Below are 226796 nucleotides of genomic sequence, written 5' to 3' on the forward strand. Positions count from 1 at the left end.
CATCGCGCCCAGCGGCTGGCAGCCCTACGCATTGTTGCGCGGGGTGATCAACACCGTTCTCGACGGCCGGCTGGCCGCCGATGCATCGGTACAAGATATCGTGCGCGCGATCGAGAAACGGCGATGACCGCGCCGCCGGTCCGTGGTTCGTGGCAAGCCCGCGCTGTCCGGCAGGTATCGGCGCTGACCGCGCGCCGGCTCGCGGCGGCCGCACCGGTGAACGCCTGCACGCTCCCGTTCGCACGGGCACTGATCGATCAGGCGTTGCGCACGGTCGCACCGGCCTTGTCCGGCACCACGGTCGAGCAGGTTCGCGACGGCCGGGTCAGAGGGGAATGGGTGCGGGGGCCGCGGGCCGGCCGGACCGATGCCGTCGTGCTGTACGTGCACGGCGGCGGGTTCGTCGCCGGATCCGCGGCCGGGTATCGCGGAGTGGCCTCGCGCCTGTCCACCGCGACCGGACTGCCGGTTTTCACCCTGGACTACCGCCGCGCGCCCGAACACCCGTATCCGGCGGCGCCGCAGGATATCGACCATGCGTTCCGGTGGCTGACCGGCCGCGGTTACGCCCCCGGCCGGATCCTGGTCGCGGGAGATTCCGCGGGCGGGTTCCTCGCCGCCGATTTCGTCATCGACCGGGCCCGCAGCGGCCTGCCCGCACCCAGCGGAGTGGTGCTGTTCTCACCGATGGCGGATCTGAGCCTCGGTGTGGCCACCGGTTACGAAGGAGCGCGGACGTGTGGCCTGCTGTCGGCCGGTCTGTCGCGGCGCGCGGTCACCCATTTCACCCCCGACCCCTACGAGTTGCTGCCCGCCCCCGGTAAAACGCTGCCACCGGCGCTCATCCACGCCGGCGATACCGAATTCTTCGGCGGTGACGCTCTCGTTCTGGCCCAGCGGTGGACCGCCACCGGCGCGGTCTGTGACCTACAGATATGGCCCGACCAGATCCATGCCTTCCAGGTGCTGCCCGTCCTGATTCCGGAATCGCGGCTCGCCTACCGGTCCGCGGCCCGCTTCGCCGCCGCCGTTCTCGAACCCACCGCAGCCGCGGTCTGATCCGAAAGACTCTCCCGTGAGCACAGTCCGATTCGACACTCTCCCCGCCGCGTTCCAGCATATCGCCGCCGTGGACCCCGCCGCGGTCGCGCTCCGCACGCCCGGTGACACCCGCACGGTCACCTGGGGTGAATACGCGCAGCAGGTCCGCGAATTCGCCGCCGGACTCGCCGCGCTCGGCGTCCGCCGCGGGGACACGGTCGCGCTGATGATGGGTAATCGGCCGGACTTCTACCCGCTCGAGGTGGCCGCCCAGCACCTCGGCGCGACGTCGTTCTCGGTCTACAACACCCTGCCGCCGGATCAACTCGGATACGTTCTCGGCAATGCCGGTGCCCGCGTGGTGATCTGCGAACCCCAGTATGTGCCGCGATTGCGCGACTGCGGGGTCGTCTTCGAACGTCTGATCTGTCTCGACGAGGCTCCCGCCGGGACTCTGCCCGTGGACGGGTTGCGCGCCGCGGGTGTGGCCGACTTCGATTTCGAGGCGGCCTGGCGTGCCGTGCGACCCGGCGACGTGGCGACCCTGATCTACACCTCCGGGACCACCGGCGCCCCGAAGGGTGTGGAGACCACCCATGCCAACCTGCTGTTCCAGGTCTACGGGGTCGCCGACGTGCTCGGTATCGAATTCGGCGACACCATCACCTCCTATATGCCTTCGGCCCATATCGCCGATCGGCTCACCGCGCTCTACGCGCAGGAGGTGCTCGGCGTCCAGGTGACCTGTGTTCCCGACCCGTCCGGGATCGCCGGCGCGCTGGCCGATCTACACCCGACCATCTGGGGCGCGGTGCCCCGGGTCTGGGAGAAGATCCGCGCCGCGGTGGAATTCGAGGCCACCGCCGAGCCCGATGCCGAACGGCGCGCCGCCCTCCAGTGGGCGCTGTCGGTAGCCGCCGGCCGCGGCGAATACGCCCTGTCGGGCCGCGAGCTCCCCGCCGATCTGGCCGCCGAATGGCAACGCGCCGACGAGCTGGTCCTGCGGGGGCTGCGGACGGCACTCGGCTTCGACCGGATGCGCTGGGCGATGTCGGGTGCCGCGCCGATCCCGCCGGGAACACTGGGCTTCTTCGCCGGTCTCGGGGTGCCGATCACCGAGATCTGGGGAATGTCGGAACTGTCGTGTATCTGCACGGTCAGTCATCCCCGCGATGCCCGGCTGGGTACGGTCGGAACGCTGCTGCCGGGTATGCACGCCCGGACCGCACCCGACGGCGAACTCCAGCTGCGCGGACCGCTGGTGATGAAGGGGTACCGGGGTCTACCGGAGAAAACCGCGGAGGCGATCGATGCCGACGGCTGGCTGTCCACCGGCGATATCGTGACCGTCGACGCGGAAGGTTATTACACCGTCGTCGACCGTAAGAAGGACATCATCATCAACGCGTCGGGTAAGAACATGTCGCCGACGCATATCGAGAACACCGTCAAGGCGGCCACGCCGCTCATCGGCGCCATGGCGGTGATCGGCGACGGCCGCCCCTACAACACTGCTCTCGTCGTCCTCGACGCCGAAACCGCCGGCCCCTACGCCACGCAGCACGGTCTCACCGATTCCACGCCCGCCGCACTCGCCGCCGACCCCGCGGTTCTGGCGGCGATCGCCGCGGGTATCGCCGCCGGAAATGCGCGGCTGGCCCGCGTCGAACAGATCAAACGCTTCACCGTCCTGCCGGTCTTCTGGGAAGCCGGCGGCGACGAGGTCACCCTCACCATGAAACTGAAACGTACGGTGGTGGCCGAGAAGTACGCCGACCGGATCACCGATCTCTACCGCCCCGAACCACCCGCCCAGGTCCGCGAACCAGCAGCCGGGGAAGTGGCGGCGAGCCGATAGCACCGATGGCCGGATCGCGGTGGCGCACCGCGATCCGGCGGCGGATCACACCTCGAGGTCTTCTTCGATACCGCGCAGTTTGTGCCGGGCCAGAGCCAGATTCGCGCGGCCGCGATCGAGCGCGAGGTAGAGGAACAAACCTTTCGATTTCCGGCCGGTCATCGGGCGGATCAGATGGTACTGGGAGCTCAGCGTGATCAGGATGTCCTCGATATCCTCCTGCAGGCCGAGCTGTTCGATGGTCCGCAGTTTCGCGCGCACCACCTCGGTGTTGCCCGCGGCGGCGACGTGGAGGTCGAGCGCTTTCGAGCTGCCGAGCATCCCCAGCGCCATACCGCTGGTGTAGTCGACGACGGCCGCGCCGACGGCGCCGTCGATCGCCATCATGTCCTTCAGCGCCAAGTCCATATCGGACACAGGTGTTTCCTTTCGATGGGTTATCCGGGTCTTCGGTTGGTCCGGTCGGGATCGCGGGCGGTGCCTGCGAGATGTTCGGCGATACTGCGCGCCACCGGACGGGATTCGAGATGCAACCGGCCGATGTTCACGTCCGGTTCCGCGAACACGGTGAGCGATGCCCAGCCCGCCGCGTAGATGACGATGTGCCCGCGTGCCCCGTCCACCACGACCTCCTGGAACCCGCCCCCGTACGCGACAGCCGCCAGCCGGTCCGACAGCGACAGGTGCGCCGCGGCGAGCGCGGCCATTCCGGTGGGTTCGATATGTCCGGGTAGGTCGTGGGTGACCAGCAGGCCGTCACTGGACGCCACGAGGGCTCCGATCAGCCCGGGCACCCGGGCCCGTAGTCCGGCGAGTTCTGCAAACACCGCCGGATCCGGCTCGGGCATCGGCACTTTCGTCAACCTCCCCATCAGATCACCGAGCAATTTCCTGCGCGCTGTCACGCGAGGTCCTCCAGTGCCGTGCGGAGCCGCAGGAGCAGTTGCCGATCCACCGGCTCCCACTCACCGTCCTCGGGAACCGGAACCTCCTGCCGCACCCGCCGGCGCAGGGCCGGCTCGGCGGCGGGCCGGGGCGAGGCCTGCGTCTGCCGGTCCGCCGGCGGTTCGATCAACCCCGCCGCGGTGAGGTCGCGGACCGCCTCCAGACAGCCGTACGCGGTGCGGCCGAGGTCGCGGGCGATAACGGTGACGCTGCGGCGGGTATCGGCGGCGGCAAGTACTTCGGCCTGCCCGCCGGTCAGTACGACTCGATTGCGGCGGATCCGGCGAACCGGCACCACGGGCGACCGATCGACCAGCTGCGCCGGCCACGGACCGGCGTTCGGGTCCCCACGTCGTGCGCATTCGCGAACCAATACCCGCGGCGGGATATGGCAGACCGGCGCCAGCCAATGCGGGGGTGCGGGCCGGAATTCGGCGACGACCGGGCCGGACAGGAGAAAATAGGCGGCGTCGAATACCGAGAGCAGCGCCAAGGTTTCGAACACCGGGCGGCCGAGCACGGGACTGGGGTCGCCCGCGGCGGCGCGCTGCCACTCGCCGGCCCCGGCCACCCCGGCTTCCGCGGCCAGCCGATCCAGCCCAGTGGTGCGACGGCATTCGGCGGAGGCTATGGCGCCGTCCGCGAGATGGAAAACCCCGTCACCCGCGTGCAGCACGCCGGTGCTTCCCTCGTCTTCCAGCCGCCGCAGCTCGTCCACGAGCTCAATTCCCATAACCGCCCTCGGCCGGTTCCACCCCGTGACTGCTCCGGCCCGGTTCTGTTCCACGGCCGCCCCCGGCCGGCTCCGCCGGCTCAGGACCGCCGCCGGCCTCCGGTTCCGGTCCGTGATCGTCCCCGGTCAGTTCCGCGAGGATCCCGCGTAACCGGTATCGGGCCATCGCGAGGTTGCCCGAACCCTCGTCGAACAGCGCGTGCACGAAAAGCCGTCCGTCGAAATCACCGCGGACGAGGTCGATCAGGTGGTATCCCCCGCTGCCGTACACGATGATTTCGGTGATGTCGTCATCGTCGGCACCGGTCGCGAGCGCCGGACAGCCGAGTACGGCGCGCACGACATCGGTGGTGGTGGCCGCGTCCTCGTGCTGGTCGACCGGTTCATGGCGTCCGGCCCCGGCCACTGCCAGTCCGCTCGCCCCGTCGACCAAGGTCACGCTGCGCGCCCCCGGGATGTCCATGATGCGTTCCAGACATCCATCGATACCGATCACTGCGCCCCTACTTCGTTCATGCGTGTTTCAGATTGCAGAGACACTACACAGACCTTGCGAACTATGTCATGCGAACGCAGTAGTGCGTCCCGAGTGCGCCATCCGGGGCCGGGTGCGGGCCGAAGACAGTTCGCGGTGTCACGAAAACTAGCCCTCAGCGACGCACGGCACTACGGAATCGTGAATTTCCACCACTGTCGCACGGTTCGGGCAGGAAAGCCTGTACGGTCAGTCGCCGATCCGGGCTGCCAGGATCGGAACTCCTGGGCCGGTGAGTTCACGGGTGATACCGCGCCGCCCGGACATTGCCATGAGAAGCGATTCGGCCGGGCCGGAAATCTCGGCGCCGCGGCCGTGGCACCACTCGAGATCGGTTGCCGACAACCGTAGTCCGCGGATGCGCCGGTGGGCGCCGAGCCGGGGGTTGCCGGGCGTCCGCGCCGGCACATAACGCAACCGGTCCTCCGGAACGGTGCGCGGCACGCCGAGCGAACGACGGATGTCCTGGTGATGGATCAGGCCGTCGACCAGCGCGATCATCCCGCCGAAGCCGGCGGTCAGTCCTCGCGGTTGCCGATGGCGGTCGAAGAATTCCAGCAGTTCACCGATGTTGTACGCGCGGAACTCGTCGACACCGACCTGGTTGGCGTGCACAATACGGCCTTTGACGAACCGCCCGGCCAGACCCCGCGCATCCAGATGGTCGTAGCTCACCATATGCGCGACCACATCGCGCACTCGCCAGCTCACACACAAGGTCGGCACCTCCCATTGCTGCGGCGTCAAAGTCGCCGGCAGGGCGGCGATATCGTCGCGCTCGGCACGCGCCATAGCCATGACATTCACCGCGGTCCTCCTTCCCTGTGTGACACAGCAGTCCGGTACAAGCGGTGTTCCAGTAAGGCCTGCTCGGCCGGGTTCCGGGTGAGCGCCAGCGCTTTCCGGTCCGCCACCGCGGCGTCGTCGGCCCGGCCGAGTTCGCGGAGCAACTCGGCGCGGGTAGCGTGCAACAAGTGGTACCCGTCCAGTTGCGCGGCGAGTTCGTCCACGGTCGCCAATGCCGCTTCCGGCCCCTCCACCTGCGCGCGGGCTATCGCTTGATGCAACCGGATCACCGGTGAGGGCGTCATCGCCGACAGCAAGTCGTAGAGGACCACGATCTGCGGCCAGTCGGTGGCGGCCCAGTCCGCCGCCTCGGCATGGCAGGCCACGATCGCCGCCTGCACCTGGTACGGGCCCGGCCGTCGCCGCCGGCCGGCGGCGAGCAGCAGGTCGATCGCCCGCCCGATGGCGGCGTGATCCCAGCGGGTGCGGTCCTGGTCGCGAAGCAGCACGATACGGCCCGAACCGTCGAAACGCGCGCCGGCACGTGCCCGATGCAATCGGACGAGCGCGAGCAGTCCCATCACCTCCGGTTCGCCGGGCAGCAGCCGGTCCAGCAGCGCCGCCAGCCATTCGGCGTCGGCGGCCAGGCCCGGGTCGCCGACCGTTTCGGTCGCCAGATAGCCCTCGTTGAACAGCAGGTAGATGACGGTCAGCACCTCGTCCAGGCGTTCGGCGAGTTCGGCGTCCGAGGGAGTGCGAAAGGGGATACCGGCCTGCGAAATCTTGCGCTTTGCGCGGGTGATGCGCTGGGCGACAGCACTTTCCGATATCACGAATGCCCGCGCCAGCTGGCGGGTGTCCAGTCCGCACACCATCCGCAGGGTCAGCGCCACCTGCGCCTCGCGCGGGAGCGCCGGATGGCAGCAGATGAACATCAGCCGCAACCGATCATCGGCCTCCGCCTGCACCGGCCACCGCAACTGCCGCAGTTTGTCGCGATAGTTGGCTTCCCGGCGCAGTATGTCGAGACCGCGGCGGCGGGCGACGGTGAACAACCACGCCTGCGGATCGTCCGGGACACCGTCGACCGGCCAGGTGCGCAACGCCTTCTCGACCGCGTCGGACACCAGGTCCTCGGCGGCCGCGAAGTCGCCGAGCAAGGTGACCAGCGACGCGGCGAGCCGGCTGCCGTGCTCACGCAGCACCGCGGCCAGCACCCGGCCGGGGTCGGCGCCGGTCACATCAGGACCGGTCGTATCTCCACCAATGGGCAGCCCGGCCAGGTCCGGGCCATGGCAAGCGCTTCGTCCAGATCCGCCACCTCCACCTCCACATACCCGCTGACGACCTCTTTGCCCTCGACGAACGGGCCGTCGGTGACGAGAACGCCGCCGGCCGCGTCGAGCCGAACCGTCGTCGCGGTGTCGCCGCCCGCGAGTTTGCGGTTGTGCAGGATCTTGTCGCCGTACTCGGCCAGCCAGGTCTGGACGCGGGCGAATCCCTGTTCGCGCGCGGCATCGTCCATCGCCTCCCAGTCCTTCTCCCACTGCTCGGTCTCACAGAACATCAGCACGTATTTCATGCTCGAACACCTCCTTCACCCATTAGACGATCGGCGGCACCCGAAATCCGACAGGCCGGAAAATTCAGCACCGTCGGACGGACCGGGCCACGCGATCGCTGCGGCGCGGTCCAGGCCGCTGTGCCGACGGGCCCCGCGCAAGTGCCACGCCTCGCGGTCGGCGGCCCGGTAGTGGTGGCCCGGCGCCCGCTGTGAATGCGGCTCGTCCTCGATCGTCGCGTCGACGCGATCGAGCGCGCCCCGGACTGCCCGAACAGTCCCCGGCACACGAACATCGCGCCGGGTCGACGCGACGCACCCGGCACCTCGCGCCCGAGGGGATGCGGGCCGCGGTTCCGGCGATCACCTGCGGGCCGGACTGTCTCCGAGGCCGAGTTGTGCGGTGAGTTCAACGGCCGCCGAACGACCGGCCCGGTTCGCGCCGATCGTGCTGGCGGACGGGCCGTACCCGATCAAATGGATCCGCGGGTCGGCCGCGACCTGGGTTGCCGAACGGCCCGTCATCGCAATTCCGCCGCCGGGGCCCCGCAACGCCAATGGCGCCAGATGGTCGAGGGCGCTGCGGAAACCGGTGGCCCACAGGATCACCTGTGCCGGTTGGAACGTCCCGTCGGACCACCGCACCCCGTCCGGCTCGATATGCTCGAACATCGGCAATCGGTGCAGGACACCGCGGTCGCGGGCGGCGCGCAGGCGTTCGGTCAGCACCAGACCGGTCACCGAGACCACCGACCCCGGCGGTAGCCCGCGGCGCACCCGGTCTTCGACTATGGCCACCGCGCGCCGGCCCGCATCCTGGTCGAACGGGGTTTCGCGGAAAACCGGGGCGGACCGTGTCACCCATGTGGTGGTGGTGACCCGGGAGATCTCGTCGAGCAACTGGACGGCGGAGATCCCACCCCCGACGACCACAACGTGCTGCCCGGCGAACTCCTGCGGATCGCGATAGTCGCGAGTGTGCAGCTGGCGGCCGGCGAAGACTTCCGCACCGCGATAGTGCGGTATGAACGGGCGTTCCCAGGTACCGGTGCCGTTGATCAGGCCGCGGACGCGCAAGGTGCCGGCGTTATCGGTTTCGGCGTGCAGCAGCCCGTCGCGTTCGCGGCGATCGCACACCACTCGGACGGTCACCGGGCGGTGGACGCGCAGCCCGAAATGTTCCTCGTAGCGGCGGTAGTAGTACGGGACGGCTGTCGCGGCCGCTACGTCGGCGGTGACGGTGGCACCGGGCGGCAGATTCTCCGCGAACGACATCCCCGGGAGATCGTGTACCCCGTTGGCGGTGCTCAGGGTGAGCGACGGCCAGCGGAACTGCCAGGCGCCGCCGGGGCCCGGGGCGTGGTCCACGATGAGGAAATCGCGTCCGGGAACCAGCCCGCGCCGCTGCACGTGGTAACCGGCCGACAAACCGGACTGACCGGCCCCGATCACCAGGACCTGGAAATCCGGCCCGGCCGGGCCCGCTGCATCGGTCACCATGACCGCCGATGCTAGCCCGGGCCGGTGACACAGCGATCCCCATGCGTCGCGGTGCGCTTCCCGGGCACGTACCCGGCGTTCTCGTGCACTAAAAGTCCGAAATGCCCAAAATCGCCGATACGCAGAACGTTTCATATTCCGAGCGGGAAAATCGTACCTCCGGGACACCGATGCCCGGGGAGCCGAGCCGCGGCCGCACTTTCGCACCACCCCGGCGCCCGCCACACCGGCCCGGGTATTACCCTGACGTCTCCGGAGACCCCCGGCCCGCGTGTTACGCGGCGGGCCGTCCCGGCTTCTTCACTGTGCACAATGCCACACCCCCACGCACCCGTTCACCGGGCCAGTTAGTTGATTAGCGAAAGCAACTGCTCTAAAGTTGATTAGCGAAAGAAACTATTCCCCTCTTGGAGTCCGAGTGCCCATCTCATCCGATACCGCACAGCACCTACTCGGTGAGATGTTCCATATCGGCCGAGCCCTCCGCAGCGCCCTGTTCTTCACCGACGCGGGCCAGCTACCGCCCGGCGGGCTCGCCGTCCTCACCACCCTCGACGCCTCCGGCCCCTGCCGGCAGGTCGACCTCGCAGCCGATATGCGTATCACCCAGTCAGCGCTGAGCCGGCATATCACCGAGCTCGCCGCCGCCGGATATATCGTCCGCCGGGCCGACCCCAGCGACGGCCGGGCCGCGCTGGTTCAACTCACCGGCGAGGGCCTGGATCTCCTGAACCGGGCACGGGAAGTCCATACCCGGCATCTTCAGGAAACCCTGGACGACTGGTCCGAGGACGACGCCGAACAGGCGTATCTGGCCGTACGACGACTCCGTAATTCCCTCAATGCCCGTTCCCGCTGCGCCTCGACGAGCGAGAACCCGCAGGTTCCGAAAGAGAGAACTGATGTCTGACACAGAGGCACCGCCATCTCGCGATCCGCTCGCCATGAGTCATCGCCAGATCCTCGAGGCGATGACCGGGCTGCTGGCCGCCCTGTTCACGGCGCTGCTCAGCACCACCATCGTCGCCAACGCGCTCCCCACCATCATCGGCGACCTGCAAGGATCACAGACTGCTTACGCCTGGGTCATCACCACGGCCCTGCTCACCAATGCCGCCTCCACGCCGATCTGGGGCAAGCTCGCCGATCTGTTCAACAAGAAGACCCTGGTGCAATCCGCCATCGTCATCTTCGTCATCGGATCGGTGATCGCCGGTCTCAGCCACAACGTCGCACTACTGCTGGTCGCCCGCGCCCTGCAAGGCATCGGCATGGGCGGACTCACCGCACTCGTGCAGGCCATCATCGGCAGCATCATCCCGCCCCGCGAACGCGGCCGCTATTCCGGCTATATGGGCGCGGTGATGGCCGTATCGATGACAGGCGGACCGATCCTCGGTGGCGTTATCGTCGACAGCCCCCTGGGCTGGCGCTGGTGCTTCTACATCTGTGTGCCGCTGGCGTTGATCGCCCTGTTCCTGCTCCAGCGGACGCTGAAGCTGCCGACCACCCGCAAAGAAAACGTGTCCATCGACTGGCTGGGTGCCACGCTGCTGACGGCCGGCGTCTCGGTTCTGCTGATCTGGGTTTCGTTCGCCGGTAAAGCCGGCTACTACGACTGGTGGTCCACCGAATCGGCGCTGTACGTCGGCGGCGGTGTCCTGCTCCTGATCGCCACCGTGCTGGTGGAGGCCAAGGTCAAGGACCCGGTCATCCCGCTGAAGATCGTCACCGAACGCACCACCGCGCTGGCCATCCTGGCCTCGATCGCCGTGGGCGTCGGGATGTTCGGCGCCACCACCTTCCTCGGCCAGTACCTGCAGACCGCGCGCGGCTACTCCCCCACCGCCGCCGGCCTGCTCTCCTCGCCGATGGTCGCCGGCATGCTGGTCGCCTCGGTCACGTCCGGACTGCTGATCACCCGCTTCGGCAAGTGGAAGCCGTTCGTCGTCGCCGGTGCCGCGCTGCTGGTCATCGGTTTCTCCCTGCTGTCGACCGTCGACCACGCCACCAACATCTGGTTGATCGGCGCCTTCATCACCGTCACCGGCATGGGTGTCGGCATGATGATGCAGAATCTGGTGCTGGCCGTGCAGAACACCGTCAGTGTGCAGAACATCGGCGCCGCCTCCAGTAGCGTCGCCTTCTTCCGCACCTTCGGCGGCGCGATCGGCGTCTCGGTGCTCGGCTCGGTGCTCGCCACCCGCGTCGGGGAACTGTCCAGCGCCCGCTTCGCCGAACTGGGCATCCACACCGATTCCTCCGGTGGGAGCAATCTCGACCTCGGCGCTCTCCCGGCGCCGATCGCCGAGATCGTGCGATTCGCCTACGGCGACGCCACCGGCCGCATCTTCCTGATCGCGGCCTTCGCGACCGCCGTGGCGTTGCTCGCGGCTCTCCTGCTGCCGAACCGCCCGCTGCGCCGCACGATCGATATCGAGCCGACCGTCGATCCCGCGACCGCTACCGATATGGCGGCGAAGACGGAGATTCCGGACGATATCGCCGAGCTCGATACCGCGGCATACGCCGTGACCGAACCCGCCGCGCGCGATACCGGCTACGCCGAGGACGAGGCACCGCGGACCGATCGCGTGCCGGTCGCCGTCGGCGCACCGGCCGGACCCGTCCCGGCCGATCGGAACGGACACGGCGGCTACTCGGCCGCCGGCCTGGCGAAAACACTGCCCGTCGCCGGTTACTCCGAAGGCGGATCCGGCCGATCCGCGGTCGAAGGGCGCATCCGCCGCGAGGACGGCCGGCCGGTCCCGGGTGTCGCGCTCACCCTGATCGACCAGCGCGGCCAGCAGGTTGCCCGGACGATCGGCACCTCCGACGGCGGCTTTTCGATCGACGCACCCGGCCCCGGGAACTATGTGCTGATCGCCTCCGCCACCGGGCACGGTCCCACCGCGGTCAATGTGGCCGTCGCCGACCGTACGGTCCGCACCGATCTCACCCTCACCGGGCTCGGCGAACTGTCGGGCACCGTCCGGCGCGCGCCCGCCGGGGAACCGCTGGCCGGGGCGACCGTGACGGTGACCGATCAGCGCGGTGAGGTCGTGGCCTCGGCCACTTCCGACGGCACCGGTTCCTACCTCTGCCACGGCGTGGTTCCGGGGACCTATACCCTGGTCGCCGTCGCCGAACATATGCGACCCAGCGCCACCGCCCTGACCGTGCCGGACAGCGGTCTGCTGCGCCACGATATCGAGCTCGCGCCGATGGCCGTGCTCACCGGATCGGCCCGGTCGGCGAGCGGACGGACGCTGGAAGATATCCAGATCACCGTGCTCGACGCCGCGGGCGAGGTGAACGCCACCGTGCGAACCGACGAAAACGGCCGCTACGTCGTGACCGATCTGCCCGAAGGGCAGTACACGGTCGTTGCCCGCGGTTACCCGCCGATCACCGGCCAGGTTGCGGTGACCGGCGCGCAAGCGGACTTCGACGTGCGGCTCGGCTACGACACCGAGGAGCACTCATGACCGGACTCACCGCTCGTATACGCAATGCCGAGAACTGGCCGGTACCGGAGGCGGTACTGACCGTCACCGACAGCACCGGCCGCCAGATCGGCCGGGCGGTCGCCGACGACACCGGTGCCGTCACCACCGCTACCCTGCCGCCGGGTCTGCACACCGCCGTGCTCACCGCGCCCGGATACCAGCCGGTGGCCCGTACCGCCCAGATCTCTTCTGCCGGAACCGGCACGCTCGGCGATATCACGCTGGTGGCCGTGGCGGAAACGGTGGCTCTACCGCTGTCGGGTCCGTGGACGATCGACCCGGTGCATTCGACCGTGATCGCCACCGCCCGCCATCTCGGTATCTCGAGTATCAAGGCGCGGTTCGCCGAGGTCGGCGGCCGCCTCGATATCGGCGAGCCGTTCGAACGGTCCACCGGCTACGCCGAGATCAAGGCGTCGTGTATCGACACCGGGATCGCCATGCGCGACGACCACCTGCGGTCGGCCGATTTTCTCGATGTCGAACGGTTCCCGCTGATCTCGTTCACCGGTAACGGCCTGCGGCGCACGGGCAGCGACACCTGGATCATGCCGGGTGAACTGACCCTGCACGGCCAGCGCCGGACCGTCGACCTCGATATCACCTACGGCGGCTTCGGACCCGACCCCTGGGGTGGGGTCCGCGCCGCATTCCATGCCGAAACACTGCTGCGCCGCGACGATTTCGCGATCGACTACAACGCGATGGTGCGGGCCGGTGTGGCAGCCGTGGGTACGACCGTCAAGCTGGACCTGGATATCCAGGTGGTGCAGGGCGACCGGTTACCGCAGATGTAGTGGCGGGCGGGTGCCGGTTCGACCGGCACCCGCTCAGTCGCCGGCGGGGCCGAGCGTGCGGATCACCCGCGCCGGATTACCCACCGCGACCACGTTCGCGGGCAGGTCGCGAGTGACCACCGCACCGGCGCCCACGACGGTGTTCGCCCCGATGGAAACCCCGCCCAGCACGATGACACCACCACCGAGCCAGACGTTGTCGCCGATCGTGATCGGTACGGCCGCTTCCCATTTCGCGCGACGTAGCCCCGGATCCAAGGGATGGGTCGGCGTCAGCAGTTGGACATTGGGCCCGATCTGCACATCGTCGCCGAGGGTGATGGACGCGACGTCGAGGGCGACGAGCCCGAAATTGGCGAAACAACCCGATCCGATGGTGATGTTGCTGCCGTAGTCCACCCGCAGCGGCGGCCGGATCTCGGTGTCCTGCCCCACCGCCCCGAGCAGTTCGGTGAGCACTTTGTGCTGCCGTGCGGTATCCCGGGCCGGGGTGCTGTTGTAGGCCTCCATCAGTTCCATCGCCCGCAGGCTCTGTTCCCTGATCTCGGGATCGTCGGCCAGATACAGCTCACCGGCGAGCATGCGCTCCCGCATCGATTTCTCGTCGCCCATCTCACGAGGGTATCCGGGCGCGGATGCCGCACCCGGCCTCGTCCGGCAGATCGGTGCCGGTATCCGGGAATCGGTGCCCACCGCCACGGCGGGCGTACCCGGAACCTGTCCGGTGGCCGACCGGACGCGCGGGGCGACGGTATGTGGGACCATCGGACATCTCGACGCCGCCGTTCGCGAGGAGCAGCCCCGTGCCGATGATCGAATTTCCCGCACCGCGCGGTCCGCTGCCCGGATACCTTTCCGTGCCGGAGTCCGGCGGACCGTGGCCGGCGGTGGTGGTCGTGCACGATGCGTTCGGCCTCAGCGACGATATCCGGCGTATCACCGACCGTTTCGCGGATCACGGCTATCTTGCGCTCGCGCCCGCACTGTTCCGGCGCGGTAGCCGGGTCGGCTGTGTGGTGCGCACCTTCCGGGCGCTGGCGGCGGGGGACGGTGACGCCGTCGACGATATCGTCGCCGCCCGCGATCATCTGGCCGCCGACCGGCGCAGCACCGGCCGGGTGGCCTCGGCCGGGTTCTGTATGGGCGGTGGATTCTGCCTGCTGCTGGCGCCGCGCGGAGTGTTCGATGCGACCGCACCCAATTACGGTGTCCTACCGCAGGGCCTGGACGCATTACGCGACGCGTGCCCGACCGTGGCCAGTTACGGGGCGCGCGACCGGATGCTGCCCGGCGCCGCGGCCGAGCTCGAGAAGGTACTCACCGCCGGTGGTGTGCCGCACGATGTGCACGAATACCCGGGTGTGGGCCATTCGTTCATGAACAATTGGCCCACCCCGCCACCACTACGTGTGGTGGAACGTACCGCGGGGCTGGCCTACTCCGAACCGGAGTCCGAACACGCCTGGCACCGCATCACCGCTTTCTTCGACGCCCATCTGCGCGACCCCGAGACCGATACCGGCGACTGACCCCTTTCATCGGGAATAGGTCACCCGGCCGCAGCGTCCACAGCCGGAGCCGACGGGGAGTCCACCCCGGCAGACCGGAGCGCGCGGCCTTTCCGGCGGGCCACCTGCAGTGTCCGTGAAAGAGGGGCGGAACGAATCCCACATCCACGCTCAGCGGGCGACGAACGCCGTGGGCGCGAACCACCGGGCCACACTATCCACTATGCCCGTTACATCAGCATCATGGCACCGAACATCAACATCATGAAACCCAGGAATCGGGATCCCATCGCACTCTCCCATCGTTTTCCACGGAGCGCCCGCGTTCTGCGGGGCTTTTATGCCGCTACATAACGGTACGTTGATTACCGATACGCATATGCGATCCGCTTCCCTGTCACGGTAAGTATCGGAACCGGTTCGCCGGCACCGCATACCGCGTGGCCCGGCTGCAGCGCGAGCCATCCCGGCCGACTCCCGCACCGCCGGGAACCGGCCGGACACAGGAGGAAAGGACCTGGTATCCGAAGTTCCGGATACCAGGTCCATGATTCACCTCCGGCTCCACCGTTCCGCCGCAGCAGCCGGGAACCGGGCCGCCGGGGTCGCCCTTTCGCGGGCTACCCGCAGCGCGAGCACCGGTGGTCAATCGCGTTCGGCGGTCCCGCGGACGACACCGGTGTTCGCGTCGACCGATACCTCGTACTCCACCCCCTCCGGCGTCACGACCTCCACCTCCCACACCGTGGTGTTCCGCTCGGAATCGAGTTCCGCCGAAACCGCTGTGCTGCCGGGGACCGCGGCAACCGCGGCATCCATCGCCTTCTGCCGATCGATCCCCGGGGCGGCCACCAGCGACCACGGCGCGCCGTCGTGGTCGGTGCCGGAGCCGGTAGCGACCGCGGCGACACCGAGGCAGGCGCCGGCCGCCACCGCCGCCACCACTGCGCCGACCAGTAACCAGCGCATCGCCGAAGCCGCGTGGCGGAAAAATGTTCCCATGGTGCAAACCTCCTGTATGAGCGGATGTTCACCACTGTGGCAAGCGGATGCTGAAACCCGCCTGAAGCCACCTGAAGATCGTTTCAGCAACGATCTGCCACTCTTGACGAATGCGTCTGCTGATCGTGGAGGACGAGAAGCGTCTGGCCCACACACTGGCAAAAGGCTTGTGCGCCGAGGGATTCGCCGTGGATGTCGTCCACGACGGTGTCTCCGGCCTGCACCGGGCCACCAGTACCGACTACGACCTGATCGTCCTCGACATCATGTTGCCGGGGATGAACGGCTACCGGGTCTGCGAAACACTGCGCGCCGCGGGACACGAGACCCCCGTGCTGATGCTCACCGCCAAGGACGGCGAATACGACGAGGCCGAGGGACTCGATACCGGCGCGGACGACTATCTGCGCAAACCGTTCTCGTATGTGGTGCTGGTGGCCCGGATCAGGGCGTTGTTGCGCCGCCGGACCCGTGGCGGCGCCAAGGTATTGCGGGTGGGCGATCTGCTGGTGGATCCGGGCAGCCACACCTGCCGCCGCGGTGACCGGGATGTCACGCTGACCGCCAAAGAGTTCGCGGTACTGGAACATCTCGCGGTACGGGCCGGGGAGGTGGTCTCCAAGGCCGATATCCTCTGCCACGTCTGGGATTTCGCCTACGACGGCGACCCGAACATCGTGGAGGTCTATATCAGCGCCCTGCGCCGCAAGATCGACGCACCCTTCGGATGCCGCACAATCCATACGGTGCGCGGCGCGGGATACCGGTTGGCGGGCGACCGTGGCTGAGCGCACCCCGCGCCGCCGGTGGTGGAGTTCGGTGCGGGCCCGCACCACCACCGCTGCCACGGCTGTCGTGGCCGTGGCATTGGTTGCCGCAGGCATGATCGTGCTGGTGGTGCTGCGGGACAACCTCGTCGAGAGTGCGAGCACGCAGGCCGAGCACACGGCGCGCGATATCGCCGACAGGATCGGCCGCGGCGCCGATCTCGCGACTTTGCGGTTTCCCGATCCGGACGACGAACCGGTGCAGATCGTCGCACCGGACGGCCGGGTACTCGCCGCCGACGACGAACTGCGGGGCCGGCGGCCGATGGCCGATTTCGGGCCGTACGCGTCGGGCGAACCCGGCTCGGACGACGACGAGCCGGAGGACGATGAGGACGACAACGACAACGACGAGAACGACGAGGAGGCGGACGCAGACGACGCGGACGAGGAACCCGACGGTGACGCCACCCCGGGCAGCGCCACCGTCGCGGGAATCGCGGCGGCACCGGGAAGCGCTGTCGCCGCGGCGCCGTCGACCACCGACGCCGTCGTGGGCGAGGCATACCTGCGGGTCGGCGATGCTTCGACTCCCGACCATTTCCGGGTCGCCGCGCTCGCCGCGACCACCGCCGACGGGCAACCGGTCACCGTCTATGCGGGTGCCGCACTCGATACCGCCGACAGTGCGGTCGCCGACGCCCGGCGCGCCATGCTGCTCGGGCTGCTCCCGGTACTGGCGGTGGTGTCGGTGGTGACCTGGTTCGTCACCCGGCGCGCGTTACGCCCGGTGGAAGCCATTCGCCGCGAACTCGCCGAGATCATGCACGGTGACCTGTCCCGGCGCGTCCCCGAGCCACCGGCGCGGGACGAGATCGCCCTGCTCGCGGCGACCACCAACGACACCCTGGCGGCGCTCGAAGAGTCCGCCGACCGGCAGCGCCGGTTCATCGCCGATGCGGCGCACGAGTTGCGCAGTCCGATCGCCAGTCTGCGAGCCCAGCTCGAGGTCGCACAGGCGCATCCGGACCTGCTCGAACTCGAGGGGCTGCTCGGCGATACCGTGCGACTGGAACATCTGGCGACGGATCTGCTGCTGCTGGCCCGCCTCGACGCCGGGGAACGGCCCCGGCCCGGCCGGGTGGATATCGCGGCGCTCGTCGCGGGTGAACTGTCGCGGCGTACCGGCGACCGCGTCCCGGTCGAGACCGCCCTGCCGGACGAGCCGGTCGTGCTCACCGGTAGCGGCACCCAGCTGGCCCGCGTACTGGGCAATCTCGTCGACAACGCGCAACGGCATACTGCCACCGTGGTTCAGGTCTCGCTGGAATGTGTGGACGGGGCCGCGGTGCTCGTGGTCGCCGACGACGGGACCGGTGTGCCCGAGGCGGATCGGGAACGGATATTCCAGCGTTTCGTCCGGCTCGACGAGGCCCGCAGCCGTGACGAGGGCGGTGCCGGGCTGGGGTTGGCCATCGTCCGCGATGTGGTCGAACGGCACGGCGGGTCGATCCGGGTCGAGAACGGTGTACCGGGCGGGGCTCGTTTCGTGGTCACGATCCCGCTGCCCGGATAATCGCCGGCGAGACCGCTCAGGCAGCTATCGGGGCGGCCGTATCCGGTTCGGCGAGGGCCTGCTCGCGCAGAGTCCGGAGCGTTTTGCCGAGGATCCGGGAAACCTGCATCTGCGAAATACCGAGCCGCCCCGCGATCTGGTTCTGGGTCATATTGCCGAAGTAGCGCCAGACGAGGATCTGGCGTTCGCGCCGCGGCAGTTCCTCGATGAGCGGGCGTACGGCCATGGCGTCCTCGAGCAACCCGAAGCACGGTTCCTCGGTGCCCAGCTTGGTGAGCACGGCCGGGGGCGGGGTGTCGTCGTCGTGCTCGCGGACCGCGGCGTCCAGCGAGTTGCTGGTATGTCCGTTACCTGCGATCAGGGCTTGGGTGACCTCGGTCAGTTCCGCTCCGAGTTCCGCCGCGATCTCGCGGGCGGTCGGGGTCCGGCCGAGCCGCTGGAACAATACTTCGGAGGCCGGGCCTATGCGCAGATGCAGTTCCTTGGTACCGCGCGGCACCCGCACGGCCCAGGTGTGGTCGCGGAAATGCCGGCGCACCTCGCCCATGATGGTAGGCACGGCGAACGACAGGAACGAACTGCCCCGGCTCACATCGAAGCGGTCCACGGCCTGCACCAGACCCATCCGGGCGATCTGGAGCAGATCGTCGAATGCCTCGCCGCGACCGCTGAACCGCCGGGCGATATGGTCCGCGAGCGGCAGGCCCAGATGCACGATTTCGGTGCGGATTTCCTGGCAGCGTGGATCGTCGGGTTCCAGGCCGGCCAGCTTGTCGAACCAGGGTTCGAGATTGTCGTAGCTGTCCCCGCCGCGCGGCCGTCCGGGTCGGGCGTTGTGGGTCACGGCGGGTGTGTCGATGGTGACTGTGGTCGTTTCGTTCATCGGTGGCTCCTCGGGTCTTCCCAATCGGCTCGCTGATCGGCTCGACTTCCTTCAGAACTACCCGATTCGACGTGATCGAAACGTGACCTACCGGCCGGTACCTTCCGTCGGGCACCCGCACACCGGACGAGAGTATCGCGAAATATGCTGTATACAGCAATGATTCACGATCGACCGCAGAGGCCGGACGGAGCAGCCGGCGGGCCCTCGACGACGCCCGCGCCGGCTGCCTACCAGCCGCCGATGTGCACGATCCGATCCAGATCCGCCCGCGCGGCGGGCTTGAAATCTGTGCCCAACGTATAGGCCACGGGGAGCAGCGCACCCTGGGAAACCTTGTCGTAGGGAATACCGAGAACTTCCGCCGCTTCCCGCTCGTATCGCAAATGCAATGTCGTCCACGACGTTCCGAGTCCGCGCGATCGCGCCGCCAGGCAGAAGCTCCACGCCGCGGGAAACAGCGACCCCCAGTACGACGCGCTCTCCGCACTCGACGCGTTGTCGAGGCGGCCCGACTGGCAGGGGATCACCAAAGCCGGCACCTCGCCCATCTTCTCGGCCAGATACCGCGCGGAATCCGCGACTCGCTGCCGGGCCGCATCCGCTTCGGAATCACCGCTGAGCTGGTTACCGGGAAAATACCGGGACGACGCATACTCCTCGAACGCCTTGCGGTAGAGCTCGCCGAGGGACCGGCGCTGTCCGGGATCGGTGACGACGACCCAGTGCCAGCCCTGCCGGTTCGACCCACTCGGCGCCTGCACCGCCAGTTCGATACATTCCCGGACCACCTCGAGCGGTACCGCGCGCTCGAGGTCGAGCCGTTTCCGCACCGCTCGCGTGGTCGACAGCAGTTCGTCCGTGGTCAGGTCCAGTTCCCTGGGCACAGCAGGCTCCTTCGTTCCGATACGGCACGGCCGGGGCCGGCCGGAACACCCGGCGTGGGTCACGGCCGCCTCCGGCGAACATACTCCGGGCACGCTCCGCCGGTACAGCCGTCGGCAGGCATCGCGAACGGCGGCCGAACAGGGGCCGGTGCCGGTCCGGCGACGATTCCCCGGCCGGACCCCGCTACGAATGATGCTCGCCGTGCCGGATCTCGTCGCGCGGTGCGGCGTAGCGGACGGTCTCCCAGGCGATCAGTACGACAAGGACCGCGCACAGGATCGTCAGGGCGGCGAGCGCGGGCAGCACCGCCGCCAACGGGATCAGCGCGAGCAGCACCACGATCGCCACGACGCGGGATACGGTGACCTGCCCGGTGGCGTAGGCCTTGCCACCGACGAGCCCGATGAGGAACAGCGCGACACCGCCGTAGAGGGCGAACAACGGTATTCCGTACAGCGCGTCGGTGAGCCGGTGATGCGAACTGTCCCCGACGTAGTACAGCACTTTCTTCAGGCCCAGAGACAGCGCGATCACGCCGACGATCATCGGGAAATGCCAGTAGGTGTAGCAGTTACGGGCGATCTTGATCTGCCGTTCCCCGTCGGCCGCGGCCAGCACATGCTCCACCGACAGCGCCGCGACGTCGAAGTAGGCCCACCACAGCAGGCCGGAGATGGCCAGGCCCAGCAGTGAGCCCACGGCGATCGGCCACGAGATGGGCAGCGCGGCCACCCCGATTCCGATCGAAACGATGGATTCGCCCAGCGCCACGATGACGATCAACCCGTAGCGCTCGGAGAAATGCTTGGCCGAGTTCACCCGCCAGCCGTTACCGGAGAGCAGAGTCCAGGCCATATCCCCGGCCACCGCGGCAATCCACAATCCGATCTGCACGGCGCCCGAAGTGGTCGCCGCGACCACCAGCAGCGCGGTGCCGAGGGTGATCGACCCCAGCCCCCAGCGGATCACCTGCCCGCGCAACTGCGGGTCCTGTGCACTGGCCAGCCAGAACATACCCAGGTGGACGAGCCGGGCCACCAGATAGGCCAGCGCGAACACCAGCGGCCCCGACCAGCCGCCGGGCAGGTCGTTGAATGCCTCGGGAATGGCCAGCGCGGCGATGAACGCGGCGCCCATGGCCGTGAACACGGCCACCCGGGCCAGGCCTTCGTCGGCCCGCACCACATTGCCCAGCCAGCTGTAGGAGATCCATACCCACCACACCACCGCCAGGACCAGCAGTGCCCGCAGCATGTTCACGGCCGAGGTGTCCTCGGCGGCCAGATCGGTGACCTTCGTGAGGGCGAAGACCACGACCAGATCGAAGAACAGCTCCAGCTGGGTGACCGCGGCTCCCTGGGCGACCGGCTGCAAGCGCATCCGCTTGGCTCCTCTCATACGGCAAATACTCGCACCCAGCAGCGCCGCTCGCAGCTCTGCCGGGCTCGGCACGCATGTTTCGACCGCCGGAAATCGGACACGCGGTCGGTGGAGGATGCCGGCACGGATCCCACGGCCGGCACCCCGACGAGAAGGGAGGTTCGATGAGCACCCGCGATACGATCGCCCAGCTGAACCAGGACATCACCACCGCCGAGAACGCAGGTGACGAGGCCACCGCGGCGCGGCTCCGGCGGGAACTGGAAACCGCCCTGCGCGACGCCAAGGATCCGAAGGGATCCACCGATACCGAATAGTCTCCCGCGACGACGGTGGTCGGCCGGGTGACCTGCCCAAACGGGTGGGTCACTCGGCGGATTTCACCGATTCGGGAGCCCGCGCGCGAGCTTGTGCGATCCCCGGCTCGCGCTCGGCCGACCGGTCGATGACCATATGGCGCGCCCACCGGATATGATCTTGATCGGGTCGGGGGCGACGAGTAGTGCGCAGGTTACATTATGGCGCCTCGTCGAACGATTCATGAGTTCTCCCCCCATCCACTCATGCGATCGATATCGATGGAGGAACTGTCATGTCCAGACGCGCGCCCGTATTCCGGGTCCGGAACCTGCTCACCGGGTTCGTCATAGCCGGATGCGCCGTACTCGCACTGTCGGGGTGCTCCGGCACGGATTCGTCGAGCTCCGCGAGCTCGACCCCGGAGACCACCGTTCCGGGCCAGAACGGAACCGACGCCGGCGGCGACGTCTCCTTCGACGCCGAGATCGGCCAGTGTGTGACCTTGTCGGGAACCATGATGGACGCCGAGATCGACCACGCCGAATGCGGTAGCGAAAAGTCGAACTACAAGGTCGTCGCCAAGGCGCCGACCCAGGACGAGTGCGCCGCCGACGTCGACCAGACGTACTACGTCACCCTCGGCGGCGAGGAACAGGGTGCCCTGTGCCTCGATATCGACTGGGTCGTCGGCCAGTGCATGACCATTCCGGCCGGTATGGACAGCCCCACGCACAGCCCGTGCACGGCAGGCACGCCCGATACGGTCCGGGTGCTCGCGATCCTGCCCGGTACCACCGATGAGGCCGGCTGCCCCGCAGAGACCACCAGTTACTACACCTACGACGAACGTAAACTCGTCACCTGCGTCGCCGAGGTCTAGCGACCCGCGCGGCGGGTGTGGCCTCGGACAACGGTCGAGGCCACACCCACTCCTCACGGTACGGGCCGCACGCGCCCGGAATACCGCAGGACGCAATCGATTCCGTCGACGTGATCGGTTCGGCACAACCCGCCGGTTTCGATGCCGTACTCGGCGCCGGTTGCCTACGCTTTGTACGGGAAGCAGCCTCGCTGGGGCACGGAATCACCCTCGACGGCGGCCCGACCGGTATCGAAAGACCTGATACCGGACCTGCGTCCGCACTACCGTTGGAGCCCGCATGAGTTCATCCGCCGTCGCCGTTGCGGTGCTGGGCGCCGGCCTGCTCGCCGAACCGATCGCGGACCGGATCGGCGCCCGGCCCGATCTGCAGCTCACCGGACTGATCACGGATCCGCAGGTGCCCCCCGCGGGCACCGGATGCCTCGTCTACGTACCGTCGTTCGCCGAAATCGCCGCGGAGGCGCCCGCCACGATACTGCCGCGCCTGCTGCGCGAGGGGTACGACGTGATCTCCACGGCGCCGCAGAACAGCCACGGTCCCGACACCGCGCTCGCCGACGCCTGCCACGACGGGAATTCGGTTTTCCATGCGACCGGCGCATTCCAGACCACCGTCCCCGCCCGCCTCCTTCGGGCGGTCACCGAGGTCACCCGCGATATCCGCCGGGTGGAGCTCGTGGAGGAACTGGATTTCACCGGCGCCGGCGTCTACCCGTGGGGCCCACCCGGCGAAGTCGGTATCGGCACCGTCGACACCGCCGTCGCCACGCGGGCCGCGGCCCTCATAGACGGCTATTACACGGCGGGACTCCGGATCCTGAACGAGGCAGTTTTCGGCAGCACGACCGGCAGCACCGAAACACCGGCCGGCACGGTGGATATCGTCACCGACGCGGCAGGCACGGTCGAGCAGGTGATCGTGAACCGCACTCTCGGCGCCGAGCTGAGCTACCGGTCCATCTGGTCGGCGGCCACCGCGGAACGGGCACCACTGCGCTACCGACTCACCACGACCACCGATACCGGGAAGGGAACGGCGAACGTCCGCTTCAAATGTATGGCGGGCGTCCATCCTGCCGACCATCTGACCTGCGTCAATGCCGTGGAAGCGATCCGTCCGGTGCATGAGCTGGCCCCCGGGGCGGTCCTGCGCGACGTATCCACCATCCCTCCGGCGTCCGAACGGCGACTGATCTGCTGAGATCGAACGCCGCGCCCTTCGGCCCCGGCCGGTACCGTCCGCGGTTTCAGGCGTCGAAGAGCAGATAGAGCCCGGTGAAGGTGTAGCCGACCATGAGCAGCATGAGCGCGAGCTGGCCGGTGAGCCGATGCGCCCGCGGCAGCAGCCGCAGACAGCGATCGTGTGCGGCGGCGACACCCAGCACATGGCCGGTCACCACGGCCACGACCTTGATGGTGCCCAGCACCGCCGGATGCGCCGACAGGAGGTACGCGACCTCCCGGTCGGCCAGGCCGAACAGGTTCCACCCGGCGCCGAACGGATCCGCGAACAGGATCACGGTGGCCTGGCTCTTCTCGACCAGGAAGCTCAGATAGTGCGCGACCACGTACCCCGCAATGATCGGGGTCAGAGTGTACGCGAGCCGAGCCGGGAGCTGGTGGCGTTCGGCGCGGGCGAGTCCACCGGTGGCCGCGGCGGCCACTCGGAAACTCACCCCGACGGCGGCAATGAACACCAGCAGTCCGGCGGTACCCACCAGGGTGCGCCCCGGGGCGCCGCCGGCATCGGAAAGCAGACCCCGCCACCATTCGAACATCGAAAAGCTGTCGAATGCAGTGGAACCCAGCAGCGTCGCCGCGACCGCCACCGCCCCGGGACTCACCGGCGTGCCTGCCAGATTCGCCAACGGCGAGCGCAGGACAAACACACCGGCGGGCCCCCGGGCCAGCGGGCTCAACCGGCCGAGCAGGCTGCTGTACACCTCCAGCGGGTCGGCGTACTCCGCCCATTCGGTGCCGAAAACGAATAAACCCACCACAGTGACGATCAGGTATCCGGCCACCCATACGGTCACGGCGGTCACCGAGCCGGGATCGGGGGATGCCAGTTCCAGCCAGACGAAGGTGAAGAGCCCGACCGCCGCCGGCCACCGGCCCCACGCCCGCGGATACCGCAACCATCCGGACTCGGGGGCGCGACCGGTGAGCGCGCACACCCCGCGGTGCACGGCCCGCGCCGGGGACAGCAGCTTCCACACCGGTCCGGCGACCAGCGAGGCCACCATCACCCCGACCCAGACCAGTACGTAGACGACACCGGACACCGGATTCGCAGCCGGATCGGCCGAACCGAATACGCCGATTGCCAGGAGTAGCGCGGTCGCGGCGACGCTTCCCACGGCGACGGCCGCACGGAGAACCGGCGAATCCACTACCGCACGCACCGGCGCCGGTACCGGTTTCCCGCGCGCGGCCGGGTCCAGCCGGGGTTCGCGCCAGGCGAAGGCGAGCACCGCGAACGAGAAGGCCAGCGCCCATGCCGCGCCGATCAGCGCGTAGGTCAGCGGGATCGGCAGATCCGACGCCCCGCCGATCCCGTGGGCCAGCGCTGTCACGGGCGCACGAGCAGGGTCGCCACCGTGACCCCGGCATGATGCAGTTCGATCTCCACCCGGCCCGGTACCTCGACAGCGAACCGGAAACGCTGTCCCGTGGCCGGGGCGACAGCGAACGTATGGTCGGGTTCGGCGTGCACATGCAATTCGTCGGAGATATCGCTGTCCACGATCACTTCGACCGGCTGACCGACCCGCGCGTCGAGCCTGCGGTCCACCGGCGACACCACCCCGTCCGCTATCCGCACGGTCAGGCGCACGCTCGCCGCGGACTCGGTCACGCCAGGGGTTTTCTCCGCGCCTGGACCCGGTGGTTCGGAGGCCGCGCAGCCGGCCGTGAGCAGACCTGCCACGAGCAGTGGCAGGCATAGGCGCGATAGGGACATCAGTTCTCCTCGTCGGTATCGGGCGCCGTATCGGTCACATGCGGCGGAGCCGGTTCGTCCGCGCCGGCCCTGCGGTCGCGCACCGCGATGAAAAGGACGACTCCGGCGATGAGAAAGGCGGGAAGGAAGGCGGGAATCGCCAACAGGATCGAGTGGTCCGCCAGGACCACCACATCGTCGAACCGGTCGTTCACGTAACCGGCGCCTGCTCCGGCGCGCGCACCGCGGACGATCGCGGGTAGCGATCGTTGATCCGGGCAGCGCCCCAGCACAACGCGGCGATCAGCGCCAGGCTGCACAGCAGCACGATCAGGGAGGCCGCGGTGAAAAGCCAGGCGGGATGATCGAACGAACGCTCCCGCTGCAACACCGTGATCTCGGCGACGAACGGGCGGGTGAACTCGGCCGGCGCCGACACTTCCTCGGCACCGATACCGGCGTCGGCGGCCATGAAGATCGGCAGCGCGGTCTGTGTGCGCCCGTCCTGGACGCGCAGGATCGTCTTCCAGGTGCCGTGGACCGGAACCGCCTCCGTGGTCACGTAATGTCCCTCGCCCATCCGGCGCAGTTGATCCACCACGAGCCCGCGGCCCGGACTGTCACTGCCCACACCGCCCTGCCAGGCGAGGACCTGGACCCATTCGGGGTCGTCTCCGGCCAGATCGTCCGGTGTGATCCGAATATCGGCGTGCACCATGCGGCCGCCGTCCGCCGGGGCTTCCCGTAACTGCACCGTTGCCCGGGCGTCCTGCGGAATATCGATCATCAGACCATTGGCGGTCGCCGCGGCGACCACGACCACGGCGGTGGTGACCAGTGCGCGCCGCACGGCCGGGCGCGGTAACGGTTCCCCCAGCAGCACGGTGGCGAGCATCGCGCCGACCACCCCACCCGCGATTCCGGTGGGGACCGTCATCAGCAGCAGTTCCGGCCACATCGCCGTGGGCCATGGATCGACGAATACCGCGGCGACCCACAGGGATTCCAGCCAGATCCCCAGCGTCGCCGCCACCAGACCCGTCAGCGCGCCCCACAGGACCCGGCGCCGAGCCGCCGGTAGCAGGCAGAGCACCTCCACCACCACCGCGATCCCGAGATAGAGCGGGAAGACGTTACGCGGCGCGTCGATGACCGGCCCGCCGACCAGCCAGGCCACCACGAGCCGGACCACCGCGGCGAAACAGGCCACTACCAGCGCGGCACCCGTTCCGAGGGTCATCCTGGCCGCGATCAGCGCAACGGTTGCCGCCGCCACCATCAGCATGGGTTGCAGTACCAGCCGGAACTGCTCGACACCGAAGTCGTACTCCACCTGGAATACCGACAACCCGATGAGCAGGCCCCCGAAGGCGAACGCCCGCATCCACCACATCCGGCGCGGCCGCGGCTCCTCCGGATCCGGCCGGCTGCGCCGGCCCTCGAATTCGAGCAGCAGCACACCGACCAGCGAGAGCCCCGCACCGCCGATGAGCATCAGATGCGTCGGACCCCACAGCGTGACGTCCTGGCCGAATATGCGGTGCCACACATCGTCGAGCGGGAAACCGATCAGCGCATACAGCCCGGCACCGGCCAGCAGGATCCCGCCGACGGGCGCGTACCAGGTGCGGGTGATCCGCACCGCCGCCGGCCCGGGTTTCTCGTCGAGTGGCAGCACGATCGCCGCCATTCCGGCGGTGAACAGGAAGAACAGGCCGGCGAGGATGAAATAGTGCGCCGGGTTGGCCAGCGGACCCTCGTCGCGGCCGTTGCCGATGTGCAGACTCACATCCCAGATGAAGCCGAGCAGCGCGGTGAGGATGGTGGCCAGGAACATCGCCAGCGGTAGCGCCACCCAGCCCGGCTGATCGAACCAGCTGCCGAGCCGGTCCGCTACCCGCTGTAACCAGGTGATGCGGCGGGTGCGGTGGAGGTAGCCCACCCACATCAATCCGAGGGCGATCACCCCGGCGGCCCCGGTCATGAGGGCGACCTGATCCAGGGCGGCGCCACCGCCTTCGCTCCCCTGGGCAAGCGACCGCCCGATCATTTCGTGCGCACCGTTCGGCACTGGACCTCCACACCAGCCGGGATATATGTGACGAAAAGTAGCATGAAATACGGCTGGGGGCGCGGTGTTCACCCAAGTCGGCAAAGACAGTTCGCCGCAATGCTATTCGCCACGGAGCCGCACCCGTGCTCCATTCGACCGACTACGGCCTCGCCCCAGCACGGGCGACCTCCGCGACGGCGCCGGGGTCGAACGCCTCCACCGACCCCGGCCACCGCAATCGACCGATCAGTCGCGGAAGGCGTCCTTCACCTTCTCGCCGGCATCCTTCAGATTCGATTTGACCTGATCGGCCTTACCTTCGTTCTTCTTGTCCTCGTCACCGGTGGCCTCGCCGAACTTCTCCTTGGCCTGACCGGCGAGCTCCTCGGCCTTGTTGCCGGCCTTGTCGGTTCCACTCACAGCCGGACTCCTTTCGTCGGGGCGACCGGCCTGCGCGATCCAGCCGGTCTGCGGCGTGGGTATCCACCGACCGGCCCCGTAAACAGGCGGTACGCCGAAACGTCCGATTCCATCGCTCGTCGAGCGCCGGCGAGTTCAGCGGTGGCCACCGGCACGCAACTCACCCTCGGTAGCGCGCTCGCCGGGGCAGCGGAGATCCCTGGGGATGCGTTCATCGTGGAGGACGTGTACTCATCGACGACTGACTCCGCAACGGCCTGTGGGGGCCGCTCAGGCGGCCTCTGGCAGCGATCGGCGGCCCGTCCGCACCACCCCGGACCCGCCCGGCAGCACTCCCGGATCTTGGAAGAGGACACACCCACGGAATCAGGCGGGGTGGCCTGGTTCCAGATCCGCGACGTGGTGATAACGAAGCGCGCCCGGCTCCGACTGCCGGATCTCCCCCGTCTCCGGCGCAAGCACCAAACCCATATGGTCGCCGAAATCGTGACGGGCGAGAACACGACCACAGGACCAGGCCGCGGCGTCGTCCAGTACCGGCACATCATGCGGACCGGCCCGCCACGAGCAGTGCGCGAACTTATCGATCTCGTCACCCGTTTCCCCGCCGAAGAGCAGCGCGAGCGAGGCGTGGTCGCTGCCGATCAGATGCACTCCCACGAATTCCGTACGCTGCGCGAGACGGTAGGTGTGGTTCACTTCGGACAAGCACACCAGAAACCGCCGCGGTGCGATAGCCACCTGCGCGGCGAACCCCACCAGACATCCGGCCCGCCGCCCATCGGCGGCAAGAGTCACCACGAACACCGGCGGGTCGGCCGCGGCGATCAGAGCGTCGAAGAAATTCTCCGGCATGTGCTGTGTATAGCAGGCAGCCCCGCTTCGGGCCGCACGGCTCGCACCACTGACCATGCAGCGCCACGCACTTGATCGGCAGAACGCCACCTGCAGTTCGGTCGACGAGTCACCTGCGGTTTCTCCATGCCAGCCCACCTTTTCCGCGAACCACGGGTGACTGCGGCGGTGTTCGTCGAGGGCATGGCAGGGTTCAAGGCCTGATGATCGTATAGTGCCCGGTGGTTTCCTGGAACTCGACCGCCGCGGCGATAGCCGCGTCGGTGATTTCTGCGGCGGGGCGGGCAACAACGATGAGTTCGTCGTCATCGTCGTGGAACCGGTGGATGATCGCGATGCAGGTGCCGTGTGCCGAGGTCATCGGTTCGGAAGGGTCGAGGTAGTAGGCGTCGAGTTCCTCGCCGTCGGGCGCGAGAGTGCCGGGGACGTAGCCGTAGTCGGCCAGGTAGAGAAATCCACAGGTCGGGTGGCGGCTCCCGTAGGGACGGTCGATGACGAGATCGACAGTTCGGCCGAGGAACGGCCGCGCCAGCCGCAGCGATTCGGATTCCTCGAACGGTACCGGGCTGGTCATCGTCGCAGAGTATCGGGCGAAGTGTTGAACCGCGACAGCCTCGTCGACTACCGTCGCCGAACTCGGCACCACGAATCCCACGGCATTACGGAGTGGACGGCTCCGGCGAAGTGAGAAGGCGTCGAGGGGTGGCGCGGCTACGATGGCGTTCATGTGCTGCGACCGAACGCTGCGGGCTGCCGGCGTGGTGGTGCGCCGATCATGCCCGGAGGGTGTCGATGTCGTCCGAATCTGATTCCGAGGAGCTGCTGGTGCCGGCTGTTCTGGGGCGAGGGCATGAGCGGGCCGAAGAGCTGGCGGAGATCGCCGGTCGGGCCGGGTTGCAGGTGGCGGTCGCGGAATCGCTGACTTCGGGGCAGCTGGCGGCGGCGCTGGGCGCGGCCAGCGATTCGGGTGAGTGGTTCCGGGGAGCGGTGGTCGCTTACAGCAGAGCGGTCAAACATCATGTGCTGGGTGTGCCGGACGGGCCCGTGGTCTGTGCACCTGCGGCCGCTGCGATGGCCGACGGGGTGCGGACGCTGTTCGAAGCGTCCTTGGCGGTGGGTGTCACGGGCGCCGGTGGTCCCGATCCGCAGGACGGGCACGAGCCGGGGTCGGTGTGGTTCGCCGTGTCCGTGGACGGCTCGGTGCGGACGCACCATCGGATTTTCGCCGGTGAACCCGCCGAGATCCTCGATCAGGTCGTGGTTTACGCGGTGGAACTGCTGCTCGATGCCGCGCGGGAACAGGCGGCCTGAACCGGTTCGATCGGTTCGGTCACGAGTTCCGCAGCATCCGGCCTGCCGCCTCGACGGCCGGGCTCGAACTGCCCGCATCGGCGACGAAGACCGCGAAGGCGAGGTCGCCACGGATACCCACGAACCAGCCGTGCGCGTTCGTGTTGTCACCGTATTCGGCGGTCCCGGTCTTGCCGAGCAGGCCGGGGATATCGGCCAGCTGGGTGGCGGTACCGGCGGTGACGGTTTCGCGCATCATGGTTTTCAACTGGTCGGTGACGGTGGCGGGCAGTGGTGGCGGGGTGCGGTCCGGGGTGCCGGGTTGCCCGGCCACCATGACCGGTGCCGGGGTCGCACCGTCGGCGATCGAGGCGGCCACCAGCGCCATCCCGAACGGGGAGGCCGTTACCGCGCCCTGGCCGATACTGGCCTCGACCCGTTCCGCCGAATTCGCCGGGACCGGCACGCTACCGGTCACCGTGGTCACGCCGGGGGTCACGTAGTCGACACCGAGGCCGAGGCGTTCGGCGGTGGTGGTGAGTGCTTCCGGCGGCAACTGAACTGCCAGCCCGGCCATGGTTGTGTTGCAGGAACGCGCGAAGGCGGTATGCAGTGGCACCTGCCCCAGGTCGAAACTGTCGTCGTTGGGGATCCGGCGGCCCTCGATATCGGCGACTCCGGGACAGGGCAGCACGGTATCCGGGGTGGCGGTCCCGGCGTCCAGGGCGGCGGCGGTGGTCACCGTTTTGAAGGTCGAACCCGGCGGGTACAGGCCGGTGAACGCGATGGGTCCTTCGGCGTCGGCGGCAGCGTTCTGGCCGGTGGCCACGATATCACCGGTGGACGGCCGGATCGCCACGATGGCCGCCGCCTGCTCGAGCGAGTCGAGGGCGGTTTCCGCGGCGCGCTGCAGGCCCGCGTCGATGGTGGTGTGGATATCGGTGGTCTGCCCCGGGTCCCGGCCGGCGATACGGACCGCCCCTTCCGGAGTCGCGGCCTGCACGACCCAGCCGGCCGCCGCATCGGCCTGTTCCTGCCACAGCTCGGCCGGTCCGGACAGGGTCTGGGCCGACAGCGCCCGGTCGGTGGTGAGCAGCCGTGTCTGCGGGGCCAGGGTCACCCCCGGCGTGGTGGTCAGCGCCGCGCGGATCGGCGCGATATCGGATTCGCGCAGGCTGATCGCCGTCACGGAGGCACCGGCAGAGTCGGCCAGATCGGCGTCCAGCGAGGCAGCGGTGATGCCCGGTGCGATCGGGGAGACCAGATTCGCCACTGCCGCGGTGTCGGCGCCGGGCGCGAGCTGGACCAGGGTCACGACCTGTTCGGTCAGCAATTCCCCGCCCGACGAGTCGAGGACGCGCGCCGGTTCCGGATACACCGGCGCATAGGTCAGTTCCCCCTGGTCGAGACCGGGTGCGAGCACAGCCGGATTCCAGCGGATGCGGTGGCCCGCGTCGGTCTCGACAGCGGTGCCGGTGGTGGTGTACTTCCACTCGGCGCCCTGCTTTCCCAGTTTCCAGGTCGCCTCGAGGGTGAACGTATCGTCTTCGGCTCCGGCGACCGTGTAGGTCACCTCTTTCCCCAGACCCTCGTACAGTGCGCCGACGGTCTGCTCCGCTCGGGCGGGGTCGTCCGTGAGCTGCGCGGCCGCGGCGATATCGTCGCGGTTGAGGGCGTCGGCGAAACTGCCGGCCGTGGTTTCGGGCTCGGGCGGCCCGGAAGAACAACCGGCCAGGGCCAGACCGAGGATCGTCAGCAGTACGAGGACTTTCCGATCGATGCGCATCACCTGCGACTGTATCGACCGCGGCCCGTCGGCACGCCGCATCCCTGCCCAATGGCGCGTATCCGTCCGGCGCCGAACCCACAGCGCTACGCCTCCCGGGCCACCACCGCGCTCCACTGCACCGAGCCGGCCGCGGCACCCGAACCGCGGTCTACCCTCGTCTCATGCCTGCCCCGCTTCCCACAGTCACCAGATTGCGGCCGTTCGCGGCCACCGTCTTCGCCGAGATGACCGAACTCGCCATCCGGCACGAGGCAGTCAATCTCGGGCAGGGGTTCCCGGACAGCGACGGTCCCGCGGCAATGCTGGAGGTCGCCCGCGAAGCCATCGCCGGCGGCGGCAACCAGTACCCGCCGGGCCGGGGCGTGCCGGCGTTGCGTCGCGCGATCGCCGCGGACCGGGCCCGGCGCTACGGCACCCGGTACGACCCGGATAGCGAAGTGCTGGTGACCGTCGGTGCGACCGAAGCGGTGACCGCGGCGGTACTCGGTCTGGTCGAGCCGGGTGCCGACGTCGTGCTGATCGAGCCGTACTACGACTCATATCCCGCGGCAATAGCCCTGGCCGGGGCGCGCCGCCGTACCGCCCGGCTCACCGCCGACGGCGACCGGTTCGTTCTCGACCACGACAGCCTGCACGCGGCGATCACCCCGGCCACCCGCATGCTGATCTTGAACTCACCGCACAATCCCACCGGTACCGTCCTGAATCGTGCCGATCTGACCGCGATCGCCGAGATCGCCTGCGAACACGATCTACTGGTCCTGGCCGACGAGGTGTACGAGCATCTGGTGTTCGACGGCACCGAGCACATCAGCATCGCCACTCTGCCGGGAATGGCGGAGCGAACACTGGTCGTCTCCAGCGCGGCGAAAACGTTCAGCGTCACCGGCTGGAAGATCGGCTGGATTTGCGGTCCGGCAGCGTTGATCGGCGGCGTCTTGGCCGCCAAACAATTCCTCACCTTCGTCGGTGGTGGCCCGTTCCAGCCGGCGGTCGCCCATGCCCTCACCCACGAACTCGACTGGGTGGCCACGCTCCGGGATTCGCTGGCCGAACGCCGGTTGCGATTGTCCGCGGCACTGGCCGATACCGGGTTCCGCGTACATCCGAGTGCCGGTAGCTATTTCGTCTGCGCCGATATCCGACCGCTCGGCGCGGACGACGATATCCGGTTCTGCCGTGAACTGCCCGAACGGCTCGGCGTGGCCGCGGTGCCGGTCAGTGTTTTCACCGATGATCCGGCGTCCTGGCGCCACCTCGTCCGGTTCACCTTCTGCAAGCGCCCGGAAACCTTGGACGAAGCGGTACGCCGGCTCCGGTTCGCAGCCGCACGCTGAGCCGGGGCGTCAGCTTCCGTTCTCGGGATACACGGGCACATCGTCGTCCCACGGCTGGCGGACCACCATATCGGCGACCCGCACGTACCCGCGTTCGAATTCACCGGTCGCGGCGTCGACGAGACGGTAGTTCTGCTGCTGCCGCTGGATGGGCTGGGCATCGAGCAGCACGATTCGTACCTCACCGGGTTCGAAACCGCAGCGTTGCTGCAGGGCGGCGATCAACTGTTCGTTGTGCAGATGGCCGTCACCGAAGTTCCAGCCCAGGGCGGTGGAACAGATACGTTCCCCGTCGGTGAGAACGTAATCCTTCTCGTCGTGCCCGTCCATTGCCCGGTGCGCGAGGGTGAACAGCGCTTTGCCGTGAGTGTTGAACGCGCGGAACGCGTATCCCAGATACAGCGGGATCTGCGCCGCCTCCCGGCTGCCGTAGTACTGCTCGAGCTGCGCGGCGGGCATGGCGGCCACGGCGGTGATTCCGGCGCGGATCTTGGCATCGGCCGATGGTTTGATGCACCACAGGGTGGTGTCCCAGTTACCGGCGTAATACCGCATCCCGGGCAGGAAGGAGACCTTGCGCGGGACCATGTTCCCGATCGCGACGGTCCCCGCGAGAACCGCGAACAAGAGCACCACCGGTAGCGGATTGGCCAGATCGGCCGGCCCGACATCGGCGTGCGCGACGAACAGCGTCAGCACCCCGAAGATCATGAAAACGTTCCATTCGAGCGGCACCCCCATCGGGATCGCGGTGAGGATCACCAGGTGGAAGCAGATGAGTGCGATCGCGGCCACCGTGGTCGGCAGGCCACCGTCGCTGAAGAACAACACCAGCGGCGCCAGCATCTCGACCGCCGTACCACCGTGGGCGAACAGCCTCGACAGCCGGCCCGGCCGCAGATCGTCCGGGAACCGTTCGAAGAACAGGCGTTTGAGCGCCCGCGGCCGCACGACCGGGCTGTTGGACATCATCGTCGACACCACGAACGGGAAATGCTTGTTCAGCTTCGATACCGCCGCGCCGACCCAGATGACGACGAACACCACCTTGGCGGCGACGATCGTGTCCGCACCGCCGAACAGGAAGGTGACCGCGAGCGCCCCGTACACCTCACCGCGCGCCGCGAGGAAGATCACCTTGTCGCGCAACCCCAGCACCGCCAGCAGAACCAGGATCGCCGCGATCTGCCAGACCGGCAGCAGGCCCACCGACGACCCGATCTCGGGTATCGGCCCGGTACCGTCCGAGAACAACCCGACGAGCAGCATGACCAGCAATGCCGCGTACAGCACCGCATCGAACGGGGTCCGGGTCGTGCCCCGGGTCAGCGGCACCCGGCCCGGCCACGGCGGCAGCCGGATCGTGCCGGGCCGCAACCAGTACAGAATCGACCCCATCGGCGGGAAGAAGCGGTTGTTCAACGGTCCGAAACCGCAGCCCAGGCCGACGACTTCGAACAGCATCGTGAACAACACGACCTTCTGGAACACGATCGGTTCCGACCACCACGATCCGGCCGCGGTGAACCCGTCGATACCGGTGGTGGTCAGCGCGAACAGCATTCCGCCCAGGATGTAGAGGGCGATCTTGACCACGTAGAACAGGTGCAGCGGCGGCGGTGTCCCGAAACCGACCTCGGCCCAGTGCCGCGCCATCGGCCGGATCTTCTCCGCCCTGGTCCCGCGGCTCCATTCGGCCAAATCCACCACCGGAAGCTCCGGCCGGAGCATGCCGAACAACCGATCCGTTGTACCCACTGGCGCGCCCGATCCTTCTTCGTTCAATCACTTGATTGAAAAGTACTACGGAAGGGCCCCGTGCAACCGGCATTTCGCCCGAACCAATCCGGACGAGCAATAGCCCCACGGCGGGGACGAATGGAGCAGCAGCGCCCGGCCGACGATGCCCTGTGCGAGCCGATCGACCACTGCGTCCAGCAGGGCGTCGAGATCGCGCGCGCGAACCCCGCGGCGGGACCGGACGCGCTCCCCGGTCGAGCGCCGGATTACTCGACCAGCCCCTCACTCTTCAGCCAGTCGTAGGCGACATCGGACGGGTCCTCGCCGTCGATATCGACGCGGGCATTGAGGTCCTGCATCAAATCGTCGGTGAGGCGTTCGGAGATCGTGCCCAGCAGCGCGCGTAGCGGTGGATATCGTTCGATGATCTCGTCGCGCACCACCGCGGTGCCGCTGTAGGGCAGGAAGAATTTCCGGTCGTCCTCGAGGACCACCAGGTGCAGATTCTTCACCCGGCCGTCGGTGGTGTAGACCATGCCGAAGTTGCAGGGGGAGCTCTCGGCCGTCGCCGTGTAGACGACCCCGGCGTCCATCCGGGTGACGTTCGCGGCGGGTACACCGTTCGGATCGTTGTACGGGATCCCGTATTTTTCCAGCATCGGCAGGAAACCGTCGGAGCGGCTGAAGAATTCGTCGTCGACGCAGAAGGTGCGGTCGCCGACCGGAAGCGCGGCCACCTCCGACAGGGAACGCACGCCCAGGCGTTCGGCCGTCTGCGCCGACGCAGCGAATGCATAGGTGTTGTTGAAGTTGGCGGGCGGCAACCATTCCAGGTCGTACTCGCTCTTCTCGATATCGTGCACGGCCTGCCACAGTTCCTGGGGATCAGGGATGATCTCGGTCCGGTTGTGGTAGTTCACCCAACCGGTGCCCGTGTACTCCCAGAGCACGTCGGCGTCGCCGTTCAGTTGGGCCTGCCGCGACGACGCCGATCCCGGCGCACCGGTGAGATCGGTGACCTCGGCACCCGCTGCGGCCAGATAGGTGGCACTGATCTTGCCCAGCAACACCCCTTCGGTGAAGCTCTTGGAGGTGACGGTGATCCGCGCACCGTCCAGCGGGCGGGCACCGCCCGGCAGGGTCGCATCGTGGAATGTCCCCGACGAACTCACCAGACCGCAACCGGTGAGCAGCAGCGCCAGCACGGCAATCAGGGCGAGCAGCCGGGCGCGCGGCGCGGTCATGAGATACCTCGCGGAGTCGCAGCCAGTTCCACGAGCCGGCCCAGCCAATCGATGATGAGGGCCAGCAACGCGACCAGGATCGCGCCGGAGACGAGCAGCTTCGGCAGGAACAACGTGACGCCGGTGGTGATCAGCGTGCCGAGGCTGGTGGCGCCGATGAAGGTGCTCAGCGTCGCGGTGCCCACCAGGATGACCAGCGCGGTGCGCACACCGTTGAGGATCACCGGCACCGCCAGCGGTAACTCCACTTGCAGCAGAGTGCGGGTTCCCGAGAAACCGATCCCGCGCGAGGCCTCGATCGTGCGCTGATCCACCTGCCGCAGGCCCACGATCGTGTTCTGCAGAATCGGCAGCACCGCGTACACGACCAGGCCCACGATCGCCGTCCGGAATCCGGTGCCCAGCCAGAAGGTGAACAGCACCAACAGGCCGACCGCGGGCGCGGCCTGACCGATATTGGCGATATTGACGGCGAGAGGTTCGAACCGTTTCAGCGCGGGCCGGGTGAGCGCGATACCCAGCGGTATCGCCACCACGACGACGATCACCGTGGCCACGACGGTCAGTTTGATGTGCTCGAGGATGGTGGTCTGAAGATTCGCCCAGCTCAGCGACGCCTGCTCGGTCGGGGTGAAGGTTGTCGACCGATACCACAGGAGGTAGCCGGCGCCGATCACCACGATGATGAGCGGCTCGAACCAGACGTCGAGGGGTAGACGGCGCAACCGGTTCATGACGGACCGGCCGAATCGCTGTCGTCGTCACCAGGTTCCGTGGTGTCGCCACGGTCGCGGGCCGCGGGCCGCGCGGTACCCGCCGTCTCGGACCGTGCAGTGCCGGTCGTCTCGGGCGGCGCAGTGCCGGTCTCCGGGGGGTGTGCGGCCGCTTCGGGGACCGAGAGTTCGTCACCGGCCGCGGCCACGGGTTCGTCGTCGGCCGCAACCACCGGGGTCGGCGCCGGATCCGTTCCGTCCACGTAGGTGGTATAGGAGACCTCGCTCTCCTCCTCGCGCACTTCGGCGAGTTTGTCCCGGATCAGCTCGGTCACCGAACCGATACTCAGCGAGCCGACCACCGCGCCGCGGCCGTCGGTGACCAGCGCGGCACCCTGACTGGTCGCGAGCATGGCGTCCAGCGCGTCGTTGAGGGTCGAGGATCGGGCAACCACCGGCAGTCGCCGGTCCAGGAAATCGGAGACTTCCGGTTTGGTCGCCATTTCCGTGAGCGTCGGCCAGGACCGCGGCCGGCCGGCGCCGTCGACCACCACCACCCAGGTGTGCCCGGCGGCACGTGCGCGTTCGATCACGGCGGGCGCCGGTTCACCTACGCGGGCAGTGATCACCTCGTGGGTCTCGACATCGCGGACCCGGGATACGGTCAGGTACGCGAGTTTGGCGCCGGAGCCGACGAATTCCTCGACGAACGGGGTCGCGGGGTCGGTCAGGATTTCCTCCGGGGTCGCAAACTGCTCGATATGGCCGCCTTCGGAGAGGATGAGGACCCGGTCGCCGAGTTTGGTCGCCTCCTCGAAATCGTGGGTGACGACCACGATGGTCTTCCCGAGTTCCTGCTGGATGGCCAACAGGCTGTCCTGCAGGCGGGCCCGGGTGATGGGGTCGACCGCGCCGAACGGTTCATCCATCAGCAGTACCGGCGGATCGGCCGCCAGTGCGCGCGCGACTCCGACGCGCTGCTGCTGCCCGCCGGACATATCCTTGGGCAGCCGGCCCGCGAATTCCGCCGCGTCGAGCCCGACCAGGTCGAGCAGGTATTCGGTACGTTCGGCGATCCGCTGTTTGTCCCAACCCAGGACCCGCGGAATCGCGCCGATATTCTTGGCGACCGTCCAGTGCGGGAAGAGGCCACCGGACTGGATGACGTAGCCGATGGACTGCCGTAGCTTGTCCGGGTCCTCGCGGGTCACATCACGATCACCGATGAGGATCCGGCCCTCGGTCGGTTCGATCAACCGGTTGATCATCTTCAGCGTGGTCGTCTTACCGCAGCCCGACGGCCCGACGAACGCGACGATCTCCCCCGCCGCGATCTCCAGGTCCAGGCAGGCCACTGCCGGAGTCTCCTGGCCCCGGTAGCGTTTGACGACCGAGTCCAGGGTGATCGACGCGCCGGTCACCGCTCGTTCCGGTGTCGCCGGCGCGGGCCGGCCGGTCACAGCCTCGGTCATGACAATCCCTTTGCGATAGTGAAACGCCCGAGCACGACGAGCAGCGCGTCGAAGACCAGCGCGATGGCGACGATGAGAATGGTGCCGGTCAACGCCATCTCCAGCGCATTCGCACCCCCGAGCCGCGACAGGCCGTTGAAGATCAGCGAGCCGAGGCCCGGCCCGAGCACGTAGGCGACGATGGCGGCAACGCCGACGATCATCTGCGTGGATACCCGGATACCGGTGAGGATCACCGGCCACGCGATGGGCAGTTCGACGGTGAGCAGGATCCGCCACCGGGAAAAGCCGATGCCCCGCGCCGATTCGACGACCGAGGCCGGTACCGAACGCAATCCTACGATCGCATTGCCGATCACCGGCAGCGCCGCGAAGAACGCCAGCATGAGGAAAGAAGGAACCACACCGAGTCCGAACGGCACCAGCAGCAGGGCCAGCAGAGCCAGCGAGGGAATGGTCAGCGCGACCCGGCTCGAGGTCAGTGACAGCGCCGACAGCAGCGGCAGCCGGTAGACCGCGACGGCGATGAGGACCGCGACGATGCTGCCGGCCAGCACGGTCTGGAATGCCAGTGACGCATGCTGATAGGTGAGGAACGCCAGCGTCTCACCTCGCCCCTGGACGTAACTCCACAGATTCACGGGGATTCCCCTCGTCGACGGCAGACCGGCCCGGCACCGGCCCGCGGGAACTCACGGACGCGCGAGTCGCCACAGTAACCGAAATCCGGACACCTGACCGGGTACGGCGCGCGGTTCGGCAGGCACCGAATCCCGCGCCGCAGCGGGACATACCGGACGTACCAGCACAATGTCATTCCTCATGCTGCCGTGTCACGTGGTGATCCTGGTGATTCCAGGCCCGCAGAGGCCACCGCCGGCGCTCACGGGCCGGTTGTCCCGATCACGCGGCACGGATCGCCGGGCATGCCGGTTCGCCGCGGCCTGCCGAGGGACACACCGGCATGTTCGACTGGTCCGGCGACGCCGGGCATCGCGTTGTCACGACCGGCCGGCCACCTCCGGCTCTCATGCCCCGAACCTCACCGAGCATCCTGTGCATACGTCTCCCGGAGGACGGTTTTCAATACCTTGCCGCTGGGGTTGCGCGGAAGCTCGGTGACCAGCGCGATCTGCTTGGGGCATTTGTATCCGGCCAGCTGGGTACGGGCGAATGCTTCGATCCCCTCGGCGGTCGGCGGTGCGGAAGGGTCCGCCGCGACGATCACCGCGAGCGGTGCCTCGCCCCAGGTGGGATGCGGGACACCGATCACCGCGACCTCGGCGATCCCGGGGTGCGCGGCGAGAATGTTCTCCACCTCGGCGCAGTAGATGTTCTCCCCGCCCGAGATGATCATGTCCTTTTTCCGGTCGACGACGAAGAGGTAGCCGTCTTCGTCCTGGCGCACCAGATCCCCGGAGTGGAACCAGCCGCCGGCGAAGGCCCGTTCCGTCTCTTCGGGTTTGTTCCAGTACTCCTTCATCACCGTCGGGCCGCGGTAGACGATTTCGCCCACCTCCCCGACCGGCACATCGTTCATCTCGTCGTCGACGATGCGGACCTCGACATTCAGAATCGGCATCCCCACCGAGCCGATCTTGCGGATGGCGTCTTCACCGCGCAGGGTGCAGGTCACCGGGCTGCATTCGGTCTGCCCGAACGCCGTCGACACCGATGCCTGCGGGAAGGTCTCGATCATCGTGCGCAACAGCGTGGTCGAGGCGGGCGCCGCACCCCAGGAGATCTGCCGCAGCGCGGACAGATCGTATTTTCCGATATCCGGTAGCGCGCAGATCGCCTGCCATTGGGCCGGGACGAAGAAACAGCTGGAAACACGTTCCCGCGCCAGGAGTTCCACCGACGCTGCGGGATCGAATCCGCCGGACGTCGTGATGACGAAGGTACCGCCGGGCAGCAGGCACATCAGATAGCTGGACAACCCGGCGATATGGAACAGCGGTGCGCCGTTGAGCGCCACCGGCTCGACCTCTCCGGACGTGCCCTGGTGCAGGCTGACGCTGAAGGCGTGCAGCAACAGATTGGTATGCGTCAGCACCGCACCCTTCGGGCGGCCGGTGGTCCCCGAGGTGTACATGATGTAGGCCGCCGAATTCTCGTCGACGGGATGGGCCGGGCACTCCGGATCGGCCGCGGCAAGGGCGGTTTCGTAATCGTCGCCGTACTCCCTCGCCGCGCCGGATTCGCTGCCGATCACCAGACACGTCCGCACCCCGGGCGCCTTCCGTCGCGCATCGGCCAGAACACTCGCGAACCGGGCATCCACCACGGCCGCGACTGCGCCGGAATCCTCCAGCAGGTACGCGATTTCGGCGGCGGTCAACCGGAAGTTGATCGGGACGCAGATCGCACCCGCCCGCATCGGTGCGAGGAACGCCTCGACGACTTCCATCGAGTTCAGACCCAGCACGGCCACCCGGTCCCCCGCGCCGACACCGCGGTCTCGTAATGCGTTCGCCAACCGGGAAACCCGCTCGTCCAAGGTGCGGTAGTTACGCGATATTCCACCGAATCGCAAGGCCGGAGCGTCCGGCGTCTTGCGTGCGTGGCGGGCGAGCTGATCGCCTGCGCTCATTCCTCGGGACATCATTTCCGCAGCACCGGCCATGTTGCACTCCAGATTCGGTCGATCGAATCCGAAGCCTACGCCCGAGCCCTATCGCTTCGTAGCGTATTCGTCATTCCCCGAGGGGCATCGACTGCTTACCGATACCTCGTCGGGTTCAGGCATGCACGGCGGGCAGATCGACGGTGACCGGTACGGTTTCCCAGCCGCGCATGGTCGAGGTGGACGACAGTTCCAGTGCCTCCCAATCGACCTCCCAGACCGGGAAGCGTTTCAGGAATTCCTCCAGCGCGACCCGCGCCTCGAGCCGGGCCAGTGAGGCGCCGAGGCAGTAGTGGGTGCCGAAGCCGAAGGTCCGCAGATTGCTGATCCGCCGGTGGATATCGAAGGTGTCGGGATCGTCCCAGCGGCCGGGATCGCGATTGGCGGAAGCGACCAGCAGCATCATGGCACTACCGGCCGGCACGGTGGTGCCGTGCAGTTCGATATCGGTGGTGACGTAGCGGGCGATGGCGTGGCCGGTCGGTTCGAAACGCAGGGTTTCCTCGATCGCCTTCGGGATCAGCCGCGGGTCCTCGACCAGTTCGGCACGCTGCTCCGGGTGGCGGGCCAGCAGTGTTCCCAGCCAGCCGAGCAACCGGGCGGTGGTTTCGTTACCGGCGCCGGCGACCACCGTGATGTAGGTCAGGATCTCCTGCCGGGTCAGGGTGCGTGTCACGCCTTCGGTGTCTTCGAATCGCGCGTTCAGCAGTTCCGTCATCAGGTCGTCGGACGGATGTTCGGCGCGCCAGTCGATGTATTCGGCGAAGGTGTCGGTATGCGGGATCGCCTGATCCGATACCCGCATCTGCTGCCCGGGTTCGGTGCGCAGATTCGCGTCCGCTCGATCGCGGACACCCTGCTGGTCGGACTCGGGGATACCGAGCAGCATGCCGATCACCCGCATCGGGACCTCGTTGGCGAAGGAGGTCATGAGATCGAACCGTCCCGTGCCGGCGAGGCGGTCCAGCGACCGGAGGCACATATCGCGGATCTGGGGTTCCAGTGAGAGCACCCGCCGCGGCGTGAACACCCGCGCGAGCAGGGCGCGGTGGATATCGTGCGCCGGCGGGTCCTCCATCAGCAGGGTACCCGGCGGGATCTCGACGCCGGCCTTGATGATCTCCAGGATCGGGCCGCGTGACGACGAGAAGGTCTGCCAGTCCAGCAGGGCCCGGTCGACGTCGTCGTAGCGGCTCAGCACGTAGAAATCGTGCTCGTCGTTGTAGTAGAGCGGCGCTTCCTCGCGCAACCGGCGGTAGGTCGGATACGGGTCGCGGGCGATATCCCGGTCGAAGGGGTCCCAATAGATCCGGTCTGCACGGGCCATGGCGAACTCCTTCGATCGCTGCGAGGATCTTCCGGTGCCGGGCCTCCACGACCGGGAGTGCCGGAACCAAGTACCCCGTTTCCACCATTCGGTAACAACGTTACCCATAGGTGCGGCTCCATATCGACGGATTGCGATAGTTGCCTTGCGCCACCCCGGCCCGAGCACCAGGCAGTCACGGAAGTTCGATACTCCCAGCCCCGCGACCACCGGCCGGGCACGAACCGCGCGACGGGCCGTTCCGGAAGAAACGCGGCCGAACGGAAATAGTTTCGTTTCAAGCCCAGGTTTCCGGGGAGCATTCCGACCGCGATACGGCCGGTCCGGAATCATCCCTGCTCACACGGCCGGGAGTGAACCGGAGCATCGTGGATGTTTTGCCCGACTTCGCGGGTAACGAATGCGTCACGTTACCATCGCCCCCCGTGACCGACACCATGGTGAGGGCGGACCTGACGCCCCCGGAGCAATCTCGGGCCGGCCGGTCCGCACGCGGACAATGGGCGAGGCCGGTGGCGTTGCTCGCCGGCCTCCTCGCCACGCTGTTCGCCCTCGCTGTCCCGCTCCTCCCGGTCCATGTGGACAAGACGACGCTCACCTGGCCGCAGCAGGGCTCCACGGACAGCATCGCGGCCCCACTGATCTCCTATGCACCGCTTTCCTTCGATGCCGATATCCCCGGTTCCGCACTACAGCAGTTGACCGATACCGGGGGCCTCGCGGCGGCGACCATGCCCGCCGAGGCACCCGATCTGGAGAAGTACGGATTCGTTGCGCGGGTCCAGCCCGCGGCGGACGGCTCGCCCGCCCGCCTCGAGGTGGTGCTGCGCAGCCAGTCGATGTTCAGTGTCCCGGTCGCCGAACTCGGCGCGGCGACCCTCACTGTGCACTCCGATCATTCCGGGACCACCGCCGAGCTCACAGGTACCGACACCGAGCCGGTCTTCCTCGCGGGCGATTTCCGGCCACAGATGGTCGGTGTCTTCAGCGATCTGACCGATTCGGCAGGGACGACGGTGACCGCGGAGGTGGACAGCCGCTTCTCGGTCGTCCCGACCTTCGTCAAACGAGCCGCCGGTGTGCTGGCGGTACTGTGTGCACTGGTCTCCTTGGTGGCACTGTTCCGGCTGGACCATTCGGCAGGACGCCGGGTACGCCGTCTCCTCCCGCAGCGCTGGCTGACTTTCACCGCGGTCGACGCCACGGTGTTCACGACTCTCGTGGTCTGGCATTTCATCGGATCCACGACCTCCGACGACGGCTACCAGTTCGGGATGGCCCGGACCTCGCTGGCGTCCGGTTATATGGCCAACTATTTCCGGTTCTTCGGCGTACCCGAGAACCCGGTCGGCACGCCGCCCTACGACGTGATCGCCCATATGACCGAGCTGAGCATCGCCAGCCCCTGGGTGCGGTTACCGACCCTGCTCGCCGGGTTCCTCGCCTGGCTGGCCCTGAGCCGGGAGGTGATCCCCCGCCTCGGGGTCGTCCTGCGGCACGACAAGGTCGTCGTATGGACGGGCGCGCTGGGCTTCCTGGCGGTGTGGCTGCCATACAACAACGGGTTGCGCCCGGAACCGGTAATCGCGGTCGCGGTGCTGCTCACCTGGTGTTTCGTCGAACGTGCCATCGCGACCAGGCAGCTGCTGCCGTATGCGATCGCCATTCTGATCGCCGCGTTCAGCCTGACCGCGGCACCGTCGGGGGTGATCTGTTTCGCGCCGCTGGCGGCCGGGGCGCGGTCGGTCGTCCGCTTCGGCATCGCCCGGGCCCGCAAGATGCCGGCTCCCGGCACGTCGGTCACGGCCGGACCGTCCTGGTCCGCGCGGATCATGGCCTACGGCGCGCTACTGGCACCGTTGGCGGCCGCCGGAACGCTCGTCCTGGTGTTCGCTTTCGCCGTCCAGCCCCTGTCGGCGATGTTCGAGATGACCCGCGTACACAACGAGGTTGGCCCCTCTATCCCCTGGTACGACGACTATGTCGCCTATCAGCGATTGTTCACTCCCACGGCCGATGGTTCTATCGGGCGCCGGTTCGGGATGGTCGCGATGTGGCTGGGGCTGCTCGTGTGCGCGTTCGTGATGCTGCGTAAGGGCGGCCGGATCCCGTTCGTCGCCCCCGGGCCGGCGAAACGGTTGCTCGGGATCACTTTCGGCGCGATGCTGCTGATGGCGACCGTCCCGACGAAGTTCACTCACCACAACGGTGTTTTCGCCGGACTCGCCGGGGCCGTCGCGGTCGTCACCGCGGTGGCGGTGGGTCCGAAGGTGATGCGGGCCCCGCGCTACCGGGCCCTGTTCGCGGCCGTTGTCGCCATAGCGATGGCGCAGATCTTCACCGGCGTCAACAAATGGTTCTACGCCTCCGATCACGGCATACCGTGGTGGAACGAACCGCCCTCGATCGCCGGTCTCGGCATGAGCGAGATCTTTCTGACCGTGGCCGTAGTGTGCCTGGTATCGGCCGGCTGGTGGCATCTGCGGGCCCCGGAACCGGGAACACCGCATCGTGTATCGCGCCGCGCCTGGCGGATGGCGAAGATCCCGCCGCTGACAGTGGCGGCAGCGGTGATCGTCGTGTTCCAGGTAGGCTCGTTTGCGACCGCCGCCGCCACGCAATACCCGGCATTCTCGCTGGCCCGGTCCAATATCGATGCGGTCCGTGGCCAACCGTGCGGAATGGCCGACGATGTGCTGGTCGAAACCGATCCGAATGCCGCGATGCTCAGCCCGCTGTCCGGCGACGCCGAGACCACCTTCGCCGGTGACAGCGCCGGTTTCGTACCGAACGGGGTCGCGAACGTGACCTCCGACGACGATCAGTCCAAGGACGAGGAGAGCAGTATCGCCGACGCCCTGGAAGACGAGGGATCCGACGGTAGTTCCCGGACGCAGACCGGCGGCGCGCCCCTGCCCTTCGGCCTGTCCGCCACCACCCCTGTGCTCGGAACCGCCGGACAGCAGGAAGCCGCCGAACTGACCACCGGCTGGTACCGGCTGCCCGCACCGCAGGACCGCGACGGAATCATGGCGATCACCGCGGCGGGCCGCTTCCGGGCGATCACCCAGGACGGTTCGGTGATGCCCGGCCAGCCGATCGATATCGAATACGGCACCGCGGAATCGGCGACCAGTGCCCGGCCCCTCGGCCAGGTGATGCCCATCGATATCGGACCGACCCCGTCCTGGCGGAATATGCGGGTACCGCTCGACCAGATCCCGGAGCAGGCCGACGTGGTCCGTATCAAGGCCAAGGATCTGTCCGTCGATGCCCAGGAGTGGATGGCGCTCACCCCACCGCGTATTCCGCGGACGCAAACCCTGAACGAACTGATCGGGTCGGAACAGCCCGTCCTGCTGGACTGGGCCGTGGGACTCCAGTTCCCGTGCCAGCGGCCCTACGACCACAAAGACGGGATCGCCCAACCGCCCGGCTGGCGTATCCTGCCCAACCGACCGGCCTCGCACACCACCTCGCTGTGGCAGAGCCACGACGGCGGCGGCCCATTGGGCTGGACCCGCCAGCTGCTGCGCTCACAAACCCTGGCCACCTATCTGAAGGACGATTGGAGCCACGATTGGGGTCAGTTGCAGCGGTTCACGCCGATCGACCGCGCGGCGCGTCCGGCACAACCGGCGGTCGGCCAGGAAACTCACGGCGGGCTATGGACCCCCGGCCCGATCAACGTCAAATGGTAGTGCCGATCGGCAAGCGGTCTTCGCGCACACTCCCCGGGACTCCGATCGCAGTCCGCGGACGGCCACGATGCACCGGAGTGACCGGGGGCACCGTGGCGGTTCCGGACCGTGATCGGCGCGCGGCTAGGGTTCAGTGGATGAAAACCGAAAGATATTCCATCGCAGGTGTTCTCGCAGTCGCCGCGATAACCGCAGTGGCGCCCGCCGCGGCCGCGTTCCCCACCGGCTCCGCCGGTTTCGGTAACGGCCGGGAAGTGGTGATCATCGACAACACACTCGAGCTGAGCGATCTCGGTGCGTGCTGGGCCAGTGGCTTCCAGCGCGATATCCGCTTCGAGAACCGGAGCACGCGCGATTTCCGCGTGTACAACACCCCGGATTGCACCGGTGTACCCGTGGCCACGGTGCCCGCGGGCCACACCGCGACCCACTACGGCTGGTCGGCCTCGGCCCGGTAATCATTCGAGGCGCCCGGCAGCGAGCACCACTGCCGGGCCCCTCGGGTCGTGGCGGTTACGCAGGTGGCCGGCATCGTGACGCGATGACACCGGGTCTCGAACCAGTTGGCCGGCATTGCCGGAGTCAGTCGCAGACCGCCCCGTTCGACGCCGAACCGACCAGGCGTACATACTTTGCCAGCACTCCACGGGTGTAGCGCGACGGTAGCGGCGCCCAGCCGTCGCGGCGGCGAGTGAGCTCGACGGGCTCGACCAGCAGGTCGAGGGTTCCTGCCGCGACGTCGAGGCGGATACGGTCACCGTCGCGGACGAAGGCGATGGGGCCCGCGTCCACCGCTTCCGGCGCAACATGGCCCACGCAGAGGCCCGTGGTACCACCGGAGAACCGCCCGTCGGTCAGCAGCAGCACATCCTTGCCCAGTCCGGCGCCCTTGATGGCACCGGTGATCGCCAGCATCTCGCGCATACCCGGACCGCCCTTGGGGCCCTCGTAGCGGATGACCACCACATCGCCCGCGGTGATCGTCCCGTCGGCGAGGGCGTCCATGGCGGCTCGTTCCCGGTCGAAAACCCTTGCCGTGCCTTCGAAGACGTCGGAGTCGAAGCCCGCCGACTTCACCACGGCGCCACCGGGCGCCAGCGAACCGTGCAGGATGGTGATTCCGCCGGTGGGGTGGATCGGGGACGACAGCGCACGTACGACCTTCCCGTCCGGGTCCGGCGGCGCGATCTCGGCGAGATTCTCCGCGACCGTACGGCCCGTCACGGTCAGGCAGTCACCGTGCAACAGCCCGGCGTCCAGCAGGGTTTTCATCAGAACCGGTACGCCGCCCACACGGTCGATATCGGTCATCACATGCCGGCCGAACGGTTTGACATCGGCCAGATGCGGGACCCGCCGGCCGACGCGGGCGAAATCGTCCAGGCTCAACGCGACCCCGGCCTCGTGCGCGATCGCCAGGAGATGCAGTACCGCATTCGTAGAGCCGCCGAACGCCATCACCACCGCGATGGCGTTCTCGAACGCCTCCTTCGTGAGGATATCGGCGGTGGTGATCCCGCGACGGATCAGTTCGATCACCGCCGCCCCGCTGCGGCGGGCATAACCGTCGCGGCGGCGGTCGGTCGCCGGCGGCGCCGCGCTCCCCGGCAGCGACATGCCGAGCGCCTCGGCCGCGCTGGCCATCGTGTTCGCCGTGTACATCCCTCCGCAGGCGCCTTCCCCGGGGCAGATGGCGCGCTCGATGGCGTCCACGTCCGCCCGGCTCATCAACCCGCGCGCGCACGCGCCCACGGCCTCGAACGCGTCGATGATGGTCACCTCGCGTTCGCTGCCGTCGGACAGTTTCGCGATACCCGGCAGGATGGATCCGGCATAGAGGAACACACTGGCCAGGTTCAGCCGGGCGGCCGCCATCAACATGCCGGGCAGCGATTTATCGCAACCGGCCAGCAGCACCGAACCGTCGAGCCGTTCGGCCTGCATCACCGTCTCCACGCTGTCGGCGATGACCTCGCGGGAGACCAGTGAGAAATGCATCCCCTCGTGCCCCATCGAGATACCGTCGGACACCGAGATGGTGCCGAACTGCATCGGAAACCCGCCGGCCTCGAACACACCGTCCTTACAGCCGCCGGCCAGCCGGTCCAGCGACAGGTTGCACGGTGTGATCTCGTTCCACGAGGAGGCGACCCCGATCTGGGGTTTCCCCCAGTCGTTGTCGCCCATACCGACTGCGCGCAACATTCCGCGCGCGGCGGTTTTCTCCAGGCCGTCGGTCACATCGCGGCTGCGGGGTTTCATATCGGGGGTAGCGGGGGTAGCTGAATCATCGGACACGACACCATCGTCCTCTCCCTGTGGCCAGAACTTCGAGTCCCACGCCGGTCGGGTGGACGCGACCACGCCTCCTCCCGCCGGTTCGGCCACGGCCACGGCCACGGCCACGTCGGTGACGGTGCGTAATCGCTGTTCGCCGGGGTGTCAGCACGGAATCCGCGTCGGGCAGAGCCACGGTAGGGCCACGCCTGCGACCCGAGCCGTTCCCGGACGGCGCCGCCCTCTCGGGAGGCCGTCCCCCGGGCGGCGAGATGCGCCATTGTTCGATCTCGCCGCCGAGCGCGCCGGAAGCCGGCCTGTTGATGCCGGACCCAGTAGGTCGAGCGCGCCGGTGCTGCCCCGTCGAACGACTCGGTGCCGGCGAACGGCGGCATGGTCTCGATCAGCCGGAGCTACCACACCGCCGGCGGGGCGGCGGTGTGGTCACCGATCTCGCCAGACGTGTCCGGTGCACCCGAGCAGTACGTCATCCAGAGGCGGTGACTATGGCCCCGACGGCCGTCTGCTGCCGTCCCGCCTCCGAACGCCGGCCTGATCGCGAGGTCGTGACGCGGGAACGCACCGGCGTCACGACCTCGCCCCTCATCAGCCCACCTGTGTGGCGGGCAGGATCCGGGCCCGGACCTCCCCGAATCCGATCCGTGAGCCCTCGGGTCCGGGCGCGGTGGCGGCAATGGCGACCTCGTCGCCGTCTTGGAGGAAGGTCCGGGTCTCGCCGGCCACCTCGACGGGTTCCGCACCGCCCCAGGTGAGTTCGATGAATGCGCCGCGCTGGTCCGGCTCGGGTCCGGAGATCGTCCCGGACGCGAAGAGGTCACCCGTGCGCGCCGTCGCACCGTTGACGCTGGTGTGGGCCAGCATCTGCGCGGGCGACCAGTACATCTGGGCGTACGGCGGGCGGGAGACGATCTGCCCGTTCCATTCGACGGTGAGATCGATGTCGAGACCCCATTTCTCGGTACCGCGCAGGTAGGGCAGCGGCTCCGGGTCCTGTACCGGGGTGTCGACCCGGGCCGCCTCGAGCGCGGCCAGTGGTACCACCCACGGTGAGATCGAGGTCGCGAAGCTCTTGCCGAGGAACGGGCCCAGCGGGACATACTCCCACGCTTGGATATCGCGCGCCGACCAGTCGTTCACCACCACGGCGCCGAAGACGTGATCGGCGAACTCGTCCGGTGTGATCACCGTGCCGGGTGCGGATGGTACTCCGACAACGAAGCCCAGTTCGGCCTCGATATCGAGTCGACGCGACGGCCCGAAGGACGGCGCCGGCTCGGTGGGGGCTTTGCGCTGCCCGCACGGGCGGACGATATCGGTGCCGGACGGGATCACGGTACCGGCGCGGCCGTGGTAGCCGACCGGCAGATGTTTCCAGTTCGGCATGAGCGGCGCCGAATCCGGGCGGAACAGCCGGCCCAGGTTGGTGGCGTGGTGTTCGGAGGCATAGAAGTCGACGTAGTCGGCGACGGCGATGGGCAGGTGCATCATCACGTCCGCGACGTCGTGCACGGCGTCCGCGTCGATCTCGCCGCGGACGAGTTCGGTGATCCGGGCCCGGACCCGCGACCATTCCCGCGGGCCGCGGGCCATGAAATCGTTGAGGACCGGCCGGGCGAACACGTCGTCGTCGAGCGCGAGTGCGAGGTCGACGACCTTGTCCGCCACCCGCACACCGATCCGGGGCGCGGTACCCGGGGTGGAGAAGGAACCGTAGGGCAGATTGCCGATCCCGAACAGTGAATCGGCGGGTATGTCTATGACGGTCATGGTGCTGAACTTTCGGGGACGGGCCGCAGGGCGGCGGGAAGCAGATGCAGACCCACCAGCTCGGTCAACGGGTCGCCGATACTGCAGGTGCCGAAGGAGCGGAACGCTGCCCGCACGGCGGCGGTCTCGCCGTCGGTCAGTGCGGCCAGCTGCTGTGCGAGCGCGCGACCGTCCCGGTCGGCCAGTATGTCGGCGAGTTCGGCGGTATCGGCGCCGGCCAGCGCCAGGTGCGTCGCGAGCAGCAGGTTGAGGAATCCGTGCTGATCGAATCCGGTCGCGGGATCGGTATTGCGGACCGCATGATGCAGGCCCGCGGTCGCTTTGAACGGAGTGCCGGCGGTGACGGCCGATCGGATGGCGGCGGCGAGTTCCGGTGTGCCCGGGTAGGCCTCGGCGACCACCCCTCCGGTGCGGAATTTCGCCACATACGGCGAGTCCGCGAGCCGGTCGAAGAATTGCGGCCGGCGGCCGTCCCGGGGAACCTCGACCGAGACGGCGAGTTCCGGCCATCGCGGTTTTGCCGCCGGTAGCTCCGCGAAGAACTCCTCCGCCGATTGTCCTGGCCGGGCGGCGATTTCGACGCCCACGACGGTGACCCCGGCGATCTCGGACGCCCGGTCCAGGGCGGTGGCCACCGTGCCGGGGCCCTCGGGCGCGGTAAGGACCACCTCGATCGGTGCGGGGTGCGACGCGGCGAGTTCGGCGAGTCGGGGAATCGGGAAGATGAACGGACCGACCAATGCCGCGAAGGCACTGTCGCGGTAGCGGGCATGCGCGGTGAGCGCGGCCGGCAGCGGTGCGTTACCGGGTGGGAAGAGCGCCGCGTCGTCACACAGGCCGCGCAGCAGGGCGGGGATCATCCGACCGCCTTTCCCAGCCACGACCAGGCATAGTTCGGATCCTCGCAGGCCAGCGCGCCTTCCCCCAGTTCGAGCGGCGCGAAAGTATCGACCATAACCGCGGTCTCCTCGACGGACTCGAGGCCCAGGGAACGTTCCATACTGCCCGGTTGCGGGCCGTGGGCGTGGCCGCCGGGATGTACCGATACCGAACCCAGGCCGATCCCGGATCCCTTGCGCGCCTCATAGTTCCCGCCGCAGTAGAACATCACCTCGTCGGAGTCGACATTCGAGTGGTAGTAGGGCACCGGGACGGCCAGGGGATGGTAGTCGACCTTGCGGGGGACGAAATTGCACACCACGAACCCGTTGCCTTCGAACGTCTGGTGCACCGGCGGGGGCTGGTGCACGCGACCGGTGATGGGTTCGAAATCGTCGATGTTGAAGGTGTATGGGTACAAGCAACCGTCCCAGCCGACCACATCGAAGGGGTGCCGCGGGTACACCATGCGGGTGCCGACGATCCCACGGGATGTGCGGTGCTTGACCAGTACCTCGATATCCGTGCCGTCGGCGAGCAGTACCTCCGACGGCCCGTGCAGATCGCGTTCGCAGTACGGCGCGTTCTCCAGGAGCTGCCCGTATCGCGAGAGATAGCGTTTGGGCGGCGCGATATGGCTGCTCGATTCGATCGCGTACGCGCGCACCGGTTCGTCGCCGCGGGGGATCCAGCGATGGGTCGTGGACGTCGGGATCACCACGTAATCGCCGGGCCGCGCCTCCAGCGCTCCGAAAACCGTTTCGACCCGCGCCGCACCGGATTCCACGTAGACGACCTCGTCGCCGAGGGCATTGCGGTACAGCGGCGAGGTCTGCCGCGCGACCACATAGGAGATCCGCACATCGGCGTTGCCCAGCAGCAGTCGGCGTCCGGTCACGATATCGGTCTGCGACCAGCTCTCCTGCGGGAACAGCTCGTGCAGTTTCAGGTGCCGCGGCCGCAGCGGATGATTCGGTTCCGTGGTCTGGTCCGGCAACTCCCAGACGGTCGATCCGGAGATAGCCGACGGTATACCGCGGTGATAGAGGAGGGACGAATCGGAGGAGAATCCCTCCTCGCCCATCAGCTCCTCGTAGTACAGCCGGCCGCTGTCGTCGCGGTGCTGGGTGTGACGTTTCGGCGGAACATCGCCGAGCCGGCGGTAGTACGCCATGCCTGCCTCCTCGGGAAGTCGGGTGTGTGTCGATGACGGGCGCGGAATCAGTCCACCCGCAGGGCGATACCTTTGGTTTCCTTGATGAAGAAGACCGTCACCAGCGTGAGAAGCGCGCAGAACACGAAGTATCCGGCGGGTGCCAGCGAATTGCCGGTGAGGTCGATGAGGTAGGTCGCGACGAACGGTGCCGTACCGCCGAGCAGCATATTGGTGGTGTTGTTGCCCAGGGCCAGGCCGCTGTAGCGCACCGAGGCCTTGAGCATCTCCACATAGGTCACGTACGAGGCGCCGTTGACGACCGAGACGCAGATGAACAGCACCGACTGTCCGACCACGGCCTGCCATGCCCCTGACCCGGACATCAGCATGAACATCGGCACACCGAGGATCGCTGCGGCGGCGCTACCGCCGAACAGCACCGGTTTGCGGCCGTAGCGGTCGGCGAGATAGCCGGCGATCGGAAGGGTGATGACACCGAGTACCAGCGCGAGCGAGGTGGACAGGAACGCCAGCGTCGAGGAATGCCCGCCGGAAGTCTGCAGATAGGTGGCGGCGTACACCGAGGCGATGTAGTAGCCACCGGTGATCAGGGCACCGAGGAAGATGATTTTCACGACCGCGCCGCCGGAGGTGCTCAGCAACTCCATGATCGGCAGCTTCTTCGTCTCGCCCTTCTCCGAGAGCTTCTCGAACTGCGGGGTGTCCTCCATATGGTTGCGGATCCAGATGCCGACGACGCCGATCACCACACTGAGCAGGAACGGGATACGCCACGCCCAGGACAGGATGGTTTCCTCGTCGAAGAACGAGGTCAGGCCCAGCGCCACCAGTGAGGCCACGAGCGAGCCGAGGTAGGTGCCCGAATTGACCATCGAGGTCTGCGTCGCCCGCCAGCGCGGCGGCGCCGATTCGGAGACGAAGGCATTGGCGCCACCGAGTTCTCCGCCGGCGGCGAAACCCTGCACACACCGGGCCAGCACCAGGATGGCCGTGGCCCAGACGCCGAGCGTGACATAGGTGGGTAGCAGGCCCATGACGACGGTGGCGATCACCATCAGCAGGATGGTCCACGAGAGCGCGCTCTTGCGGCCGTAGCGGTCACCGATATGGCCGAAGAAGATACCGCCGGGGATCCGCAGGAAGAAGGCGACCGCGAAGGCCGCGAAGGTTCCCAGCATCGCGGCCGTATCGTTCTCCGAGACGAAGAACAGCGAGGCGATCACCGTCGCCATATAGCCGTAGATGCCGAAGTCGTAGTACTCGACGACGGTGCCGACGACCGCCGCGCGGACCACTTTCACCGGCGACTGCGCCTTGGCCGGGCCGGTGCCGGCGGCCGTTTCGGAGCGGTGCGCTGCTTCGGGCATCAGCTCGTTTCCCAACATGTCATCGTCCTTGTGCGTTCGAGAGGGTGCGCGACGCGAGCGCCGCGCTGCGGCCGGCGATCCGGCCCATGGTGAGCGCGTTGGCGACCGCGTTGCCGCCGCCGACGTAGCGCTGTCCGAGGACCCCGCCGCCGGCCTCACCGGCGGCGAAGAGTCCGGTCACCGGTGCACCGGTGGTATCGAGTACGGCGGCGCGTGCGTCGATCTCGAGGCCGGTGTGGGTGCAGACCAGTTCCGCGGGCAGGATCCTGGCCGCGTAGAAAGGTCCTGTTTCGATCGGGTCCAGCGGCTCGGTGACACCTTTCGCGGCCAGTGAGACGTGCCGACGGAATTCGGTGTCCTGACCCGCGGGCAATTCGGCGTTCCACCGATCGATACTCGTGCGCAGGGCAGCGGCCGGGACTCCGATGGCTGCCGCCAGCTCGTCCCAGCTGCCGGCCCGCACCGTACGTCCGGCCGCGGCCTCCTCGGCCACCCGTTCGGCGGTCCAGTCGGTGTATCCGGGGGCGAGTCCGGTCCGGGCCTTCTCGTCGAAGATCATCCAGCCGTAGCCACCGTGCTGGTCCAGGATTCCGGTGGAAACCGCGTAGGACGCGTCCTCGTCCATGAAACGCCTGCCCTGCGGGTTCACATGGATACGCGAGGCGGGCGGGAATCCGGACTGCCAGTGGTGGTAGCGCTGGAAGTACACGGTCGGCATGAGCAGGCCCCAGCCGTGGCCGGTCAGCGACGCGCCGGCGGCTTCGGCGAAGCGCAGGTGGTCGCCCCGGCTGCCCGGTGCGGCGACGACGAACAGGGATTCGCCCGCTTCCCGCGCGTCCGGGAAGTAGCGGTCGACGAACCCGGGATCCTGGGCGAAACCTCCGGAGGCGACGACGACAGCTTCCGCAGGCATATCGATTCCGTCGGCGACGACTCCTGCCACCCGTCCTTCCTGGACCAGCAGTCTCTCCACCCGCGTGCCCAGCACCACTTCGACCCCGTGCGCGCGGGCGGCCCCGGCGAGGACTTGGACGAGACCGTAGCCCTGGTCTTTCGGTACGTGCCCGCGCCACACGTCCTCCACTCCCGCGCGGGTCAGGCCCGGCTGGTGTGCGTTACCGGAAACGGCTGCCGGAACCTCGAGTCCGAGGCCGATGAGCCATTCGAGTGTCGGTCCGGCATTCTCGCAGAAGGCGTGGATCAGTCCCGGGCGCAACACCCATTGGTTGAGGTCCATGTAGTGCTGGAAGAACTTGTCCGGCGAATCCTCGATCCCGAGGGCGCGCTGCACGCTGGTTCCCGCCGCGGTGAACAGTCCCGCGGACAGTTGGGTGGAGCCGCCGAGTTCCCGTTCGGATTCGAACAGCAGCACCGAGGCGCCGTCTTCGGCCGCCGAGACCGCGGCCGCCAGACCGGCCCCTCCCCCGCCGATCACGATCACATCGAATTCGTCGTCCATCACAGGCTCCCGTCGGTTTCGGCGACGATGCGGTGGTACAGGCCGTTGGACACCAGTCCACCGTCGACGGTGACCTCGCTGCCGGTCATATAGCTCGACCGGCTCGACAGCAGATGCAGTACGGCGTCGGTGATCTCCTCGGGTGCGCCCATCCGCCCCATCGGAATGGACCGCAGAGACGATTCCACGAACCCACCCGAACCGGTGACCAGGGCGGTCCCGACCAGACCCGGATGGACCGAGTTGACCCGGATACCCCATTTCGCCAGGCCGCCGGCCGCCGATTTCGACAGCCCGGTCAGCCCCCATTTGCTGGCCGAGTACGCCGGGGAGAAGTAGCCGATCTGCCCGGTGATCGAGGAGATGTTGACGATGGATCCGCCGCCGGAATCCCGCATGAGCGGCGCCACCGCCTGCATCCCGTAAAAGGGGCCGGACAGGTTGATCCGCAGCGTTTTCTCCCAGATCTCGTCCGGGGTGTCGGTGAATTCCAGCCGCCGCGAGATACCGGCATTGTTGACCAGGCCACCGAGTTCCCCGCGCTGCGTGCGGATCTCGTCGACGACCCGGTCCCAGGCGGATCGGTCGGCGACATCGAGCAGATGAGCGCTGGCCGAACCACCGGCCGCGGTGATCTCGGCGACCAGTTCGGCGGTGTCGGTGATATCCGCGGCACAGACATGGGTGCCGAGTGCGCCGAGCGCCCGCGCATGGGCCGCGCCCATACCGGCCGCGGCGCCGGTCACCAGGACGACTCCGGGGTACTCCGGACGGTCAGACATGGCGCGAGCCTCCATCGACGGCGATGCTGTGCCCGGTGATGTAGCGGGCGCTGTCGGACAGCAGGAACAGCAGCGGTCCGAAAACTTCCTCCGGCGACCCGAGCCGGTGCAGCGGGACCACCTCGAGGGCGTGCGCGAGCGCGGCGGGATCGTCCTGGACCCAGCGGGTCATGGCGGTATCGATGTAGCCGGGAGCGATGGAATTCACCCGGATCCCTTTGTCACCGAATTCGACTGCCAGTGATTCGGTCAGATGCGCGACCGCGGCCTTGGAGGTGCAGTAAGCGCCCCGGCCCTTCCGCACCCGCAGGGCGGAGACCGACGACATGTTCACGATCGCGCCGCCGGGCCGTATATGCCGCGCCGCGGCCTGCGCGCCGTACAGCACGCCCTCGACGTTCACCCGCAGGGTCGCGCCGATCTGCTCGGGCGAGATGTCCTCGGCCGGGGCGAACGGGAAGATGCCGGCGTTGTTGATCCAGAAATCGATCCGCTCGAATTCGGCGACGGCACGCCGGGCGAGTTCCTCGTGGTCGGCGGGCGCGGTGACATCGGCGCGCATACCGACGACCCGGCCGGGTGATACGTCCGAGCCGTTCCCGGCGAGTTCGGCATTGATCCGTTCCGCGGTGGTGACGACCTGATCCTCGTTGATATCCGCGGCCACCACCGACACTCCGCGCGCGGCCAGGCCCGCCGCGAATACCGCACCCATCCCCTGGGCCGCACCGGTGACAACGGCGACCTTGCCCGCCATTTCCGGGTACTGCGCGGTCATCGGGGCCGCGTCGGTGCGGCCCGGATTGTCCCGGTCCGTGGTGGTGCTCATTTCTGGTCCTTCCTGAGATGAAAAATGGGAGAAAGTCGAGGTGACCGGGTTATGCCGGAGGTGTGTCGTCGCGCGAAACGCGGCGACGGGTGATCGCCCAGCCATCGTCGGTGCGCTGGAGGCGGTCCTCGAAAGTGGTCATCCGTACCAGGAGCGAGCGGCCGCCGCGGGGGGTGGCGATTATCTGCAGATAGGCACCGGCCTCGAGCGTCGAGTCGTCGAGCTGCCGGATCGCTATATTCGTGACCACGTGCCGATGGATCTCGTCCGCCGCCTGCGCCGCCTCGTAGAAGCCGCGGGCGAAGTCGGTGAGCGCAGCCCGGCCTGCCACCGGTCCGGGATAGCTCGGCGAATGGAATTCCCCGGCCATGGTGAACGTGGCCGCCCAGTCGGCGGCGCGGCCGTTGTCTATGTAGTGGCTCTGGAAGCCGTACAGCTGGTGGACCGCGGCCACCGTGGCCGGATCGGGCAGACCTCCGGGCGACACCGTGTTCATCGACATTCTCCTCGGGTGATCGCTGATCGGCCGGCTTGCCCCCACCCTCCGGCCGTGCGATAATCGCACACACTGTGCGATATGCATGAAGGCTAAGTGTCCGCCCTCACAGAAGTCAAGAAGGACGAGATGAACCACAGCACGGCACCGGCCGGCGAGCACACGCTCGCGGTCGAGCTGGACTCCGGAATGTCGAAAACGCTGCACCATGGAGTGGCGATCCTCGAGGTGCTGGCCCGTCATCCGCACGGGCTTTCGACCAGCGATCTCGCCGACGCGGTCGGCGTGCACCGGACGGTCGCGCACCGGCTGGTCCGCACCCTCGAAGCCCACCGCCTGTGCCGCCGTGACGACACCAAACGGGTCACGCTCGGCACAGGCCTGGTCACCCTGGCCGAGCCGGTGGAACAAGATCTGCGGACCGTGGCCCGGCCGGTGATGGAGGATCTCGCCGAACGTACGCGTGCCACTGTCCACCTCGTTCTCCGCGAAAGCGCGTCCGAGGTGCGCGCGCTGGTGGTGGTGGAGCCGCGCAATGCCGAGGTGCATGTGGCGTTCCGGCCGGGCCAGGTGCACGCCCTCGACCGGGGATCGGCCGGTTTGGCGATGCTGGCCGCCCTGCCACCGGTCCCCGGCGAACGCCCGGAAGTGGAGACGGCCCGGGAGCGGGGTTACGCGGTCACCCGCGGCGAGGTCGTCTCCACGGTGTACGGCATCTCGGCCCTCATCCCCCGGCGCCGCGGCGCACCGCTGTCGTCGATCGGAATCTCGGTATTCGAAATCGACGACGAACGCGCGCTCGCCACCGCGGTTGCCGAGGCCGCCCGGCAACTGGGCACACTCCTGCACTGACACAGCAGACGTCGCCTGCGGTGGACGACTCGGCGAAACCGATTGGCCCGCCCGGCGTCGATGGGCGACGATACCGGCCATGATCCTGCTCGTACCCGCCGATTCGCTCCGTCCCCGCCGCCCCGACGACCATTTCGCCGCCGAGGCCCAGGCCGCGCGTGCCCTCGGGATCGACGTGGCTCTGGTCGATCACGACCGGATCACCCGGCCGGGCGGCGCCGAGGAGGCGGTGCGGCGAGTGCATGCCGAAGGGATTGCCGTATACCGGGGCTGGATGGTGCGCAGCGAGCGGTACGCCGAATTCGCGGATGCGCTGCGCCGCCGGAACATCGTCCTGCGCACCACGCCGGACCAATACCGGCGGGCGCACGAACTGCCCGGCTGGTACGCCGAACTCAGCGACCTCACACCGCGGTCGGTATGGACAACCGGCACCGCACGGGCGGAGTTCGACCGGGCACGGCAACGTCTGGGCGCGGGCCCCGCTGTACTGCGTGATTACACGAAGTCGATGAAGCACTATTGGAACGATGCCGCCTTCATGCCCGAGACAGGTGACGATGCGGCCGCCTGGCGGGTGGCGAGCCGGTTCCGGGAATTGCGTGGTGTGGATTTGACCGGCGGTTTCGTTCTGCGCGCTTACGAGCCGTTCATATCCGCCGAGATACGGACCTGGTGGATCGGTGGCAGCTGCCACCTCATCGGCCCCCATCCCGACAGTCCGGAGGAGACGCCTTCCCCGGGCTTCGAAGCCGCTATCGCGCAACAGCCGATCCGCGATCTAGGGCTGCCCTTCGTCACAGCGGATTTCGCGCTGCGTGCCGACGGCACCTGGCGACTGATCGAACTCGGCGACGGTCAGGTCAGCGACCGGCCACGCACAATCCCGCCGGAAACTCTCGTCGGGGCCCTGCGCGACGAGTTCGCCCCGGCAGGTCCGGGCAGCGCTGCGCCGGGCAACGAGTGACCGGGCACGTTCCGGAAATGCGGGCCGACGGGGGGCACGGGTCGGCTGGACTCGTCCTGCGGGCATGGTCGACGATGTAGCAATGTCACTCAGTTCGCACGAGGCCGATCTCTTCGAAGGGTTGCGGGGACGGTTCGAGGCGATCGCCTACCGGCTGCTGGGCTCGGCCGGGGATGCCGAGGATGCGGTGCAGGAGACCTTTCTGCGCTGGCATGCGGCGGACCGGGAACGGATCGAAACCCCCGAGGCATGGCTGACGAAGGTGCTGACGAACCTCTGTCTCAATCAGTTGACCTCGGCGCGGTCCAGGCGGGAAACCTATGTGGGGCAGTGGCTTCCGGAACCGGCCTTGTGCGGTGACCCGATACTCGGCCCCGCCGATACGGTCGAGCAACGTGAATCGGTGTCCCTCGCGATGCTCACCCTGCTGGAACGGCTGTCACCGAAAGAACGAGCAGTGTATGTGCTGCGGGAGGCATTCGAGTATCAGCATCGGGAGATCGCTGACATGCTCGACCTCAGCGAGGCGAACTCCCAGCAGATCTACCGGCGCGCGAAACAGCATGTGACCACCGAGCGGTCCCGTACTTCCGTCGACTCGGCGACCGCGCGGGACATCGTCCGGGAATTCCTGACCGCGGCCCTCAGCGGCGATACCGAACCACTGATCCGGTTGCTCACCGGCGACGCGATCAGCATCGCCGACGGTGGCGGCCGAGTTCCGGCACGTAGAGGCCCTGTGTTCGGCGGCTTCGCCATCGCCCGCTACCTCAGCGGTTTGTTCCACCCGACCGCTGCCAAGCGGGCATTCATCGGCGGCCGGCCGGCCTTCTACAGCGTCACCGTCAACGATGGTCCGGCACTGCTGGTCGAGGTGGACGGACAGATCCTCGGTGTCTTCTGCCTCGAGTCCGCCTCCGACGGTATCCGGACGATCCGAGTCCAGGTCAACCCGGACAAACTGGGTCGTGTGCGTCGCCAGTGGGCCGCGACGGCACCACATCTGCCCCTCCCGGTGGAGTGGTGACCCGTCCTGGCCGAGGGCACGCGCGAAGCCGCCGTGGTCATCCCATGTGCCGGTCCGGGAACCGGACCACGCCGACCCGCAGGGAGTCGAGTTTCTCCGCTTCCGGTGATCCGGCCGCAGCCGTGTAGACGACAACTTTCAGGTCGACGCCCGGGACCTCCAGTACGTGGGTACCGGATTGACCCGCAATGCCGATCCGGTATCCGGTTCGCCATGCGTTACCTCCTGCCGATCATGACGATGCCCCCGCTCGCCGGCGGCCGCGCAACCGCCGGGCACCACCTCGCCGATATTTCGTCAGGACGCATTACGTCCACCACCGGTAGCTATATCGACCGCGACCGTCCGGCCCGTTCGTCCGGCGAATTTTACGCCCCCGACCGTGAGCGGGAACTGTGGACGGTGGCCGAGGAACTCTGCGGATTCCGATAGCCCGATCGACGTTCGACCTGTCCCGCCGCGGCGGGTCACGGGTACGGCAATACCTGCCCGCCGCGCTGGTGCAGTAGGACCGACATGGACGCGATCTCCTGCTGCTGTCCGTTGACCATCGACAGGGCGCGGATCCGGACGGCGGGCGCGGCGCTGCTCTCCGCGGCCGCCGCCATGTCGATACCGCCCTGATGGTGGCGGATCATCAACTGTAGAAACAGGAGCTCGCGGTCACGCCCGGCGGCGTTGTACAGGCGGGTGAGTTCCTCGTTGGACGCCATCCCGGGCATTTCCGCGCCGGTGCCGTGGTGATCGTGCGTATCGGCGGGCGCCGGCGGGGCGCCGACGAGTTCGAGCCAACCGGTCAGGGTGCCGATTTCGCGCCATTGGGACACACGGATCTGTTCGGCGGCGGCCCGCACATCGCGGGCGACGCCGAGGCCGAGCATATCCACCATGGTCAGCGCCTGCTGGTGGTGCGCCGACATCTGCTGGGCGAACGCGATATCGGCGTCGGCGAGCAGCGACTGCTCGGTCTCGCCGCCCCCGCGCGCGAACCAGCCCAGCAGCGCCCCGGCCACCACGCACACGACGGCCATCACGGCCGAGCTTCGCCACGTCCGGCGCTCCGTTGCCGTGCTCATCGCGGCGGGTAGACCGCGGGATCGAGCTGCAATGCCATGAACCCGTTGTCCATACAGGCCACGAACAGCTTGTCGCCGTGGAACTCCGGTGGTGACAGGCACCAGTCGGCGGACAGATCCCCGCCCAGCAGCTTGCTCTGGTCGTTGACGACTCCGGTGAGCCCGGTCTGTCCCTGGATCACCGCCCGGGCCAGTGCGATCGTGCCGATGACGGGAGGTCCGGCGATGGACCCGAGGGTGGCGTGCAGCGAATTCGGGAGCTGCAGGTGTTTACCGGTCTGTGCGGGCGGGTTGAAGTACGCGATCTCCTTGAAGTGGTCGGGATCGCTCACGTCGAAAACCCGGATACCGGACTGGATCCAGCCGCAGGCCATCGCCCGCGGATTGTCCGGACGGTCGACGGTGCAGTAGTGCGCGTCGTAGGCGAACGCACCGTTACCGGATGCGCTCGACGCCCAGCGGTCCGCGTGCTCCGGCAGGTTGATCGCCAGTTTGGCGCTGGTCCGCCATCTGGGGTGCGCGCGATCGGCGATATCGAACAGTTTCACGCCGCCCGAGCCGCCTTCGTCGACCGTGAAGATATGCGGTGTGCCGTCGTAGGTGACGTACACGCTGTGCTGGTTGAGCTGACCATCGGTCCAGAATTTCTGCCCGATATGCGGGAGCGGATGACCGATCACGGTGCGCGGTGCCCGGTTCTGCACGGCCGAGACATCGATGATCGTCAGCCCGCCAAGATTCGCCAGGTACATGGTGTTGCCGTCCGGGGTGAAACCCATACCGTGCGCTTCGACACCGGTGAGCCCGCCCCACACCACCATCGGGCGGGCAGGGTCGGTGATATCGATGGCGCTCACCCAGCCCGGTGCGATACCGGAGGCCCAGTAGGTGTTGCCATCCGGGGAGAAATCGCCTTCGTGTGTGGTGATCGGCAGCGGCATGTTCAGCAGCGACCCGGTGGTGGTGTTGAGCAGCCGGGGATGCGCGCAGTCCTGGGAGATATCGTAGATCGAGATATAGCCCGCACCCTCGATCACGCCGACGCCGGTGCCGACGAGCAGGCCGCGGTCTTCGTGAACTTTCAGCGATTCCCAGGTGCCGCCGACCATTGCCGGTTCTTTCAGCACCGCGGTACGGACCGGGTTCGCGGGATCACTGGCATCCACCACCTGAACACCCGCGTCAGGGGTGAGCAGGTTGGTCGGGAAAGTCGAGGCGATGTAGGCACAGTTCTTGTACGTGGGACTGACCGGCCCGGCACCTTGCCCCTGATACTGGCCGATGAGATCGATATTGCAGTTGTATCCCTCCCGGCTGCGCCCGGATCTGCGGTCCTCGAGCGGAACCTCGCCCTGCAGCCCGGTTTCCACCCGGTCGCCGGGGCGGCAGTTCGAGGGATCCACCGCGGTGGGCCACACGCCGGTGACTTCGTCGAAACCGGGTGGTGGCGCGGCAGTTCCGACTGCCGAACCACCGATCAGCAGCGTCACCGCCGCCAGCACGGCCCCGGCGCGCGCGGCAGTGGAACCCCACCCGCGTCTCCGGCGGAACTCGACACCGTTGTCTCGTCCTCGGATCATTGTTCTCCTCTTCCTGCGCGCCGTAGTGGCGCAACGGACGTACCCCGCCCGTTCCGCTCTCCGGTTGTTCAGCCGGGAGCGGTGGCCCCTTCGCCGTCCGGGTCAGTGTCGCCTACCGGATACGACCACGAGACCGTTTTCCTCATGCCGTCTCGACCGGGCTCGAGATCGATTCGCCGCGGTCGCGGCTCAATTCCCGCAGCGCTGCAGTGACCTCATCGGCGCATTCCAGCGGCGCGCAATGCCCGCTGTCGAGTTCATGCAGGGCGATCAGCTGCGGTAGAGCCGCGGCGATCAGCTGTGACCGGGCGAGCGGCGCGATCTTGTCCTTGCGGCCCGCGAGCACGACTGTGGGGACGGTCAGTGCGGCCGGGTCCAGGGCGGTGACGAGGTTGACCAGCATCGCCCCGTATCCGCCGCGGCCGCGGGCGGAGGTGGCGCCGATGATGCGGTCCAGTTCGTGCCCGATCCGCGGCGCGGCGGTGGCGCCGACCGCGATATGGGCGAGCAGCCGCCGGCGCACCGGCATCCGGCGCGGCAGCGGAATCCCGGCCAGCGGTGCCACCGTACGTGCCACCCGGCGCCGGGCCCCGAGGAGACGTTCGGGGCCTCGCAGAAAGCGCACATTGTCGAGGATTTCGCCGGGGGTGGTGTTCACCAGCGCGACCGCGCGGGCCCGGGCCGCGATATCGCCGGGATACCGGTTTGCCCAGGCGAGGATGGCGATCCCGCCCATGGAATGCCCGGCGAGAACAGCGGGCCGGCCGGCCGGCACCGTCTCGGCAAGTACCGCGTGCAAGTCGTCGGCGAGATGCTCCACCGTGTAGCGGCCACGGCGGGCCACTTCGCTGCGCCCGTGACCACGGTGGTCGAAGGCCACGACGCGATGGCCGGCGCGCAGATCGGTGATCTGCCGGCGCCAGAAGCCGAGCGAGCACAGCACGCCGTGGGTCAGCACGATCGTGGGTGCGTCTGCGCGACCGTGGATCTCGACATGCAGGCGGGTGCCGTCCGCACTGCGCACCTGCCGCACCTCGTCCGGCTCCGGCATCACCGCCTCCTGTCCGACCGCGGCCCGGGAACGCCGGGCCCGCCGCACGGCGCGGCGCGCCTGCGGGACCTGCCGCACGATCCGCGGCAACCGCGGCAGTACGGCGCGCGAGACGGCTGCCAGGACATCGAAGGCGATGCGGCGGGGGCGATTCCAGCGCACGCCGAGTAGTTCACGTAGTTCCGGCGTCAGCAATCCGGCGGTGACCAGTGTCAGTACCCGGCCGGCGATCGGACGCACCGTGTAGTTCCACACGATCGGCCGGCGCAGCACCGGGATCATCGGCGGTGGCGTCGGCCTGCCGACCACGGCGAGTACCCGATCGGTGACGTCGCAGCGTTCCAGTTCGGTCGCGGTCATCTCGTCGAACCAGGCGCAGAACGCCGCCCAGTCGACCGGCATATCTTGTTCGCGCACACCGTAGAAGCGGCCGACCTGCCGCATTTCGCGATAGAATTGCTCCACCTCGCCGGACTTCCAGCCGCGCCCGAGCACCTTCTGCTGGGTGTAGACGCCGTGTACCAGGCTGGCATGCACCCAGTGGAATGCCTCCGGGTTCAGTGCGCTCCATCGGGTGCCGTCGGCATTGCGGCCCTTGAAGTCTTTGTGCAGATTCCGCAGTTTGCGGGCGGTGGCCAGGGCTTCGTCCCGGCCGTAGACCACGCCCATGATCATGTCCAGGGTGCGTTCGGCGCGACCGTACGGGTCGGTCTCGAACACCGAGAACTCCCGTACACCGGTGGCGACCACCGGGTGCGCCACATCGATGAGCAGCCGCCGCGAGGCCCCGAGTACGAATGTCAGTTCCCCGAACACCGACCAGGCCACCGAGTCCGGCCCCAGAGGCTCCAACTCCTCCGTGGTCTCCGGCAGGACGGTCACACCCTCGCTCATGAGACTATTGTTAGCACATAAGTCTCAGGTGCGACAATCGTCGTATGCCTCGTTCCTCCGTGCCGCTGACGAACCTGTTCAGCCGGGCGGTGACGAAGGTTGCCGTGCACAGCCCGGTGGGTCCGGAGGTCGTGCAGGTGTACGAGGCGGCACTGCGCGTACTGACCGACCGCGGCACCCGCGCTGCCACGATGGACGACATCGCGGCCCGGTCAGGAGTCAGCCGCGCGACCCTGTTCCGCCGATTCGGCGGCCGCGACGCCCTGTTCGAGGCGGCCGTCGCGCACACCCTGGGTGATTTTCTCGGCGAAATCACCACAACGTTTCGCAGCATCCCCGACCCCACCGAGCGGATCGCGGAAGCGTTCGTCGCCTGCCTGCGCCTACGCCGCCGACTCCTTTCGGGCACCGCGGATACCGCACGCAATGCCGAACTGCTCACCATGCTGTCGACCGGCTCACCGGCACCGATGGAGATCGGCCGCCGTTTCATCGCCGCCCGGATCCGTGTCGCGCAATCCGAGGGCACACTGCCCCCCGGAGACCCGGATCTCCAGGCCGACGCCATCATTCATATGACGGCGGGCTACCTCCTACTGCCCTCCCCCGGATACGACCTCGACGACGACGAGGTCGCCCGCGATCTCGCTCGTCGCGTGATCGCCCCGATCATCACCCGCCCGGCCCCTTCTGCCTGAAAACCGGCGATTCGACACGGAATCCAGCCGGCCGGTCAGTCTCCGTCCGCGGAACACGAATGCCTCAGCACCGACCGACGACCGGGTCGATGACGCTTTCGATCGATGTGATGCGGTTCCCGTTCCCGGGCGGCGTCGACCGGGGCAGTCGAATCAACTCCGCGTTCACCAGGATTCGATGAGCGGCTCCGGATGTTCGGTCTGCCGCCACTGCTCACTGAGGCGGTCCAGTCTGCGCGCGCCCATACCGCAGACGGTGGCGACCTTGTCGTCGCGGACCTCCAGGACCACCACACCCACCACCCTATCCACGGTTGCGGCGATCATCGCCGGTGCACCGTTGACCACGCCGGCGTGAATGGACAGCGGACCACCGACCAGGCGACGCTTGGCCGCGGTCGGTTTGAAGCCCGCGCGCAGCGTGGTCGCGATCCGGCGGGGCGTCGTCAAGATCTGGAGCTTCGCCGCGAGCCCCGCACCGTCGGAGATCGCGGTCGCGTCATCGGTCAGCAGGGCGACCAGATGCTCGGTGCGTCCCGAGGAGGCGGCGGCGACGAAGGCCTCCACGATCCGGCGGGCGGACGCACGGTCGGCGGCGCCGCCGTGACGCCCGGCGGCGATCCGCTGCCGCGCCCGGTGCGTGTGCTGCTGGCTGGCCGATTCGGAGATGTCGAGGATCGCCCCGATTTCGGCATGACTGTAGGAAAACGCTTCGCGCAGAACGTAGACGGCGCGTTCGACCGGCGACAGCTGCTCCATCAGCCGCAGCACCGCCAGGGTCACCGATTCGCGTTGTTCGACGGTCTCGGCCGGACCCAGCATGGGGTCGCCGTCCAGCAGCGGTTCGGGTAACCACGTGCCGGCCGCGCGTTCGTGCCGGGCGCGCGCCGAGCGCAACCGGTCCAGCGACAGGTTGGTCACCACCTTGGTGAGCCAGGCTTCGGGGATCTCGATGCGATCGCGATCGGCGGCCTGCCAGCGCAGGAACGCGTCCTGGACGACATCCTCGGCGTCGGCGGCCGATCCGAGCAGCCGGTACGCCAGCGAGGCCAGCCGGGACCGGCCGGCCTCGAAGCGTTCCACGGTGGCGGTGTCCACGATCGCCACTTTAGGCCGCGACCTCCTCGTTGCGCCGCCGCGGTACGTCCGCGAGATGATGCTTGCGGGTGGGCCGGCCGTAGGTCGGATGGCGCATACTCCACGGACCCGCGTTCAGAATGGCGGCCTTGACCCGCGCAGCGGGGCGACCCCGCAGGGCCCAGGACTTCGACCGCTCGGCCGCGTCGACGAGCTGGAAGATCCCGTCTTTGCGGCCGAGGCTGATGTGGTTGCCCACATAGGAAAGCGCGGTCTCGGGTGCCTGGCGGCCGGTGAGGTCGCCGACGATCGCGGCCACGGCCTGCATGGCGGTGAAGCCCGCCGACGCGCAGGACATCGGCAGCGGGCGGCCGTTGTCGCGGACGGCGAAAGCACTGTCGCCCGCGGCATAGACCCCCGGGTGCGAAACCGACCGCATCATCCGGTCCACCCGGATCCGCCCGTTTTCTTCGACCGCTAGCCCGCTGGCGGCGGCCACCGGATGCACGGCGAACCCGGCCGCCCACACCGTGGCGTCGGCAGGCAGAACCGTGCCGTCGGTGGCGACGGCGTAGGACTCCTCGACCCGCTCGATGGTGGTGTGCTCGTGAACGGTGATCCCGAACCGGTCGAAGGCCCGGAACAGATGACGCCGGGCCGAGGGCCCGAGCCAGCCGCCCAGTTCACCGGTGGTCGCGAGGGTGATCCGCAGGCCGGGCCGGGATTCGGCGAGTTCGGGCGCGGCCTCGATCGCGGTGAGATTACCGCCGACGACGAGCACAGTGCCGTTACCGTCGAGCTCGTCCAGCCGCTGCCGCAGCCGCAGCGCCGACGGCCGCCCGGCCACGTGGAACGCGTGCTCGGCAACCCCCGGCACACCGTGGTGGGCGGCGGTGCTGCCGAGCGTGTAGAGAAGGGTGTCGTATCCGAGCCGGCCGGTCCCGTCGGCGCCGGTCACGGTGACGGTCCGCTGTTCGGCATCGATCGCGTCCACCCGCGCCACCAGCAGCCTGATGCCGGTACCCGCGAACAGTTCCACGAGATCGTGCCGGCGCAGTTCCTGCCCCGCGGCGAGCTGATGCATGCGCATCCGTTCGACGAAATCCGGTTCGGCATTGACGACGGTGATCTCGACCTCGTCGCGATGCAGTCGCCGCGCGAGCAGTCCGGCGGCGTAGGCGCCGGCGTATCCGGCCCCCAGGACCATGATGCGGTGCTTCATAACGGTGCTCCTGTCCGGTTCGCGTGAACCTCTCGTTCGCGTGCCCTCTGAACGGGGCAGCGTCCGGATTCCTGACAGGAACTCACTGTGATCTGGATCACCGCATATTGGTCACCGTCGCAGCACCCGCCGAGCCCAGGCCCGCAGCCGCGTCCGCCGGGACTCCGGTTCGGCCGCCTCCACTGTTTCCGCGGCCACCGCCTGCGCGAACCGCGCATGCAACTGCTCGCGAACCTCATCCGGGGTATACGCCCGGCGGCGCCGCTCCGCGCGCACCACCACCACACCGGTGGCCACCACACCGGCCGCACCCGCCAAACCCAGCAGCTTCCACCACCTCATACGCATAGGCTACGTGTATGGCGGGTGCGGATATCGATCTCGACCGGGCTGTCGAGATCACCAGAACGGGCGATATCTGGTTGTTCCGTGGACATTCCACGGCCGACCGGATGATCAGGATGACCACCAACAGCCCGGTCAACCATGTCGGGATGGCCGTGGTGATCGACGATCTACCGGCTCTCATCTGGCATGCCGAACTCGGCCGCTCATTGACCGATATGTGGTCGGGCACCACCCATCGTGGTGCCCAATTGCACAACCTGCGCGATGCAGTGATGGTGTGGGCCAACAAGTACGGGCAGCAGGCCTGGCTGCGCCAGCTCGATCCCCCGGCCGGTCCCGCGATGGAAGACGGCGTGCTACGCACCGTCGCCCGGCTCGACGGCACCCCTTTCCCCTCGACCGCCGCCCTCGCCGGGCGCTGGTTCCGGGGCCGGATCCAGTTGCCGCGCCGCCGATCCCGCAGACCCCGCCGACCCGATGCGCGCGAAGTCGAGAACGCCTACTGCGCGGAAATCGTCGCCGCCACCTATCAGGCGATGGGTCTACTACCCGAGGACCGCAGTCCCGACTGGTACGACCCGGGCCGCTTCTGGAGCGGCGACCACCTGCGGCTCACCGGCGGCCATACGCTCGGTGGCGAGGTCGCGGTCGACGTACCGGACGAAACCACGAGCTGACCGAGCCGGTCCGCTGACGCTGCGGCCAGAACATTGCCCATAGCAGGACGCCGAGCGGCAACCCGATCGCCACCGCCAGTCCCAACTCCCTCACCGCCGATCCAGATCGACTACAGGCCAGCGATACCCGAGCGGATAGACGCGTATCGGCGTGACCAGTGCGGCGATATCGGTAATCGCATGACGTACCGCATCGGCATGCTCGAACGAGGGAACCACGACCGCCGCCGCGTCGTGTTCCATGACGGCCCCGCACAGAACCAGCGCGGTGGCCAGCGGGCCGGTGTCGAGCCGGATGGTCCACACGATCCGATAGCCGTGCCGCTCGGCAACCCGATGGATATCCACACCGTCACCGTGCACATCTCGCCGTTCCAGCCCGATCGCCTTCGGCACCCCGCCGTCCATCTGTCCCCTTTCGAATCCAAGCGCTGGGAGCACCCGGAACCGGGGCCGGGACCGCACCACCCGGCAACGATGCTCCTCGACCGCGCCGGATGTCCCACCGGCACAGTCAGCTGCCGCGGGCTTTCCCGGTTCCGGGCGCGACGCCAGTAGACACGCGGAACGTTCTTGTGGACAGCCTGTTTGGATGATCCTCGGGAGTTCGCCCAATCCCCCAGCAAACCGTCCGCGTTACGGGCACAATCTCTTCCAGCGCGATCTGTCAGGCCATCCACAAAACCGACCGTGCGCCACCCACAATCAGGGGGAACGAAACCATGGGGAAGATCCCGACCACCATCCCGCGCCGCCAGCTCGGCCGCCGACTCCGCGATATGCGACAGGAAGCGGGAATATCGATCCAGGACGCCGCCAGGCTCATCGAGCGGGGAGCCGGCACCCTGCAACGACTGGAAAAGGGCGAGGCCAACCGCATCCGGATGCTCGATATCCAGGCGCTCTGCCAGATCTACGACCGGATGGACGAGCTTCCCGGGCTACTGGAGCTGGCGAAGGTGGCCGCAAGCAAAGACGGCGAGCAAGGGCTGTGGTGGAACGAGTACAGCGACGCCATCCGGGATGACTTCGAGCTGTACGTCAGGTTGGAGGCATCGGCATCGAAGCTGACCGTGTATCAATCGGAGATCATCCCCGGTCTGGTCCAAACTGCCGACTACGCGAGGACATTGGGCGCTCGATACTTCTCGGATACCTCGTCGAGAGAGATCGAGCAGGTTGTGACCGTGCGGCTGAACAGGCAGCGGATAATCACCCGACGTCGCAACCCGGTCGAGGTAGACCTACTGCTGGATGAGAACGCTCTCCGCCGAGTCGTCGGCGGCCCGAAGGTCATGGCAGCGGCGCTGCGCCGTCTCGCGGATTTGCCCGCCAATGTGACCATCCGAGTGTTGCCCTTCTCCGCCGGATTCCCACTCGGGGTCGCCTGCGGCCCCTTCGTTGTCCTCGACTTCGATCGCGCGACCGGCGAGCCTCCCACCGTGTACGTGGAGGGGTATCGGGGCAACTTGTACTACGACCGCGCCGAAGCTGTTGCCCAGTACCGGGACACATTCCGAACGCTCCAAGCGGTAGCGTCGTCTCCAGCAGACAGTAAACAGATGCTTCGGCGGCTAGCTAGGGAGTACGAGCGGTGAACGGTGACCTATCCGGGGCGGAGTGGTTCAAATCGAGCCACAGCGGCGGAACCAACGAGTGTGTAGAAATCGCGCACCTCGACAGCGACATGGTCGGTGTCCGCGACTCCAAGAATCCGACCGGGCCGGTACTGGTCTTCACCCCTGGCCAGTGGGACGCATTCCTGACCAGCGCCGCCAACAGCGAGTTCGATCGACCGTAGTGAGCGCAGGCGCGACAACGCTCCGGTCCCGCAGGGTCTCAGAACTCGCGGCCGGGTCTCGGACCGGACGCTGCCGTCGGACCAGATCCGCTGGTGGGCATGACTCCCTGCGGACGGTGTGAGCTACCGCCTCCAATCCGGCGGCGGCGCGCCTGCCGATCGACTCCGACGCTGCGGACCGGGAACAATCGGTGGCCGCCGCGCTCGAAAGGAGCGCCGCGGCGCCTGTTCCCTACTGGAGCCGGAACCAACACTCCCGAGTGACGCAACGTGGGATGTTGTGAAACAACTTCCAGATAAGCCGGGCGACGACCGCCCTGCGTAATCGGGCTTGCATCCTGTACCGGGGTACAGGCTTACCGTCGAGATATGACGACCTCCCCAACACCCGGCGCATCGGTTCCGGACGCATGCACATTGCCGACCGCGGACAGCCGGTCCGGGTGGCCGAGTTCGACCGGTTCTTCGCCGACGCGGTCCGTGATATGCGGCGGCCGGGCCGGCAACGACTAAAACGCGTATTCGCCGCCGACGCGGAACCGGTGGCCCGGGATCTGGCGGCGCGGGAGTCGGGCTGCTGCTCTTTCTTCACCTTCGACTTCGATACCGGCGCGGAAGGCTCGTTGATGACGGTGTCTGTTCCCAGCGCCTATACCGAGGTTCTCGATGCCTTGGCCGCTCGGGTGCGGGTCGCCATCGGTAGCGCACAGTCGGCGGGCTGCGGACCGGCGCACTCGCAGCCGCGGCCGGGGTGAACACCCAGACCCTGCGTTACTACGAACATCGCGGCCGACGGGCCGAGCCGGACCGCCCCTTGGCCGGCACCGCCGGTACGCGCAGGCGGGGTGTTGTGGTGATCGAGGCCACCCAGCTTCTCGGGTTCACCCTCGACGAGGTGGCCGGCCTCCTCGCAGCCCCCCAGTTCCGTGGCCTTTGCCCCGCGGCCGGGTTGCGGGCCCATGCCACGGCGAAAACCGGAAGAGCTCGACGCGGGCTCGCAGAGCCGACCGCGGCGCGCACTACCTTGCGCGCTCCGCTGGCCGACGGAGGCAACGACCTGCCGACCGGTACGCCGCCCGGCGGCGTACGACCCCGGCCACACCGGCCCGGCAGCCGGCTGCGACGACTGAAGGTTCACCATTTTCTGAATACAGAAATTGATGTACCGTTTGCGTCGTGGAGACCGCTGTACACACCGACGCCCTGGCCCGGTTCGGGCATGCACTGTCCGATCCGACCCGCACCCGAATCCTGTTGAGCCTGCGCCGAGGCCCCGGTTACCCGTCCGAGCTGGCCGAGCAGATAGGGGTGACCCGGCAGATCCTGTCCAACCATCTCGCCTGCCTGCGCGGCTGCGGACTGGTGGTCGCGGTGCCCGAAGGCCGGCGCTCCCGCTACGAACTCGCCGATCCCCGGATCGCCGCGGCACTGGAGGACCTCCTCGGGCTGGTGCTGGCGGTGGACCCTGCATGCTGCCCGGACGCCGCGATCGAAGGCTGCTGCTGATGGGCTCGCAGGAAACGGCGATACCGGCCGTGGGCGTGGACACCGGCCGTCGTGTGGTGCTGGCGCGGCGGATCCGCTGGTTCGTCGCCGCAACCATCACCTACAACATCATCGAGGCGGTCATCGCCTTGACCGAGGGTGCCCGGGTGTCGTCGACCGCGTTGATCGGGTTCGGTTTGGACTCGGTGATCGAGGTGTCGTCGGCGGCGGCGGTGGCGTGGCAGTTCGCCGGCCGCGATCCCGCAAAGCGGGAGAAGGTCGCGCTGCGGATCATCGCGTTCTCCTTCTTCGTTCTGGCCCTCTACGTCACCGTCGACTCCCTCCGCGCCTTGTTCGGCGTCGGCGAAGCCCGGCATTCGACGATCGGTATCGTCCTGGCCGCGGTGAGCCTGGTGATCATGCCGGTGCTGTCGGCCGCACAGCGCCGCGCCGGCCGTGAACTCGGATCCGCCTCCGCGGTATCGGATTCGAAACAGACCCTGCTGTGTACCTATCTCTCGGCGGTGCTGTTGACCGGACTGCTGCTCAACAGCCTGTTCGGGTGGGCATGGGCCGACCCGCTCGCCGCCCTGATCATCGCCGCCATCGCGGTCCGCGAAGGCATCGAGGCCTGGCGCGGCGAGGCCTGCTGCCCCCGCCCCGCCGAACTCACCGAAAACACCACCAGCGAGAGCCACGACTGCGACTGCTGCGATTGAACCGCCCATACCGGAAGACCCCTGCTATGCCCCGGCCTGGACCGCTCCGACTGTGCTGTTGCTACTGGAAGAGGCCGACAGCGAACGACATCCCCAGGAACAGCACGAGCTGATATGCGCTGTTGATCACCGTGAGCCCAACAGGTTTCTGCTCGAAGCCGTTGTGCTGCGCGAGCGTTGAGAGCGAGAAGCCCAACCACGCGACGAACCCGACGGCGAAGGCCAACCCGACCGAATCGCTGCCGAAGAAGCCGGACGCGATCGAGCAGGCCGCGGCGAGCGCCGGCGCGGTGACGACGATCGATGCCACCAGCACCACGAACGGGCGCTTGCCGACCCTCGCCGAATCTTCCTTGGTCACACCGGTCAGCTTCCGCCAGGTGCCGCCGACGAGGCCCCAGTCGCTGTACCAGATCCAGGCGATCGCCATGCCGACCATGCTCGCGACCGCGACCGCCGGCCAGCTGATACTCAGTTCCACGGGAGTCACCTCTCCTCGGCGTCCACATTTAAGTTGATATAATCAACCACGGTTGATAAAGCCAATCACGTGACCAAGAGTCCGCGCTCTTACGGACAGTTCTGCGCCCTCGCACGCTCCCTGGACGTCATCGGCGACCGGTGGACGCTACTCATCGTGCGCGAACTCCTCCCCGGCCCGATGCGCTACACCGAGCTGAAGACTTCCCTCGCGGGAATCGCCACCAACCTGCTGTCCGAGCGGCTGAAGAACATGGAGGCGAACGGAATCGCCGAACGCCGCCTCGAGGGCTCGAGTGTCGTCTACGCCCTGACGCCGTGGGGGGCTGGGCTGCGAGACCCCATGGAAGCCCTCGGCCGATGGGGCGTACCGCTGCTGGCAACCGGCCAGGGCGACGATACTTTCCGGCCGCGCTGGCTGACCCTGGCACTGCCCGCCCTCCTCCGCGGTACGACTGCCTCCCCTCCAGTCGAGCTCGGCATCGAGACCGACGGCTTCCTGATGGTCCTGAGGATCGACGAAAACGGTCCGCGCGCATTCGTGCCCGATCGGGATCCGGCCACGGTATTTACTGCCACTCCCGACGTGGTCGTCGCCCTGGCCGCTGGAACGATCAGCATCGAGCAGGCAGTCGCCGCCGGCGAGCTCCGGGGCGACTCGAACGTCTTCCGCACCGCGTTCTCGGGTGTTCGCGCGAACGTAACTCCGCCGGTCGACGGCGACTGACGAGACGTCGCGGCCGCCGATCACAGCCGACGGGTCCGGCTCGGCGCATCACCCGGCCGGGCCAGGCGACCGGGCGTCAACCGGCGAACTTCGCCATCGCCTGCGCAGTAACCGGAGTGAAGAGGTTGATCAGATTGCCGTCGGGATCGCGAAACAGCAAGGACCGGTTTCCCCACGGCATCGTGGTGGGCTCGTTGACGAAATCCTCGACTGTGTCCCGCAACCGCCGATATTCGGCGTCGACGTCGGGGACGAGGAATTCGATGATCGCGGTGTGGTTGTCGGCCGGGCGAGCGCTGCCGGTCCCGAACAGCGCCACGGTGCGGACGCTCCCGATGGCGAGGGTGCCGGCCGATGTGACGATCTCGGCGAACTCTGTTGTAGCCCAGTCGGCTTCGACACCGGTCACGTACTGGTAGAAGTCGACCATTCGCTGAATGTCATCGGTGATCACACGGGTCGAGACGAGTTTCATCATATGCTCCTGGCTCTGTCGATGCGGCGTATCGCCATCACCGGCAACGCTAGATTCGATAGAGGACAGCTCCGGTCCGGTATCGAATCCCACAGCGGACGAACGACGATCTCGTATCGGGTGGGGCTCGAAAATCGGTGGCACAGTGAGGCCGGCAGCGGTTGACTGCGCAGTCATGATCCCACTGGACGTTCGGCCGTTGTTCCCGCGTGAAAGGCAGATGTTGCTCGAGCTGCTCCGTTCGCTGGACCCGGCAGACTGGAAGAAGCCGACGGTGTGCCCCGGCTGGAGTGTGGCCGATGTGACCGCGCATATCGTCAACGATTACTTGCGGCGGATATCCGGCAGCCGAGACGGGCACGGTGGCGCGGTGTTCGCCGACGACGAAACCCTGCCGGCCTATCTGTCGCGAGTGAACGGCGAGTTCGTTCATGCGATGCGCCAGTGCAGCCCTCGTGTGCTCACCGATCTGCTCGCACATCTGGGCCCCGAACTGGACCGTGTCTGGGCCGGAACAGCTGATCTCACCGGACCCGCACAGTTGAATGTTTCGTGGGCCGGGACCGGCACCAGCCCGGCTTGGCTCGATATCGCCCGCGACTACACCGAGTTCTGGGTCCATCAGCAGCAGATCCGTGATGCGGCGTCCCGGCGAGGCACCGATGATGTCGCACTGATGCGACCGGTGCTCGTGACCTTTCTGCATGCGGCGCCCTGGGCGCTCCGTGATCGGATCCGGCCCGCCGGGACGGCGGTACATTTCGAGATCACCGGCCCGGCGGGTGGTGGCTGGTCGGTGGTGTCCGATGGCGAGGGCTGGGACCTGACGGCCGCGCAGCCCGGGAACCCCGCCGCGGTCGTACGTATGGACCAGGACTCCTTCTGGCGGCTGGCCAGTCGCGGAATCACAGTCGAGCAGGCACGTGGGCGCTCCGAACTGCGTGGCGACCCGGGGCTCACGGAGGCAGCAACAACCCTGCTCGCGGTGGTCGCCTGAACCTCGGAGGCTTCGCCGGCGACACCCGGGGAGCCGGTGACGGTCGGCCCGGGTGGTCGGGCCGGACTACCAGCCGCAGGTCGCCTGGTGCCGCCGCGCAGTCCACCGATCATCCTGGAATGGGTCCAGAAGTACATCAGTGGACCTGTACGAGCAGTCCGGTCGCCCGGCATGCTCATCACATGATCCGACGTCTCGTGGCACTGTTCGCCGGTCTCTGGTTGTACGGGTTCTCGATGGCCGTGATGATCCGTGCCGCAGTGGGTCTGGACCCGTGGGATGTGTTCCATCAAGGCGTGACAGAGCATGTCCCGATGAGTTTCGGGACGGTCACCATCGTGACCGGTGCCGTCGTCCTGCTGGCCTGGATACCGCTGCGGCAGCGGCCCGGGTTCGGCACGCTGAGCAATGTCGTCCTGGTCGGGGTATCGGTCGATATGGGGCTGTGGTTGCTGCCGGAGTGGGAATCGCTTCCGGTGCGGTTGAGCGCGATGATGCTCGCGGTGGTCCTCAATGCGCTGGCCAGTGTGTTGTATATCGGTGCGGGGCTCGGGCCCGAACCCCGCGACGGGTTGATGACCGGGTTGGTGCGCCGTACCGGCTTGTCCGTCCGTCTGGTGCGGACGACGATCGAGGTCACAGTGCTGGCCACGGGTTGGTTGCTCGGCGGGGGCGTGGGGCTCGGCACGGTGGTCTACGCCGTCGCGATCGGGCCGCTGATCCAGGCGATGATCCCATTGGTGAGTGGATGGTTGCCGGGTTTCGCGGCCACGGCACCGGAAAGGTCACCGGCCGAGGCGCGGGCAGCCGCACCCGAACCGGAAGGGCTGGGATATGACGACGCCGCAGTCCGGCCTGGTCCGTGAGTTGTGTCGCCGCTCCGGTTCGGCGACCTCCGCCCCGGGAGAAGATTCACGGCCTGTCCGGCGGGTGGACCTTCTGCGCGGGTGCCATCCGGGAGTAAACTCGACATTCGCTGTTGGACCGCGCTGGGTGCTGCTGCCGGGGGAATCGAAACAACCAGGACGTCTCCCATGGAAACCCGAACCGATGAGATAGCCGACGGAATCTACCGGTTTTCCACCTACGTTCCCGACGTGGGGCCCACCGGGTTCACCTTCAACCAGTTCTTCGTCGATGCCGAGGAACCGCTACTGTTCCACACCGGGATGCGAGCCCTGTTCCCCGCTGTGTCCGCGGCCGTAGCGAGGATCAGGCCGGTCGAGCAGTTGCGCTGGATCACCTTCGGTCATGTGGAAGCCGACGAATGCGGGGCCATGAACCTCTTCCTCGCGGCCGCCCCGCACGCCGAGGTGGCCCACGGCGAGGTCGGTTGCCTGGTGTCGATCGACGATCTGGCCGACCGGCCGCCGCGACGGCTGGCCGATGGTGAGGTGATCGATCTGGGCGGACGCCGGGTCCGGCATCTGGACACTCCGCACGCACCGCACAACTGGGAGGCGCGAGTGCTGTATGAGGAAACCACCGGGGTGCTGTTCTGTGGCGACCTGATGACCCAACTCGGTGACGGCCCGGCACTCACCGAGACCGACCTCGTCGAGCCGGCCACGGTCGCCGAAGACGTCTTCCACGCGACCTCGATCGGCCCCGCCGTTCCCGCGGCACTGAATCGGCTCGCGGAGCTACAGCCCACCACACTGGCCGTGATGCACGGGTCCAGTTACACCGGCGACTGCGAGCGCGCGTTGCGCGATCTCGCGGCGATCTACCAGGAGCGGATCCCGCACTGAGACGGCCCCGACCATCCACATCGGCGTCCTCACGTGCCACCGCAACCTCCACGCCAGGATCCGCCGGGCCGGGACTCTTGCCCGGCCGGGTCCGCTACCCCGCGTACCGCGTCACCCGGCCACCTCCGCGGTCGGACCTCGATACCGACCGACACCCCCGCACCCCGCCCAGGAGGTGAATCCGGCCGGTCCGCTCCGGTCGGTCAGTGGGCCGCCGATCGTATCTCCGCGGCGAGATCGTCGTCGCCGGCCACCCGGACCAGCGCGGCGGCGAATTCGGCGGCCTCGTGGTCCGGGGCGAGGCGGGCCAGTTTGCCGGGGTCGGCGGGGAGATCGATCCGTTGCGCACCGTGTACCGCGCGGCGGTCGAAATGCGGGCGGACCCACGGCCATACGTCCTGTACTTCGCGCAGGAAGATATCGCCGCCGGTCGGGCCTATTCCTTTGAACTGCTGGATGAGTTCGGCGGCGCGGTCCGGGTCGTGATCGGCTTCTTCGGCGAGTTTGCGTAGATCGCCGTCGTATTTCTCGAGGACGGTCGCGGCGATGTCGCCGAGCTGGGAGGCGGTGCGCTCGTCGTAGCGGCGATAGTGCCCGCGCCCCAGTGCGTCGACCAGTTCCTGCCACGGTGCTTCCGCGACTTCGCGGGCGGTCCGGTAGCCGCTGTGGACGAGTTCGGCCGTCGCGGCGGTCGCAATATCGGCGGAGATCCGGGCGCTGAGCAGTTCGGACATCATCAACAGCTGGAACAGTGGCGCCGGTTTGTCGTCGAGCTTGATTCCCGCTTCGGCGGCGTAGGTGCTACCGGCTCGGTCGAGTAGTGCGTGCACAACATCTCGCTGGCTCATCGGGCCTCCTTCTCCCGTCGCGTATACCCGCAACCCACCGGCCCACACCCCGCAACCGGCGCCCGCAACCAGCCTCGCACACCGTTCCCATGTACCGCGCGAACGGCGCGGATCGCCTCAGCTCACCGTGGCGGCGGCTTTCTCCGCCTTGGCGGCTTCCCGGGCGAGCATCCGCGCCCGCTGCTCCTCGAACCGCTGCACATCCTTGCCCAGCTTCTCGAGGTATTCGCACAGCTCCTCACGGCTGCGTTCGCCCCGCGCGGTGAAATCGGCGCGATCGAAAACGTTCCAGATCCGCAGCACCGGCAGCAGCACCTCGTCGAGGTGCTGACGCAGATCGTAGATACCGTGTTTGACCATCAGGACACCGTTACGCCGCCAGTTGGGCATACCGCGGCCGGGCATGGCAAAGTCCTTGATGATCTTGGTGACCGATTCCATCGCCTGGTCGGGCGCGAGATCGAACGCCGCCCCGGCCAAGTTGCGGTAGAAGATCATGTGCAGGTTCTCGTCGGTGGCTATCCGCTTGAGCATGCGGTCGGCAATCGGGTCCTCGCACACTCTGCCGGTGCAGCGGTGGCTGATACGGGTCGCCAGCTCCTGGAAGGTCACATAGGCGACCTGGTCGAGCATGCCCATGAAGTACTCCGGCGCATGCACACCGCGCGTCATATGCACCATGCGGTCGTTCTCCAGCGCGACGGGATCCACCCCCCGGGTGACGACCAGATAGTCGCGCATGGCGATACCGTGCCGGTTCTCCTCGGCGGTCCACCGGCCCACCCAGGTGCCCCAGGCGCCGTCACGGGAGAAATGCTCACTGATCGTGCGGTGATACGAGGGCAAATTGTCCTCGGTGAGCAGATTGGTGATCATCGCGACCTTGGCGACCTCCGACAGCCGTGACTGTTCCGGATCCCAGTCCACACCGCCCATCGCGGCGAAATTGCGGCCCTCGTCCCACGGCACGTAGTCGTGCGGGTTCCAGTCCTTGGCCGTGGCCAGGTGCCGATCCAGATTCTCGGCCACCACCGGTTCCAACTCGACCAGCAATTCGTGCTGCGTGATATCGCGTCCCATGCAGTTCCTCTCGGCTCGTCCTCGGAAACGATCCGAGAGCGGCGCCGGCACGCGGCCGGGTACATGACCGGATGCGGCACGCGACGATCTCGGATCGGGTCGAACACACTCTCCCGCCCGGAGATATCTCTCCGCACTCCGCGCAGGCCCTGCTCACTGCCACCCAGCGGTGCAGACGATACCCGCTGCCGGGCAGATCGATCACCTGGTCGAAGCCGGGCCCGGACAGGGATGTCCGGATATCCGGCAGCACCAATGCCCGATCCCCGACAGGGTAGCAATGCCGGGACGAGCCACCGCAGCCGCCGAAAACCTCACGCTGATCAGGCAATTCATCGACGGAGGGAACCGACCCGCCGGTCACGTACCCGAGCCCGGTGACAACTGCTCCGGCAAATCCACGAATCCGGACCTGAATCGGCAGGCCCCGCGATTTTCCCGAGGTGGGGTCGGCGGTCCGATCGCAGGCCGCTCAGGGCCTTTCGCGTCCGCCCATCGGCGATCCCGCGCCCGCGGGTGCGGCGGCGCCGCGCACTTACTCCGCCCGCTTCGGCAGCAGCGCGAGCGGGCGGTTCGCTGCCGATGACAACGGCACGTCAGCCGGCACGGGCAGATACCAGCGGGGCGGAGGTATCCGGCGTCGCCGCGGGAATCCGGGCGTTACCCCGGGTACGGCGCCGATCCGAATGTTCCGGGTACAGCGTGCGCGATATCGTTCGGGCGGCGTCGGCGACGAGCGGCGCCACCCGGTCGAGCCGGGCCGAGCGGGTGTCCCCACACAACGAGATTCCGGCGACCGGGCCGTCGTAACCGCGGATCGCCGCCCCGACACAGGAGACGCCGGGCGCGGACTCGCCGTGTTCGAGAGCGAGACCGTTGCGCCGCCGGATCCGGTTGAGTTCCTGGTGCAGTGCGGAGAGATCGGTCACCGTGCGGTCGGTCCAGCCGCGCAGGCGCGGGCCGTACAGGGCGTCGACGGTTTCCGGGGGTAGCCCGGCCAGGATGGCTTTCCCACCGGCGGTCGCGTAGGCGGGTACCCGGCCACCGACCCGCGAGGGGACGCAGGTGGCGAACCGGCCACCGACCTTGTCCAGATACACGCTGTCCCCACCCTCGAGCACCGTCAGGTGCACGACCAGACCGGTCTGCAGATGCAGCTGGTGCAGTAGCGGCGCCGCGGCCGCGCGGATCTCACTGCGGCCGCCGTCGCCACCGGCCAGTCCCAGCGCACGGCGGCCCAGGCGGTAGCCGGACGCGGTGTGCTCGATCCAGTCCAGGCCTACCAGCTGGTGCAGGATCCGGTGCACGGTGGAGCGGGGCAGCCCCGCGGAATCGGCAACGTCCTCCAGGGACAGACGTGCGGCGCGGCCTTCGAATGCATCGAGTATCGCGGTCATCCGCTCGACCATCGATTGCGGCAGCTCCCGCACCTCGGCCCGGGGGGTGGATACCAAGTCCGTGACGGTCATCGATTCCTCCAACAGCACTGTTCAGAGGCCTTTCACAGGCAAAAACTGAAATTCATTCTTGTTTCAGAGTAGCACCTGGACTCCGTCTGTCCGGCAGAACGAGTGAGTCGGCCGCCGCCGCGCCGGGATACCACCCACCGGGACGGCCGGTACGCCCCTCCCCCGCGGGCGCGGTAGAACGGACGCCGACCCCACCGAGCCGGCACACCAGTAGCGGAGAATTCGCCAGGATGCATATCGGAATCTCGTCCCCCATCGTCATCGCCCATCCGTCGATGTGCGCGGACTGGGAACGAGACGCCGGAATCGCCGAACTCGCCCGGATCGCCGAAACCGCGGACCGGCTGGGCTTCCATCACCTGACCTGTAGCGAACACGTCGCCGTCCCGGTCGATATCGCTGCCGAACGAGGCGGCACCTACTGGGATCCGCTGGCCACCTTCGGCTTCCTCGCGGCCCGCACCAGCGGTATCCGGCTGACCACCCAGGTACTGGTGCTCGGCTATCACCATCCACTGGAAATCGCCAAGCGGTACGGCACGCTCGACCTGGTCAGCGGAGGGCGGCTGATCCTGGGTCTCGGCGTCGGCAGCCTCCGTGCGGAGTTCGAGCTGCTCGGCGCCGAATTCGCGGAACGCGGGGCCCGCGCCGACGATGCGCTCGCCGCACTACGCGCCGCCCTGTCCGCAGACCGGCCCGAATACCACGGCCGGTACTACAACTTCGACAATATGCTCGTCCGGCCGAACGCGGTGCAGGCACGGGTCCCGTTGTGGATAGGCGGCCGGACCCGGCGCTCGCTGCGGCGCGCGATCGAATTCGGTGACGGCTGGGTCCCGTTCGGACTCCCGCTCCCCGAGCTGCAGGCCATGCTGAAAACCGTCGAACTCCCCGCCGGATTCGATCTGGTATTCAGCGCCGGCGAGCGCCTCGACCCGATCGGCGCCCCGGACCGCACGGCGCACGCCCTGGACCGGCTCCGGACCGCCGGCACCACCATCGCGAGCGTCGGACTCACCGCCACCGGCGCCACCGGCTACTGCGACCAGCTCGCCGCCCTGCGCACTCTCGCCGACGAGCAGGGCTGCACCTTCGACGACCGGCCTGCACGGCCCCCGCAGAACACACCTGCGTAGTCTCGCTGAGTGGTACAGGTCACCGACCGCCCGGTCGGGCCGTGGCATGTTGCTGTCCGACAGGCACCGTGGAGAGAAGGGCGGCCACTATGGCGACACCGGCAACCGATATGCAGTCCCGGATCGAAGACATCATCCGGCGGTTGACCGGTCCCGGTGGCCGGTTCGAGATCGTGACCGAGGATGTACTCGGTGCCGAGATCCCGGTGATTCGCCATCGCAGCCGGCGGGTGGCTGATCTGCTGACAACCTCACGGTCGTGGGGGGACCGCGACTATCTCGTCACCACCGACCGCCGGATCTCGTTCACCGAGCACCTCGACGCGGTCGCGGCGCTGGCGGTCGCACTGCGCGACCGGTACGGGGTGCGCACAGGCGACCGGGTGGCGATCCTGGCCGCCAACAGCCCCGAATGGGTGATGGCATTCTGGGCCACCCAGAGTCTGGGCGCCGTCACCGTCGGCATGAACAGCTGGTGGGTGTCACGCGAGATCGACTACGGGTTACAGCACTGCCGTCCCTCGGTCCTGATCGTGGACGAGAAACGCGCCCGGCTGCTGGAAGGACTCGACACCTCCGGTGTCAGTGTGCTCACCACGGAAAACGATCTGCCACGCCTGATCACCGAATACGCCCGGGCCGAACTCCCGCAGCCGGAGGTCGACGAGGACGACCCCTCGGTCATTCTCTACACCAGCGGCACCAGCGGACGCCCCAAGGGCGCCCTGCATTCGCAACGTAATCTGCTGGCCGTCGTGGACTACTTCCGCTTCGGCGACGCATTCGCCGCCGAAATGTCGGGCCACGACTACGACGACTCGCAGCCGATCCCGCTTCGATGCCTGCTGACCTCCCCCCTTTTCCATATCGCGAGCTTGCACAATCTGGTCGTGCCCCGGCTGGCCACGGGCAGCGCGGTGGTGCTCAACCAGGGCGGCTTCGATGTCGAAACCGTGCTCCGGCTCATCGAGCGGGAACGGGTCACCAACTGGGGAGCCGTGCCCACCATGGCCGCGCGACTCCTCGAATACGACGGCGCCGAGAACTTCGACCTGTCCTCCCTCACCGCGTTCGCCCTGGCCTCGGCCCCGTCGTCGATCGCGTTCAAGGACCGGCTCCGGGAACGATTCCCGTTCGCCCGCGACGCGCTGGTCGACAGCTACGGGCTGACCGAATGCAGTACCGCGATCGCGGTCGCCACCCCCGCGGATCTGAACCGCTCCCCCGGCACACTCGGTCGCCCGATCCTCACCGTGAACCTCGAGATCCGCGACCCCCACGGCGTGCAGGTGCCGGACGGCACCGAAGGCGAGGTGTGTGTCCGCAGCCCGTTCGTCATGCTCGGGTACTGGAAAGACGAGGCCGCCACCGCGGCCGCGATCACCCCGGACCGCTGGCTGCGCACGGGCGACTACGGCGTCGTCGAGGGCGGCGAACTCCGGTTGACCGGCCGCCGCTCCGATCTCATCCTGCGCGGCGGGGAGAACGTCTACCCGACCGAGATCGAACAATGCCTCGACGAGCACCCCGATATCGCCGAATGCGCCGTCGTGGGTGTACCTCACGCCGACCTGGGGCAGGAAGTGGCGGCGGTGGTGGTGGTCGCGCCGGGCGCCACGGTCACCGCGGAGCAGCTCACCGAATTCGCCCGCGAGCGTCTCTCGTATTTCAAGGTGCCGACCCGCTGGCGGATCACGACGGAATCGTTGCCGCGCAACGCCACCGGCAAACTCGCCCGCCGCGCGATCACCCTCTGAACCAGGCCGGTTCAACCTACTCGGCGCTACCGAACGTCCCGGCTCCACCGTCCCAAGAATTGCATTCTGGCCAACGAGAAGGATATTCTCGCTCGCGGGGGGCGCAAAGGAGCAGACATGACAGAGACCGCAGTGATCACCGGGGCGGCGGGCGGAATCGGCGAGCACACCGCCCGGCGACTGGCGGCCGATGGCGTCCGCTGTGTGCTCGTGGACCGCGACCCACTCGTCCGGCACATAGCCACAAATCTGGGTGGTGAAGCGATCATCGGCGATCTCACCGATCCGGCCACTTCCCGAACCGCCGTCGCCGCCGCCGGCGAACGGGTCGACCTGCTCGTCCTCAATGCCGGAACGAATTCGGCGGACAAGGATCCGGCCGACCTCGATCTCGACCGCTATCACGCGGTCGTCGGCGTCAACCAGCACGCCGTCGTATGGGGGCTGCGCGCCGCCCTGCCGGTGATGCGCCGGCAGGGCGGCGGTTCCATCGTCGTCACCGCCTCGTATGCGGCAATCAAGGGCGTCCCGCAGGACCCGATCTACACCATGACCAAACATGCGGTCATCGGTTTGGTTCGTGCCCTGCACGGTTCCCTGGCACGCGAGGGGATTCGGCTGAGCGCGGTATGCCCCGGACTGGTGGACACTCCGCTGACCGCCGGCGGGCGGGAGCGCTTCCGCGCGGCCGGGATCCCGATGCTGGACGCGGACGAGGTGGCCGCTGCCGTCGAGCAGTTGCTCCGCGACGGGGAACCGGGCACCGAACTGGTCGTCAGCCCCGGTAAACCGGCTGTCCGGTATATTGCGGCACCGCTGCCCTGAGTCGCCGGGTTCGCCGGTCCACGGGGAAATCGGGTCGGCACGAGTCGCCGGTCGGCGCACGGACCTGCACGAGAGGGACTGTCGCCCAGGTGCTTTCGCGTTCCTCTCTGCGCCGGGCGAGACGCCATCCGCGCTCACATGGACTTTGGCCCGAATTGCGTTCTTCGAGGTGGATCGACACACACCTCATTGACCTTGCGCTCGCCGGTGGAGCTGCGGACCGAGAGCGGCGGACCCCCACCTGCGCCAACGGCCGAGGACAGAGACGCACCCTCGGGCCGGGCCGCCCGGGGCCGGACAAGTGGCGCGCACATTGCCGCCACGCAAGCGGCGTGGTTACGATCGGGCCCGATGTCTATCGACTTGATGATCGATTCACTGGACGGCCTGTCCGTGGGGGATGCACTGGGACAACAATTCCCGGTAATGCGCCGTTCACTATCCGATCTCCGGAGCGGGAACCTCCCGACCGGGCCGTGGGGGTGGACCGACGATACCGAGATGGCCTGCAGCGTGGCCGCCGAATTGGGTACCCGCGGTGCCATCGACCCGGATCTGCTGGCCACCGCCTTCGCCCGGCGTTGTGATCCGGCCCGCGACTACGGCTTCCACTCGGTGGGCATCCTGCGCCGGATCCGCGAGGGCGTGCCGTGGCCGGAGGCGTCCGGATCCGTGTACGAGGGGCAGGGATCGTGCGGTAACGGCGCCGCCATGCGGGTGGCGCCGCTGGGCGCGTTCTACGCCGGAGATCCGGACCGCATCGTGGCCGAAGCAACCCGCTCGGCGCGGGTGACCCATATGCATCCGGAGGGAGTGGCCGGTGCGGTCGCGGTGGCGCTGGCGGCGGGTGAGGCCGGCCGGGCCCGGTCCACCGGAGTACGGCCCGCGCCGGGTGAGTTCCTCACCGCTGTCCTGGGCCACCTCGCCGACGGGGAAACGGCCCGGTCGGTCGGCCGGGCGCGCACGCTGCTCGGCGCGTCTGTGGAGCATGCCGCGGCGGAGCTGGGCAACGGTTCCCGGGTCACCGCGCAGAACACGGTGCCTTTCACGATGTGGGCCGCGGCGACCTATCTCGACAACTATCCCGCCGCGATCACGGCCTGTATCGAGGCCGACGGCGATATCGACACCACGAGCGCCATCGTCGGCGGAATCGTCGCCACCTACACCGGCAAGGACTCCCTCGCCGGTCTGCCCGCGACCTGGCTCGCCGCGCGCGAACCTCTGCCTCGCTGGCTGGACCCGGCACACTTCGCCTACGGGCGCCCGAAGTCCCGGTTCGGCTGGTTACACCGCTGGGTGACCGGAACCCGCTAGCGCCGACCGGCAACCGTCCCCGGTCCACCGCCGATCGACCCTCCACCGACGTTCCGGGCGCCGTCCACCGCGACGACCGACGGGACAGCCGATGATGAACAGTTGATCGACACCGTAGGTGTCGTCGCTCGTCCGCGCCCCGAGAGGCCGGCGACGCCGGCGAGTCGCGGTGGGGCGATGCGGGGTCCGGTGATGACAGCGTGCCGGCGGGTGTTCATCAGGCAAGCCCAGTTCCCGGCGATACCGCGCCAGTCAGGAACCGGGTCCGGACACGGTCGGGTAGCAGCCTCTCCAGCCGGTCCGAATACGGCCCGCGGAAGCGGCACCCGTACGTGCGACTGTCGCGAAGATCGGTCTCGGCGAGCCCAGTGCATCGGTTTTCCCTGGTGGCCCACCGCCCCTCGGCTACCCCGGTTGCCGAGCCCTACTCCCCACGCCAGCGAGGCGGTCGCTTCTCCGCGAAGGCCCGGGCGCCTTCCTGCGCATCGGCGGAGGCGAATACCGGACCGGTGATCGCACGTTGCCGCTCGAACATCTCGTCCTGCGTCCACTCCATGCTCTCGCGGATGACCTTTTGGATGCCCGCACGGCGAGCGGCCCGTTGGCCGCGATGGAACGGGCCAGGTCGAGGGCCACGTCCAGCGCCTGTCCCTCGTCGGCGAGACGATTCACCAGCCCCAGGGCGAAGGCGCGTTCGGCGTCGAAAAGATCGCCGGTGAGCGCCAGCTCGAGCGCCACGGCGGGTGGGATCCGGCGGGGCAGCCGCATCAGCCCGCCCGCCGCGGCCGCCAGCCCGCGTTTGACCTCGGGGATACCGAATTTCGCGGTCCGCGAGGCCACCACCAGGTCCGCGGCCAGTACGGCTTCGCACCCGCCCGCCAGCGCGTATCCCTCGACCGCGGCGATCAGCGGTTTCTCCGGCGGAGCCTCCACCAGGCCGAGGAACCCACGCCCCGGGATCACCGGCGATTCGCCACGCAGGAACGCCTTCAGGTCCATCCCCGCGCAGAATGTCGCGCCGGCTCCGGTGAGCACGCCGACCGACAGGTCCGGGCTGGAATCGAGTTCGGTCATCGCCGCGGCGACCGCCTCGGATACCGCGAGGTTCACCGCATTACGCGCCGCTGGGCGGTTGAGTGTGATGACGAGAACGCCGTCCTGCGCGTCGACCAGTACTTCCTCGCTCATTGCGGCTCCCTGCCGGATCGATTCATGGTCGCCGGGCCGCGCCCGCTGCCGGCCGTCTTGTCTGCTCGCACGTCCATACCCGTCCTGGTCGATCGGGTAGTTCCTGTTCGGGTCATCGTGCGGTGAGCCCGCCGTCGGCGGTGACGACCGAACCGGTGAGATAGGACGACTCCGCGGAAAGCAGGAAGGCGATCACGGCCGCCATCTCGTCCGGTTCGGCGCGGCGGCCCAGCGGGGTGGCCGCGACCGCGTTGCTCGTCACGCCCTCCACCTCGCGGGCACGGCGGGCGAGCGGCGTGTCCACCACCCCCGGGCACAGGCAGTTCGCCCGGATACCGCGGTCGGCGTAGCCGACCGCGATCGACCGGGTCAGCCCGAGTACACCGCTCTTCGACGCGTCGTAGCTACAGGTGTTGGTATTCGCGGAGACCAGTGACGCCACCGATCCGATGGTGACCACGCTCGCCGCCCCCGCCTCCAGCAGGTGGGGTACGGCGGCGCGGATCGTGAGGAAGGTTCCGGTGAGGTTGACCGCGATCACCGAATGCCAGTCCTCGAAGGACATTTCGTGCGGCAGGCCGGAGCGGGCGATCCCGGCGCAGGTCAGCACGCCGTCCAGACCGCCCAGTTCCTCCGCCGCCGCGGCCACCGCGGTGGTGACGGACTCTTCCCGCGTGACATCGCATTCGACCGCCGCCGCGATCCCCAGCTCCGGAACCAGCCGCTGCGCCGCGTCGTAATCCGTGTCGAGGATCGCCACGGCCGCGCCTTCGGCGGCCACTCGCCGCGCTGCCGCCGCGCCGATCCCGCCTGCTCCCCCGGTGATGAGGATCCGCCGGCCGGTCGATCGTTTTCCGTATTCCATGGTCATCTCCGTTCAGCCGATCCGCCGGCCGGCATCGACCGGAAGGGATACGCCGGTCACGAACCGCGCTTCGTCGGACGCCAGGTAGAGCACCGCATTGCTGATGTCCTCGGCTTCGACCCATCCCTGCCCGAGCACATCGGACCCGCGGGCCCGTTCGCGCAGATCGTCCGGCGTCGGATTGTCCAGATCCGGGCAGAACACGCGCAAGGTGGACTTGCTGAACAGCATGTCGGTCGCGACATTGCCCGGGTGGACCGCGTTGACGCGGATACCGTGGCGGCCCAGTTCGGCCGACAACGTCTGCATCAGGCCGACGACACCGCTCTTCGATGCGTTGTAGTGCGCCACGTTCGCCGCGCCGACCAGGGTGACCACCGAACTGGTCAGAATTACCGAACCGCCGCGACCGGCCTCGACCATATGCGGCACAGTGGCTTTCACAGTGCGCCAGACACCGGTCATATTGATGTCGACCATATCCTGCCACTCGGTGTCGGTGAGGTCGAAGGTCGGACGGCACCCGACCACACCGGCGTTGGCGCTCACGATATCGATACCGCCGAGGCGCTCGGCCGCCTCGGCGGCCACCTCATCGAGACCGGCCTGATCCCGCACATCGACCTGGCGGGCCAGCACCCGGCGGCCGAGATCGCGCACCAGTTTTTCGGTGTCGCGCAGATCTTCGATCGTGGCCATCGGGTACTCGAGCGACGGCACATCCGCGCAGGAGTCCACAACGACGATATCGGCGCCTTCCTGCGCCAGCCGCACCGCGTGTGAACGTCCCTGTCCGCGCGCCGCACCCGTGATGAATGCGACCTTGCCGGATACTCGCCCCATTCCGAGAACCTCCCTCGTTGTCAGTCCAAACCCAGCAGTCGCGCCGGGACCGCGCCGGCCATCAGCCGGAGTTCGTTTTCGGCGACGCCTTCGTCCCACAGCGCGTTGACGTATCCGCGCAGGCCGGCCGCCGGGTGCGGCAGGGTGTCGGTCCAGCCGTAATCGGTGGACACGATCGCGCGTTGGGGTCCGATCCGGCCGATGGCGGTGATCACCTGGTCGAACGTCGACGGTTTCCCCATACAGGTATGGGCCGCGAATTCGATTACGGCGCCGAGGCCGGCCAGCTCGACGACCTGGTCCACCGAGAGTCCGGGCCCGGCACTGGCGTGCATGGCGTGCGTGACGACCAGATTCCCGCGACCGGCGAATGCGCGTACCACCGCATAATGCTCGTCGACGGTGATATGCCCGGTCGCCAGTACCGCACCGCTCGCCGCGACGAGATCCATGATCTCGCATACCTCCGGCACGAGTTCACCGTCCGGGCCGAGGACCGGAATCCCTTCCCGCACCCCGAACGCCGCCTCCACAGCTTGCGCGGTGTTCGATATCGAGGACAGTGTCGGCAACCACACCACCTGCGCGCCGGCCCGCAGCGCGGTTTCGACGGCCTGGGGATTGAGCCCGCCGACCGGGTGATCGCAGCACATCCCCGCGATCGACAAAACGTCCGGCACCGCCTTGTTGGCCAGATCGGCGACCGCGGTGGACGGGAACTCGTGCGCCTTCAGCACGATCGCCCGCATCCCACCGGCCGCGGCCTCCCCGGCGGCCTCGATCGGGTCGACTGCGTGCGGATGTTTCGCGAGCTTTTCGACCAGTGGCTCCGGGCCGAAATGACAGTGCATATCGATGGCCCCGTCGAGCAGGACGGGCACGGCTCCGGAGTTGCGTGTCATTCGGCGGTAACACCTCCGTCGGCGAGGATCGCCTGCCCGGTCACGTACGAGGCATCCGGCGAGGCGAGGAATGCGACCACCGCGGCGATCTCGTCGGGTTCGCCGTATCGGCCGAGGGGCACGTTCAGCGGTTTCGACGGATTGCGCACCGTGGCGGTGGTCGGCACGATCGCCGCGGTATTGGCGCCGAGGTTCGTTTTCACCGCGCCCGGGCACACACTGTTGGCCCGGATACCGTGCGGGGCGTACTCGATCGCGAGGGTCTGGGTGAGCATCTTGATCCCGCCCTTCGACGCCCGGTACGGCGCCAGACCGCCTTGCGTGGCGATGAACGACGAAGTCGAACCGCATGTCACGATCGATCCGCCGCCGCGCCGCAGCATCGACGGCAGTGCCGCTTGGATGGTGAAGAATGTGCCGCTCAGGTTGATATCGAGCACTCCGCGCCAGTCGTCTTCGGAGAGTTCGTGACTGTCGATCCGCGCGCCGGACACCCCGGCGCCGGTGAACACGACACCGATTTCCCCGAAGTGCTCGACGATTTCGGCCGTCACCGCAAACACGCGCTCCCGGTCCCGCACATCGGCGCCGAACGCGGCGGCCCGCCCGCCGGCCTCCAGGATCGCCGCGGCGGTATTCTCCGCGGCCGTCTGGTGCAGATCGACAACGGCCACCGCCGCACCTTCGGCCGCCAGCCTCCGGGCGGAGGCCGCCCCGATTCCGGAACCTCCGCCGGTCACCACTGCCGTGTGGTCTTCGAACCTGTGCACCTGCGGCCTCCTGCGGTCGATCACCCTTGTAATTACCCGAATCATGCATATCATTACGAGCAAATGTCAACCCGTGACGCACGCCATAGCCACCGCATATTCCGCATGCCCGATCACCCAGGACGGCCGCGAAGCCGCCCGCGACCTCGACCTCTACGGACCGCCGATCCACAAGGGCCATCTGGTGTGTATCGGCCGACCACGACCCACGAACCTTCGAGGACCCGGACGTTTTCGCTCCGGAGCGCCCCCCACCTGCCCACCATCTCGGGTACGGTGCCGGCCACCACCGCCGCCTCGGCATACATCCGGCCCATGCGGAACCGATGGTCGCGCTCACCGGATGGCATCGCCGGATTCCGCACCACCGGCTCGCCGAGGGCGTGGACCTGCGCGAACGCGGCAGCCGGCCGCGGCCGCAACAGGTTCCGCCGGTCCGGGCCGCGCGCCACCCCGCCTCCAGCGGCAGCCCGCCCACCAGCGGCCGGACACCAATTCCGCATCCGGGCCCAGCTTCTCGCAGAGCGCTACGTATTCATCGGGCGTGACCACGCGAACATTCGGGTCCGCCGGCAGGTCGGCCGATCCCGTGGCGGAACGGTAGCCAGTGGTGCCCACGCCGCGCTCCCGCGCCCAGTTCGCATTGGCGTTCGTCGTGGACCGCACATGGAGTGCGTCGATCGTAGAGCCGGTCCCTTTCGGCACCGGCCGGGCGGTACCCGTCCCCGATCCGGGCCGCACGCAGCGCCGAGGCCCCGGCCGAACCACCGAAATAGAGTTCCGGTCCTCCGAGGCGGGCAGGCCGGGGCCGGACCAGCACGCGTTCGCCCCGGAATTCGAATTCCTCACCGGTCCAGGCCTGGCGCAGCACCTCGACCGTTTCCTCGAGTCGCTGCACGCGCCGACGGCGGGCGGCACCGAACATCCGATATACGCCGTCGCGGTAGCCGGGTCCGAGCATGCCCTCGGGCCGCCCCCGGCCAGGTCCAGCCCGGCGAGGCTCTCGGCCAGTTCACCGCCACTCATGACCGCCACCTCGTGCCCATCCGGTCGCCACCGACTCACCAGAGCCCCGAACACCCTAATCTCTGCACATGAATAGCATTGAATGTAGGGTGTGGGAACAGTACGCACAACAGCCACATCAGGGGAGAACAGATGACCGCTACCGAACGACCGAAGAAGACGGCGCTGCTCGTGGCACAGCGCATCGTCGACGACATCAATCGCCGGGGTAATCAGGTCGGGGACCGTCTCCCCCCGGAGAAGGCCATGCTGGAGGCCTACGATGTCGGCCGCGGAACACTGCGCGAATCACTGCGGTTCCTCGAACTCCAGGGCGTCATCACGCTCAAGCCCGGCCCCAGTGGCGGCCCGATTCTGCAGCAGCCCGACAGCTCGGCCCTCGCCACCTCGCTGAGCTTGCTACTGCAGTTCCAACAGGCCCCGTTCCAAACGGTGATCGAAACCCGTGCCGCACTCGAACCCCATATGGCCCGGCTCGCCGCCGAGCGGATGGACGAGACGGATATCGCGACGCTGTTCGAGATCGTCGAGCTCGAACAGGAGAACCTGAACGACCACACGGGATTCCTCAGCCAGACCCGGCGCTTCCACACCACCGTCGCCCAGGGGTCCGGGAACCTCGTCTTCGCTTCGCTGTTCGTCGCGCTGTTCGACATTCTCGACGGCGCCGCGGTCGGCGTCGAATATCCGGCCCGGCAGCGGGAGCTGACCGTCGAGATCCATACCTGCATCGCCACTGCGATCTCCGAACGCGATCCCGGCCGCGCAGAGGAACTGATGACCACACATATGCAGGCGCTGGCCGGCTACACCAAGAAGAACTACGCCGAGGCGCTGGCGGCGACCGTGACCTGGAAGATGTGAGATGACAACAGCAAGCACCCGCCCGGTGCCCTTCCCCGACGATGTGACCGAGGGTTTCTGGGACAGCCTCCGCACACAGACGCTCAGCATTCAGCGGTGCGCCCGGTGTTCGCGGTTCAACCACGCCCCGAGCCTGACGTGTCGCGCCTGCGGTAGCGAGGACCTCCGCTACGAGCCGGTCTCCGGCCGCGGAACAGTGCACAGCTACACCGTTCTGGAAGATCCACCCGGCCCCGGTTTCGCGGCGCTCGTGCCGCTGGTGGTCGTCGTCGTGGAACTGGTGGAACAGCCCGGGCTGCTCATGGTCGCCAACCTGCTCGGCCCCGGCCCGGCCGAGGTGCAAATCGGCGCCGAGGTCGAAGTGAGTTTCGAGAAAATCTCCGAGGACTGCGTCCTACCGCAGTTCCGGCCGGCGGGAGCGTAAGAGATATGTGGGAACTGCGGGACAAGATCGCCGTCGCCGGCGTCGGATACAGCGAGCTCGGGCGGCGTGTGCCGCGCACTCTGGCGGCGCTCACGGTGGAAGCGTGCGATCGCGCGCTGGCCGATGCCGGCCTGGAACGCTCGGATGTGGACGGTGTCGCGACCTCGCCGTCCATGCCACGCTACGGCGGAACGAAGGGTACCGGCGAGGGGATCGACGTCGTCACGCCGTATCACCTGCCACAACTACTGGGGATCACACCCCAGATCACCTGGACCGGATCCACCGACGGCATGGTCACGCAGAGTGTGATGGATGCGGCGATGGCAATCCACTCCGGGGTGTGCACACATGCGCTGGTCTACCGGTCGCTGCACGTGCCCAAGGGGAAGTACGTCAACTACGACAGCACGATCGCCGCCGGGCCCGATCAGTTCCAGGCGCCGTTCGGCTTCAGCAACCCACCGGCCTGGGCGGCGACCGTACTGCGCCGGTACCTCGACCTGAACGGATTCACCCGGGCGGATCTGGCGCCGTTCCTGGTCGCCAACCGGGACAACGCGCAGAAGAACCCCCATGCGTACTGGCGGGGTGCCACTCTGTCGGCCGAAGAGTATCTGAACGCCCGGATGATCGCCGACCCGATGTCCATCCTGGACTGCGATATCCCCGTCGACGGCGCGGTCGCCCTCCTGCTCACCTCGACAGAACGCGCGCGGGACCTGCGACAGCCACCCGCCCTGCTCACGGGGTTCGCCGCCGGTACCCACACCGCGCCGACGGGCGCGGTGATGACTCTCGAGGATCTCGTCGAAGGCGCCGGGCAGATCGCCCGGACACTGTGGCACACCAGCGGGCTCGGACCGTCGGATATCGACAATGCCCAGTTGTACGACGGTTTCAGCGTTTTCGTCTATACCTGGCTCGAGGGTATGGGTTTCGCCGGCCGCGGCGAGGCCGTGCCGTTCGCGCGGGACGGGCATACGGCCCGCACCGGCATACTGCCGGTCAACACCGGCGGCGGCGCGCTCGGCGAGGGCCGGCTGCACGGGATGACACACCTCGCCGAAGCGGTACTGCAGGTGACCGGGCGGGGCGGGGAACGTCAAGTGCCCGAGGCATCGCGGGCACTGGTCACCGTCTCCAACGGACTGGCCAAATCGGCCGCGTTCGTTTTCAGCCGGGACCGCTGAAACTCCGGGCTCAGGGGCCCGGCGTACGTCCCCTTTACGAAGCTCGCCGGGGCCCGGGGCCTAGGTGTACCCGGCGTGCGCGAACAGCTCCGTACCGGTGATGAATTCGCCACGACACGCGGTGTCAACTCCCCCGCGGCGACCAGGCCGTATCCGGTGATATCACCGGGTTCACCGGGGAGAACCTCGACCTGATCGTCGATACCGCTCAGATCCAGCCCTTCTCACGGGCCTTCAACGCCGCTTCGTAGCGATTGGACACCCCGAGTTTGGCCATCGCCGCGGACAGGTAGTTGCGGGTGGTCCCCGGCGACAAAAGCGCGCGGCGGGCGATTTCTTCGACGGAGGCGCCGTCGGCGGCGTACTCGAGAACATCCGCCTCACGCGCGGTGAGAACCGTATCTCCGGCACTGATGGCCTCCGCGGCCAATTCCGGGTCCACGTATCGGCCGCCGCCGTGGACGGTACGGATAACCTCCGCGAGGGTGCCCGCCGAGGTCGTCTTGGGCAGGAAACCACGCACACCACCGGCCAGCGCCCGTTTGAGATACCCGGGCCGGCCGTGACTGGTAACGATCACCGTGCCCGCCCCCGGAGTGAGGCGCTGCAGTTCCCCGGCGGTCGCGATCCCGTCCAAACCGGGCATCTGCAGATCGATGACCGCCACTCCGACCGGCTCCCCGTTCTCGTGGCGCCGCCGCCACGCGGCGACGAGCTCTGCACCGGAACCGACGTGCCCGACGACCTCGAGGTCGGTTTCCAGGTCGAGCATCGTCGCCAGCGCCGCACGGATCAGCGTTTCATCGTCGGCCAGAAAAACAGGGATCACTTTTTCTCCCAGTGGATTTCGAGAACGAACTCGTCGGATACCGAACCGGCCTCCAGAGTTGCGCCGACCTGGGCGAGCCGTTCGGACAGGCCACGCAATCCCGACCGTGCGCCCAGCGTGGGATGAGGCCGGTTGTTACGCAGCGATATTCCCGCCGTACCGAGAGTCAGCGTCGCCGAGGTGGCAGCGGAATGCTCGACGATATTCGTCGTGCCCTCACGCACCACCCACGCGGCGACCTCGTGGTATCGCGCGGGAACGGCCGCGGGATCGCCTTCGACGACGAGTGCACATTCCACCGCGGACAGCAGCGATCGTGCACCTGCCACCTCCTCGCGCAGGTCGATATCCCGGTAACCGCGCACCAGCGCCCGCATCTGCCCCATCGACTCGACGGCCAGGGACCGCACACTGTCCATTTCGCCGGCCGCCCGGCCGGTTTCACCGGCCTTCGAAAGCGCCGCCGCCAATTCGCTTTTCACGGCGATCGCGGAAAACCCGCGGCCGACGACATCGTGCAGATCACGGGCGAACCGCAATCGCTCCTGCGCCAACTGCAGTTCGGCCTCGATATCCTTCGTCCGCTCCAGCTCGTCGACCATCCGGATCCCCCAGATGCTGATCAGCATCGTGCCGAGGACGAAAGCACCACCGAAAAAGGTCACCGCAATGATCGGGGCAGCGGAGGCGAGGTCGGGGCGCATACTCACACCGGTGGCGAAGGCCAGCGCCGCCAGAATCAACCATCTGTACCGGAGGTACGGGATCACGGCGAAGGCTGCCAGGAACACGGTGACGAGGCCTACCGCCCGAGTGCCCGCGAGGGGTGCCGCCTCGGCCGCGTCCGGCGCAGGCACCAGGGCATAGATCGCCCACACCGCTGCCAGCACCACTGTCGCTGTTCGGAACATCCACTGTCGTGTGGCGGCCGTTGCCCACGTGGCGAATTCGGGGCGTGCCTCGATCGCCGCAGCCGCCGCGATACCGGCGACCGCGATACCGGCCGCCGGCAACGGTTGCGGCGCGACGACGACCATCACCACGACGATCCCCAGGATCGACCCCTGGAGCGACAGCCGCATGTACAGCCTGAACTTGGCCGGACCGGGCAGCGCGCGCCACCATGCGGCCACCCGCTTCACCCGCGGTCGTCCCAGCGAAAACTCCGGCGAGTAAGCACGAGCGCCAGGACCATCCATATCGCCAGTGTCGCAAACGGCCGGCCGAGTGCGGTGAAGGTACCCGCGAAGTCGAGTGCCGGATCGTCGGTGGAACCGAGGGCGGTCCGGCCTGCGGAACCGAGGAACACCAGATCGGATACGGCGGCGAACGGAGTCCACTCGGCCAGATCGGCAAGCCGATCCGGCAATATCCCGCGGATCGAGCCGAGGCCGAGCATCGCGACCGTCATCACCGGCAACGACGTGATCTGGGCCGCCTCGGCGTTCTTGGTCACGGCACTGGTGGCCAGTGCGAGCAGCGTGAACAGGACGATCCCGCCCACCAGCGCGAGGACGATCGCGAACGGATTCACCGGCGCGGGCGCACCGGTACCGTAGATCACCGCGGCGACGCCGACCGTGCAGAACAGTGTCACCGCGGCACCGGGCACGCCCGGCGCCGTCTGGATCTGCCAGTCGGCGGCCTCACCTGTCCGTAGCCGTTTCAGTACCCCCTCGCCGCGGCGGGTCGTCACCATGGACAGCACCGAGTAGTACTGCATGAACAGCAGTGCCACCAGGGCGAACATCTCGAACGCTGTCGCGGCCATCGCTGCGGTGGGTTCTGCATCCCGGCGCGAGAAGAAGTACAACGCCAGCGGCAGCCCGATCGGGAAAACGGTCGCCGTGTAGACCAGTGTCTTGTTCCGTCGGAACTGCAGGTATTCGGCCTTCGCGAGCGCCTGCAGCGGGCGGCGGCGAAAACCGGCGGGCGGAGTCGTGGTGGCGGTCATCGGGAAGCTCCGATCAGTTGCGGCTCGTCCGCCGATCCACCGGCAGCGGCGATATCGAGGAATACCGATTCGAGTGAGGCGGCGCGCGCGTCCAGACCGGCCAGGCGGATACCGTGCGCACGAGCCCAGCCGAGCAGTTCGAGCAGATGCCCCTGGAGATCGTGGGTGCTGACGGTAACCCGTTCTCCCGCATCGACAACGGCGGTGGGCAGTGGAGGTAGCGGTAGCCCGGGGTGGTCGAAGACGATCCGGGCGGGATGGCCGTCGACGATATCGCGCAGGGTGCCGCGGCGCGCGATCGTGCCGCGGTGCATGATCGCGATGCGGTCGGCCAGCGCCTCGGCCTCGTCCAGGTAGTGCGTCGTGAGCACCATCGTCACGCCGGCCGCTTTCAGGTCCGCGAGCAATTGCCAGGTGGCGCGGCGGCTCTCGGGGTCGAGACCGGTGGTCGGTTCGTCGAGGAACAGCAGACGCGGCTGCCCCAGCAGTGCACAGGCCATATCGACGCGACGGCGCTCACCGCCGGAGAGCGAGCCGACCCGCACATCGACACGGCCGGTGAGCCCCACTTGCGCGAGCACCATATCGGCCGTAGTGGGGGCGGTGCACGTCCCACGCCACATCTCGAGTGTTTCGCCGACGGTCAGCTCGGCCGGTAGCCCGCCGGATTGCAGCATGATCCCCACCTGTGCGCGGACCTGCGCGCGATCGCGCCGGGGATCCAGCCCGAACACCCGCACCTCCCCGGCAGACGGTGCGGTGAGCCCCTCGAGAATGTCCAGGGTCGAGGTCTTTCCGGCGCCGTTGGTGCCCAGCAGCGCGAAAACCTCCCCCTCGGCGACGTCGATATCCACGCCCCGGACCGCCTCGAACGCGTCCTTTCCCCGACCGTAGGTCCGGCGCAGAGCACGCGCGCTGATGACCTCGTTCGCCGCTGCCGGTGCGGTAGGCCGGGAGCCCGCAGCGGCTCCATACGACCGCTCGGCACCCGGATCCGGCGATCGGTTTTCCGTTCTGTTCATACCTACACCCTCACCGAGACGACCGGTCACCAGTAGTACGGCCAGTCATCGATCCGCGATGAATAGTTCATGGGCAAGTACTGACAAATGTCATGATCAGCCCCCGGGGGGGCCGGCAATGTGGTGGCGACCGGCCGGGGAGCCGCGCTCGCGGTGACTGCGGTCGCGGGCGCTGTCGGCGGCTCGGGCGCGCCGGATCCGTGCCGAGTCCGCGTGTGCACCCGAGTCCGCTGTGTCGACCGCTCGCCACGAGTGTGTGACGAGCGGTCGTGTAGGTCGTCGCCCGGACGGGCGGCCGAGGATCTATGGGGCGGGACCAGGAATCCACAACCGGTGACGGGCCACACCGATCCGCTATCGGGCAGCCGAATTGCGGCCGGGTGCACGACCAGGCCCCGAAGCCCCCACTCCGGTCGATGGCGAGGCCCGGCGCCGGACACCGGCCTGTAAGTCGCGGGAGCGGGCGATCAGTCGCGGGAGCGAGCGATCAGCAGCGGGACCCGGGTGCTGTGCAGGACCGCTTGGCCGACCGAACCGAGCGTCATCCCCGCGAACCCGCCGCGGCCGTGACTTCCGACGACTATGAGCTGCGCGTTCTCGGATTCGGCCAGGATCCGGCGGGCGGGCCGGTCCTCGGCGACGACCGAGGTGACCGCCACGTCGGGGTAACGCTCGGCGCGGCCGGCCAGGCTCTCGGCCTGCAAGGCGCGGGCTTGTTCCTGCATTTCGTCACGGGAGATATAGCGGAACGATTCCGACCAGGTGGTCACCGCGATCACGCCGACGTATCCGCGGGCGGCTTCCTCGAACGCGATATCGACGGCTTCCTGGCCGCGCGGTGACCCGTCCACACCGACGACCACCGGGCGCTGCCCGAGATCGCGGGCCGGTTCCTCCGTATCCGGGATCACCGCGACCGGGCAGTGCGCGTGGCGGGCGAGTGAGGTGCTCACCGAGCCGAGCAGGAGCCGGCCGAGAGTGCCGAGGCCGCGGGTCCCCACGACGACCATGCGGGCGTCCGCGGAGAGGTCGATCAAGACCGTGGTAGCACCGAGGTCGGCGACGGTGGTGGTGATATCGAGATCGGCCGCCGTTTCGCGGGCAGTTTCCTCGGCGGCGGCGAGGATCGTCTCACCGTCGGCGCGCAGCGCCTGATTGTCGAGGCCGACCACGCTGATCTCCGGGCCGAAGGTGACCGGGGCGCCGATCGCGTGGACGAGGTGGAGTGGGCAGCGGTGCAGCGCCGCACGGCGGGCCGCCCAGCGCAGCGCGTCGAGGGATGTGGGTGAACCGTCGATACCGACGATGATCGGCGGTTCGGAATGTGTGGCCATATCGGATTGCCTCTCGCCTCGCCCTGCTCGGTGCGGCGGAATCGCGGGGCCGCGTCGTCCTTCGTCGAGGATATGGGCGGTACCGCGGCCCCGGCACGCACGCACCGGACCCGTGTCCGGGTTGTGGCGCAATCGCTACCGGACGGGCCGCGCCGTGCGACCGGCCCGGTTGCGCACAACCGGGCCGGTCCTTCGCGAACCGGCCCGGTTCAGGACTACATGGTCAGCGGAGATCGAACCGATCGTTTTCGGCGACCTTGACCCACGCCGAGACGAAATCCCGGATGAACCGCGGCCCGGCATCGCGCTGGGCGTAGACCTCGGCCACCGAACGCAGCACGGAATGGGATCCGAAGACCAGATCGTTGGCGGTGGCGGTCCACTTGCGCTCACCCGTTCGCCGGCCGAAGCCCTCGTAGACGTTTTCCGCCGATTCCGAGGCCTTCCATTCGGTGCCCTGATCCAGGAGGTTGACGAAGAAGTCGGTGGTCAGAACCCCGGGGCGATCGGTGAACACGCCGTGCGTGCTACCGCCGTGATTGACGCCGAGGACCCGCAGGCCACCGAGCAGGACCGTCAGTTCCGGAGCGGTCAGGTCCAGCATGTAGGCGCGGTCGACCAGCAGCGTTTCCAGGGGCGCTTTCTCCCCTGCCCGCACATAATTGCGGAAGCCGTCGGCCCGCGGTTCGAGTACCGCGGCCGCTTCCACATCGGTGTTTTCCTGGGTGGCGTCCGTACGTCCGGGCGAGAACGGCACCGTGATGTCGTATCCGGCGTCCTTTGCCGCCTGCTGGACGGCCGCCGCGCCGCCGAGGACGATCACGTCGGCCAGCGAGACGCGCTTACCCCCGGTGGCGGAGCTGTTGAAGTCCTGCTGGATCCGTTCGAGAACGGGCAGTACCCGGGCGAGTTCGGCCGGTTCGTTGACCTCCCAGTTCTTCTGCGGTTCGAGCCGGATGCGGGCACCGTTGGCGCCGCCACGTTTATCGGTGCTGCGGAAGCTCGCCGCCGAGGCCCAGGCGGTTTTGACCAGTTGCGCGACCGACAGGCCGGAATCGAGGATCTTGCTCTTCAACGCGACGATATCGGCTTCGTCGATCAGTTCGTGGTCCACCGGCGGTACCGGATCCTGCCACAGCTGCGGTTCGGGTACCCAGGGGCCGAGATACCGGCTGATCGGGCCCATATCGCGGTGCAGCAGCTTGTACCAGGCCTTGGCGAACTGCTCGGCGAGTTCCTCGGGATGTTCCAGCCACCGGCTGGTGATCTCCCGGTAGATCGGGTCCTCGCGCAGGGCGATATCGGTGGTGAGCATGCTCGGGGCGCGGGCCGGGCCGCCGAACGGGTCGGGGATGGTGCCTTCGCCCGACGCGTCCTTCGGTTTCCACTGCCACGCACCCGCCGGGCTCTTGGTCAGCTCCCATTCGTAGCCGTACAGGTTCTTCAGGAAACCGTTGCTCCACTGGGTGGGGGTCGAGGTCCAGATGACCTCCGGTCCACCGGTGATCGCATCACGGCCGACCCCTGTGCCGTGGGAGCTCTTCCAGCCCAGACCCTGCTGTTCGATCGGGGCCGCTTCGGGTTCGGGGCCGACGAGGCTCGGATCACCGGCACCGTGGGTTTTGCCGAAACTGTGGCCGCCGACGATCAGCGCGGCGGTCTCCACATCGTTCATGGCCATCCGCCCGAAGGTCTCCCGGATATCGCGGGCGGCCGCCACCGGGTCGGGCCGGCCGTTGGGGCCCTCCGGGTTCACATAGATCAGACCCATCTGGACATTGGCGAGCGGGCCGGAGAGTTCGCGGTCGCCGCTGTAGCGTTCGTCGCCGAGCCAGGTGTCCTCCGGCCCCCAGTAGATCTCCTCCGGCTCCCAGATATCGGGGCGGCCGAACCCGAAACCGAAGGTCTGGAAACCCATCGAGTCGAGCGCGACGTTCCCGGCGAACACCAGCAGATCGGCCCAGGAGATCTTGGTGCCGTACTTCTGCTTCACCGGCCACAGCAGCCGGCGGGCCTTGTCCAGGCTGGCATTGTCGGGCCAGCTGTTGAGTGGTGCGAACCGCTGGGCGCCCTGGCCGCCGCCACCGCGGCCGTCGGCGATGCGGTAAGTGCCCGCGGCGTGCCAGCTCATCCGGATGAACAGGCCGCCGTAGTTGCCGAAATCGGCGGGCCACCAGTCCTGCGAGTCGGTCATGACCGCCTCGACATCGGCCTTCAGTGCCTCGACATCGAGTTTCGCGAATTCCTTCGCGTAGTCGAAATCCTCGCCGAGCGGGTTGGACTTGGAGGAGTGGGCGTGCAGAACCGAGACGTCGACCTGGTTGGGCCACCAGTCCTTGTTGGTGCGGGGTCGGTTGTCGGTCGACGCGGTCGGCGACGGAATCGCCGGATTTTCGCTTTCGCTGTTACTCGAAGTCCCGGTCTCAGGAGCAGGTGGACGGCTATCGGAGGTCACGATATTCCTTCCTGACGAGTGGTGCGGGCTGCTATCGAAAACGGTTCTCTTTCGCGCATTCGGGGCACAGGCCCCAGTAGATGACCTCGGCCTCGTCGATCGCGAAGCCGTGATCGTCGGACGCCGTCAGGCACGGGGAAGCACCGACCGAACAATCGACATCGGCGATCGACCCACATCCCCGGCAGACGACGTGGTGGTGGTTGTCGCCGACGCGGGTCTCATACCTGGCCACCGAACCGGACGGCTGGATACACCGGAGCAGGCCGGCCGCGGTGAGCGTACGCAACGAGTCGTACACCGCCTGGTGGGATACCGCCGACAGGCGGGATCGCACGGTGCGGATGATCGAATCCGTATCGGCGTGCGGGTTGTCGTGCACAGCGTTCAGCACCGCGACCCGCGGTGCGGTGACGCGTAGCGAAACCCCCCGCAGCATCTGCTGGAAATCCTCGGCCGTGTGCACACCGGAAAGTGTCGTCCGTTTTCTGGAATCGGTCAAGGATAGCGGGGCCGATGGCGTTGTGGCGTTCATCCCTGCCGGGCCGGATCACCCCGTGGATGCCGAACTGGTCGCCCGGTTCTCCACCAGCGTGATCGGCAGGCCGTCTTTGGGAAACGGCAGGGAGTGGTAGTCCATCGGCGGTACATACGCCGGGTCGAGCGTCCAGTGGTAGTCGCGCAGCAGGCGATGCATGATCGCCTTCACCTCGAGGCCGCCGAAATACAGGCCGATACATTTGTGCACCCCGCCGCCGAACGGTTCCCACGCGAAACGGTGCGATTTGTCCTCGCGGCGTTCCGGGCCGAAGCGGGCAGGGTCGAAGGCCGCCGGGTCGGTCCAGTAGTCCTCCATCATGTGGGTGAACTGGACACCCACGATCACATCGGTTCCGGCCGGGATCCGGACCCCCTGGATCACCGTGTCCTTCACCGCATACCGCACCAGGACCGGCACCGGGGCGCGCAGGCGCAGCGCCTCGCGCATCACCAGGTCGATCGAGACCAGTCCCTCGAGTTCCGCCATCGACGGTTCGGGGCCGAGCGCGAGCGATTCCTCACGGCAACGCTGCTGCCATTCCGGATGCTGACCGAGGTACTGCAGGATCGTGGACGTGGTGATGGTGGAGGTATCGTGTGCCGCCATCATCAGGAAGATCATATGGTTGACCACGTCGTCGTCGGAGAACCGTTCACCGTCCTCGGTTTCGACGTGGCAGAGTACCGAGAAGATATCGTCGGTCTGTTCGGCGCGTTTGGCGGGCAGGTAGTGGCGCAGGAAATCCTCGAGCACCTTGCGGCCGCGGTAGGCCCGGCCCCATCGCGTGAAAGGTATATCGGCACGTACGATCCCGGCGGCGGCCTGGACGCAGGCGATGAATGCCTTGTTGACGCGGTCCATTTCGGCCTGGCCGGTGTCCTCGGCGCCGCCCATGAACAGATCGGCGGCGATATCGAGGGTGAGCTGCTTGAGCTTCCAGTACGACGGGAACTCCTTGCCCGGTTCCCAGCCCGCCACCCCCTGTTCGATGGCGGGGTGCAGACGGCGGGTGTAGGCGTCGAGACGGGGCCGGGTGAACGCCTGCTGCATGATCCGCCGGTGCGCGTGATGCTCGTCGAAATCGATCAGCATGAGGCCGCGATGGAAGAATGGCCCTACCAGTTCCGACCACGCGGGCCCATTGGCCAGCGCCTTGTCCTTGTTCTGGAAGGCTTCACCGCAGGCGTCCGCTCCGAGGAGCATGACCGCCGATTTCCCGAGGGCACGGAACGGCGCCACCGGGCCGTAACGCTCCCAGCGGCTGCGGCACAGCGCCACCGGATCCTTGGCGTATTCGAAAACCTGGCCGACCAGGGGCAGGCCCCGGTCGTCGCGGTGCTGAACCGGGATCGGCCGCGGTGCCGCGGTCTGCGCCGGTTCCGATTCCTCGCGTGGTCCCAAGGCCTCGGCCGTCATGGTTCACCTCATGTCCTGTGGTCTCTGTCACGTCCAGCCTGATTCAGGAAGGACGTCCTGTCAACCTTCGATTCGCCGAGCCTGTGGCATGCTGAAAACGTGGCTGTGCAATCTGGTGTGTATCGCGGTGTCAGCGCCGCCGATCGTGCCGCCGAACGCCGCAGCCGATTGCTCGACGCCGCGCTGACCGTATGGGCGGACCCCGAAATCCGGACCACGATGACCGCCGTATGCGCCGAGGCGGGCCTGAGCGAACGCTATTTCTACGAAAGTTTCTCCGGCTTGGACGCGGCGCTCGAGGCAGCGCTGGACCATATCGCCGCCGAGATCGAGGACATCAGCCGCCGCGCCGCCGACGCCGCCGGACAGGATCCGGAGGCCCGGGTCCGCGCCTCGGTCCGCGCGTTCGTCCAACTCCTGGAGGACGACCCCCGTAAGGGCCGGGTCGCCATCATCGAAGCCGTCGCCGTCCCGAAACTGCGGCAACGCCGCACCCAGTTGCTCCGCCATCTGGCACACGAATCGGCGCTCGAGGCACGGGAACATTTCGGAGGCCCCCACCGCGGCGAGACCGCCGACGAAACCGCCGGACTGTTCTTCATCGGCGGTATGGCCGAACTCGTGACCGCCTGGCTGGACGGCACCCTACGGGTATCCGCCGACGAGATCGCCGACGCCGCGGTCCGTGTCCTGCTCGGCCTCTATCGCTGACGGGCCCCGGCCCGTACTGCTCCCACGCTGCGCTCGTTCGGACCGGCCGGGCACGTTTCGACCGCCGGGTTCCGGGAACCGCGCCGGAAACCCGAACGACGAAGGAGGGTGGCCGTGCCGGACCATCAGAACAGCGCCGACAGCGAAGCGAAACCACGGCGGGTGGTCATCGTCGGCAGCGGATTCGCCGGATTCACCTGTGCCCGCAAACTCTGCCGCACGCTCGCCGCGGCAGGCGACGATACCGAGGTCGTCCTCGTCTCCCCCACCGACTACATGCTCTACACACCACTGCTGCCGGACGTCGCCGGCGGGCTCATCGATCCCCGGTTCGTCGCCGTCTCGCTGACCGACGCCGTGCCCCGGGTGCGGTTGATCGTCGCGACCGCGGAATCGATCGACCTGAACAACAAGAGGCTCACCGTTACCAGCGATCATCACGGCACCCGCGAACTGACCTGGGACCGGCTGGTGCTCACACCGGGATCGGTGACCCGGTTGTTCGATGTCCCCGGGCTACCCGAGCACGGCCGCGGCCTGAAAACCGTGGCCGAAGCGCTGTATCTGCGCGAACAGCTGATCCGGCAGCTCGAACTCGCCGACCACGAAGACGATCCCGATATCCGGCAGGCCCGGCGCACCGTCGTCGTGGTCGGCGCCTCCTACGCCGGAACCGAACTGGTCGCCCAGCTCCGCGCCCTCGCCGACACCTATGCCGCCCGCCGCGGTTTCGACCCCTCCGAGATCCGTTTCCTGCTGCTCGATATGGCCGACCGGGTGATGCCGGAGGTCGGCGAGAAACTGAGCGATCAGGTGCTGTCCGTCCTGCGCGGCCGCGGGATCGATATCCGTCTCGGGATGTCGCTGAAAGAACTCACCGGCGACCGCGTGGTGCTCACCGACGGCACGACCGTGCCGACCTACACCGTCGCCTGGGTCACGGGTGTCACCGGGGCTCCGGTACTGGGCACTCTCGATCTGCCGATGGAACGCGGCCGGTTGACGGTGGACGCCGATCTGCGGCTCCCCGGCCATCCCGACGTATTCGCCGGCGGTGACGCGGCCGCGGTACCGGACCTGACCCACCCGGGAAAGATCACACCACCCACCGCCCAGCACGCCACCCGGCAGGGCAAAATCCTCGCCCGCAATGTCGCCGCGAGCCTGGGAATCGGGGCGCCCGTGCCGTACAAGCATCGCGATATGGGGCTGGTGGTGGACCTGGGCCCGCGTTTCGCCGTCGCCAACCCGCTCGGGTTTCGCCTCTCGGGCCTGCCTGCCAAGGCGGTGACCCGCGCTTATCACACCTACGCGGTGCCGCGCGGGCTCAACCGGTGGGCGATCACCCTGACCTATCTGACCAACGCCGTCACTCCTCGCCCGCTGACCCTGCTCGGTCTGGTCAGTCCGGAGGAGGCCAGCTTCCACGCCAGTGAAGGTATCCGGCACGAGGTATAGACCGGTGGCGGAATCCGCCCATGAGATCGAGCGATCCGGTCGACGGGTCGTCCACGATACCGGCCGGTAGTCCGCACGCCGATCCGGGTGATACGTCCTACCGCACCGCGACCGGCGCCGGACCACCGACGAACCTCGGCGAGCGCCCGTTCGGCAGCGGCGGCTGGTCTCCTGGGTTGCCGCGGGTGTGGGCCGCAACGGTGAGCCCCGGACCGAAGGAGGCTGATGCGGCCTCCGGCGGGCGGAGATCCGACCAGCCCTGTTTACGCCCTGGACGCCGGGCAGTCGCGCGGTACCCCGGTTCTGCCGGATCCCGTCGGCGGCGGTGGGCGGCGCACCCGCCATCCACCCGAGGATCGGCGCGCTCGGATCGATCGCCTGTTTCGCGGCGAGGAATCCCGTGAGGTCGGCCGTACCGGTCGTGGCGGTGTTCCAGTCCGCGCCCGCAGTGGTCTGCGCCCGGCCGTATTCCGCGGCGACCGCGGCGCTGGCCTGCGGGTATCCGGCGGAGACTGTATCGGCGGCCACATCGTCGGAGAGCCGGATCATGCGTTCGGCGTACCCCACCGCAGCGCGTTCGGCCCGCGCACCGAGACCGCGCTACGCGCCGGCACGCTCTCGGCCGGAGCATCCGGTGGCGGTAACGGTCGCGCCACCGGCGGCGGATCGCGCATGCCCGCTCCAGCGGGAAACGGGATACGAACCGGCCTGTTTCGGCCGGTGCCTCGGTCACCGGCCGATTCGTGCGGTCGGGACCGGCGACGCGCCGCGGCGACGGTAGGGTGAGCGCACAGTCGACCGCGACGGTCGGCCGGCGGCGGTCATGGATGATCCACCGGCGAAAAGACACCTGTGCAGAGATCGGTTACCACATGACGGCAAAGGCCGCCGACTACGCTGTTCCCGCCGACCGGATCGACGAACCACGTCCGGTCCGCACCACCCGGAGCAGCGACTACTCCGGGTTGCTGCGGCAGGTACGCGACGCGGGGCTGCTCGACCGCCGGCCGCGGTATTACGTCTGGAAGGTCGCGGCCGTCCTGCTCGCGCTGATCGCCGGGTGGACCGCTTTCGTCCTGATCGGCGAATCGTGGTGGCAGCTGGGTACCGCGGCATTCCTGGCGGCGGTCTTCGCGCAGCTGGCCTTCCTCGGTCACGATGCCGGGCACCGCCAGATCACCGGCCGCCGTGACCGCGACTATCTCCTGGGAATCCTCTTCGGGAACCTCGCGATCGGAGTCGGTATCGGCTGGTGGACCAGCAACCACAACCGCCACCACGCGCACCCCAACACCGAAGACGCGGACCCCGACGTCATGGGGATACTCGCGCATTCGACCCTGCGCGCCCGCACGGGCCGGGGCCTGCGCCGGGTGATTTTCCGGTACCAGGGCTGGCTGTTCTTCCCGATGCTGCTGCTCGAAGGATGGAGCCTGCATTTCTCGAGTGTCCGCGCCATCGTGCGCCGCGATATCCCCCGGCGCGGACTGGAAGCCGGGACGCTGTTCGCGCACGCCGCCGGATATCTGGCCGTCGTCTTCCTGGTGTTGCCGCCGCTGCAGGCCATCGTTTTCACCGTGGTGCAGCAGGGCCTGTTCGGCCTGTACATGGGTTCCACCTTCGCGCCCAACCACAAGGGTATGGAAGTTCTCCCGGCCGGTGACAACACCGACTATCTGCGCCGCCAGGTGCTCACCGCACGCAATGTCCGCGGGGGATTCGTCGTCGATACCGCTTTCGGCGGCCTCAACTACCAGATCGAGCACCATCTGTTCCCGTCCATGCCCCGCCCCAACCTGCGCCGCGCCCAGCCGATCGTCGCCGCGTATTGCGCCGATCTCGGGGTGCCCTACTGCGAAACCGGTGTGATCGCCTCCTACGCCCAGTCCATCGGGCATCTGAACACCGTCGGCCGATCCACCCGCACGGCAGCCGCGGCGACCAGCGCACTGTAGAAGCTCCGCAGTCCCCCCATTCCGTCCGGGTCCGCCCCGGTGGCGGCGGGGCCGATATCGGCCGGCCGGCCCGGTTACGGTCGCGGGTCCACGCGACGCGGCGGGCCGGGCCCTTCGTCGGTCATGGGTGGCGGGGGCGGCACGTCGACCCCCAGATTCAGCAGCGACGAGCGGACCACGACATCCCAGGAAGTGTGCTGGGTCGCGGCGAGCCGGCAGCGCTGTTCGGAATCGGCGACCACGCGGCGGTGCGCCTCCAGTTCGGCGGTCATGGCCGCAATCTGCCGTGATAATGGTTCGACCATCTGCGCGGCTGCCTGAGTGAGTACCTGTACCGCATCGGCCCGGCGCTTGCGCCGGCTGAGCAACCCGGCCGCGCAGACACCACCGACGCCGGTGACCAGTCCGCCGAGGACAGAAGCCAGCTCGGTGATCATTCTGTCCTCCTCTCCGGCCGCAGCGGGCACTCGTCAGGCGCGCCGGTCGCTCGTGGGGTCTCGGAAGCCGGGGATTTTCAGGGCTGCACCGATAACGCCGAGCGCTTCGGCGGTCGTCCGGTCGCCCAGGAAGTCCCAGCCCGGGAAATCCGCGCCGCGAGCGGTTCCCGATCCGGCGAGCTGGTCGAGCGCGTGCCCGACATGTTTGTCGAGATAGTGCAGCATGGTCCGGACGGTGACCTGTTCACCGTGGTAGTTCGTGATCTTCTCGTCGAGGAAGGCCATTTCCTCGCCCCTTCCGTCCAGTAGTGCCTGTACATCCCGGCGGAAGGCGTTCATATCGATTCCCGCCGGGTCGATCTTTCCCTCGCTGGAGTACTCGTGGTGGGCCACGCAATCGCCGGAGCCGCGACCGATCCGCCGCAGGATCGCGGCGCAGCCGCGTGTGTAGGCATCGAGCTGGGCCGGCGTCCAATCCCAGGGCGGAGTGCCGCGAGAGACGGCTTCGATCCCGATCGTGTGGTAATTCGCGTTGTCGGTGGGCCAGCCCGGCCAGCTGCCGCGGCCCGCATGCCAGCAGACCCCGACCGCGATCACCCGGTAACTGCCGTCCTTTTCGAGCACCAGTTGTGCGAGTGGCCCCGGTAGTCCGGGGCGTCCGTCCTGCACGATGCGCCAGTCGTCCGGTCCGCCGCCGGCCGTGTGATGGCATAGAACTCCACGAATATCGAGGAAATCGCCGTGGCCGCGTTCGCGCCAGCCGTCGTGTTCGACAACGGCCAGGCCGGCGTCGCGGAGCACATCGGCCAGCCAGGTCGGGTCACCGCTCCAGCTCATCGGACCCTCCTACGTCGTTTCGTTTCGCGCGTGCACCGAGCTTCCCGGCGCCGCCTGTCGTTCGGCGGCAACCACCGCAGTTTCAAGGACCTGAACTGCGGTGATAGACAACCGCTCTACTTCAGAGTAGGCCCGATTCGGTCCCTTTTCAACCGTTTCCGGTCTCTCCGCACCCCTGTTTGGTCCCTCTGTGGGTGGTCCGCGAGAACGCCGTGCCGAAGCTATCGGGCACTTGATTAAGACCCTGCCCCCTCCCAGAATGGTCGACATGAATGCGACGCCCGCCGAGTCGGAGGACGCGACCGCCGAGGAGGCGAGGCTGGACGCGGCGCTGGGCGCGGAGGTGCGCGCGATGCGTGCCCGCCACGGCTGGACCCAGGAGGCACTGGCCGAGGCCACCGGCTACAACAAGAAGACCATCGCCCGGCTCGAACACGGCGAACGGGCGATGACCGTGACGCAGCTGTACAAGATCTGCCGGGCTTTCGGGATCCGGCCCAGCGAGCTAGTCGGTGCCGCGGAGAAAGAAGTCGGCATCCAGTAACTGCGACGGGTCCACACCGCGGCGGCGTGCCTCGATGACGAACGACGAAACCGTTGTCGTGGCGGGATCATTGTCCAGACGGTCCGCCAGCGCCGCGGTGGCGTCCCGAGCTTCCTTGCCCATGAGCGTTTTCCAGTTCCTACCGATCCACGCCCGCGAGGTCGATCCCGCATTCCCCACCGAGCCCGACAGTTCCTACTCGACACCCTCCACGAGGGGCAACGCATTGAGCCGGGCACAGGCTCTCACCCGAACCCGATGCCGAGTGTAATTTCTCTCGCACGATCCGCCCAGGTCCGGAAGGAACATCACGGCAACATGTTCCGCCCAACGATGAGAACCGCCGGGTAACACGCCGCTGCCCGCACCGGCACACCGCCACGGGCCGTCACCGAGCAGATCAGAGACTGCGCCGGTCACCCCCCAGATGGCGGCGCGCGAAACCACCCCCGCAGAAGCGGTTCAGTTCGGCTGTGTCGGCGGCGGCGGGGTGCCACGCTGCCGGCCTGCGCCCAGCATCATCGACATACGGAGTCGGGAAGCCTCCTACGGAACTCGCGGCCGGTCTCTCGGTGATCGCCGAGAGACCGGCCGCGGCTCACCGAGTTCGGCGGATACCCGCCCGACCCGGAGGATCCGCGCCCTACCTGCGGGCAGATGTCGGCGCAGCACCTGCCGCGAAAACCCTGGATCGTCGAGCCCGCACATCGCAGGACGGGAACCGCCGACCGCTGCCACCACGGCACCGATCGCGCCGATCCGTGTCCGCGTCACAGCGGGCGGGGCAGATTCGGTTCTGGCACGATCGAAGCCGGTACCGCCGCCCGGCCCGCGGCGGCGATAAAAGGCACGACGAGAGGACCGGCCCATACCGTGGATACGCATTCCGGGACGAGCGAGCACACCACGCAGGACCGCAAGGCCGAAATCGTCGAGGTCTTCACCGACGCCTTCGGTGACATGATCGCCACCGATCCGGACGCCTTCCGCAAGAAATTCCGCAAGATGGCCGATAACCCGTTCGCCTTCTACCGCGGTTCGGCCTGTCTCTTCTACCACGATATGGCGGCCGTCGAGGATCCGTGGGCCGATGAGCGCACCGGCCGGATCTGGATCCAGGCCGATCTGCATGCGGAGAACTTCGGTACCTATATGGATTCCGCGGGCCAATTCGTTTTCGATGTCAACGATTTCGACGAGGCATATCTCGGTGCATTCACCTGGGATATCAGACGATTCTGCGCCAGTGTGGCGCTGCTGTCCCGCAGGAAAGCGGTATCCGATGCCGATATCGAGGAACTGATCGCGACCTATGCGCGGTCCTACGTGCGTATGGTGCGCGCCTTCCACGACGGCAGCCGCGACGAACAGGGTTTCAAACTGCACCTGCGCAACACCACGGGTCCGGTACACGATGTGTTGCTGGATGCCCGGATGAATACGCGCACCGCACTGCTGGCCGGCACCACGGTCGTCGAGAACTACGAGCGCCGGTTCCGGCCGGGCAAAGGCGTCCGGACTCTGGAGGACGACGAACGCGCGCTGGTACTCGACGCCTTCACCCGGTACCTCGACACCATCCCGGAGCACAAACGCTTCCGCAGCATCACCTACGAAGTCAAAGATATTGTGGGCCGCAAGGGTTTCGGGATCGGGTCGGCGGGATTGCCCGCGTACAACATCCTTGTGGAAGGGCAGACCGAGGCTCTGGAGAACGATGTGATCCTGTCCATGAAACAGGGAAATGTGGCCGCGCCCAGCCGGATCGTGCGCGACGAGCGGATCCGGAAATACTTCCGCCACCACGGGCACCGCACCGCGGTATCCCAGCGCGCGCTCCAGGCCCACGCCGATCCGTGGCTCGGTTACACCGAGATCGGCGACCAGGGCTATATCGTCTCCGAACTCTCCCCGTACGTCAGCGACCTCGACTGGTCCGACCTCACCGAACCCGCCGAGATGCGGCCGGTCATCGAGTATCTCGGCCAGGCCACCGCGGGGATGCACTGCGTCTCCGACGCCGACTCCGAGCAGACCCTGGTCGATTTCCAGAGTGAAGAAGCGATCATGGCGGCCATCGGCTCCCATGAAACGGAATTCGTCCGCGATATGGTGGATTTCGGTCAGAGCTACGCGCGGCGGACCCGGGCGGATCACGAACTCTTCATCGACGCGTTCCGCAACGGCGAGATCCCCGGCCTCGAGCGATCGACCCGCGACGCCTGACCTATCACCCTCGCGGACGGGGCCTATCCGGACGGCGGGCGACAGGTGGCGAACCCGGTCTGTGACACCGATTTCGCGGTTCACGGATCGGAGTCGCCTGCTTTCTGTGCAGTAGTACGCCGCCCGCGAGTGATCGCCGGTTGATCGCACTTGCCGGTGGTCGGCGCGCGGAACGGCGAGCAGCGGAATTCCTGCTACCGTCTGCCCAGAGCATCGCGTGCCTGCATGAGAAACCGGCGCTCGGCAGCGTCGTGCGACAAGTCGATCGCCTTGGTGTAGGCGGCGTACGCCCGGCCGGAGCGGCCGAGCAGAACGCACAGGTGGGCGCGGACCGCCCAGGCGGGCTGGAATCGCCGGTCACCGATCTCGGCGTCCAGGATCGTGAGCCCTGCGGCAGGCCCGTGTACGCGGGCGGTCGCAGCGGCGAGTGAGGTCGCGCTGCCGAGCGTCGGTGCGAAACGGTGCAGCGCGCGATGGGCGTCGAGGAGGACAACGGGATCGGCACCGGCGCCTTCGGCCGCCTGGATCGCGGCCTCGAGCTGGTACCGGCCGAGGGTGGCGAACGAATAGGCGCGGCGGAGATGGGCGTGGCCCCGTGCGACGAGCTCGGCGTCCCAGCGACCGCGGTCCTGCCGCGCCAGCGGTATGTAGTTACCTGCGGAATCGGTGCGCGCGGGCGCGCGGGCCGTGCACAGGTCGATGAGGGCCGCGAGACCATACGCCTCGGGATCGTCGGGCAGCACCTGAGTGAGTACCTCGGCCAGGTGGAGTGCCTCCCCGGTCAGCGACTCGTTCCGTTCGCGGCCGGTGGTGTGCCAGTCGATGGCGAACGCGCCGTAGACGGCTTCCAGCACCGCGTCCACCCGCGCGGGTAGCTGGCTCGCTCGGGCATGCGGAACGGTATGCGCGCCTGCATGATTCGCCTCTTGGCGCGGGTCAGGCGCGCCGCCATCGTCGCGGTGGGCACGCTGAAGGCCCGGCCGATCTGCTCGGCGGTACAGCCCAGCAGGGTGTTGAGCATCAACGGAGTGCGGGCGGGCGGGTCGATGGCCGGATGGGCGCAGACGAACATGAGCTCGAGCCGGCGGTCTTCCAGAGCCTCCGGGTCGATCTCGTCCAGCAGGCCCGGGTCGTGGAGCACCGGGTCGAGGGCGATGGTGCGGCGAGCGGGTGCCCCGGTGACGACGTCACGGATGCGGTTGCGGGCCACCGTGAGCAACCAGGCGTCGGGGTTGACGGGGACGCCCTCGACCGGCCAGTGCCGCACCGCCCGCTCGAAGGCATCGGCCAGGGCGTCCTCCGCCGTGGTGACATCGCCGCAACGGGCGGCGAGCAATGCCAGCAACCGGCCGTAGGAGGTGCGGGCCGCGTCGGCGGCCCGCCCCCCGCCTCCCTACGGCTCACGCCGTCCATTCTCCGGCAATAGACGAGGTGGCCACGGGCCGAACCTCGAGCGTCGCGTAGCTCGCGGCCGGGCATTTCTCGGCCCAGCCGAGCGCGGCGTCCAGATCGGGGACATCGAGGACGAACACCCCGGCCAACGCCTCCTTCGTCGCGGCGAACGGGCCGTCCTGCACCTGCAATATGCCCGTACGCCTGGTCACGGTGGTCGTCGCTGCCTGCGGAAACAGGATATCGCCGCCGACCAGGACCCCTGCTTCATGCAGGGCCCGCCCGTAGGCATCGAATGCCCGCTGCATATCCTCGATCGCCGCCGCGGGAATATCCCCCTCGGCCGGCTCCTCGTTGTGGACCAGAAACGCGTATCGCATCGGTTTCTCCTTCTTCAGGGGCCGGATCCGGTATCCGTGCGTTCACCCTTGCGCAGAGATGACGATCCGGCGCCGAGGGAATCGACACTTCTGCGCAGAAAGTTGCGCAGACCATAATCCGCCCCATGACCCAGCACGAACGGTCCGAGCCGGCGAGGTTTGCGCCGGCGCGGTCCCCGACTCGGCGCCGCACGACCGGCCGGTGCGGCCGGGTTACGAGCATTGCCGTCCTGCTGGCCCGGGCCGGCCTCCTCGGCCGATTACACACCGGCCGAGCACCGCCCGGATCATGCGATCCTGGCTATCGGAGCTTCCGGGGCAGCGGCACCCCCGCACACCCCGTCCCGGATCTCGAGCCGGGCGCCCTGGAAGCGCTCACGTATCCGGCGGTCGTGGGTGACCATCACCACCGCACCCCGATAGCCGGTGAGTGCCTCCTCCAGTTCTTCCACCAGCGCCGGGGACAGGTGGTTGGTCGGTTCGTCGAGCAGCAGCAAATCGACCGGATCGCTCACCAGGCGTGCCAGCTCGATCCGCCGGCGCTGCCCGTAGGAGAGGTCTCCGACGCGTATACCCAGCTCCTCCGGCCGGAACAGTCCCAACCGCAGCAGTTCGTCCGCGTGCTCCGCCGGATGCCACGGGCGTCCGTAGGCGAACGCCTGCAGCACGGTGATCTTCGTGGGCCACGCAACCTCCTCCTGTCGCAGGAAGCCCACACGACCGGTCACCCGCACCGAACCGCTGTCGGGCTCCAGTTCCCCGGCGAGCAGTCGCAACAGTGTCGTCTTCCCGGCGCCGTTGGGGCCGGTGATCAGCAGCCGCGCCCCGGCAGGGAGGCAAACCTCGGCGGCCTCGAGCCGGCCGCGCACCCGGACGCCGGTCATCTCGGCGACGGGCCCCTCCGCATCCCGCATGTGACCGTCCAGATCCGGGGCGAAATGCAGCGGGTCCGGCGGCGCGGCGACCGGGTTGCCGGTGAGCCGTTCGAGACGTTCCTTGGCATTGCGGATCCGTCCGCGCGCGCCGTGGTCACGACCGCGCGCCCGGAACGGCCCCGCCGCGAACACCGCCAGCGGAAGCTTGCGCGGAATGGCGTCCAGCCGTGCCACATTCGACTCCGCCAGGCGGCGGTTACGAGCCAGTTCCTCTTTCCATCGCTGGTGTTCTTCCACCATCCGCCGCCGTTGCGCCGCTTTGGCCCGTAGGTATCCCTCGTATCCGTCGCCGAACCGGGCGACCTGCCCGTCCGCGACCTCGAGCACCACATTCGTGATGCGTTCGAGGAAGACCCGGTCGTGCGTCACCGCCACGACAGTGCCGCGGTGGCTGCGCAGGTACCGTTCGAGCCAGCTCACCGCGGCATCGTCGAGGTCGTTGGTGGGTTCGTCGAGCAGGAGCAATTCCGGCGCGGCCGCCAGGGTGGCCGCCAGCGCGAGCCGCGACCGTTGCCCGCCGGACAGGGTGCCCAGCAGGCGGTCTCGTGCGAGGCCGGGCAGCCCGAGCCCGGCGAGCGCAGTATCCACTCGTTGGTCGGCCTGGTATCCGCCACGCGCTTCGAACCGCGCCAGCAGCTCCGCGTAGCGGCCCAGCACCGGCTCCAGCGGTCCGTCGTCGGCCAGTTCGGTTTCCACACTGCGCAAACGGTTTTCGAGTTCCCGGATATCGGCCAGCGCCAGGTCGATCGCGTCGGCGACAGTCGCGGTACCCGGCAGTGCGAGTGTTTGCGGTAGATATCCGGTCCCGCCGGGCGCCGAAACGCAGACCTCGCCGTTATCCGGCAGTTCCTGCCCGGCGAGCAGCCGCAGCAGTGTCGATTTACCGGAGCCGTTGTCGCCGACGATACCGACGGTTTCGCCGGGCCGGATCGACAGCGAGACGCGGTCCACAACGGTGCGGTCGCCGTAGCGTTTGGTGATTTCGGAGAGGGTGAGTTGAGCAGCGGTGAGCATATGTCCTCCTGTTCTCGGCACGCGGCCGTGATCACGGGAACCCACACACAGGCAATGCACCGGCCGCGGCCGGAAGGTGTGGTGGGTGAAGAACGCGGAGGCGCACTCACCTGTGGAGTGGCGCTCGACGCGTAGGGGGTGTGATTACAGGAAGAACAACAAAGTACCCATGAGGCGACTGACGCTATCGGTGAGGGACCTGACTGTCAATCCCTGTTCCGATTCGCCTGGGCAGGCGCGCAGCGGCCACCGCTGCCACTGGGGTCTAAGAGCTGCGCATATGCCGACGCGCCCAGCTCCCGAAGTCGGTGAGCGGAATCCCCAGAGCCCGCGCGAATTCCGGTCGCGCCGGCTGACCCTCGACGTTCATGAACGCATGGGAGGCGCCCATCGGGGGCATACCGGCGGCCACTGCCTGCTCCTCGGTCATATCCGGGGCGGTCAGCGGCGTACCGAGGACTTCCGAGAGGACCGCGGCGATTTCGGTCATCGACAGATAGTCGCTTGCCAGCTCCAGTTCCACCCGATCGAATCGTTCGGGGTCGGCGACGGCCGCGGCTGCCGCCCGACCGATATCGGCCACCGCGGCCAGCGACAGCCGCGTATCCGGTTTCAGCACACTCACCAAACCACCCGAAATCCCGCGAGGAAAGAGGAAAGCCATTTCGGGAAGAAAATTCTCCATGAAGAAACCCGGTTTGATAATGGTCCACCGGGCGAAACCGGCAGCGCGAACCTGCTCTTCGATGGCGTGTTTGGTGTTCATCGACGGCGCGGCCGCAGCCCCGCGGCCCTCCGCCCAGCCGGGTATCGCGGTATGGGGGCCCACACCGGATGCCGACGTGTACACGAACTGCGTTACCCCGGCGGCGCGCGCACTTTCCAGCAGATTGACTGCCTGGTCGAATTCCCCGGCGAAATCGAAACCCGAGTCCGTCAGCGGCGCCTGCTGTATCGAGAAGACCGCGCGGGTACCCGCCGCGGCCCGGGCGATCGAATCCCGGTCACGCAGATCGCCCGCGACCAGTTCGGCCCCCAGCTCGGCGACGGCACGTGCCGGCCCGGTGGCCGGATCGCGGACCAGTGCGCGAACGAGAATACCGGCCGCGAGCAGTGCACGGGCAGTGGCGCCCCCCTGTTTGCCGGTGGCACCGGTTACCAGAACGGGTGCGGTTTCTACGGACATCAGTTCTCCTCCATAACAACGAAACACTAAATGGCGGGGCCCGCCGTTTAGCTTTCGCTAGAATACGGCGGGGCCCGCCACTTAGCAATCCCGAGAGGAAAACCGATGCCGGATCAGCAGCAACGCGCCGACGCCCGGCGCAACTACGCGCGCATCCTCGCGGTCGCCGAGGCCGAGGTCGCCGCCCACGGATCCGCGGCCTCACTGGAGCAGATCGCCCGCACCGCCCGGGTCGGCTCGGCCACCGTGCGCCGCCACTTCCCCACCCGCCGCGCCCTGCTGGAAGCTGTCTCCCACGAACGCGTCGAGGTCCTGCGCATACGCGCCGGTGAACTGGCCGGCGCCACCGACGGCCGGGCGGCACTCCTGGAATGGCTGGGCGATGTCGTGACGTACTGCGTCGAGGCCCGGGGCCTGGCGGCCGCGCTGTCCTACGATCTCGAACCCGATTCACTGCACGAGAACTCGTGCGCGGCGACGATTCACGAGGCCGGCGACCCGCTCCTGCAGCGCGCGATCCGCGACGGTGCGGTCGCACCGGACACCACCATCACCGAGCTGATCACCCTCATCATCGGCATCACTCTGGCCACCGAATCCCTCTCCGACCCCGCCGGCCGCGCACACCGCCTGTTCCGGCTCGCCATCACGGGATTGAGCCCGCGGCGCTGAAGCGCTCCGGCGCCGGAACCCGGCCGGGCTCAACTCGTCCGGCGTCGCACCTCCCGCTCGCAGGCCTGCGAGAAATCTCCCGGATCGAATCCGAGTACCAGCCCGATCGCCTCCAGCGACCGCCGCGACAGCTTCCCACCTCGTTCGGCATACATGGTCGTACCCGGCAGCAGGAACGCCGCATTGTCGAGCTCCAGACAGGTGAGACCGGCTACTCGGCGTTCCAGTGACAACTGTTCGCCGACCACCATGTCGGTCGCGGCGAGAAGTTCCCGGTCGTCCATGTCCACGCGTCCAGTGTGAACCTGCTCACCATCCGTCATCCAACGTTTGCCGATGTTGCCGGAAACTTCCTCCTGCTGCGGACAAGGCCGGTCTGCACCACCTGGAACAGCTCGAGGCCGGGCCGGCTGCCGTTCGACTCGATGGCCGGCCGAGCGGTTTCCGGCTGCCACTCCGGCAACCGGCGAGCCGATCCGCACAACCGATCGGGCGTGACGGATTCCGCCGAGATCGACGACCGGCGATCACGGCGGCCCCTACGCTTGACCCCATGCCACTCGTTGCCGGTGTCGATTCATCCACGCAGTCGTGCAATATTGTTGTTCGCGATGCCGAAACCGGCGCGTTGCTGCGGCAGGGTCGCGCGGCCCATCCCGCAGGCACCGAAATCGACCCCATGCACTGGTGGTCCGCATTCGAGCGCGCCGCAGTCGCGGCCGGTGGACTCGCCGATATCGACGCCCTCTCGGTCGCCGCCCAGCAGCACGGCATGGTGTCCCTTGCCGAGGAGGGCAGCTATGTCCGGCCCGCGCTGTTGTGGAACGACACCGGTCGGCGGCGGCGCAACAACTCGTCGCGGAGCTGGGCGGCGCCCAGGCGTGGGCCGACGCGGTCGGTGTCGTACCGCTCGCGGCGATCACGGTGGCGAAACTGCGCTGGCTCGCCGACAACGAGCCCGCTGCGGCCGATCGGACGGCGGGCGTCTGCCTGCCCCACGATTGGCTGAGCTGGCAGCCGGCCGGCGCCGGGAGCATCGATTCGATCGTCACCGATCGCGGCGACGCGAGCGGAACCGGCTACTACGCCACGGCCACGGACCGGTACCGGCCCGATCTGATCGAACTCGCCTTCGCCACCCGGCGGCCGGTGCTGCCCCGGGTGGCCGCACCGAACGAAATCACCGGTGCCGCCGCAAGAATTGCGCCCGGCGCGGCACCGGGGCCCCGGGACCGGCGACAATGCTGCCGCGGCCCTCGCACCGGACGCTCGCGAAGACGAGGTGATCGTCTCTATCGGGACCTCGGGCGTCGTCTCAGCGATCAGCTCGACCATCGCCGATGACGCGTCGGGTGCGGTGGCCGCGTTCGCCGATGCCACCGGCAGGCAGCTCCCGCTGCTGTGCACCCTCAACGGCGCACCGGTCCCGGACGCGATGGCCGGACTGCTCGGTGTCGATCACGAGCGTCTCGCCGAGCTGGCGCTGAACCGGAGTGCCTACTGTTCGATGCCGCAGCGCCGAGATCGGGGCGCCGCCATCGAGCTTGCGAAGTAGGAACCGACCACAAGCGCTTCGCCCGCCAGTACTGCCGGGCCCGCTCAGGGAACTGGGCGCATAAGCATTCGACGGCGATTATCCATGAGAACCAAGCAGGGTACGTGACACCACAGGCACATGCCCAAGAGCGGACGTGCAAGGGTTTCTTGTCCCCGACCGCCCCGCACGCAGAACACATACGGGTCGAGGGAAAGAACCGATCCACCCTGGCGAACCTCCGCCCGTACCGGGCGGCTTTCTCCTCCAGCATGCGGGTGAACATGCCCCACCTCCCGGCGTGGACCGACTTCGCCGACCGGGTACGGGACAGACCTTTCACCCACAAGTCCTCGATCACCCACGCCGGGATATGAACGCCGTACGAAACATTCTCGCCGCTGGACGAGCGGAGAGCGTAAACGCCTACGGAGGGGCAGCAAGTCCGGCCGCGTGAGCGGAAGGCACGCCCCTGTGAAACAGGAACCCACTGAGCGCCCGACCAGGGGGCTGGTAGGAATCCTCGCCCTTCCGGGCGAGTAGGACGTCAATCGGCTGACGCGGCCGCCACCGTCGTATGCGCGCCGTTGTCGTGCAGCGACCGCAATGCGGCCAGGTATGCGGCGACGAAGGCCGGTTCGTCGCCGAGGTCCCCGAATACGGCGCGTTCGGTGAGGAATGCCGTGGGTTTCGCGTGCTGCTTCCGGGCCAGCGCGCCGAGTCGCTCCCGCAGCGGGTCGACGATATCGATCGGCTCGCCCTGTTCGTCCACGCCCTCGGCATACCTGGCCCAACCGGCGACCACCGTTGCGGCACAGGTGATGTCACCACCGTCGCGTAACCGGCGGCGCACCACCGGCAGCAGCCATTTGGGGATTCGGTCGGAGGAATCGGCGCACAGGCGGGCGAGAGTATCGCCGATGGCGGGGTTGGCGAACCGTTCGATCAGGGTGCGCTTGTACACGTCCAGGTCGACGCCGGGCACCGGGCGAAGGGTCGGTGTCGCCTCGGTATCCATGTACCGCAGCAGGAATCGCTCGAATACCGGATCCTGGGCGGCCTCGTGGACCAGCCGGTACCCGCTGAGATAGCCGAGGTAGCCCAGCGCCTGATGGCTCGCGTTCAGCAGGCGCAGCTTCATCAGCTCATAGGGTGCGACATCGGCAACGGTCTGGACACCCACCTTTTCGTAGGCGGGTCTGCCGAGGGGGAATGCGTCCTCCAGCACCCATTGGGTGAACGGTTCGGTCACCACCGGCCAGCTGTCGTCGATACCGTAGCGTTGCGCTACCTCCGCTGCCGTTCCGGCAGTCGAGGCCGGGGTGATCCGGTCGACCATGGAATCGGGGAACGCGCCGTTGTGCTCGATCCAGTCCGCCAGGTCCGGATCGCGTAGCCGGGCGAACGCGGTGAAGACGGTCCGGGCGATCTGCCCATTACCTTCGATATTGTCGCAGGACATGATCGTGAACGGCGCCAGTCCACGCTCCCGGCGCCGGGCCAGCGCTTCGACGACCAACCCGAAGGTGGTCGCCGGGACGGCCCCGGGTGCGAGGTCTGCGACGACCGCCGGGTTGTGCGCATCGAATTCACCCGTCGCCGCCGAGAAGTTGTAGCCGCCTTCGGTGATCGTCAGCGAGACGATGCGGGTGCGTTCGTCGGCGAGTTTCGCCAGTACGGCCTCCGGATCGTCGGGCGCGTACAGGTATTCCACGATCGACCCGACGACCCGGGTTTCCCAGGTTCCGTCGGGATGGGTGACCGACAGTGTGTACAGGCAGTCCTGCTCGTACATGACATCGCGCATCCGCCGATCGGATGGAAGGACTCCGACCCCGCATATCCCCCAGTCCCGGCCCTCGCCGAGTTCGAGCAGCCGATCCAGATACATCGCCTGATGGGCCCGGTGGAATCCGCCGACACCGAAATGTACGATGCCGGCTTCGATTCCGGATCGGTCGTAGGACGGTACCGAGACGACCTCGGCGAGTTGCCCGATCGCCGCGGCGCACAACCGCACCGGTCCGGACAGCACGGACTGTCCTTGCATCGCATTCCTTCCCGAGCTTTCCGAACCCACCCGTCAAGCCCTCCGGCAGATTTCTGTTGTGTACGTCACAACCGGAATGCTACCTTGTGTGAGCACCCGTTCACGGTCTGATCATCTGCTCACAAGCGTAACGGCTCACCGCGCGGCTCCGCTGGACGCCGCCGGCGAACCTGCCCGATCCGGCCGCCGACAGGCCCGCTCACCGAGGAGTGCCCGTGACCACCGAGCCGCCCCGCCCGCTCGCATCCGAAGATGTCCGGCTGGCACTACGCGCGGCCACCCTGTATCACCTGGAGGGCGCAACCCAGGCCGAGATCGCCGCGAAACTCGGAGTATCGCGGCCCACGGCGGGCCGGCTCATCGCCCGGGCTCGCGCGCAGGGACTGATCCGGATCGAGATCAGCGTTCCGGACGAGCTCAGCGCCACCGTGCACACCGAACTCGAACGCGAACTCGAGCGGATCTTCGGCCTCACCGAAGCCGTCGTCACCCACGCGGTACCCGACGGCTCACCGGCCGGGTACTACGCGCTGGGCCGGGCCGCGGTGGGCGTGCTCGCGCGCCGGCTCCGCGAACGCGACACCCTCGGCTTCACCTGGGGGCCGGAGACCGTCGCCGTGGCGCAGGCGCTCAGACCACGATCGGCGCGCTGCGCGACTGTCGTCCAACTGGACGGGTCGATGACCACCACGGACTATCAAACCGGTGTCGACTTCACCCTCGGCACCTGCGCGCAACTGTTGCAGGCCGAACCGGTCCGGCTGCACGCGCCGCTGTACGCCGACGCGGCGACGGTCACCGCGCTGCACAACGATTCGCTGATGAGCCGTGCACTCGAGATCGGCCGCAATGCCGATGTGATGATCTTCGGAATCGGGCCGGTCTCCACGGCGACGACGCTGTTCGAGGGCAGCTATCTCGATACCGCCCTGCTGGACGAACTACACAGACTGGGTGCCGTCGGAGAAATGGGCGGACGGTTCTACACCCGCGAGGGCGCCGATATCGAGGGTTCACTCACCGCCCGCACCGTATCGGTTCCGCTCGGCGCGGTACGCGCATGCCCGGCCACCGTGCTGGTATCCGGCGGTGAATCCAAGCACGAGGCGATTCTCGGTGCACTCAACGCAGGCCTGGCCGACATCGTGGTCACCGATATCGATACCGCGCGGTGGCTGGTAGAACACAAGGAGGCAGCGCCCCGATGAGGATTCGTTCGAAATATCTCGCCGCCGCGATCGCGGCGACGCTGACGCTGACCTTGTCCGGTTGCGCGGGCGCCGGCTCGTTCGTCGGCGGGGGCGCCGACGCGGTGACCATCGCGATCATCTCGAACTCGCAGATGCAGGACGCCATCGCCCTGTCCGACCGCTTCGAACGCGAGAACCCCGGGATCGAACTGAAATTCGTCTCGCTGTCGGAGAACGAGGCCCGGGCCAAGATCACCGCATCGGTCGCCACCGGCGGCGGCGAATTCGATGTGGTGATGATCAGCAATTACGAAACCCCGCAGTGGGCGGAAAACGGCTGGCTCACCGATCTTTCCGAATACGCCGACCGTACACCGGGCTACGACGAAGAAGATTTCATCCCCACGCTGCGCCGGTCATTGTCCTACGAGGGCAATATGTATTCGGTGCCGTTCTACGGTGAATCGTCGTTCCTCATGTATCGCAAGGACCTGTTCGAACAGGCCGGCTTGGAGATGCCGGCCGAACCTACTTGGGAGCAGGTGGCCGGATACGCCGCCGCCCTCGACGCACCCGGCGCGACCTCCGGTATCTGCCTGCGCGGCAAACCCGGCTGGGGCGAAATGCTCGCCCCGCTCAACACGGTGATCAACGCCTTCGGTGGACGCTGGTACGACGAGAACTGGAACGCGCAGCTCACCAGCCCCGAGACCGTGCGGGCGGTGCAGTTCTACGTCGATCTGGTCCGTAGCCACGGACAGTCGGGCGCGGCCACGAGCGGATTCAGCGAATGCGCAACACAGCTGGCCCAGGGCCGCACGGCCATGTGGTACGACTCGACCGCCGCGGTATCGGTCCTCGAGGATCCCGCGGCGAGCCGGGTCGTCGGCAAGATCGGCTACGCACCCGCGCCCGCCGCGGTGAAATCCGATACCGGCTGGCTGTATTCCTGGTCGCTCGGCATCCCGACCACCAGCGACAAACCCGACGCGGCCTGGAAATTCGTGTCGTGGATGACCGATAAGGACTATCTCGAGATGGTCGGTACCGAGCTCGGCTGGGAACGGGTGCCGCCGGGAAGCCGGCTGTCGACCTATGCGATTCCGGAGTACGAGCGGGCAGCCGCCGCCTACGGACCGCCCACCCTGGCGGCGATGGAGCAGGCCGATCCCGAGAACCCGACGGTCGCACCGGTTCCGTATACGGGCGTGCAGTTCCTGACTATTCCGGAGTTCCAGGATCTCGGTACCCGGGTCAGTCAGCAGATCAGCGCCGCGATCGCCGGACGAATCAGTGTCGGCGACGCTCTCGAACAGGCGCAGCAGTACGCCGAGGTCGTCGGCGAGACCTACCGGGAGGCGCAGTAGCCATGTCGAGTACCACCACAGCAGAGGCTCCCCCGGCCGACCCAGGCCCCGAGAAGGCGATACCGCCGTCGGGACGCCGCGCCGTCTCCCGCGCGGAAGGCTGGCGCCGCCGCGGGCCGCTGCTGCCCGCGCTGATATTCATGATCGTCGTCACCCAGATCCCGTTCCTGGTGACGGTCTACTATTCGACCCAATCGTGGAACCTGGTACGTCCCGGCTCCCAGGAGTTCAACGGTCTCGACAACTACGTCGACGTCTTCTCCGACAGCCAATTCCGCACCGTGGCACTGAACACGGTGCTCATGATCGCCGGTACCGTCGTGATCTCGGTGATCCTCGGGCTGCTGCTGGCCTTGCTGCTGGACCGGAAGTTCTTCGGGCGCGGAATCGTGCGCACACTGCTGATCACCCCGTTCCTGGTCACGCCGGTCGCCGCGGCCTTGATCTGGAAGACGACCATGCTGGACCCGGTCTTCGGCCTGGTCAATTTCGCTCTGCAACCGTTCGGTGTCGGCGAGATCGACTGGATCAGCCGGTTCCCGCTCCCGGCGGTGATGGCGAATCTGGTCTGGCAGTGGACACCGTTCATGATGCTGCTCATCCTCGCCGGGTTGCAGTCCATGCCCCGCGATATCGTCGAGGCGGCCCGGGTCGACGGTGCCGGCGCGCTCGCGATCTTCCGCGAGCTGACCCTGCCGCATCTGCGCCGCTTCATCGAACTGGGCGCCGTCCTCGGCGCGATCTACCTGGTCAACACCTTCGATGCCGTGTACATGATGACCGCTGGCGGGCCGGGTGTGGCCAGCGCGAACCTGCCCTACTACATCTATCAGCGCGCGTTCCTCGGCTTCGATATCGGGCAGGCAGCCGCCATGGGCGTGGTCACCGTGGTCGCGACCATCATCGTCTCGACCCTGGCGCTGCGCCTGATCTTCAAGAGTTTCACCGGGAACGAGGAGGCGGCCTGATGAGTACCGCTGCTACCGCACGTATCGACGACACCGCGGCGACACCGGTGCGGCCCACCCGGCGCCGGGCCCGTGACTCGGTATGGGCGGTCCTGGCCTGGGTGATCGCGCTCGGCTTCTTCTTTCCCGTCCTCTGGATGGTGCTCACTGCCTTCAAAGAGGAAGGCGACGCCTATACGGATCCGCCGAAACTGTTCTTCACCCCCACGCTGCAGCAGTTCCGCGACGTCCTGGACAGCGGTATCGGCACCACTCTACTGAATTCTGTTTTCGCGACAGGTATCTCGACACTTCTGGTCTTGCTGCTGGGAATCCCGGCCGCGTTCGCCCTGTCCTTGCGGCCGGTGCGTAAAACCAGGGATGCGCTGTTCTTCTTCATCAGCACCAAAATGCTGCCGGTGGTCGCGGCGATCATTCCGCTGTACGTGATCGTCGGCGATATCGGGATGCTCGACAATATCTGGACACTGGTCATCCTGTACACGGCCATGAACCTGCCGATCGCGGTGTGGATGATGCGCTCGTTCTTCCTGGAGGTTCCCGGCGAACTACTCGAAGCCGCCGGTATGGACGGCGCCGGCCTGTGGACCTCGGTCCGCGAAGTGATCCTGCCACTGGTGTCGCCCGGAATCGCCGCCACCGCGCTGATCTGCATCATCTTCTCCTGGAACGAATTCTTCTTCGCGGTGAACCTGACGGCCGTTCAGGCGCAGACCGTCCCGGTGTTCCTGGTCGGTTTCATCACCGGTCAGGGCCTGTACTGGGCGCAGCTCTCGGCGGCGGCGGTGCTGACCGCATTACCCGTGGTACTGGCCGGGTGGATCGCGCAGAACAAACTCGTGCGCGGCCTGTCGTTCGGCGCGATCAAATAACCTCCCCGCCTTGCAGAGTCAGGAGTAACCGTTATGGCCGAGATCTCGTACAAGAACGCGTCGTGCGTCTACCAGGGCGCCGAACAGCTCGCGGTCGATTCGCTGAATCTCGATATCGGCGACGGTGAATTCGTCGTCCTGGTCGGCCCCTCCGGATCCGGGAAGAGCACAGCCCTGCGAATGCTCGCCGGGCTCGAGGAAATCGACGGCGGCACCATCACGATCGACAACGAAGATATGGTCGGTGTGGCTCCGAAGGACCGGGATATCGCGATGGTGTTCCAGAATTACGCGCTGTATCCGAACAAAACGGTCGGTGAGAACATGGGCTTCGCGCTCAAAATGCGCGGTATACCGCACGAAGAACGTAAACGCCGCGTCGCCGAGGCCGCGAAACTCCTCGACCTCACCGAATACCTCGACCGCAAACCGGGCAAGCTTTCGGGCGGGCAGCGGCAACGAGTCGCCATGGGCCGCGCCATCGTCCGCGAGCCGCGGGTGTTCTGCATGGACGAACCACTCAGCAACCTGGATGCAAAGCTCCGGGTCCAGACACGCACTCAGATCGCCGCACTACAGCGCCGCCTCGGTACCACCACCGTCTACGTCACGCACGACCAGGTGGAGGCCATGACGATGGGCGACCGGGTCGCGGTGCTGAAATCCGGCCGGCTCCAGCAGTTCAGCACGCCGACCGAACTGTACGACCGCCCCGCGAACGCCTTCGTCGCCGGATTCATCGGCTCCCCCGCCATGAACCTGTTCACCGCGCCCCTCACCACCGGCGGAGTCGAGGTCGGGACGACCACCCTCGAACTGCCCCGCGCCGCCATGAGCCGGCTGGCCGAAGCCGGCCTGGAGCGTGTCACGGTCGGGATTCGCCCGGAACAGCTCGAATTGCGCAAGGACGGCATCGGCTTCGCTGTGGTCGTCGAGCTGGTCGAGGAGCTGGGCAGCGAATCCTACGTCTACGCACGCGGCACCAGCGGAACCACCCCCGCGCCGAACGGAGTACCGATCACCTTCGTCGCCCGGTCGGCGAGCAGGTCCCCGGCGAAACTCGCGGAGAACGCGACGATGGCGGTCCGCCCGGACGCCACCGTCCACGTCTTCCATCCGGTATCCGGCGAACGCATCGGGGACTGACAGCGTGTCCGATGACCGGCGGGTTATCGGACACCGCTCTCCGGGCGACGTCGGTTCACGTCCCGAACGCACGGGCGCCGCCGTGGCCGGATAGCGATCCCCCGGCCGCCGTGATGCCGGCGGACCGTCAGCTCCGGTCCTGATCGGACCCGGTCCCGAGCTCGCGGATCCGCTCGGCCGCCATGCCCAACCGCTTCTTGCGCGCGGCCGCATCGGATTCCTTCAGCTCCTCGTAGATCTCCTCGTCGGCATCGCTGAACCGCAGCACCACCCGGGGGATACTCAGGGTGACGATCAGCGACGGCCACACCAGCCAGGCGTAATCCCAGTCCACCACCAGCTGCAGAACGAGAAAAGCGACCAGTGTCGCGCCGATGATCAGCCAGTCCAGCGATTCGACCAGCGCACCCCGGCTACGCAGCGTCGTGAGCTCGGCCTCGGCGGAACCTGCCGGTATCGCAGGCAGCGCTTCCGGCTCGGCGGCAACCACACGCACTCGCCCGTCCACGTTCTCCAACGGCACGCCACCCGGCAACCCGCGAAACGGCTCGCTCGCGGCCCCCAGGGTGCGAGCCACCGCGATCTCACCGGAGCGGTCGTAGAACTCGTCTGTACTCAGCCGTCCGGCCGCATAGTGCTCGGCCAGCACGTTGAGCGCATGCAGCCGATCGCCATCGCCGAGCCTGAGATCATCGGGCGGGACTTCGCCGGTCATAACGATTCTCCGAACCTCGGGAACAGCACAGGTATAGCGTCCAGTCTAGGCACAACAGATTCTCCGCATCACGGGCAATGCACACCATCCGGGCAGAATCCGGGCGCACGGCACCGATCCGACAGCACCACCGGACAACACCGCCGCGCCATCGTTCGTGTGTTCATCCCTCTATTGCCGGAGCCTATCGCCGCCTCCGCAGTTTCACCGAGGTTCGCGAGTCCCTTTGTGACGTTTCCCAGGACGGCCGCCCGATAGATCCCGCAGGCGGCCACGTCGCCCGGTGGCGGCCCGCGAATCGGCGGCCGGAGGCCGGTGAGTTGTCCGGGCGATCTGCGCTATATCCGGATACCGTCGCGGATCGATCGCGTCTCATCGGATGCCGGTGCGTGCAGTAAACCGTCCCACGCATCGATGAGTGACGACAGCTCGGCTCGGCCAGGCACCGTGCCGGACCGGTTGTAGCGGGCCAGGGTGTGCAGCGCGCTCTCGTACACCATGCCGATACGCTGCCGCCGGAGCTCTTCCGGCAGTTCCGCGAGTGCCGTGTGCAGGGCACGGTCGACCCCGAAACCGCTGTCCGTCATCGCCGGGTCCACAGAACGGAAACTGTGTGCCAGGATTTCGGTTTCCATCAGCCGGTCGAGCAGGCCGACGTAATTGTTGCCGTCGCGCAGCGTATTCGCCAGCGGCTGCACCAGGATCCATAACGCGGTCCGCGTCGTCGGTGCGCCACCGTCGGCGATCGACCGCGCGGCCAGCGCGTCCCGATCGGCGCTGATCGCGGGCAGTCGATGCGCGAAAATCGCGCGCAACAGATTCTCCTTGGAACCGAAGTAGTACCCGATGACCGAGGCGTTGTGCTGCCCGGCGGCGGCGCGGATATCGGCGAGGGTGACACCGTCGTATCCCCGGCGCGCGAACAGGCGCTCGGCTGTTTCGATCAGGAGTACCCGGGTTCCCTCCCCAGCGCTGTAGCGGCCGCGTTTGGCGGTCATGGGCGTCACCCTACCGCCCCCGCAACGGTTTCCGCCTACCCGGCGGGGACCGCTGCGCGGGGTTCAGGCAAGCAAAGAATCATCGGGATCGCATTCGTTCTCAAATTAATGCGTGCCGATTACTTTGACCTTCGGCCCGCTTCCGGCCCGACCCGATCCGGGGCCGACCCACCGTTCGACCGTCAGGAGACCACCGTGACCACCACCGAGCGTCGTCCCGTCACCGCCGCCGATATCTACGCCGCCGGCGGTATCACCGTCACCAAGCTGGGTGAGAACATCGGCGCGCTGATCGAAGGCGTCCATATCTCGGGCGATATCAGCCGCGACACCGCGTTCGCCATCCGCTACGCGCTGGCCACCGACAAGGTGGTGGTTTTCCGCGGGCAGCACCATGTCGACGACGAGACCCAATACCGGTTCGCCTCGACGCTGGGATCACCCACCACCACCCATCCGACCCTCACCTCCGAGGACAACCGGACGCTGGTGATCGAAGGGGCCGCGAACAGCTGGCATACCGATGTCACCTTCATCGACCGTATCCCGAAGGCCTCCATCCTGCGCGCCGTGGATATCCCGCCCTACGGCGGCGCGACCACCTGGGCCTCCACCACCGCGGCCTACAACCAGCTGCCCGAACCGCTCAAAGCACTGGTCGAGAAGTTGTGGGCGGTGCACAGCAACGAATACGACTACGCCGGTGTGCACGCCGACGCCAAAGCCCGGGGTATCGCCGCATCGAACCATATGCAGAACTTCACCCGCATCGTGTTCGAAACCGAGCATCCGGTGGTGCGGATTCATCCGGAGACAGGTGAGAAGTCGCTACTGCTGGGCCATTTCGTGAAGAACTTCGTGGGCCTGAAAACGTCGGAATCGGCGGCGCTGTTCCAGCTGCTGCAGGACCGCATCGTCCGCCTGGAGAACACCTTGCGCTGGGCCTGGACCCCGGGCGATCTGGTGATCTGGGACAACCGCGCCACCCAGCACTACGGTATCGCCGATTACGGCGACCACAAGCGCAGTGTGCACCGGGTAACACTGGCCGGCGATATCCCGGTCTCGGTGGACAACGAGCCCAGCCGTATCCGCACCGGCGACGCCTCGCATTTCTCGATCGTCGATCCCGTCGATCGTTTTCCCGGGTTCGACGCCTGAACCATCCGCCCGAACGGACCGGTTCCGCATCCCGCGGGGCCGGTCCGCCCGGCCTCGAAAGGACGTCCCGTGCTCAGCCGTACCGCGCCCGCACGCCCCCTTGCGGTTTTCGCCCTGTGCCTGGCTGCGATCCTCGCCGTGGCCGGGTGCCGGTCCGCGGTGGAGCAGGCAGCCTCCGGTGCCGGTACCGAGGCCACCGAGGGCGGGGTGCTGCGGATCGGCGACGCCGGCGATCTCACCCCGGCCGATCTTCACGCTGCTGCGCCTGGTCCCGGGCGATCCCGCACTGATCCTGGCCGGACCGGATTCCTCGCCGGAAGCGCTGGCGGCGTTACGGGACGAGCTGGGTCTCACCGGCTCGACGGCCAGGATCCGGCCGTCCTGTCTCCGCGCCGGTTACGCGCGCTGCGCCGGGATATCGCGGTGGTGCCACAGGATCCTGCCACCTCCCTCGATCCCCGTCTCACGATCGCCGCCAGTATTCGCGAGCCCCTCGACGTGCACAAGGCCGGCACACCGGGCGAACGCCGGCAGCGAGTTCTCGATCTCCTCGACGCCGTACGCCTGCCCGCCGCCTTCGCCGGCCGATTACCGCACCAGCTTTCCGGCGGGCAACGCCGGCGGGTCGCCTTGGCCCGGGCCCTCGCCCTGCGCCCGCGCCTGCTCATCGCCGATGAACCCACCAGCGCCCTCGACGTCTCCGTCCAGGCCGAAGTCCTGTCGCTGTTCACCGATATCCAGCGCGACCTGGAGTTCGCCTGCCTGTTCATCAGCCACGATCTGGCAGTGGTGCATCGGATTGCCGACCGGGTCGCGGTGCTGCGCTCCGGATCGGTACTGGAAGTGGGCCCGGTCGGCACCGTATTCACCACCCCGCGCCGAGCGCATACCCGCGCTCTCGTCGCCGCCGTGCCCTCGCCCGACCCTGCCCGCCGTCCGGCGGCGACAGAGTTGCCGGCCGTCGCGGTGTGATCACCACGGCCGTGAGGCCGCCTGAGCTCCGGCAGCCGGTGGCCGGCGGTCACCGGCGCCTCACGTCGGCCGGCTTCGCGGCGGCGCAGGCCGCGTTGATGCCGTTGGGCCGGTATCGGTGCTGTCGATCGCCGGCGCATCGGCACGTTGTCCACTGTCCGGACAGAAGCCGAGGCGGCCGGGACTGTTCCCGGCCGCGGCGAGCAGGTAGCGGCGCTTGTTCAGTCGGCGGCGGTGAGCGCGCGGAGCACGACCTCACGGGTGCCGGCGGGATCGATCACATAGTCGATCTCGCCGACTGTCGCCACGCTGAGGGCCTTACCTCGTTCGTAGAATCCCGGCCACGCTCGCCGCACCGGCGCACGCCCATCAGCGGCCACAGCGAAAGCACTGTCCCACTCCAGGGCACGGCCGCTCGACAGTGGCGGCCACGGACAGGAAGGATGAGCGGGTGGTCAGCCGCCGAGATCAGATCAAACGTGTTGCCGCCGGGCTGTTCGTCGAGAACGGAGTGGCGGGCACCAGCGTCCGGGATATCGCCGAAGGGGTCGGCATGCTGTCCGGCAGCCTCTATCACCATTTCCCGTCGAAGGATGCGATCGCCTTCGCGATACTCGACGATTTCCTGACCGATCTGAACTCCCGCTACCGCTCTGTACTGCCCCATGTGAGCGGGATGCGGGAGGAACTGCGCGCGCTGGTCTACTCGTCGATCGAGATCGCCGAGATGCATCCGTATGCCACCGAGATCTACCAGAACGAAATGTCGTACCACGGGCCGGGCGCGCCCGACGCGATCGCGGAGGCGGTGCGTACGGCACATACGTTCTGGATCGATGCCGCCACCCGGGCGAGCGCGAGCGGGGAACTACGCGCCGGGCTCGACCCGGTCGATTTCGCCCGGATGTTGCGGGAAGGCGTGTGGTGGTCGATCCGGTATCACCGCGAGCACCTGTCGGAACGGCGCGACGAGGTGACCGACACCGTGGTGGCGGCTTTTGTCGACGGCGGCGCCTCCCCGGTGACCGTCGCGAGCAGCAGTCCGGACAGCGCCGACCGGCCGATCATCGACCGGCTCGACCGCATCGAGCGCCGGCTCGAAGAACTGACGAAACGCCTGGTCGACGAGCCGTAGCCGGGTCAGCACCGGTGCGGCGCATCGGTAACTTGTTGACAGAAGCAGTGGCACAGGCCACACTCTCAAGCGATCGCTTGGTTCACGCCAAGCACCTGCTTGATTGGTGGTGGTCTCATGAGACGTACCCGGGTACTCGCCTGGGTGCTGGCCGCGGCATTGTTGCCGGCGGGTTGTGCCCAGGTCCGTGAACCGGTGGACGATTACATCGTTATCGGGATGGACGAGGATTCGACCGGGCCGGGAGCGTCGTATTCGACGATCGCCGGCGATACCGTCCGCGCCGCGGTGAACCGGCTCAATGCCGACGGCGGGATCGGCGGTAAGGAGGTCCGGCTGGTGGTGGAGAACGACGAGAGCAGTCCGACGAATACGCCCTCCATCATTCGCAAACTGGTCGACCAGGGCGCCTCCGCGGTCGTCCTCGCCACGGGGAGCGGTTCGGCGTTGCAGGCCAAGCAGATTTCGCAGTCCACCGAAGTCGTCACCATCGCCCCCACCGCGCTGACCGATGCGGTCGCCGGGCCACCCGGTAACGAGTACGCGTATATGGTGCCCAATCCGCTGGCCCAGTACGCCGACGTCTACTGCGGCGCCTTCGCGGCACAGGGTAAGAAAAGGCTCGGGGTGCTGGCCGATTCCAGTCCGGCGATCGCGGGCATCCTCGATACGCTCTACCCGAAATTGCGGGAGTGCATCGATATCGTCGGTACGTCGAAGGCCGCCGTCGATGCCGCCGACCTCACCGCGGGGGTGAGCCGGTTGCTCGACAGCGACCCCGATGTGGTGCTCGTCGCGAGCGTCGGCGGTAACTTCGAACTTCTCGCGCAGAATACGGTGCACCGGCTGGCGCCCGGGTTGCAGCGCTTCTCGCTGGCATCGATCGGAAACCAGCCCCAATCGTGGAAGCTCGCGGCACCGGGATCGCTCGACGGCCTCGTGTACATGGGCAGCCTGAGCGACAGCAACCCCCGCACCGCGGAACTACAGGACTGGCTGCGCACCGTCAAGGGGCCGGACTACTCGCTGACTGCCTACGACGCGCAGGCCTACGACTCGGTGATGTTGCTGGCGCGGGCGATCGAACTCGCCGGAACCCATACCGATCGGCATCGGCTCAACGAGGCGATGCAGCAGGTCCGCGACGTTCCGGCGAGCTTCGGGCAGGCACCGCTGACCCTGTCGTTCGCGCCGGACGACCATATCGCCCCCGATTCGGCCTGCGGTCTGGTGCTGGTCGAATTCGGCCCTGACAACGTTCCCACCGGCCCCTGGCCGGAGTACCAGCCCGAATGCACGCCGAAGGGGGCCGGTCGATGACTGATCCGCAGTTGTGGCTGGCCGCCATCGAAATCGGCTGTTTCTTCGCGCTCGTCGCCTTGTCGATCTATCTGGTCGTGGTGGGTGCTTCGTTCTTCAACTTCGCCGCGGGCCCGTATGCGATGGCCGCCGCGCTGCTCGCCGGTTACGCCGCCGCGCACTGGGGTATGCCGATCCTGCTCGGCGCGATCCTCGGTATCGCGGTGGCGGTGGGGATCTCGCTGGTCACCGAGATCGTGGTGGTCCGGCCGGTGCAACGCCGCTCCGGTGGCGCCGAACTGCCGGCTCTGGTCGCCGTCACAGCGACGCTGTTCGCGATTCAGCAGCTCGCGGGCACGGTGTTCGGCCGGACCCCGGTCTCGGTGCCGAATCTGCTCGGACTGCCCGACTTCCGGGTCGGGCCGGTGGGCGTACAAGGTACGACGGCGACCATCATCCTGGTAACCGCGGTCGCGCTGGCGGCCACCGTGCTCTGGCTTCGTTCCACCGCCACGGGCCAGTTGTTACGCGCGGTCGGTGACAATCACGATGCGGCCCGGATGATCGGCGTGAATGTGCACCGGGTGCGGTTATGGGCCTTCGGCCTGTCCGGCGCCGTCGCCGGGATCGCGGGCATCATCTTCGCGGCCAAATCCGGCGCCCAGTTCACCAGCGGATTGTCGTGGACGCTCACCGGTTTCCTCGCCCTCGTCGTCGGCGGCACCGGAAAACCGTGGGCGCCCCTGATCGGCGGCCTCGCGCTCGGCTGGGTGCAGGTGTTCGGCAGTTTCTATTTCGGCGCGACCGGTAGTTCGATCGCCATCTTCCTCGTCGCTCTCGTGTTCTTCGCGTTCCGGCCCGAAGGCCTGTTCCAACGAAAGGTGCGGGTGTGATGGCTGTTGTCACGACCACCGAAACCGCTACCCCCGCCACCCGAACCGGGACGACCGCCGCGCGGACCGTCCTCGGGGAGCTGGGTATCTGCCTGGCCGTCCTCGCCGCGGTACTGCTCTGGATGGGCCCCAGCCTGTACCGGCAGGACCTGGTGTTCCTGGCCGCCACCTACGCGCTGGTGGCGCTGGGTATGTACCTGCCGTTCGTCCTGGCCGGTTCACTGTCCATGGCCTACAGCGCCTATGCGGCCATCGGCGCGTACGCCGTCGCGTACCTATCGGTGAAGCAAGGGCTTTCGCCATGGTGGGGCTGGCTCGCCGGTATGGTGATCGCCGCCGCGGTCGCGCTCGTCCTCGCCGTGGCGACCAGAAAGCTCTCCGGGTTCTACCTCGCCGCCGTCACCCTGCTGTTCGCCATCGCCTTCGAACACTGGCTCGGCGATGCCACCTCGATCACCGGCGGATCGTCCGGAATCGCGAATATTCCGGTGCCGTCGCTGTTCGGCTGGGAACCACCGCGTTACGCCCAGGTGGTGGCCGCGATCGTCTTCGTCTGCACGGTAACGGTGCTGATCGACCGGTTGCGCCGGTCGGCGTGGGGGCTGTCGCTGTCCGCGGCACGGGAGAACGCGCCCGCGGTCCAGTCCGCCGGGATCTCCCCGCCCCATCTGACCGTGGTGGCGCTGGCCGTCGGCGCGGCGATCGCGTCCACGGGCGGTGCACTTTTCACCGTCTCGGTGCAGGCGGTGACACCGGAGACCTTCGGCCTGGACCTGGTATTCCTTGCAATCTTCATGCCGATCATCGGCGGCCGCGGATCGGCGTGGGGCGCTCCCCTCGGGGCGCTGATCGTCGTGGGAGTCACGCTGAACATGCCCGGCTACCAGGGGTCGGGTGAGCTGCTGCTGGCCGTGGTCGTCCTGGTGATCCTCCTGCTCGCACCCGGCGGTGTGATCGGCTGGGCACACCGGCTGCTGCAACGGCTCATACCGTCCCGGACCATGGACAGGAGGTGACGACGATGGCATCCACAGCTCTGCTGTCCGTGACCGGGTTGACCAAACGCTACGGGGGCGTGACCGCCGTCGACGAGGTGAGTTTCGATCTGCCCGCGGGCCGCGTACTCGGCCTCGTCGGGCCGAACGGGGCGGGAAAAACCACCCTGGTCGACTGCATCGTGGGCACCCAGACCCCTGACGCGGGCACCGTGCACGTCGACGGCCGCGCCCTGCCCGAGGGGCCCGCGGCGCGCGCCCGGGCCGGGCTGGCACGTACCTTCCAGCATCCGCAGCTGGCGCTGGAATCGACCCCGGTCGAGAACATCGTGCCCGGTATCGTCGGCCGGTCGATCGGCTCCTACGGTGCCTCCCTCCTGGCGCTGCTGCGTGGACTCGCGGGCACGCCCCGGACGGTGCTCGACACGGCGGCAGCGGTGGCCACCGAGTACGGCGTCAGCACCGACCGCGTGCCCACCGGCAGTCTCGGCCTGGGCTCCCAGCGGCTGGTCGAAATCGCCCGCGCGATGGCCGCCGAACCGCGAGTGCTGCTGTTGGACGAACCTTTCGCCGGCTCCGATACCGAGGGGATCGCGGCGATCTCCCATGCCGTACACCGGGTCCGCGCGGCAGGGCATTCGGTGGTTCTGGTGGACCACAACGTCGATCTGATCGCCGAACTGGCCGATTCGGTGGTGCTGCTGGCCGACGGCGCGGTCGCGTTCACCGGCAGCCCGCAGGACTGTATGCGCAGCGCGGAAATGCAATCCGTGTACTTCGGCAGCACCGAGGAGGCCCGATGATCAGCGCCCATGGACTCACCGTCCGATACGGGAAAGCCGTCGCGGTCCGCGATGTGGCGTTCGAGGCCCGCTCCGGAGAGGTCACCGCGGTGGTGGGGCCGAACGGGGCCGGGAAGTCGAGCCTGCTGTCGGCGGTGTTCGGCAGTACCCCCGCCACCGGGACCGTCACGGTCGACGAGCACGACCTCGGCGACGCCGCGGCCCAGAAGAGGTTGCGTACCGGAGTGGCCTTCGTCCCGCAGGGCCGGCAACTGTTCCCGCGCCTGACCGTGCGGGAGAACCTGGAAATCGGGGCCCGGCTACTGGGAGCCCGCAACGACGTCCTCGAATCGGCCTTCGACCGCTTCCCCATTCTGCGCACCCGCGCGAAACAATTCGCCGGCGTGCTGTCTGGCGGCGAACAGCAGATGCTGCTGCTGGCGCGGGCCCTGCTCGTGCAGCCGCGTGCACTGCTGCTCGACGAGATGACCACCGGGCTCTCTCCGAAGATCGCCGGTGAACTGCTCGACCATGTTCGCGCACTGGCGGATTCGGGTATCACGGTGCTCGTTGCCGAACCCGCGCTGTACCGGGTGGCCCGTATCGTCGACCGCGGGTACGTCATGATCCGTGGCTCGCTCTCCGAGCCGAAGGACAGCGCCGACGCCCTCGATACCGCCTACCGGGCATCCATGGGGATGCTCGAGGAAGCTCTGTGATGGAACACGTTCCCCTAGCCGAAATCACCCCCGGGTTCACCGCGGCTCCCGAGGCCTGCACCGGATACTCCGTCAGCGACCTCGTCCGCACGTGGGCTACCACCCGCGCGGACGAACCCGCGTATATCAGCCCGGACGGCGCCACCACCTGGGCCGAATACGATCGCCTCGCCGACCGCGTCTGCGCCGCGCTGCACACCCTCGGCGATATTCCGGCGGTTACGGTGTACTTGCCCGATACCGCGCAGTTCCATGCCGCGCTCGTCGGCGCGTACCGGGCCGGGGTCCTCGCCGTCGCCGTCGGGGCCCGTTCGGGGCCGGCGGAATTGGCTCACCTGATGTCGGCGTCGGGTTCCACCGTGCTGGTGACCGCGGGCGAGAACCGCGGTGTGCCGGTTGGACAACTGGTGCAGGAGTTGCGGCTACGCGATATGACACCGGCGCATACAGTGCTGGTCGAGGGAGCGCGGGTCACCCTGGACGGCGCTGCGGCGCCGAGCGACCGGGTTCCGGATGTCCCCGGGTTCTCGGTGGACGATATCTGTCTGCTCAACAGCACCTCCGGCACCACCGGCCGACCGAAACTGGTCATGCAGACCCAGCGCCGGTGGAGCACCTTCGCCGCGATCGCCTGCCGTAACGCCGCTATGCGGCCCGAAGAGGTCGTCGCCGCATTCGTTCCCGCGCCGTTCGGTTTCGGGCTGTGGACCTCGCATTTCCTGCCCGCCCTGCTCGGCCGGCCGGCGTTGGTGATGAGCCGGTTCGATCCGGTGGTCGCGATCGATCTGATGGCCGGACATCGTGCCACGATCCTCGCCTGTGTGAGCACCCAGTTCCGGATGATGTTGCAGACACCGGACCGGGAACTGTCGCGCGCCGGCGCGCTCCGTGCCATGTTCACCGGTGGCGAGGCCGTTCCCTACGCCGAGGCCAAACGTTTCGAGGAAGCCACCGGGGCGCTGGTCCTGCAGTTCTACGGCTCCAACGAGACCGGGGCGGCCAGTGGCACCACCGTCCACGACGACGAGGAGACCCGGCTCGGCACCGGCGGGCGCCTGATTCCGGAGATGAACGTCCGCATCCTCGACGACGGGACGAACGAGGCCGTTCCGGGTATCCGGCGCGGACAGCCCGCGGTACGGGGACCGCTGATGTCCCCCGGCTACTGGAACGACGAGGCCGCGAACGCAGAATTGTTCACCGACGACGGCTGGATCCGGCTGGGCGATATCGTCGAAGTCGACGAGGGCGACCGGCTGCGCGTCGTGGGCCGGTTGGCGGATCTGATCATCCGCGGCGGGAAGAACATCTCGGCCCTCGAAGTGGAGGACTACATACGCGAGCATCCCGCCGTGGAAATGGTCGCGGCGGTGGGTGTCCCCGATCCGCTGTTCGGTGAGCGGCTCTGCGCCGCCGTCACTCTGTCCCCGGCCGCCGGGGAGTTGACCCTCGCGGAATTGAATTCCTGGTTACGCGAACAAGGGATCACCCGGGAGTACCTGCCGGAACGGTTGCGGGTGCTCGAACGGATGCCCCTGGCGCCGGGCGGCAAGATCGCCAAGGCGAAGGTCAAGCAGATCGTCGAGAGGGGTACGGACGATGCCGCCGGACAACACGACCACGGGTGAACTCGACGGTCGCACCGCAATCGTCACCGGTGCCGCACGTGGCCAGGGTCGGGCTGTCGCGCGGTCGCTGGCCCGACGGGGCGCCACCGTCCGGCTCGCAGACCTGTGCGCGCCCAGCGATACCGCCCCCTATCCCCTGGCCACCGCAGACGATCTCGCAGAAACTGCCCGCCTGATCGAGGCAGACGGCGGACTCTGCGAGACCTCCGTACTCGACGTCCGGGACGCCGCGGCCGTCACGGCATTCGCCGATTCCGCGGCCGCGCCGTCCGGCCGGATCGATATTCTCGTCACCTGCGCGGGCATCGTCGGCTTCGCGCCTGTCACCGGACTCTCCGACGCCATGTGGTCGGATATGCTCGCCACCAACCTGACCGGGACATTCCACTGTCTCCGCGCGGTCCTGCCCCATATGACCGGCGGCTGGGGCCGGATCGTCGCGATCTCCTCGATGAGCGGGCGGCAGGGCACCCCGAACCTCGCGCACTACTCCGCGTCGAAATGGGGGGTCATCGGCCTCGTCAAATCCGTCGCCCTCGAATACGCGGAAACAGGTGTGACCGCGAATATCGTCTGTCCCACCAATGTCGATACGCCGATGCTGCACAACCCAGCCCTGTATTCGCTGTTCGCCCCCGACCTCGACACCCCCGCCCGGGAAGAGGTCGAGCCCCGTTACGCGCGGATGAGCCCCATGCGGATCCCGTGGTGTCCCCCGGAGGCGATCGCCGATGCAGTCGATCATCTCGTCGGTGAATCCGGTCGCTACATCACCGGATCGGTGCTCGACGTGGGACTCGGCGGGACCGCCCGGATGCCCTGAGAGTCTCCGATCAGATACTCGATCGGTCCAGGTCGGACAGGTCGAGCACGAAACGGTAGCGGACGTCGTTGCGTTCGAGCCGGTCGAGGGCTTCGTTCACGCGCGCCGACGGCAGGACTTCGATATCGGCGGTGATGTCGTGCCGGGCACAGAAGTCCAGGAGGGCAGAGGTGGCGGGGCGGCCACCACTGCCGGCCGAGCCGAGTTTCTTGCGGCCGATGAGCAGATCGGTGGTCTGCACGGTAACCGGGCCCAGGTAGCCGACCTGGCTGAGCGTGCCGTCGAGGGCCACCAGCCCTAGATAGGGGCCGAGATCGTGCGGGACGGAAATCGTATCGATCACGATATCGAAACTGTCGCCGGCCGCGTTCATGTCGGAATCGTCGGTGGAGACCAGGAACTCGTGTGCGCCGAGCCTGCGGGCGTCGGTGGCTTTGCCCCGGGATCTGCTGACCACCGCGGTCTCGGCACCCAGCGCGACGGCCAGTTTGACCGCCAGATGACCCAGGCCGCCCAGTCCGACCACCGCGACGCGGGTACCCGGCCCGGCCCCGAGCGCCCGCAGCGGCTCCCAGACCGTGATGCCGGCACACAGCAAAGGTGCCGCACCGGCGGGATCGAGCCCGTCGGGCAGGTGGTAGGCGAATCGGTCGCGGACCAGGTATTCGCGGGAGTAGGCCCCCAGGGTGGCCGACCCGTCGCGCCGGTCGGTGCCGCCGTAGGTGAGCGTGGGAAACTCGCGGCAGAAATTCTCCTGACCGGCCCGGCACATGGCGCAGTCACCGCAGGAGTCGACGATATTGCCGACCGCGACCGGATCACCGATCTCGAATCCGGCCACTTCACTGCCGACTTCTGTTACCACACCCGTGAATTCGTGTCCCGGTACGAGCATCGGGCCGGGCTCGCCGCGGTAACCGCGGACGGCATGGAGGTCGGTGTGGCAGACACCGCAGTAGTCCACGCGCACCGCGATATCGTCCGGGCGCAGTGTGCGACGCCGGACGGGTGCCCGCTGTAGCGTCGCGGCATCCGCCGCGTGCCAGCCGACCGTTGTTCTCATATCCATCTCCTTAAACAGACTATTCTGTCTATTGAGCGTAGCCCGGGATCTGCAATCGGTAAACAGACTGTTCTGTTGTAAATTGTGTCCATGACCGACCGGCCCCTGACCGCCCGCGGCGCCGCCACCCGCGACCGCATTCTCGAGGCGGCGACCCGTGAGTTCGCCGCGCACGGCATCGCCGGGGCGCGGATCGAACGGATCGTCGCGGACGCGCGCACGAACAAGGCGCAGCTCTATGGCTATTTCGGCAGTAAGGACGGCCTCTTCGACGCCATCTTCACCGGTTCACTGGAACGCATCGTGAACGTCGTACCCATCGACGCGACCGATCTCGCGGACTGGGCGGTGCGGTTGTACGACGAATACCTCCGCCGTCCCGACCTGATCCGGCTCGCCACCTGGGCTCGCCTGGAGCGCCGGCCGGCCGGCCACCTGGTCGACGACGCCGACCGGCTCGACGATCACAAACTGCGCGTCATCGCCGACGCGCAGACCGCAGGGCTCGTCCGCCCCGGCGACCCTTTCGACGTGATGGCCCTGGTGATCTCTATGTCCATGGCCTGGTCCCCGGTCAGCAACGTCTACGCCGCCACCGCGGAAGAACCGCGGGAGACGCACGACCGGCGTCGCGCACTGCTCCGCGAAACCGTCCGGCGTGCCGTGATGACGACCTGAGCCCACCGCCGCACTACACGTTCGCCCGGTCCGTCTCCGCCCTCGCCGAGAACCGCGCGCGACGCGGGGCGGCGGTTACGGTGACGGAACCGGTGTGGACAGGAGTCGCTCATGGTGCGGTTGGATCATCTCGTCAACGTGCTCGGCGGGTACGGCGTGCGGTTGCGCTACTGCCCGGTATCGCGGGCGACCATGATCCGCAGCGTCGCGATGCACGATGCCGCCGGGACGGAAACGACGCCCGGCGATATCTTCCTCGCCGTGGGCACCGGGTCGGTGAGCGAAGCGGTCCTCGGGGCGCGGGCAGCGAAAGCGGTCGCGGTACTCGTCCGTGGCGGCGCCGACGCCGAACGGGAGGCGGCCGCCATCGGGCCCGGCGGTGGAGTCGCGGTGCTGGTAGTGGATCCCGCGGTGGCGTGGAGCCAGCTCGCCGGCGTGGTGTACGGGCTGGTGCTCGAAGGTCGCGAAACAGCGTCCGGACGGGGACCGACGGATCTTTTCGCCCTGGCGGACAGCCTCGCGGATGCAGTCGACGCGACGGTGACCATCGAAGATCCACTGTCGCGCGTGATCGCCCACTCCACCCTGCACGGTACGGCCGACCCGGCACTGGCGGAGACAGTCCTGCATCGGCAACAGCCGGCCGCGCTGCGCGAACTCGCCGAATCGCGCGGTGTACCCGCTCATCTGCTGCGATCCGACGAGCCGCTGTTCGTCGAACCGGATGCCGGACTCGGACTCGACGGGCGGATGGTGGTCGCGGTGCGCGTAGGGCGCGAACTTCTGGGCTCGGTATGGGTGGCCTGCGCGCAGCCGTTGCCCCGCGCCCGGCGGGCCGCGCTCACCGACGGTGCCCGCACGGTGGCCCTGCATCTGCTGCGGTCGCGGGCCAGCGCGGATCTGGAGCGTCAGGTGGAATCGGATCTGGTGATCCGGCTGCTGGAGGGCAGCCCCGACGCGGCGACCGTGACCGGCCGGCTCGGGCTGGCACCGGCGCCGCTGCGGGTGGTCGCGGTGCGCGCTCGAATCGCGGCAGAACGCCATGCCGGTTTGCTGCTCGCCTTCGAACAGGCCACCTTCGGTTTCGGCTGGTCTCGTCCGGGACGCAGCACACTGTCGGACAACACCGTCTATACGATCCTGCCCGGCGAGCACGTCCGCACCGCCCGCGACTGGGTCACCGCCCTGCGGGCCGCGTTGCCCGCCCGAGTCACGCTGTCGGCCGGAATCGGCGGGCCCGCCACAGCCACCGCTCTGCCGGACTCACGGCAGGAAGCCGACGAATGCCTGACATTGCACGAACAGGGGGCGACCGATAGCGACTCCCCCGCCTATGACGAATCCTGGGGCGAGATCCTGCTGCAACGGCTGCGCACTGCCGCGCAGACCGGCCGGATACCCGCCCGCGGCCCCGTCGCCGAGCTGCGCCGATACGACAGCGCGCATGCCACCGCCTTCGTCGCGACGCTGCGCGCATGGCTCGATGCCCAGGGCGATCTCGCCGAAGCCGCCACCCAGCTCGGCGTCCACCCGAACACCGTTCGCAACCGGCTGCGCAAGATGCGAGAAGTCGCCGTCCTGGATCTGGAGGATGCGCGCACGCGCCTCGCGATGACGATCGACCTCGCCGCGTTCGGCGACGACCGCCCATCGCTGTAGAGATCGAACAACTGACAGGACCAAAACTGTGCCGGCCGGACATGCACCCCGGCGGCCGCCGGGTCATCATGGCTGTAAAGCGCATCGTTCGACGTGGAGGTGAGCATGGCGCGCGTAACGAGTCGGCTCGACCGCGAACGAGCAGCACGGTGCCGGGTGGTGAATCCGGCACCCGGCTGAGCCCTTCGGCCATTCCCCCAAATCCGTGGAGCCGGTGTCCCGAGAACCCGGCTCCACGGAGTTCTGCCGTCGGGGCGGCCCTCTTCTCCCTCCCTCCACCGCCCCGACGGCCGAACCCACCTTTCCCTGACGACCCTGTAGGACGGACATGACCAGCAGCTCGCCTATCTGGCTGACAACGCACGCCCGCGAACAACTCGAGGACGAGCTCGCCGAACTGCTCGCCATCGAAAACGCCGGCCATACCGAGGCCGCCGATACACAAGATCAGTTCGCCGCCCGGCACCAGCGCCAGAACCGCATCGCCCATATCCGGAACCTGCTGAGCAACGCCGTCTTCGGCGAAGACCCACCGGACGACGGAATCGCCGAACCCGGCATGGTGCTCACGATCCGCTACGACGGCACCGACGACACCGAAACCTTCCTGCTCGGCAGCCGCGATGCCGAACACAGCGAACTCGAGGTCTACTCCCCCGATTCCCCCCTCGGCGCCGCACTCACCGGCGCCCGCCGCGGTGACCAGCGCAGCTACAAGGTGCCCAACGGCACCGAAATCGCAGTCACCTTGCTCGACGCCGTCCCCTACAGCCACACCGTCACAGCCGCACCTCGCCCCGCCCGATGATCGATCTGACGACCCCGAGCATGCGCACCCGCACCACCGAAATCACCCTCTTACACATCGACTCCCCAGCGATCGTCCGGGACGACCGGACGATCGCTCTTCCCATCCATTCCTGGCTCTCGGCACAGTTCTGGGAGCTGTTCGGCCTCCCCGATATCGATTGGGCACTCTCCGCACTGTCCTTCGGCACCGAAACCGCCCCCCGCACCTACGCCGCCCGCTACTACGACTACCCCACCACTTGGACCGCGGAGCCGCTCGCGGTGAACATTCCCGCGACCGTCGGCCCAGGGCCCGGAGTACTGGAAGTCTCGGGCCCGATGACCTGGGAACGCCGCCGCCTGGTCGAACGCACCACCCTGGTGATCGCACTCGCCGAACCCTTCGAACACCGGCTGCACACCGACCTCCCAGAACAGCTGTGGGAGGGAGACCGCTGGCACACCACGGTTCTGATACCCGACGTCCGGCCGGGCGCGCACTCACCACTGCGATACAGCGAATCCTGGTAGCGCCGCCTCGCCCGGAGAACCATGGGCCACCGTCGCTCATCTTGCCCGCTATGTCGCGGCAAGATCGGCCGAGCGAGCCTTCACCCCACCCTGATCGAGTTCAAACGTAGCGCGAAACACAATCATCACCCCTGCGGTCCCACCCGCGCCGCGCGTGGACTACAAGAATTGCGACGGGGTCCGCGCTGCCGCCGCCCCCCATCCATGCCGGCCAGCCAGGCTATGCACCGCACCTCGACCGTGACGGAGACGGCGTCGGCTGCGAAACCTAGCGTTGATCCCCAGAAACCGACCCAACCATCCACTTCGGTTGGGCCGGTTCCCGTGGGTGCACGAAATCATCGCCTCCCTTAACCGGCGCAGCCAGCCCACACTGCTGTTGTTCTTCATCCGATGCCGACATCTACAACCGGCTGCTCGGCGAGTCCCGACTGGCGTCACACAGCACGATCCGCCGGCATTGTGCCCCGGCACCCTGCACTCACCGAAGTCACCACCGACCTCGGATTGGACCGGCCGGTGATTTCCCATCGGAAAAGGCGCACACGTGACATCGGGCACCGCTCTCCCGCAAGATTATTCGAGAGATTCGGAGGTTGCCGCGACCGGCGCACCAGCACCGCCGGAAGTAGCGAACCGCCCGATATCGCGCGCCGACGAGAGGACCGGGATCATGCCGACAGACCGCACCGACGCACGCAAGATCAACCGCGATCAGGCCGTCGGTGGCTGCCCGGTCATCAGAAACGCCGACGGGGTATGGCTCGTGCGGGATTACGCTGCCGCTCGCGCCGCATTGCGCAGCCCCTATACGGTCCAAGCCGGGTTGGGAGTGGAGACACTCGATAATCTGCCCGCTCGTATCCGTCGTCCGGTGCTGTACCGGGACGGCCCGGAGCATCGGGAGCACCGGCGCCAGACCGCGCGCTTCTTCACGCCCCGCCGCGTCGACGAATCGTACCGGGGCTTCATCGGAGACCTGGCCGACCGGCAACTGGCCGTTCTTCGCGACAACGGCCGGGCGGATTTCGCGGATCTCGCTTTCGGACTGGCGATCGGGGTGGTGTGCTCGGTGATCGGCCTCACCGAGAGTCGTCCCGGGCTGACTCGGCGGTTGGAGCGGTTCTTTCCCGAGGAGTTCGGCTCACCGGGATTCACCACCGTCGACGGCCTCTACTGGATGTGGCGGCAGGCGCGGAACTGGTCGAGCATCTTCCTCAGCGATGTGCGCCCCGCGGTCCGCGCCCGTCGCGTCCGGCGCCGGGACGACCTGATCTCGCATCTGCTCGACGAGGGCTGCTCCTCGGTCGAGATCCTCGGCGAATGTATTACTTTCGCCGCGGCAGGAATGGTGACCACCCGCGAGTACATCACCGTTGCCGCCTGGCACCTGTTCACCGACGAGCCCCTCCGGGACCGCTACCGCACCGCCGAGGAACCCGAGCGTATCGCCATCCTGCACGAAATTCTCCGGCTCGAACCCGTGGTCGCGCACCTCCTGCGCCGCACCACGGCTCCCGTGGAGCTTCCCGGCGACGGCAGATCGGTGACGGTCGACCCCGGACAACTCATCGATATCGATATCGCGGCCACCAACACCGACCGGGCCGCGGTCGGTGACAGCCCGTTGACGCTCTGCCTCGCCCGACCTCGGACCGACGCCACCGCCCCGGTCCTGTCCTTCGGCGACGGCCCGCACAAATGCCCCGGAGCGACGATCGCCATCGTCGAGACCGATATCTTCCTCAGCAAACTGCTCGCCATGCCCGGGGTCCGTCTGCACTCCCCGCCCCGAGTCGGTGCCAACGACGCAATCGGCGGCTACACCCTCCGAAACATGATCGTCGAGGCCGATACCCCCAACGGACAACGGGATCGGGCAGGCGAGCACTGAACTCGAGCACCCCCGCTGTGCAGTGCACTCGGTTCGCAGACCCGATCCGGTTTCGATTCCGGGCCACGGCGCCCTGCCGTGTTCATCGTCCGGCGGCCAGCACTGCCGCGAGGCCTTCTCGGAGGTCCCCGAGAAAATACTCGGGGACCTCCAACGACGGGAAATGCCCACCGGATTCCGGCGTACTCCACCGGACGATGTGCCGGTATCGCTGCTGCGCCCAGGGGCGTGGGCACTTCTCCACGTCGCGCGGGTACATGGTGAGCGCTGACGGAACATCGATCCGGAGTTCGGGGTCGAACGAGTTGTGGCTTTCGTAGTAGATACGGGCCGCAGATGCGCCGGTCCGCGTCAGCCAGTACAGGGTGACATTGTCGAGGACGCGGTCTCTGGATATCGTCTCGAACGGGCTGTCTTCGGTATCGGACCATTCGGCGAACTTGTCGAGGATCCAGGCCAGCAGCCCGACGGGTGAATCGACGAGCGAGTAGCCGATGGTCTGTGGCCGGGTCGCCTGCTGTTTCGCGTATGCCGCGCGCCGGCCCCAGAAATCGCGGGTTTCCTCGGCCCACCTCCGCTCGGTATCGGTCAGCCCCGCCGTGGACACCCCGGGCGGAGCCTCCGCGAATGTCGTGTGGATACCGAGTATCCGGTCCGGAAATCTACCGGCGAGAACCGAGGTGATATTGCCGCCCCAGTCGCCACCGTGGGCCAGGAATTCGCGGTAGCCGAGCCTTTCCATCAATGCCACCCAGGCGGCCGCGATCTTCTCGGTTCCCCACCCTGTCATGACCGGCTTATCGCTGTAGCCGAAGCCCGGTAGCGACGGGATCACCACATGGAATGCCGGCGTGCCCGGGTCTTGCGGATGTGCCAGCTCGTCGACTATGCCGATGAACCGGACGATGCTGTCGGGCCAGCCGTGCGTCATGAGCAATGGGGTGGCGTCTGCGCGCGCGGACCGGCGGTGCAGGAAGTGGATGCCCAGCCCGTCGACGGCCGTACGGTACTGGCCGATCCGGTTGAGACGCTCTTCGAAAGGGCGCCAGTCGTACTCGGTGCGCCAATAGTCCACGACATCGATGAGGTCGGTGAGCGGAACGCCCTGGTCCCATCGGCGCGGGCCGGGCGCGGCGCGATAGACGGTCTCGGCCTCCGGCAGCCGTGCCGCGGCCAGCCGGGCACGCAGATCGTCGAGGTCGGTGTCGGTTTCGCGGGATTCGAATGGTTCTACATCGCTGGTCGAACGGGGCATGAGCACCTCCTGGCTGTCGCCGAACCGGCCACCACGATGCGAACCGGCTAAGACGGTTCTAACATGCTTCGCATCGACAGGCAACCGGCTAAGGTGGTTCCATGCGCGATCAGTTCCCCGACTTTCGCCTCGGCAGCGTGCTGGCGACCAGCTTCACGGCGACCCTGACGGAGCGTTGCGGTAACGCCGTGGAGCGCATTCCCACGCCGCAGCGTCTCGTCGATTGGCTGGCAGTGAACGGCCTCGCCGTGAAGTCGTGCACCCCCGCCCAGCTCGAACTCGCCCGGGAACTGCGCGAATCAGTTCACGCCGCCGCGACAGCCGCCGCGGCCCGGGACCAGCTCCCTGGGGCTGCCGTCCGAGTCATCAATGACTGCAGTACTCAGGGCCGGGCCGCAGCTGTCCTGACGCCCGACGGCAATCGCCGTTGGCAACTCGGCTCGGCCTCCTGTGTGGAAGACGCCCTCAGCGTGATCGCCGCCGACGCGATCGACATCCTCGCCGGCGAACGCGACGGCAGATTGGCCTTGTGTGCATCGCCGACCTGCCGGGCCGCCTTCTTCGATACCAGTCAGAGCCGCACCCGCAAATGGTGCGATATGAACACGTGTGGAAATCGCCAGAAGAAGGCGCGCTTCAAAGCCAAACCACCGCAAGGACAGGGCCCCCGCACGAACAAATGACAACGCCACCGGGGTGGCGCTGGGTTTCGGGCCCGGGACCGGCCCTGGCCGATATCGCCGCCGCTCTACCGGATCGTCGGTGCCGAACTCGTCCCGCCGGTCGCCGCGGCGCTCATTTGCACCACGCCGTGGGATCCGCTGACCCGCCAATCCGGTTCGTTCTTCTCGAGTTCTGTGACGATACCCCCGTCGATACCCGCGGCCACGTCGCATTTGAGGGTGCGCAACGCGATCACTCGGGCCGGAAAGTATTGCGTGAGTGTGGAGAACGAGATTGTGGCAGGCCAGTGGCAGTCTCCGACGAGTCGCCGGTAGTTGAGATCACCTTTGAGGATCACTGCGTCGGCGCGTCCGAGCTCGGCACGCAGATCTCCGGGCAAGTGATGAAAAGACAAGGGTGCACAGTAGAACTCGTGAGTCCGTAGCCGCAGCCGGCCCGTCCTGAGTGCGGAATCCAGCCGGGCCGCGGTCGCGCGCGCGGCTCCGGGGATACCCGCGAGACGCTCGAGAGTCGCCAGTAAGTCGCCGGTGGTGGCGTCCGAGACGTAGTAGGGCCGCGGTTTGAGGTGCAGGTCGATAGTGAGGTCGCGGTGCACTCCGAGCAGGTGGTCGATGAGGAACAGGTCAGGGATCAGTTCTCGGCCGGCATTGTCGGCTATCAGGCAAATATTGCCCGTGGCGTAGGTCTCGAGGTGGTCGGCCACCTCGGCAGACTGATCCTCGAGAATTCGGCCGGGCACATCGCGGTCGGCCGGCGAGGAATTCGACAGGCGGAACCCGAGATCCGCCCGATTCCCCCACAGCGCGGCGTCCAGGAGCGCGATCAACTGCTCCCGCCGCGGACGGACTCCGCCCTCGGGCACCGACGACAGCTCGGTAGCGAGCGCCGGATCCTCGAGCTCAGCACGTTTACGGGTGAACGGGTCGATACCCCGCCACGGGCCGGGCCCGAAGTAACCCACCGCGTCGAGTAGCAAGTGATAGAAGTAGCTTTCGGCCCAGAGGAACGGAACATCGAGCCACCGCTGCCCATACATTTCGCTGCCCCACCGGTCCCATCGCGATTTACCGGCGCCGCCGTCGGGCAGCGGCTGCACAGTTCCGGTGATGTGTTCACGCAGCTCGTCGAGGCGGTGCCGGATTCCGAGTGGGTAGGGGTGCGCTTCGCCGGCCTGTTCGATGAGGACGGGATGCCGGTGGGTGAGCACACCCCATGCGAACGAACCCGGTTCGCTGGACACGATGGTCCGGGCATTGTTCGTGTTCGAGTCCATGACACTCCGTTCGCGGGTCGGCGGGCAGCGGTCACGGCCGCCGCTCCGGCGGCCCCGGTAAGCGTAGTCGCCGGCCGACCAGCCGTCGGCCCTGGCGGCGTCGGCGCGCAGCGTTCGCGCCGATCTCCCGGTCGAGCAGACCGTGGAAGTCATCGACCGCCTCGATCTGTCCCGCCGTCTGGCCCCGCTCACCCGCTGCCTGCGTTGCGGCGCACGCCTGGAAGATGTCGCGAAGGCCGATATCGTCGATCGGCTCCCACCGCGTACCCGCCACGAGCAGCACAGTTTCCGCCGGTGCACCGGCTGCGACCGGATCTACTGGGCAGGGACACACCAGCGCCGACTCGACCAACTCGTGGCCCGGATCATGTCTCAGATCCGGTCTGTCCACGACCCGGCCGGCCCGCCTGCGGGGCCCGCCGCGGCTCCTGACGGGTGAGCAGCCCCTGCGCGAGGGCACCGGTGGCGGTTCGCAGCAGGTCACGAAGTTCGGAAGTGCCGCGATCCACGAAACGGTCGCGGGAACCTTCGCCGCCGGCTGGGCGCAGGTCGACAGCCCGGGGGCCCTCGATCCCCTCATGGCCGAAGATATCGCACTGGTGCAGCCGGTGATTCCCACCCGCCACCAGGAAGCAGCGAGGGTGGGATGCCGTGGACAGGGTGCGGAGCTTCGCCACCGATCTGCACAGTGAGGTGCTCGGCTGGTCCGGGTCTACGGACCGCTTGTATATCGAACACCGGCTCGGTGCCCCCCTCGGCGGTTGCGCGGCGCGAATCGACGCGGTCGACGTTTTCGAGCTCGGCCCGAGTGGTGAAGTAACCCGGCGCGCCGCCTATTTCGATCCCGCCCCGCTGATGGTAGCCGGGCTGTCCGCCGTCGATTCGGCCGCGGGGGCGGCGGTCCGGCGTGCGGCCGCGATATCGGGAGTTCGCCGGATCGGCCGGGCGGCGGCTGTCAATCGCCTAGGCGATCGGCTTCGATCGCACCGGCGGCCCGGTGAAGAGTGGCGACCAGGGGCGCCAGCCGATTCCGGTCGTAACGGACCGATGGCATCGAGACAGACAACCCTGCCACCGCGGCACCGGCGGCATCACGCACCGGGACACCCACCGCGACCACACCGCGCTCGGACAACCCGTTGTTGAGGGCGAATCCCGCACGGCCCACGCGCCCCAGCTGGGCGCGCAGGCTCGGCAGGTCCGGCCGTTCATCCGCCCTCTCCGCGAACCGGTGTTCGTCGTAGAGTTCCTCCACCTCGTCCGGCTCGAGGTCCGCGAGGAGCACCAAGCCCGCGGTGGTGCGATGCGCGGGAAACACCATGCCTTCCCGGGAACCCACGCGCAGTGCCTGCCGGCATTCCACGCTGGCGATGAACCGTGTGGTATCTCCGGTGCGGATCGTGAGATTCGCCGACTCCCCCACCAGGTCGACGAGCCGCTGCAGATGCGGTAGCGCGGCTGCCCGCAACCGCGAGGTTCGTGACTGCGAATGGGCGGCGAGTTCGAGCACCGGCCCCGGGTAGTACTTGCGCTGCTGGTCCTGCACGGCGAAGTCCCGGTACACCAGTGTCTGCAGCAGCCGGTGCGCCGTCGACCGCGCCACCCCCAGGCGTTCCGCAATCTGACTGACCGTCAACCCGCCCTCCAGTTGCAGCATCACCGCTGCCCGCAGCGCGTGGTCGGCGCTGGTCACGACGTACGCCGGCGGATTCTTCGGTTCGGTGCTACCCATGCGGTTCGTTCTGCTCTCCAGAATTTGATGTTCTGCTGCCTCGACGCACGCCACTGTAGGCGATATGAGCACGACTGACACTCCCGTCCGGTTACGGGCGGTGGCCGCGCCGAATCAGCCGGACGTGACACCCGCCCTCGAGGAGCTCTATCGCGGGTTCGAGCAGGAACTGCTGGTTCCGCTGTGGACCGAGATCGGTGATCTCATGCCGGCACATCCCCGTTCGCGGGCGGTCCCCCATATGTGGCGGTGGGAGAATCTGCTCCGCCTGGCGGCGAAGGCCGGCGATATCGTGCCCGTCGGCCGCGGCGGGGAACGGCGGGCGATTGCGCTGGCGAACCCGGCGCTCGGCGGCCGGCCGTTCGCGACCCCCACATTGTGGGCGGCGATCCAGTATCTGATGCCGGGCGAGGACGCCCCGGAGCATCGCCACACCCAGCACGCGTTCCGGTTCGTGGTCGAGGGATCGGGTGTATGGACAGTGGTGGGTGGCAGTGGAAACGATGCGAAGGGGGATGCCGTGCCGATGCGGCGCGGGGATTTCCTGCCACAGGCCGGCTGGAATTGGCATGCGCACCACAATGCGACTTCGGAACCGATGGCCTGGATCGACGGTTTGGATATTCCGTTCCAATACGTTGTGGAATCGCAGTTCTTTCAGTTCGGCCGGGAGGAGGTCAGCGCCGGCGAGCGGGTCACGCCGGAGCGCTCGCGGTCGGAACGGTTGTGGGGGCATCCGGGGTTGCGACCGCTGTCGGTGGGTGAGGTGGCGCCGGGATCGCCGCTACTGGCCTACAAGTGGGAGCACACCGACGCCGCACTGAACGATCAACTACTGCTGGAGAAAGAGGGGTACGGCGGTACCGTCGAACCCGGGCATGCGGCGGTGCGATTCACGAACCCGCACAACGGGACCGACGTCCTGCCCACCATCCGCGCGGAGTTCCACCGTATCGCCCGCGGCGCGGGCACCGCCCCGGTCCGCGAGACCGGTTCTGCGGTCTACCAGGTGTTCGACGGTTCCGGCACGGTGACCGTGGGCGAGAAGTCCTGGTCGGTCACCCGCGGCGATCTGTTCGTCGTCCCGTCCTGGGAGCCCTTCTCCGCCACCTCCGAAGCCGGTAGCACCGATTCCGATTCCGGCGCGCTCGACCTCTTCCGTTTCTCGGACACTCCCGTGTTCGAGGCCCTCCAGCTCAACCGTCAGGAGATCATCCGATGAAACTCGCCACCCTCCGCGTCGACGGCGGTACCCGCGCGGTCCGTCTGGACGCTGACACCCTCGTCGACCTCGGCTGTTCCGACCTCGGCGTCCTGTTCGCCCAGGACGATTGGGCCACGACCGCTGCGAAGGCCACGGGCGCGACCTGGCCCGCGGACGGCGCCGATCTGGCCCCGGTGGTGCCGAACCCGTCGAAGGTGATCTGCGTCGGGCACAACTACACGAATCACATCAAGGAGATGGGTCGCGAACTGCCCAGCTACCCGACACTTTTCCCGAAGTTCGCCGACAGCCTCATCGGACCGAACGATCCGATCGTGAAACCCGGCGAAACCGAGGCATTCGACTGGGAGGTCGAATTGGTGGTCGTGATCGGTACACCGGTTCGCCGGGCCACCGAGGAACAGGCTGCCGATGCCATCGCGGGTTTCACCGTCATGAACGATATTTCGGTGCGGGACTGGCAGTTCCGGACGATCGAATGGACGCAGGGCAAGATCTGGGACTCCTCCACCCCGGTCGGGCCCTATGTCGTCACTCCCGACGAGGTCGGCGGGGTCCGGCCGGCGCTCGAAGTCGAGACACTCGTCGACGGCGAGATCATGCAGCGCGACGATACGGGCACACTGCTGTTCGATCCGGTGCGCCTCGTGCAATACGTTTCGACCGTCATCCGGCTCAACCCCGGCGATATGATCGCCACCGGCACTCCGGCCGGGGTCGGCCATGCCCGCGACCCCAAGGTCTATCTCGTCGGCGGCGAAACCGTCGTCACGCGCATTGCCGGCCTCGGAGCGTGCACCAACCAGGTCGTGAAAGCGTCGTGAGCACACGGACGCACGCCGATTCACTGAGGTGGGTCGAGCACGGAACGGCGCTGTTCACGACACACGTCGCGCGATCGAACGAACAGCAGATGTCGCAGCCGAGCATTTTGCCCGGCTGGACCCGGAAACATGTGGTGGCGCATGTGGCCGCCAACGCGGACGCACTCGGCAACCTCGTACGCTGGGCGCGGACCGGTGAGCGCACGCCCATGTACACCTCGCCCGAGCAGCGCAATGCCGATATCGAGGCCGGCGCGCAACGTCCCGTCACCGAACTCACGGAGTGGCTGAACGCGTCGGTACACGAACTGGGCGACGCCATGGCCGCCCTGACCGGCGAGCAGTGGCGCACCGAAGTCGTCACTGCCCAGGGCCGGACCGTCCCGGCCACGGAGATCCCGTGGCTGCGGGCGCGCGAGGTGTGTGTCCATGCCGTCGACCTCGGCATGGGCACCACCTTCGCGGACCTTCCCGACGACTTCCTGACCGCGCTGATCACCGATATCCAGGGCAAACGCTGTCTCGACGAGGTACCCGGCGGGTCGCTGCCGGCGGTGGCCGCTTATCTCGCCGGTCGTCCGCATTCGCTCGCCGACGTCGCCGACCTCGGCCCCTGGCTGTAGAGGAGAGCTGCACTGTGAACACTCCGGACGTCCTCATCGTCGGCGGCGGAATCGGCGGACTGAGTACTGCTTTCGCCTTGTCCCGGCTCGGACTGCGGGTGCGCGTCCTCGAACGGTCCAAGGAATTCGGCGAGGTCGGGGCGGGTATTCAGCTCGCCCCGAACTGCACCCGTATCCTCGACGACTACGGTCTGCTCGAGGAGGCGAAGGCCCGCGGCGTGGTGCCCGACCGGATGGTGATGCGCGACGCGATCGACGGGAGCGAGCTGACCGCGCTCGACCTCCGCGACCTCGAACAGGAATACGGCTTCCCGTACATGGTCATCCACCGCAGCGATCTGCACACCCTGTTCCTGGACGCGTGCCGGGCGACCGGTGTCGAATTGCTCACCGAGCAGCGAGTGGTGTCCTACGCGCAGGACCCCGGCAAAGCCGCAGCGACCACCGATACCGGGACCGTGCACGAGGCAGGGGTCGTGGTGGCGGCCGACGGCCTGCACTCGGTCGCCCGCACACTGTTCTCCGACGACGAACCGGTGTCCTCCGCGTATGTCGCCTACCGCGGCACGGTGCCGATCAGCGAGGTCGATCAGCCGGTCGATCTCGCCGAAGTGGTCGTTTACGTCGGTCCGCGCTGCCATTTCGTCCATTACGGCCTGCGTGGCGGCGATCTGCTCAATCAGGTCGCGGTATTCGAATCCCCGAGGGCGCGGGCGGGACTCGACGACTGGGGGACTCCGGACGAACTCGACTCCGCATTCACCGAGACCTGTGATTTCGTCCAGCAGCGGCTACCGCATATGTGGCGGGACAAATGGTGGCGGATGTACGACCGCGATCCGATCCGCACCTGGGTGGACGGCCGTATCGCACTGCTCGGCGACGCGGCGCATCCGCCACTGCAGTACATGGCCCAGGGCGCGATCATGGCGATCGAGGACGGCTGGGTTCTCGCCGAACACACGAAACGGCTCCGCGGCACCGACGGCGCCGTCGACTGGGCGGGCGCGTTGGCCGCATACGAGGCGGTGCGCCCGGAGCACTGTCGCCGGGTCGTCCTGACGGCCCGGGCCTGGGGCGAACTATGGCATCTCGACGGCCGCAAACGCGCGCAACGGAACGTGCTGCTGCGGGCACGGAAGACCGGCGACTACACGTTCACCGACTGGATCTACGGCCCCACGGCGCTGTTCCCCGACGACGAGCCGGCGATGTTCGAGCCGATCCCGCTCGAAGCAGCCGACCGGGTGATCGGCGGGCCGGCGGGAACTCGCGCCAGCGCATCTCTCGGTCCGATTTCCCGGTAGTCGGAATTCACCACCATGCCGGAGTGCGACGCGCCTTGCCGCTGCCACACCCATCACCGTAAAATATGACTCCCATCACATTCTATTGCTCGGATGGGGTCGGCAGCGGCGCAGGTGGAGCTGGACCGCACCGACACAGCTCGGCGCCACGGATCCGCGGTCGCGCCGAGCTCGCAGAAAGAAACAATGCGCGGGCGGCGGAATCGACTATCGAGCGCGCGTCCGCCTTCGGTCGCAACGGAGCGCCGAGCTGGAGCGGGGGCACTAGTACCGAGGAGAACGGCCATGGCCCGTTTGGTACGCAAGAATTTCGATTCGCCCGAAGAAACTCGCCCGTTCGAGGCGGGCACGGGGCAACTCGACCTGATCAACCTCGGCGCCGGCCCGGTGGGCCGGGCCGTATTCGAACCCGGCTGGCACTGGTCGGAACATGTCAAACCGATCGCCGGCACCGAGAGTTGCCAGGCGCCCCATATGGGCTACTGCGTCTCGGGGCACCTGGCGGTGGTCATGGACGACGGTGAGAAACAGGAATACGGGCCCGGCGATTTCATGATCGTCCCGCCCGGGCACGATGCTTGGACCGTCGGAGAAGAGCCCTGCGTCATGATCGACTGGCAGGGTGTCGCCGACTACGCCAAGCGGTGATACCGGCTGAGCACCGGTTCGGCCCCGCCAGGAAAAACACTCGGCCTGTCCGGCGGTGTACCTATCCCGTGACCGGTACACCGCCGGGCAGGACTCAGCTGACCTGGCGGTCCCGGCCGGTCCAATACGGTTCGCGCAGTTTGAATTTCTGCAGCTTGCCGGTCGCGGTCCGAGCCAATTCGTCCCGGAACTCGATCGAGGTCGGCGCCTTGTAGCCGGCCAGCCGCTGTTTGCACCAGGCGATCAGCTCCGCTTCCGTCGCGCTCCCCGGCGCCGCGTCGGGGTCGAGCACGACCAGGGCTTTGATCGTTTCACCCCATTTCTCGCTCGGCACCGCGATCACCGCCACCTCGGCGACGGCGGGATGGGAGAACAGGCAGTCCTCGACCTCGATCGACGAGACGTTCTCACCGCCGGTGATGATCACATCCTTCTTGCGATCGGCGATGGTCAGGTAGCCGTCGTCGCCGATCGCACCGCCGTCGCCGGTGCGGAACCATCCGCCCTCCAGCGCCGCCGCGCTTTCCTCCGGCCGGCGCCAATAGCCGTCCATCACCACATTCGACCGGGCCAGCACCTCGCCCGCGCCCTCCTCCGATTGCTCGACCCGCAGCCGCACACCGAGTGCCGGCGCGCCCGCGCGGGTCAGCTTCGCCGCCTTGGCCTCGGGATCGAGATCGTCCCATTCCGCCCGTGTGCGGTTGACGGTGAGCAGCGGCGAGGTTTCGGTGAGGCCGTAGATCTGGATGAACTCCCAGCCGAGTTCCTGTTCGACGCGGGCAACGGTTTTCGTCGGCGGCGGTGCCCCGGCCATGATGATCCGCACCCGGTCGCGGCCGGGGATCTCGCCCTCCCAGGTCTGCGCGGCCTCGAGGACGGCGGCCGCGACCGCGGGGGCCGCGCACATCACCGTGACACCGTGATCGCGGACCCGCCGCAGGATCTCGGCGCCGTCGATCTTGCGCAGCACGATATGCCGGGCGCCGACACCGGTCATCGCGAACGGCTGACCCCAGCCGTTGGCGTGGAACATCGGCAAGGTGTGCAGGTAGACGTCGCGGTCGCTGATCGTGGCGTGCAGCCCGAAGGTGACGGCATCGACCCAGATATTGCGGTGGGTGATCTGCACACCTTTCGGGCGTGCGGTGGTGCCGGAGGTGTAGTTGATGGTGGCGGTGGCGGCTTCGTCGGGCTCCCACGGCCGCGGGACCGACCCCGCAGGCGCGTACAGGTCGCTGTCGGAACCCAGCACGAAGGTGTGTTCACAATCGATATCGGCCAGAGAATCCGCGAGTTCGGGGTCCACGTACAGGGCGCGGGCTCCGGAATCCTGGACGATATACCGCACTTCGTCGGGGCGCAGGCGGAAATTGATCGGCACCAGAACCCGGCCCCAGCCGCTGACACCGAAGAAGGAGGTCAGCAGCCGGCTCGAATTGTGGCTGACGATCGCAACCCGTTCACCGGCTCCGATACCGAGTTCGTCGAGCCGGGCGGCCTGCCTGCGGGCGAGCCCGGCAACCTCGCCGTAGGTCAGCGAGCCCTGTCCGGGTGCGGGCTGCACGGGTTCGTCGACCACACCGATACGGTCGCTGTACACGGTTTCGGCGCGGTCGAGGAAATCGGCGACGCTGAACGGGACGAACATGGCCCTCCTACGAATCGTGCGCGTGGCCGCGAGACGGATCCGGGGATCCTGCCGGCGGTCCGACGATTGTCTCTCGCAGCGGCGAGGGTGGGGCCGGAATTCTCATAGCGGACCGCCGGCAGGCGTCCGAACCCACGCGGGCCCCGTGCCGCCGCGCACGGCATTCGACTCGCCGAGCGATGACTCGAGTACGCCAGCGAGTTGCCGTGACTTTGCCGCGACCCTTTCGTAATCTAACAGTGATCTTGTCTCCGAGCGTTACGAGTAGTCACCATCATGCCTGGTCAACATCGCAAGCCGGCCCGAGCCCGGAAGATCGCTCCGCTAGCCGGGAGCACGGTCGCGGCAACGGCCGTCATCGCGCTGTCGGTAATGGCCCGCCCCACTCCCGCTCCGCAAGCCACCGCGGTAGCGGCGGATACGCAGGCAACACCCGCGGCCGGCATGGGCGCCGCGTCGGAAACCCCGCCGGCCCCCGCGCCGCCCTCGGCCGAGGCCGTCGCGGCGGTCGACAAACCCCGAGAACCGGCCAGGTACCTGAAGCGCCTCGCGCCCCCGCCGCCTCCCCCAGTCGCGTGTTCCACCGAACTCGCCGGAACACAACCGCATGTGGCCCAGGTGGGAAATCTCATCGGCCGAACATTCGGGATCGCCGATATCGGCGGCGCCAACGGCCGCTACGACGGCGAGCACGGCGCCGGTCTGGCGCTCGATTTCATGACCTCCGATCCCGCGAACGGCAACGCCATCGCCGATTTCGTCCTCGCCAACAAAGAGCGTTTCGGCGTGTCCTACGTGATCTGGCAGCAGCAGTACAACGACGGCAGCGGATGGTCGTATATGGAGGATCGGGGCAGCCCGACCCAGAACCACTACGACCACGTCCACGTCTCGTTCGAACCGGCCGCCGATGTGTTCGTCACCTGCTGATCGCGGTCATGCGCGGCTCCGGCCCCCGACCGGCGAACGCCTAGTCCAACGATATCGCCGGCCTTCCCGGCCGGCGCCCAAGTAGTGGTGGCCCCGCAGCCGTACGCCGCGGCGGCCGCCCGGCTCAGAGCACCGCGTGCGGATGGGCTGCGGCACGGCCCTGAAAGCTGAGAATCCGCGGGTTCTGGATACGGCCTTCGCGGATCTCGATCGCGCGCCGGATGGTCTCGTTGCCGTCCCAGGCGGCGGGACCGCCCATGACCACCGGCAGGTACTCCAGCAATGCCTCCGAGTTCTCCCAGGTGGTGGAATTCCACAGATAGGACGGGCTGTGGTCGACACCGTAGTAGTGCAGATCGTCACCGACAGTGAACATGGGGTCGGCGAACGAGGTGGGACGCGCCCATTCGAATCCCATCCCCGCGTCACAGGAGACATCGATGAACAGGGTCCCGCGGGGGAACAGCCCGAGCTCTTCGTTCAGCACGAAAAGCAGTGGCTCCTCGGTGTTCTGGAACATGCAGTTGACGATGATGTCGTAATGGGCCAGCATTTCGGCCAGCGGTCCCGGCTCCGGGTCCTGCAGGGCCAGCGTGCGGCCCGGGTTTCGCGGATCGCGCTGGAACTTCTGCATCCGCACCGATGCGAACGGAGAAGCCACCGCCGCGACACTACGCTGCGTGAGTACCGTGACATCACTGATTCCCTGCGCCGACAGCGCCCGCACCGCACCGCGGGCAGTGGCACCGAAACTGATGACCGCGGCACGTAACCGGCGGCCGTAGTCGCCGGTGACACCCCGCAGCGCCAGCGCCTGCAGAACCGAGCAGTAGCCGGCCAGCTCGTTGTTCTTGTGGAAGACGTGCAATCCGAAATCTCCGGCCGGGGTCCAATGGTTCATCGCTTCCCAGGCGATCAGGGTCAAGCCGCGGTCGACAGCCCGCTGGGTCATGAGTGGGTCCTGCACGCAATGCGGCCAGCCCCAGACGACCTGGCCGGGGCGCAGCGTCTCGAGGTCTGCGGGCATCGGTTTGGGCAGCAACAGCACATCGCATTCGGCCGCCAGCTCCGCACGTGTCCGCTGACCGGCGACCAGCGGCGCCAGCTGAACGTCGGAAAAGCCGAACCGGCTGCCGTAGCCGTACTCGAGGAAGATCCCCGCGCGGGTTGCCGGGTCGATCCGCGCGAGATGCGCGGGATGGATCGCGAGCCGATGCTCGTCCTCCTTATGGGAGGACGCAATGGCCCCGATCGTCAGTTGTTTCACTATATGAGCCTACGCGTGGTGCGGGACGGGTCGACAGCACCTCCGAGCCGGTACAGCACCGGCTGCCCGCCTACTGCCGAAACCCGGCTCCCACAGCGGTTTCAGTGGGTGGACCAGCTGCTCAGCGCATTCTCCGCGGTCGCACACAGCTCGTCGATCACCCGGGCCACCGGAGCGCTCGCGGTCACCGACCCCACCCCTTGGCCCGCATCCACCGGGGCCACCTCGGGATCGTCGGCTGCCATGGCCACGGCCAGCTCGTCGCGGGCCGCAAGGTTCCCGGTCAGCTCGTCCTCGCGGTGCCCCCACCGCCCGGTGAAATCGTTGCGCAGTACCCGCGAGGGGAAACGGGCCGGCCAGGGCAGCTGCTGACCGATATCGAAGACGCGCGTGACGACGGTATCGGTGGCCCTTGCGCGAACCAGCGCCGCACGCGCGTGGTCCGGAGTGAGGGCCTCGGTGCACACCGACAACCTCGTTCCCAGCCAGGCGCCCGCGGCACCGGCCGCGAGCACCGCGGCCAGCGTCCGGCCGGAGGAGATCCCGCCGGCGGCCAGCACCGGAACCTCCACCGCGTCCAGCACGGCATCGAGCAACGGCAGGGTACCCAGCAGCGGCGCCCCGTGACCGCCGCCTTCCGCGCCCCGGGCGACGAGCACATCCACTCCGGCGTCGGCGGCGCGGCGGGCCTGTTCCGCGTCGTAGACCTGGGTTACCGCCACGACACCGTGCCGGTGCAGCCGTTGCACCCACGCGAAATCTCCGGTGAATCCGACCGACACCACCGTCGGACGCGCGGCGAGAGCAGTATCGAGCAAGTCGGGTTCCCGTGCCAGCACCCAATCGACCAGCCCGATGCCGAACGGACCGGACACCGCACCGAGCATTTCCAGTTCATCGGTCAGCCGGGCGGCCGAGCCCGCACTGCCCATCCCGATCATTCCCAGACCACCGGCGGCGGTCACGGCGGCCGCCAGCCGGCCACCGGCCACACCACCCATCGGGGCGTTGACTATCGGCGCGCGCAAACCCATCGCCCGCGACCAGGGCGTCGACAGCACTACGGTTCACCTCGTTCGTCTGTGCGCCGGCATCGAGGATGCCCGATCCGGTTCTCCCCGCGACCGTACCCGCCACCCCGGACAGTTCAGGCAGCTACTCGCCCTGCCGGCAAGCGGAATCGTCCTCGGCGGTCCTCGCACCGATCAGAGTGTCGGCACAAGGCCGTGACTTCGGCGGTCACCTACTGCCGGGGCCCCGCTCGGCGATCACCTCGACCCGGAGGAATTCCGGTGCCTTGATCACCCGGCGCAGCATGAATCGGATGAATGCCGGCATATCGCCGGCGGACTCGTCCCGGTAGACACGCGGCGAACCGACCGCGTAGCGACGCCGCCGCGACTCGAGCTCACATCCGCCGGCGGCGAGAACGTTACGCACCCAGTCCGATTCAGCGCCGTAGGTCAATGCGATCACATATCCGTCGCCGCGGCGGAAGGCCCACAACGGGGTCCGGAATATCCGGCCGGAGCGGCGTCCGCGGTGGACGACCACCGCCCAGCCCGGCGCCCAGGGTGCGATGAACTTCGTGATCCGGTTCAGGCCGGCCTTGTTTGCGCGAGCGATCCATCGGGGCGCGGGCATCTGGCGAACACCTCACTTCACTCGGATCCGCCGGTCCCACAGCACGAACCAGCGGCGTAGACAGAACGGGATGTGGCGATACCGGCGAATGTACTCCCTCCAGTTGCGCAGGCCTGCGCGCCGATGTCCGATCGACAGCCCGAGGTGATGGACTCCGATACGCCGAACCGATGCGTGTCGCGCGGCTCGGTGCTGCCGGGCATCACGGCATGCCCGGTGGCCGCGGCCGCGACCATTCCGGCACACCGGCTCTATTGGTCGAGAACATCGGAGAGCGCGACGGGCGTGAGTCGATGGGCCTCGGCCACCGGTTCGCTGGTAATGCCACCGGCACAGGTGTTGAGACCATTGGCGAGCACCGGGTCGTCGCGCAGTGCCGCGCGCCAGCCTTTGTTCGCGAGAGCGACCACGTAGGGCAGCGTCGAGTTGGTGAGGGCGTAGGTCGAGGTGTTCGGTACGGCGCCGGGCATATTCGCCACGCAGTAGAAGGTCGAATTGTGCACCGGGAAAGTGGGGTCGGAATGAGTGGTCGGCCGCGAATCCTCGAAGCAGCCGCCCTGGTCGATGGCGATATCGACGAGCACCGACCCCGGTTTCATCCGTGCGACCAGGTCGTTGCCGACAAGTTTGGGCGCCGACGCTCCCGGAATCAGCACCGCGCCGATCACCAGATCCGCCTGCTCGACCTCCTGTTCGATGGCCAGGCGGGACGACGCGAGCCCGTGAACCCGGTTGTGGTAGCGCCAGAACGACATCCGGAGTTTGTCCAGGTCGGTATCGAGCAGCGTGACATCGGCGCCCATTCCCAGAGCGATATTGGCGGCGTTCTGACCGGCGACCCCCGCACCGAGGATCACGACACGGGCATTGGCCACACCCCCGACTCCGCCCATCAGCACCCCGCGCCCGCGTTGCGCCTTCAGCAGTGAGTGGGCGCCGACCTGAGGTGCCAGACAGCCCGCGACCTCCGACATCGGATAGAGCAACGGCAGGACGCCCGACGGCAGCTGGACCGTTTCGTAGGCGATAGCGGTGACGCCTCGGTGGAGGAGTGCGTCGGTGAGCGGGCGGTCGGGGGCGAGGTGCAGGTAGGTGAACAGCACCAGGCCGTCGCGCAGCAGTGGGTACTCGGCGGCGATGGGCTCCTTCACCTTGAGCACCAGATCGGCCCCGCCCCAGACGTCTTCGGCGCGGTCCACGATCCGTGCGCCGGCGGCGGCGTACTCGTCGTCGCTGATGGAGGAGCCGAGACCGGCGTCTTTTTCGATATCGACCTGATGCCCTTGGCTCGTCAGCTCGTGTACGCCGATAGGAGTGATGGCGACTCGGTACTCGTGATCCTTGAGCTCCCTCGGCACGCCGATACGCATTGCTTCTCCTACTCGTACAGGTCGGCAGGACTCTCCGAAAACAGGTGCGGGCGCGACGGTCTCACCGGTCCACTGCACCCATGCAGATGAGTGAGCGGCCCTTCGGCATATTCACCCGCCGGCGACCGACGGAATGATCATGATCTCGGTACCGGCATCCACCGGTGTGTCCTGCCCCTCGAGGGTGCGGCATTCGTCGTCGCCGATGTAGAAATTCACGTAGCGGCGTAGTTGACCGCTCTCGTCGCGAAGCCGGCGTTCCAGTCCCGGCGACCGCTCGCGAACGGCATCCAGAATGCTGCGGAGAGTCGTCCCCTCGACGTCGATCTCCTTTTGGCCGTCGACATAGGTTCGCAGCATGGACGGCAGGCGGACGCGGGCCACGGCGTTATCCGACGACCGCGGCACGCACGCACAGTACGTCCGGGAGTTTGTCGGCGACCAGTTGCCAGCGATCGCCCTCGTCGGGACTGCAGTAGACCTCGCCGTTGCGGGTGCCGAAGTAGATGCCCGCCGGGTCGGCGTCGTCGGCACACATGGCATCGCGCATGACCGCCGCCCAGAACGGGCCCTGCGGGAGCCCGTCGGTCTGCGCGGACCAGGTGTCGCCACCGTTTTCGCTCCGATACACCGCGCAGCGCGCGTCCGGCGGGAAACGGAACCGCTCCATATCCGCGACCAGCGGGAAGGTGTAGACCACCCCGGAGCGACGGGGGTGCGCGACGATCGGGAAACCGAAATTGGATTCGGGTAATCCACCGTCGATCGATTGCCAGCGCGCTCCCTCGTCGGTGCTGCGGAAAACCCCGCCGTGGTTCTGCAGATACATGGTGTTCGGCGAATCCGCGTCCACGGCGACCTTGTGCACGCACTGTCCCCATTCCGGCAGTTCGCCCGGCATGAAATCGGCGGTGACACCTTTGTTCGCAGGCTTCCACGACGATCCGCCGTCGGTGGTCCGATAGACGCCTCCGGTGGAGATGGCGACCGCCATCCGCTGGGTATCGGCCGGATGCGGGAGGATCGTATGCAATGCCAGACCGCCGCCGCCCGGCATCCACTCCGGCCGGTGCGGATGCTCCCACAGGCCGCGTATCAGATCGAATGTCCGGCCGCCGTCGGTGGAGCGGAACAACGCGGCCGGTTCGGCGCCCGCGTACACCACGTCGGGTTCTGCCGCGGTGGCGGGCGCGATCTGCCAGACGCCCTGTAGTGCCGCCCCGGTGTCCTCCGGGAAGGCCAGCGGCGCGTCGTCCGGCTCGCTCCAGGTGGCGCCGAAGTCATCGCTGACCACCATGGTCGGGCCGAAATGGCTGTCCAATACACCCGCGAGCAGACGCGGCGTGGACCGCCGGGTATCGATCGCGAAGGCCTTCACATCGGCCACCGCGAACTGGGGAGCACCGACCTCCCAGTTCGTCCGGCCGTCCTTGCTGCGCGCCAGGAACAATCCCTTGCGCGTCCCGATTCCGAGCAGTACGTCCATCACGTACCTCCATATCGTCACCGTCACGCCGGCGCGCGTGAGCATACTCCGGGGAACCGGCAGGTTCCGGCAGAACAGGACACCAAGCGTGCCGCGGAACGCGCTGGGGGCGATCACCGCACACGGTGATCGCCCCCAGCAGACCGACGTTCGCGTCGCGGCGGAGCGCGGCGTCTTCGACCGCGGCGATCCTCTATTCACAATCGCCGACCGGCGCAGACACCGTCCATCGGGGCCTTACTGCTTGTCTTGTCAGGGAATGACAACCGGACCCGATGCGGCGGGCGGCGCCGGTTCGTCGGCCAGGCGGTGACCCGCCTCGCGCGGCGTGACCCCCTCCTCGGCCCAAGCGGCCAGCAACTGCGCGACCTTGCTGTGCATAGTGGTGCGCAGCCGGTCGAAGGAGTTTTCCGGATTGTCGTCGACCTCGCCGAGAAGCAGCCACCACGCCCAGGCCACGGCCCCCGCGTTCGCGACGAAATCCGGAAGCACCGGGACGCCGCGGGCGGCGAGCATGGCCTCGGCCTCCGGGGTGGTCGCCGCATTCGCGGCCTCCACGATGACACGGGCCCGGATATCGTAGGAATTATCCGGTGTGATCGCGTAGGAGATCGCCGCCGGAACGAGGATGTCCACCTCGGCGGAAAGCACCGCGGCGCGCGGTAGCTGTTCGACACCTTCGGGCAGCCGAGTACGGTCGACCTCGCCGAAACCGTCGCGCAAATCCAGCAGCGCGGGGATATCCAGGCCATCCGCGCAGTACAGCGCGCCGGCGGCATCGGCCACCACGGTCACCTTCATTCCGGCTTCGTGCAGATAATAGGCCGCGGCACCGCCCATGGTGCCGATGCCCTGGATCGCGACCGTCGTCTCGGCGGGCGCCCGGCCCCGCCAGACCGCCGCGGCGAGGCAGGCGTGCGCGACCCCGTAGCCGCCGATCACATCACCCAGCAGGAACCCGCCCTCCACGGCGGCGTTGAGCCCGTTGCGGACCCGTTCCAGGGTCGCGGCCGGGTCGCCGGCGCGGCTGATCGCGGCATGATAGCTCTGCCCCAGCCCGAGCTTCTCGAATACCTCGTCGATCAGGTGCTGCGGAACCCCGAGGTCCTCCGCCGTCACCCAATGTGTGTCGAGCCATGGGCGCATGGCCTCGCAGAACCGCTCGAGCACGCCGATCGCCCGGGGATCCTTCGGATCGAAATCGATACCGCCCTTGGCTCCGCCGACCGGCAGGTCGAAGGTGGCCGTCTTATCGGCCATCCCGCGGGCAAGATCCTCGACCTCCCGCAAGCTGCATCCGGCCCGCATCCGCGTGCCGCCGGTGGCCAGGCCCGCACGCAGGGTGTGCACAACCAGGTAGCCGACCGCGCCGGTCAGGGAATCCGTCCAGTGCAGACGCATATACGGTTCGGTCCGGCGTAGCGGTGGCGCCGGGGCCGGTGCCGCGGAAATGTCCGGAAAGGTTTGCGCGGTCATATGCGGGGTACCCCCCATAGGGTTGTCGATCGCCGTCACGATGAACCACCTCCTTCGTGCTCGGCCGTCACCACCGCATGCGGCAGCCCGGCGCGCAAATGTTCCGTCCGGACTTCTTCGTCCCCGGCCACGACGTGTGCCCGATCCCATAACTGTGCGGTCGTACCTGCTCGCGCGTCTATTTACGGTTGGTTCACGGCGTTGTTCACCGTTGCTGAACAACGCTTAGGCTCGTTGTATGGACTTGTCGATCCCTCGCCTGCGAATGTTGCGCGAGCTGCATCGACGCGGCACGGTTACGGCGGCCGCGACGGCGCTGCACTATACGGCGTCGGCGGTATCGCAGCAGCTCGCACAGCTCGAACGCGATGTCGGTACCCGGTTGTTCGAACGGCGCGGTCGCCGCGTCCAGCTCACCGATCTCGGTGTCCTGCTCGCCGAGCACGCCGAGGAGATCCTGGCCTCGGTCGAACGCGCGACCCAAGCCCTCGAGGACGCCGGCGAATCGGTGTCGGCAACGCTGACAGCCGGGGTGTGGGCCTCGGTGGCCTCCGGTCTGATGCCCGACGCGCTCACCTCCCTTGCCGGCACCCACCCGGGGATAAGGGTGCGGACGCGGGAACTCGCCCCGGAAGCAACTGCCGCGGCGGTACGCGACGGCGCACTGGATCTGTCCTTCGTGCTCGACTATTCGAATTACCCGATGGCCTGGGACCGCGGCCTGCAGCGCGCGGTGATCGCGGTCGAACGGATCCATGCCGCCGTCCCGTCCGGGGCGGTGCCGGGGGCCAGTGTGACACTCGCCGAGCTGGCCGAGCATCCGTGGATCCTCGCCCCGGCCCGCTCCCATTTCGGGCAGGCGGCGCGGCTGGCGTTCCAGTCGGCCGGAGTCGCCCCGCGGATCGACCACGAAGTGGAGGAGCAGGCGACCGCGATGGCGATGGTCGCGGCGGGCCTGGGAGTGACCCTGGTATCGGATCTGGGCCTGGCCCTGCGACCGGCGGGCGTGGACATCATCGCCCTCGGCGATATCCTCACCCGGACCGTCTCTCTGGCCTACCGCACCAATTCGGCCCGCCGGGCCGCGCTGCTGCTCGTGGTGGACGCGATCCGGACCGCTGCCGCGGAGAAGGGCCTGGGCGCAGATACCGCGCTCCCGGCCCCGGTCGCTACGGAACCGCCGGCGCAGCCGGTGGTGGACGGCGGGAGCCTCGGATTCGGCTGAACCGTCCCGGCCATATCTGTTGCCCCGGCAGCCGGGTAAGGGGCAAACCGGTGCCGGTCGGCCGCACTGCCCGGACGGCCGGGAGGTTGGGGCAGACTGTTCTGATGGCACGTTCCGCTGCGTACCGCCCCTCCCCGGCCGAGCTGGCGGCCGCCGAAGGCGCAACCGTTCCCGATGTGCTGGCAGCTGATCTGCGGGTGTTGTTCTGCGGTATCAATCCGGGACTGTGGTCCGGGGCGACGGGACATCATTTCGCCCGCCCCGGTAACCGCTTCTGGCCGGCGCTGTTCCGCTCGGGATTCACGCCTCGACTATTCCGCCCCGACGAGGAGGCCGAATTACTCGAGCTGGGCCTGGGGATCACGAACGTCGTACCACGCACGACAGCGAAGGCCGCCGAACTGACCGCGCAGGAATTGCGCGACGGTGGCTGCAACCTCTCGGACCGAGTGCGCAAGTACCGTCCACAGGTCCTCGCGGTCCTCGGCCTGGGTGCCTATCGCACGGCATTTGCCCGGCCGCGGACCACTGTGGGCCGGCAGCCGGACCCGCTCGGTGAAACCGAGGTCTGGGTACTGCCGAACCCGAGCGGTCTCAATGCGCACTACACGTTGGATGCATTGGCCGCAGAACTCCGTACGCTGCGCACGGCACTGGAATAAGCCCCAGCGAGGCGACGCGGCCCGGCGGCCGCACCTCGGTCCGAGTGCAATCGGATGCCGGGGCCCACCGCGCAGGTTCACTACTGTGCCGGTCGTCACCTACAGCCGGAATCCCTGACTGCGAATCTATGCCATGAGAAACTCACTTCCGTGAAGTGGAATACCGTTTCCGGTCTGCCGGGCCGGCCGGCACGGTCCCCGCGACCCCTGTGGCACAACCCGCTTCGTCCTACCGTGGTCGCCGCAGCGATCGTCGCAATACTCGGGCCGTTCACCCTGTTCGCAGGTGTCGCGAACGCAGAGGATGTTTCCGCTGCCCCCTCTCCCGGATGCGCCGTCGCAGCGACCACACCCGGCCGCACGCTCGAGCATTTCGCGGCCGACGGCCGGGCCGGCAGCTATATCAGGGATATCCCCGCCGCTCCGGGGCCCCGCCCTGTCGTACTCGATCTGCACGGCTATCTGGAGCCGGCCGTGATCGCTCACGCCTCCAGCGGCTTCGGCGACTACGGCGCCACTCAGGGGTTCATCACCGTCACTCCCCAACTCGACGAGCCCGGTCCACCGCGCTGGAACTTCGAACCGCAGAGTGCCGATATGCATTGGCTCGCCGGCCTGATCGATCACGTCGGAGCGACCCTGTGCGCCGACACCCGGCGGATCTTCGTCGCCGGGCTGTCCATGGGCGCGTTCACCACCTCGTCGCTGGCCTGCCATCTGTCCGATCGGATAGCCGCCATCGCACCGGTCGCGGGAGTACAGGATTTCCCCTGGTGCACGACTTCCCGGCCGGTGCCGGTAATCGCCTTCCACGGCACCGCGGATCCGATCGTCGCCTATACCGGAGGTTCCGGGCCCAATGCCCGCTTACTTCCCTCCCCCGACGGCACCGGGTCCTCCGTGGGCACCGACCGCAACGGCCCCACGGTCAACGGGCCGGGCCCCGCCAGTGTGCCGGAGAGCGTCGCAGGATGGGCGCGGCGCAACGGTTGCGGTGCCGTACCGGACCGGCAGCAGATAGCACCCGATGTCTACCGCGAACGCTATCCCTGCCCCGCCGGCACCGACGTCGAGCTGTACTCCGTCCAGGGCGGCGGACATGTCTGGCCCGGGGACACCGTGGTCCCTTTCCCGGAGGTCTTCGTCGGCAGTAATACCACTTCGATCGATGCCACACAGCTGATCTGGGATTTCTTCGAAGCCCATCCTTTGCCGGAATGAACCGTCACCGCGCCCGTCCGGCTACGGAAGCCGGCCCGCGGGGCGACCACCGCTATGACGGCGTATCCAGGGCACGGAATCGGACTGTCACCTCGTGACGGTTCAGAACTCGCCGGCGTGGTGCTCGATCCGGTGCCCGAGGCAGGTAGCGAACTCGCTGAGGAATTCCTCGGTGAGCGGGGGCCGGCCCAGTAGTCGAAGGCGAGGGCGCCCGAAGCGAATTCGTCCGCCCACGCCAGGTGGTGAGGGGACTCGGTGTGGCGCATGAGGCGCAGACCACCTCGCCTGTGCGCGTTCGCTTCCAGGTATCGATCGCGGTCGTGAAGGGTTGCCGGACAAAGGGTTCGGCCTCCCACTGCTGCGGATAGTCGATGATCACGGTGCCGGCTCCGCATCGTGGGCATACCGCGGAGGAGAATTCGATACAGCCCTGTCCGGCATAGTCGTCGTACCGGCCGGCGATGACGGCAACGGGGGCGGGTATCCAGTCGGCGCCGAAGTCCTGGGTGAACTGCGACCAGTCCGGGCCCGGCATATGGCCTCGGTCGACCTGGAGGCTGTACATCGCGCCGGCCGCGGTCACGCCGAGGTCGACAATCGTTCGAAGTAGTCACCCACACCCGCCTCCTCGCACAGCGAACCGACACCTCTACCCGGACCGGCCGGGGCGCCCGATCACGGCAATTCGGTTCGTCGCCGACAGCCCACCTCGGCGTCGGTCATCGGCATCTGATCGGTTGTGCTACCGGAGTCCGGCGATGTGGCATCGCCGCCCCGCCGCGAGCGCATCCACGGCAGGCAGGCACCGGCCTGCATGTGGCGAGCGCGTCCGGTGTGGCGGGAAATTCAGCCTCCGGCAGGGCGAATCCTGCCACAATCACGGCCTACTGAAAACTGTTGACAGTTTTTAGAGCGACGCTTTACAGTGACCTGAGTCATAGGCACCCGAAAGATGAGGGCGGGTGCCAGACCGAATAGGGAGCGGTGACGTCGATGTGTGGTTACTGGGCCAGCTGGTCGGACCTTCCCGAACGGGAGGTGCTGGAGGGTAACTTCCGCACCGCCGTGACGGGTAAGGAGATGGGACTCAACCGGATCCGGTGGGTGCATCCCACGACGCTTCCCGAGCACAATCATCCGGACGCCGAGCAGGCCATGGTCATCACCAGTGGCCGGATCGCATTCACCGTCGCCGGTGTGGAAACCGTGCTCGGAACCGGGGATGTCGTGGTGATTCCGCGCGGTGTCGAGCATTCCGGGCACAGCATCGAAGGCGAGGCGACATTTATCGAAGTGTTCGCACCGGCGCGGATCGAGAACCTCGTGGGCTTCCTCGGCGGTCCGTCGATGCCGGCGGTGCCGCGATGACCCTGAACCGGATCAGCGCACATGTATACGTCGAGACGGCGCACCTCGGCAGCAACAACTCGATCATCGTGGGTGACGGAATCGCGCTGGTGGATACGCCGCACCGGCCCAGCGACGCGATCGCGTGGCGAAAGACAGTGGACCGGTTCGGCAAGACGCGCTACGTCGTCAACACCGATCACCACCCCGACCACACCATCGGGAATTACTGGATGGGTGGCGAGGTCGTATCCCATCGAGGCACCCGCCGGCGCCTGCTGCACGACGCACCCGATCATGATTATCTGGCACGGCTTTTCGCGCGCATCGATCCGGCCGCGGTCGCGCTGCTCGACGAGTACAGGGTCCGGGTACCCGATATCGTCTTCACCGATCAGCTCGATCTGCACCTCGGCGATATCGCACTGGAACTGACCTTCCAGCCGGGACATACCGCCAACAGCCTGATCGCGTACCTGCCCGAGGACGGTGTGGTATTCACCGGCGATATCGTCTGTGAGGCCGGACTACCGTCTTTCCAGGACTGCCGGGTGGCCGACTGGTTCGATGCCATCGACAAGGTCGCCGGTTACGATTTCGAGTTCCTCGTCCCCGGGCACGGCGAGGTCGCCGGCCGCGAAGTTCTCGCCCGTTACCGCGAGTGGGGCCGCGAGGTCGTGGGCGAGGTGGCCGAGGCCATTCGCCGCGGCGCCGACAGTGAGCAGGCCGCGGCCGAGATCCGGTTCCCCGACAATATTCACGTCGATACCGCCGGCCAGCCCGGCTACCCCGACGATCTCATCGAGTTCTTCCAGCGGCGCTCCATCGCCCGCGTCTACACCGATCTCATCGAGAGGCCGGAACTCGCCTCGCGATAGCGGCGCCCGATATCTGCTCCGGCGCCCGATAGGAACACGGAGAAAACCCATGCGTAGGAGAAAGTTCGCTGCCGCATGCGCGACGGCGGCCGTAACGGTCGGCGTGCTGACCGGCTGTCAGAGCGGGACCGGCGATGCCGTGGCCACCCCGGAGGGAATCCAGAAGGCTCAGGCAGCGCAGCGGGTCGTCGCGGCAGCAGCGGTCGTCCCGAAGGCAGACGACCTCGGCCCGCCGATATCGGTGGAATCGTTGCGCGGCAAGACGATCTACAGCATTCCCATCGACAGCAAGGCCGAGTTCTATCAGGCCGGCGAGCAGGCGATGAAGGGAATCGCGGCCGAGGCGGGTATCAACTACGTGACCTTCCCGTCGGACGGCACCCAGATCTCCTACCAGCAGGGCATCAGCCAGGCCATCAACGCCGGGGCGGGCGCGATCCTGCTCAACGGCCCACTCCCCTCGACGCTCGGCCCGCAGATCGACGCCGCGAACAAGGCGGGTGTGCCGATCGTGCCGTTGCACATCTCCGACAAGGACAGCCCGGCGAACCCCGGCGTGCCCTACGAATCCTTCGCACCGTTCAATGAGGCGGCCCGGCTGATGACCCTCGGGGCAGTGGCCGCGCAGCAGGGCACACCGGTGCACGCGCTGGTCATCGAGTCGTCGGAAACCGGTCCGTCGAAGGGCATGGTCGATACGATCCGGAAAACGCTCGCCGAGGAGGCTCCCGCGGGATCGGAGGCGACGGTGATCAACGTCGCCGTGCCGCAGTGGGCGCAGCAGATTCAGGGGCAGGTGCAGTCGGCCGTATTGCGCAACCCCGATATCAACGCCGTACTGCCGATATTCGACTCGATGTCCCTCTATGCAGCGCCGGGTATCAGGCAGGCCGCGTACAACCGCGAGGTTCCGATCTACACCTTCAACGGCACTCCGTCCATTCTCGCGATGGTCGCGAACGGCTCGGTCGCGATGAATGTGGCCGAGAACCCGGATTGGGTTGCCTACGTCAATCTCGATGTCGCCTTCCGCGCCATGCTCGGCGTACCGCCGGTACCCGCCGAATCGGGCCCGGTCCGCGTGATCGACTCGTCGAACGTTGCGGAAACGGGTGACCCGCCCACGAGCGGCAAGGGCTTCGGCGACGAGTACGCGGGTGCCTTCCTGCGGCTGTGGGGGCTGGCCTGATGTCCCCGGACGCACCACTGCTGGCAGTGGCAGGACTGGCGAAGGCGTTCAACGGAGTTCCCGCGTTGCGCGGTGTCGATCTCGACGTCCGTGCCGGTGAAGTGCATGGGCTACTCGGCGCCAACGGCAGCGGAAAATCGACTCTGATCAAGATATTGGCCGGATTCCACGATGCCGACGCGGGCGCCGTCACCGTCGCCGGCCACACCATCGGCAGCCCGTTCGGTGCCCGCGGCCTGCGTGATCACGGCTTGGGCTTTGTACACCAGGATCTCGGGCTCGCGGGTGCGGGCACCGTACTGGAACATATCGCACTCGACTCCTGTGGCGGGTCCGCGAACCTGCACCGGATCGACTGGCGCGTCCAGCGGCGCCGGGTGCGGGACCTGCTGGGCCGCTTCGGCATCGATGTCGATCCGGAGGCCGTGATCGATTCGCTTTCGCCGGTACAACGGGCCATGATCGCTGTGGTCCGGGCAGTGGGCGCCCAGGAATCGGCCTCCGGCGGCACCGGGCAGATCCTGATCCTCGACGAACCGACTGTCTTCCTGCCGAGGCACGAGGTCGGCCTGCTGTTCGGCCTGCTACGCCGGCTGCGTGATCGCGGGGATGCGGTGTTGCTGGTCTCCCACGATCTCGACGAAATTCTCGAGGTCACCGACCGGGTCACCGTGTTCCGTAACGGCCGGACCGCGGGTACCCGCACAACGACCGGCGCGACCCGCGACGATCTCGTCCGGCTCATCCTAGGAACCCGCGACGAGCACGTCGCGAAAGGAAGCACGACTGTCGATCGGGACCGTACGGCGCTGCTCGCGGCACGCGGGCTGCGCGGTAGCCGGGTGCGCGATCTGGACCTCGACCTGTTCGCCGGCGAGGTGGTCGGCGTCACCGGGCTCGCCGGATCGGGTTTCGAGGAGCTGCCCGACCTGCTCTTCGGAGCGGAGCCTGCAGCGGCCGGCACCATCGAGCACGGCGGGCGCACCGTAGGCCGGCCCGGCCCGGCGCGTTCGATGTCGAACGGGGTCGTCCTGATTCCCGCCGACCGTAAAACGCAGGGCGGTGCGCCGGAGCTGAGCGTGCTGGAGAATATGTCGCTGCCGTTCCTCGCCGACCGGGCCCGCGGCCTCTCCATCGACTGGCGTGCGCTGCGCCGGCGTGCGCAGGACACCTGCCACCGGCTGGACGTGGTCCCGCCGGATCCGCAGGCAATGTTCGGGCATCTCAGCGGCGGTAACCAGCAGAAGGCCCTGCTGGGCAAGTGGATGGACACCGAGCCACGGGTGATGTTGCTGAGTGAACCCACTCAGGGCGTCGATATCGGTGCCCGGCGGGAGATCTTCGCCCTCATCCGTGCGGCCGTGGCGAAGGGGATGGGCGTGCTGTGCGCCACCTCCGACTATGAGCAGCTGGTCGAAATGGCCGACCGGGTCCTCGTATTCGACGGCGGCCGGATCAGTGCCGAGATCACCGGCGCGGACATCACCAAGGACGTTCTGGCGTCCGCCGTCTACGCAGAGGAAGCGTCATGAGCACCACCGAGAAGGAAACTACGGTCGCCGGCCGCGCGGCCGCCCCGCCGCAACGCAAGCACGGCAGAAAACCTGCCGAGCCCGAGCGTTTCGCTCTGCTGGGCGTATGGGTCGTATTGATCGTCGCATTCAGCGTGATGATCCCGGATATCTTCCCGACCACGGCGAATGTATCGAACATGCTCGCTTCACAGGTGGTCCTGCTGATCTTGTCGATCGGATTGCTGTATCCGCTGCGGGCGGGCGACTACGACCTTTCGGTGGCGTCGACGCTGAATCTGGCCACAGTGGTCGTCGCTGTGCTCAACGTCCAGCAGGAATGGAATATCTGGCTTTCGGTACTCGCCGCGATCCTGGCCGCGCTCGCGGTCGGTGTCCTCAATGGTCTGATCGTGACGGTCTTCCAGATCAATCCGTTCATCGTGACACTCGGTATGGGCACCGTCGTGCAGGGACTGATATACCTGCTGTCGGACTCCGCGACGATCAGCGGTATCGACCGGGCGCTGTCCGATGCGGTGCTCACCCAGCCGTTCCTGGCGATTCCCACCGGCTTTTTCTTCGCACTCGCGCTGTGTGCCGTCGCCTGGTATGTCTTCGACCACACCGCATTCGGGCAGCGACTGCTGTTCGTCGGCCAGAGCCATGATGTGGCCCGGCTGAACGGGGTCGATGTGGCACGGCTGCGGTGGCGCGCCCTGATCATCTCCGCGGGCACCGCCGGGCTCGCCGGCGTGGTCTACGCCGGCACCACGGCAAGCGCCGACCCGGTATCGGGTGCGTCGTTCCTGCTGCCCGCCTTCGCCGCGGCTTTCCTCGGATCGACGGTGCTGCAGATCGGCCGGTTCAACCCCTGGGGCACCTTGATCGCGGTGTACTTCCTGGTCACCGGCATTACCGGCTTGCAACTGCTCGGCGCGCAGCAATACGTCCAGCAGCTGTTCTACGGCGGCGCTCTCGTCATCGCGGTGATCGCCGCAAAGCTCGTCCGCACCCGCGGCGAACGTAAACGCCGCGGCCGGGTCGCGACCGCCTGACTTCCCCCAACGACTGAGGAGTGAACCGATGAAGGCACAGGGAGCCGTTCTCCACCGGATCGACGGACGGTGGGAGGTCCAGGACCTCGAGGTGGACGAGCCCGGTCCCGACGAGGTGCGGATCAAGGTCATGGCCAGCGGGCTGTGCCATTCCGACGACCACTTCGTCACCGGCGATCTCGCCGTCACCCTGCCGATGGTCGGAGGGCACGAGGGTGCGGGGATCGTCGAGCAGGTCGGGTCGAGGGTCACGCGGGTGAAACCGGGCGACCATGTGGCGACGCTGTTCATCCCCGCATGCGGTACCTGCCACTACTGCGCCCGGGGTATGCAGTACATCTGCAACAACGGTGCCGGGATGGAGCACGGCCGCGCAATGGACGGCACCGCCCGCTTCCACGCGACCGACGGCAGCGATATCGGCGGCGTGACCCGGCTGGGTACGTTCGCGAACTACCTGGTGTGCCACGAAACCCAGGCCGTCGTGGTGCCCGACGATATTCCCTTCGAACTGGCCTGCCTGGTGTCCTGCGGTGTGGCGACCGGTTACGGCGCGGCGGTCAACGGTGGGCCGGTACGGGCGGGGGATGTGGTGCTGGTCTGCGGGCTGGGCGGTGTCGGCGCCAACGCCGTCCAAGGTGCCCGGCACGCGGGGGCCGACCATGTGATCGTGGTGGACCCCGTTCCGTACAAGCAGGAGCGGGCGGCCGATTTCGGCGCAACGGCCGCATTCGGGTCCATTGCGGAGGCTCGCCCCCTGATCGACAGCCTCACCAATGGACAGGGTGTGGATATCGCCATCGTCACCGTCGGCCGCGTCGACGGCGACATCATCGGCGAAGCCTTCGCCGCGGTCGGCAAATCCGGGCGGTGCGTCCTGGTATCGGTGGGTTCCTCCGAGCTACATCTCGCGGTGAGCCCGCAGGACCTGACCAACTTCGCCAAATCCATCAAGGGCGTGATGTACGGCGACTGCAATCCGACCGCCGATATCCCGCGTTTGTTGCAGATGTATCGCACCGGCAGTCTCGAGCTCGAAGGACTTGTGACAAAGCGGTATTCGCTCGGGGAGATCAACGAGGCAGTCGCGGATATGCATGCGGGCCGCAATATCCGCGGTGTTCTCGTGCACAGCCACTGACCTGTCGTCTTGTTTTGAGGAGATCTTGTGACCGCAGCGAACTTACGGACCGCACCTGTCGAACACACCCGCCTGCACATCGGCGGGGAATGGGTCGACGCATCGGGTGCAGGAGAGCTGGACACCGTCGATCCGGCGACCGGCGCGGTTTTCGCCCGGGTAGCGCGGGGTGAGGCGGCCGACGTGGACCGCGCGGTGGCCGCGGCGCGCGCGGCATTCGAAACCGGCCCGTGGCCGCGGATGAAGCCGAAGGAACGGGCCGCCGCGCTGTGGCGGCTCGGCGATCTGCTGCTCGCGGACGCCGCCGAAATGGGCCGGATCGAAACCCTCGATCAAGGCAAGCCGTATGCGATCGCGCAGGCGGGCGACGTGCCCACAGCGGCCGGGCTCTTCCACTATATGTCCGGTTATGCCACCAAAATCGAGGGGGAGACCATTCCGATCTCGGCTCCGGGCCGATACCACACGTATACGCGCCGGGAGCCGCTCGGCGTGGTCGGGCTGATCGTGCCGTGGAACTTTCCGCTGGTGATCACCTCGTGGAAGGTCGCCCCCGCACTGGCAGCCGGAAATACCGTGGTACTCAAACCGGCCGAGGCAACTCCGTTGTCGGCACTGCGCCTCGCCGCGCTCGCGCTGGAGGCCGGTATACCGCCGGGTGTACTCAATGTCGTCAACGGTTACGGTTCGAGCGTCGGTGCGGCGCTTGCCGCGCATCCGGGAGTGGACAAGGTGTCGTTCACCGGATCTACCGCCACGGGGCGCAAGATTCTCGACGCCGCCGGGGGAAACCTCAAACGGGTGACCCTCGAACTGGGTGGTAAGAGCGCAAATATCGTGTTCCCGGATGCCGATCTGGGCAAGGCGATCACCGGGTCCGCGGATGCGATCTTCTTCAACGCGGGGCAGGCGTGTGCAGCCGGATCTCGTCTGTATGTCCATAATTCGGTATACGACGAGTTCGTCTCGGGCCTGGTCGAGCAGACGAAGAGGATTCGCGTCGGCGACGGGTTCGACCCGCAGACCCAGATCGGCCCCGTGGCCAGTCGCGAGCATTTCGACCGCGTCAACGCCTATCTCGACGCAGGTAGCCGGGAAGGCACGATCCTCACCGGTGGCCGGCGAATCGGCGACGCGGGGTATTTCGTCGAGCCGACGGTGATCGCGGACGCCGCTCCCGACGCGCACGTAACCTGCGAGGAGATCTTCGGCCCCGTGGTCGTGGTCGATCGCTTCACCAGTGAGGACGATGTCGTCCGAGCCGCCAATGACACGCGCTACGGACTCGCGGCCGGAATCTGGACGTCTCGGGTCGGCACCGCGCATCGGGTCGCGGAGCGGCTGCGTGCGGGGACGGTATGGGTCAACACCTATGGCGTTTTCGACCCGAGTATGCCGTTCGGCGGTATGAAGGAATCGGGCTGGGGTCGCGAAATGGGGCACGAGGTGCTGCACGACTACACCGATGTCAAAACGGTCTGCGTGGATATCGATGACTGACGGAGTCGTGACGACGAATACCGTCTTCGACCCGGTGCGTGTCGGTGCCGTCGAGCTCGCCAACCGGGTGGTGATGGCGCCGATGACCCGCAACCGCGCAAACGCCGCCGGGGTGCTTCCGGATTCGGCAGCGACCTATTACGCGCAGCGGGCGTCGGCCGGGCTCATCGTCACCGAGGGCACCCAGCCCAGTGCCGCGGCCAAAGGCTATCCGGGCACCCCGGGCATCCACGACGATGTACAGGAGCAGGCGTGGCGAAAGATCGCCGACGCGGTGCATGCGGCGGGCGGCCGGATCTTCTGTCAGCTCATGCACACCGGACGAATCGGGCACCCGAGCCTCATACCCGAAGGTGCTCGGATCGTGGCGCCGAGCGCGATCCCGGCCCAGGTGGAGGTGGCCCGCGCCGACGGGGTGATGGTGCCGGCGGTGCTGCCCGAATCGCTTACCGCGCAGGGCATCGCCGGCATTGTGCGTGATTTCGCGGAAGCATCGGTTCGGGCGAGACGGGCAGGGCTGGACGGGGTCGAATTGCACGCGGCCAACGGCTACCTGCTGCACCAGTTCCTCTCCCCCGGCACGAATCGGCGTCGCGATGAGTACGGCGGCTCGGCGCAGAGGCGTGCCCGGTTCGTCGTCGAGGTCGCCGAGGCCGTCGCGGCGGAGATCGGTGCCGGGCGGATGGGGATCCGAATCTCTCCGGGCGGTCAGTTCAACGATATGCAGGACAAGGGAAACGAGGACACCTACCTCGCCCTGGCTGACGGGCTCGCCGCGCTGCGGCCGGCATACCTGCATACGCTGCGCCGGCGCTCGTCCCCGCTGCACCGGGAACTACGAAACCGCTGGCCGACCGCTTACATGCTGAACACCGGGTATCTGGGCGCGAGCGAGCTGGCCGATGTTTCGCCGCTGATCACCTCGGGTGCAGCGGATCTGGTGAGCGTCGGGCGCCTGTTCATCTCCAATCCCGACCTCGTCCGGCGCTGGCGCCACGGCGTGCCGCGGGCGCAGTGGGACGAAGACACCTTCTACCGCGGTGGAGATCGCGGATACATCGATTATCCCTTCGCGTGTGAAGGGACGGATATGCGATGAGGACTGGGGTGAGGTGCCGGCGTGGCACGGGCCGCCGACCTGCACGGGACGCGACCGGATCGACTGCCGAGACCGGCGCCAGGACATGAGCGCGGCAGCTGAGCGGCGGCGTCGGCCACGTCACGTGCGAACAGGGGTACGTGAGGGGCATCGGATCGAGTCGGCGAGTCGCTGTGGTGCCCGACGCACCACAAAGCCTTGTCGACTGTCAGCAGAGGAGTGAGTAATGAGCCCGACATCGAAGAGACGAGTAGTGGTGGTGACCGGCGCGGCGTCCGGAATCGGAAACGCCACCGTGCAGGTTTTCCGCGAACAGAACGACACCGTCGTGGGCTGGGACCTGTCCGGAACACCGGAAGCGGATCCGCTGGATCTGACCGATCTCGCCGCGGTGCGCGCTGCCGCCGACGCGGTGCTCGCCCGGTACGGCCGGGTCGACGCGTTGGTCAACTGCGCGGGAATCATCACCGAGAACCTGCCCGTCGAGGAAACCGACCCGGGGGATTTCCGCCGCACATTCGATGTGAATGTCGGCGGGATCGTGCACGCAAGCCAGGCACTGCATACCGCTCTCGCCGGCGCGCGGGGCGCGGTGGTGAACGTGGCGTCGCAAGCGGCGCTGGTCTGTCTGCCACATCAATCGGCGTATTCGGCGTCCAAGGGTGCAGTCGCGGCGCTGACCCGGTCGATGGCAATCGACTGGGCGGCGGCGGGGATCAGGGTCAATGCCGTATGCCCGGGATTCACACTCACCCCGATGGCGGTGCAGCAGATGACTCCGGAGCTGGATGCGGCGGTTTCCCGGCGGGTGCCGTTGGGCCGGATGTTCCAGCCCGAGGAGATCGGCAACGTGATCGCCTTCCTGGCCTCACCGGCCGCGTCGGCGGTGACCGGTGTGGTGATGCCCGTGGACGGCGGCTGGACGGCAGGGGAACCCGCACTGCCGATGGGGGCCGCATGATTGCCTATGTCACCGGCGCCAGTTCGGGTATCGGCCGTGGCACCGCCGTGCGATTGGCGGCCGACGGGGCCGCGGTGGTACTCCTGGGCCGGAACCGCTCCCGTTTGGACGAAGTGGCCCGCGAATGCGGTCCGGATGCGGTCACCGCGGCCTTCGATATCACCGACGCTGCCGCCGTAGACGCCCAGTTGCCCGATCTCCTGGACCGGACCGGTCCACCCGATATCGTGGTGCACGCGGCGGGGCAGACCGTGGTGGGCCGGTTGGACCAGCTGACGGCCGAGGAATGGCATCGGCAGTTGGCTGTGAACCTGACCAGTATCCATACCCTCAACAGGTACCTCTGGCCCGCGATGCGACCCGCCGGAGGCGCGATCGTCCTGGTGGCCTCGACCGCCTCCTTCGCGGCTTTCCCGCAGGACGCGGCCTACGTCGCCTCGAAGGGTGCGGTGCTCGCGCTGACCAGAGCGATGGCCTTGGACGGTGCTGCCGAAGGGATCCGGGTCAATGCCGTATGCCCGGGGTTCATCCGCACTCCGAACCTCGAAGGCTACTTCGATGCCCAGGCCGATCCGGCAGCAGCGGCGTCCGGTGCGGCGGCGGCCGCGCCGCTCGGGCGGATGGGAACTGCGGCGGATGTCGCGGCCGCGATCGCATTTCTGGCCTCGCCGGATGCCCAGTTCATCACCGGCGCCTCGTTGCTGGTGGATGGTGGACTGATGGCCAAGGTGCCGACCGCGTGACCCGCAGCTCGTACACCCCGGGTCGGGATATCCCGTCCAGGCATGCCAGAATTACAAACTGTTGACAGTTGTCAGTTCATGAACTGGGAGGAAGGCGGGAGATCGTGACCGACCACCGGCTATCCATGGTTCCGAGCAACCCCGAGGAGACTCCATGATCACCCCGGCGCGAACACTGCGTGCCCTCATCGGCTCACGGGATCGCCCACTGCTCCTGCCGGGCGTGGCGAACTCCCTGGCTGCGCGGGTGGTGGAGGAGGCGGGATTCGCCGCCGCCTACGTCACCGGCGCCGGCGTGACCAATACGTACCTCGGGATGCCCGACCACGGTCTGATCACACTCGACGAGCTGTGCGCGCACGTCGACGCGATCTGCGACGTCGTGGATATTCCGGTGATCGTGGACGCCGATACCGGGTTCGGGAACGCCCTCAACGTGCAGCGCACCATCCGCAAGCTCGAACGCGCCGGCGCTGCGGGTATCCAGATCGAGGATCAGGTGAGCCCCAAGAAATGCGGCCACTTCAACGGCAAGGAAGTCGTGGCAGCCGGCGAAATGGTCGGCAAGATCCACGCCGCCGTCGACGCCCGCCGCGATGACGACCTCGTTGTCGTCGCTCGCACCGACGCCCGCGCCATCGAAGGGCTGGAGGCGGCCTGCGATCGTGCTCTCGCCTACCTCGAGGCCGGCGCCGATCTGATCTTCGTCGAGGCACCGGAAAGCGTCGAGGAGATGCGCGAGATCACGCGCCGCGTGCCCGGGCTGCATATGGCGAATATGGTCGAGGGCGGCCGGACCCCGATCTTGTCCCGGCGCGAGCTGGGCGAACTCGGTTTCGCTGTCGCGCTCTACGCGAACGCCACGATGCGCGGGGCGGTGGTCGGTATGCGCGAAGTGCTCGGGCATCTCCACGAACACGGGGATACGCGTGCGGCTGCGGATTTGATGATCAGCTGGGAAGACCGGCAGGCGCTCGTGCGCAAACCGGAATTCGACCGGCTCGAACAGCGGTACGCGGCGACCGCGGAATGGAGGAACGTCCGATGAGCGACAGCGATATCCACGATCTGAGGCTGCGCGGCGGCCGGGTGTTCCAGCACGGTGCGGGCTTGCCGGACCTCGATATTCTGATCACGAACGGCACCATCAGTGGCCTCGTCGCACCGGGCACGCCGGTGCGCGCGGCCGAGGAATGCAATATCTCGGGCAAGGTCGTCCTGCCCGGCGGCATCGACCCGCACGTCCACCTGGGCAAGGACATCCGGGTCCCCCGCGACCCCGACGACGCGTCCCGCGAAACCGCGTCCGCGGCGGCGGGCGGCATCACCACGATGCTCGTCTATCTGATGAGCGCCGATCCCTATGAGGATGTGTTCGCCGCTTCCAATGCCGCGATGGCAGGCAATTCGCATACCGACTACGGCTTCCACTTCGTTCTCGGCACCGACGAACAGGTCGCGCAGATCCCGGCGTATGTCCGGGACCTGGGCGTGCCGAGTTTCAAGTTCTTCATGAACTTCCGCGGCGACGAAGGCAAGTACCTCGGCCTACCGGGCAACGACGACGCCTATATGTACGACCTGCTCGGGGCGGCCGCCGATGCGGGTGCCATGGTGAACCCGCACCCCGAAAACATCGAACTCGTGTGGAAACTGCGCGAGCAGCCCCGGGACGAGTCGATCCCTCCGCTCGAGGCCTGGTACCGCAGCCGGCCGCCGATCGTCGAGGCCGAGGCGGTGCAGCGGGTCGCGTACTTCGCCAGCGCCACCGGCGCCTCCGTCTACGCGGTACACACCAGCAGCCGGGCCGCGTTGAACGCCATGCAGTTGCAGCAATCGGCCTACCCTCATCTGTTCACCGAAACCTGTACCCAATACCTCACCCTGACCACCGATTCCGATTGCGGCACCTACGGCAAGGTCAATCCGCCGCTGCGGCACCGCGAAGACGTCGAGGCGCTGTGGGAAGGCCTGCGCTCGGGCGCGGTCGATACGGTCGGTTCCGACCACAATGCCCGCCACCGCACCGCTAAGGAGAAGGACATCTGGTCTGCTTCGGCAGGTTTTCCCGGTAGCGGTCTCGTGCTCCCGACGACTCTCGGCGAGGGGCTCCGCCGCGGGATCGACCTCGAGCGGCTCGTCGACGCCACGAGCACGCGGGCGGCGCAGCTGTTCGGGCTGTTCCCGCGCAAAGGAACCATCCGTGTCGGGTCCGACGCCGACCTCGCCGTCGTGGATCTCGACGCGACAACCGTCGTGCGCGCCGAGACCCAGTACTCCGCGGCCGAATACTCGCCGTGGGAAGGACACGAGATCCCGCTGCGCGTCGTGCACACGCTCGTGCGCGGCCACTTCGCACTACGCGACGGCGAGCTGTCCGACGACCCGGCCGGGAGCTACCTCGCCCGGCAACACGGCGGCGCCGCCGCCCTGGCACAAATACGGAAGGACATCGGATGACCGAGCACACCTGGACAGTGGGCGGCGCGGGGATCATCGACGACACCACACTGCGCCATTACGAACTCGCCGGCTTCGGCAAACCTGTCGGACTGGGATCACGGCCCGCGCTGCTGATCATCGATGTGCAGTACCGCACCGTCGGCACCACGCCTGCGCCGTTCGAGACGGCCGTACGCGAATTTCCGACCAGCTGCGGCGAAGTCGGCTGGCAGGCGGTCGCCCGGATCGCGCAGCTGGTCGACACCTTCCGCGCGAAGGGCTGGCCGATCCTGTACCCGCACGTGGCGCCGAAGAAGCCCTACGACGCGGGCAGGCTGGGCGCGAAAGTGCCCGGCATCATGGATATCCCGGCCGAGGGCTACGAGTTCGTCGCCGAGATCGCGCCCGTCGAGGGCGACGTGCTGGTCCCCAAACGTCATCCCAGCGCTTTCTTCGGCACGCCACTCACCAGCTATCTGGTCGAGGCCGGGGCGGATTCCCTGGTGGTCACCGGCGCCACCACATCGGGGTGCGTGCGATCGAGTGTCGCCGACGCGTTCTCCTACAACTTCCGGGTCAGCGTGCCCGCGGACGCGGTGTACGACCGCAGCCCTGTGGTGCACGAGGCCAATCTCTTCGATATGGCCCAGAAGTACGCGGATGTGACTACGACGGATTCGCTGCTGACTGCGCTGCGGGAACTTCCTGCCCGGCGCTGATCTCATCGGCACACAACACCGCCGAGGCGTTGTTCAGCGAGCTCACCAGATGCGCCTCGAGCAGGGCCGCGGCGTGGTCTCCGTCCCGTGACGACAGTGCCGCGACAATCGCGCGGTGCTCGTCGAGAGCGGTGCGCGCACGCCGCGGCTGGTGGGCCGAACGAGCGCGGGCAAGCTGGATCTTGCGGCCGACCTCGGTCAGCGCATTCAGCAGCGGCGGTTTCGCCGCCAACCCGGCCAGCTGCGCATGAAAGTCCTGATCGGCAGGATAGGTGGCGGCCGCGTCGTGGCGCATACTGGACTCCGTAGTGTCGAGCAGCTGGTTCAGCTCGTCGATGCGCTCCTGGGGGGTCTGCCGGGCGGCGAGCCGCACGGCATGCGTTTCGAGCGCGATGCGGAGTTCGTAGAACTCCGTGAGTTCGTTCGCCGAGAAGGACCGGACATAAGCACCGCGGTGGGTCACTGCCTCGACGAGTCCTTCACTGGCCAGGCGCTGGATCGCCTCGCGCAAGGGGCCGCGGCTGATACCGAGGGCCTGGGACAGCTGTACCTCGTTGAGGCGTTCGCCGGGCGCCAGTGTCCCGTCGAGGATCATATCTCGCAGCACCTCGAGGCTGCGGCCGGCGAAAGTCGCCACGCGGCCGAGTTTGGCGGGACGGATCTGCTCGCTCACCAGGGTCTCCTTACACGGCCTGTGCGCAGTGCCGTGCCGTCGGGGCTACTCACCAGATCGGCTGAAACTCTCGACAGCCTGAGAGTAGCGATAGTCGATTCCTATATTAGCCAGCTGCCCGAAGATAGAAAACTGTTGACAGTTGGCAGTGTGTATCGCAGAGTAAGGCATCACGGAGCCGGTCGGGCACCGGCGACCAGAAGCAGGAGGTCCTCACGGTGGAGGCTAACGCAAACGCCGCAGGCACGGACGTAGACGCCCGGCCCATACCGGTCCCCCGCCGCGAATCGGCCGCCGCGGAAAACGCCACTCCGGTTGCCCCGCAATCGATCGACCCGAAAGTGGTACCCGCCGGACTCATCGGCTCGATCGTCGAGTACTACGACTTCGGGATCTACGGATATCTGGCCACGGTCCTCTCGGTGGTTTTCTTCGCCAGCGAAACGGACCCGACAGGTGCCCTGCTGGCAACGTTCGCGACCTTCGCCGCTGCCTTCGTCCTGCGCCCCCTCGGCGGATTGATCTTCGGGCATCTCGGCGACCGATTCGGCCGATCACGCGTTCTTGCCGCGACCATCCTGTCGATGTGCGTCGCCACCGTGGCGATCGGTGTGCTGCCCACCTATGCCGCGATCGGGGTGAGCGCGGCATTCCTCCTGGTAGTGGCGCGTTGCGTCCAGGGCATCGCCTCCGGCGGCGAAGTCGGCGGAGCTGCGGCCTACGTGGCGGAGAAATCACCGCCCGCGCGGCGCGGATTCCTGTGCTCCACTGTGCAACTCGGTGCGCTCATGGGGGCGTTGCTGGCCTCCGTGGCGGTGACGATCCTGACATCGGTACTGACCCATGAACAGTTGGTGGATTGGGGCTGGCGGGTACCGTTCCTGCTGAGCCTGCCGCTGGGGCTGGTGGGCCTGTGGATCCGATACCGGCTCGAAGATTCCGTGGCGGACAACGACCTCTCCTCCGGCGGTGGCCTCGCCTCGGCACCGGCCGCCGAACTCGTGCGCACACACCTCCCCGGCCTGCTGCGCACACTCGGATTGTCCACTCTGCTCTTCGCCGGCTACTACGTGGTCTACGTCTATGCCTCCACGCACCTGCAGCACACCGGCGGTTTCTCCACGACGGCCGCATTCTGGTCCACCACTACGACGCTGACGGTGTCGTGCCTGGCGATGCCGTTGTTCGGCCACCTCGCCGACAAGTGGGGACGGAAACCACTGTTGTTCGGCGCCGCAGTGGCCTTCGGAGTTCTGGCGGTGCCCTGCTTCGCATTGATGAACGCCGGCGACTACGGGACGGCGATACTCGCCCACGTGGTTCTGGGACTACCGGAATCCGCGCTGATGGGGGTCGTTTTCGCGACGTTCGCCGAGATGTTCCCCGCCCGCGTCCGCTACACCGGTATCGCGCTCGGGTTCAACCTCGCGAGTATGGCGGTGGGCGGCACCGCGCCGCTGATCTGTCTGTGGCTGCTCGATATCACCGGCAACACGCTGGCACCGGCCTGGTTCCTCGTGGCGACCGCCGTGATAAGCGCGGGCACTGCACTGACCTTGACCGAGACGCGCGACACCGCGCTGCGCGTCAGCTGAGCAGAGAGGACGCCGTGACAGAGCCCGAGCAGAACGAAGTGGACGTCGACGTCGTAGTGGTAGGAGCCGGTGGTGCCGGTCTCGCCGCCGCACTGGCGGCAACCGACGGCGGCGCGACCGCCGTCGTACTGGAGAAAGAAGACCGGCCCGGCGGAAACACCGCCGCCTCGACAGGTTCGGTCCCCGGAGCCGGCAGCCGCTGGCAAACCGAGGCCGGTATCGATGATTCGGCCGAGCGGCTCGCGACCGACCTGCTGCGCCAGTCCGGCCCGCACGAGGCGGAGGACCTCGTGCGGATCCTCGCGACCGCGAGCGCGCCCCTGGTCGAGTGGCTGGTGGATACGCATCGGATCGACCTGCGGCTGATCACGGACTACAAGCATGTCGGCCACAGTGTCCCGCGATTGCACGCGCCGCCCTCACGCAAAGGCCACGCCTTGATCGCCGATCTGCTGCGCGCCGCCAAGGCCGCCGACGTCGAGGTGCTCACGCACAGTCCGGTGGAACGATTGATCGTCGAGGACGGCACCGTCCGCGGCGTGGTCGTATCCGGTCCCCGCTCGGGCACCTACGAATTACGCAGCCACGCAGTGGTTTTGGCGGCCAACGGTTTCGGCGCCGATCCGGCGATGATCGCCCGGTTCGCCCCGCAGGCCCGCGGGCTCGAATACCTCGGCGCGCAGGGCAGTACGGGGGAGGCCGTGCGATGGCTACTCGACCTCGGCGCGACCATGGCGAACAGCTCCGCCTTCCAGGGCTACGCCGCGGTCGCGAACCCGCACGGCTCGATCACCTCCTGGACGACGGTAGAGCACGGCGGCATCCTCGTCGACGCCCGCGGTGCACGTATCGGCGACGAATCGATCGGATATTCGGGATTCGTCTCCGAGGTCTCGCGAGTACCCGGACCGGTACATGTCCTCTTCGATACGAGGATCCGCGATTCGGTTGCCGCCCACGAGGAAGAATTCGCCGATCTGGTCGCCGCCGGCGGAGTGAAGGAAGCGGCCGATCTGCCCGCACTCGCCACGGCGATCGGCGTGGATGTCAACGAACTGACGCGCACCCTCGAGACGGCATATGCCGCGGCGGCCGGCTCGGCACCCGATCCCACCGGCCGTCGCGAATGGGGCTGGGGGCCGTTGCAGCCGCCGTACGCCGCCGTACGGGCGATCCCCGCGCTTTTCCACACCCAGGGCGGAGTGCAGGTAGACGCGCACGCGCGCGTTCTCGGTGCCGCAGGCCCGATTCCCGGTGTGTACGCGACCGGTGGAGTCGCCGCCGGAGTGAGCGGCCGCGACGGGGGAGCCGGTTACTCCTCCGGAAACGGACTACTCGCCGCGCTAGGCCTCGGCATGCTCGCGGGCCGGCATGCCGCCGCATCCCGCGCCTGAACTCGTCGAACAATCAGGAGCCAATCCGTGTCCTCTTCACCCCCGGCTCGCGCCGGTCAGTCGCGCCGCGCCGCAATCGGCAGCTTCGTCGGCACAACTTTCGAATGGTACGACTTCTTCATCTACGGCACGATGGCTTCGCTGGTGTTCGGGCAGGTGTTCTTTCCGACCCAGGACGGGGTGGTCGGCACCCTGGCGGCCTTCGCTACCTTCGCCGTCGGTTTCCTTGCCAGGCCGTTCGGCAGTATCCTCTTCGGGCACTACGGTGACCGGCTCGGACGGCGAAACGTCCTGATCGTCACGCTGCTGATCATGGGCAGCGCGACGGTCCTCATCGGATGTATTCCCTCCTACGACGCAATCGGTGTCTGGGCGCCGGGCCTGCTCATCGTGTGCCGGATCGCTCAAGGGGTGGCGCTCGGCGGCGAATGGGGTGGCGCCGCGCTGCTCTCGGTGGAGAACGCCCCCACCGACCGGCGCGGGTTGTTCGGTTCGTCGACGCAGGTCGGCTCGCCGGCCGGGCTGCTACTGGCCAGTCTGGTCATTTCGGCGTCTGCGGCCGTCAGCGGTGACCAATTCGAGCAGTGGGGCTGGCGGATCCCTTTCCTCGGGAGCGCGATCATCGTGGTGGTCGGCCTCGCGATCCGCCGGGGTCTCGCCGAATCGCAGGACTTCGCCGAAACCGTGCACACCGAAGGCGTGGCGGCCGTCCCGGTGGTGCAGGTGCTGCGCGAGGACTGGCGCACGGTGCTCATCGCCGCGGGTCTGGGCGCCGCGAACAACGCGCTCTACTACACCGTGGCCACCTACACGCTGGCCTATGTCACCGGCACACTCGGTATGCCCAAGGGCGAGACGATCAACCATCTGACCATCGTGTCGGTCTGCTACCTCCTGTCCATCCCGCTGTTCGGATGGCTCTCCGACAAGGTCGGCCTGCGGCGCCAGGTCGCAGTGGCGGCACTGGCCGCAGCGGCGTTCATATTCCCGTACTTCGCCATGATCGACACCGGAAACGGCTGGGTCATCCTGCTCGGCATGATCCTCGGCCTGGCGGTCATCCAATCCGCCGCCTATGCACCGCAGCCCGCCGTCTACTGCGAACTGTTCCCGGCCAGAACACGCTATACGGGCGCATCCTTGAGTTACGCGCTGCCGACCACACTCGTCGGCGGTACGGCACCGTTCATCGCGACCTGGTTGTTCAGCACCACCGGGAGCAACAGTGCCATGGCCTGGTACGTGATCGCCTTGTCCTTACTCGCCGCCGGATGCGCGGAGCTCGCTCACCGCCGGCACACCACATCGATACGTGCCGCCGGGTCGGCAGCGGAGGTGCAGAATGCCTGATATACACACGCTCCTGACCTGGGCAGCAGAATCCGCCGAGCCGCCCGAGCCCGTGCTCCGGACGACACTGACGATCGTCTGCGACGACCTCGCGGCCATGATCGGCGCCCACACCGAACCGGAGGTTCGTTTCGTCTCGGCGCACGCATGCGGTCCGAATGAGGCGACAGTCGTGGGTGTTCCGGGCAAGCGGGTCGAACGCCGGGCCGCCGCACTGGCGAACGCGGTCGCAGCGAACTGGATCGAACTCGACGGCGGCTACCGGCCTGCGACATGCCACGGTTCGCTGTACACGCTGCCGGCCGCGCTCGCCGAGGTCGAAACGGGCGGTGGCACACTGCGCGACCTGCTGAGCTCGGTGGCGATCGGCTACGAGGTGGTCGCGCGGATCGCCCGTGCCTACCGACCGCCGCTACCACTCGCGCTCCATCCCCACGCAACACTGTCGCCGATCGGCGCGGCAGCCGCGATCGCCGCCGCGCGCCGGTTGCCCACGCACCAGTTCACCCACGCCGTCCTCGGCGCCGCCTCGATGTCGCTCACCGGCCCGTTCGGGCACGCGACCGAAGGTGCCACCGTCCGCAACGCGTGGGCGGGAGCCGGGGCTCAGCTCGGTTTCACCGCAGCGGATATCGCCGTTGCCGGGCTCACTGCGAGCTCGGGTGTGCTCGGGGAAGTGTTCGCCCGCGTGGGCGGCGCAGACCGCAACCTCGCTGAGCTGACCGGCGGACTCGGGGAACGGTACGCGGTTCAGGACGGCTACCAGAAGCCCTACGCCTGCTGCCAATACCTGCATTCCAGCGTCGAAGCGGCCGCACGCGTCGCACCGGAGGTAGAGCCCGCGGCGATCTCGGCCATCGCCGTCCGGGCGCACCCGCTCGCCGCCGCACTCGACGAGCCGGCTCCCGACACCGGGCTCGCCGGACGGTTCTCGCTGCCGCATGCCGTCGCGACCGTCCTGTCGGCACGCGATACTTCCGCGCGGACTTTCGCGGCTGCGTCCTTGCTCGATCCGCAGGTGGCGCGCTTGCGGTCCCTGGTGACGATCGAAGAATGGACCGATCCCCCGCCGCCACCGCACGACCGCCCTGCGCGGGTGCGGGTCACGCTCGCCGACGGCCGCGTCGTCGAAGAAACCGTACTGTCCGCGGCCGGCGGGCCGGATCGTCCACTGACCCGGGATCAACTCCTGGACAAGTACGAAACCCTCACCGCGGAACTCCGGCCCGGATTCACCGATCGGGTCCGGGCACTGACCGATCCGGGCCGCCCGATCGATCTCGATCGGGCGCTGGGCCCGCTGCTCGACGAGGTTCTGCGATGACGGCTGCCGAACATCTCGTCGACGGCGTTCTCGGCCTGCCGAAGGTATTGCCCGCCGAGATCGACCGGATCGCCCGCCTGCACCTGCTCGATGCCGTCGGAGTCGGCGTCGCAGCGGCCGCGCGCGGCCCGGCCCGTACGCTCGCCGCCGCGCCGCGCGCCACCGGCCCGTGCACCGTGCTGGGAACAGGAACCGGAACCGGCCCGCTGGAAGCCGCGCTCGTCAACGGAACGCTCATCCATTCGCTCGAGTACGACGACACCCACACGGGATCGGTCATGCACGGCAGCAGTGTTCTCGCGCCGGCAGTCCTCGCCGCCGCCGAGAACCACGGCGGTACCGGCTCCGAAGTGATCCGGAGTTTCGCGATGGGCTGGGAGATCCTCATCCGTCTCGGACTGGCGGCGCCCAGTGGTTTCCAGCGTGCCGGTTTCCAGGGCACGTCGGCGGCCGGCCCTCTGGCCGGCGCGCTGGCCGTCGGGTTGTTGCACCGATTCGACCGCGCACAGTTGATCGACGTGGTCGCGGTTGCCGCGAGCTTCTCGGCGGGGAACTTCACCTTTCTGAGTCGCGGTGCGACGAGCAAGGCGGCGCAGGCCGGTGCAGGCGCACAAGCCGCCCTGTCGGCCGTCGACCTCGTCGAAGGTGGAATAACGGGAGCCGCAGATGTTTTCGAAGGCGACCGTGGTTTCTTCGGCCTCTACGCCCGGGATCCCGCGGCGGCCGACCGGCTGCGAATACTCTCGGACGATCTCGGCTCCCGGTGGCATTTGCCGGAGGCCGCCTTCAAGGGGTTGCCGTGCTGTCATTTCCTGCACCCGTTCGTCGAGGCGGTCGCCACCCTGGACCGCGCGCCGGAGCGGATCCTGTGCCGCGTGCCGGTCGGGCAGGAGCAGATCATCGCCGTCCCGTGGTCGCGCAAGCAGCGTCCCCTCCGGGCCGACGAAGCGCGCTGGAGCCTGCCGTACGTACTGGCCCTGCAGGTGGTACGCGGTGGTGTGACTCTGGACGACTTCGCCGGCGAGCCGGATCCGGCAGTACTCGCGATGGCAGCCCGTATCGCGTGGGAACCGTGGCAGGGTTCGGGATACCCGGCGGTCTTCCCGGCCACGGTCGAGGCCGAATTCGCCGACGGTTCGAGCCGGACGGTCCGGATAGACGATGTGGACGGCGGGGCCCGTCGTCCCTGGGGTACCTCGCGTGTGATCGGGAAGTTCCGGGACAACTGCGCCCGCGCCGGCGTCGCACCGGGTGTCGCAGACGAAGTCGCCCGGGCCTTGCTCGAGACACCGTCGCCGGAGATTTCGGCGCTGCGTTCACTGGTGCACGCTGTCTAGCCGCCAGGGGCCGCACCCGGCCGCTGCACGACCGCCGCGGAACGCGACTCCGCCGTCAGCACATCGAGCAGTTCCTGTTCCAGTGCGGCGAATTCCGGCGCCGTGATCATGGATAGTGTGCGCGGCCGCGGAAGGTCCACGCGCACCTCGCGGCACACCGTGGCCGGGCGGGCCGACAGCACGACGACGCGGTCCGACAGGTACACCGCCTCGCGGATATCGTGGGTGATCATCAGTACCATCCATCGATAACGCTGCCAGACGTCCTGTAACCAGGCTTGCATCTCGGTGCGGGTCAGCGAATCGAGTGCACCGAAAGGCTCGTCCAGGAGCAGTAGTTCGCGGTCCTGGACAACGGTGCGCAACAGCGCCGCACGCTGCCGCATACCGCCGGACAGCTGGGACGGCCGGGCATCTTCGAATCCGGACAGTCCGAAGGCATCGAACAGTTCGAGGGCCCGGCGCCGCGCCTCGGCTTTCGCGATACCGTGCACCTGGAGTCCGAGAACGGTGTTGTCGAGAACGGTTCGCCACGGAAAGAGCAGGTCCTTCTGCGGCATATACGCGCAGTGCGCGGCCGCGGGCCGGGTCTCGTCACCGAAGCCGATCCGGCCCGAATCCGGAGTTTCCAGCCCGGCCAGCGTATTGAACAGCGTGCTCTTGCCGCACCCGCTCGGACCGATGACGGAAACGAACTCGCCGGGCTGCGCGGTGAACGACACACCGGCCAGAACCTGCCGGTACCCGTGCCGCCGGCCCGGCAGCGCAAACGATTTGCCGAGGGAATCGACGACGAGTCGATTACCGTGCGGGTCGGTCACGGCCGCTCCTGTCCTCTGTCCGCGACCACGGCGCGACGATCCGCTCGACCGCGAATGTCAGCAGGTACAGCGCGATGCTGATGAGCGCTGTCACGAACACGGCCGCCAGCACCAGGTCGGTGCGGAACGAGTTCTTCTGCAGGCTCATGTAGATCCCGAGCCCTTGGCGCGCCCCGACGTATTCGGCGAACACCGCGCCCACCACCGCGTAGGTGATGCCGATGCGCAGCGCCGTGAAGAACCGGGGTATCGCCGACGGCAGGCGCACATAGCGGAAGACCTGAGCGCGTGACGCACCCATACTGCGCAACAGTGCGCCCGCATCCCGGTCGGCCGCGGCGAATCCCTCGATCAGGCCGATGGCCATCGGGAAGAAGGTGACCAGCGCGACGACGAGAACCTTCGGTAGCAACCCGAAACCGAACCAGATGACCATCAGCGGCGCGATCGCGATGATCGGCAGAGTCTGTGAGGCCACGAACAGCGGGACGAATGCGCGGCGTAGCCAGGGTGAGAAATCGACCACGACAGCCAGCACCCAGGCCAGGCTCAGCGATAACGCGAAACCGGTGGCGGTCACCTGCAGGGTGGCGCCGGCATGGACGGTTATTTCGTCGCGGTGTGCCCACCCCTGTTCCAGCACACGTAGAGGTGACGGGAGCAGTTGCGGACGAATACCGCTGATCTCGACGTACACCTGCCAGGCGGCGATCAGAAGCACCACTGTCGCAAGTGCCGGCACCAGTCGGCCGAGCGCCGAGAACCCGGAACCGGTTACCGACGGCGGGGTGGGGGACGCCGGGTTGCCGGGCGCCGCGGCGCTATGGGGAGGCGAGATACTCATCGGTGAAATACGTCGACCAGTCGGGTTCCTCGGCCAAGGGGGCACCATCCGGCCCGGTGAGCAGGCCCTTGTCGAACAGGAAACCGGAGTTCGCGGCCCACTGCTCGCGGGTCTGGGTGCCCACCCGGCCTCCTGGGCCTTTCATGAACTGTTCGGCCAGCATGCGCTGACTCTCGAACACCAGCGATTCGTCGGGGAAGGCACCGGGCTCGGCGTCGAGCAGGTCCTGGGCGGCGGCTGCCGGTTCGTCGGCGGCGAACTGGTACCCGCGTTGCAGTGCCTGGACGAATTTCGCCGCGCGATCGGGATTCGCCGTCAGCCAATCCTGGTTCGCGTCGATCACGATCGCGTACGCGTCGGGGAAACCGAAATCGGTGTAGCGGAAGTACTTCATGGGAGTGCCGTGGTGTTCGGCCTCGATCCCCTCCCAGCCGAGGTAGGAGACGGTGAAATCCGCTTGTCCGGAGTAGACCGCCTCGTACGCCGAGGTCCCCAGGGTGACCGATTCGAATTCGCCGGTACCACCGTCGTTGCGGATCACCTGCTGCAGCGCTTCCACCTCGCCCGGATCACCGAAACCGGCGTAGGTCTTGCCGTCCAGATCCTTCGGGGATTCGATATCCGCACGGTCGGCTTTGACCCCGATACCGGTCGCCCAGTGTTGCAGTGGCGCGAGCACCGAGATCGTATGCCCGCCGGATGCCCGGGAGAAGGTGGACGAATTATGGGTACTGATACCGAATTCGGCGTTACCGGCGTCGATGACCGTATCGACGGCGGTGTTGTTGTACGGCAGGATCTCCACATCCAGGCCGGCCTCGGCGAACCAGCCCCGTTGCTGTGCCACGAACAGCCCGGTGTGGTTGGTGTTCGGCGTCCAGTCCAGGGCGAAGCGGATCGTCCCGTCGTCGGTTCCCGCGGTGCAGGCGGTGACCGCGGACAGCGCTACCAGCGCGGCGGCGGCCGTGGCCAGAATCCGGCGTAGGCGGCCGCTCACGGGGCGGGCCACGGCTGCGGATGCAGGGCGGTATCCCAGAACATCAGCTCGTACCGGGTGGCGACGGTGAACGCCGCCAGCATGGCCGCGCGCTCCCGCTCGCCGGCGATCTCCGCCGCGGCGTCGACCATGGTCCGGGCCGCGGCCGCCGATTCCTGGAACTCCGCATCGCCGTAGGTGGCCACCCATCGCGCGTAGGGGTGATCGGGATCGGCGGCGAGGACAGCGGCCGCACGTACTGCCAGATCCCGGCCCACCTCGGCGTATATCCAGAAACACGGCAACGCCGCCGCGGCGCCCACGGCGTAGGACTCGGTGGCGGCGGTCGCGATCAGATAGGAGACGTAGCCGAGGCAGGCGGCCGAATGCTCCGGCTCCCCCTCACGTGCGGGCAGCTTCCCACCGCCGAGCAGTTCGTCGTGCAGGGCGGATTCGACCGACACCGCCGACGCGGCCGAATTCGCCCAGAAACGCGCGGCCGCGGCGTCGGGCGCCTTGGACGAGAGGATGGCCAGCACCTTCGAATACCCGGCCAGGTACAGCGAATCCTGCTCGATATAGGTGCGGAAGACCTCGGGCGGCAAGGTGCCGGCACCGAGCAACCGGAGGAACTCGAGATCGTCGATGGCGCCGCGCAGCGCCTTCGTCCGGTCCCAGAGATGATCGGTGAAACGGCCGGTTTCCATGGTGTGCGCGGACAACGCCAAGACATCCCTTCGTCAGCATTACCTGGACAGGTTCTCGGGTGTGATCTCAGCCCCGCACCGTGCGGAGCACCCCGTGTCAGAACGAATCCGACCATACCAGTGGCGCGTCGCAAGACAAGTGGTCCGGTGGCCGGGATAATGCGCGCCACCGCGCTCTCTCACTGCCGGCAACGGGCGGAGCGTGGCCCGTCGCCGGCGCGCGCACGCTCGGTGAACTGCTGGTTCAGCTGTCGCCGAGTATCTGAACCGGACCGTTCCCGGTGCTCGAACGACCGCGCCGCCATCCCAGACCGACCTGCCACCGGGTTCGGTAGTCACGGCGAAACCCGATCACGCTGCGGGACCACCGCCATCCGAAGTCGGACAACGGCGGGCGACGCACCGGTGGACGCCCGGACCTGTGGTGGCCCGGCCGATCGTATTCGCTACCGATCGACTCCGTCCGCGGCGAGTAGCGCCGACCGCCGGGCGGGCCGGCCGGTTTCAGGCGGAGACCACCGACGCCGCCATCCCCTGGCCTCCGCCGATACACATCGTGAGCAGCGCTCGGCCGCCGCCGCGGCGGCCGAGTTCGTGCAGCGCCGTGGTCAGCATGCGCACCCCCGTGGCACCGATGGGATGACCGAGCGAAATCCCGGAACCGTTGACATTCAACCTGTCCCGATCGTCCCACCCCCATCCTCGGAGGACCCCGAGGACCTGGCAGGCGAAGGCTTCGTTGAGTTCGACCAGGTCGTAGGCGGCGAAGCCACGCCCGGTGCGGGCGAACAGCTTCTCCACGGCCGCGACCGGTCCCAGACCCATCAGCGCAGGATCGCAGCCGGCCGCCGTCCAGCCTTCGAGGAAGCCGATCGGCTCGAGACCGAGTTCGTCGAGGCGGTCTTCGGCGACGACGAGGACCGCCGCGGCGGCGTCGTTCTGCTGGCTTGCGTTACCCGCGGTCACCACACCGCCGGGCTGGATCGACCGTAGCTCGCCGAGCGAATCAGCGCTGGTCTCGGGCCGGATCCCCTCGTCCCGGGCGAATACCGTCATCGCCCCCTTGCGGTCGGTGACCTCGACCGATACCACTTCGGCGTCGAAGCGCCCGGCCTCCCAGGCCGCGTGGGCGCGCTGATGGCTTTCCGCGGCGAGCCGATCGGATTCCGCCCGGGTGATCCCGTACTTCGCCGCGACGTTCTCGGCGGTTTCGATCATCCCGCTGATCCGGCCGAATCGCCATTCCGGCTGGGATCGTTCGCGACCACGGTCGAGCCGGTCGAACAGCTGGAGTCCACCGGATTTGGCGCCCCAGCGCGCGCCGGTCGTGTAGTGCTCGATGGTGCTCATCGATTCCACACCGCCGGCGAGTACGACCTCCGCGGCACCGGTTTGCACCATCATCGCGGCGGTCACCAATGCCTGGAGGCCGGTGCCGCAGCGGCGGTCGGTCTGCAATCCGGCGACCGAGATCGGCAGTCCGGCGTCGAGGGCGGCCCAGCGGCCGATACACGGGGCTTCCGAGTTCGCATACGACTGGCCCAGGGCGACATCGTCGATACGGTCGGGGTCGATTCCGGATCGCGCGACGGTTTCCTTGATGACGGTGGTCGCCAAGGCTACGGCCGGCACATCTTTCAACGCTCCGCCGAAGCGGCCCACGGGGGTACGGACGGGCGCCACCAATGCTGCGCGTGTCATGGGGAATTCGCTCCTCAGCCGACCAGGACGCGGAGGGTCTCGGCGACCAGCGCCGGACGCTGCGCGCCGTCGATCTCGATGGTGTAGGTGGTGATCAGGTTCGCGCCCTTGGGCGTCCGTTCCAGCGATTCCAGCCGGGCGCCGCAGCGAATCTTCGATCCGACCGGTACGGGCGCGGGGAAGCGGACCTTGTTCATGCCGTAGTTGATCTTCATGCGGACGCCGTCGATATCGAAGATCGTGGCACTCAGTGCGGGTAGCAGCGACAGTGTCAGGTACCCGTGCGCGATCGTGCTGCCGTAGGGACCCGCGGCCGCCCGTCCGGGATCCACGTGGATCCACTGGTGGTCGCCGGTCGCGTCGGCGAAGGCATCGATCCGGGTCTGGCTCACCTCTATCCAGTCGCTGAACCCCAGGTGGGTTCCGACCGCGGCCGCCACCTCGTCGATTCCCTGGAAAACCCGCATCTTCACAGACCCCCGCGCGCGACCAGCTGGGTCGCGATCACATTGCGCTGGATCTCGTTGGTCCCCTCGCCCACGATCATCAGCGGGGCGTCCCGGAAGTAGCGTTCGACGTCGTATTCGGTGGAGTACCCGTACCCACCGTGGATGCGAACCGCGTTGAGGGCGATCTCCATCGCAACCTCGGAGGCGTACAGCTTCGCCATTCCGGCTTCCATATCGCAGCGTTCACCGCGGTCGTACATTTCGGCCGCGTGGCGGGTGAGCTGGCGGGCGGCGGTGAGTTTGGTGGCCATATCGGCCAGATAGTTACCGACCGACTGATGCTTCCAGATCGGTTCGCCGAAGCTCTCCCGCTGCTGGGCGTAGGCGAGCGAATCCTCGAGGGCGGCCGCGGCGACACCCAGCGCCCGCGAAGCCACCTGGATGCGGCCGGTTTCGAGGCCCTTCATCATCTGCCCGAAACCTTTACCGGGCACGCCACCCAGGATGGCATCCGCGGTGATCCGGTAGCCGTCGAACGACAGCTCGCAGCTCTCCACGCCTTTGTAGCCGAGTTTGGGCAGGTCCCGGGACACCGTGAGTCCGGGCCCGTGTTCGACGAGCACGATCGACATCCCCCGGTGCCGCGGGGTCGCGGCCGGGTCGGTTTTACAGAGCAGGGCGATAACTCCGGCCCGCCGCGCGTTGGTGATCCAGGTCTTGGCCCCGTTGATCACCAGATCGTCGCCGTCACGATCTGCACGGGTGGTCATGGCCTGCAGATCCGAGCCGCCGCCGGGCTCGGTCAACGCCATGGTCGCCCGGATCTCACCGGTGGCCAGCCGCGGCAGATACTGTTTCTTCTGGTCTTCGGTACCGAACAGCCCGATCAGCTTCGCGACGACCGTATGGCCGCCCATGGCGCCGGACAGCGACATCCAGCCGCGGGCCAATTCCTCGGTGACCTGTACGTAGCACGGCATCGACACCGGTGTGCCGCCGAATTCCTCCGGTACGGCCAGCCCGTAGATACCGATCTGCTTCATCTGATCGATCCACGCCTCCGGGTACCGGTTGGCGTGCTCGACCTCCTGTACCGACGGTTTCACCTCACGATCGATGAACTCGCGCACCGTTCGTACCAGCAGCGCTTCTTCGTCGTTCAGGTAGTAGCTCACGCGCGATGTCCTCACCGTGTGGCGGGCCCGGCGAGCCCGCGGAGATCCGTACGGCCATAGTCGACCGGCTGAAAGAAAATGTCAATCATGATAAGCATATGCATGGTCTTCGTTTGCGGGCCGCCCCTACCGGTCGCCGGGCACGGGCGACCCGACCCGGCGAAATCCATGCAGGCAGCGCACGATCGAGAAGGACAGCCCGTGAGAATCATCCGCCGACGAGCAGCACTCGTCGCCCCCGGCTCCGACGAGAAGAAAGCACGAAAAGCGCTCTCCGGCAGCGCGGACGAGGTGATCCTCGATCTCGAGGACGCCGTCACCCCTGCCTCGAAGGCCGATGCCCGGGCGCTGGCCTCGGAACTGGTCCAGGAATACGGGCAGACCCGGCCGGTCTCGATCCGGGTGAACAGCCGGACGACCGACTGGTTCGCCGAGGACCTCGCGGCCTGCGCTGCGCTCGGTGATGCTCTCACCTCGATCGTGATCCCGAAAGTGGAGAGCCGTACGGACCTGGTCGCCGCCGATTCCCTGCTCGGCGCCGGGACCGCCGTGTCCGTACAGGCCCTGATCGAAACACCCGCCGGAGTCGGCGCCATCGACGAGATCGTCACCGGTCCCCGCCTGGCGGCGGTTGTGATCGGGTACGCCGATCTCGGCGCCGGCCTCGGCCGGACCCGCACAGCGCCCCCGCATCAATGGCTGTTCGTCCAGGACCGCGTGCTGCACGCCGCCCGGGCGGCCGGTATCCAAGCCGTCGACGGGCCGTTCCTCGGTATCGCCGACGACGAGCCCTTCCGGGAAGCAACGCAATGGGTCGCCGACCTGGGGTTCGACGGAAAATGGGTTATTCATCCGGCCCAGATCGCCACGGTACGCACCACGTTCACCCCGACCGCCGAACAGGCCGAGCAGGCGCGGCGCGTGCTGTCCACACTCGCGGAAGCCGCCGCCCGCGGAGCGGGAGCCGCCCAACTGGACGGTCAGATGCTGGACGAGGCCCTCGCGGTAGCCGCACGCCGCACCCTCTCGATGGCCGGAGCCGGCGATGAGCAGTGATACCGCGCGCACCGTCGGCGGACCGTACTTCGACGAACTGAGGGTCGGCCAGATCTTCGATACCGCCCCCGCGGTCACGCTCACCGATGGTCTCTCCGCCGTCCACCAGAGCATCCTCGGCGACCGGCTCCGCCTGCCCCTGGACGCACATCTGGCCACCGCCGTCGCCGGAGCCCCGGTGGCACACCCCGGGCTCGTGGCCGACCTGTCGATCGGCCAGTCCACGCTGGTCACCCACCACGTCAAGGCCAACCTGTTCTACCGGGGACTGCGGTTCCACCGGCTGCCGCGTATCGGCGACACCTTGCACACCACGACAGGAGTGGCCGGGCTGAAACACAATTCGGCCAAGCCGGGGCGCCGGCCGACCGGCCTGGCCGCGTTGCGGATCACCACAACTGACCAGCACGGCGCGACGGTACTCGATTTCCACCGCTGCGCCATGCTGCCCCTGCGGGAAGACCCCGCTCCGGACGCGCCTGCGCAGAGCGACGACCTCTCCGTTCTCGAGCCGGACAGCGCACCACAGCACGGCGCGCCGGCCGAATTGGATCTGGCTGCCTATCGTGCGCGCGTCCCCGGCACCCATTTCGATCCGTCGCTGGCCGGCACGACCTTCACCTCCAGCGGCGATGTCGTCTCGAGCGCACCCGAGCTGGCCAGACTGACCCTCAATATCGCCGCCACCCATCACGACGAGCGAGCCGGCGCCGCCGGACGCCTCGTCTACGGCGGTCATACGATCGGCCTCGCATTCGCCCAGGCCTGTCGCGCACTACCCGATATGGTGACCGTCCTGGGCTGGCAGTCCTGCGACCACACCGGCCCCGTCCACGAAGGCGACACCCTCACCAGCTCGCTGTACGTCGAGGCCGCCGAAGCGCTACCCGGCGGCGGTGGCACGCTCGACCTCCGGTCGTGCGTATACGCCCATCGCGGCGACGACGCCCCCGCCCCGGTGCTGGACTGGCGGTTCACCGCCCTGTTCGCCTGATACCCACCTACTCACGAGAGGTTTCACCATGAGCACGACCGGACGCCTGGCCGGCAAGATCGCCCTCGTCACCGGCGCAGGTTCGGGACTCGGCCGCGCCTCGGCACTGCGCTTCGCCGCCGAGGGCGCGGCGGTCGCCGTCGTCGACCTCGACCCCACGGCTGCCGAATCCGTCACCACGGAGATCACCACGGCGGGCGGGCACGCACTGCCGGTGACCGCGAACGTCAGCTCCGATGCCGATTCCCGGCGCATGATCGCCGAAACACTCGCCGAGTTCGACCGGCTCGATATCGTGTTCGCGAATGCCGGGATCAACGGCGCGGGCAACGCTGCGGATACGACCGAGTACGAGTGGGATCGGGTTATCGCGATCAACCTCAAGGGTGTGTGGCTCACCTCGAAGTACGCGCTGCCCCACATGATCGAACGGCGGACCGGATCGATCATCAATCAGGCCAGTATGGGCGGACTCATCGGCCTGCCCGGGATCTTCCCCTACACCGCCGCGAAGGGCGGAGTCATCGCCATGACCAAGCAGATGGCGGTCACCTACGGACCCGACAATGTGCGCGTCAACGCGATCTGCCCGGGCACCATCCCGACCCCGCTGGTCTATCGGTCGCGGGTGGACCGGGGCGCGGCCGCCCCGAATACCGATCAGGCCGTGCTGGACGCCGACGCCGCCGCCCGCTTCCCCCTGCGCCGGCTCGGCAGCCCGGACGATCTCGCCGCGACCGCGCTGTTCCTGGCCAGCGATGAGGCGAATTGGATCACCGGCGGGATCTACACCGTCGACGGTGGCCGCAGCGCTTTCTGATCGAACGCGTAAAGCCCGGTGGGACAGGAGCTCCGCCCCACCGGGCTTTCTCGTCTGCGCGAGGGCACGAGGACCGCACAGCCATAACAGGGGTTCCGCCGTGTGCCGGGCACCGATCGGATCCGCTGCCCTCCTGCGCACAGCGACTGCGCCGGAGGCGCGAACCGCCCGGCCCGGCAATCCGCCCAGAACGATCTCGTCGCCACCGGAGTCGAGGGCGACGCCAGGGGTCCGCCATATCTCCGCACCACCCGTTCCGGCCTCCGCACCCAGTTGCGGCGCGGCTACCAGCTGCGGTGGGCGGCCTCGCAAGATCCGGGCGGGCCACGCGATATCGGCTACCGGTGACCGCCGCGACCCGATCCGGACACGAGACCGCCGACAACGCCGGGTCAGGCAGGCCGCCGGTCGAGGAGAACTTCCTCGAAGACCCGCTGAACGTACGGATCGATATCGATCTTCCCGGCAGTGAACCATTCGCCGAAACCGTTGTAGTCGGTATCGTTCCCGTAGCCGAGATCGGCGATGATATCGCTCCATTTCCGGGTTTTCTCCCGGACCGCGGTCGCGAAGGCCGCACCGTCGAGCGCCGAGTTCTCCGCGATTCCGTCGACGATCTTGTCGTTGGCCTCGGTGAGCCGCGCGCGGGCGTCGCCGGCGAACGGAACAACCGCTCCCCCGTACTGTTCGATCTCTTCGACGACATTCGCCGTCACCGGCCAGATCTTGTCCTCGATCGAGGCTCCGAGGAAGACGTCGAGCCGGTCCCACAGCAGTTGCCGGGCAGCCAGCGGCAGGTTGGCCCAGAGGTCGGAGTTGAACACCATATTGCCCGTGGGCACGGCCAGCCCGGCCGCGGGATCGATCACGGTGTTCGGGGCCACCTCGATCAGGCCGCCGATCTGCGCGGCCGACGGGCTGACCATCGCACAGTCGATGACCCCGCGCTGCAATGCCTCGTAGGCTTCGGTGTAGGCGACCGAGGTGGAGGTTCCGCCGAGGGCCGACACCTGCTCGCCCGCCACCGTGCTGCCCACCGAGATGCTCTTCCCCGCGAAATCCGCCAGGCCCGTGGTGGGCTGCGCGCAGAAGAGGGCGTTCACGCCGGCGTTGTAGGCCGGCATCATCAGGTGGAGGCCCTTGTCCTCGAACTCGGCGACGATCTCGGGCGTCGAGAACGCCACCTCGGCCGGCCACGCATTGGACTGCATGGTGCCGGTGACCACGCTCTGGTCCGACAGCACCCCGGCGTCGAGCAGCGCGGCCGACGCGGGGAACTCCTTCGGCTCGTACACCGTGAGCACCTGGCCCATATCGAGACGGCCGTCGCCGATCGCGTCGTCGATCTCGGTGGCTTTGGCGATGGCATCCGAGTAGGCGACCTCGAAGGTGATCTTGCCGCCGGACCAGTCCTCCACGGCGTCGACATACTTCTCCACGAACGACCCGGCGACCGACCCCTTGGCACCCGGCGACTGCGTATGCAGCAGGATCGTGTCCATATCCGCGAAGGCCGCCTGGTACTCGGCTTTGGTGGCGCCGTAGGCGACGCTCGTACCGCCACCGTTCGCGCCGCCGAGGCCCGATTCGGCGCAACCGGCGAGCACGAGCGCGCCGGCGGCAGCGAGAGCACCGACACGACCGGCCGTGCCCGCGCGGGTGAAGAACTTCGACACTGAGTCTCCCTCGAATGGAACCGACGGCTGGGACACGATGCGCGCTGATTGGTTCGTGGACACAACCCTCGCATCGAGAGTGAGCCGCCTCACTGTGATGATGCTAATCATGCGTCTGAATTTCGCCGGTGTCAATATCTATGCGCCTCATTTATTCCTGCGCATGATTATTAGCGCGGGGTAGCATCGGACAGTGTCCGAGGCGGCAGGAGAAAACTCACAGCGACTGCGCGACTGGCTGGACAGCGGTATACCCGCGCTCACCGGGTATACCGACGGGCCGCCGCTCATCCCCCCGGGCGCCGCAGCATCGACCGCCCGGCGGCATACCGACCGAATCGCGGCGACCACCGGCGGCCGAGTCCGCCTGGACGGTGCGCGATTGCTGTCCGAACGCGCCGCCTTCACCGGCTCCCGCCGCGGCGGCACGATATCGGCCGGCCGGCACTGCCGCCTGCTGCCCACTGCCGACGGCTGGGCCGCCGTCAGCTGCGCCCGCCCGGACGACCCCGTTCTCCTCGGCGCCCTGGTCTGTGCCGATATCGGCGACGATCCGTGGCCGGCGGTGGCGGACTGGTTGCAGACGCATACCGGCGCCGAACTCGCCGAACGCGCCGAGCTGCTGGGTTTGGCCGCGGGCCCGATCGATACCGTCCCCGCCGAGGTCCCGGAGCCGTTGGTCGCGCGCCCGGTGACCGGACTACGCGTCGTCGACTTCAGCGCGCTGTGGGCGGGCCCGCTGTGCGCCCATCTCCTCGGGCTGGCCGGCGCCCGCGTCATCAAGGTCGAGACTCCGGCCCGGCCCGACGGTGCCCGCCGCGGAGATCCCGAGTTCTACCGGCTGCTGCACGGCGGTCACGAATCCGTTGTTCTCGATCCGGGTGTAGATAGGCAGCGTCGCGCCCTGCATGAGCTCGTCGAATCCGCCGATATCGTGATCGAGGCCTCCCGGCCGCGGGCACTCGCCGGTTTCGGGCTGGACGCGGCGGAATTCGCCGGATCCGGCGGTACCTGGATTTCGATCACCGCGCACGGAAGGGCGTCGAACCGGATCGGTTTCGGTGACGATATCGCCGCGACCGCGGGCCTGGTGGCGCGCGCCGGCGGGAACGCGCCGCTGTTCGTGGGCGATGCGATCGCCGATCCGCTGACGGGGCTGACCGCGGCGGTACTGGCCATGTCGGCACCCGCCGACGGTTCGGGCCGGCTGTGGGATATCGCCATGTCGGCGGTGATCGCCGCGACCCTCGATCACGGCTCGACCACCGTGCCGGTCGACGATTCGGCAGTCCGCGCTCCGGGCCGGCGCGAGCCGAGGGGCGTGGCAGCCGAGAGTGGCCGGGACACCGCCGCCGTTCTCGCCGAACTGGGTGTGCGGTCCGGATGACGGAGCTTCTGATCCGCGGTGCGGAGATATCCGCGGGGAACCGTGCCGACGTCCTGATCCGCGGCGGCGCTGTCGCCGCGGTCGGGCCCGGCGTGCCGCTGACCGGCCTGCCCACTCTCGATGCCGGCGGCGGGGCACTACTGCCGGGACTACACGATCACCACCTGCATCTCCACGCCCTGGCCGCGGATACGAACTCGGTGCGCTGCGGCCCCCCGCGGGTACGCACCGCCGGCGACCTCGCCCGTGCACTCGCCGCGGCGCCGGGGAACGGATGGATCCGGGGAGTCGGCTACGTCGAAACGGTCGCCGGAATACTCGATTCGGCAGGGCTCGACGCCTTGCACCGTGACCGCCCGGTCCGCATGCAGCATCGCAGCGGCGCGATGTGGACGCTCAACTCCACCGCCGCCCGCCTGGTGGGCCTCGAGACGGCGACCGAACCCGGAGTCGAACGTGATGAGTCCGGCCGCGCCACGGGGCGGGTCTGGCGCGCGGATACCTGGCTGCGGTCGCGGCTGCCCGAGACCGGCCCGCCCGATCTCACCGACATCGGTGCCCGGCTCGCCCGCTACGGAATCACCGGAATCACCGACGCCACACCCGATCTACCGCACGACTCGCTTGCCGGTTTGGTGGCGGCGAGGCGGACCGGCACGCTCCCCCAGCGGCTGAACCTCCTCGGCGTCCCGCTCGGCCGCACCGGCGGGCCCGAAGTGACCACCGGCGCGTACAAGATCGTGCTGGCCGATTCCGGGCTCCCCGATATCGACACCCTCGTGAAGACCATCGCATACGCCCACACCCTCGGCCGCCCGGTCGCCGTGCATTGCGTGAGCCGCGAAGCGCTGCTCATCCTGCTCGCCGCATTCGACGAAACCGGTACATTTCCCGGCGACCGGATCGAGCACGGGGCGCTGATTCCGGCGGAATCCATCGCCACCCTCCGCCGACTCGGGATCGCCGTGGTGACCCAGCCGGGTTTCCTCGCCGATCGCGGCGACGACTACCGGCGCCGAATCGAACCCGCCGACCTGCCCGATCTCTATCGTTGCCGGAGCCTCACGGAAGCCGACGTAGGACTGGCACTTTCCAGTGATGCCCCGTACGGACCGCTCGATCCCTGGCAGGTAATCGCCGCGGCCGCGGCGCGCCGCGCACCCGACGGTCTCGTGGTGGGTGCCACCGAAACACTCGGGCCGGCCGAGGCCCTCGGCCGTTACCTCACCCCGCTGCATGATCCCGGCGGCCCGGCCCGCGCCGTGGTGGCGGGCGCGCCGGCCGACCTCGTACTGCTGGACCGGCCGATCGAACACATGTTGCCGCACCCCACCGCCGACGCGGTGCGCACGACCCTCATCCGGGGAGAGGTAGTTTTTGCGCGATAGTCGTCCGGACATGTATCGAGGTATCCGGATCGCGCGACCGCGGCGCCGCCCAGGTGACTCAGGCGAGCGGACCTTCCCGGTTTTCGGTTCCATCGTAGATCGCCCCTCCATGCCCCGCGTGGTACTCGCCACCTCCGCCACGACACCGGAGTGCGCGGACGCTTCCGGGTGCCGAATCGGCAGCGAGGCAGGACTTCTCGGGTCCTACCCAGCGGCGATCGGACTGCACGACCCGCATCTGTCGGTGTGTACCTGACCACTTCAGGTCCGGGTGCCACCACCCGGTGACACCCACCGCCGGCGCGCAGATGGACCGACATCGACATCACCCCGGCTGAACACCCAGCCGGCGCGGGCGACCATCGACGATTTCAACACCATGCTCGATGCTGTCTCTCCGGGCGCGCGGGTGACCGCCGGTGGCGTCGATATCGCGCACGGTCCCGGCGAGCGGTGTGCCTTGCGGCGCCGTCTTCTCCGAGGCGTCAGAAGACCAGCGGTCCGAGGAGGGACAGGGACAGAACGACCAGCCCCCCGCCGATGCGCGACGAGATCGAGAGGAACGGCAGCAGTTCCAGGCGATCGGCCGCGCCGAGGACGGCAAGGTCGCCGCTGGAACCGAAGTCGGCGAGTCCGAGTCCGGCGGAGATCGACGACTCGATGAAGTTCAGTTTCACCAGCCATCCGACGAAACCGGCCGCGAGCAGCGCGACGATCACCACCGCCACCGTCGAGATCATGTACACCGGGTCGCCGAGGAGTGAGAGCACCTCACGGAAGTCGATTGCCACGATACTCACCGCGGCGAGGACGGCGGGGATGAGTGCGGCGGCCACCAGCCGATACCACAGGTCAGCGCCCTCGACCAGGAAGTCCGGCAGCGGCAGGAAGATCTTGGCGAGTGAGCAGATCAGTATCAGGTAGACGTACCCATGGATGGACGGCGTGTACGTCGAGATCGCGTCGGACACGGTGAACAGCACGCCCGCGGTGAACAGTCCGATGATGCTCGCGCGCACCCCATCGGCAGGGGCGACTTTCTTCACCACCGGTGCCTTGAATTCGATGCCGGAGGCGGCAAGGCTACCGTAGCCGTTGAATCGGGTGAACAGGTTCGGGTTCCGACGCCCCAACCAGGCGAGGGTTCCGGCTGCTGCGATACAGATGATGTTGGCGACGACGATCGCCGGAACGAGTTGCGTCAGATACTCGTCCGAGCTTCCGCCGGCGTTCTGTGCGATGAGTTCGGAGATCGGGATGGCGCCGGCCGCCACGCCCCCGCCCAGAACGGGACCGACCACGAAGAAGAGCATCCGGTCGACGCCATACCCGGTGGCCAGGCCGATGAGGCCGAAGAGGGTGAAGCAGATCGTGATGGTCGCGATCAACGGAACGATGATGCGCGACCCCGCCTTGATGAGCAGCGAGCGGTTCATACCCAGGATGCTGCCGACGATCAACGCCGCCACAATGAATTCGCCGAACTGCGAGAGCTGGTAGAAGTCAGTGATGGCGTCGGCCGTCCGGTCGGGCATCAGGCCGTAGCCGAACAGGATCGCCGGAACAAGAACGGCCAGGATCACGCCCCCGCCGATCCGGTTCAAACCGGGAATGGCGTTGCCGATCACCACGAGCAGACCGCCGATCGCCATGGTCAGGGCAAAGCCCGCCGTCATGCCCCCCGGTGGGGGTGAACAGGTAACCGAGCACGATCACCACGAGGGCCATCGGCACGAACCATCGCAGGGGGAGTCCCAGCGTCGCGTTCATGTCCGACCTTGTGCCGCCCTTGACCGACCCGGATACGGGGTCGGTCGTGTCGATTGAAGGCAATCCGTACTCCTGGCATGGCGATGTGAGCAGCCGAGGGCCGTCGTCATCTGCGACGCACGAGTCTCGTGCCCCCGGCCGATGACGACCACCGTATGTGGCGCCTGTCACCGAGTCAACCCCGTTGTATACACTTTGGTGTCCTGTTAGAAATAATCAGCGAATATTCACCGGAAATGACTGGCTATTGTGTACATATCACGTCCGGCGTCCAGTGTTTCCCGGTGTTCAGCCGGCGATTAGGAGACACCCATGACACAGTCAACCGTCCAGCCCGAGACCGAAGGTCCCGCGGCCGGCCCCCTCTCGGGGCTTCGAGTGATCGAGATGGGACAGCTGCTCGCCGGCCCGTTCTGCGGCCAGATCCTCGGTGATCTCGGCGCGGAGGTCATCAAACTCGAGCAGCCCGGCAAGGGGGATCCGATGCGAGAGTGGGGTCGCAGCCTGCCCGAAGGCGAGTCGCTGTGGTGGTCGGTCGTCGGCCGCAACAAGAAATCGGTAACGGTGAATCTGCGGACGGCCCAAGGGCAGTCGGTCGCAAAACGGTTGATCGCGGGGGCCGACATCGTCGTCGAGAACTTTCGGCCGGGAACACTCGAGCGGTGGGGTCTGTCGTACGAAGAGGTGACCGCCGAGCATCCCGAGCTCATCCTGACGCGGGTTTCCGGTTTCGGACAGACCGGACCATATTCGAACCGTGCCGGATACGGTTCGATCGGCGAGGCGATGGGCGGGCTGCGGTATGTGGTCGGTGATCCCTCCACTCCCCCCTCCCGGATGGGGATTTCGATCGGCGATACGCTGGCAGCGCTCTTCGCCGCGATCGGGACGTTGGGTGCGGTCTACGAGCGGACCCGTAGCGGTCGCGGGCAGGTCGTCGACTCGGCAATCTACGAGGCCGTGCTCGGGATCATGGAATCGATCGTGCCGGAATGGGTCATCTCGAACCACCAGCGCGAGCGCAGCGGCGCGATCCTTCCGAACGTGGCGCCGAGCAACGTCTACCCGACCGCCGATGGCGGCTGGGTACTCATCGCCGCCAACCAGGACACCGTCTTCACTCGCCTCGCCACGGCGATGGGGCAACCCGAACTCGCCACCGATCCACGCTACTCCAGCCATCACGCCCGCGGCGAACGGCAGCAGGAACTCGACGACCTGATCGCCGAGTTCACCCTGACCCAAGGGTCCAAGGCGCTCGAAGATCTACTGCTCGAACACGCAGTTCCGGTCGGGAAGATCTACCGGCCGGTCGATATGCTCGACGACGCGCAGTTTCGGGCACGCAACAGCATCATCGAGACCGCGCACCCGACGTTCGGCACGATCTCGATGCAGAACGCCTTCCCGCGGTTGAGCCGCACCGACAGCTCGGTGCGGTGGCCCGGCCCACGTCTGGGTGAACACACCGACACGGTGCTGGCCGACGTCGCCGGCTACACCACCGACGACATCGAGACGCTGCGTCGAGAAGGTGACGTCTGATGGTGCTCGACGGACTGCCCGGCACGGCCCGGTTGGTCGAGGTCGGCCTGCGCGACGGACTGCAGGCGGTGGGCGGGATTCTCGACACCGAGGCGAAACTGGAGATACTCGAGCAGGTGCTCGCCGCCGGCTTCACCACGGTGGAGATCACTTCCTTCGCCCACCCCAAGGTGTTGCCGCAGTTCGGCGACGCCGAACAGGTGATCGCGCAGGCGCCCCGCCGTGACGGGATCACCTACAAGGCCCTCGTGCCGAATCTGCGCGGAGCGCAACGTGCGTGCGCGACCCGGATCGACGAGATCGTCGCCGTCATCCCGGTCGATCCGAACACGGCGGTCAAGAACCAGAACACGACTCCGGAACGGTTGCTCACCGACTTCTCCGCAATCGTCGAGGAGGCTCAGGCCACCGATAAGAAGGTCACTGCGGCGGTGGCCACCGCGTTCTTCGCGCCGTGTCGTGGTCCGATCCCCGTCAGGGAGCTCGACACCGTTGTCGCCCGGGTCGTCGAGGCCGGGACCGATTCGCTGTATCTCGCCGGTACCAGCGGTATGGAGTCGCCTCGGGAATTCGCCGACGGTGTGCGACGGGTCAAGGCCCAACACCCCGACGTCCCGGTGGGGGTGCATCTACACAATCGCAACGGGTTGAGCGGGATCAACGCGCTTGCGAGCCTGGCCGCAGGAGCCGATTGGCTCGAGGGCTCGTTCGGCGGCCTCGGCGGGGACATGTGGTTTCCGGGTGATCCGTCCGTTCTCGGGAACGCGCCGATGGAGGATCTGATCGTGCTGCTCGACCAGCTCGGCATCGCCACCGGGATCGACCTCACGCTGTACCTGAAGGCGGTGGACACGGTCGCCGAGGCGACAGGGATACCGTCCTACTCGTTCGTCACCCGCGGCGGCACGCGTGACGAACTGGCACATGCCCGATGGCCCGAGGAAGCTCCCGGCCGAACACATGGGTAAGAATGGGTTGCGTGGACAAGCGCAGTGAACGACCCGTGAATGGTGGCGGTCGTGTCCGAGCTGAGTGACCGCATCTTCGAGCTGGTCGTCGCCGGGCACTACGGTCCCGGGGAAAAGCTCAACGAGACCGAGCTCGCCGAACGGATGGGGGTGAGCCGTACCCCCATCCGGGAGGCGTTGAAAGAACTCGCCAATACCGGTGTCGTCGTCGTCGAACGAAACAAGGGTGCCCGCGTCAGAGAGCAGACCGAGGAATCGGTGGAGGCTACATTCGACCTCCGATCCCTCGTCGAGCCCCGGGCCGCGGGACTCGCGGCCACCGCGATGTCGTCGGAAACCATCGATCTGCTGAGGGCCTCAGCCCTGCGGATGCGTGACGAGGTGAGCGCTGCAGGCTCTCTCACCGAGATCGCCGCGCTCAATCACGACTTCCACACCACGATCCTGGCAAGCTGTCCCAACCGACGCTTGGCCGACGTCGCCCTCGGACTGCTCAAACCGATAGTCGCATCACGCACACTCCGCAGCTACGGCCCGGAGGAACTGCGGCGCAGTGCAAACCACCACCTCGAGATCGTTGACGCCGTCGCGTACCGCGACGCCGAATGGGTGGAAGCCGTCATGCGTGCACACATCCGCGCGGGATTCCACACTGCTGTCAAAAGCGTAGTGCCGACGCCACCACGAACGGCGGTCCGCTGATCCGAGACTCGGTTGATCGCCCAGCTGCCGGTCGCTTCGCGTGACGCCTGGATCGCGCCGGTGGCTGCTGCGCAGCGGGCCTCGGCTCCTGGTCGGCGACGCCGCTCGCCGGACTGCGAGGCGCTCCTGGCAGGTATGCACGACCGCCCGCTGAACTCCACATCGTCGGGGAGTCCGGCCGGATTCCGTGGGAGACACTCCACGTGACTCTTGACCTGGAGCGCTCTCCAGGTCGTAGCGTATGAGCGACCTAGTACCCACCATCACAAGGGGATGACGTATGGACCTCGGTTTTCACCTACCGATATTCGATATCGACGGTGGCACCGCCGCCATTGCCGGGGAGTTGGCGCGTGTGGGCGCGGCGGCGGAGCAGGCCGGGGCGAGCTGGCTGTCGTTCATGGACCATTTCTTCCAGATCGAGCCGACCGGCCTGCCCGCCGACGCGAATATGCTGGAGGGCTACACCAGCCTCGGCTATATGGCCGCACACACCACCGACATCGAACTCGGCCTGCTGGTGACCGGAGTGACCTACCGGCATCCCGGTGTGCTCGCCAAGATCGTGACGACACTCGATGTCCTGTCCGGAGGACGGGCGGCACTGGGGATCGGCGCGGCGTGGTTCGAGCGGGAGCATCAAGGCCTGGGCGTGCCGTATCCGCCGGTCCGCGAACGGTTCGACCGGCTGGAAGAGACATTGCGGATCTGCGCGCAGATGTGGGATCCGGAAAACAACGGGCCTTTCGAAGGAAAGTACTACCAGCTGGCCGAAACTCTGTGTTCCCCGCAGCCGATCCACCGGCCGAAGGTACTCATCGGCGGTGGAGGGGAGAAACGGACCCTGCGGCTGGTCGCCCAGTACGGCGACGCCTGCAACCTGTTCGCTTCCAGCACAGAGGAAGTCGCACACAAACTCGACGTACTGCGCCGCCACTGCGACGACGTCGGCACCGATTACGAGCGGATCCGCAAAACCGTGCTGGCCGGCAGCCCGGATCCGGCCGCACTCGACGATTTCGTCCGCCGGATGGCCGGTTACGCCGAACTCGGCGTGCACACCGCGATCGTGATGCCGCCCGGTGGGGCACCCGCGGCATGGGTCGACAGCATCGCACCGGTGGTTCCGCAACTCGCCGACCTCTGACCGGGCGACCGGTCGAGATCGTCGGCACCCCACGGCTGCGCGGCATCGTGCCGAACCCAGTGGGTGAGGAACAAGTGTGCGCCGTCGCCCACCGGCTTGCCGCGCGGAGTTCACGAACCTCCCGAGTCGCCCCGCCACCCCACCGGCGGCAGCCCCGCCGATCCCGAGAACTCCCAGGGATTGTGAATATCCTGCTCCCCGATTTACTTGTTCGACGCCCGGTCGTCGAACCGCCACTGCGCTCGAGGGCAGGCGCGGTGGTTGTTCGGCCCGGCACCGATCTACTGAGGTGGGTCCACGTCGGCTCCGGATGGTCTCGCGGACGAGCCGACCGGGGCGCTCAGCGAGGGACGGTCGCCGGGCGTTGACCTCCGGGACGCATGCGGCGTTCGACGGACGGAGGAGACTACCCGCTGCTGACCGGTAGCGGTACCGGCCGGGCGGGGACGGCGTCGGCCGCGAGGTCGCGGAAAATACCGTTACCGGGCGTGGTCCGGGAGAGGGCGTCGGCGGCGAGGATCACCGCGGCGCCGGTCCAGGTGGTGCGTTCCACCGGCCAGCGTTTCCCGTCCGCATACACCAGGCCGGTCCAGTACGAGCCGTCGGTTTCGCGGAGGTGTTGCATATTCGCGAACAGCTGGTGGGCGCGGTCACGGTCGCCGAGAGCATCGAGGGACAGCACCAGTTCGCAGGTTTCCGCGCCGGTAACCCACGGGCGGTCCGAGACACAGCGGATACCGATATTGCCGACCACGAACGTATCCCAGCGTTCGGCGATCCGCGCCTGTCCGGCAGGACCGCGCAATGCGCCGCCGAGAACCGGGTAGTACCAGTCCATCGAGTACCGGTCCTTGGCCGTGAACAGCTCCGGATGCTCGCGCAGCGCACTGCCGAGCCGGGTGCGGGCCGATTCCCACTCGGGATGCGGATCCCCCAGGCAGCGCGCCAATTCCAGTGCGGCGCCGAGACTGTGGTACATGCTGGCGGAACCGGTGACCAGCGCTTCGGGCAGGATATCGGTGCCGTCGCGCAGCCAGTAGATCTGGCCCTGGTCGCCCTGGCAGTCGATGACTAGGTCGATGGCCGCGCGAACGACCGGCCACATTTCGGACGCGAAAGCGGTGTCACCGGTGATGGCGAGGTAGTGCCAGAGGCCGGTGGCGATATAGGCACAGAAATTCACATCGGTGGCGGCGTTCTCGACCTCGCCGTCACGGAACTGCATCGGCCACGATCCGTCGGGCCGCTGGGTGCGGGCCGACCAGGTGTAGGCAGCGACGGCTTCGTCACGGAGACCGGCCACGGTGAGCGCCATCGCGGACTCCACGTGATCCCACTGGTCGGTATGGCCGCCGGAGAACCACGGGATGGCGCCCGAGGATTCCTGGTCGGCGGCGATGGATTGCGCGGTCTGCAGACACTGGCGGCGGGTGAGGACCGAGGGGACCGACGGTAGCTCAACCGGCGGCACGGGTCACCGCCGGTTTGCTGAAGTACAGGGCCACGCTCTTACCGATCAGCGGGTCGAGCGCCTTTTCCGCGGTCCGGGTGAGCAGCGGCTGTTTCATCATGTCCCACACCAGCATCCGATGGTAGGCACGCACCAGCGGATGGTCGGGTTTCTCCACGCCGACCGCGCATTTGATCCACCAGTACGGCGAATGCAGGGCGTGCACATGGGTGCGGTGGGTATGCCGCAGCCCGCGAGCGGTGATCTTGTCGCGCAGTTCGTCGGCCTTGTAGATGCGGATATGCCCGCCCTCGTTGGCATGGTATTCGTCCGACAGCGCCCAGCACACCCGTTCGGGCAGCCAGCGCGGCACGGTGACCACCAGTTGGCCGCCCGGGCGCAGCACGCGTACCAGTTCGGCGATGGCGGCGTCGTCGGCGGGCACGTGTTCGAGGATCTCCGACGCGATCACGACGTCGAATTCGCCCGCACCGTAGGGCAGGTCGAGGGCGTTACCCTCGACCGCCTCGGCCTTCGCACCGGCCGGGGCCTCCCCCACCTGCGCCATGGCCTCGAACATGGTGGCGACGTTCGCGAGTTCGGGTGCGTCCTGGTCGAAGGCGACCACATCGGCGCCGCGCCGGTAGGCCTCGAAGGAATGACGGCCGGCGCCGCAGCCCACATCGATGACCCGGGTGCCGGGGCCGATCCCGGCGCGGTCGAAGTCGACGGTCAGCACGATGCGCCTCCTGTGGTGGTGAGCTGGGCGGATGCGCCGGCTCCCCGGTCGCCCACGACTCGCCCGGCGTGCCGGTCGATCGCGTTCTGGTACACCTGCACGGTCTGTGCGGCCACCGATTCCCAGCTGAATACGGAGACGGCGCGCTCGCGGCCCGCGGCCTGCATCCGCTTCCGGATCTGCGGCGAGTCGAGCAGACGGCCGATCACCTGGACCAAGGCGGCCGAATCGCCGGGTTGGGTGAGTTCGGCGCATACGCCGGGTTCGCCTACGACCTCCGGCAGGGCACCGGTGCGGCTGACCACGAGCGGAGTGCCCGAGGCCATCGCTTCCACCGCGGGCAGCGAGAAGCCCTCGTACAGGGAGGGGATGCACGCGATTTCGGCCGAAGCGAGAAGTTCGGCGAGTTCGGTATCGGTCAGTCCGGGACGGACGGTGACGATATCGGAGAGCCCGAGTTCGGCGATCTGTTTCTCGGTCGGCCCGTTCGGTTCCAGTTTCGCGACCAGCTGCAGTTCTACCTTGTGGGTGACCCGCAGCCGGGTGAGCGCCTGCAGGAGATGCGAGATACCTTTGAGCGGTTTGTCAGCGCTGGCGACGGCGACGATCCGGCCGGGAACTCGCGGCCCCCGCGGCGCGAACAGTTCGGTGTCCACGCCGAGGGGGACCACTTTCAGTTGCGCCGGGTCGACGCCGAAATCGTCGGCGATATCGGTCGCCGACGAGGTGGACACGGTGAGCAGATCGGGGATCTGCCGGGCGATGCGCTGCTGCATACCGAGAAATCCGTACCAGCGGCGCACCAGCGGTTTGCGCCGCCAGATCGCGGCCGCCAGATCGACCTCCCGGTCCTTGGTGATGGGGTGGTGCACGGTCGCGACCAGCGGCAGCCGCCGGGCGATATCGAGCAGCCCGCTGCCCAGGCACTGGTTGTCGTGGACGACGTCGAAATCCTGAACCCGGTCGCGCAGGATCCGCGCCGCGCGCAGGCTGAACGTGCGAGGTTCGGGGAACCCGGCAGTCCACATGGTGGCCAGTTCCAGCAGATCGATCCGGTCGCGGATCTCGCCGGGCCGCGGTGTGCGGAACGGGTCGTCCTCACGGTAGAGGTCCAGGCTGGGCACCTCGGTCAAGGTCACGCGCGGGTCGAGGTCGGCCGGGTAGGGCTGGCCGGAGAACACCTCCACCTGGTGGCCGAGTTCGGCCAATCCGGCGCTGAGCCGGCGCACATAAACCCCCTGCCCACCGCAATGAGGCTTGCTGCGGTAGGACAACAAGGCAATTCGCACGGCTAGCTGACCTCACGGGTGATCGAATTCATGTCCCGCAGTTTGCCAGCCAGCCGTTCGAGGTAGGCACGCACCTCCGGTTCCGGCTTGTCCGGCAACCCGTACAGCACATCGGTGACCCCGTCAGCGGCCCAGGCGGCGAGCCGGTCGGCGTCGGGTTTGAAGTCCAGTGCCACCACCCGCGGCACACCCTCGCGGCCGGCATCGGCCCATGCCTTCTTCAAGGTCGCCAGACGACCGGAGATATCGGTTTCGCCGGGCGTGGTGATCCAGCCGTCGGCGTGGGCGGCGATCCACGCGCAGGTGCGTTCGGTGCCCGCCGCGCCGATGAGCACGGGAACGGTGCGGTCGACCGGTTTGGGCCAGGCCCAGCTCGGTCCGAACTGCACGAACTTGCCGTCGTAGGACGCCTCGTCCTCGCGCCACAGGGCGCGCATCGCCTCCAGGTATTCGCGCAGCGCGGTGCGGCGTTTGTTGCCGGGGATGCCGTGATCGGCCAGCTCGTCGGTGTTCCAGCCGAAACCGGCGCCGAGGGTGACGCGGCCGCCGGAGAGGTGGTCCAGGGAGGCGATCGTTTTGGCGAGGGTGATGGGATCGTGCTCGACCGGCAGTGCGACCGCGGTGGCGAGTTCGATGCGTTCGGTGACCGCGGCCGCCATGGCCAGCGAGACCCAGGGGTCGAGGGTGCGCATATAGCGGTCGTCGGGCAGGGTGGCGTCCCCGGTCTGCGGGTGGGCGGCCTCGCGCTTCACCGGGATATGGGTGTGTTCGGGGACGTAGAACGAGGAGAATCCGTTGTCCTCGGCCGCGCGGGCGGCAGCTGCGGGACTGATCCCGCGATCACTGGTGAACAGAACGATGCCGAAGCGCATACCTGAGCCTTGTCTGTCGGGGTGGTGGAGCGGGCCGCGGCAGCGTCCCGGCGGAGGTGGTCACTGACCGTTGCGGGCGGCCTTCTTCGCGGCTTTGGCGTGCTGATCGATCTGGGCGCCGATCACATGGTCCAGCGAGGTGCCGGCAGGCCAGCCCACGTAGTGGCACAGGAACAGGGAGATCTCGCGCAACGCGGTTTCGTCGAGTTCCCCGTTCTTCAGCGCGGCGCCGATCTGGATACCGGCGACATCGAACAGGCCTTGTGCGGTGAGCGCGCCGAGCAACAGCAGCCGCCGATCCCGCAACGACAGCCCGGGGCGGGACCAGATATCGGCGAACAGGTGGTCGGCCGTGACGGCGAAATGGTCGCCGGGGCCGTCCTGGAATTCCCATCCGTAGACTTCCGCCATTTTGGCCAGCCCCCGCTCCCGCACCGTGGGAAGCGCTGCGGGGTCGTTCGCCGCGGGCTGGGTCGTGGGATCGGTCATGCTGCTCCTTCGGCGCCGCAACGGTCCGGCGAAAGTGTCTGGACAGGTGTACGGAATATAATTCGGACACTCTCCGCCACGCAAGAACGTGTTCTCGTCGGCCCCGTCACCGGCCGACCGGCCGCCGGCCGTGGCGGCATTCGCAAATCACCTCGAAGCGGCGCCGAGTTCTGGAAAAATCGCTGAATCGTTGTCGGACGCAGTCGCCGGTGGTAGCGTCCAGACACATGTCCAGCTATGTGTCTTCCCCAGGGGTTCGCCCCGCGCGAACCGGGAAGAACTCGTTCTCGGAACATCCGACGCCGAGGGAGCACACACCGTGAAGATCGTGGCCGATATGGACCTGTGCCAGGGGCACGCCGTCTGCGCCGCCGAGGCGCCGGACATCTTCGCCGTACCCAAACGCGGCCAGGTGGAGATCCTCGACCCGAACCCCGGTCCCGAACACAAGGCCGACGTCGAGAATGCCGTGCGCTACTGCCCGACCCAGGCTCTGCTCGTCGCCGACACGGACTGAGCAAGCCACACCCCTCGCCGGCTCCGGCGGCGCGGATATGCGCCCTGATGCCCGACGAGCACAACCACCGAACCGATGCACAGCCCGCAGGTTCTTTCGGAAAGGGAACAACACCGATGACAGGTTTCGATCGCGCCGAACTCGACGAGATGGTGCGCCGCTGGATCGCCGAGAACGAGCGCTGCGAGAAGCTGGGCGACTGGAAGCCGCTGGCCGAGATGTACACCGCGGACGCCACCTACGGCTGGAACTACGGCCCCAAGGACGAGTTCATGGCGGTGGGCCGCGACGAGATCCGCGAGCTGGCCCTCGGCCAGGAAATGGAAGGCCTGCAGGGCTGGGAATACCCGTACCAGCAGTTCGTCATCGACGAGCGCAGCGGTGACTGTATCGGGTTCTGGAAGCAGCAGTACACCACCACGCCGCGGGAAGACGGCAGCCTGTACACGGTGAACGGAATCGGCGGCAGCTGGTTCCGGTACGGCGGCGACTACCAGTGGTCGTGGCAGCGCGATTTCTTCGATTTCGGCAATGTCTCGGCGCTGTTCCTGGAAATGATGACCGACGAGGCGATGTCGGAACCGATGAACGAGCGGATCGCGAAATCCACCGCCTCCCGGCTGCCCGGCTGGTACCGGATCGGCACCGCCCCGGCGTCGCTGTGGTGACTCCGATGACCGTACCCACCAGCAGGTTCCATGCACTGAGCCGGGAGGCTCTGGCGGCCCTGGTACCCGAGCTGCTGTTGTGCGGGCAGCTCATCGATCGATCCGGGATGGCGCACTGTATTTCCGCCTTCGGCCGGGAGGGGATGGCCGAAGTCGCGATCGAGGAATGGCAGCTGTCCAGTCCGGTCTATACCCGCCGGATGCAGCAGGCTCTCGGGTATACCGGTGACGATATCGTCACCATCTTCAAGGGCCTCCAGCTCGATATCGGGGCACCGCCGCAATTCATGGATTTCCGGTTCCGCGTCGACGATTCCCGCCACGGCGAGTTCTGGCTCGACCACTGCGGGGCGCTGGCCGATGTGGAACCCATGGGCGAGCCCTACGTGAAGGCGATGTGCCACGATATCGAGGATCCCACCTTCGATGCCACCGCGCTGGCAACCAACAAATACGCCCAGGTCCGGCCGATCCACCGCCCGCCGCGCGTACCCGCCGACCGGCATCCGGTCTGCGCGTGGACGGTGATCATCGACGAATCCCACACGCCGCCGGAGGTTCCGCGCAATGCGCCGTTGGTCGCGGAATCGGTGGCCGCCCGGCTACCGCTTGCCGCGATCGACCCCACCGGCGAGGGCCGCGCCGACTACAGCGGACCATTGCTCAGCGATCTGCGGTTCCCGGACTTCTCCCATTCCGCACTCGTGCGCATCGCCGAGGAGGTGTGCCTGCAACAGCATCTGCTGGTGCTCGGTTTCATGATCGCCGTCCACGAACGCACCGACGACGATTCGGCGCTGGAAATCGGGCGTAAACAGTTCACGGGGATCGCCGGGGTCGCCTCCGAACGGATCCGTGCCTGTCTCGGGCTGGGCGACGATACGGACGCGCTCGCACAGGTCCTGCGCATCCACCCGGCACTGAACCCCTTGCACTACACCGATGTCGAAGTCGAGCCCGGCATCGATAGCGTGCAGATCCGGTTCCCCGGCGCCAGCGGTGCGCTCACCGACCGCGCATGGCCGTCGATGATCGACCCCGATCATCTCGGTCCACTGGATGCCCTGGTGCGGGGCGTGAACCCGCACTTCTACAGCCGCGTCACCGACAACGGTCCGGGCGGCTGGACCGCCGAGATCACCGCGGCGGCCGAACCGTTCGCAGAGGCTTCGGAAGTGGCGATCACCCGATTCAGCACCGGCGTCGAATTCAGCTTCACCGACCGCGGCATACCGCTTCCCCTCACCGTTCTCTGATCCTCCCACCCGGGGAGGTTCCGCCAGCACCGCAGGATTGATATGGCAAATAATTTCGCCGACCTGTTCGAACACTCCGTCGACGCCATGCCCGACCGGATCGCCCTCGTCGAACAGGGCCGGCGCATCACCTACCGCGAACTGGACGAGCGAGCCAACCGGCTCGCCCACCATCTCGCATCGGTGGGCGTCGGACGCGGAACCCACGTCGGGTTCCAGATGCACAACAGCATCGATACGATGCAGACGCTGATCGCCTGCTTCAAACTGGCGGCGGCCCCGGTGAACATCAACTTCCGGTACGGGCCGGACGAACTCGCCTACCTCTATGACAACGCCGACCTCGAGCACCTCGTCTACCACGCCTGCTACGGGGAGGCGGTGCGCGCGGCGGCGCAGCGGTCACCGCGGCTGAAATACCTGCTGTGCGCGGCCGACGACCGGACCGCGGCGGATACGGAAGTGGACTGCCTGGCCGAGGTCACCGACGCCGCCCCCGCGACCCGCCCCGACATCACCCGCACCGCCGATGACCGGTTCATCATGTACACCGGTGGCACCACCGGGATGCCCAAGGGTGTGCTGTGGCGGCAAGAGGATATGTGGCGGGTCCTCGGCGGCGGAATCGACTTCTACAGCAACGAGCCCGTCGCCGACGAATACCAGCAGTCCCGTACCGGCGCGGCCGGGGAGCCCTCCACCTGGCTGATCCTGCCGCCGCTGATGCATCTGGCGGCGATGATGCCCACGTTCATCGCGCTGTGGTCCGGGAACTGCGTGATCTTCGAACCCCGCTTCGATCCGGCCGCCGTCTGGCAGACGGTGGCCGCAGAGCGGCCCGGAGTCATGGTGATCACCGGCGACGCCATGGCCCGGCCGCTGATCGACTCCTACCGCGCCGCACCGGTCGACAGCACCGGCCTGTTCATGATCGCCTCCGGTGCGGCGTTGCTCACCCAGGCCACGAAAAACGATCTCCTCGATCTCATCCCGAACCTGTTCGTCTCCGATTCCATCGGCTCCTCCGAAACCGGTTTCGGCGGGATCGGATTCGCTCAACGCGATACCGACCCGTCCCGTAAACCCCGCGTCTCGATCGGTCGCGGCGCGGTGGTCGTCGACGACGACGGCCGGCCCGTACAGCCCGGCGACCAGGGCTGGCTGGCGAAAACCGGAGCGGTGCCGCTGGGCTACTACAAGGACGAGGCCAAGACCGCGAAACTGTTCAAAACGGTCGACGGTGAACGGATCGTCATCACCGACGATCGGGCCATTCTGGAAGACGACGGCACGATCAGCTTGATCGGCCGCGGCAATATGGTCATCAACACCGGCGGGGAGAAGGTGTTCGCCGAAGAGGTGGAGGGCGTGGTGAAAGCCCATCCCGCCGTCTACGACGCGACCGTGATCGGAGTCGACCATCCACGCTGGGGTCAGCAGGTGGCCGCTGTGGTGAGCCTGTCGGCCGACGCGGGCGGCACGCTGGACCTGCCCGATCTACAGGCCCATGTCCGCGGTCATCTCGCCGGATACAAGGTGCCACGGGCAATCTGGGTCACCGAGACGGTGACCCGCTCCCCCAGCGGGAAGCCCGACTACACGTGGGCCCGGAAGTACGCGGCGGGGCACGCGCCCGACTACCGCGCCGATCGAGAGTAGGCAGCACCGGACTCACGCCGTGCCCGCCGACAGTTCACGACTCCGATTCCGGCCCGCGGCCGAATCGCTACCCCCGGCCGAACACCTATGAGGAGCCACTGCGCCGGCCATCGCAGAACATGGGACCGCGCTCTGCGATGGGTGGCCGCGGTCGAGCCCGAGGTGGCCGGCCAGGGAGAGGAGCGTGGGCCGGAGTCCGGCCATCCGCCCGCCGGCGGGCGCAACGAGACCGCGGCACACCGCACCCGGCTACCGCTCGGGCCCCGGCTGCGGGGCGGCTGATGCGCCGGCCCGTAGGAGTTGCTGGGCGAGCGTGCGGCAGCGAACCGCCAGTTCCGGCGGGTCGAGCACCTCGAATTCGTGTCCCAGCAACAGTACGTGCGCGAGTACGCGATCGAGATCACCGGCGCCGCTGAGCAGTTCGCAGTGGTCGTCGCCTCGTGGCCGTATCACGGCTGCCGCCACCGGAACCTGTTCGCGGACGGTTTCTGCCGGTGCACGGACGAGGAACCGCGCACTGTGCGGATAGGCCCGGCTCGCCACGCCCTCCTGCACGTAAGTGGCCGCGGCAGGGGCGGGGCGCGGACGGAAACGCCAGGTGCGGGCGGCTACCGCGGTCATCCGGTCGACGCGGAAAGTGCGCCAGTCGTCGCGATCGAGGTCGTAGGCCAGCAGGTACCAGCGCCGGTCCGATGCCACCAGGCGGTACGGTTCGACCCGGCGGCGTTGTTTCCCGCCGGCGGCGGGATAGTCGAAACCTGCCTCCACCTCGTCGCGGCAGGTCCGGGCGAGTGTCATCAGCGCTTCGGCATCGACCGGTGGGCGGCCGCTGCCGAAGGACTCCACCGAACCGGCCAGGGTGCGCACCTCGTGCCGCAACCGGGTAGGTAGTACCCGGTCGATTTTGGTCAGCGCCCGCAACGCAGCATCGCCGGTGCTCGCGCCGCCCGCCCCCACGAGCAGTGATACCGCGGTGGCGATCGCTTCCTCGTCGTCGAGCAGCAGCGGCGGCAGATCCTGTCCCGGGCCGAGCCGATACCCGCCGCCGACGCCCTGACCGGCGTATACCGGGTACCCGAGCGCGCGCAGCCGCTCGATATCGCGCCGGATCGTGCGCGAGGTGACCCGCAGCCGGTCGGCGAGTTCGGGGCCCGTCCACACTCGGCGCTGCTGCAACAACCCGAGCAGGGTGAGCACTCGTTCGGTGGTACCCCGTTCGTCACTCTCTGTCACACAGTCCAGCCTTTCAGATATAGCGGACCGATCCTGTCCGCCATGGGTGCCAGGGTGGCGTTATGGGGCACCGACACACTCGACTGGAATCGCAGCTTGCGTGAGCAGGTCGAATTCCACTGGAAGCATCAGTTGCGCGACCGGCTCCGGGACCTCACCGATGACGAGTACTTCTGGTCGCCGGTGCCGGAGGCCTGGAGCGTACGGCCGCGTGGCACCTCGTCCGCGCCGATTCAGGCCGGCATCGGGGAATTCACCATCGACTACGGATTCCCGGAACCGGACCCCGCACCGTTCACCACCATCGCCTGGCGACTCGGGCATGTCATCGTCGGCGTGCTCGCCGCCCGGAACGCGGCACATTTCGGCGCGCCCGCCGCGTCCTACGACTCCTGGACCTACGTCGGCGACGCGAGAACGGCGTTCGAGCAGCTCGACACCCAGCTGGGTATCTGGCTGGACGGAGTGCGGGGCCTCCGTAACGCGGCGCCGGCCGTACCGGTCGGCCCGAAGGAGCCCTACCCGGACGCCCCCATGGCCGATCTGGTGCTACATATTCACCGGGAACTGATTCACCATCTGTCCGAAGTCTGCCTGCTGCACGACCTCTTCCTGCACACCCACGCCACGAACGGAGAACCACGATGAGCCGCGATATGCAGATCACTTTCGACGCCCACGATCCACGGGCACTGTCGACCTTCTGGCGTGATGTCCTGGGCTATGTGCATCCCGGCCCGCCGGGAGTCCGGTTGCCCGAAGGCGCCGATCCGCTGGCCGCGTGGGACGAGTTCCTCGCCGGGATCGGCGTGCCGCCCGAACAGCGCAATACGCGCTCGGCCATCGAGGATCCGGACGGCCGCGGTCCGCGGGTGTTCTTCCAGCAGGTACCGGAAGACAAGGTGGCCAAGAACCGGGTACATCTCGATATCCGGGCAGCTCCGGGGTTGCAGGGTGAGGAACGGATGGCCGCGCTGGAAGCCGAATGCGAGCGACTGGTCGCCTTGGGCGCGGCGCGGGTGCGGCGCTTCGAACCGAACCCGCCGATGGAGGCCGGTTTCATCGTGATGACCGATCCCGAGGGCAACGAGTTCTGCCTGGACTGATCAGGGCATCAGCAGGCCGCCCGGGCAGGCGACGCCCGGACACGGCACCGCGTAGTCGCGATCGGATCGGCGGTGCCGAGGCGAGATCGGCGCCTGCTCTCCCGAACATCCAGCCATGCGCCGCCGCAGCCGGATTCACGGCACCGCTAGGTTGTCGGCGTGCTGGTCACGACCGCGTGGACGAGCCCGCGGGCTCGCCGGCGGACGGGGCGATCCGTTCGAGGATGCGCAGCGAGCTGGTGGCCGAGACCTCGCGGAATTCGCCGCTGTCGAGGGCTCGGCGGTAGATGCCGTAGGGCGCTTGCCCGCCGTCGGCGGGGTCGGGAAAAACATCGTGGATGGCCAGGCCGCCGCCGGGGACGACCCATTTCGCCCAGCCGCGGTAGTCGCGGTCGGCGGCTTCCTCGGTGTGCCCGCCGTCGATGAACAGGAATTCGATCGGGGTACGCCAGCTCGGTGCGACGCGCGCCGAGGCACCGACGATCGCGAGGACGGTATCGCTCAGCCCCGCGGTATCGATGGTGTGCCGGAAGCGGGGCAGGGTGTCGAAACGGCCGGTCACCGGGTCCACCAGTGAAGTGTCGTGGTATTCCCAGCCGGGCTGGTGTTCTTCGGAGCCGTGGTGGTGGTCGACGGTGAACACCACCCCACCGCGGGCGCGGGCGGCGGCACCCAGCAGGATCGCGGATTTACCGCAATAGGTGCCGATTTCGGTGATCACCCCGCCGCGGCAGTAGTGCACCGCGGCGGCGTGCAGGGCCCGGCCCTCGTCCTCCGGCATGAATCCGGTGGCACGGCGGGCATGGTCGAACAGCTGCTCGTCGGTCAGCGGTGCGGTGGGGGCTGGGGCAGTCATCGCAGGTTGGTCTCTCTTCGGCGAACTCGTCCGGCATGGGCGGTGACCGACACTACTCGTCCCGCCGGCCGGGGAGTCGGTTGATCCGGTACCGCACCGACACTACTATCTAGACACATGTCCGAAGGCGATTCCAGAATTCTCGAGGCCACCCGGCGCCGGCTGAGCGGAAAGCAGGCGGACACTGTCGACAAGCTCACCAGAGCAGCTATGGAAGTGCTCGCGCGGGAAGGTTTCGCAGGACTCACCATCAGAATGGTCGCCGGCGCCGCCGGTGTGGGCACCGCCACCGCCTACACCTACTTCTCCTCGAAGGAACACCTGGTCGCAGAGATCTTCTGGCGCCGGCTGCGGGCCTCCGAAACACCGGTCAGCGAAGACGCCGACCCCACGGTGCGGGTACTGGCCGAACTGCGCGGGATCGCGCTGCTGGTGGCCGACGAACAGGAGTTGTCGGGGGCGGTGACCAGCGCGCTACTCGGCCGCGACCCGGACGTCCAGCATCTACGCACCCGCATCGGAGTGGAGATCCGCCACCGTCTCACCCGCGCGCTGGAACCGGAAACCGATCCGGACACCGTGGAATCGCTGGAATTGCTGTACGCAGGGGCACTGGTCCGCGCCGGAATGGGATACGAGTCGTACGCCGATATCGCCGACCGGCTGGAGCGTGCCGCCTTGCTCGTCCTGAAATAACCCGGGCCGCCGGCGCGTGCCGTCGGTTTCCGGCCGATACCGGGTCCGCCCGGCCCCGATCAGTCCTGTGTGGCGGGCCGGTGATGGGAGTAGACGAGCCGGGCGTACTCACTCAGCAACTGTTCCAGCCGGACATCCTGCCCGGAAGCGACCATCTGCTGATACCCGATCAGCATGGCCATCCCCAATTCGGTGTCCACCGCGGCGATCTCCTCGTCACCGACCACACCGGAGATGGTCCGGCGGACGGTACGCCGGCGGGATTCGTCGACCCGTTTGAGCGCCACCGCCACCGATTCGTCGTTCGCCGCCCACGCCCGGATCGCCGCCTCCGCCCGATGATGCAGGCCCAGCGTCAGATCCGACAGCGCCCCGATCGCCGAATCGGGAGTGGCGGGATCGAATCGCAGCGACCGCAGGATCAGCACCTGCCGGTTTTCCCAATGTTCCAGTAGCGCATCCACATACGTCTGCCAGCTACCGAAATGATGGTAGAAGGAACCGCTGGTCACCCCCAGCCGGCGGCACAGCACACCGATATTGAGATGCCGGAACCCGAGGTCGGACAGCACCTCCAGGCCGGTGTCGAAATAGTTGTCCTTACTGACGATACGAGACATACGGCGCCGATCTGCTCGGGGAACGGAGGGGATCTCGAGCACCGAACAGTACCGTATGGCCCGATCGCGGAGAGGGCCGGTTGTGAGGGTTCACCGGCCCCGGGGACGGCCGAAGGGGCCGTGCCCGAACCGACATGAGCGAACCCTCGCCGGGCCGCGGGTAGGAATCGGCACCGACGCCGGCCGGGGCCCGGTGGTGACGATCGCCTGCGCTCCGGCCGTCGCGTCCTTGCGCAGTTCGATAGCCGAATTCGTGCACCCCGGTGTGAGACCGCGGCCCGGTCAGCGCAACCGCACACCCAGCAGGGCGTCGACGGCGGTGGCGATCTCGGCGCCGGCGGCGGTATCGGTCCCGCCGTAGTCCAGGGTGTCGCGCACCCAGGCGTCGATCGCGGCCAGGGCACGCGGAGTATCGAGATCGTCCGCCAGATGCGTGCGTACCCGGGCAACGGCATCTGCCGCCGCCGGCGCTGCCGGGGCGATCACCGCCTGCCGCCAGCGATCCAGCCGCGCCTGCGCCTCGGTGAGGACCTCGTCGGTCCACATCCGGTCGGCGCGATAGTGGCCGGCGAACAAGCCCAGCCGGATCGCGCCGGGATCCACTCCGGCGGCCCGCAGCTTCGATACGAGCACCAGATTGCCCTTGGACTTCGACATCTTCTCCCCGTCCAAGCCGATCATCCCGGTATGCACGTAGTGGCGGGCGAATCGGCGGCCGGCCACCAGCGCCTCACCGTGCGCCGCGGAATACTCGTGATGGGGGTAGATCAGATCGCTGCCGCCGCCCTGGATATCGAATTCGGTGCCGAGCCGGTTCACCGCGATGGCGGCGCATTCGATATGCCAGCCGGGCCGCCCCGGGCCGAACGGTGACGGCCACGCCGGTTCGCCGGGGCGTTCGGCCCGCCACAGCAGCGCATCGAGTGGATCGCGTTTACCGGGGCGATCCGGGTCACCGCCGCGTTCGGCGAACAGCCGCGCCATGGTCTCGCGGTCGTAGCCCGATTCGTAGCCGAACTGTTCGGTGGCATCAATGCGGAAGTAGATATCCGGGAACTCGGTGTCCTCGACGGTGTAGGCGGCGCCCGCGGCCAGCAGCTTGCGCACCAGCTCGATCACCTCGTCCACCGATTCGATCGCCCCCACGTAGTCGCGCGGCGGCAGTACCCGCAGCGCGGCCATATCGGCACGGAACAGTTCGATCTCCCCGGTGCCCAGATCCCGCCAGTCCACACCGTCGCGGGCCGCGCGCTCGAACAGCGGATCGTCGACATCGGTGACGTTCTGCACGTAGTGCACATCGTGCCCGTTGTCGCGCAGCACCCGGTTCACCACGTCGAAGGTGAGATAGGTGGCGGCGTGACCGAGGTGCGTGGCGTCGTAGGGGGTGATACCGCAGACGTACATGGTGGCCGTCGCCCCCGGGGTCACCGGGCGGGTACAGGAGTCGGCGGTGTCGTGCAGGCGTAAGGGGGGCCCTGCTCCGGGGACCGCGGGAATCGGGGTATCGGACCAGGACTGCATACCTTCGAGAGTAGAGGTCGGTAACGGCCGGGTACCGACCACCCCGCCACCGCGGCCCGGGTCACGGGCCGGGGCGGCACGCGGACCTGCACGGAACCCGCGGATCGGGGAAAACAAGCATTGCCCTCGACGGGAATGAATCATCCGATGAGCCGGGCTGGTGGAGCCGTCAGAATGCCGGCCACGGAATGGGGCGGGAAGTGACCGGTAACGGCATCACCGGATCGTCGAGCAGCCGTTTGGCGCGGCGTAGCACGGCGTCTATCTCGGGATCGGTGAGATGTTCGGCCAGCCCGTCGGCGAGCTCGCCGGGCAGGGCGTCGGTGAAGGCGGTGATATCGGCGAGCAGATCCGCCGGAACGGGTTCACCGGCCCAGCCCCACAGCACGGTGCGCAGTTTGTTCTCCTGGTGCAGGCAGATCCCGTGATCGACGCCGTACACCTCGCCGTCCAGGCCCTCCAGCGCGTGTCCGCCCTTGCGGTCGGCGTTGTTCAACAGCACATCCAGCACCGCCATCCGCTGTAACCGCGGGTCGTCGGCGTGTACCAGCGAGACCTCGTCACCGGCGCCGTCGTAGGCCCGCAGGATCTCCCGGTAACCGTCCGGAACCAGCCCGGGCGGGCACAGATCCACCAGATCCAGGCGGGTGCTGCCGGGGGTACCGGGCTCGCGGGTGCTGATCCAGCGCTGCACCATTCCCGGACCGTACGGCCCGTCCCGCAGCACCGTCTCCGGGACCACGGGCCAGCCCAGCGCGGTGCAGATCAGATACGACGCCACCTCCCGGCCGGCCAGGGTGCCGTCGGGGAAATCCCACAGCGGTTGCTCCCCGCGCACGGGCTTGTACACCACTCGCACAGCACCGTCACCGGTCGCGAGATCGCACACCAGGGTCACGTTACTGGCGACACTCACCCGGCCCAGAACCGTCAGCTCACCGGTGGACAGCGTGTCCCCGGCCACCATCATTCCTCCAGATCGTTCGCGCCGAACAGTTCGCCGCGCTTGTACCCGTTGGTGCGCACGCACATATGCCCGCGCGCCGACAGTGGCTCCCCGCACAGCGGGCACGGCGGCCGCCCGGCGGCGATCACCCGCGTGGACCGCAGCGCGAACTCCCGCGCCTGGTCCGGGGTGAGGAATACCCGCACCGCGTCGGGCCCCTCCTCGGTGTCGTCGAGGACCACCGATTCGTCCACCTCGGTTTCGGTGATCGCCAGCAACTCCACCACCACGGCACCCGCGTCGGCATCCCAGCCCAGCCCCATGGTGCCGACACGGAATTCGGCGTCGATCGGGGTCACCAGCGGGTCGTTGTCGTTGACCTGCTCGGCCTGCGGCGGCACCTCCTCACCGAACCGGCGCGCCACCTCGTCCAGCAGCAGACCCATCCGGTCGGCGAGCACCTTCACCTGCTGCTTCTCCAGCAGCACACTCACCACCCTGGGTTCCTCCACCGCCTGCAGGTAGAACGCGCGATCGCCCGGCTCACCGACAGTTCCGGCGACGAAACGTTCGGGGGTGCGGAATACATGGATTGCTCGTGACACATGCACCTCCTGATACGTGACCCTGTTCGGCTGCGGTGCTCCGCCGCGCCGTTTCCCGGCGCACCCGCCGAGCCGCCCGACGCCGCCGAGAGGTGGCGCATCCGCCGGTATCGGGCATACCCATTATCCGTCTTTCCTTCCCGCGCCGATCTCACCGCCGGGCACCGGGCCCGAAGCCCCGGATTCGGGGGCCGGTGACGGCGCCAGACCGGAAAGGTCCGAACCGGTGTCGTTCATCCGGGTGACGAACGGCGCGGTCCGGGTGTAGCGGACAACGCTGAGCGAGGCGGGTTCCACCATGATCCGCTGGAATCCGTCGAGATGGATTCCCAGCGCATCGGCCAGAACCGCCTTGATGACATCGCCGTGAGTGCAGGCCACCCACAGCCGGTCCCCGTCGTGCAACTCCGCCAGGGCGCGATCGTGTTCCCGGATGGCCGATACCGCCCGGGCCTGCACCTGCGCCAGCCCTTCTCCACCGGGGAACACCGCCGCCGACGCATGCCGCTGCACGACCTGCCACAGCGGTTCGGCCAGCAGGTCTTTGATCTTGCGACCGGTCCATTCGCCGTAATCCACCTCGGCGAGCCGGTCGTCGACGACCGGTTCCAGTTCCAGATCGGCGGCCAGCGGCGATACCGTGCGCTGACAGCGCAGCATCGGTGAGGTCACGATCCGGGTGATCGGCAGGCTCGCGAGCCGCGCCGCGACCCCGCGCGCCTGTCCGCCACCGCGGTCGGTGAGTTCCACCCCCGGACTGCGCCCGGCGAGGGTCCCTCCGGTATTGGATGTCGACAGGC

General features: G+C 67.7%; 223 protein-coding genes and 4 pseudogenes (2 of these 227 cut by a window edge). 114 read left to right on the forward strand and 113 right to left on the reverse strand.

Features of this window, described 5'->3' with window-relative positions:
* The 3 genes in view from NFL01S_RS01705 to fadD11 are tightly spaced (at most 16 nt apart) and all read left to right on the forward strand, a layout consistent with a single transcriptional unit that may run on beyond the window.
* Window positions 1–127: the 3' end of a short-chain dehydrogenase/reductase gene (locus NFL01S_RS01705; RefSeq protein ID WP_062970727.1), read on the forward strand. The gene continues 749 nt to the left of window position 1, outside the view; 127 of the gene's 876 nt are visible here — the last part of the coding sequence; its start codon lies beyond the left edge, outside the window; it ends in the stop codon at window positions 125–127.
* Window positions 124–1059: an alpha/beta hydrolase gene (locus NFL01S_RS01710; RefSeq protein WP_062970729.1), complete on the forward strand. Its 936-nt coding sequence runs from the start codon at window positions 124–126 to the stop codon at window positions 1057–1059. The genes NFL01S_RS01705 and NFL01S_RS01710 overlap by 4 nt, the downstream gene beginning before the upstream one ends.
* A gap of 16 nt (window positions 1060–1075) precedes the next feature.
* A complete protein-coding gene (gene fadD11, locus NFL01S_RS01715) occupies window positions 1076–2899 on the forward strand; it encodes a fatty acid--CoA ligase FadD11 (RefSeq protein WP_062970731.1) in 1824 nt (607 codons plus the stop codon).
* 45 nt (window positions 2900–2944) lie between these two features.
* On the opposite strand, the gene NFL01S_RS01720 is transcribed toward fadD11, so the two are convergent.
* From NFL01S_RS01720 to NFL01S_RS01755, 8 genes are all read right to left on the reverse strand, one after another.
* Window positions 2945–3316 carry a hypothetical protein gene (locus NFL01S_RS01720; protein ID WP_062970733.1) on the reverse strand — a complete coding sequence of 124 codons (372 nt, stop codon included), beginning with the start codon at window positions 3314–3316 and terminating at the stop codon, window positions 2945–2947.
* Between the two features lie 20 nt (window positions 3317–3336).
* The gene (locus tag NFL01S_RS01725) at window positions 3337–3804 is read right to left on the reverse strand and encodes a roadblock/LC7 domain-containing protein (RefSeq protein WP_245670473.1); all 468 of its coding nucleotides are present in this window, start codon (window positions 3802–3804) and stop codon (window positions 3337–3339) included.
* A complete protein-coding gene (locus tag NFL01S_RS01730) occupies window positions 3801–4577 on the reverse strand; it encodes a hypothetical protein (protein ID WP_062970735.1) in 777 nt (258 codons plus the stop codon). The genes NFL01S_RS01725 and NFL01S_RS01730 overlap by 4 nt, the downstream gene beginning before the upstream one ends.
* A complete protein-coding gene (locus NFL01S_RS01735; RefSeq protein WP_245670474.1) occupies window positions 4567–5073 on the reverse strand; it encodes a hypothetical protein in 507 nt (168 codons plus the stop codon). The genes NFL01S_RS01730 and NFL01S_RS01735 overlap by 11 nt, the downstream gene beginning before the upstream one ends.
* Before the next feature lie 228 nt (window positions 5074–5301).
* Window positions 5302–5910 carry a maleylpyruvate isomerase family mycothiol-dependent enzyme gene (locus NFL01S_RS01740; RefSeq protein WP_062971287.1) on the reverse strand — a complete coding sequence of 203 codons (609 nt, stop codon included), beginning with the start codon at window positions 5908–5910 and terminating at the stop codon, window positions 5302–5304.
* A 5-nt stretch (window positions 5911–5915) separates the two neighbouring features.
* On the reverse strand, window positions 5916–7139 hold the full coding sequence (locus NFL01S_RS01745) for an RNA polymerase sigma factor (protein ID WP_062970737.1): 1224 nt from the start codon (window positions 7137–7139) through the stop codon (window positions 5916–5918).
* Window positions 7136–7480 (reverse strand): YciI family protein, encoded by a 345-nt coding sequence (locus tag NFL01S_RS01750; RefSeq protein ID WP_062970739.1) that lies wholly within the window; start codon window positions 7478–7480, stop codon window positions 7136–7138. The genes NFL01S_RS01745 and NFL01S_RS01750 overlap by 4 nt, the downstream gene beginning before the upstream one ends.
* Before the next feature lie 342 nt (window positions 7481–7822).
* Window positions 7823–8959, reverse strand: coding sequence for an NAD(P)-binding domain-containing protein (locus tag NFL01S_RS01755; protein ID WP_062970741.1), 1137 nt, complete (start codon window positions 8957–8959; stop codon window positions 7823–7825).
* 418 nt (window positions 8960–9377) lie between these two features.
* Between NFL01S_RS01755 and NFL01S_RS01760 the strand changes: the two genes are divergently transcribed.
* The 3 genes from NFL01S_RS01760 to NFL01S_RS01770 are packed head-to-tail and all read left to right on the forward strand — an operon-like array spanning window position 9378 to window position 13265.
* Window positions 9378–9869 carry a MarR family winged helix-turn-helix transcriptional regulator gene (locus NFL01S_RS01760; RefSeq protein ID WP_063915792.1) on the forward strand — a complete coding sequence of 164 codons (492 nt, stop codon included), beginning with the start codon at window positions 9378–9380 and terminating at the stop codon, window positions 9867–9869.
* Complete coding sequence (locus tag NFL01S_RS37520) at window positions 9862–12447, forward strand: MFS transporter (RefSeq protein ID WP_084492319.1); 2586 nt, start codon at window positions 9862–9864, stop codon at window positions 12445–12447. The genes NFL01S_RS01760 and NFL01S_RS37520 overlap by 8 nt, the downstream gene beginning before the upstream one ends.
* The gene (locus NFL01S_RS01770; protein WP_062970745.1) at window positions 12444–13265 is read left to right on the forward strand and encodes a YceI family protein; all 822 of its coding nucleotides are present in this window, start codon (window positions 12444–12446) and stop codon (window positions 13263–13265) included. Before NFL01S_RS37520 ends, NFL01S_RS01770 begins: the two co-directional genes overlap by 4 nt.
* Window positions 13266–13298: 33 nt before the next feature.
* Here NFL01S_RS01770 and NFL01S_RS01775 read toward each other — a convergent pair whose 3' ends face one another.
* The gene (locus NFL01S_RS01775) at window positions 13299–13877 is read right to left on the reverse strand and encodes a sugar O-acetyltransferase (RefSeq protein ID WP_062971289.1); all 579 of its coding nucleotides are present in this window, start codon (window positions 13875–13877) and stop codon (window positions 13299–13301) included.
* A 197-nt stretch (window positions 13878–14074) separates the two neighbouring features.
* Between NFL01S_RS01775 and NFL01S_RS01780 the strand changes: the two genes are divergently transcribed.
* Entirely contained in the window at window positions 14075–14794 is a 720-nt protein-coding gene (locus tag NFL01S_RS01780; RefSeq protein WP_062971291.1) for a dienelactone hydrolase family protein, read from the forward strand.
* 624 nt (window positions 14795–15418) lie between these two features.
* On the opposite strand, the gene NFL01S_RS01785 is transcribed toward NFL01S_RS01780, so the two are convergent.
* Window positions 15419–15775 (reverse strand): PepSY domain-containing protein, encoded by a 357-nt coding sequence (locus NFL01S_RS01785; protein WP_084492320.1) that lies wholly within the window; start codon window positions 15773–15775, stop codon window positions 15419–15421.
* 110 nt (window positions 15776–15885) lie between these two features.
* On the opposite strand from NFL01S_RS01785, the gene NFL01S_RS01790 reads away from it, so the two are divergent.
* Window positions 15886–16563 (forward strand): response regulator, encoded by a 678-nt coding sequence (locus tag NFL01S_RS01790; RefSeq protein WP_062970748.1) that lies wholly within the window; start codon window positions 15886–15888, stop codon window positions 16561–16563.
* The gene (locus NFL01S_RS01795) at window positions 16556–18118 is read left to right on the forward strand and encodes a sensor histidine kinase (protein WP_062970750.1); all 1563 of its coding nucleotides are present in this window, start codon (window positions 16556–16558) and stop codon (window positions 18116–18118) included. Before NFL01S_RS01790 ends, NFL01S_RS01795 begins: the two co-directional genes overlap by 8 nt.
* A 16-nt stretch (window positions 18119–18134) precedes the next feature.
* Here NFL01S_RS01795 and NFL01S_RS01800 read toward each other — a convergent pair whose 3' ends face one another.
* The 3 genes from NFL01S_RS01800 to NFL01S_RS01810 form a co-directional block, all read right to left on the reverse strand.
* Entirely contained in the window at window positions 18135–19001 is an 867-nt protein-coding gene (locus NFL01S_RS01800; protein WP_084492321.1) for an RNA polymerase sigma factor SigF, read from the reverse strand.
* Window positions 19002–19231: 230 nt separating this feature from the next.
* A complete protein-coding gene (locus tag NFL01S_RS01805; RefSeq protein ID WP_062970752.1) occupies window positions 19232–19888 on the reverse strand; it encodes a nitroreductase family protein in 657 nt (218 codons plus the stop codon).
* Between the two features lie 184 nt (window positions 19889–20072).
* Complete coding sequence (locus tag NFL01S_RS01810) at window positions 20073–21287, reverse strand: low temperature requirement protein A (RefSeq protein WP_062971295.1); 1215 nt, start codon at window positions 21285–21287, stop codon at window positions 20073–20075.
* A 146-nt stretch (window positions 21288–21433) separates the two neighbouring features.
* On the opposite strand from NFL01S_RS01810, the gene NFL01S_RS35140 reads away from it, so the two are divergent.
* From NFL01S_RS35140 to NFL01S_RS01825, 3 genes are all read left to right on the forward strand, one after another.
* Complete coding sequence (locus NFL01S_RS35140) at window positions 21434–21586, forward strand: hypothetical protein (protein WP_157116151.1); 153 nt, start codon at window positions 21434–21436, stop codon at window positions 21584–21586.
* A gap of 275 nt (window positions 21587–21861) precedes the next feature.
* Complete coding sequence (lppU, locus tag NFL01S_RS01820; protein WP_062970756.1) at window positions 21862–22449, forward strand: LppU family putative lipoprotein; 588 nt, start codon at window positions 21862–21864, stop codon at window positions 22447–22449.
* A gap of 280 nt (window positions 22450–22729) precedes the next feature.
* The gene (locus NFL01S_RS01825) at window positions 22730–23653 is read left to right on the forward strand and encodes a hypothetical protein (RefSeq protein WP_062970758.1); all 924 of its coding nucleotides are present in this window, start codon (window positions 22730–22732) and stop codon (window positions 23651–23653) included.
* Window positions 23654–23699: 46 nt separating this feature from the next.
* On the opposite strand, the gene NFL01S_RS01830 is transcribed toward NFL01S_RS01825, so the two are convergent.
* From NFL01S_RS01830 to NFL01S_RS01860, 7 genes are all read right to left on the reverse strand, one after another.
* On the reverse strand, window positions 23700–25028 hold the full coding sequence (locus tag NFL01S_RS01830; RefSeq protein ID WP_062970760.1) for a hypothetical protein: 1329 nt from the start codon (window positions 25026–25028) through the stop codon (window positions 23700–23702).
* Window positions 25025–25414, reverse strand: a complete 390-nt coding sequence (locus tag NFL01S_RS01835) for a hypothetical protein (protein WP_062970762.1) — start codon at window positions 25412–25414, stop codon at window positions 25025–25027. Before NFL01S_RS01835 ends, NFL01S_RS01830 begins: the two co-directional genes overlap by 4 nt.
* The gene (locus tag NFL01S_RS01840; protein ID WP_062970764.1) at window positions 25414–25608 is read right to left on the reverse strand and encodes a hypothetical protein; all 195 of its coding nucleotides are present in this window, start codon (window positions 25606–25608) and stop codon (window positions 25414–25416) included. Before NFL01S_RS01840 ends, NFL01S_RS01835 begins: the two co-directional genes overlap by 1 nt.
* Window positions 25605–27443, reverse strand: coding sequence for a hypothetical protein (locus NFL01S_RS01845; protein WP_062971297.1), 1839 nt, complete (start codon window positions 27441–27443; stop codon window positions 25605–25607). The genes NFL01S_RS01840 and NFL01S_RS01845 overlap by 4 nt, the downstream gene beginning before the upstream one ends.
* 249 nt (window positions 27444–27692) lie before the next feature.
* Window positions 27693–27866, reverse strand: coding sequence for a CsbD family protein (locus tag NFL01S_RS01850; protein WP_062970766.1), 174 nt, complete (start codon window positions 27864–27866; stop codon window positions 27693–27695).
* A gap of 366 nt (window positions 27867–28232) precedes the next feature.
* The gene (locus NFL01S_RS01855; protein WP_062970768.1) at window positions 28233–28721 is read right to left on the reverse strand and encodes a flavin reductase family protein; all 489 of its coding nucleotides are present in this window, start codon (window positions 28719–28721) and stop codon (window positions 28233–28235) included.
* Window positions 28722–28914: 193 nt separating this feature from the next.
* Window positions 28915–29295, reverse strand: coding sequence for a hypothetical protein (locus tag NFL01S_RS01860; RefSeq protein ID WP_062971299.1), 381 nt, complete (start codon window positions 29293–29295; stop codon window positions 28915–28917).
* Window positions 29296–29513: 218 nt separating this feature from the next.
* Here NFL01S_RS01860 and NFL01S_RS01865 point away from each other — a divergent pair, with 218 nt between their 5' ends.
* A complete protein-coding gene (locus NFL01S_RS01865; RefSeq protein ID WP_084492322.1) occupies window positions 29514–30032 on the forward strand; it encodes a CinA family protein in 519 nt (172 codons plus the stop codon).
* 19 nt (window positions 30033–30051) lie between these two features.
* Here the strand turns inward: NFL01S_RS01865 and NFL01S_RS01870 are convergent, their stop codons facing one another.
* Entirely contained in the window at window positions 30052–31797 is a 1746-nt protein-coding gene (locus tag NFL01S_RS01870; protein ID WP_062971303.1) for a penicillin-binding transpeptidase domain-containing protein, read from the reverse strand.
* A 164-nt stretch (window positions 31798–31961) separates the two neighbouring features.
* Here NFL01S_RS01870 and NFL01S_RS01875 point away from each other — a divergent pair, with 164 nt between their 5' ends.
* Window positions 31962–33137, forward strand: a complete 1176-nt coding sequence (locus NFL01S_RS01875) for a pyridoxal phosphate-dependent aminotransferase (protein WP_084492323.1) — start codon at window positions 31962–31964, stop codon at window positions 33135–33137.
* A 9-nt stretch (window positions 33138–33146) separates the two neighbouring features.
* Here NFL01S_RS01875 and NFL01S_RS01880 read toward each other — a convergent pair whose 3' ends face one another.
* From NFL01S_RS01880 to NFL01S_RS01910, 7 genes are all read right to left on the reverse strand, one after another.
* Window positions 33147–34868 (reverse strand): DUF3556 domain-containing protein, encoded by a 1722-nt coding sequence (locus NFL01S_RS01880; protein WP_062971306.1) that lies wholly within the window; start codon window positions 34866–34868, stop codon window positions 33147–33149.
* Window positions 34869–35143: 275 nt separating this feature from the next.
* Complete coding sequence (locus NFL01S_RS01885; protein ID WP_062970769.1) at window positions 35144–36121, reverse strand: glycine betaine ABC transporter substrate-binding protein; 978 nt, start codon at window positions 36119–36121, stop codon at window positions 35144–35146.
* The gene (locus NFL01S_RS01890) at window positions 36118–36855 is read right to left on the reverse strand and encodes an ABC transporter permease (protein ID WP_062970771.1); all 738 of its coding nucleotides are present in this window, start codon (window positions 36853–36855) and stop codon (window positions 36118–36120) included. The genes NFL01S_RS01885 and NFL01S_RS01890 overlap by 4 nt, the downstream gene beginning before the upstream one ends.
* Complete coding sequence (locus NFL01S_RS01895) at window positions 36852–38306, reverse strand: ABC transporter ATP-binding protein (RefSeq protein WP_084492324.1); 1455 nt, start codon at window positions 38304–38306, stop codon at window positions 36852–36854. The genes NFL01S_RS01890 and NFL01S_RS01895 overlap by 4 nt, the downstream gene beginning before the upstream one ends.
* Entirely contained in the window at window positions 38303–38947 is a 645-nt protein-coding gene (locus NFL01S_RS01900; protein ID WP_062970773.1) for an ABC transporter permease, read from the reverse strand. The genes NFL01S_RS01895 and NFL01S_RS01900 overlap by 4 nt, the downstream gene beginning before the upstream one ends.
* A 401-nt stretch (window positions 38948–39348) precedes the next feature.
* On the reverse strand, window positions 39349–40899 hold the full coding sequence (locus NFL01S_RS01905; protein ID WP_245670476.1) for a long-chain-fatty-acid--CoA ligase: 1551 nt from the start codon (window positions 40897–40899) through the stop codon (window positions 39349–39351).
* A 148-nt stretch (window positions 40900–41047) separates the two neighbouring features.
* Window positions 41048–42259 carry a cytochrome P450 gene (locus NFL01S_RS01910; RefSeq protein ID WP_062970777.1) on the reverse strand — a complete coding sequence of 404 codons (1212 nt, stop codon included), beginning with the start codon at window positions 42257–42259 and terminating at the stop codon, window positions 41048–41050.
* Window positions 42260–42696: 437 nt separating this feature from the next.
* Here NFL01S_RS01910 and NFL01S_RS01915 point away from each other — a divergent pair, with 437 nt between their 5' ends.
* Window positions 42697–45960: an arabinosyltransferase domain-containing protein gene (locus NFL01S_RS01915; protein ID WP_062971310.1), complete on the forward strand. Its 3264-nt coding sequence runs from the start codon at window positions 42697–42699 to the stop codon at window positions 45958–45960.
* A 137-nt stretch (window positions 45961–46097) separates the two neighbouring features.
* Window positions 46098–46418: a hypothetical protein gene (locus NFL01S_RS01920; protein ID WP_062970779.1), complete on the forward strand. Its 321-nt coding sequence runs from the start codon at window positions 46098–46100 to the stop codon at window positions 46416–46418.
* Between the two features lie 124 nt (window positions 46419–46542).
* Here NFL01S_RS01920 and ilvD read toward each other — a convergent pair whose 3' ends face one another.
* From ilvD to NFL01S_RS01965, 9 genes are all read right to left on the reverse strand, one after another.
* Window positions 46543–48222 carry a dihydroxy-acid dehydratase gene (ilvD, locus tag NFL01S_RS01925; protein ID WP_157116216.1) on the reverse strand — a complete coding sequence of 560 codons (1680 nt, stop codon included), beginning with the start codon at window positions 48220–48222 and terminating at the stop codon, window positions 46543–46545.
* Between the two features lie 621 nt (window positions 48223–48843).
* Window positions 48844–50025 (reverse strand): fumarylacetoacetase, encoded by a 1182-nt coding sequence (gene fahA / locus NFL01S_RS01930; RefSeq protein WP_062970780.1) that lies wholly within the window; start codon window positions 50023–50025, stop codon window positions 48844–48846.
* Window positions 50022–50885 (reverse strand): hypothetical protein, encoded by an 864-nt coding sequence (locus NFL01S_RS01935; protein ID WP_062970782.1) that lies wholly within the window; start codon window positions 50883–50885, stop codon window positions 50022–50024. Before NFL01S_RS01935 ends, fahA begins: the two co-directional genes overlap by 4 nt.
* A complete protein-coding gene (locus NFL01S_RS01940; RefSeq protein WP_062970784.1) occupies window positions 50882–52078 on the reverse strand; it encodes a homogentisate 1,2-dioxygenase in 1197 nt (398 codons plus the stop codon). Before NFL01S_RS01940 ends, NFL01S_RS01935 begins: the two co-directional genes overlap by 4 nt.
* Window positions 52079–52125: 47 nt before the next feature.
* Window positions 52126–53448 carry an MFS transporter gene (locus NFL01S_RS01945; RefSeq protein ID WP_062971314.1) on the reverse strand — a complete coding sequence of 441 codons (1323 nt, stop codon included), beginning with the start codon at window positions 53446–53448 and terminating at the stop codon, window positions 52126–52128.
* 19 nt (window positions 53449–53467) lie between these two features.
* Complete coding sequence (locus NFL01S_RS01950) at window positions 53468–54907, reverse strand: FAD-dependent oxidoreductase (protein WP_174555624.1); 1440 nt, start codon at window positions 54905–54907, stop codon at window positions 53468–53470.
* Entirely contained in the window at window positions 54907–55689 is a 783-nt protein-coding gene (locus tag NFL01S_RS01955) for an SDR family NAD(P)-dependent oxidoreductase (protein ID WP_084492326.1), read from the reverse strand. Before NFL01S_RS01955 ends, NFL01S_RS01950 begins: the two co-directional genes overlap by 1 nt.
* Window positions 55682–56518, reverse strand: a complete 837-nt coding sequence (locus NFL01S_RS01960; RefSeq protein ID WP_062970790.1) for an SDR family NAD(P)-dependent oxidoreductase — start codon at window positions 56516–56518, stop codon at window positions 55682–55684. Before NFL01S_RS01960 ends, NFL01S_RS01955 begins: the two co-directional genes overlap by 8 nt.
* Window positions 56519–56567: 49 nt before the next feature.
* The gene (locus tag NFL01S_RS01965) at window positions 56568–57014 is read right to left on the reverse strand and encodes a nuclear transport factor 2 family protein (RefSeq protein ID WP_371851751.1); all 447 of its coding nucleotides are present in this window, start codon (window positions 57012–57014) and stop codon (window positions 56568–56570) included.
* Between the two features lie 189 nt (window positions 57015–57203).
* On the opposite strand from NFL01S_RS01965, the gene NFL01S_RS01970 reads away from it, so the two are divergent.
* The 4 genes from NFL01S_RS01970 to NFL01S_RS01985 all read left to right on the forward strand — a co-directional run bounded on the left by NFL01S_RS01970 (window position 57204) and on the right by NFL01S_RS01985 (window position 60292).
* Entirely contained in the window at window positions 57204–57866 is a 663-nt protein-coding gene (locus NFL01S_RS01970; protein ID WP_157116218.1) for an IclR family transcriptional regulator, read from the forward strand.
* 79 nt (window positions 57867–57945) lie between these two features.
* Window positions 57946–58833 carry an ATP-grasp domain-containing protein gene (locus NFL01S_RS01975; RefSeq protein WP_062970794.1) on the forward strand — a complete coding sequence of 296 codons (888 nt, stop codon included), beginning with the start codon at window positions 57946–57948 and terminating at the stop codon, window positions 58831–58833.
* Window positions 58834–58915: 82 nt separating this feature from the next.
* Window positions 58916–59860 carry an RNA polymerase sigma factor SigJ gene (gene sigJ / locus NFL01S_RS01980; protein WP_062971318.1) on the forward strand — a complete coding sequence of 315 codons (945 nt, stop codon included), beginning with the start codon at window positions 58916–58918 and terminating at the stop codon, window positions 59858–59860.
* Window positions 59861–60094: 234 nt separating this feature from the next.
* Window positions 60095–60292 carry a hypothetical protein gene (locus NFL01S_RS01985; RefSeq protein ID WP_157116155.1) on the forward strand — a complete coding sequence of 66 codons (198 nt, stop codon included), beginning with the start codon at window positions 60095–60097 and terminating at the stop codon, window positions 60290–60292.
* A 35-nt stretch (window positions 60293–60327) separates the two neighbouring features.
* Here the strand turns inward: NFL01S_RS01985 and NFL01S_RS01990 are convergent, their stop codons facing one another.
* The 3 genes from NFL01S_RS01990 to NFL01S_RS36400 all read right to left on the reverse strand — a co-directional run bounded on the left by NFL01S_RS01990 (window position 60328) and on the right by NFL01S_RS36400 (window position 64461).
* Entirely contained in the window at window positions 60328–60936 is a 609-nt protein-coding gene (locus NFL01S_RS01990; protein ID WP_063915794.1) for a DUF305 domain-containing protein, read from the reverse strand.
* The gene (locus NFL01S_RS01995; protein ID WP_157116157.1) at window positions 60933–62516 is read right to left on the reverse strand and encodes an LVIVD repeat-containing protein; all 1584 of its coding nucleotides are present in this window, start codon (window positions 62514–62516) and stop codon (window positions 60933–60935) included. The genes NFL01S_RS01990 and NFL01S_RS01995 overlap by 4 nt, the downstream gene beginning before the upstream one ends.
* Window positions 62517–62658: 142 nt before the next feature.
* Window positions 62659–64461 (reverse strand): alpha/beta fold hydrolase, encoded by a 1803-nt coding sequence (locus tag NFL01S_RS36400; RefSeq protein WP_210744336.1) that lies wholly within the window; start codon window positions 64459–64461, stop codon window positions 62659–62661.
* 44 nt (window positions 64462–64505) lie between these two features.
* Between NFL01S_RS36400 and NFL01S_RS02005 the strand changes: the two genes are divergently transcribed.
* Window positions 64506–65159 carry a TetR/AcrR family transcriptional regulator gene (locus NFL01S_RS02005; protein WP_084492327.1) on the forward strand — a complete coding sequence of 218 codons (654 nt, stop codon included), beginning with the start codon at window positions 64506–64508 and terminating at the stop codon, window positions 65157–65159.
* A gap of 165 nt (window positions 65160–65324) precedes the next feature.
* On the opposite strand, the gene NFL01S_RS02010 is transcribed toward NFL01S_RS02005, so the two are convergent.
* From NFL01S_RS02010 to NFL01S_RS02020, 3 genes are all read right to left on the reverse strand, one after another.
* Window positions 65325–66257, reverse strand: a complete 933-nt coding sequence (locus NFL01S_RS02010) for a sigma-70 family RNA polymerase sigma factor (RefSeq protein ID WP_062971322.1) — start codon at window positions 66255–66257, stop codon at window positions 65325–65327.
* Window positions 66258–66267: 10 nt separating this feature from the next.
* On the reverse strand, window positions 66268–67458 hold the full coding sequence (locus NFL01S_RS02015) for an NAD(P)/FAD-dependent oxidoreductase (RefSeq protein WP_062970802.1): 1191 nt from the start codon (window positions 67456–67458) through the stop codon (window positions 66268–66270).
* A gap of 111 nt (window positions 67459–67569) precedes the next feature.
* Window positions 67570–67800 carry a hypothetical protein gene (locus NFL01S_RS02020; protein ID WP_371851752.1) on the reverse strand — a complete coding sequence of 77 codons (231 nt, stop codon included), beginning with the start codon at window positions 67798–67800 and terminating at the stop codon, window positions 67570–67572.
* A 17-nt stretch (window positions 67801–67817) separates the two neighbouring features.
* Here NFL01S_RS02020 and NFL01S_RS02025 point away from each other — a divergent pair, with 17 nt between their 5' ends.
* On the forward strand, window positions 67818–68483 hold the full coding sequence (locus tag NFL01S_RS02025) for a hypothetical protein (RefSeq protein WP_062970806.1): 666 nt from the start codon (window positions 67818–67820) through the stop codon (window positions 68481–68483).
* Window positions 68484–68573: 90 nt separating this feature from the next.
* Here NFL01S_RS02025 and NFL01S_RS02030 read toward each other — a convergent pair whose 3' ends face one another.
* Window positions 68574–68891 (reverse strand): hypothetical protein, encoded by a 318-nt coding sequence (locus NFL01S_RS02030; protein ID WP_062970808.1) that lies wholly within the window; start codon window positions 68889–68891, stop codon window positions 68574–68576.
* A 314-nt stretch (window positions 68892–69205) separates the two neighbouring features.
* On the opposite strand from NFL01S_RS02030, the gene NFL01S_RS02035 reads away from it, so the two are divergent.
* The 6 genes from NFL01S_RS02035 (at window position 69206) to NFL01S_RS02055 (ending at window position 72488) form a co-directional block, all read left to right on the forward strand.
* Window positions 69206–70081 carry a helix-turn-helix domain-containing protein gene (locus NFL01S_RS02035; protein ID WP_062970810.1) on the forward strand — a complete coding sequence of 292 codons (876 nt, stop codon included), beginning with the start codon at window positions 69206–69208 and terminating at the stop codon, window positions 70079–70081.
* Complete coding sequence (locus NFL01S_RS02040; RefSeq protein ID WP_062970813.1) at window positions 70078–70284, forward strand: DUF397 domain-containing protein; 207 nt, start codon at window positions 70078–70080, stop codon at window positions 70282–70284. Before NFL01S_RS02035 ends, NFL01S_RS02040 begins: the two co-directional genes overlap by 4 nt.
* 410 nt (window positions 70285–70694) lie before the next feature.
* The gene (locus NFL01S_RS02045; RefSeq protein WP_210744335.1) at window positions 70695–71039 is read left to right on the forward strand and encodes a hypothetical protein; all 345 of its coding nucleotides are present in this window, start codon (window positions 70695–70697) and stop codon (window positions 71037–71039) included.
* Window positions 71036–71542 (forward strand): MerR family transcriptional regulator, encoded by a 507-nt coding sequence (locus NFL01S_RS37525; RefSeq protein WP_371851753.1) that lies wholly within the window; start codon window positions 71036–71038, stop codon window positions 71540–71542. Before NFL01S_RS02045 ends, NFL01S_RS37525 begins: the two co-directional genes overlap by 4 nt.
* Complete coding sequence (locus tag NFL01S_RS02050) at window positions 71461–71790, forward strand: ArsR/SmtB family transcription factor (protein WP_062970815.1); 330 nt, start codon at window positions 71461–71463, stop codon at window positions 71788–71790. The genes NFL01S_RS37525 and NFL01S_RS02050 overlap by 82 nt, the downstream gene beginning before the upstream one ends.
* The gene (locus NFL01S_RS02055; protein ID WP_062970817.1) at window positions 71790–72488 is read left to right on the forward strand and encodes a cation efflux transmembrane domain-containing protein; all 699 of its coding nucleotides are present in this window, start codon (window positions 71790–71792) and stop codon (window positions 72486–72488) included. Before NFL01S_RS02050 ends, NFL01S_RS02055 begins: the two co-directional genes overlap by 1 nt.
* 61 nt (window positions 72489–72549) lie before the next feature.
* On the opposite strand, the gene NFL01S_RS02060 is transcribed toward NFL01S_RS02055, so the two are convergent.
* Window positions 72550–72969, reverse strand: a complete 420-nt coding sequence (locus NFL01S_RS02060; RefSeq protein WP_062970819.1) for a DUF1761 domain-containing protein — start codon at window positions 72967–72969, stop codon at window positions 72550–72552.
* Window positions 72970–73038: 69 nt separating this feature from the next.
* Here NFL01S_RS02060 and NFL01S_RS02065 point away from each other — a divergent pair, with 69 nt between their 5' ends.
* A complete protein-coding gene (locus NFL01S_RS02065) occupies window positions 73039–73695 on the forward strand; it encodes a winged helix-turn-helix transcriptional regulator (RefSeq protein ID WP_062970821.1) in 657 nt (218 codons plus the stop codon).
* A gap of 76 nt (window positions 73696–73771) precedes the next feature.
* Here NFL01S_RS02065 and NFL01S_RS02070 read toward each other — a convergent pair whose 3' ends face one another.
* Window positions 73772–74170 carry a VOC family protein gene (locus tag NFL01S_RS02070; RefSeq protein WP_062971324.1) on the reverse strand — a complete coding sequence of 133 codons (399 nt, stop codon included), beginning with the start codon at window positions 74168–74170 and terminating at the stop codon, window positions 73772–73774.
* A 175-nt stretch (window positions 74171–74345) separates the two neighbouring features.
* Between NFL01S_RS02070 and NFL01S_RS02075 the strand changes: the two genes are divergently transcribed.
* From NFL01S_RS02075 to NFL01S_RS02085, 3 genes are all read left to right on the forward strand, one after another.
* Entirely contained in the window at window positions 74346–75167 is an 822-nt protein-coding gene (locus NFL01S_RS02075; protein WP_062970823.1) for a maleylpyruvate isomerase family mycothiol-dependent enzyme, read from the forward strand.
* A gap of 182 nt (window positions 75168–75349) precedes the next feature.
* Window positions 75350–76033, forward strand: a complete 684-nt coding sequence (yczE, locus tag NFL01S_RS02080) for a membrane protein YczE (RefSeq protein ID WP_245670477.1) — start codon at window positions 75350–75352, stop codon at window positions 76031–76033.
* A 168-nt stretch (window positions 76034–76201) separates the two neighbouring features.
* Window positions 76202–76918 carry an oxygen-binding di-iron domain-containing protein gene (locus NFL01S_RS02085; RefSeq protein WP_062970825.1) on the forward strand — a complete coding sequence of 239 codons (717 nt, stop codon included), beginning with the start codon at window positions 76202–76204 and terminating at the stop codon, window positions 76916–76918.
* Window positions 76919–77121: 203 nt separating this feature from the next.
* On the opposite strand, the gene NFL01S_RS02090 is transcribed toward NFL01S_RS02085, so the two are convergent.
* The 3 genes from NFL01S_RS02090 to NFL01S_RS02100 all read right to left on the reverse strand — a co-directional run bounded on the left by NFL01S_RS02090 (window position 77122) and on the right by NFL01S_RS02100 (window position 80315).
* Complete coding sequence (locus NFL01S_RS02090; RefSeq protein WP_062970827.1) at window positions 77122–77766, reverse strand: HhH-GDP family DNA glycosylase; 645 nt, start codon at window positions 77764–77766, stop codon at window positions 77122–77124.
* A gap of 117 nt (window positions 77767–77883) precedes the next feature.
* A complete protein-coding gene (locus NFL01S_RS02095) occupies window positions 77884–78846 on the reverse strand; it encodes an acyl-ACP desaturase (RefSeq protein WP_062970829.1) in 963 nt (320 codons plus the stop codon).
* Between the two features lie 596 nt (window positions 78847–79442).
* Window positions 79443–80315 (reverse strand): IclR family transcriptional regulator, encoded by an 873-nt coding sequence (locus tag NFL01S_RS02100; protein ID WP_062971326.1) that lies wholly within the window; start codon window positions 80313–80315, stop codon window positions 79443–79445.
* Window positions 80316–80545: 230 nt separating this feature from the next.
* Between NFL01S_RS02100 and NFL01S_RS02105 the strand changes: the two genes are divergently transcribed.
* From NFL01S_RS02105 to NFL01S_RS02120, 4 genes are all read left to right on the forward strand, one after another.
* Window positions 80546–81451: a TIGR03619 family F420-dependent LLM class oxidoreductase gene (locus NFL01S_RS02105; RefSeq protein WP_062970830.1), complete on the forward strand. Its 906-nt coding sequence runs from the start codon at window positions 80546–80548 to the stop codon at window positions 81449–81451.
* An 89-nt stretch (window positions 81452–81540) separates the two neighbouring features.
* Window positions 81541–83208 (forward strand): steroid-24-oyl-CoA synthetase, encoded by a 1668-nt coding sequence (gene casG / locus NFL01S_RS02110; protein WP_062970832.1) that lies wholly within the window; start codon window positions 81541–81543, stop codon window positions 83206–83208.
* Window positions 83209–83325: 117 nt separating this feature from the next.
* Window positions 83326–84033 (forward strand): SDR family oxidoreductase, encoded by a 708-nt coding sequence (locus NFL01S_RS02115; protein ID WP_062970834.1) that lies wholly within the window; start codon window positions 83326–83328, stop codon window positions 84031–84033.
* 351 nt (window positions 84034–84384) lie between these two features.
* Entirely contained in the window at window positions 84385–85350 is a 966-nt protein-coding gene (locus NFL01S_RS02120; RefSeq protein ID WP_063915796.1) for an ADP-ribosylglycohydrolase family protein, read from the forward strand.
* Window positions 85351–85774: 424 nt separating this feature from the next.
* On the opposite strand, the pseudogene NFL01S_RS02125 reads toward NFL01S_RS02120, so the two are convergent.
* The 6 genes and pseudogenes from NFL01S_RS02125 to NFL01S_RS02150 all read right to left on the reverse strand — a co-directional run.
* A pseudogene (locus tag NFL01S_RS02125) lies at window positions 85775–86538 on the reverse strand (crotonase/enoyl-CoA hydratase family protein).
* A 112-nt stretch (window positions 86539–86650) separates the two neighbouring features.
* Window positions 86651–87403, reverse strand: a complete 753-nt coding sequence (locus NFL01S_RS02130; RefSeq protein ID WP_062971328.1) for an SDR family NAD(P)-dependent oxidoreductase — start codon at window positions 87401–87403, stop codon at window positions 86651–86653.
* Window positions 87404–87415: 12 nt separating this feature from the next.
* Window positions 87416–88246: a mycofactocin-coupled SDR family oxidoreductase gene (locus NFL01S_RS02135; protein WP_062970836.1), complete on the reverse strand. Its 831-nt coding sequence runs from the start codon at window positions 88244–88246 to the stop codon at window positions 87416–87418.
* A 20-nt stretch (window positions 88247–88266) separates the two neighbouring features.
* Window positions 88267–89148, reverse strand: a complete 882-nt coding sequence (locus tag NFL01S_RS02140; RefSeq protein WP_062970838.1) for a DUF6282 family protein — start codon at window positions 89146–89148, stop codon at window positions 88267–88269.
* Window positions 89145–89918: an SDR family NAD(P)-dependent oxidoreductase gene (locus NFL01S_RS02145; protein WP_062970840.1), complete on the reverse strand. Its 774-nt coding sequence runs from the start codon at window positions 89916–89918 to the stop codon at window positions 89145–89147. The genes NFL01S_RS02140 and NFL01S_RS02145 overlap by 4 nt, the downstream gene beginning before the upstream one ends.
* Before the next feature lie 535 nt (window positions 89919–90453).
* A pseudogene (locus NFL01S_RS02150) lies at window positions 90454–90882 on the reverse strand (LLM class flavin-dependent oxidoreductase); the annotation flags it as partial.
* 194 nt (window positions 90883–91076) lie between these two features.
* Between NFL01S_RS02150 and NFL01S_RS02155 the strand changes: the two are divergent.
* From NFL01S_RS02155 to NFL01S_RS02165, 3 genes are read left to right on the forward strand one after another with little or no spacing between them, the layout of a single operon-like run.
* Window positions 91077–91808 (forward strand): FadR/GntR family transcriptional regulator, encoded by a 732-nt coding sequence (locus NFL01S_RS02155; protein ID WP_062970844.1) that lies wholly within the window; start codon window positions 91077–91079, stop codon window positions 91806–91808.
* A 1-nt stretch (window position 91809) separates the two neighbouring features.
* The gene (locus tag NFL01S_RS02160) at window positions 91810–92232 is read left to right on the forward strand and encodes a Zn-ribbon domain-containing OB-fold protein (protein WP_062970846.1); all 423 of its coding nucleotides are present in this window, start codon (window positions 91810–91812) and stop codon (window positions 92230–92232) included.
* Between the two features lie 5 nt (window positions 92233–92237).
* Window positions 92238–93425 (forward strand): thiolase C-terminal domain-containing protein, encoded by a 1188-nt coding sequence (locus NFL01S_RS02165; protein WP_062970848.1) that lies wholly within the window; start codon window positions 92238–92240, stop codon window positions 93423–93425.
* Window positions 93426–93633: 208 nt separating this feature from the next.
* Here the strand turns inward: NFL01S_RS02165 and NFL01S_RS02170 are convergent, their stop codons facing one another.
* The 8 genes from NFL01S_RS02170 to NFL01S_RS02205 form a co-directional block, all read right to left on the reverse strand.
* On the reverse strand, window positions 93634–94254 hold the full coding sequence (locus NFL01S_RS02170; RefSeq protein WP_062970850.1) for a response regulator transcription factor: 621 nt from the start codon (window positions 94252–94254) through the stop codon (window positions 93634–93636).
* On the reverse strand, window positions 94251–95387 hold the full coding sequence (locus tag NFL01S_RS02175) for a sensor histidine kinase (protein WP_062971332.1): 1137 nt from the start codon (window positions 95385–95387) through the stop codon (window positions 94251–94253). Before NFL01S_RS02175 ends, NFL01S_RS02170 begins: the two co-directional genes overlap by 4 nt.
* Window positions 95388–95392: 5 nt before the next feature.
* Window positions 95393–96208, reverse strand: a complete 816-nt coding sequence (locus tag NFL01S_RS02180; RefSeq protein ID WP_062970852.1) for an ABC transporter permease — start codon at window positions 96206–96208, stop codon at window positions 95393–95395.
* Window positions 96205–97230 carry an ABC transporter ATP-binding protein gene (locus NFL01S_RS02185; RefSeq protein WP_084492364.1) on the reverse strand — a complete coding sequence of 342 codons (1026 nt, stop codon included), beginning with the start codon at window positions 97228–97230 and terminating at the stop codon, window positions 96205–96207. The genes NFL01S_RS02180 and NFL01S_RS02185 overlap by 4 nt, the downstream gene beginning before the upstream one ends.
* Before the next feature lie 467 nt (window positions 97231–97697).
* Window positions 97698–98564: a universal stress protein gene (locus tag NFL01S_RS02190; protein WP_062970854.1), complete on the reverse strand. Its 867-nt coding sequence runs from the start codon at window positions 98562–98564 to the stop codon at window positions 97698–97700.
* Window positions 98565–98787: 223 nt separating this feature from the next.
* Window positions 98788–101019, reverse strand: coding sequence for a catalase/peroxidase HPI (katG, locus tag NFL01S_RS02195; RefSeq protein WP_062970856.1), 2232 nt, complete (start codon window positions 101017–101019; stop codon window positions 98788–98790).
* A 31-nt stretch (window positions 101020–101050) separates the two neighbouring features.
* The gene (locus tag NFL01S_RS02200; RefSeq protein WP_210744376.1) at window positions 101051–101458 is read right to left on the reverse strand and encodes a Fur family transcriptional regulator; all 408 of its coding nucleotides are present in this window, start codon (window positions 101456–101458) and stop codon (window positions 101051–101053) included.
* Window positions 101459–101569: 111 nt separating this feature from the next.
* Complete coding sequence (locus tag NFL01S_RS02205) at window positions 101570–102976, reverse strand: cytochrome P450 (RefSeq protein WP_084492329.1); 1407 nt, start codon at window positions 102974–102976, stop codon at window positions 101570–101572.
* 99 nt (window positions 102977–103075) lie between these two features.
* Between NFL01S_RS02205 and NFL01S_RS02210 the strand changes: the two genes are divergently transcribed.
* The 3 genes from NFL01S_RS02210 to NFL01S_RS02225 all read left to right on the forward strand — a co-directional run bounded on the left by NFL01S_RS02210 (window position 103076) and on the right by NFL01S_RS02225 (window position 107100).
* The gene (locus NFL01S_RS02210; RefSeq protein ID WP_062970860.1) at window positions 103076–103687 is read left to right on the forward strand and encodes a TetR/AcrR family transcriptional regulator; all 612 of its coding nucleotides are present in this window, start codon (window positions 103076–103078) and stop codon (window positions 103685–103687) included.
* 114 nt (window positions 103688–103801) lie between these two features.
* Window positions 103802–105145 (forward strand): NAD(P)/FAD-dependent oxidoreductase, encoded by a 1344-nt coding sequence (locus NFL01S_RS02215; RefSeq protein WP_084492365.1) that lies wholly within the window; start codon window positions 103802–103804, stop codon window positions 105143–105145.
* A gap of 872 nt (window positions 105146–106017) precedes the next feature.
* Window positions 106018–107100, forward strand: a complete 1083-nt coding sequence (locus NFL01S_RS02225) for a fatty acid desaturase family protein (RefSeq protein WP_084492366.1) — start codon at window positions 106018–106020, stop codon at window positions 107098–107100.
* A gap of 74 nt (window positions 107101–107174) precedes the next feature.
* Here the strand turns inward: NFL01S_RS02225 and NFL01S_RS02230 are convergent, their stop codons facing one another.
* The gene (locus NFL01S_RS02230; protein ID WP_062970864.1) at window positions 107175–107537 is read right to left on the reverse strand and encodes a hypothetical protein; all 363 of its coding nucleotides are present in this window, start codon (window positions 107535–107537) and stop codon (window positions 107175–107177) included.
* 33 nt (window positions 107538–107570) lie between these two features.
* Complete coding sequence (locus tag NFL01S_RS02235) at window positions 107571–108374, reverse strand: peptidoglycan recognition protein family protein (RefSeq protein ID WP_084492330.1); 804 nt, start codon at window positions 108372–108374, stop codon at window positions 107571–107573.
* A 268-nt stretch (window positions 108375–108642) separates the two neighbouring features.
* Here NFL01S_RS02235 and NFL01S_RS02240 point away from each other — a divergent pair, with 268 nt between their 5' ends.
* Window positions 108643–108918 (forward strand): helix-turn-helix domain-containing protein, encoded by a 276-nt coding sequence (locus tag NFL01S_RS02240; protein WP_063915832.1) that lies wholly within the window; start codon window positions 108643–108645, stop codon window positions 108916–108918.
* On the opposite strand, the gene NFL01S_RS35145 is transcribed toward NFL01S_RS02240, so the two are convergent.
* The gene (locus NFL01S_RS35145; protein ID WP_157116161.1) at window positions 108880–109041 is read right to left on the reverse strand and encodes a hypothetical protein; all 162 of its coding nucleotides are present in this window, start codon (window positions 109039–109041) and stop codon (window positions 108880–108882) included. The genes NFL01S_RS02240 and NFL01S_RS35145 overlap by 39 nt on opposite strands.
* 837 nt (window positions 109042–109878) lie before the next feature.
* Here NFL01S_RS35145 and NFL01S_RS02245 point away from each other — a divergent pair.
* Window positions 109879–111144: a DUF2252 domain-containing protein gene (locus tag NFL01S_RS02245; RefSeq protein ID WP_084492367.1), complete on the forward strand. Its 1266-nt coding sequence runs from the start codon at window positions 109879–109881 to the stop codon at window positions 111142–111144.
* Window positions 111145–111338: 194 nt separating this feature from the next.
* Here NFL01S_RS02245 and NFL01S_RS37430 read toward each other — a convergent pair whose 3' ends face one another.
* From NFL01S_RS37430 to NFL01S_RS02265, 5 genes are all read right to left on the reverse strand, one after another.
* Window positions 111339–111998, reverse strand: coding sequence for a DUF6596 domain-containing protein (locus NFL01S_RS37430; protein WP_307614546.1), 660 nt, complete (start codon window positions 111996–111998; stop codon window positions 111339–111341).
* Window positions 111926–112489, reverse strand: a complete 564-nt coding sequence (locus NFL01S_RS37435; RefSeq protein WP_307614548.1) for a sigma factor — start codon at window positions 112487–112489, stop codon at window positions 111926–111928. Before NFL01S_RS37435 ends, NFL01S_RS37430 begins: the two co-directional genes overlap by 73 nt.
* A 55-nt stretch (window positions 112490–112544) precedes the next feature.
* Entirely contained in the window at window positions 112545–112916 is a 372-nt protein-coding gene (locus NFL01S_RS02255) for a YciI family protein (RefSeq protein WP_062970868.1), read from the reverse strand.
* A gap of 287 nt (window positions 112917–113203) precedes the next feature.
* Window positions 113204–114865 (reverse strand): TlrC/CarA/OleB/SrmB family ABC-F type ribosomal protection protein, encoded by a 1662-nt coding sequence (locus NFL01S_RS02260; protein WP_062970870.1) that lies wholly within the window; start codon window positions 114863–114865, stop codon window positions 113204–113206.
* Window positions 114866–115130: 265 nt separating this feature from the next.
* Complete coding sequence (locus NFL01S_RS02265) at window positions 115131–116051, reverse strand: NmrA family NAD(P)-binding protein (protein ID WP_062970872.1); 921 nt, start codon at window positions 116049–116051, stop codon at window positions 115131–115133.
* Window positions 116052–116156: 105 nt separating this feature from the next.
* Here NFL01S_RS02265 and NFL01S_RS02270 point away from each other — a divergent pair, with 105 nt between their 5' ends.
* Complete coding sequence (locus NFL01S_RS02270; RefSeq protein WP_062970874.1) at window positions 116157–116723, forward strand: TetR/AcrR family transcriptional regulator; 567 nt, start codon at window positions 116157–116159, stop codon at window positions 116721–116723.
* A gap of 29 nt (window positions 116724–116752) precedes the next feature.
* Here the strand turns inward: NFL01S_RS02270 and NFL01S_RS02275 are convergent, their stop codons facing one another.
* Window positions 116753–117013: a hypothetical protein gene (locus NFL01S_RS02275; RefSeq protein WP_157116163.1), complete on the reverse strand. Its 261-nt coding sequence runs from the start codon at window positions 117011–117013 to the stop codon at window positions 116753–116755.
* A 263-nt stretch (window positions 117014–117276) separates the two neighbouring features.
* On the opposite strand from NFL01S_RS02275, the pseudogene NFL01S_RS34075 reads away from it, so the two are divergent.
* Window positions 117277–118212: pseudogene (locus tag NFL01S_RS34075) on the forward strand (FGGY family carbohydrate kinase); the annotation flags it as partial.
* Here the strand turns inward: NFL01S_RS34075 and NFL01S_RS36685 are convergent.
* The gene (locus tag NFL01S_RS36685; protein WP_281181478.1) at window positions 118133–118543 is read right to left on the reverse strand and encodes a zinc ribbon domain-containing protein; all 411 of its coding nucleotides are present in this window, start codon (window positions 118541–118543) and stop codon (window positions 118133–118135) included. The pseudogene NFL01S_RS34075 and the gene NFL01S_RS36685 overlap by 80 nt on opposite strands.
* A 261-nt stretch (window positions 118544–118804) precedes the next feature.
* Window positions 118805–120277: a mannitol dehydrogenase family protein gene (locus tag NFL01S_RS02295; RefSeq protein ID WP_062971342.1), complete on the reverse strand. Its 1473-nt coding sequence runs from the start codon at window positions 120275–120277 to the stop codon at window positions 118805–118807.
* Between the two features lie 245 nt (window positions 120278–120522).
* On the opposite strand from NFL01S_RS02295, the gene NFL01S_RS02300 reads away from it, so the two are divergent.
* The 5 genes from NFL01S_RS02300 to NFL01S_RS02320 are packed head-to-tail and all read left to right on the forward strand — an operon-like array spanning window position 120523 to window position 125850.
* Window positions 120523–121515, forward strand: coding sequence for a sugar-binding transcriptional regulator (locus tag NFL01S_RS02300; protein WP_084492368.1), 993 nt, complete (start codon window positions 120523–120525; stop codon window positions 121513–121515).
* A complete protein-coding gene (locus tag NFL01S_RS02305) occupies window positions 121512–122864 on the forward strand; it encodes an ABC transporter substrate-binding protein (RefSeq protein WP_062970886.1) in 1353 nt (450 codons plus the stop codon). The genes NFL01S_RS02300 and NFL01S_RS02305 overlap by 4 nt, the downstream gene beginning before the upstream one ends.
* A 2-nt stretch (window positions 122865–122866) precedes the next feature.
* The gene (locus NFL01S_RS02310) at window positions 122867–123832 is read left to right on the forward strand and encodes a carbohydrate ABC transporter permease (RefSeq protein ID WP_062970888.1); all 966 of its coding nucleotides are present in this window, start codon (window positions 122867–122869) and stop codon (window positions 123830–123832) included.
* Window positions 123832–124704 (forward strand): carbohydrate ABC transporter permease, encoded by an 873-nt coding sequence (locus NFL01S_RS02315; protein WP_062970889.1) that lies wholly within the window; start codon window positions 123832–123834, stop codon window positions 124702–124704. The genes NFL01S_RS02310 and NFL01S_RS02315 overlap by 1 nt, the downstream gene beginning before the upstream one ends.
* Window positions 124705–124737: 33 nt before the next feature.
* Complete coding sequence (locus NFL01S_RS02320) at window positions 124738–125850, forward strand: ABC transporter ATP-binding protein (protein ID WP_062970891.1); 1113 nt, start codon at window positions 124738–124740, stop codon at window positions 125848–125850.
* Window positions 125851–125977: 127 nt separating this feature from the next.
* Here the strand turns inward: NFL01S_RS02320 and NFL01S_RS02325 are convergent, their stop codons facing one another.
* Window positions 125978–126565 carry a DUF1707 SHOCT-like domain-containing protein gene (locus NFL01S_RS02325; RefSeq protein WP_062970893.1) on the reverse strand — a complete coding sequence of 196 codons (588 nt, stop codon included), beginning with the start codon at window positions 126563–126565 and terminating at the stop codon, window positions 125978–125980.
* Window positions 126566–126903: 338 nt separating this feature from the next.
* On the reverse strand, window positions 126904–127563 hold the full coding sequence (locus tag NFL01S_RS02330) for a TetR/AcrR family transcriptional regulator (RefSeq protein WP_062970895.1): 660 nt from the start codon (window positions 127561–127563) through the stop codon (window positions 126904–126906).
* Window positions 127564–127758: 195 nt separating this feature from the next.
* On the opposite strand from NFL01S_RS02330, the gene NFL01S_RS02335 reads away from it, so the two are divergent.
* Together NFL01S_RS02335 and NFL01S_RS36690 are read left to right on the forward strand one after the other, a co-directional pair.
* A complete protein-coding gene (locus NFL01S_RS02335; RefSeq protein WP_062971344.1) occupies window positions 127759–128724 on the forward strand; it encodes a TauD/TfdA dioxygenase family protein in 966 nt (321 codons plus the stop codon).
* Between the two features lie 363 nt (window positions 128725–129087).
* Window positions 129088–129696, forward strand: a pseudogene (locus NFL01S_RS36690) (ATP-binding cassette domain-containing protein); the annotation flags it as partial.
* A 221-nt stretch (window positions 129697–129917) separates the two neighbouring features.
* On the opposite strand, the gene NFL01S_RS35155 reads toward NFL01S_RS36690, so the two are convergent.
* Complete coding sequence (locus tag NFL01S_RS35155; RefSeq protein WP_157116168.1) at window positions 129918–130076, reverse strand: hypothetical protein; 159 nt, start codon at window positions 130074–130076, stop codon at window positions 129918–129920.
* Window positions 130077–130147: 71 nt separating this feature from the next.
* Between NFL01S_RS35155 and NFL01S_RS02345 the strand changes: the two genes are divergently transcribed.
* From NFL01S_RS02345 to NFL01S_RS02380, 8 genes are all read left to right on the forward strand, one after another.
* Window positions 130148–130831, forward strand: coding sequence for a TetR/AcrR family transcriptional regulator (locus tag NFL01S_RS02345; RefSeq protein WP_062970899.1), 684 nt, complete (start codon window positions 130148–130150; stop codon window positions 130829–130831).
* 117 nt (window positions 130832–130948) lie between these two features.
* On the forward strand, window positions 130949–132151 hold the full coding sequence (locus NFL01S_RS02350; protein WP_062970901.1) for an ABC transporter substrate-binding protein: 1203 nt from the start codon (window positions 130949–130951) through the stop codon (window positions 132149–132151).
* Window positions 132148–133023, forward strand: coding sequence for a branched-chain amino acid ABC transporter permease (locus NFL01S_RS02355; protein ID WP_062971346.1), 876 nt, complete (start codon window positions 132148–132150; stop codon window positions 133021–133023). Before NFL01S_RS02350 ends, NFL01S_RS02355 begins: the two co-directional genes overlap by 4 nt.
* Window positions 133023–134039 carry a branched-chain amino acid ABC transporter permease gene (locus NFL01S_RS02360; protein ID WP_062970902.1) on the forward strand — a complete coding sequence of 339 codons (1017 nt, stop codon included), beginning with the start codon at window positions 133023–133025 and terminating at the stop codon, window positions 134037–134039. The genes NFL01S_RS02355 and NFL01S_RS02360 overlap by 1 nt, the downstream gene beginning before the upstream one ends.
* A 5-nt stretch (window positions 134040–134044) precedes the next feature.
* Window positions 134045–134821, forward strand: coding sequence for an ABC transporter ATP-binding protein (locus NFL01S_RS02365; RefSeq protein WP_062971348.1), 777 nt, complete (start codon window positions 134045–134047; stop codon window positions 134819–134821).
* On the forward strand, window positions 134818–135519 hold the full coding sequence (locus NFL01S_RS02370) for an ABC transporter ATP-binding protein (RefSeq protein WP_062970904.1): 702 nt from the start codon (window positions 134818–134820) through the stop codon (window positions 135517–135519). Before NFL01S_RS02365 ends, NFL01S_RS02370 begins: the two co-directional genes overlap by 4 nt.
* On the forward strand, window positions 135519–137147 hold the full coding sequence (locus NFL01S_RS02375) for a class I adenylate-forming enzyme family protein (RefSeq protein ID WP_062970906.1): 1629 nt from the start codon (window positions 135519–135521) through the stop codon (window positions 137145–137147). The genes NFL01S_RS02370 and NFL01S_RS02375 overlap by 1 nt, the downstream gene beginning before the upstream one ends.
* A complete protein-coding gene (locus tag NFL01S_RS02380; RefSeq protein WP_062970908.1) occupies window positions 137119–137970 on the forward strand; it encodes a mycofactocin-coupled SDR family oxidoreductase in 852 nt (283 codons plus the stop codon). Before NFL01S_RS02375 ends, NFL01S_RS02380 begins: the two co-directional genes overlap by 29 nt.
* 10 nt (window positions 137971–137980) lie before the next feature.
* Here the strand turns inward: NFL01S_RS02380 and NFL01S_RS02385 are convergent, their stop codons facing one another.
* Complete coding sequence (locus tag NFL01S_RS02385) at window positions 137981–139033, reverse strand: NAD(P)-dependent alcohol dehydrogenase (protein ID WP_062971350.1); 1053 nt, start codon at window positions 139031–139033, stop codon at window positions 137981–137983.
* A gap of 90 nt (window positions 139034–139123) precedes the next feature.
* Between NFL01S_RS02385 and NFL01S_RS02390 the strand changes: the two genes are divergently transcribed.
* From NFL01S_RS02390 to NFL01S_RS02410, 6 genes are all read left to right on the forward strand, one after another.
* A complete protein-coding gene (locus tag NFL01S_RS02390; protein WP_062970910.1) occupies window positions 139124–139711 on the forward strand; it encodes a TetR/AcrR family transcriptional regulator in 588 nt (195 codons plus the stop codon).
* A gap of 111 nt (window positions 139712–139822) precedes the next feature.
* Window positions 139823–141370, forward strand: coding sequence for a PucR family transcriptional regulator (locus tag NFL01S_RS02395; RefSeq protein WP_062970912.1), 1548 nt, complete (start codon window positions 139823–139825; stop codon window positions 141368–141370).
* Between the two features lie 328 nt (window positions 141371–141698).
* Complete coding sequence (locus tag NFL01S_RS02400; RefSeq protein WP_062970914.1) at window positions 141699–142178, forward strand: GreA/GreB family elongation factor; 480 nt, start codon at window positions 141699–141701, stop codon at window positions 142176–142178.
* On the forward strand, window positions 142175–142690 hold the full coding sequence (locus NFL01S_RS02405; RefSeq protein WP_062970916.1) for a hypothetical protein: 516 nt from the start codon (window positions 142175–142177) through the stop codon (window positions 142688–142690). Before NFL01S_RS02400 ends, NFL01S_RS02405 begins: the two co-directional genes overlap by 4 nt.
* A gap of 200 nt (window positions 142691–142890) precedes the next feature.
* On the forward strand, window positions 142891–142962 hold the full coding sequence (locus NFL01S_RS36695; RefSeq protein WP_245670499.1) for an excalibur calcium-binding domain-containing protein: 72 nt from the start codon (window positions 142891–142893) through the stop codon (window positions 142960–142962).
* A 401-nt stretch (window positions 142963–143363) separates the two neighbouring features.
* On the forward strand, window positions 143364–144584 hold the full coding sequence (locus NFL01S_RS02410) for a cytochrome P450 (RefSeq protein ID WP_062970918.1): 1221 nt from the start codon (window positions 143364–143366) through the stop codon (window positions 144582–144584).
* Between the two features lie 82 nt (window positions 144585–144666).
* Here NFL01S_RS02410 and NFL01S_RS02415 read toward each other — a convergent pair whose 3' ends face one another.
* Window positions 144667–145839, reverse strand: a complete 1173-nt coding sequence (locus NFL01S_RS02415) for an epoxide hydrolase family protein (protein ID WP_062970920.1) — start codon at window positions 145837–145839, stop codon at window positions 144667–144669.
* Window positions 145840–145940: 101 nt separating this feature from the next.
* Between NFL01S_RS02415 and NFL01S_RS02420 the strand changes: the two genes are divergently transcribed.
* Window positions 145941–146522, forward strand: a complete 582-nt coding sequence (locus tag NFL01S_RS02420; RefSeq protein ID WP_062970922.1) for a CGNR zinc finger domain-containing protein — start codon at window positions 145941–145943, stop codon at window positions 146520–146522.
* A 65-nt stretch (window positions 146523–146587) separates the two neighbouring features.
* Here the strand turns inward: NFL01S_RS02420 and NFL01S_RS02425 are convergent, their stop codons facing one another.
* Complete coding sequence (locus NFL01S_RS02425; protein WP_062970924.1) at window positions 146588–147796, reverse strand: damage-control phosphatase ARMT1 family protein; 1209 nt, start codon at window positions 147794–147796, stop codon at window positions 146588–146590.
* A gap of 31 nt (window positions 147797–147827) precedes the next feature.
* Window positions 147828–148070, reverse strand: a complete 243-nt coding sequence (locus NFL01S_RS36700) for a hypothetical protein (protein ID WP_245670504.1) — start codon at window positions 148068–148070, stop codon at window positions 147828–147830.
* Here NFL01S_RS36700 and NFL01S_RS34090 point away from each other — a divergent pair.
* On the forward strand, window positions 147963–148235 hold the full coding sequence (locus NFL01S_RS34090; RefSeq protein ID WP_245670500.1) for a Mut7-C RNAse domain-containing protein: 273 nt from the start codon (window positions 147963–147965) through the stop codon (window positions 148233–148235). The two genes, NFL01S_RS36700 and NFL01S_RS34090, sit on opposite strands and share 108 nt — an antisense overlap.
* Here NFL01S_RS34090 and NFL01S_RS35160 read toward each other — a convergent pair.
* Window positions 148162–148473, reverse strand: a complete 312-nt coding sequence (locus NFL01S_RS35160) for a hypothetical protein (RefSeq protein WP_062970928.1) — start codon at window positions 148471–148473, stop codon at window positions 148162–148164. The genes NFL01S_RS34090 and NFL01S_RS35160 overlap by 74 nt on opposite strands.
* A 278-nt stretch (window positions 148474–148751) precedes the next feature.
* Window positions 148752–149528 carry an IclR family transcriptional regulator gene (locus NFL01S_RS02440; protein WP_062970930.1) on the reverse strand — a complete coding sequence of 259 codons (777 nt, stop codon included), beginning with the start codon at window positions 149526–149528 and terminating at the stop codon, window positions 148752–148754.
* 64 nt (window positions 149529–149592) lie between these two features.
* Between NFL01S_RS02440 and NFL01S_RS02445 the strand changes: the two genes are divergently transcribed.
* The 5 genes from NFL01S_RS02445 to NFL01S_RS02465 all read left to right on the forward strand — a co-directional run bounded on the left by NFL01S_RS02445 (window position 149593) and on the right by NFL01S_RS02465 (window position 154155).
* Complete coding sequence (locus tag NFL01S_RS02445; RefSeq protein ID WP_062970932.1) at window positions 149593–150750, forward strand: cupin domain-containing protein; 1158 nt, start codon at window positions 149593–149595, stop codon at window positions 150748–150750.
* Window positions 150747–151577, forward strand: a complete 831-nt coding sequence (locus tag NFL01S_RS35165) for a fumarylacetoacetate hydrolase family protein (protein WP_062970934.1) — start codon at window positions 150747–150749, stop codon at window positions 151575–151577. The genes NFL01S_RS02445 and NFL01S_RS35165 overlap by 4 nt, the downstream gene beginning before the upstream one ends.
* Complete coding sequence (locus NFL01S_RS35170) at window positions 151574–152200, forward strand: maleylpyruvate isomerase family mycothiol-dependent enzyme (protein WP_157116170.1); 627 nt, start codon at window positions 151574–151576, stop codon at window positions 152198–152200. Before NFL01S_RS35165 ends, NFL01S_RS35170 begins: the two co-directional genes overlap by 4 nt.
* A gap of 14 nt (window positions 152201–152214) precedes the next feature.
* Window positions 152215–153507, forward strand: a complete 1293-nt coding sequence (locus NFL01S_RS02460) for an FAD-dependent oxidoreductase (RefSeq protein ID WP_084492334.1) — start codon at window positions 152215–152217, stop codon at window positions 153505–153507.
* Window positions 153508–153792: 285 nt separating this feature from the next.
* Entirely contained in the window at window positions 153793–154155 is a 363-nt protein-coding gene (locus NFL01S_RS02465; RefSeq protein ID WP_062970936.1) for a cupin domain-containing protein, read from the forward strand.
* Between the two features lie 94 nt (window positions 154156–154249).
* Here the strand turns inward: NFL01S_RS02465 and NFL01S_RS02470 are convergent, their stop codons facing one another.
* Window positions 154250–155803: an AMP-binding protein gene (locus NFL01S_RS02470; protein ID WP_062970938.1), complete on the reverse strand. Its 1554-nt coding sequence runs from the start codon at window positions 155801–155803 to the stop codon at window positions 154250–154252.
* A 276-nt stretch (window positions 155804–156079) separates the two neighbouring features.
* On the opposite strand from NFL01S_RS02470, the gene NFL01S_RS37440 reads away from it, so the two are divergent.
* Window positions 156080–156733, forward strand: coding sequence for a VldE C-terminal domain-containing protein (locus tag NFL01S_RS37440; RefSeq protein ID WP_062970940.1), 654 nt, complete (start codon window positions 156080–156082; stop codon window positions 156731–156733).
* A 124-nt stretch (window positions 156734–156857) separates the two neighbouring features.
* Here the strand turns inward: NFL01S_RS37440 and NFL01S_RS02480 are convergent, their stop codons facing one another.
* The 7 genes from NFL01S_RS02480 to NFL01S_RS02515 form a co-directional block, all read right to left on the reverse strand.
* Window positions 156858–158000, reverse strand: coding sequence for a N(5)-(carboxyethyl)ornithine synthase (locus NFL01S_RS02480; RefSeq protein WP_062970942.1), 1143 nt, complete (start codon window positions 157998–158000; stop codon window positions 156858–156860).
* A 101-nt stretch (window positions 158001–158101) separates the two neighbouring features.
* Window positions 158102–159061 (reverse strand): NAD(P)H-dependent flavin oxidoreductase, encoded by a 960-nt coding sequence (locus tag NFL01S_RS02485; RefSeq protein WP_062970944.1) that lies wholly within the window; start codon window positions 159059–159061, stop codon window positions 158102–158104.
* 178 nt (window positions 159062–159239) lie between these two features.
* Window positions 159240–159644, reverse strand: a complete 405-nt coding sequence (locus tag NFL01S_RS02490) for a nitroreductase family deazaflavin-dependent oxidoreductase (RefSeq protein WP_062970946.1) — start codon at window positions 159642–159644, stop codon at window positions 159240–159242.
* 251 nt (window positions 159645–159895) lie between these two features.
* A complete protein-coding gene (gene ald / locus NFL01S_RS02500; protein ID WP_062970950.1) occupies window positions 159896–161014 on the reverse strand; it encodes an alanine dehydrogenase in 1119 nt (372 codons plus the stop codon).
* A 111-nt stretch (window positions 161015–161125) separates the two neighbouring features.
* Window positions 161126–161422 (reverse strand): MoaD/ThiS family protein, encoded by a 297-nt coding sequence (locus tag NFL01S_RS02505; protein WP_245670478.1) that lies wholly within the window; start codon window positions 161420–161422, stop codon window positions 161126–161128.
* Complete coding sequence (locus NFL01S_RS02510) at window positions 161403–162500, reverse strand: WD40/YVTN/BNR-like repeat-containing protein (protein WP_062971358.1); 1098 nt, start codon at window positions 162498–162500, stop codon at window positions 161403–161405. The genes NFL01S_RS02505 and NFL01S_RS02510 overlap by 20 nt, the downstream gene beginning before the upstream one ends.
* 252 nt (window positions 162501–162752) lie before the next feature.
* Window positions 162753–164018 carry a glutamate dehydrogenase gene (locus tag NFL01S_RS02515; protein ID WP_371851764.1) on the reverse strand — a complete coding sequence of 422 codons (1266 nt, stop codon included), beginning with the start codon at window positions 164016–164018 and terminating at the stop codon, window positions 162753–162755.
* A 196-nt stretch (window positions 164019–164214) separates the two neighbouring features.
* On the opposite strand from NFL01S_RS02515, the gene NFL01S_RS02520 reads away from it, so the two are divergent.
* From NFL01S_RS02520 to NFL01S_RS02600, 17 genes are all read left to right on the forward strand, one after another.
* Window positions 164215–165201 (forward strand): LysR family transcriptional regulator, encoded by a 987-nt coding sequence (locus NFL01S_RS02520; protein ID WP_062970952.1) that lies wholly within the window; start codon window positions 164215–164217, stop codon window positions 165199–165201.
* 104 nt (window positions 165202–165305) lie between these two features.
* The gene (gene mug, locus NFL01S_RS02525; RefSeq protein ID WP_062970954.1) at window positions 165306–165863 is read left to right on the forward strand and encodes a G/U mismatch-specific DNA glycosylase; all 558 of its coding nucleotides are present in this window, start codon (window positions 165306–165308) and stop codon (window positions 165861–165863) included.
* A 150-nt stretch (window positions 165864–166013) separates the two neighbouring features.
* Window positions 166014–167084: a CE1 family esterase gene (locus tag NFL01S_RS02530; protein WP_218019590.1), complete on the forward strand. Its 1071-nt coding sequence runs from the start codon at window positions 166014–166016 to the stop codon at window positions 167082–167084.
* A gap of 54 nt (window positions 167085–167138) precedes the next feature.
* A complete protein-coding gene (locus NFL01S_RS35175) occupies window positions 167139–167279 on the forward strand; it encodes a hypothetical protein (RefSeq protein WP_157116173.1) in 141 nt (46 codons plus the stop codon).
* Window positions 167280–168077: 798 nt separating this feature from the next.
* Window positions 168078–168452: a cupin domain-containing protein gene (locus tag NFL01S_RS02540; RefSeq protein ID WP_062970960.1), complete on the forward strand. Its 375-nt coding sequence runs from the start codon at window positions 168078–168080 to the stop codon at window positions 168450–168452.
* Complete coding sequence (locus tag NFL01S_RS02545) at window positions 168449–169309, forward strand: MBL fold metallo-hydrolase (RefSeq protein WP_062970962.1); 861 nt, start codon at window positions 168449–168451, stop codon at window positions 169307–169309. Before NFL01S_RS02540 ends, NFL01S_RS02545 begins: the two co-directional genes overlap by 4 nt.
* Before the next feature lie 49 nt (window positions 169310–169358).
* The gene (locus NFL01S_RS02550; RefSeq protein ID WP_157116175.1) at window positions 169359–170498 is read left to right on the forward strand and encodes a sugar ABC transporter substrate-binding protein; all 1140 of its coding nucleotides are present in this window, start codon (window positions 169359–169361) and stop codon (window positions 170496–170498) included.
* Complete coding sequence (locus NFL01S_RS02555) at window positions 170498–172030, forward strand: sugar ABC transporter ATP-binding protein (RefSeq protein WP_062971362.1); 1533 nt, start codon at window positions 170498–170500, stop codon at window positions 172028–172030. The genes NFL01S_RS02550 and NFL01S_RS02555 overlap by 1 nt, the downstream gene beginning before the upstream one ends.
* A complete protein-coding gene (locus tag NFL01S_RS02560) occupies window positions 172027–173067 on the forward strand; it encodes an ABC transporter permease (RefSeq protein ID WP_062970966.1) in 1041 nt (346 codons plus the stop codon). The genes NFL01S_RS02555 and NFL01S_RS02560 overlap by 4 nt, the downstream gene beginning before the upstream one ends.
* A 28-nt stretch (window positions 173068–173095) precedes the next feature.
* A complete protein-coding gene (locus NFL01S_RS02565) occupies window positions 173096–174208 on the forward strand; it encodes a Zn-dependent alcohol dehydrogenase (RefSeq protein ID WP_062970968.1) in 1113 nt (370 codons plus the stop codon).
* A gap of 27 nt (window positions 174209–174235) precedes the next feature.
* A complete protein-coding gene (locus tag NFL01S_RS02570; protein ID WP_062970969.1) occupies window positions 174236–175708 on the forward strand; it encodes an aldehyde dehydrogenase family protein in 1473 nt (490 codons plus the stop codon).
* Window positions 175701–176807: an alkene reductase gene (locus tag NFL01S_RS02575; protein ID WP_062970970.1), complete on the forward strand. Its 1107-nt coding sequence runs from the start codon at window positions 175701–175703 to the stop codon at window positions 176805–176807. The genes NFL01S_RS02570 and NFL01S_RS02575 overlap by 8 nt, the downstream gene beginning before the upstream one ends.
* Before the next feature lie 226 nt (window positions 176808–177033).
* Entirely contained in the window at window positions 177034–177768 is a 735-nt protein-coding gene (locus NFL01S_RS02580) for an SDR family NAD(P)-dependent oxidoreductase (RefSeq protein WP_062970971.1), read from the forward strand.
* Window positions 177765–178511 carry an SDR family NAD(P)-dependent oxidoreductase gene (locus NFL01S_RS02585; RefSeq protein ID WP_062970972.1) on the forward strand — a complete coding sequence of 249 codons (747 nt, stop codon included), beginning with the start codon at window positions 177765–177767 and terminating at the stop codon, window positions 178509–178511. Before NFL01S_RS02580 ends, NFL01S_RS02585 begins: the two co-directional genes overlap by 4 nt.
* Window positions 178512–178665: 154 nt before the next feature.
* Complete coding sequence (locus tag NFL01S_RS02590; protein ID WP_062970973.1) at window positions 178666–179559, forward strand: isocitrate lyase/PEP mutase family protein; 894 nt, start codon at window positions 178666–178668, stop codon at window positions 179557–179559.
* The gene (locus NFL01S_RS02595) at window positions 179556–180971 is read left to right on the forward strand and encodes a dihydroorotase (protein ID WP_168433851.1); all 1416 of its coding nucleotides are present in this window, start codon (window positions 179556–179558) and stop codon (window positions 180969–180971) included. The genes NFL01S_RS02590 and NFL01S_RS02595 overlap by 4 nt, the downstream gene beginning before the upstream one ends.
* Window positions 180968–181672: an isochorismatase family protein gene (locus NFL01S_RS02600; RefSeq protein WP_084492338.1), complete on the forward strand. Its 705-nt coding sequence runs from the start codon at window positions 180968–180970 to the stop codon at window positions 181670–181672. Before NFL01S_RS02595 ends, NFL01S_RS02600 begins: the two co-directional genes overlap by 4 nt.
* On the opposite strand, the gene NFL01S_RS02605 is transcribed toward NFL01S_RS02600, so the two are convergent.
* Window positions 181620–182345 carry a GntR family transcriptional regulator gene (locus NFL01S_RS02605; RefSeq protein WP_062970976.1) on the reverse strand — a complete coding sequence of 242 codons (726 nt, stop codon included), beginning with the start codon at window positions 182343–182345 and terminating at the stop codon, window positions 181620–181622. The two genes, NFL01S_RS02600 and NFL01S_RS02605, sit on opposite strands and share 53 nt — an antisense overlap.
* A 218-nt stretch (window positions 182346–182563) precedes the next feature.
* Here NFL01S_RS02605 and NFL01S_RS02610 point away from each other — a divergent pair, with 218 nt between their 5' ends.
* From NFL01S_RS02610 to NFL01S_RS02630, 5 genes are read left to right on the forward strand one after another with little or no spacing between them, the layout of a single operon-like run.
* Window positions 182564–183940, forward strand: coding sequence for an MFS transporter (locus NFL01S_RS02610; protein WP_245670479.1), 1377 nt, complete (start codon window positions 182564–182566; stop codon window positions 183938–183940).
* A gap of 14 nt (window positions 183941–183954) precedes the next feature.
* Window positions 183955–185334: an FAD-dependent oxidoreductase gene (locus NFL01S_RS02615; RefSeq protein WP_063915800.1), complete on the forward strand. Its 1380-nt coding sequence runs from the start codon at window positions 183955–183957 to the stop codon at window positions 185332–185334.
* Window positions 185335–185361: 27 nt separating this feature from the next.
* Complete coding sequence (locus NFL01S_RS02620) at window positions 185362–186684, forward strand: MFS transporter (protein WP_062970981.1); 1323 nt, start codon at window positions 185362–185364, stop codon at window positions 186682–186684.
* On the forward strand, window positions 186677–188008 hold the full coding sequence (locus NFL01S_RS02625) for an MmgE/PrpD family protein (RefSeq protein WP_062970983.1): 1332 nt from the start codon (window positions 186677–186679) through the stop codon (window positions 188006–188008). Before NFL01S_RS02620 ends, NFL01S_RS02625 begins: the two co-directional genes overlap by 8 nt.
* The gene (locus NFL01S_RS02630) at window positions 188005–189345 is read left to right on the forward strand and encodes an MmgE/PrpD family protein (protein ID WP_062970985.1); all 1341 of its coding nucleotides are present in this window, start codon (window positions 188005–188007) and stop codon (window positions 189343–189345) included. Before NFL01S_RS02625 ends, NFL01S_RS02630 begins: the two co-directional genes overlap by 4 nt.
* Here the strand turns inward: NFL01S_RS02630 and NFL01S_RS02635 are convergent.
* The 7 genes from NFL01S_RS02635 to NFL01S_RS02665 all read right to left on the reverse strand — a co-directional run bounded on the left by NFL01S_RS02635 (window position 189342) and on the right by NFL01S_RS02665 (window position 196018).
* Window positions 189342–190166, reverse strand: coding sequence for an ABC transporter ATP-binding protein (locus tag NFL01S_RS02635; protein ID WP_062970988.1), 825 nt, complete (start codon window positions 190164–190166; stop codon window positions 189342–189344). The two genes, NFL01S_RS02630 and NFL01S_RS02635, sit on opposite strands and share 4 nt — an antisense overlap.
* On the reverse strand, window positions 190147–191010 hold the full coding sequence (locus NFL01S_RS02640; protein ID WP_062970990.1) for an ABC transporter permease: 864 nt from the start codon (window positions 191008–191010) through the stop codon (window positions 190147–190149). Before NFL01S_RS02640 ends, NFL01S_RS02635 begins: the two co-directional genes overlap by 20 nt.
* On the reverse strand, window positions 190988–192007 hold the full coding sequence (locus NFL01S_RS02645) for an ABC transporter substrate-binding protein (protein ID WP_174555627.1): 1020 nt from the start codon (window positions 192005–192007) through the stop codon (window positions 190988–190990). The genes NFL01S_RS02640 and NFL01S_RS02645 overlap by 23 nt, the downstream gene beginning before the upstream one ends.
* Entirely contained in the window at window positions 192004–192693 is a 690-nt protein-coding gene (locus NFL01S_RS02650) for a TenA family protein (protein WP_062971368.1), read from the reverse strand. Before NFL01S_RS02650 ends, NFL01S_RS02645 begins: the two co-directional genes overlap by 4 nt.
* Window positions 192694–193197: 504 nt before the next feature.
* Window positions 193198–194394, reverse strand: a complete 1197-nt coding sequence (locus NFL01S_RS02655; protein ID WP_062970994.1) for an acetyl-CoA C-acetyltransferase — start codon at window positions 194392–194394, stop codon at window positions 193198–193200.
* 14 nt (window positions 194395–194408) lie between these two features.
* Complete coding sequence (locus NFL01S_RS02660) at window positions 194409–194861, reverse strand: MaoC family dehydratase (RefSeq protein WP_062970996.1); 453 nt, start codon at window positions 194859–194861, stop codon at window positions 194409–194411.
* 2 nt (window positions 194862–194863) lie between these two features.
* The gene (locus NFL01S_RS02665; protein WP_062970998.1) at window positions 194864–196018 is read right to left on the reverse strand and encodes an acyl-CoA dehydrogenase family protein; all 1155 of its coding nucleotides are present in this window, start codon (window positions 196016–196018) and stop codon (window positions 194864–194866) included.
* Between the two features lie 168 nt (window positions 196019–196186).
* Here NFL01S_RS02665 and NFL01S_RS02670 point away from each other — a divergent pair, with 168 nt between their 5' ends.
* The 4 genes from NFL01S_RS02670 (at window position 196187) to NFL01S_RS02685 (ending at window position 199236) form a co-directional block, all read left to right on the forward strand.
* Complete coding sequence (locus NFL01S_RS02670; RefSeq protein ID WP_062970999.1) at window positions 196187–197074, forward strand: HpcH/HpaI aldolase/citrate lyase family protein; 888 nt, start codon at window positions 196187–196189, stop codon at window positions 197072–197074.
* Window positions 197064–198068 (forward strand): MaoC family dehydratase, encoded by a 1005-nt coding sequence (locus tag NFL01S_RS02675; RefSeq protein ID WP_062971000.1) that lies wholly within the window; start codon window positions 197064–197066, stop codon window positions 198066–198068. Before NFL01S_RS02670 ends, NFL01S_RS02675 begins: the two co-directional genes overlap by 11 nt.
* Before the next feature lie 28 nt (window positions 198069–198096).
* Complete coding sequence (locus NFL01S_RS02680) at window positions 198097–198888, forward strand: SDR family NAD(P)-dependent oxidoreductase (RefSeq protein WP_062971001.1); 792 nt, start codon at window positions 198097–198099, stop codon at window positions 198886–198888.
* Window positions 198889–198990: 102 nt separating this feature from the next.
* On the forward strand, window positions 198991–199236 hold the full coding sequence (locus NFL01S_RS02685) for a hypothetical protein (protein WP_062971003.1): 246 nt from the start codon (window positions 198991–198993) through the stop codon (window positions 199234–199236).
* Between the two features lie 44 nt (window positions 199237–199280).
* Here NFL01S_RS02685 and dctP read toward each other — a convergent pair whose 3' ends face one another.
* The gene (dctP, locus tag NFL01S_RS02690; protein WP_062971005.1) at window positions 199281–200564 is read right to left on the reverse strand and encodes a TRAP transporter substrate-binding protein DctP; all 1284 of its coding nucleotides are present in this window, start codon (window positions 200562–200564) and stop codon (window positions 199281–199283) included.
* 193 nt (window positions 200565–200757) lie between these two features.
* Here dctP and NFL01S_RS02695 point away from each other — a divergent pair, with 193 nt between their 5' ends.
* The gene (locus NFL01S_RS02695; protein ID WP_245670481.1) at window positions 200758–201951 is read left to right on the forward strand and encodes a CoA transferase; all 1194 of its coding nucleotides are present in this window, start codon (window positions 200758–200760) and stop codon (window positions 201949–201951) included.
* Window positions 201948–203339, forward strand: coding sequence for an amidohydrolase family protein (locus tag NFL01S_RS02700; protein ID WP_062971007.1), 1392 nt, complete (start codon window positions 201948–201950; stop codon window positions 203337–203339). Before NFL01S_RS02695 ends, NFL01S_RS02700 begins: the two co-directional genes overlap by 4 nt.
* 485 nt (window positions 203340–203824) lie before the next feature.
* Here the strand turns inward: NFL01S_RS02700 and NFL01S_RS02705 are convergent, their stop codons facing one another.
* Window positions 203825–205015: a 2-hydroxycarboxylate transporter family protein gene (locus NFL01S_RS02705; protein ID WP_062971009.1), complete on the reverse strand. Its 1191-nt coding sequence runs from the start codon at window positions 205013–205015 to the stop codon at window positions 203825–203827.
* Window positions 205016–205421: 406 nt separating this feature from the next.
* On the opposite strand from NFL01S_RS02705, the gene NFL01S_RS02710 reads away from it, so the two are divergent.
* From NFL01S_RS02710 to NFL01S_RS02725, 4 genes are all read left to right on the forward strand, one after another.
* Window positions 205422–206654: a CaiB/BaiF CoA transferase family protein gene (locus NFL01S_RS02710; RefSeq protein WP_062971011.1), complete on the forward strand. Its 1233-nt coding sequence runs from the start codon at window positions 205422–205424 to the stop codon at window positions 206652–206654.
* The gene (locus NFL01S_RS02715; protein ID WP_062971013.1) at window positions 206654–207622 is read left to right on the forward strand and encodes a hydroxymethylglutaryl-CoA lyase-like TIM-barrel protein; all 969 of its coding nucleotides are present in this window, start codon (window positions 206654–206656) and stop codon (window positions 207620–207622) included. Before NFL01S_RS02710 ends, NFL01S_RS02715 begins: the two co-directional genes overlap by 1 nt.
* Window positions 207623–207673: 51 nt before the next feature.
* Complete coding sequence (locus tag NFL01S_RS02720; RefSeq protein WP_062971372.1) at window positions 207674–208324, forward strand: GntR family transcriptional regulator; 651 nt, start codon at window positions 207674–207676, stop codon at window positions 208322–208324.
* A gap of 280 nt (window positions 208325–208604) precedes the next feature.
* On the forward strand, window positions 208605–209471 hold the full coding sequence (locus NFL01S_RS02725) for an LLM class F420-dependent oxidoreductase (RefSeq protein ID WP_062971015.1): 867 nt from the start codon (window positions 208605–208607) through the stop codon (window positions 209469–209471).
* A gap of 406 nt (window positions 209472–209877) precedes the next feature.
* On the opposite strand, the gene NFL01S_RS02730 is transcribed toward NFL01S_RS02725, so the two are convergent.
* From NFL01S_RS02730 to NFL01S_RS02750, 5 genes are read right to left on the reverse strand one after another with little or no spacing between them, the layout of a single operon-like run.
* Window positions 209878–210942 (reverse strand): glucosidase family protein, encoded by a 1065-nt coding sequence (locus NFL01S_RS02730; RefSeq protein WP_062971017.1) that lies wholly within the window; start codon window positions 210940–210942, stop codon window positions 209878–209880.
* Entirely contained in the window at window positions 210929–211660 is a 732-nt protein-coding gene (locus NFL01S_RS02735) for a class I SAM-dependent methyltransferase (RefSeq protein ID WP_062971022.1), read from the reverse strand. The genes NFL01S_RS02730 and NFL01S_RS02735 overlap by 14 nt, the downstream gene beginning before the upstream one ends.
* A complete protein-coding gene (locus tag NFL01S_RS02740) occupies window positions 211654–212949 on the reverse strand; it encodes a glycosyltransferase family 4 protein (RefSeq protein ID WP_062971024.1) in 1296 nt (431 codons plus the stop codon). The genes NFL01S_RS02735 and NFL01S_RS02740 overlap by 7 nt, the downstream gene beginning before the upstream one ends.
* 2 nt (window positions 212950–212951) lie before the next feature.
* Window positions 212952–213821, reverse strand: coding sequence for an LLM class F420-dependent oxidoreductase (locus NFL01S_RS02745; protein ID WP_062971026.1), 870 nt, complete (start codon window positions 213819–213821; stop codon window positions 212952–212954).
* A 60-nt stretch (window positions 213822–213881) separates the two neighbouring features.
* Window positions 213882–214310, reverse strand: a complete 429-nt coding sequence (locus NFL01S_RS02750; RefSeq protein WP_062971028.1) for a carboxymuconolactone decarboxylase family protein — start codon at window positions 214308–214310, stop codon at window positions 213882–213884.
* 319 nt (window positions 214311–214629) lie between these two features.
* Between NFL01S_RS02750 and NFL01S_RS02755 the strand changes: the two genes are divergently transcribed.
* From NFL01S_RS02755 to NFL01S_RS02770, 4 genes are all read left to right on the forward strand, one after another.
* Window positions 214630–214827 (forward strand): ferredoxin, encoded by a 198-nt coding sequence (locus NFL01S_RS02755; RefSeq protein ID WP_033246257.1) that lies wholly within the window; start codon window positions 214630–214632, stop codon window positions 214825–214827.
* Between the two features lie 116 nt (window positions 214828–214943).
* The gene (locus NFL01S_RS02760; RefSeq protein ID WP_062971030.1) at window positions 214944–215495 is read left to right on the forward strand and encodes a hypothetical protein; all 552 of its coding nucleotides are present in this window, start codon (window positions 214944–214946) and stop codon (window positions 215493–215495) included.
* 5 nt (window positions 215496–215500) lie between these two features.
* Window positions 215501–216751 carry a hypothetical protein gene (locus tag NFL01S_RS02765; RefSeq protein WP_157116177.1) on the forward strand — a complete coding sequence of 417 codons (1251 nt, stop codon included), beginning with the start codon at window positions 215501–215503 and terminating at the stop codon, window positions 216749–216751.
* A 42-nt stretch (window positions 216752–216793) separates the two neighbouring features.
* Entirely contained in the window at window positions 216794–218410 is a 1617-nt protein-coding gene (locus NFL01S_RS02770; protein ID WP_062971034.1) for an acyl-CoA synthetase, read from the forward strand.
* Window positions 218411–218659: 249 nt separating this feature from the next.
* Here the strand turns inward: NFL01S_RS02770 and NFL01S_RS02775 are convergent, their stop codons facing one another.
* Window positions 218660–219643 carry a helix-turn-helix transcriptional regulator gene (locus NFL01S_RS02775; protein WP_062971036.1) on the reverse strand — a complete coding sequence of 328 codons (984 nt, stop codon included), beginning with the start codon at window positions 219641–219643 and terminating at the stop codon, window positions 218660–218662.
* A gap of 42 nt (window positions 219644–219685) precedes the next feature.
* Between NFL01S_RS02775 and NFL01S_RS02780 the strand changes: the two genes are divergently transcribed.
* On the forward strand, window positions 219686–220291 hold the full coding sequence (locus NFL01S_RS02780; protein WP_062971038.1) for a DinB family protein: 606 nt from the start codon (window positions 219686–219688) through the stop codon (window positions 220289–220291).
* Window positions 220288–220749 carry a VOC family protein gene (locus NFL01S_RS02785; RefSeq protein WP_062971040.1) on the forward strand — a complete coding sequence of 154 codons (462 nt, stop codon included), beginning with the start codon at window positions 220288–220290 and terminating at the stop codon, window positions 220747–220749. The genes NFL01S_RS02780 and NFL01S_RS02785 overlap by 4 nt, the downstream gene beginning before the upstream one ends.
* A gap of 166 nt (window positions 220750–220915) precedes the next feature.
* Here the strand turns inward: NFL01S_RS02785 and NFL01S_RS02790 are convergent, their stop codons facing one another.
* Window positions 220916–221605, reverse strand: coding sequence for a class I SAM-dependent methyltransferase (locus NFL01S_RS02790; RefSeq protein ID WP_157116179.1), 690 nt, complete (start codon window positions 221603–221605; stop codon window positions 220916–220918).
* A gap of 117 nt (window positions 221606–221722) precedes the next feature.
* On the opposite strand from NFL01S_RS02790, the gene NFL01S_RS02795 reads away from it, so the two are divergent.
* On the forward strand, window positions 221723–222301 hold the full coding sequence (locus NFL01S_RS02795; RefSeq protein ID WP_062971042.1) for a TetR/AcrR family transcriptional regulator: 579 nt from the start codon (window positions 221723–221725) through the stop codon (window positions 222299–222301).
* Window positions 222302–222360: 59 nt separating this feature from the next.
* Here the strand turns inward: NFL01S_RS02795 and NFL01S_RS02800 are convergent, their stop codons facing one another.
* From NFL01S_RS02800 to NFL01S_RS02820, 5 genes are all read right to left on the reverse strand, one after another.
* Window positions 222361–222921: a TetR/AcrR family transcriptional regulator gene (locus NFL01S_RS02800; protein ID WP_062971044.1), complete on the reverse strand. Its 561-nt coding sequence runs from the start codon at window positions 222919–222921 to the stop codon at window positions 222361–222363.
* Between the two features lie 282 nt (window positions 222922–223203).
* A complete protein-coding gene (gene mshC / locus NFL01S_RS02805; protein WP_062971046.1) occupies window positions 223204–224445 on the reverse strand; it encodes a cysteine--1-D-myo-inosityl 2-amino-2-deoxy-alpha-D-glucopyranoside ligase in 1242 nt (413 codons plus the stop codon).
* 169 nt (window positions 224446–224614) lie between these two features.
* Window positions 224615–225415 carry an SCO1664 family protein gene (locus tag NFL01S_RS02810; RefSeq protein WP_062971048.1) on the reverse strand — a complete coding sequence of 267 codons (801 nt, stop codon included), beginning with the start codon at window positions 225413–225415 and terminating at the stop codon, window positions 224615–224617.
* Window positions 225412–225996 carry a DUF3090 domain-containing protein gene (locus NFL01S_RS02815; protein ID WP_033246259.1) on the reverse strand — a complete coding sequence of 195 codons (585 nt, stop codon included), beginning with the start codon at window positions 225994–225996 and terminating at the stop codon, window positions 225412–225414. The genes NFL01S_RS02810 and NFL01S_RS02815 overlap by 4 nt, the downstream gene beginning before the upstream one ends.
* Window positions 225997–226119: 123 nt before the next feature.
* A protein-coding gene (locus NFL01S_RS02820; RefSeq protein WP_062971050.1) for a histidine phosphatase family protein crosses the window boundary here: on the reverse strand, window positions 226120–226796 show its 3' portion. The gene runs 25 nt beyond the window's last position; 677 of the gene's 702 nt are visible here — the last part of the coding sequence; its start codon lies beyond the right edge, outside the window — the gene reads right to left on this strand; the stop codon is at window positions 226120–226122.

This window comes from Nocardia flavorosea NBRC 108225 (assembly GCF_001613385.1).
Lineage (GTDB): Bacteria > Actinomycetota > Actinomycetes > Mycobacteriales > Mycobacteriaceae > Nocardia > Nocardia flavorosea.

What these genes read in the sequence shown, in the direction of transcription:
- NFL01S_RS02510 (WP_062971358.1), bottom strand. Translation starts at nt 162,500, where the DNA reads ATGGACGTACTGCTCGGAATCGGGACGCGCAAGGGATTGTTCCTGGCG.
- NFL01S_RS02005 (WP_084492327.1), top strand. Translation starts at nt 64,506, where the DNA reads ATGCCTCGTTCCTCCGTGCCGCTGACGAACCTGTTCAGCCGGGCGGTG.
- NFL01S_RS02070 (WP_062971324.1), bottom strand. Translation starts at nt 74,170, where the DNA reads ATGAAACTCGTCTCGACCCGTGTGATCACCGATGACATTCAGCGAATG.
- NFL01S_RS02310 (WP_062970888.1), top strand. Translation starts at nt 122,867, where the DNA reads ATGTCGAGTACCACCACAGCAGAGGCTCCCCCGGCCGACCCAGGCCCC.
- NFL01S_RS01825 (WP_062970758.1), top strand. Translation starts at nt 22,730, where the DNA reads ATGAGTTCATCCGCCGTCGCCGTTGCGGTGCTGGGCGCCGGCCTGCTC.
- NFL01S_RS02470 (WP_062970938.1), bottom strand. Translation starts at nt 155,803, where the DNA reads ATGTTCGTCCCGTTCAGCGTCGCCGATTTCCTCGACCGCGCCGAAACC.
- NFL01S_RS02270 (WP_062970874.1), top strand. Translation starts at nt 116,157, where the DNA reads ATGCCGGATCAGCAGCAACGCGCCGACGCCCGGCGCAACTACGCGCGC.
- NFL01S_RS02655 (WP_062970994.1), bottom strand. Translation starts at nt 194,394, where the DNA reads ATGACACGCGCAGCATTGGTGGCGCCCGTCCGTACCCCCGTGGGCCGC.
- NFL01S_RS02680 (WP_062971001.1), top strand. Translation starts at nt 198,097, where the DNA reads ATGAGCACGACCGGACGCCTGGCCGGCAAGATCGCCCTCGTCACCGGC.
- NFL01S_RS02520 (WP_062970952.1), top strand. Translation starts at nt 164,215, where the DNA reads ATGGACTTGTCGATCCCTCGCCTGCGAATGTTGCGCGAGCTGCATCGA.
- mug (WP_062970954.1), top strand. Translation starts at nt 165,306, where the DNA reads ATGGCACGTTCCGCTGCGTACCGCCCCTCCCCGGCCGAGCTGGCGGCC.
- NFL01S_RS02725 (WP_062971015.1), top strand. Translation starts at nt 208,605, where the DNA reads ATGGACCTCGGTTTTCACCTACCGATATTCGATATCGACGGTGGCACC.
- yczE (WP_245670477.1), top strand. Translation starts at nt 75,350, where the DNA reads ATGATCCGACGTCTCGTGGCACTGTTCGCCGGTCTCTGGTTGTACGGG.
- NFL01S_RS02105 (WP_062970830.1), top strand. Translation starts at nt 80,546, where the DNA reads ATGCATATCGGAATCTCGTCCCCCATCGTCATCGCCCATCCGTCGATG.
- NFL01S_RS02770 (WP_062971034.1), top strand. Translation starts at nt 216,794, where the DNA reads ATGGCAAATAATTTCGCCGACCTGTTCGAACACTCCGTCGACGCCATG.
- casG (WP_062970832.1), top strand. Translation starts at nt 81,541, where the DNA reads ATGGCGACACCGGCAACCGATATGCAGTCCCGGATCGAAGACATCATC.
- NFL01S_RS02425 (WP_062970924.1), bottom strand. Translation starts at nt 147,796, where the DNA reads ATGGACTCGAACACGAACAATGCCCGGACCATCGTGTCCAGCGAACCG.
- NFL01S_RS02030 (WP_062970808.1), bottom strand. Translation starts at nt 68,891, where the DNA reads ATGGACGGCGGGGTGCCGAAGGCGATCGGGCTGGAACGGCGAGATGTG.
- NFL01S_RS02660 (WP_062970996.1), bottom strand. Translation starts at nt 194,861, where the DNA reads ATGCGGGTTTTCCAGGGAATCGACGAGGTGGCGGCCGCGGTCGGAACC.
- NFL01S_RS02490 (WP_062970946.1), bottom strand. Translation starts at nt 159,644, where the DNA reads ATGCCCGCGCCCCGATGGATCGCTCGCGCAAACAAGGCCGGCCTGAAC.
- NFL01S_RS02650 (WP_062971368.1), bottom strand. Translation starts at nt 192,693, where the DNA reads ATGGAAACCGGCCGTTTCACCGATCATCTCTGGGACCGGACGAAGGCG.
- NFL01S_RS35145 (WP_157116161.1), bottom strand. Translation starts at nt 109,041, where the DNA reads ATGGGCAAGGAAGCTCGGGACGCCACCGCGGCGCTGGCGGACCGTCTG.
- NFL01S_RS01975 (WP_062970794.1), top strand. Translation starts at nt 57,946, where the DNA reads ATGATCCTGCTCGTACCCGCCGATTCGCTCCGTCCCCGCCGCCCCGAC.
- NFL01S_RS02405 (WP_062970916.1), top strand. Translation starts at nt 142,175, where the DNA reads ATGATCGATCTGACGACCCCGAGCATGCGCACCCGCACCACCGAAATC.
- NFL01S_RS02550 (WP_157116175.1), top strand. Translation starts at nt 169,359, where the DNA reads ATGCGTAGGAGAAAGTTCGCTGCCGCATGCGCGACGGCGGCCGTAACG.
- NFL01S_RS02100 (WP_062971326.1), bottom strand. Translation starts at nt 80,315, where the DNA reads ATGACCGTCACGGACTTGGTATCCACCCCCCGGGCCGAGGTGCGGGAG.
- NFL01S_RS02780 (WP_062971038.1), top strand. Translation starts at nt 219,686, where the DNA reads ATGGGTGCCAGGGTGGCGTTATGGGGCACCGACACACTCGACTGGAAT.
- NFL01S_RS02630 (WP_062970985.1), top strand. Translation starts at nt 188,005, where the DNA reads ATGACGGCTGCCGAACATCTCGTCGACGGCGTTCTCGGCCTGCCGAAG.
- NFL01S_RS01865 (WP_084492322.1), top strand. Translation starts at nt 29,514, where the DNA reads ATGTCGTCCGAATCTGATTCCGAGGAGCTGCTGGTGCCGGCTGTTCTG.
- fahA (WP_062970780.1), bottom strand. Translation starts at nt 50,025, where the DNA reads ATGACCGTCATAGACATACCCGCCGATTCACTGTTCGGGATCGGCAAT.
- NFL01S_RS02810 (WP_062971048.1), bottom strand. Translation starts at nt 225,415, where the DNA reads ATGATGGTGGCCGGGGACACGCTGTCCACCGGTGAGCTGACGGTTCTG.
- NFL01S_RS02675 (WP_062971000.1), top strand. Translation starts at nt 197,064, where the DNA reads ATGAGCAGTGATACCGCGCGCACCGTCGGCGGACCGTACTTCGACGAA.
- NFL01S_RS02165 (WP_062970848.1), top strand. Translation starts at nt 92,238, where the DNA reads ATGTGGGAACTGCGGGACAAGATCGCCGTCGCCGGCGTCGGATACAGC.
- NFL01S_RS02440 (WP_062970930.1), bottom strand. Translation starts at nt 149,528, where the DNA reads ATGGGTAGCACCGAACCGAAGAATCCGCCGGCGTACGTCGTGACCAGC.
- NFL01S_RS02120 (WP_063915796.1), top strand. Translation starts at nt 84,385, where the DNA reads ATGTCTATCGACTTGATGATCGATTCACTGGACGGCCTGTCCGTGGGG.
- NFL01S_RS02575 (WP_062970970.1), top strand. Translation starts at nt 175,701, where the DNA reads ATGACTGACGGAGTCGTGACGACGAATACCGTCTTCGACCCGGTGCGT.
- NFL01S_RS35140 (WP_157116151.1), top strand. Translation starts at nt 21,434, where the DNA reads ATGAGCACCCGCGATACGATCGCCCAGCTGAACCAGGACATCACCACC.
- NFL01S_RS02200 (WP_210744376.1), bottom strand. Translation starts at nt 101,458, where the DNA reads ATGCTGCGGGGGGTTTCGCTACGCGTCACCGCACCGCGGGTCGCGGTG.
- NFL01S_RS02465 (WP_062970936.1), top strand. Translation starts at nt 153,793, where the DNA reads ATGGCCCGTTTGGTACGCAAGAATTTCGATTCGCCCGAAGAAACTCGC.
- NFL01S_RS01965 (WP_371851751.1), bottom strand. Translation starts at nt 57,014, where the DNA reads ATGAACACGGTGTCGCCCGGAGGTCTGCCCGATCCGGCCACGGTGGCC.
- NFL01S_RS02155 (WP_062970844.1), top strand. Translation starts at nt 91,077, where the DNA reads ATGACCGCTACCGAACGACCGAAGAAGACGGCGCTGCTCGTGGCACAG.
- NFL01S_RS02375 (WP_062970906.1), top strand. Translation starts at nt 135,519, where the DNA reads ATGGAACACGTTCCCCTAGCCGAAATCACCCCCGGGTTCACCGCGGCT.
- NFL01S_RS02320 (WP_062970891.1), top strand. Translation starts at nt 124,738, where the DNA reads ATGGCCGAGATCTCGTACAAGAACGCGTCGTGCGTCTACCAGGGCGCC.
- NFL01S_RS02255 (WP_062970868.1), bottom strand. Translation starts at nt 112,916, where the DNA reads ATGCGATACGCGTTTCTGGTCCACAACGAGGAGCCGGCCGAGGGGGAT.
- NFL01S_RS01950 (WP_174555624.1), bottom strand. Translation starts at nt 54,907, where the DNA reads ATGGACGACGAATTCGATGTGATCGTGATCGGCGGGGGAGGGGCCGGT.
- NFL01S_RS02045 (WP_210744335.1), top strand. Translation starts at nt 70,695, where the DNA reads ATGCACATTGCCGACCGCGGACAGCCGGTCCGGGTGGCCGAGTTCGAC.
- NFL01S_RS02670 (WP_062970999.1), top strand. Translation starts at nt 196,187, where the DNA reads ATGCAGGCAGCGCACGATCGAGAAGGACAGCCCGTGAGAATCATCCGC.
- NFL01S_RS02750 (WP_062971028.1), bottom strand. Translation starts at nt 214,310, where the DNA reads ATGACCGATCCCACGACCCAGCCCGCGGCGAACGACCCCGCAGCGCTT.
- NFL01S_RS37440 (WP_062970940.1), top strand. Translation starts at nt 156,080, where the DNA reads ATGCCTGGTCAACATCGCAAGCCGGCCCGAGCCCGGAAGATCGCTCCG.
- NFL01S_RS02760 (WP_062971030.1), top strand. Translation starts at nt 214,944, where the DNA reads ATGACAGGTTTCGATCGCGCCGAACTCGACGAGATGGTGCGCCGCTGG.
- NFL01S_RS01845 (WP_062971297.1), bottom strand. Translation starts at nt 27,443, where the DNA reads ATGATCGGGCGGTCGCTTGCCCAGGGGAGCGAAGGCGGTGGCGCCGCC.
- NFL01S_RS02025 (WP_062970806.1), top strand. Translation starts at nt 67,818, where the DNA reads ATGGCGGGTGCGGATATCGATCTCGACCGGGCTGTCGAGATCACCAGA.
- NFL01S_RS02130 (WP_062971328.1), bottom strand. Translation starts at nt 87,403, where the DNA reads ATGGAATACGGAAAACGATCGACCGGCCGGCGGATCCTCATCACCGGG.
- NFL01S_RS02545 (WP_062970962.1), top strand. Translation starts at nt 168,449, where the DNA reads ATGACCCTGAACCGGATCAGCGCACATGTATACGTCGAGACGGCGCAC.
- NFL01S_RS02180 (WP_062970852.1), bottom strand. Translation starts at nt 96,208, where the DNA reads ATGACCGCCACCACGACTCCGCCCGCCGGTTTTCGCCGCCGCCCGCTG.
- NFL01S_RS36685 (WP_281181478.1), bottom strand. Translation starts at nt 118,543, where the DNA reads ATGTTCACCCGCATGCTGGAGGAGAAAGCCGCCCGGTACGGGCGGAGG.
- NFL01S_RS02240 (WP_063915832.1), top strand. Translation starts at nt 108,643, where the DNA reads ATGAATGCGACGCCCGCCGAGTCGGAGGACGCGACCGCCGAGGAGGCG.
- sigJ (WP_062971318.1), top strand. Translation starts at nt 58,916, where the DNA reads ATGTCACTCAGTTCGCACGAGGCCGATCTCTTCGAAGGGTTGCGGGGA.
- NFL01S_RS01810 (WP_062971295.1), bottom strand. Translation starts at nt 21,287, where the DNA reads ATGAGAGGAGCCAAGCGGATGCGCTTGCAGCCGGTCGCCCAGGGAGCC.
- NFL01S_RS35175 (WP_157116173.1), top strand. Translation starts at nt 167,139, where the DNA reads ATGACGGCGTATCCAGGGCACGGAATCGGACTGTCACCTCGTGACGGT.
- NFL01S_RS01780 (WP_062971291.1), top strand. Translation starts at nt 14,075, where the DNA reads ATGATCGAATTTCCCGCACCGCGCGGTCCGCTGCCCGGATACCTTTCC.
- NFL01S_RS02445 (WP_062970932.1), top strand. Translation starts at nt 149,593, where the DNA reads ATGAGCACGACTGACACTCCCGTCCGGTTACGGGCGGTGGCCGCGCCG.
- NFL01S_RS02350 (WP_062970901.1), top strand. Translation starts at nt 130,949, where the DNA reads ATGAGACGTACCCGGGTACTCGCCTGGGTGCTGGCCGCGGCATTGTTG.
- NFL01S_RS01755 (WP_062970741.1), bottom strand. Translation starts at nt 8,959, where the DNA reads ATGGTGACCGATGCAGCGGGCCCGGCCGGGCCGGATTTCCAGGTCCTG.
- NFL01S_RS01860 (WP_062971299.1), bottom strand. Translation starts at nt 29,295, where the DNA reads ATGACCAGCCCGGTACCGTTCGAGGAATCCGAATCGCTGCGGCTGGCG.
- NFL01S_RS01955 (WP_084492326.1), bottom strand. Translation starts at nt 55,689, where the DNA reads ATGTCTGACCGTCCGGAGTACCCCGGAGTCGTCCTGGTGACCGGCGCC.
- NFL01S_RS37520 (WP_084492319.1), top strand. Translation starts at nt 9,862, where the DNA reads ATGTCTGACACAGAGGCACCGCCATCTCGCGATCCGCTCGCCATGAGT.
- NFL01S_RS01945 (WP_062971314.1), bottom strand. Translation starts at nt 53,448, where the DNA reads ATGCCCGAAGCAGCGCACCGCTCCGAAACGGCCGCCGGCACCGGCCCG.
- NFL01S_RS02205 (WP_084492329.1), bottom strand. Translation starts at nt 102,976, where the DNA reads ATGACGGCCGAGGCCTTGGGACCACGCGAGGAATCGGAACCGGCGCAG.
- NFL01S_RS02555 (WP_062971362.1), top strand. Translation starts at nt 170,498, where the DNA reads ATGTCCCCGGACGCACCACTGCTGGCAGTGGCAGGACTGGCGAAGGCG.
- NFL01S_RS02185 (WP_084492364.1), bottom strand. Translation starts at nt 97,230, where the DNA reads ATGAACAGAACGGAAAACCGATCGCCGGATCCGGGTGCCGAGCGGTCG.
- NFL01S_RS01775 (WP_062971289.1), bottom strand. Translation starts at nt 13,877, where the DNA reads ATGGGCGACGAGAAATCGATGCGGGAGCGCATGCTCGCCGGTGAGCTG.
- NFL01S_RS02075 (WP_062970823.1), top strand. Translation starts at nt 74,346, where the DNA reads ATGATCCCACTGGACGTTCGGCCGTTGTTCCCGCGTGAAAGGCAGATG.
- NFL01S_RS02370 (WP_062970904.1), top strand. Translation starts at nt 134,818, where the DNA reads ATGATCAGCGCCCATGGACTCACCGTCCGATACGGGAAAGCCGTCGCG.
- NFL01S_RS01995 (WP_157116157.1), bottom strand. Translation starts at nt 62,516, where the DNA reads ATGATCCGAGGACGAGACAACGGTGTCGAGTTCCGCCGGAGACGCGGG.
- NFL01S_RS02560 (WP_062970966.1), top strand. Translation starts at nt 172,027, where the DNA reads ATGAGCACCACCGAGAAGGAAACTACGGTCGCCGGCCGCGCGGCCGCC.
- NFL01S_RS02265 (WP_062970872.1), bottom strand. Translation starts at nt 116,051, where the DNA reads ATGTCCGTAGAAACCGCACCCGTTCTGGTAACCGGTGCCACCGGCAAA.
- NFL01S_RS01990 (WP_063915794.1), bottom strand. Translation starts at nt 60,936, where the DNA reads ATGAGCACGGCAACGGAGCGCCGGACGTGGCGAAGCTCGGCCGTGATG.
- NFL01S_RS02020 (WP_371851752.1), bottom strand. Translation starts at nt 67,800, where the DNA reads ATGAGGTGGTGGAAGCTGCTGGGTTTGGCGGGTGCGGCCGGTGTGGTG.
- NFL01S_RS02035 (WP_062970810.1), top strand. Translation starts at nt 69,206, where the DNA reads ATGGGGAAGATCCCGACCACCATCCCGCGCCGCCAGCTCGGCCGCCGA.
- NFL01S_RS01870 (WP_062971303.1), bottom strand. Translation starts at nt 31,797, where the DNA reads ATGCGCATCGATCGGAAAGTCCTCGTACTGCTGACGATCCTCGGTCTG.
- NFL01S_RS01710 (WP_062970729.1), top strand. Translation starts at nt 124, where the DNA reads ATGACCGCGCCGCCGGTCCGTGGTTCGTGGCAAGCCCGCGCTGTCCGG.
- NFL01S_RS01895 (WP_084492324.1), bottom strand. Translation starts at nt 38,306, where the DNA reads ATGACCGAGGCTGTGACCGGCCGGCCCGCGCCGGCGACACCGGAACGA.
- NFL01S_RS02715 (WP_062971013.1), top strand. Translation starts at nt 206,654, where the DNA reads ATGGTGCTCGACGGACTGCCCGGCACGGCCCGGTTGGTCGAGGTCGGC.
- NFL01S_RS02325 (WP_062970893.1), bottom strand. Translation starts at nt 126,565, where the DNA reads ATGACCGGCGAAGTCCCGCCCGATGATCTCAGGCTCGGCGATGGCGAT.
- NFL01S_RS01940 (WP_062970784.1), bottom strand. Translation starts at nt 52,078, where the DNA reads ATGGCGTACTACCGCCGGCTCGGCGATGTTCCGCCGAAACGTCACACC.
- NFL01S_RS01790 (WP_062970748.1), top strand. Translation starts at nt 15,886, where the DNA reads ATGCGTCTGCTGATCGTGGAGGACGAGAAGCGTCTGGCCCACACACTG.
- NFL01S_RS02540 (WP_062970960.1), top strand. Translation starts at nt 168,078, where the DNA reads ATGTGTGGTTACTGGGCCAGCTGGTCGGACCTTCCCGAACGGGAGGTG.
- NFL01S_RS02590 (WP_062970973.1), top strand. Translation starts at nt 178,666, where the DNA reads ATGATCACCCCGGCGCGAACACTGCGTGCCCTCATCGGCTCACGGGAT.
- NFL01S_RS01915 (WP_062971310.1), top strand. Translation starts at nt 42,697, where the DNA reads ATGGTGAGGGCGGACCTGACGCCCCCGGAGCAATCTCGGGCCGGCCGG.
- NFL01S_RS02745 (WP_062971026.1), bottom strand. Translation starts at nt 213,821, where the DNA reads ATGCGCTTCGGCATCGTTCTGTTCACCAGTGATCGCGGGATCAGTCCC.
- NFL01S_RS02380 (WP_062970908.1), top strand. Translation starts at nt 137,119, where the DNA reads ATGCCGCCGGACAACACGACCACGGGTGAACTCGACGGTCGCACCGCA.
- NFL01S_RS02245 (WP_084492367.1), top strand. Translation starts at nt 109,879, where the DNA reads ATGATCGCCACCGATCCGGACGCCTTCCGCAAGAAATTCCGCAAGATG.
- NFL01S_RS02800 (WP_062971044.1), bottom strand. Translation starts at nt 222,921, where the DNA reads ATGTCTCGTATCGTCAGTAAGGACAACTATTTCGACACCGGCCTGGAG.
- NFL01S_RS02190 (WP_062970854.1), bottom strand. Translation starts at nt 98,564, where the DNA reads ATGGCCACACATTCCGAACCGCCGATCATCGTCGGTATCGACGGTTCA.
- NFL01S_RS02705 (WP_062971009.1), bottom strand. Translation starts at nt 205,015, where the DNA reads ATGACGGCGGGCTTTGCCCTGACCATGGCGATCGGCGGTCTGCTCGTG.
- mshC (WP_062971046.1), bottom strand. Translation starts at nt 224,445, where the DNA reads ATGCAGTCCTGGTCCGATACCCCGATTCCCGCGGTCCCCGGAGCAGGG.
- NFL01S_RS01880 (WP_062971306.1), bottom strand. Translation starts at nt 34,868, where the DNA reads ATGCTCCGGCCGGAGCTTCCGGTGGTGGATTTGGCCGAATGGAGCCGC.
- NFL01S_RS02785 (WP_062971040.1), top strand. Translation starts at nt 220,288, where the DNA reads ATGAGCCGCGATATGCAGATCACTTTCGACGCCCACGATCCACGGGCA.
- NFL01S_RS02090 (WP_062970827.1), bottom strand. Translation starts at nt 77,766, where the DNA reads ATGAGCCAGCGAGATGTTGTGCACGCACTACTCGACCGAGCCGGTAGC.
- NFL01S_RS01855 (WP_062970768.1), bottom strand. Translation starts at nt 28,721, where the DNA reads ATGCCGGAGAATTTCTTCGACGCTCTGATCGCCGCGGCCGACCCGCCG.
- NFL01S_RS01985 (WP_157116155.1), top strand. Translation starts at nt 60,095, where the DNA reads ATGACGATGCCCCCGCTCGCCGGCGGCCGCGCAACCGCCGGGCACCAC.
- NFL01S_RS02115 (WP_062970834.1), top strand. Translation starts at nt 83,326, where the DNA reads ATGACAGAGACCGCAGTGATCACCGGGGCGGCGGGCGGAATCGGCGAG.
- NFL01S_RS36400 (WP_210744336.1), bottom strand. Translation starts at nt 64,461, where the DNA reads ATGAGCGAGGGTGTGACCGTCCTGCCGGAGACCACGGAGGAGTTGGAG.
- NFL01S_RS01740 (WP_062971287.1), bottom strand. Translation starts at nt 5,910, where the DNA reads ATGGCTATGGCGCGTGCCGAGCGCGACGATATCGCCGCCCTGCCGGCG.
- NFL01S_RS02055 (WP_062970817.1), top strand. Translation starts at nt 71,790, where the DNA reads ATGGGCTCGCAGGAAACGGCGATACCGGCCGTGGGCGTGGACACCGGC.
- NFL01S_RS01920 (WP_062970779.1), top strand. Translation starts at nt 46,098, where the DNA reads ATGAAAACCGAAAGATATTCCATCGCAGGTGTTCTCGCAGTCGCCGCG.
- NFL01S_RS02330 (WP_062970895.1), bottom strand. Translation starts at nt 127,563, where the DNA reads ATGACCGCCAAACGCGGCCGCTACAGCGCTGGGGAGGGAACCCGGGTA.
- NFL01S_RS02565 (WP_062970968.1), top strand. Translation starts at nt 173,096, where the DNA reads ATGAAGGCACAGGGAGCCGTTCTCCACCGGATCGACGGACGGTGGGAG.
- NFL01S_RS02385 (WP_062971350.1), bottom strand. Translation starts at nt 139,033, where the DNA reads ATGAGAACAACGGTCGGCTGGCACGCGGCGGATGCCGCGACGCTACAG.
- NFL01S_RS02160 (WP_062970846.1), top strand. Translation starts at nt 91,810, where the DNA reads ATGACAACAGCAAGCACCCGCCCGGTGCCCTTCCCCGACGATGTGACC.
- NFL01S_RS02230 (WP_062970864.1), bottom strand. Translation starts at nt 107,537, where the DNA reads ATGATCACCGAGCTGGCTTCTGTCCTCGGCGGACTGGTCACCGGCGTC.
- NFL01S_RS01970 (WP_157116218.1), top strand. Translation starts at nt 57,204, where the DNA reads ATGTCGAAAACGCTGCACCATGGAGTGGCGATCCTCGAGGTGCTGGCC.
- NFL01S_RS02225 (WP_084492366.1), top strand. Translation starts at nt 106,018, where the DNA reads ATGACGGCAAAGGCCGCCGACTACGCTGTTCCCGCCGACCGGATCGAC.
- NFL01S_RS02390 (WP_062970910.1), top strand. Translation starts at nt 139,124, where the DNA reads ATGACCGACCGGCCCCTGACCGCCCGCGGCGCCGCCACCCGCGACCGC.
- NFL01S_RS02135 (WP_062970836.1), bottom strand. Translation starts at nt 88,246, where the DNA reads ATGGGGCGAGTATCCGGCAAGGTCGCATTCATCACGGGTGCGGCGCGC.
- NFL01S_RS02765 (WP_157116177.1), top strand. Translation starts at nt 215,501, where the DNA reads ATGACCGTACCCACCAGCAGGTTCCATGCACTGAGCCGGGAGGCTCTG.
- NFL01S_RS02085 (WP_062970825.1), top strand. Translation starts at nt 76,202, where the DNA reads ATGGAAACCCGAACCGATGAGATAGCCGACGGAATCTACCGGTTTTCC.
- NFL01S_RS02305 (WP_062970886.1), top strand. Translation starts at nt 121,512, where the DNA reads ATGAGGATTCGTTCGAAATATCTCGCCGCCGCGATCGCGGCGACGCTG.
- ilvD (WP_157116216.1), bottom strand. Translation starts at nt 48,222, where the DNA reads ATGAAACCCCGCAGCCGCGATGTGACCGACGGCCTGGAGAAAACCGCC.
- NFL01S_RS01960 (WP_062970790.1), bottom strand. Translation starts at nt 56,518, where the DNA reads ATGAGCACCACCACGGACCGGGACAATCCGGGCCGCACCGACGCGGCC.
- NFL01S_RS02640 (WP_062970990.1), bottom strand. Translation starts at nt 191,010, where the DNA reads ATGAGTATCTCGCCTCCCCATAGCGCCGCGGCGCCCGGCAACCCGGCG.
- NFL01S_RS35165 (WP_062970934.1), top strand. Translation starts at nt 150,747, where the DNA reads ATGAAACTCGCCACCCTCCGCGTCGACGGCGGTACCCGCGCGGTCCGT.
- NFL01S_RS02625 (WP_062970983.1), top strand. Translation starts at nt 186,677, where the DNA reads ATGCCTGATATACACACGCTCCTGACCTGGGCAGCAGAATCCGCCGAG.
- NFL01S_RS01935 (WP_062970782.1), bottom strand. Translation starts at nt 50,885, where the DNA reads ATGATCCCCGCCCTGCTGCGCGGCCTGTGTGACGACGCGGCGCTCTTC.
- NFL01S_RS01770 (WP_062970745.1), top strand. Translation starts at nt 12,444, where the DNA reads ATGACCGGACTCACCGCTCGTATACGCAATGCCGAGAACTGGCCGGTA.
- NFL01S_RS02400 (WP_062970914.1), top strand. Translation starts at nt 141,699, where the DNA reads ATGACCAGCAGCTCGCCTATCTGGCTGACAACGCACGCCCGCGAACAA.
- lppU (WP_062970756.1), top strand. Translation starts at nt 21,862, where the DNA reads ATGTCCAGACGCGCGCCCGTATTCCGGGTCCGGAACCTGCTCACCGGG.
- ald (WP_062970950.1), bottom strand. Translation starts at nt 161,014, where the DNA reads ATGCGTATCGGCGTGCCGAGGGAGCTCAAGGATCACGAGTACCGAGTC.
- NFL01S_RS02600 (WP_084492338.1), top strand. Translation starts at nt 180,968, where the DNA reads ATGACCGAGCACACCTGGACAGTGGGCGGCGCGGGGATCATCGACGAC.
- NFL01S_RS01835 (WP_062970762.1), bottom strand. Translation starts at nt 25,414, where the DNA reads ATGTCCCTATCGCGCCTATGCCTGCCACTGCTCGTGGCAGGTCTGCTC.
- NFL01S_RS02790 (WP_157116179.1), bottom strand. Translation starts at nt 221,605, where the DNA reads ATGACTGCCCCAGCCCCCACCGCACCGCTGACCGACGAGCAGCTGTTC.
- NFL01S_RS02360 (WP_062970902.1), top strand. Translation starts at nt 133,023, where the DNA reads ATGGCTGTTGTCACGACCACCGAAACCGCTACCCCCGCCACCCGAACC.
- NFL01S_RS02410 (WP_062970918.1), top strand. Translation starts at nt 143,364, where the DNA reads ATGCCGACAGACCGCACCGACGCACGCAAGATCAACCGCGATCAGGCC.
- NFL01S_RS02795 (WP_062971042.1), top strand. Translation starts at nt 221,723, where the DNA reads ATGTCCGAAGGCGATTCCAGAATTCTCGAGGCCACCCGGCGCCGGCTG.
- NFL01S_RS02415 (WP_062970920.1), bottom strand. Translation starts at nt 145,839, where the DNA reads ATGCCCCGTTCGACCAGCGATGTAGAACCATTCGAATCCCGCGAAACC.
- NFL01S_RS02395 (WP_062970912.1), top strand. Translation starts at nt 139,823, where the DNA reads ATGGTGCGGTTGGATCATCTCGTCAACGTGCTCGGCGGGTACGGCGTG.
- NFL01S_RS02700 (WP_062971007.1), top strand. Translation starts at nt 201,948, where the DNA reads ATGACGGAGCTTCTGATCCGCGGTGCGGAGATATCCGCGGGGAACCGT.
- NFL01S_RS02595 (WP_168433851.1), top strand. Translation starts at nt 179,556, where the DNA reads ATGAGCGACAGCGATATCCACGATCTGAGGCTGCGCGGCGGCCGGGTG.
- NFL01S_RS02580 (WP_062970971.1), top strand. Translation starts at nt 177,034, where the DNA reads ATGAGCCCGACATCGAAGAGACGAGTAGTGGTGGTGACCGGCGCGGCG.
- NFL01S_RS02260 (WP_062970870.1), bottom strand. Translation starts at nt 114,865, where the DNA reads ATGCTCACCGCTGCTCAACTCACCCTCTCCGAAATCACCAAACGCTAC.
- NFL01S_RS02015 (WP_062970802.1), bottom strand. Translation starts at nt 67,458, where the DNA reads ATGAAGCACCGCATCATGGTCCTGGGGGCCGGATACGCCGGCGCCTAC.
- NFL01S_RS02710 (WP_062971011.1), top strand. Translation starts at nt 205,422, where the DNA reads ATGACACAGTCAACCGTCCAGCCCGAGACCGAAGGTCCCGCGGCCGGC.
- NFL01S_RS01875 (WP_084492323.1), top strand. Translation starts at nt 31,962, where the DNA reads ATGCCTGCCCCGCTTCCCACAGTCACCAGATTGCGGCCGTTCGCGGCC.
- NFL01S_RS02365 (WP_062971348.1), top strand. Translation starts at nt 134,045, where the DNA reads ATGGCATCCACAGCTCTGCTGTCCGTGACCGGGTTGACCAAACGCTAC.
- NFL01S_RS01730 (WP_062970735.1), bottom strand. Translation starts at nt 4,577, where the DNA reads ATGGGAATTGAGCTCGTGGACGAGCTGCGGCGGCTGGAAGACGAGGGA.
- NFL01S_RS02585 (WP_062970972.1), top strand. Translation starts at nt 177,765, where the DNA reads ATGATTGCCTATGTCACCGGCGCCAGTTCGGGTATCGGCCGTGGCACC.
- NFL01S_RS02355 (WP_062971346.1), top strand. Translation starts at nt 132,148, where the DNA reads ATGACTGATCCGCAGTTGTGGCTGGCCGCCATCGAAATCGGCTGTTTC.
- NFL01S_RS01890 (WP_062970771.1), bottom strand. Translation starts at nt 36,855, where the DNA reads ATGAACCGGTTGCGCCGTCTACCCCTCGACGTCTGGTTCGAGCCGCTC.
- NFL01S_RS01785 (WP_084492320.1), bottom strand. Translation starts at nt 15,775, where the DNA reads ATGGGAACATTTTTCCGCCACGCGGCTTCGGCGATGCGCTGGTTACTG.
- NFL01S_RS02315 (WP_062970889.1), top strand. Translation starts at nt 123,832, where the DNA reads ATGAGTACCGCTGCTACCGCACGTATCGACGACACCGCGGCGACACCG.
- NFL01S_RS02095 (WP_062970829.1), bottom strand. Translation starts at nt 78,846, where the DNA reads ATGGGACGCGATATCACGCAGCACGAATTGCTGGTCGAGTTGGAACCG.
- NFL01S_RS01905 (WP_245670476.1), bottom strand. Translation starts at nt 40,899, where the DNA reads ATGAGCGCAGGCGATCAGCTCGCCCGCCACGCACGCAAGACGCCGGAC.
- NFL01S_RS01800 (WP_084492321.1), bottom strand. Translation starts at nt 19,001, where the DNA reads ATGAACGAAACGACCACAGTCACCATCGACACACCCGCCGTGACCCAC.
- NFL01S_RS01750 (WP_062970739.1), bottom strand. Translation starts at nt 7,480, where the DNA reads ATGAAATACGTGCTGATGTTCTGTGAGACCGAGCAGTGGGAGAAGGAC.
- NFL01S_RS01910 (WP_062970777.1), bottom strand. Translation starts at nt 42,259, where the DNA reads ATGGCCCGTGCAGACCGGATCTATTGGGACCCCTTCGACCGGGATATC.
- NFL01S_RS02420 (WP_062970922.1), top strand. Translation starts at nt 145,941, where the DNA reads ATGCGCGATCAGTTCCCCGACTTTCGCCTCGGCAGCGTGCTGGCGACC.
- NFL01S_RS02235 (WP_084492330.1), bottom strand. Translation starts at nt 108,374, where the DNA reads ATGAGCTGGAGCGGTGACCCGACCTGGCTGGCCGATGTGCTCCGCGAC.
- NFL01S_RS01885 (WP_062970769.1), bottom strand. Translation starts at nt 36,121, where the DNA reads ATGACCGCGCCGCGCGCCCGGCTGCTCGCCCTGATTGCCGTGCTGGCG.
- NFL01S_RS02140 (WP_062970838.1), bottom strand. Translation starts at nt 89,148, where the DNA reads ATGACACGCAACTCCGGAGCCGTGCCCGTCCTGCTCGACGGGGCCATC.